The following is a 230,686-nucleotide window of genomic DNA, read 5'->3' as shown; positions in this document are numbered from 1 at the left end:
ACCGTGACCACGATTAGTCCCGTAGGAGTGCTAACCCTTTTAGGGGAGACAACAATGGTCGATTTGAATTCGGTGATTATCCGCAAGGCCTACGAAGATTTTGCGGTAGGAAACATCCCCTCGGTTTTCGCGGTTTTCGACGCCGCCATCACATGGCACGTTCCCGGTCATAGTCCCCTATCAGGCCACTATACCGGTCACGATCAGGTCGGAGGCTTCTTTCAACGCACGATGGAGCTTTCGGGAGGCGCGTTCAGCATGGATGTGCATAATGTGCTGGCTGAAGACGATCTCGTTGTCGCCTTGGTTACCGTGAACGCAGAACGAAACGGGCTGTCCGCGTCGTTTCCGGAGATCCACGTCTGGCAGATGAAGAACGGAAAGGCGACCGACTTCCGCGAGTATCAAGGCGATGAGCAGCGGGAGGACCTATTCTGGTCTTGAGACGCCGTCATTTCCTCAAGCGATAGACGGCACAATGAGGGCGACGCCAAGATCGACGCTCGTCTACGTCGCGACAGGAATACCTCATTTCGCAGCTCGCAGCTTTCGTCCCTCGTTGGCTTGGCTGGGGCTTCTCTTTGCGATTGCGGCGTTGGGTATGTTTCATCTGACGCACCGTGCGCTCGGACGGAATTGGTCGGTAAGTCTCGACGTGCGGGAGAACCATGAACTCGTGACGGAGGGAATTTACCGGAGAGTTCGACACCCGATGTATTCGGCATTTTGGCTGTGGGCTGTCGCCCAGGCATTGCTGCTGCCCAATTGGGTTGCCGGCTTTGCGGGGCTGGCCGGTTTCGGGGTTTTGTACTTTGGCCGCGTCGCGAGGGAAGAGCGAATGATGTTGGAAACTTTCGGCGACAGCTACCGCGTCTACATGGAGCAGACTGGCAGGATTTTCCGATCAATACGCTGAAAAAAAGCGTGCCCCTTCTGCAACATTCGCCCAAAAAGAGATCGTGCGACTGCCCTCACGGGCGTCTATTTGTTGCGTGGGTAGAGCGTCCGGCTAGATTCAGAATCGGTAAGGGGTAAGGGGCAACTTCAGGGGAGACTTGATGCTGAAATTCGTAATTGCGGGTGCTGCGTCTTTTGCTTTGGTGGGAGCGGCAGTTGCCGCGGATCTGCCTCGTCCGCAGCCCGTCGTCCAGACCGCGCCGATTGGCAAATATCCCGTCGGCAAAACTCCAGTCGGCAAATATCCGATCGGCAAGGCTCCGGCGCCGGCTCCGTTAGTCACCAAGGGCTAATCCCGCAGAATCAAGCGCCTTCGGCCCGTTGGGGGCCGGAGGCGTTCACGTCCGATAACGCGGACTAGTTGTAGCTTGGGCTGTGTTGGGTCCAAGAGGGATCGAACGTGGCAAGAGTGATCTGGGAATACCGCGATCTGCGATTTATTGTCGGAATCGCAATCTTTGCGGCTTCCGTGGGAAGCGCGAGTGCACAGCAAGTCGCGGCGCGCGCTGATCTTCAGCAGCGACCAGACACTGCCCCTAAGACTTCGATCAGCTCCGCTACGAAAACGGCCGCGGCTGCGCCAAGCAGCCCGCCAGCCACGTCGGATGCAAAGCCGGCCCGGGGATCTTCAGTTAAAGGACCCTACTACGTTGATTTTCGTGCCCGCACTGCTGCATCCTACGGACACGCATTTGTCTGGTACGGCAAGACGAGCCAAAGGGCGGTCGAAGTTGCCGGCCTGCATCCAGCAGGTGACACGCTGCCGTACGTATTGGGACATCTCATGTTTGTGCCTTCTGAAACCGGCGCGAGCTACGGTGACCTCGATGAGCAATATTTGACAGCCAGCTATCGAGTCTACTTGAATGAGGCTGACGCCAAAAAGGTATTTGCTTACATCAAGCGTCTTCAGGCGAACTCGCCGGTGTGGAACGCGGGAACAACCAACTGCACCAATTTCATCGGTCGTATAGCGAGTTTTATGGGCTTGAAGGCTCCATTCCATTTGTTGAAGCCTGAAGAATACATAAACAAACTCAGAGCGCTAAACGGTGGACGTCAAACGGTGCAACTGGTTGCCGACCGGTAGACCCGGGATCTTCATCCAGGCTCTATGACTAGCCGGTCCTCGCAAACCGACGTGACCTCCAGTAGCGCAACGACGCGCTTCGGAGCCGTCCCATGGCACTGCGCAGGGTCGCACAAGGCGGAGCAGGGCAATCTCGCCTACATTCACGAGTTGATCGCTCGCTCGGATGGCAAGGCTGTGCAGGTCGTTGATCGGCAAGATGTTCCGATCCATGAACTTAGTGACGCCGAGCTGTGTCGCATTGCGGCGGGCGGCGGACCGGGCGAAGAGCACCAGATGCTTCTCATCCCGCCTACGAAGGTCAGGTCACACGATCCGGAATAGAGCGCTGCTTAAGACGATTAAGTAATCTGATCACTTGGGTCGCCTGCCAGGTGCCGCCTCGGGCTGTGAGGATTTCCGGTCATTCCGCTGGAGCGCAGGCCCGAACTCGCGGCCGCCATGATTCGGCGGAATGCAACCCGATGCCAGTCCCGTGCTGAAATCAAGAAACTGCTGCTAACCAATTCGCGCTAAACTACGCATGAGAGCCGGGAGATCTACGATGCGGGTGTCCCACCTTGCTGTTCTGGCGCTGATCGTGGGGGCTTCCGGCCCGACTTCTGTTGCGTTGCCAGCTTCGGAATGTTCCAGATCAATGGAATTGGCTGGCCGAGAACTCGACTGGCGACATCAGCGTCACCTCTGGGGACAGTTGCATCTTCCCGATCACGCTGCGCGGCGCAGCGAGTAGAAGCTCAACGTTGCGACTTACGAATACAGGACGAAGGCGAGATACAAAGGAAGTGACACCCTTGCCATCAAGGCAACGGGTAAGGGGCCGAAGGCTTCTGGCACGTCGGTCATCACAGTGCACGCGACGATCAAGTAGAATGGCGGGCCAAAGTCGAGGGGGCCATCCGAGCTTGCGTGATGGCGCATCAACGAGCCGGACGGGATGAGCGGTTCGCGTCGCGTAGAGAAGTTGAGCGACGGCTCGCCTGACCTTTACTTGCGAAATGAAAGAGGCCGCCAACTGAGGCGGCCTTACTAAGTGCGCTCTGGGTGAAAATGTGATGGGTTCACCGCGAGCCGGTAGGCGATCTCTCGTGAGCCGTCGAACACCTCTAGGACGCGTTCGCAGATCAAGCACTTGTAGTGCCCGGGCTGCCCCTACTGGGTTTCGAGTTCGATCCGCCGATAACCGGCAAAACAGTCGGGGCAGGTCACGTCGCCTTTCTTCATATGACACTTATGAGACAGGCTGGCGTAGGCGTCTATAGGTACAAGGTGCAACGAGGCGCCCCTGGGCGCATGCGCTGGCCGAGCGTCTCTCGTCCGAGACCGGCTTGCCGGTCAGGGTGGCTCACGGCTACGACCGAGCCGGGGCTGTACCAGAAGACAATTGCCTATTGCGAGCGTCATCTGCGTTACTAGCAATGCGCGGATGGGCTGCGCCCCCCCGCGCCTCGATGACGGTCCCGGCCCCCAAATCTCAGCCCACAAGTCCGGGACCGTCGTTTTGGATACTGGAATTGATCAAGTGGATTGGTAATCGCGTCTTCGGTTTTCTGCTCGCCATCTTGGCATGCTGGCGCGCGGCACTGGCCTGTCCGCGCTGCGCACGCGAAGCCTCCCCAGAAAATGCTAAGCGTGGACGATCTCTAGGATGTTCTCACTTGACCTGTGAACAGTGCGGAAAGACCAGTGACATCGCAGGATGGCGGCTGCAGGGACTTTCCGCCGGAGCTTCGGAGCCGCTCATCCGATGAGTTCTGCGGCGCAGCTTGCGAGGTCAGAGCGGCAATCGACCCTGATCCTCGGACCAGTCGATGATGTCGAAGAACATTCCCCGATTGAGCATTTCGGCTTCAAGATTGCCCGCGTGCTGCTTCCAGTCCGCTGTCTCTCGAACCCGGAAGCGAGGGGCCGCCCCGGCGGCCTTCTGCGCATCGTCAGACGCCAAGGCTCCGCGAACGCTCTCGTACATCATGGTGAGGCTGTCGTTTGTGAACGCGCGATAATCCATGCTTAGCCCAAAAAGGCCGTCGCCGGGTGAGGTCAGCGACGGCTCCCAATGTGTGAGTTCTAAGTGTTGATGCGCTGGTCGAGGTGATGATGGCGCGGAGCGGTTAACGGGCCGTGCATGCTCCCACGGCGTATTGCCTCCATGAACAGTCGCGGGAGAATGACTATAGTGAGGCCAACACGCGATGACCTGGCGATGTCCGAGATCCTTCTGACACCCCGCGAGAAACAATTATTGAGGCGTCTCGCTGCCGGGAAGACGGATAGAGAAATTGCTGCAAAGCTCGGCGGAACTGCCAAGCAGATCGCGGAGCAACGAGTTCGTCTCCTCGGCAAACTTCGGATAGCGTCCGAGGCTGAGATTACGTCGGCGGCCCATCGTCTGGCGGAGTGGCGGACCTATCGAGGCATTACCTAATTGCTGAGGATCATGACGGGGCGGGCGGCCACGATGAAAGCGCCCGCCGCAATAGCTACCACCCGCACGATCAACTCGCTGCTCTCCTGCGGCGGTTCAACGCATTCAGCTATTGAGCGGCTCTAGTAACCGCGAGCCCCCGCCAGCGCCGACCAAGTAAGAATGAGTCATCAAGGCCGCTGGCAGAAAAGACTATGTGGAGCGCAGACACCCTAGACGATTTCGACGCCCGGCTCACTACCGGGGCCTACCCAATCTAAATTATCCTTCCTGGTTCGAATGCCACGTACTATGGCACCTTCGACGATGAGCCAGACATTGGGTGACAGGCCTTCCCCGATGACGACTGTGGCGTCCTGATCAGGAAGCCTTTGCAGCGTCTCCACAAGCTCTCGCACCTTCATGGCCGTCATCCAGCACGCGGAACTGCTGCTAGTCTTTTTCGACTTTTGCGAGCTAGCAATTGGCCGTTGGTACAACCTCGCGACAGCCTACGGCTTCCTGCCCCCTTGCTTCCACCCCCGCCTCTCAATGAGGCTCTTCGGGGCCGGGGTGGGGGGTGCAATGAAGCAACGTCAGCCGCGAAAAGCCACCCCGCTCTGGGTGTGGTTCGCGCTCGCTCTCGTGGCTTGTGGCATCGCGGCTTATGCGACCGGCTACCTTAGTCTTCGGAAATGACGAGGGATCCAGTCGCCGTAAGGCAGGTGACAACGCCGTCAGTCCGGTGGATGCCCAACCGCTCGGCAAGCGCCACGAGTTCGGCCAATGACTGAACCTGCGTTTTCTCCATCACCCGTGAGCGATGCGCCTTGATAGTACGCTCTGTACAGCCCAGCACGTACGCTATCTGCTTGTTGACCTTGCCCCGAGCTACTAGTTCGAATACTTGCCGCTCTCGCGGCGTCAATGCAGCCAGACGAGCGCGATCCGCATCCAACTTGCCCTTTTTGGCACGCGCGACTTCGTAACGTGCGAACGCACCATCAATTGCGCGAAAGAGGTCGTCGGACAATGTCGGCTTGATCAGAAAGTCTTCCGCGCCTGCCTTGATGGCCTGCACCGTGGTCTGGATGTCGGGACGGCCGGTAAGAAATATAATCGGCAACGTCGAACCGAGTTCGTCCAATCGAGTTTGGAGTTCACGACCGCTCATTCCCGGTAGTCGTACATCGACAAGAATGCAGCCGGGCTTGCTTTCGTCCGGGAAGCGATCCAACAACTGCTCGGCAGACGCGTAGGTCGCCACTTCGTACCCGGCGAGTTTCAGGCGACGTTCGAGCGCTGTTCGGAAGGCACTGTCGTCATCGACAACATATACAAACCTCAGCACGAGACGCCTCTAAACCCCAAGGTCGTTGGTAGACCTACGTCAGCCGCGACTAGCTAGAAGAGCCAGTACAGCATCGATGTCGTCCAAGCCCGCCGCGATGAACCGGCGAGGTGATGCCGATCAACGTATCCTACTCGACTGGCAAGTAGGCCTGACCATTTCCGACAGGGGATGTGCGATTTTGGCACCGTGATTGTACGGGCTATGTCGGGTGGCGTGCATACATGTTTTGCCCCCGCACGACGGGAGATGAAAAAATTTCGATAGGACTACTCTTCAAGTCGCTGCTTTCGATGGGCAAACTGTCAAAATGAAAGCAGCGAGCACTATGCCACGCCCCCAGACTAATCCTCGTGACCGCCAACGAGGGGGGTGCAAGGGCGCTTGGTCCGCATACCCGGGGTCCTCACGCTGAGGTCCTAAGCGCCGCGCCAGACGTGCAACACGCCCTCGCGAAAGCCGCCGACGAACTGATCGGATACGTCCGGTGGCAGAATTTCGCTGAGATCATCGAACGAACCGCTCACCATGATGGCGAGTTCATGTGCGGAAGCATGCTCTGCCCATCGGCGACCCAACTCCAAACCGCGTTGCCGATCTGCCGCTGCATCCATCGTCTTGGACTATTCCCCCGTTCATCGGTTCGGACGAAGTTGATGGCCGCGCTCGGGCCCTTTACGTTCTCGCCAATCTTGGAAGCTTGGGGGCTGAGAAAGATCGGCGAGGCGCGCCCCAGACAAGCAGAACCTCAGTGTTTGGCTAGTGCACTTTGTGCCAATGCATTGCGGGCCTCGCGGCCATAAGTTACAGTCGTTGGAGGAGACAGCGCCGGGACATGGGCACGGTTCGCGGACCTTGGGCATCTTCGGTAGTCGTGCGGCACGCGGGTGCCGGGTAACTCACCATACCACCGAGCTAGGGTTTGGCCGGCCAACTCGATAGACTGGCGTCCCTCGCGAGGAACGAGCAGAGGTAGGCAGCCTCAGCTGGCGGCCTCAGTTGAGTTTCCTGCGAAGCTTTCGAGCGCTGGCGGGCCTAGCGCTCCCGGCGCTCTAATCAGCAATTGGATCGGCAGCCGGGAGCATTGGGGGCTGGAATGCAAGCCCATACCATGTTTGGCAATCCTCGAACTTCGCGCGCCGGTATTCTTACGGAATCACGGCAACAAGAGTTTCGCCGTGCTTGTCGACCACGTAAAGGTTCAGAGAGGAATACAGCAGGTGATCCCAGTCGATCCACGCGATTTGGGCTTGGTGCCGGGCAGTCGTGAGACGGGGAAGCAACGTCCGTTTGCTGCCATACTCGGCTGTTCGGATGCTCGCGCGCCCGTCGAACTGATTTTTAACGAAGGGCCGAACGATCTTTTTGTAATCCGAGTGGCGGGCAACGGTCTAGGCACAGAGGCGCTTGGAAGCCTTAAATATGGGGCGATCGTCCGATCACGCCGTATTGCGTCATATATCAATCCGGATAATTGTCGGAGCACCATGGGTTTGTCTTGAGAAGCCGGAGAACAATGCGGGGCACTAATTAACGCCGTGCGCACGTTTGCGGCCGGGCCTCTTCCAGCCCCGACATAGCCCCAGACTTCGGTCATCGATCACCCGCCATGCGCGCTCAATAGCCTGCTCCCCATCGATACTGCCACGCTATCCCGACGTTGCTGAACTGGCTGCCCGTTCGGGTGTAGATGCCCGTACCGGCGTTGAGCTTGATCGAATTCTGACGATCGATCGGCAGCGCGACAGTAAAGCCCGTACGCATGGTCTCTTGTTCGTTGTCGCCCTTCTTGCCGTCTACGGTGGTGCGGAGGCCTCTGAAATAGGTGCCATCCAATGAAATCCATGCGCCGGAGAGTGAAACCCCAGCGCAGGAGCTAGGCCAAGGAAACCGTAAACTCGGAATGCCGTCTGGGGGAGCGTAGGTAGCGGTCTCCCGCTAACAATTCCCCCGAGGGCGATCCGAGCCTGCCATGGCGGGCTCATAGCTCAATGCCAGCAGACGATCGCCCTTAACCGCGACCATCCGCAACGGCATGTAGGTTAGCCAACCGCTTAAGTCACGAAGGGCGAAGTTCGCTCGGCAGTGGCGCGTCAGGCGTCGGCGATCAGTGAGGCGATGTCCTCGAGCGGACGCCGGCTGAAGTCCTTCGCGAGCTCCCCTAAGATCTTGTCTCTCAGGTCGCGATTGAAGTGCTTGCGCATCTCTCCCAGGATTCTGGGATCGGAGACGACGACCAAGTGTTCGATGGTTCCGTCAAGGCTGAGCTTGTTCAGGAAAGCCGCCGTCGCTGCCGCGAAGTCGTCCTCGACGAGCCGCCTCCCGTCGGGGTTGGCTGAGCCGGAACGATGCCGCGCACCCAAGCCCGAGTGGGCGGACTGAGGCGGAGCCGCCGTGATCTCGACCAAGTGGACCCCAGGTTTCACGCCTGTATTGTGGAACAGGCGGATCGTCTCGCCGTCAGCGACAGCTACTGTCGCACCGGTAGGCAGAATCATCGAAAGACCTCCCGTTCACGATCCCGCACTGACACGGCGGGCTATGTACTTGTCAGCCGGCGTGTTGCTGCGTCTCTTAAGCTCCCGGCACGGAACTCCTCAGAGCAGGGCAGTACAACGATCGCCGTAAGGAAGCGGCGCGGCGCGCACGGCGATCTTGGCGGCCGAGAAGTCGGTGTGCTGGGGAACGCCTTCCCGGCCGGTCGACGATCACTCGAAGATTGAGTCCTTGGCGGTCGAAAGGAAAATCACCTCTCGCTATGGAGTCGATAGCCGACCGTTATCGGAATGACTGAAAGACGCTTGGCGCCGCGGCGGGACTACGGCGCTTCCCTCTGCGAGCACTCGCGCAAGCGGTCGCCGGAAGCCCCGCCTTTGCCGAAGCTTGTTCGAAGGCAGATGGAAGCTTCGGCCCGGATGCCTCGGTACTCGTCGCGACATTGGAAGCGCGCGCACCCTTCGCGATGTCGGGACGACCGGCGCAATGTTCCGCGGCGTTTGCCCGGCGTCGTCTCGACGCGGGTCGGCTACGTCAAGAACTTCGCCCACCGCAACCGCGCTACGCACGCGGCAGCGATGGAGATCGCGTCCGGTTCGACCAAGACGAGCTTCAGCGACCGGAAAGAGTTCTTCTGCCAGATTTCCCGCGCGCCGCGGTCCCCGCCCTTAGGGGAACGTCAGGCCGAATGCAGCCGGATCGGGCTGCTCGCCTTTCCGGGGGACCAAGAAGCGTTCCAACCCACCCGGCACGAAGCTGAGCAGCAGGGTCGCCTGGTCGCCGACCACCTCGATCGTATGCGGCACACCGCGGGGAAGAGCCGCGTAGGCGCCTGGCCCCACCTCGATACGGGCATCGCCGACCCGCGCGATTAGCTTCCCTTGCACCACGTATAGTAGCTCGTCCTCGCGCGTGTGGGTGTGTAGCGGCGGTTCTTCCCCGGCTCGCACCGTCCACAGGACAGTGCCATATTCGCCTCCGGACTGGCTGCTCTCCACCTTCATTTCGACGCTCGAGCCTCCGCTCGAGGTCACTGTCTCGCCGCCGTGCGGCGCCGTGAGAACCGGCTTGTGAACTGACATTGTAACCTCCTGATTGCGCGTCGGATGAGCCCGGCACCGTGCAAGCATGGAATTCCGTGCGGCGAATTGGAAATGACGTCACGCCATGAAATCAATAGCTGCGCGTCATGATGGCGGTTCGCTTTCCGCACCGGATTCGCGTGCATCCGACGTTGACTGCTCGAGCAGCTCGGTCAGCATCCTGATGGCCTCCGTTGGCTTCAGGACTTCGCTCTCACGCAGTTGTTCGATCTTCTCATGCAGCAATTTGAGCTTCGCCTACATTGATCCGGTAGTCGTTCTCCGCGGCCTTGCGATCGATATCCTGCTGCTTGTTCTGGCTTAGCATGATGATCAGCGCTGCGTTGCAGCCTGGGCGCCGCGGCGTGCCGATAACGGTCGGCTATCGACTCCATGGCAAGAGGTGATTTTCCATTTTTCGGTGCTGGAGCCAATCTTCGAGCCATCGTCGCCCGCCCGCGTGTACAGGCCGAACTTGGCGTCCCGTTGGACGATCGCAGGCCAGGAGTTCCCCAGATGCTGATCAAATATTCATCCGACATTTCCTTTCCCGGCGAGGTCGAGAGCCCTCTGCCGGGGGATGTAGTCGTGCTTACGGACCGCGCCGGTGTCGCGCTTGGGGTGCAGCGCCCACTCGGTGTGAGAATGCGGAGCGTCAGCGATCACGGCAGCGGTGTTATCGCGTCCAGACGCGTGGAGATTCCACTCGTCGGGGGCGACGGCGAGATCTCCGGGGTCCTGTTCCGAACCGCCCCACGGTCCAGCACGCGCCGCGCGGCCTTCGCCCGCGGTTCGGAGGGCGAGAGGTCGATCGGGGACGTGGCGCCGTTCGTCGTCCACGACATCAACAACCTTCTCGCCGTGATCGGCGGCGGCCTGCGGCTGCTCGAGTGCCAGAGCGATGCCGCGTATCGAGCGGCGATCGTTTGCAAAATGCAGGAAGCGATTACGCGAGGCGTGTTGCTCAGCCGTCAGTTCCTCGATACTGCGCGACCATGCCGCAAGTCGATCGAGGGCTTTGTCGCAGGCAGTCGTCTCGCAGCGATCGCGGGTACGCTTGACTGGGCGTTGCGCCCGGACATCACTGTCCGCACCGAGATCGCGCCCGACTTATGGACCTTCAATGCCGACCCGGAAGAGCTGTACTTTGCGCTCCTGAATCTCTGCCGAAACGCAGACGATGCTATGCCGGCCGGCGGCACGATCACCGTCGCGGCGCGGAATGTCGAGCCGTTTAGCGCGGACCGCGGGTTCGTTGAGATTGTCGTCGCCGACGAGGGGGAGGGCATGTCTGAGGAGGTCCTGTCGCAGGCGTTCCTTCCATACTTCACGACAAAGGCGGCTGGCGGCGGCAGCGGACTCGCCCAGGTTCGGCACTTCGCCGAAGGACGGAGCGGTGCGATCAGTATCGAGCGCGAGCGAGGTGGCGGCACGCTGGTCCGCCTCTTTCTCCCGTGTGTCGACGATGCGGGGGGCCGGAGCAGCTTTGTCGGTACGCGGATCACGCGCACGCCGTCATCCAAAACTCCCAGCGGTCAGTGACTACCGCGGTGTGGCAGGAAGGCCGGATATGCGGAAAAGCGGTACGCGCCCGCGGAGGCTTCCCATCCGGCAAATCACCGTGAATGCGACGCATGGTCGGGCCACTTCGAAACCGAATCGACTACATCACAGCACTCCAAGAATGAGATACGACTATGTTTTCCGTGATTTTCGAAGCCCTCCCCCATAAAGGGAAGTGGGATAACTACCTCAACAATGCCAACATGCTGCGCCCGGAGCTGGAGCAGGTCGAAGGCTTCGTCGACAACATCCGCTACAAGAGCCTGACACGCGAGGACTGGATCCTTTCGCTTTCGAACTGGCGAGACGAGAAGTCACTGGTCCGCTGGCGCATCCGCACGCGCCATCACGAGGTCCAGCAGAAGGGCCGCGACGAAATACTCGCAGATTACCACCTCCGCGTCGGTCAGATCACTGCCGACAACAAAGTGCCCGTGGGTTACGCCCTGAGGGAACAGCGGCTCGATGAGACCGAAGTCGGGGAGGGGATGACAGTCACGCTGATCAACGCGACGCGCCCCGCGGAGTGGAAACAGACCGACAACCCGTACGACTGCGCGGAGTGGCTCGGACTGAACCCTTGGGCCGCCGACTTCACGTCCTGGGACATCTTCGAAGCAGTGCTCACGCCTGGCGACCTGATTCTGCTCATGTCCTGGAAGGACGCCGCCGCAGCGCAGGCCTACGAGGACGCTTCCGCGCCGAATGAAAAGGCAAGGGTTCGTAGAGTGCGGATCGTGCGCGACTACGGGAAATATGACCGTCGCGAGGCACCTCAATACTTCGAAGATGCCAAGGGCGGCGAGACCCTCCATGCCTGACGCCGCTCCGTCGGGAAGGGCCATGCTGCCACGAGAGTTCGACTCTGGGTTCGGACTGCCGCCCAGTCTCGCGTTTAGCGAGGCTTGGCAAGAAACAGACGATTGGCGGTTGACGAACTATCGTTGAGGCTTGCTCCGCTAGCTGTCGCACGATTGATTTCTGCACTGACGAAGGTGACGAACATGGGTACACGGCGGCGCCGCCGCCCGTCCGGTTCTCGCCCATCTCGCATGCACTAACCTGGCTCTCAGAAACTCCTGAAAGCGTGTCCGTGCGTCCTAATCAATAGGCCGAGCCGTTCCAACCTCCGCACGCAAGTCGCATCTACTCCCCATGATCGCGACGTGCCTGTCACGCCGTCGATTGCAAAGGCTCGTCTCTATCGACAGCCGCACCTTGACGGAGAACATAACAACCCATGGAGCTTCATCAGGTTCGCTACTTCCTCGCCGTCGCGTCCACCCTCAACTTCACCCGCGCGGCCGAGCAGTGCAATGTCACGCAGCCCGCGTTGACCAAGGGGGTGCAGAAGCTCGAGCAGGAACTCGGCGGCCAGTTGATCTATCGCGAACGCCAGCTCACCCAACTCACCGATCTTGGAAAGGAAGTCCTTCCGATGCTGGAGCGCACACTGGCCTCGGCAGAGGCGGTGCGTCGCCGAGCCCAGGAGTTCCAACGCAAGGACGTCGCGCCACTGAAGATTGGCCTTGCCCCATCCATCTCGGCGTCGCTCGTCCTCGATCCAATCGCAGAGATCGCAAAGTTCGTCCCTGGACTTCACGTCGAGCTGCGCGAGGGCGCGGCGAAGAAGCTCGTCGACCTCTTGCTTGAGGGCGAGATCAACGTCGCAATGGTCGGAGACGTGCAGGATGTGCCCGCCCGCATCGACGACTGGTCGCTGTTCGAGGAGCGCTACGTTGTGGTTCTTGCGCCGACACACCGGCTCGCAAATCGTCCCTCGATCGGCATCGACGACCTCCGTGAGACCATCTTGCTGGAACGCGCCGACTGCGACGTCGCCCCGAAGATCCAGAAATCGTATTTCCCCGAGAGCCCGCCCCAGCTTGGCCACTGCAGCGGTCACGACCTGCACCTGCAGCACATGGCCGCGGCCGGCCTTGGCGTGATGCTCGCGCCCGAGCACATGCCGCGCCTTCCGACGCTCAAGACCATCCCGCTCGAAGGCAACCTGGTTTCACGGGAGGTACGCCTACTGGCTGTGCAAGGGCGCCGCTACTCCCCGGCGCTGGACGCATTCGTCAAGGTCGCGCGGCTTCGCGACTGGTCGGTCGAAGCCCCCGACCGGGGCGTGCCGCACGCAGCGGTCCCGGTGGTGTCGAGGGCGCCCGCATGACCACGACACGCACGCCGACGGCCAGCCGCTTCCAGCCAATCGATCCTCAGCCCGATGACTCCCAACCGATGTTAAATCAAACCAACAAGACACTCGCCCGGATCCGCACCGAGTTGTTGACGACGTTCAGCGCTGCGGATTGGGAGTCATACAACCACCTCGTGCGCTGGCTCCGAGATACAGACGTGGCATCGCACGCTCTGAAGGTTGGAGATGACGCGCCGAGCTTCCTCCTGCCGGACGCTGATGGCCGTCTCCACTCCTCCGAACGGCTGCGCCGCAAAGGACCCCTCGTCCTGAGTTTCTTCCGAGGCGGTTGGTGTCCTTTCTGCACCGCTGAGCTTTGCGCCCTGCAGGCTGCAAAGGATGAGTTCGAGAGCATCGGTGCGACCCTCGCAGTGGTGACACCCGAGACGAGGGACTTCCCGCGGCAGCTCAAGCGGAGCCTAGGCTTGGACCTGAAGGTGCTGTCCGACGTCGACTATGGCGTTGCCATATCGTATGGCGTGCTGTTCCGAGTGCCCGACGAGACCAAAGCGCACTATTCCAGGCTAGGATTCGACTTCGGCGCCCGGCACGGGTCACCGGAGTGGATGTTACCTATTCCCGCGACCTATGTGATTGACGCGGAAGGCCGGATCCGCAGCGCATTCGTCGAGCCGGACTTCACGATACGAGAGGAGCCGGCGCAAATCCTGGCCTCGCTGCGCCAGGCCGCTTCCACGTCCGAGTGAGAGCAGTAGAAGGTGGAGAGCAACATCCTGTCAATCCGGCGATGAGGCGGTCTGAAATGCCCCTCGACGACGGCGCACTCGCAGCTGCCTACTACGACGTAAGACGGTCGGGTCGGCGCTCACAGCGCTCACGTACGACGATATCTTCTGCCTATCGAATACATGTCCAAAGAGAATTTCTAATTTTGTCGGCCGAGTCCGATCTTTAGGGCTGGCTAGGCCGAGCGCGCGGTTGGCCACACAGCGATTGAAGTAATGATTGAAGCCGTTTCACTGGATCAGAGTGCACAGCGCGCGAGCGGTAAAGGAGATCCCCATGAAATTATCGAGGACTATCGGCCTCGCTGTTGCCGTCTCGCTAGTCACCGGCGCCGTGGCAGCGCTCGCGCAGATCAACGGAGCTGCTCCGGCCGGCCCGACCGCGAACGTGGTAGACGGTGCTGGGCACCTGCGCGTGCCGGCGGACTACCGAACCCTCTACCAAGCGCTCGGCAGCTGGGCGATTGCGGCTGAGAGCGGCCAGGGCTCGAATGAAATCCACGCCGTCTACGCATCCCCCGGGGCGATCGACGCCTACCGGAAGACGGGGCATTTTCCGGACGGCGCCGTTCTGGTGAAAGAAGTCTTCGCGACTTCGACCAACGAGATGACCACCGGCACGGTAAGCCACGCCGACAAGCTCAAGGGCTGGTTCGTCATGGTGAGAGACAGTAAGGGAACGCACCCCGGCAACCCGTTGTGGGGCGACGGGTGGGGATGGTCGTGGTTCGACGCGGACAAGCCGCTCAAAACCACCTCGACGGACTACCGTTCCGATTGCCAGGGGTGCCACCTGCCTGCCACGGCCACGGACTGGATTTATGTGAATGGATATCCCGTCCTGCGTCACTGACCGACGTTCAGAGTAAAAAGCGAGCGAATGGAGTTCGACGTGTCCCTCTCGGTCTATGACATCACGGTCCCTGTCATGGTGCACGGACTGAACGTGATGGACGACTATCTCGACCACGCTCAAGCACTCGAGCGGACCAGGGGATATGAGCCTGGAAGGATCCTTGGCGAGCGGCTCGCGTCCGACATGCTGAGCTTCGGAGAACAGTTTTCTGTAAGCTGCAATAAGGTTGACGCCCACATGGCGAAGCTGATGCAGCGCGATGCGCCGGCTCCCCACAGCACCCTCATGATGTACCCGGCACTGAAGGGGCGGCTCCTCGAGACGCGCGGCTTCCTGCAAAACGTGCAGCCGGGCGAGATTGCCGGCGCGCAGTCCCGCACATACGAACTGACACCGCCTATCGTGCGCGGGTGGTTCGGCGGCGACAACTACATCCGGCACCTGGTGCTACCCGACTTCTTCTTCCACATCGCGATTGCGCACGCGATCCTTCGGCACCTCGGAGCGAAGATCGGGAAGCGCGACTACCTCGGCAACCTCAGTCAGCAGAGCGGAGGTGACTACTCGTGAGCGGCGGGCGCGGTGCGCGGCACGAGCCGAAGCTTTCAATGTTGTTGTTGTCATGGCCGGAAGGCCGCCCAAGGTTCGCGCCGGAAATTGCATACTGATGGGTGGCGTCGAATGTTTGACGGCGGCTCAGCGCCGCTGGGTAATGCTATGCATCTTGCTTGGACTTGGTCTAAGTTCCCTCGGAAGCGCGATCGTGAACATCGCCTTGCCAAACATCTCGCGTTCATTCGCAAGCAGGGACGCCGCGACCGTTTGGGTCGTGAATGCCTATCAGCTTTCGGCAACGGTCTGCTTGTTGCCCGTTGCAAGTCTGGTCGAATCACTCGGTCTGAAGCGCGTTTATACCGCCGGCCTGGCTATTTTTGTTTTCGCGTCGTTGGGTTGCGCTTTCGCTCCAACATTACCGATGCTGGTGAGTGCGCGCTTAATTCAGGGTGCCGGGGCAGCTGGAGTTTCTGTGGCCGGCATGGCATTTGTACGCGTGATTTATCCGCATCACATGGTCAGCAAGGGCTTCGCGTTGGTCGCGTTAGCGGTGGCGATACCTGGAGCATTGGGCCCCACCATCGCGGCGGCAATACTTGCCTTGGCAAAATGGCCCTGGTTGTTTTTGGTGAATGTGCCATTCGGCCTTACTGTTCCGTTATTTATTGCCGCTGCACCACCAGACGTTCGGGTTGCGCGCTCTCTCGATCTGATCGGGACCGCTCTGAATGCGCTGGCGTTCGGACTTTTCGTCGTCGGTGTCGGCACGCTGGGTACTGGCGATGGGCGCATTGCGACGGGAGAGATCGTGGCAGGTCTCTTCTGTCTCAGTCTCTTCGTTCGACAACAGCTCCGGCACCCTATGCCAATGTTGCCATTCGATCTTTTCCGTATACCTCTGTTTACCCTATCGATGTGGACATCCGTCTGCTCCTATGCCGCACAAATTCTGGCTTACGTCTCCTTGCCGTTTCTATTTGAGACGAGGATGCATCTTTCGGCCGTGGAAACAGGTCTTCTTCTGACAACCTGGCCGTTCATGACTGCAGTCACGGCTCCAATTGCCGGTCGCTTGACGATCCGCCACCCCGCTTCGGTGATCTGCAGCATTGGTTTGGCGTTGTTGGCGGTCGGTTTGCTCCTGATGATCTTCTTGCCGACATCTCCGGCGAGATGGGATGTCGTATGGCGACTGGCTCTTTGCGGTATCGGCTTTGGTCTTTTTCAGACCCCGAACAACACGGCGATGATGACGGTTGGACCCGTAGGGCGCAGCGGGGCCGCAAGTGGGATGAATGCGTCGGCTCGCTACGTCGGATGGTCACTTGGTTCCGCGTTGGTCTCGCTGATCTTCGGCTTGGGCGGAGACCAAGGCGCCGTCTTCTGTCTGGTCGCCGGAATGGCCTTCGCTCTGACGGGAGTCGCTACCAGCAGCGCTCGTCGGTTCAGATAGCGTCCAAATGCGGGACGCAGCACCTCGTCGGAGGTCGTCCGGCGATATCTGCGCCATGTGCTCGCTGCTGCAGACAAACGTGGCTTGCGACAAGTCGCCGCAAAGCTCGTGGCTCGAGATCAACGATCAGCCATGACGCTCCGCTGAACACGGCTTCCGGTAAGTTCAGGGTGTCTGCCAGATTTAGTGAAGTATCGAATTCGGTTGAATTCCGTGCTTTCTAAGTTGCGTCCGCTTTCGCCATGACCGGTGTCAGCGTCATCGAGGCCGCAAAGGCGCCGCCGATCGAGGTCGCGGCGGCTATGGCGAGGCCGACTTCGTAGCCGGACGAGAAAGACGCGACGCCGGCGGCTAGTGCCACCCCGGCGAGCTGCGCAATCCGGCTCGCCGCATTGTTGATGCCGGAGGCGAGTCCTTCGTCGGCCTGATCAACACTCGACATGACAGACGCGGTGAGCGGCGCAACGAGCACAGCGAAGGACAGGCCCAGTAGGGTCATAGGTCCGATCACGCCGAGCATCAGGGATTCTTTCTCGCCAAGCGCCATCAGGATATAGGCGAGTGCCGCACCTAGCGGTCCCGCGATGAGCATGGCCCGCGCGCCAATCTTGTCTGCCAGCCGGCCGAAGAGATTCGACAAGAGCCCCACGCCAAGCGTGAAAGGTAGGAATGCGAGCCCGGCGTCGGTCGACGACAGGGCGCGGCGATCGATGAGCTCGAAGGGTAGCAGAAAGAACATGATCGAAACCCCCGCATAGACCATCAGGGTGACAACGTTCAGCCCGAGGAAGGCGCGGTTCTCCGCCAAGCGAGGTGGCGTCATCGGGTGTTCGCTTCTGCGCTCCCAGAACGCGTAGACGGCGAGCCCGATAATGCCAAGCCCGGTGACAATCACGAGCACTGTGCCCGACGGGGCTGAAGCGCCCGCGGCGGCCTGAACTTCACCGGGGCCGATTTGGCTAAGCGCCCAGGCAAGCGCCCCGATCGCCAAAGCGAGGATCGCGGCGCCAATCACGTCGAATCTGCGCTGGATGCGACCATCCTTCGGCGCAAAGACCAGCAGAACTCCCACTGCCACGAGCGCGAGCGGCGGGTTGATCCAGAACACGGATGGCCAGCCAAAGGTCTCGGTGAGCCAGCCGCCCAGGACAGGACCTCCGGCGGTGGTGAGAGCCGACGCTGCGGCCCATACGCCGATCGCGCGGTTTCGCTCTTCGCGCGGATAGGTGGCCCCGATCAGGGCGAGGCTCGCGGGAGTAACGATCGCTGCGGCCGCTCCCTGCGCGACGCGGGCAGCGATCAGCCAGGCGGGCGAAGGCGCCAGCGCGCAAGCGGCGGACGTCAGACCGAACAGCACGCAACCGAACCCGAGCATGCGCGCTTTGCCGTAAACGTCCGCGAGCGCGCCGCCGATCAATGTCAGCGAGGCGAGCGCCAGCATGTAGCTGTTGAGGACCCATTGAACCGAGGCGAGGTCCGCCGCCAAATCTGAGCGCAATCTCGGTAACGCAACGGGCAACGCTGTCGCATCGATGAACGCCATCGAGGACGCGAGCACACAGGCCGCGAGTACCATCCGCCGGCAGCGAGGTGGCGCCTCCCGACCGAGCTCTCGCGGGCAAGGTTCTGCGTCGATAACGCCGCGGCTGCATCCCTCTACAAACGGCTGCGCCGCGTTGCGACTCGCTCGCCGTCTCTGGTTTGCAGGATTGGTCATTCGCAGTCTTATTTCGGATTGAAGGTGGTTCCGACAACCGTCTCATACGGTGGCGGTCGGACCCCGGTGAAGGAAATTATCTCTCGCCATAGAATCGATAGATAATCGTTATTGCCTTGCCGCGCGGCGGCATGCCGTCGCGGCGTGCGCAACTTGCCTTGATTTACCAATGGCAGAGAAGACCGTCGCACCACTATTCCCCGCTGCAATGGAAACCATACATGCCGGCTATTGGAGAATGTTACTCCGCGCTGCCATCAATGGGTACCGCTCGTGGATTTTGTCGAGGGCTGGACAACTGAGATCGTGGAGGCGCCGTCCCATCTTCGCTTTCGGGTCGCTGGCAAGCGATGCCGAACCGGCTTTTGTCGCTGGAACGTATCCAGCAAAGGAGCAAATAACTGAGGAGACAACTCACATGAAGGCAATCGCCGTAACGGACCAGGCCGCGGGAACGGCCGGGATGAAGCTGGTGGAGCGGCCCGAACCGCGGCCAGCGATAAACGACGTCGTCGTTCAAGTTCATGCATCGGGCTTCACTTGGGATGAGCTGACGTGGCCCCCGATGTGGACCGATCGCCTCGATCGTGACCGAACACCGTCGATCCCTGGGCACGAGCTGGCCGGAGTCGTCACCGCTCTCGGTTATGGCACGACGGGATTGTCAGTGGGACAGCGGGTGTTCGGCCTGACGGACTGGTATCGCGACGGCACCTTGGCGGAGTATGTGGCCGTCGAGGCACGCAACCTTGCGCCGCTGCCGGGCGACGTCGACTTCACGGTGGGCGCGAGCCTGCCGATGCCGGGTCTGACTGCGTGGCAAGGACTGTTCGTGCACGGCCACCTTCAGTCGGGGCAGACCGTCCTTGCGCACGGTGCGGCTGGCGTCGTCGGTTCGATGGTGACGCAACTCGCACGTGAGGCCGGCGCCTACGTCATCGGCACTGGACGCGTTGCCGACCGTCAGGCGGTGCTCGACTTCGGCGCGAATGAGTTCGTCGACCTCGAGAACGACGCTCTGAAAGACGTCGGTGGCGTCGATCTGGTTTTCGATATCTTCGGCGGCGACATCGCGAAGCGGTCCGCAGGCCTGATTCGAGCGGGAGGAGCGCTGGTGACCATCGCCGGGCCGACCGAGGCGCGGCCCACCGACGGCTTGGCGATCGACTTCGTTGTCGAGTCCGATCGCGCCCAACTGGGTGAGATCGTCCAGCGTCTGCGGGACGGACGACTGCGGACGAACATCGGCACCGTCTCGACCCTCGATGACGCCATCGCCGCCTTCAATCGGACCGAGCGCCGCAAGGGGAAGACAATCGTTCGCGTTCGCCCGTGAGAACTTGGGGCGGAGAGCGGTTCCGCGCTCCTCGTCAGCTCGGCACGGATCCACGTTTAGGCGTCGCTCGGCCGTGGCCGCCGGCGGCGCGGCGCGGGCAGGAGGCGACGGCGGTTCATGGCAAGCCTGCTTGAGGTTGAATTGATGTTGCGAAAAGTGATCCGCGAACGGACACGGCAGTTCGGCTTCGGGCTGCCGGCCGATGAACCCGCGCCGCGAAGCGCGCGACCTGACATGACGGTTAGGTCGTGAGCAGTGCGTCCCTGATCCTGACCCATCGCGGCCTGGCGCTCTCCGAGCCTAAGGCCGTCGGCGCGCGGGGGAGCACCAAGGTGCTCGCCGCGTCGAGCCTGGGCAGCTGCCTCGTGTTCGTCAGCGGTGCCGTCGTCACGGTCGCGCTCGCGGCGATTGGCCGAGACTTGCGCCTGTCGCCGCTTGACCTGCAGTGGGTCATGAACGCCGAGCTCCTGCCGCTCGCGGCCCTGACCTTGGTAGGCGGCGCTCTGGGTGATCGGTTCGGACAGAAGCGGATCTTCCTCGCGGGGATCGCTCTCTACGGCCTGGGCGCGGCCGCGATTGCTTTCGCGCCGAGCTTCGCGCCGCTCATCTGCGGCCGCTTCCTGCAAGGTTTGGGCGAAGCTGTGATCCTGCCCAACGGCCTTTCCGTGCTCGGGCGGGCCTTTCCCGCCGACAAGAAAGCCCGTGCGATCGGCATCTGGTCCGCCGTCGCAGCGGTCGCAAGTGGCGTCGCGCCCGCGATCGCGGGCGCGATCATTGATCACGGATCCTGGCGGCCGGCCTTTCTGATGCTCCTGCCCATCGTCGCCAGCGCGTTGGCCTTCGGCACCGCGTGGATACCCAAGGACTCCCCGACCAGCTACGTCCGGATCGACGTCTATGGCGCGGTCCCTTCGACAGTCGGGCTCGGCTCGTTGGGCGCGGGGCTGACGAGCCTGACCAACGGTTCCGGTCCAACCCTTTGGGTGCTCATCACTCTGATCGTCGGTCTGGGCGGCTTTGCCGGCCTTATCGTCACACAGCGGCGGCTAGGCGAGAACGCCATGCTGCCCCCGTCGCTCTTCGCCTCGCGGTCGGTCGTCGGCGTGAACCTGTTTACCGCGCTCCTCTACGGTTCGTTCACGGTCATGCTAACCTTGATCCCGTTCGTGATGATCCGAGGCGCGTACCTGCCGACGCTGGTGGCGGGCCTGGCCTTCATTCCTCTGCAAGTGCTGATTATGGTCGTTTCGCCGCTCGCCGGTATGCTCTGCCGCCGGTTCGGCAGGCGCCTGCCATTGTTCGCCGGCAGCGCCGTCGTCGCCTTGGGCTGCATCATGGCGCTCCGTATCGGTCCGAACGCAACCTATTGGGCGGACATCTTCCCCACCATCCTGTTGCTGGCGCTTGGCATGAGCCTGGCGATCGCGCCGTTGACGACCCTCGTCCTCACCTCCGTCGAGTCCGATCGAGTCGGAACCGTGTCTGGCGTCAACAGCGCAGTCTCACGCGCCGGGTCGCTGTTCGCCATCGCATTGCTCGGCGGTGTGCTGCAGCAAGGCGGTCCTCAGCTGTTCTGGGGATTCCACATGGCGATGGTTGTCGCCGCCGTCGCCTGCGTTCTCGCCACGCTCGCGGTGTTCATCATCGAGCCGGGGCCCCACGTCGACTTCATCCCGCGAGACTGATCGTTCGGTGTCGGCAATCAGCAGGCCGGCAAGGTCGAGAGGGAGCAATGAAGAACGAATACCAACCTCCAGGCAGAAGGAGAAACTCATGAAGATCCGGACCATTTTCGCTGTCACCTGCGCCGCCTTCTCGATGGCCGGCCCCATCCGCGCTCATGATCGCGAAGCGGAAACCGTCGCGAAGAAACTCGAGGCGGCCATTCCCAATGTCCCTGGCAAGTCGCTGCTCGCCCTGGAGGTCGATTACGCGCCGGGCGCGGCATCCCCGCCCCATACCCATGCGAAGTCGGCTTTCATCTACGCTTATGTGATCTCGGGCGCGATCGAGTCGAAGGTGAACGACGGCGAGAAGCGCATCTATCAGGCAGGCGAGGGCTGGTCGGAGCCGCCGGGTGCAACCCATTCGATCAGCCGCAACGCGAGCAAGACAAAACCGGCGAAGCTGCTCGCTGTTTTTGTCCTCGACACCAACGACAACCCGCTGACGACACCCCTCAAGTAACGTAGTCACTGAGCCTGGCACGAATTCACGGTGAAAATATCGGCCACGAGTTTACCTCGGCCGTTATCCGCCGTGTCACCGAAAGCGGAAAATATGCTTCACGTGAATGACAGCATCGACGCTGTTGAAAATGCATTTGCCCGAGACGTCGTTGGCGGCTTATCCGCTGATGTGAAGACGCTGCCGAGCCGTTGGTTATACAACGAGCGTGGATCTGAACTTTTCGAAGAGATAACGAGGCGGGATGAGTATTATCTGACCAGAGCCGAAACGTCGATCTTGCGAGAGCGGCAGCGTGACATCGCCGATTTTGTAGCGCCTGGCGCGGTTCTCATCGAGTATGGTGCGGGAGCCGGCGTTAAGACGGAGCTTCTGCTGGCAGGCCTGCGTGACCCGCGAGGCTACGTGCCGATCGATGTCGCCGATGCTTTCCTTGCAGAAACGTCTCGGAGGATCGCTTCGCGCTTCCCGTCGCTCTGGATCCGTCCCATCGAGCGCAATTTCCTGGATGCATTTGAGGTTCCGTTCGATGGCTCCAGCGGCGGCAGGACAGGATTTTTTCTTGGCTCGACGATGGGGAATTTGAACGCGAGCGAGGCGAAGACCTTGCTGATGCAGATGGGGCGACACTTAGGCAAAAACGGACGTGCCATCATCGGTGTCGATCTCCAGAAAAACGTGGATACGCTTCTGCGTGCTTACGACGACAGCGCCGGTGTGACAGCCGCTTTCAACCTCAACCTCCTTGAGCGGATCAACGCCGAACTGGGCGGCGATTTCTGTTTAGAGCGGTTCAAGCACGTGGCGCGCTGGAACGAGATCGAGAAAGCAGTAGAGATGCATCTGGTCAGCGTGTGCGATCAGCGCGTTACCCTCTGCGAGCGCGCGTTTAGTTTCAGAACGTCGGAAAGCATTCATACTGAGAGCTCCCGAAAATATACTGCGGAGAGCTTCGAGCGGCTTGCCCGGTCCGGCGGATGGAAGGTTGTCGAGCTTTGGCAGGACGCGGGCGGATTATTCGGCCTGTTCGGGCTCATTCGCTATTGATCGGCCGATGATGCGGCACACCAGGTCTTCCGAAACCAACGTGAAAGTTGCGGTGTAAAGGAAAGCGGCATGGAACAATCCCCCCAGATCGGCGACAGGATCACCGATAAATCAGCATCGCCCGACGACAGCACTGTCCGAGACTGGATCGGGCCGAAGGCGTTCGGGCATTGGGCCGAGCTGCGAAAATGGATCGAGGCATACTACCCCGATGTTTTCGTGCCGGATTGGCTCTATCGTGGCAAGAAGCGTGGTTGGTCCCTGCGTTACAAGAAATCCAAGGCATTCTGCACCTTCCTGCCGGAATACAGGCTGTTTTCGGTCGAGGTGGTCTTGGGGGCAGCAGAGCGAGAGAAGTTTGAGGCGCGGCGTTACTGGTGGCGCTCGCAGCTGGTGAAGCTTTACGATGAAGCCCGAACATACCCAGACGGAAAATGGCTGAAAATTGCTATCTCATCCGCAGCCGATCGGCATGACGTGACGGAGCTTTTAAGTCTGAAGCGTCCGCCTCCGCGGTCGCGCGATTGAGACGCTCGCGCCGCTCCGGCGCGATGGTGGTCCTCCAGATGAAATAGACACGCGCCTTGAACACCTTCTTGTGCGGCGGGGCGACGACATCGTTCTCGCTGGTGATCTGGCGGCCTGGAGCGATCCCTTGAGTGCTTTGTCGAGGAGCTTTGGCGCCGTGGCGACAAACGGCGACAGTCTTCGCGCCAACCAAAAGCCCGGACGCGTTCCCAAGAATCCTTCCCGGGTGCGTCCGAGCCTTGCGTGATGCTCGCATCATGGAGGCTCCTCAGAGATCGTAGATGCGAATGGATTGAGTTCAGATCGATCCAGCCGGCGCAACGGCAGGAAAGTCCTTCTCGGGATCGAACACGTTGTTGAAAAAGTTCGTCAGAGAGTACATGGCCACCAGCGCGACTATCTCGATGACGTTCGCATCCGTGTAGCCTGCGTCGCGGACGACTTTCAGATCGGCGTCACTAACCTTGCCGCGGGTCTCGATGACTTTACGCGCAAACTGGATGGCAGCGTCCCGCTTCGGGTCGCTGGCATGGCCCTTCCGAGCGAGAGTGATTTCATTGGCGGGCAGCTTGGCCATATGATTGGCCGTAAAGCTGTGAACCGTCAGGCAGTAGTCGCAGCCATTCACTTCGGAGACAGCGAGGCCGATGCTGTCGCGCGTCTTCACGTCTAGCGCCTTGCTCAAGGAGCCAAGCAGGGCGGCCCATGAGTTGAACGCGATCGGGCTTGCCGCGAAGGTCGCCATCATATTTGGGGTGAACCCGATGTTCTTGGTGAACATATCGAGGGTCGGTTTCGAATCCGCCGGCACCCGTTCCGGCTTCAGAGCTGTAATTCTTGGCATCATAATCTTCGCAGGTTCTCGGTTTCACTAATCACTAAATGAGGTCCAACACATCGGCCACCGGGCGACGCGGCTTCTGCGGCCAGTTTCCCGGACGCTCCGCTCCTACGGACAGCAGCATGACCGGGACTTCGTCCTCGGCCAATCCAAAATCTCGGTGCACCGCTTCGGCATCGAAACCGATCATCGGCGTCGAACCCAGGCCCAGCGATCGGGCCGCATAGATCATCGCCGCCGCACCGAAGGCGCCGGTGCGCACTGCTTCGTCGCGCTGGCGCTGCGGGTAGTCCTTATAGAGATCGCGTGCGGGGATTTCCCAATCCGGTATCAACTTTGCCGGCATGATACCCGCCTCCACCACCGGCGCCAGGCGGTCCGGAATTACACTGGAATCAGCCAACTGGCCGCAGATGATAAAGGTAACGGCGGCTTCAGTGATCGCCGGCTGCTTCCAGGCGATCGGGCTCAACCGAGCCTTGGCTTCAGGCGTGCGTACCGCGATGAAGCGCCAGTTCTGCAAATGGAAGGATGTCGGCGCAGTAGTGCCGATCCGCACCAGCTCGCTGATTTGGTCATCGCTCAAAGTGGCGGCAGGGTCGTAGTATTTGGCGGAGCTGCGGCTCAGGATACATTCGATGACGGCATTGGTCATGGCGATTCTGTTGGTCATGGTGATTCCTGTGCGTTAGGGGATGACTTGAGATAACGAGTGCTTTCGCTCTCTTTGCTCGAAATGCCGCAGGGATGGAGCCCGTCTGGCATCTCATGCCCGGGGGCCGTGGTAGTTTCCTGGGTTGCGGCGCGTCTGATAGGACGTGACGGCCGCGTGCATCGAATGTGGGTCGTTCACGGACGAACGCGGATGATCGTCTTCCCGCCGATCCGCTTCGTTGGATTGAAGGCGGCGACGGCATCTTCGAGTGTCGTTACGTGGCCGACGTTCGTGCGCAGTCGCCCGTCCCGAACCCGCCGGACGATCTCACTCAGTTGGGCACGATCGGACTCGACGACGAAGTCGACCGCCAGGCCATCGGCGGGCCGCGCCTCGGCCGGCCCGACGATGGACACCAGCGTTCCTCCGGATCGAACCAGGCGCGCGGAGCGTTTCCTGATGTCGCCGCCAATGAGATCGAACACCAGGTCGACCGGGCCGATGTCGTCTAGAGCGTCGTTCTCCAGGTCGACGAACTCATTCGCGCCGAAGTCGAGCGCCTTCTGACGGTCGGCGGCGCGTCCGGTGCCGATGACATAGGCGCCGGCCTCACGCGCGAGTTGCGTCACCATCGACCCGACTGCGCCGGCCGCGCCGTGCGCGAGGACGCGCTGCCCCGCCTGAAGGCGGCCGTGCACGAACAATCCCTGCCACGCGGTCAGACCCGAGACCGGCAGGCTCGCGCCCACCGTGAAGTCAACGTCGCCCGGCAGCGGCGCCAGGTTGCGTGCCTCGATCGCCACATACTCGGCCAGTGTGCCATCGCGATACCAGTCCGCGAGGCCGAACACCCGCTGTCCCACCGACAGGCCCGTCGTGCCATATCCGAGAGCGGTGACCACTCCGGCCAACTCGTGCCCGGGAATCGACGGTGTCCGGTCGCGATCGAGGCGATCGGTCCACGTCGAAGGCCACGACAGCTCGGTTCCAACGAATCCTGACGCATAGACTTGAACGACGACGTCGTTTATTGCTGGCCGCAGTTCGGGTCGCTCCACCAGCTTCATCCCGGCCGTTCCCGCAGCTTGGTCTGCCACGACGATTGCCCTCATCGCCAACCTCCTCGTGTGTGGTATGTCGTCATCTTCCGAATTCCCTTGCGGGCGACCAAAAATACGATCGCCAAATTCGACGGTCCAATGACCTGTGGCTATGGAATCGATGCCATCGACGCGAAAGATCAAAGCGCGTCAGCAGTGAACGTCGGGACGAATGCCCCGCGAGGGAAGATTTCCGGGCACTGAGGACGCAAGAAAGAGCTGCAATGCGGGTTTGATCGGCTGCGATGCGCCGGTACGGTGATCGACCGCACGAGAGACGCTCAATCCGGAGTGATATTCGGGATCGGGAGTTGAGCCAGATCATCCTCGTAGCTGGCCTGAGTGCTTGGGCTGTGGCCGGAAGCAGTAGCGTCGAGGCGCGTGTTGATAGCGGCGCCGATGCCGAGAATCTTGCCAACGGGGCAGAGGTTTGCGGCTTCCAGCAGGAGCGCGCGCTGATGAGCATCGAGTTCTCCCTCCAGCACGAGGGTGCGTGCGAACGAATCTCGTTCGCCCTGAGCGCCATGGCGGAAGCTGACGCTCACTTCCAGCCGCTCCAGCGGAAGTCTCTGGCGTCGAGCCTGAAAACGAATGCTCATAGCGGTGCATGCGGCGAGAGATGCGCTAAGGAGGTCGTAAGGATTGGGACCAGAAGAAATGCGGCCGACGCCATCCGGGCCGCCGACAGTAAAATGAGAGCCGCCGACACGGCATACCAGTGCACCATGATTGGTGGGGTCGCTTGCGACAACAACTTCGCGGATCTTGGTCATGACTAGGTCCCGATTGTTCGAATGATCGACCACCGGCTTCGACGAGCGTGAACGCAAGCAGGCAGCGCAGAACAAGTCCTGCAGATAGCGCGAGGTCTCAGCGCGGCGTCCGCTCCGGCCGGCGCGTTCAGCAACTAAATCCGGCGACCATTCGGGTAAAGCTATCATGTCCATAACCGCCGGGAATGCTTCGGGAGTCGGTGCCGAAGCTCCGCGGCGAGGAAATCCGTGAATCCGCGCGCCGGGCTTGACGGTCTTCCGCTCGCGACAACGCATTGAATTCCATCGAGGCGAAGTCTCGGTCGGAGAAACAACGCGCGGGAATGGAAATCATAACGGTCGGACATTTCTCAATTGAAGGTCGGCGACGTAGTGTCACCCTGCAGAGGGGCGGAGTGATGGCTCGTGGGCGATCAGCGAGTGCCGGAATTCCCGACGTACTTAGGAAAACACTGCGGAGAAGAGAATGCTGCTGCCTCGTCGACCGGTTCCCGAACTGCGCGTGCCGACCCTTGCTCATGGCGAATTTGATCTTGCTGCCGACGCGCCGAAGCTGTTTACGCTGATATGCTTTTATCGCGGACTCCATTGCCCGGTCTGCCTCAAATATCTGCGCGAGCTGGAATCGCTGATACCCGAATATGAGCGTCGCGGTACAAAGGTCATCGCTATCAGCTCTGACGTTCGCGAACGCGCTCAGGAAATGGCAAACAAGGTCGGCGCCAGCTTGCGATTCGGATATTCACTGCCGCTGGCGGTTGCTCGCAAGTGGGGTCTCAATATTTCGTCATCGCGTGGAAAGACATCGATCAACATCGAAGAGCCGTCACTGTTTTCGGAGCCCGGCGTATTCCTCGTCCGACCGGATGGTACTTTGTACTACGGCGCGGTTCAAACAATGCCGTTCGCACGTCCGTTGTTCTCGGAATTGCTTCAAGCGATCGATTTCGCTATCGCCAGGGATTATCCGGCGCGTGGCGAGTATGACGGCCCTCTCTGAGCGGCCGTCGGCTTAGCTACCGGCGCACCCGTGAACATGAAAGCCGCTGCGCGGTAGCTACTGCTTGATTCTCTGTTCGGTCCGGCTGTTTCGGGTATGTTTGATCTTACCGGCTCTGACCGAGCGCGACTCGGAATTCTCCGCAGAATAAGACGTCGCGGTCTCGAGTGCCACGCGGCCTGCGGCATTCCTCGCGACGGCATCGCGCTCGCGCGGCGAGCGGCAATAACGACCGTTTATCGAGTCCATGGCGAGAGGTGATTTCCGTCGCCGGCATTGCAAGGCCATTCTCCAAAGCATCGTCGAGCCTAAACCTGCGGTTCTGCGATCAAAGCGCGGATCACGATGAAAGCTCGAGAGCGCAGTGGGTCGATATGCGAAGCAACGACGTAATCTAGATCATCGCGCTGGGTTCTTGGAGAGACGGAAGTGAGTATGACTGATAGAATGGTGCAACCGGCTCCGGCACCTCAGCTCGATCGCGGTTCGTTTTATCGCTTTCCACGATGCTTCCTCGCACCGATCGGTCTGCTGTTCGCGCTGGCGCTCGCGGGCTGCGACAAGAAGGCACAATCGCAGGAGGCTGCGCCTGCACCGCCGCTGGTTACAGTCGCGCAACCAGTCAAGCGCACGGTCACTGACTGGGACGAGTTCACCGGCCGCTTTGAGGCGATACAGGAGGTTCAGGTCCGTGCCCGCGTCGGTGGCTTCGTCAACAGCGTCGAGTTCACAGACGGTGCGATCGTTCATGCCAGCGATCTGCTCTACATCATCGATCCGCGCCCGTTCGAGGCGGTCGCCTCACAAGCGCAGGGCCAACTCGACGACGCGCGGGCCAAGGCAGAGCTTGCCAAGCGTGAACTCGACCGTGGGTTGAACCTGGTCCAGACCAGCGCAGTTTCGGTGCAGGTCGTCGATCAGCGCCGTCAGGCCTTGCAGGCGGCTTATGCGGCCGAGACGCAGGCCGAGGGTGCGCTGAAGGCCGCGCAGCTCAATGTCGAATTCACCCACGTGCTGGCGCCGATCACCGGCCGCGTCAGTCGCCATCTGGTGACCCCCGGCAACCTCGTGCAGGGCGCCGATAGCGGCGCGACGTTGCTCACCTCGATCGTGTCGCTCGATCCGATTTACATCTATTTCGACGTCGACGAGGCGACCTATCAGCGCAACAGCAGGCTGTGGTTCGAAGGCAAGCGGCCAAGTTCGCGCGATACGTCAAATCCCGTGCAGGTGACGCTGACCGGCGAGACAAAGCCCTCGCATGTGGGGAAGATGGACTTCCTCGACAATCGACTGGACATCTCGACTGCGACGCTGCGCAGCCGCGCGATTGTCCCGAACAAGGATCTCTCGATCCTCCCGGGGCAGTTTGGCCGCGTCAGGATCATCGGCTCGTCGCCCTACGAGGCGCTGCTGATTCCGGACGCCGCTATAGCCACCGACCAGTCGCGCAAGATCGTGTTCGTGGTCAAGGCAGACAACACGGTAGATGTAAGGCCGGTGATACTCGGGCCGCTCGATGGGGGGCTGCGCGTGATTCGCGAGGGCCTCATGCCGGGGGATCAGGTCATCGTCGACGGGCTGCAGCGTGCCCGCGTCGGCGCCAAGGTGACACCGAAAATGGCGCAGGCGCCGGCAGACGACAAGACTCCGGCAGGTGCGAAGCCATGAATCTTGGAAGGCTTTCCATCAGCCAGCCAATCTTGGCGATGGTACTGTCGATCGTGCTTGTGATCGTCGGCACGATCGCCTACCAGACGCTGCCGGTCTCGGAATATCCGCAGGCGGTGCCGCCGACCGTCACCGTCACCACGCAATATCCCGGCGCCTCAGCGCAGACCGTATCCGACACGGTGGCAGCCCCGATCGAGCAGGAGATCAACGGCGTCGAGGACATGCTGTATCTCTACAGCCAGGCGACCTCGAACGGCCAGCTCACCATCACCGTCACCTTCAAGCTCGGTACCGATCTCGACAAGGCGCAGGTACTTGTGCAGAACCGCGTCGCGATCGCGCAGCCGCGGCTGCCGGACGAGGTGCAGCGCAACGGCGTCGTAACCCGCAAGAACTCGCCCGACATCCTGATGGCCGTATTCGTGCTGTCGCCCGACGACTCGTTCGATCAACTCTACATCTCCAACTACACGCTGCTGCAGGTGCGCGATCAGCTTTTGCGGCTCGACGGCGTCGGTGACATCCAGATGTTCGGCGCGCGCGACTACTCGATGCGAGTGTGGCTCGATCCCGACCGGATCGCTGATGTCGGCCTGACATCGGGCGAGGTGCTGGCGGCGATCCGCGCCCAGAACCTGCAGATCACCGGCGGACAGATCGCTGAGCCGCCGATCGCCGATCGCGCGCTCCAACCGAACCTCGTCTTCACTGGCCGCCTCAAAGATATCGGGCAGTTTGAGGACATCGTGGTGAAGGCCGGTTCCGACGGCCGCACCGTACGTCTGCGCGACGTCGCGCGCGTCGAGCTCGGTGCGCTCTCCTACGCCACCAGCAGCCGCATACTGCGCAAGTCGGCCGTCGCAATGGTGGTGACGCAACGGCCCGGATCGAACGCGCTCGCCACGGCGAAGGCAATCTCCACCACCATGGCGAAGCTGAAGGAGAGTTTTCCGAAGGGGCTCGACTACAATATCGGCTACAACCCCACCGAATTCATCGCCCAATCGGTCCATGAGCTGATTAAGACGGTCTACGAGGCGATGGCGCTCGTCGTCATTGTGGTGCTGGTGTTCTTGCAGGGATGGCGGCCTGCGATCATCCCGATCATCGCGATCCCGGTGTCGCTGGTCGGCACCTTCGCGGTGATGGCCGCGCTTGGATTCTCGATCAATAATTTGACGCTCTTCGGTCTGGTTCTCGCGGTCGGCATCGTGGTCGACGACGCCATCGTGGTTGTCGAGAATGTCGAGAGACATCTCCAGCACGGTATGAGCCGGCGCGAGGCGGCGCTCAAGACCATGGAGGAAGTCGGCGGCGCGCTGGTCTCGATCGCACTCGTGCTCTGCGCGGTGTTCGTGCCAACAGCTTTCCTGGGCGGCATCTCCGGGCAGTTCTTCCAGCAATTCGCCGTCACCATCGCAGTCGCGACCGCGATCTCCTGCTTCTGCTCGCTAACACTGTCGCCGGCACTGGCCTCGCAGATTCTTACGCCACACGAGGAGAAACGTCCGCCGGCGCGCTGGAACGTCATTGCGCGCGGCTGGGACGGCTTCACCGCGCTGTTCAACCGCATCTTCGATCGACTAGCGCGCGGTTACGCGGCCACTGCCGACTTCGTGATCCGGCATACGGTGGTGATGCTTGTGATCTATCTCGGGCTGATCGGCAGCGCCGGCTGGCTGCTCGCCACCACCTCGCAGGGCTTCATTCCCGCGCAGGATCGCGGTTACCTCATCATCTCGGCGCAATTGCCAGGCGCCGCGTCGCTGGCGCGGACCGCTGCGGTGGTGCGCGAAATCGAGCGGATCGCGCTGGATACGCCAGGTATCGTCCGTGTCGGGGCGTTCAGCGGGTTCTCCGGCGCGACGCGCACGCAGGCCGGCAATGCCGCAGCGCTGTTCCCGGTGTTCGACGAGCCGGAGGCGCGGCAGAAGAAGGGATTGACGGCCAACGCGATCACGGCCGATCTACGCAAGCGGCTGTCGGCGATCCAGGGCGCTTTCATCATCGTCATTCCACCGCCCGCGGTGCCAGGCATCGGCACCGGTGGCGGCTTCGCCATCCGCATCCAGGATCGACAAGGGCGCGGTCCCGAGCTGCTCGCAGCGGCGACGGACGAGCTCGTCGCCGCCGCGCGTAAGTCGCCAAATCTGACCTCGGTGTTCTCGCCTTTCACGGCGAATACGCCGCAGCTGTTTGTCGATATCGATCGTGTCAAGGCGCAGAAGCTCGCGGTCCCCATCGCCAACATCACCGACACGATCGAGACATACTTCGGTTCGACCTATGTCAACGACTTTAATTTGTTCGGGCGTACCTATCACGTCACCGCGCAGGCCGATCTCCCATTCCGCAAGGAGACTTCCGACCTCGCGCGGCTGCGTACCCGGAACGCGGCCGGCGACATGGTGATGCTCGGCAGCGTCGTTGACTTCAAGGACATCTCGGGACCCGATCGTGTGGCGCGATACAATCTCTACTCGGCATCCGAGATGCAAGGTGAGCCGGCCACGGGCGTAAGCTCGGCCACAGCGCTCAGCACCATCAAGCGATTGGCCGACGAAAGATTGCCGAGCGGCTTTTCCCTCGAATGGACCGATCTGTCCTATCAGCAGGTGACGGGTGGTAATGCCGGCCTCTATGTGTTCCCGATCTGTGTGCTGTTCGTCTATCTGGTGCTGGCGGCGCAATATGGCAGCTGGACGCTGCCGTTCGCGGTGATCCTGATCGTGCCGATGTGCTTGTTCGCGGCCACTATCGGCGTGCGCATCATGGGCCAGGACGTGAACATTCTGACCCAGATCGGCTTCGTCGTGCTGGTGGGACTTGCCGCCAAGAACGCGATCCTGATCGTCGAGTTCGCGCGCGACATCGAGCTTGAGGGCAGGTCGCGGCTGGAGGCTGTCATTGAGGCCTGCCGGCTCCGCCTGCGGCCGATTCTGATGACCTCGTTTGCTTTCATCCTCGGCGTGCTGCCCCTGGTGGTTTCTACCGGTTCGGGCTCGGAGATGCGCCAGGCGGTCGGCGTCGCCGTGTTCTTCGGCATGCTCGGCGTCACGCTGTTCGGCCTGATCTTCACGCCGATTTTCTATGTCGTGGTGCGCAACCTCGCGGAAGGCACGAACGAGGGCAGGCCGACCCAGACAACCGCGGCCGCGGCGGAGTGAGTCGCGATGACGCCGATGCACGATGAGGCCGGAACACTATCTCCGTTTCCTTGAGGAGCGCGGAACGTGCGTCTCGGCCCCGCCGAGGCCGCTCACTCTTCGAGGCTCGCTTAGCCATGCAGCTCGGGATGACCGGTGTGACGCTGCGGGCCGTGGAGAGGCTATTCTATTGGTTGAGGCATGAAATCGATATTTTACGTCGCGATAGCGGCTTGCAGCCTGTTGCTGGCCGCGCCGGTATCGGTGCAGGGCGTGAAGATGGGCGTGCCGAGGCGTTAGCGTCAAAGCTGTCCTTCACGGACGGCTCGAGGATCGGAGCGGTGACACTTTGAAAGATCCGATGTCACATCCAAGTGGTTATAACGGGAAGATGATCATCTGCGGACCTCGTGCATTGTGATTGCCTGAGAATAGTGAGGGTCAACCGCCGCATCTCGTCCCGAACAGATCTTTGAAAGCGTTAATCACGGAATCGAGCGCTGTTAACACTCGTGCGCCGTCGACGCGGCCAGCAGCGGCTTGCCGCAGCATCACGGATTCATAAAAGGAGGCGGCGAGGGCGCGACAAGTCTCATCGTTGTCCGCCGCATTGTCGGGTTGGCCGCGTACAGTTACCGGGATGGCGCGAGCGACAGTAATATCCTTGTTTAGCGTGGACTCCGCCGCAAGCCCGGGAGTTGCAGATGCATTGATCAGAGCAGAAGCGATGAGAATAGTGATTGTCCTCATGAGTGGGCTCCAGAACGTGAGTCGTTGCGAGGAGACTTACATTTCTGCTGGTCGATCTTCTATTGCACGTGGTTTGTTCAGGGTGCGGCTGTAGTTGCGTCACATAAGCCTCGGCTTAGAAGGCGAATGACGGTTTCGGATGCCGGCAGTGGGGCCGCCGCCCCTCGCCCTCCCGGCGCCTGCAGTTCCGGTCGATAGCCGCTTTTACCGTGGCGGACACGGAAGGCCCGGAATGCAGCCGGACCGCACCGACGCTCCACTCGTTGATCCGAAGAAGCTCATCGAGAGTTGGTTGGGGACTCTTTGCAAGGCGCTCCGTTCTCAGCGTCCTTGCCGTCTCGGATCGCAACCGTTGCCTTAAGTCGGACACTTGCGGCGCGCGCTGGGGTCGATCTTCGGTCAGAAGCTCGATCTCCGGTCGGCCCGATAGCTGCTGAGGAAAGCTGCTCATCAGCTCATATATGCCACCCGTATTCAGCGCGAGCGCCGGATCGAGCAATCCCTTGCAGCGTCGAGCGAAGCCTTCTCGGCTCGCCGCTTGTAGTCGTCGGCAAGAGACTTAAGCTGAGCCGCAATCAGTTGGTCCATCATGGCTTTGGCAGTGCGAGGCAAAGTCTGCGCTGTCTTCAAACATTCCTTGCCTCGTCGTGAAATCTGAAGCGTCATGACGCCTTCGTGCGGTTCTCGGGCGACTGGTCGAAAGCGAGACGGAACCAGCCCATCCAACTGTGATCATTCTGGCGGCGCGCCTTGAATCGATCGACGCACTTCCTGGAGCAAAGCGGCGTTCGCCACGAATAATGCCGGATGAGACCAAACTTGCCTTCACAGACTGCGCATCGGACGGCCTTGTCAGACCCGTGACTTTCCAAGCGGTAAGGCATCGTTTTCTCCTATCGGCCTGTGGGCGTTTCGGATGCACTAAGACTAACGGGGTTGCCACAGAGGGCTCAATTGAGCGCAGGTTGAGCTCGGGTATCCAAAGGGGCCGGACGATGATACGAACGCTCAGGGCGCTCGGACGAGTCCTAGAGTTCGCCCGCTACGATCCCGCGACTGCTTTCGTCCGGCGGAAGCCTCGATCACAAGCCATGTCGGATTGGCTTCGCAATCAGGCTCGCACCGTCGCGCTGAACGCGCGCTGCACTCCGAGGGGCGCTGTCCACGTGGACGCTAACATCCGCCGGTGGGCTCTCGGTCGAGGCTGTGGAGGGGTTGTCGATTGCCCCCTTGATCTGCATGTCGGCCCCCTGGCCTGCGATCGTTCAAAGGAATGCCGATTTCTGCCCGTATACGAGGGCGGGCGACGACGATGGGTTGCAGATCGAGTTCAAGCCGGTTGAAAGGAAGACCACCTCTCACCATGGAGTCGATAACTGACCTTTCTCGGAACGGCTGAGGCGCACCTGGGGGCCTGCGGCGAGAGTGCGGTGCTCGTTCCACGAGGATTCGCTCGAGCGGAACTCTCGGCTCACATTCGTGTTGTTTCTCGAGCGCATCTTCGTCTCCAGCTACGCGTCGAGCGGCGCCCGCCGTAGCGAGGAACGTCGGACAATCGCTCCAAATTGCTGCTACAATGAACAAGGATCCGCGTCCGCCGTATCCGGTAAGACCAAGGGACGGCTGGCATTTCTCGGGCGATGGAGTACGAGTTCTCCAGGCTGGAGAGAGGCTGCGCGTGTGGCGCGCGAAGAGCTTGATCATTCGACTTCAAGTCGACGCCCACCGGAGTCTGACAGATGGTGCAGCAGTCGCTGAACGTCGCCTACTCGGAAGGTAGCTCTCAGGTGTTGTGGGAGGACGGCGAGCGCGTGTTCAGCCGTGGCTGGCGACTGGACGACAATGGCGACCGGCTCGCCGTGCTGCTTGTTGCCCCTGCCGCCGACCACCCGTCCCGGACAAGCCTCGATCGCCTCACGCACGAATACGAGCTCAAAGATGAGCTCGACGGGGCATGGGCAGCGCGTCCGCTGGCCCTCGTGCGCGACGCCGGTCGGACCGTGCTGGTGCTCGATGATCTGGGCAGCGAGCCGCTCGTTAGGCTGCTCGGCTCACCGCTAGAGATGGAACGCTTTTTGACGCTTGCGATCGGCATCGCGGCGGCTCTCGGCAAGGTCCACCAACGCGGCCTCGTCCACAAAGACATCAAGCCAGCCAACATTGTGGTGGACTGCGCGGATGGACACGTGCGGCTCACCGGGTTCGGCATCGCATCGCGCCTATCCCGCGAGCGGCAGGCTTCCGAGCCGCCCGAGACCATCGCCGGCACGCTTGCCTACATGGCGCCCGAACAAACCGGCCGGATGAACCGCTCGATCGACTCCCGCAGCGATCTCTACGCCCTCGGCGTCACGCTGTATCAGATGCTCACGGGCGTTCTGCCCTTCACGGCGGCCGATCCCATGGAGTGGGTGCACTGCCATATCGCCAGAAAGCCGGTGCCGCCAGGGGAGCGGTTAGAGACTGTCCCAGCGCCCGTCTCGACGATCATCATGAAACTGCTCGCCAAGACACCCGAGGATCGTTACCAGACCGCCGGCGGTGTCGAGCGCGATCTGAGACGCTGCCTGGCGGAATGGGAAGTCCGCCGCCGCATCGATGACTTCCCGCTCGGCCTTCAGGACACGCCGAACCAGCTGCGGATCCCCGAAAAGCTGTACGGACGAGATCGTGAGATCGCGACGTTGCTTTCCTGCTTCGATCGCATCATCAAGACCGGTGTGCCAGAGTTGGTGCTGGTCTCAGGATATTCCGGTATAGGCAAGTCCTCAGTCGTCGACGAACTGCACAAGGCGCTGGTGCAACCACGCGGCCTTTTCGCATCCGGCAAGTTCGACCAGTACAAGCGCGATATCCCTTACGCGACACTGGTGCAGGCTCTTCAAAGTCTCGTCCGGCCTCTCCTCAGCAAGAACGACACCGAGTTGGCCAGCTGGCGCCACTCGCTTCTGGAGGCGCTGGGACCGAACGGGCGCCTCATGATCGACCTCATACCCGAACTCAAGCTAATCATCGGAGACCACCCACCGGTTCCTGAGTTGCCGCCACAGCAGGCACAAAGCCGTTTTCAACTCGTATTTCGGCGCTTCATTGGCGCATTTGCCCGACCGAACCATCCACTGACGCTCTTCCTCGACGACCTGCAGTGGCTCGACGCGGCGACCCTCGATCTGCTTGAGGATCTGCTGAGGCGTTCAGATTTGCGGCACCTCATGCTGATCGGTGCCTATCGCGACAACGAAGTCGCTGCGGCCCATCCGCTAATGAGAAAGCTCGACGCCATCAAGGCCGCCGGCGGAAAGGTCGCGGAGATCAAACTGTCGCCGCTCGCCCAAGAAGACCTTGGGCAGTTGGTTGCGGACGCTCTTCGCTGCGAATTGGAGCGCGCTGCACCGATTGCGAAGCTGGTGCAGGTGAAGACAGGCGGCAATCCGCTTTTCGCCATTCAGTTCCTGTCTTCGCTCGTCGAGGAAGGATTAGTCACATTCGATCATGATGGCGCGCGCTGGTCCTGGGACATCGACCGCATTCACGCCAAGGACTACACCGACAACGTCGCTGATCTTATGGTCGGCAAGCTCACCCGTCTGCCGGCCGAGACGCAAAATGCATTGCAGCAGCTGGCTTGTCTTGGAAACATTGCCGAGAGCACAGCACTTTCGATGGCCCTCGGGATTTCGGAGGAGCAGCTCGATACGACTCTGTGGCCGGCCCGCCATCAGGAGCTGGTCGAGCGTGTGGCAGGCGCCTACCGGTTCGTCCACGATCGCGTTCAGGAGGCCGCCTATGGGCTGATCCCGGAGGAACTGCGCGGCGAGGCGCACCTTCGAATAGGAAGACTGCTCGCGGCGCATACGCCTCCCGAAAAGCTGGAGAAGGCGATCTTCGATATCGTCAATCAGCTCAATCGTGGGGCGAGCCTAATGACCTCCATGCAGGAGCGCGAACAGCTCGCCGCGCTCAATCTGCTCGCAGGCGAGCGCGCCAAAGCCTCAACTGCGTACGTCTCGGCGCTGAACTATCTGCTCTCCGCCGCTGCACTGCTGCCGGCGGACTCTTGGGAGCGCAAGCGCGACCTGATCTTTGAGCTGGAGCTGCATCGGGCCGAATGTGAGTTCCTCACTGGTGCATTGGCGGAAGCCGAGCGGCGCCTGGCGGTGCTGTCGGCCCGTGCTGCAACGACGGTCGAACGAGCCCGCGTCACGTGCCTGCAGGTGGATCTTTACACGACGCTGGATCAGGGCAGCCGCGCGATCGCTGTCGGTCTCGACTATCTCCGCCACCTGGGCATCGACTGGTCGCCGCACCCGACGGAAGAAGAGGTTCGGCGCGAGTATGAGCGGATCTGGTCCCAACTCGGCTCCCGCACGATAGAGAGCCTCATTGATCTGCCTTTGATGAGCAATGCCGCATCGCTCGCGACCCTCGATGTCCTGACGAAGCTCGGGCCGCCTGCCCACTATACTGATGCGAACGTACGCTCGATGGTCATCTGTCGAGCAGTCAATCTCAGCCTCGAGGGCGGCAATTGTGACGGCTCGTGCTACGCCTATGCAGTGCTTGGCAGGCTTGCCGGACCGGAATTCGGCGACTACGAGGCGGGACTTCGATTCGGCCGTCTCGGCTATGAACTGGTCGAACAGCGCGGGCTAAAGCGCTTCCAGGCCAGGACCTATTTGAACTCTGGATATTTACTCATGTTCTGGACGAGACATGTCCGGGAAGGTCGTGATCTGCTGCGGCGTGCGTTTGAGACGGCAAACCAGATCGGTGATCTCACTTTTGCGGCGTACTACTACACCCACCTGAACACGTATCTTCTCGCGGCGGGCGATCCGCTCGATAACGTGCAAGTCGAGGTCGAGCATGGTCTCGCGTACGCGCGGAACATGCGGTTCGGTTTTGCGATTGACTCCATCGCCGGCCAGCTTGGGCTGATTCGGACACTCCGCGGCTTGACGCCGATTTTCGGTTGCTTTGACGATGGACAGTTTGACGAACTCCTACTGGAGTTCCGTTTCTGCAGGAACCAGGATCTGGCGTTGGCCGCGGGCTCCTATTGGACCCGCAAGCTGCAGGCACGTTTCTTTGCCGGCGACTATATAAGTGCCCTCGAGGCCTCATTGAGGGCGCAACAGCTGCAGCCGACATCGGCGTCTTTTTTCGAATGCGCAGAATACCACTTCTACAGTGCGCTCTCCAGAGCAGCGTCCTGCGAGTCCGCTGCGGCCGGCCAATGGCCGGAGCATGTCAGCGCAATGGCCGCGCACCACCGACAGCTCGAGGTCTGGGCGACGGCTTGCCCGGAGCACTTCGAGAACCGCGCTGCGTTGGTTGGCGCGGAGATTGCCCGGATTGATGGCCGCGCGTTCGATGCCATGAACCTTTACGAACAGGCCATCCTTTCGGCACAGGCAAACGGCTTTATCCACAACGAGGCGCTCGCCAAAGAGCTGGCCGCACGCTTTTATACCGCGTGCGGCTTCGAGCAAATCGCGCACTTATATCTACGAAACGCCCGGGACTGCTACTTGCGCTGGGGCGCACACGGAAAGGTAAGACAACTCGATCGGCTCAATCCTTGGCTGAGACAGGAGCAGCGCGCGCGGATGCCCCGCCTGCGCCATGCCAGCTTGCGGCTTTATCCGGGTTCGACGGGCGCGATCGAAGCACCAGTCGAATATCTCGACCTCGAGACGATGCTCAAGATATCGCAAGCGCTATCGGGCGAGATGGTTCTGGATAAGCTCATCGACAAACTCATGCGCGCGGCTCTCGAGCACGCTGGTGCTGTGCGAGGTCTCCTGATTGCGCCGCGAGGTGATGAGCTGCAGATACAGGCGGAAGCGACCGCTAGCCGAGAGAACGTAACTGTGCATCTGCGGGAAGGTCGCCCGACTGCAGCCGCGCTGCCGGAGTCGCTCGTTCGTTATGGAATACGGACTCAGGAAATCGTGATTCTCGACGATGCGTCATCTCACAATCCATTTTCTGCCGATCCTTACATCGCTGAGAGTCATCTCCGTTCTATTCTCTGTTTGCCGTTAATCAACCAGGGAAAGCTTACAGGCATTCTCTACCTGGAGAACAATCTGACACCCGGAGTCTTTACGCCTGATCGCGTCGCTGTATTGAGGGTGCTTGCGTCGCAGGCGGCGATCTCGCTCGAAAATTCGCGGCTTTATCGCGACGTCGCAGATCGCGAAGGGAAGATTCGGCGTTTGGTCGACGCCAACATCATCGGGATATTCATCTCGGACCGCGAAGGTCGGATTATTGAAGCCAATGACGCGTTTCTACGGATCTTAGGATATGACCGTGAGGACTTGGTTTCGGGCCGCGTGCGTTGGACCGAGCTGTCCCCGCCCGAATGGCGCGAGCGCGACGTACTGACTCAGGCAGAACTGAACTCAACCGGCGTGGTTCAGTCCTTCGAGAAGGAGTATTTTCGGAAAGATGGCAGCCGCGTTCCAGTGCTTGTGGGCGCGGCGCTATTCGAGGAAGGAGGCGACCGCCTTGCGTTCGTCCTCGATCTGACCGAGCGCAAGCGAGCCGAGGACCGGCTGCGCCGCAGCGAAGCCTGGTTAAGCCAAGCACAGAGGCTAAGCCGTAGCGGAAATTGGGTCTATAGCGCGACAACGAAGCAATTTATTTATTGGTCCGACGAGAGCTACAGAATCTGGGGGTTTGATCCGCTGCAGGGCCTTCCAAGCCGTGAGGATATGCGGCAACGCATCCACCCAGACGACCGAGACCGAGTGAGGGAAACGGTTCAAGAAGCAGTGCGTCAGAAAGCGGATTTCACAACCGAGTTCCGAATCTTACTTCCTGATGGAACAGTCAAATACCTTGAAGGAACCAGCCATCACCTGTTTTCTTCCGAGAGCGCGCTGTTGGAGGCTATGAATTCGACCGTCGATGTGACGGAACGCAAGCGTACCGAGCAAGCCTTGCGAGAGAGCGAGCGAAGTTTGCGCTCGGCGATTGACGGGATACCGGGCCTTGTTGCGGTCTTGGCCCCGAATGGCGACCTCGAAGCTGTAAATCGTCAAATCTTTGAATATTGCGGCCAGTCACTGGAAGAGCTGAGGAACTGGGGTACAAACGGAACGATACATCCCGATGATCTTCCCCATCTCGCTGAAGTCCTTGCAAAATCGATCGCCGCCGGCGTTCCCTATGGGACCGAAGCACGCGTGAGGCGCTTCGACGGCGAATTTCGTTGGTTTGAGATCCGCGGCACTCCGGTCCGGGATGCCTCCGATCGCATTGTTCGCTGGTATTCTCTGCTGACTGACACCGAAGATCGCACACAAGCGTTGGCGCGCTTGCAACAGATGCAATCGGATTTCGCCCACATGAACCGCGTGAGCATGATGGGAGAATTGGCAGCCTCGCTGTCTCACGAAATTCTGCATCCGATCGCGACTGCACGCAACAATGCTCGTGCGGGGATGCGCTTTTTGGAAATGAATCCGCCTAACCTGGGTGAGGTCAGGGAAGCGCTCAGTTGTGTTGTCAGGGACGCGGACCGGGCCAGGGACATCGTCGGACGGATGCGTGATCACATCAAGAAAGCGCCACCGCGAAAGGAACGCTTTGATCTCAATGCGGCGCTGAGCGAAGTGCTCGTATTGGCGCAAAGCGTGATCCACAAGAATGGCGTTTCGGTCCAGACCTGGCTTGCGGATGGATTGCTTCCGGTTCTGGGGGATCGCATTCAGCTGCAACAAGTCTTACTGAATCTGATTATCAACGCGGCTGAAGCAATGAGCTCGGTTGAAGAGGGAGCAAGGGAGCTGTTGATCAGAACCGAGCAGGATCAGGCAGGCGCCCTCGTAGCTGTACGCGATTCAGGGCCCGGCATTGATGCGCAGCATCTCGATCGAGTGTTCGACGCCTTTTACACCACAAAGTCGAGTGGGACAGGGATGGGGTTGTCGATATGCCGGTCTATCATCTACGCTCATGGGGGCAACTTGTGGGCTGAAGCGAACGAACCTCGCGGCGCGGTATTTCAGTTCACCTTGCCGGCGGACAACGACCCATGAATTGTCTTCATTCGGCGTGCCCGGCTGCAGAGCCGAACGCAGGCATCGTTCGAGACAGTCGTCGTCCACCGGCTTGCTGAGGTAGCAAACGACCCGTCCTTTAGAGCCTGATCCCGGATGACTCATCCCGGTAGGCGGTAACGAGGATCGTCGGGATCGCGTACCCTGCATCGACCAAATGCCTGTGCAGTTCGACACCGGTCATTCCGGGCATGTGAACGTCGGCGACCAGACAGGCGGTATCAGACAAGTGACGCGATCTTAGGAAATAGGCGCGGCAGCCACACAAGGTGCCGAGAATTGTCATTATCACGACGGCCTCGCATACCGGATCGCAATACACACCTGCATTCATACGAGGGCTTGCCGATCTCGGCCGCGTCGAAGGTCACAACATTGCCATTGAGTGGCGATGGGGCCGTGGCTCAACGGAACAGTTCCCCCGATACGCGGCCGGAGTCGTGGGTTTGAACGTGGAAGTCATCGTGGCCGGGAACACCCCAGCGGGCTTGGCCGCCACGAGCGCAACCAAGACAATTCCCATTGTCATTGCGACGATGGAGGATCCGGTGCAACAAGGATTCGCCACGCGCCTCGCTCACCCGGGAGGCAGCTTCACGGGGCTCAACCTCCAGACGCCGGCTTGCCGCGCACAGGCCCGCCTTTCGTATCAAAATTGCCTGTAACGTAGGGCCGCTTGTTCCTTTGCGGGTACGCGAACCAAGCAAAGCTTCCGGATCTTCGCGCCAATTGAGATGCGCGCCAGTGTCAATGGGACTATAGTGCGTTTGGGGCGCGAGTGGCGCAAACGTGCGCCCTCACGAGCAAGAGGAGACGATGATGCCTAAGTTCGTGATCGAGCGTGAGTTCGCCGGTGCCGGAAAGTGGCCAAAGCAGGAGCTGCAAGCGATCTCACAGAAGGCCTGTGGTGTCCTGCAGAACATGGGGCCGGAGATCCAGTGGGTTCAGAGTTTCGTTACCGACGACAAAATTTATTGCGTCTATATCGCGACAGACGAAGCCGCGGTGCGCGCGCATTCACAACTGGGCGGCTTTCCGGCTAACAGCATCGCGCGCGTGCGCGCGATGATCGACCCGACGACAGCCGAGGGCGATACGGTGCTCGAGGAAACGGATAATTCATGAGTGGGCCATCTACGCTCATAGGGGCAAGTTGTCGGAGGAAGCGAACGAACCTCGCGGCGCCGCATTTCAGTTCACCTTGCCCGTGGACAACGGTTCATGAATTGTCTTCAATCGGTGTACCCGACTGCAGGGCCGAACGCAGGCATCGTTCAAGATGGTCGTCGTCCACCGGCTTGCCGAGGTAGCAAACAATCCCATCCTTTAGAGCCCGATCCCTGACGACCTCATCGGGATAGGCGGTAACGAGGATCGTCGGGATCGCGTACCCCGCATCGGCCAAATGCCTGTGCAGCTCGATTCCGGTCATTCCCGGCATGTGAACGTCGGCTATCAAGCAGGTGGTTTCCGGCAAAAAGCGTGACGCCAGGAAATCGGCTGCTGACGGAAACGCCTCGACAGTGTAGCCCATTAACACTACGAGCTTTCGCACTGACTCACGATAGAGCTGATCATCGTCGACGATGGATATCAGTGTTCGGTTCAACATTGCCGGTTCCAGGCACCTTCTGGGGGCATACCTCGCGCCTGCATGCAATTTCTAGTGTCCGGAAACGTCCCCGATAATGCAATGACCACGTCCGTAAGCGATGGCTTAGGCGTCCGGCTATCCGCTTAGGCAAAAGATGCCTGTTCACCTCGACCGATTGTGCGTAGAATGACGTGGGAATAGAGGAAAATGCGTTCAGGATGCCGAGAATGGGTGAGGCTAATCCCAGTGTCTTGGTTATCGATGACGATGCCGAGTTTCGCGATTCGGTCGTGCGGCTGTTGCGGACGGTCGGCTTGCAAGCCCGACAATTTTCATCTGTTCCCGATTATCTCAAGGCCGATCCCCCGGAGGGGCCCACTTGTCTGGTCCTCGACGTGAGGATGCCGGGGCGAAGCGGTCTTGAGCTTCAGCGCGACCTTGCGGCTGCAAACAGGCAAGTGCCAATCATCTTCATCACAGCCCATGCTGACGTGCCGATGACCGTTCAGGCTATGAAGGGCGGCGCGATAGAATTTCTCACAAAACCGTTCCGTGATCAGGATCTTCTTGACGCTATAGAGGCCGGCCTCGCTCGCGACCGCGCCCGTCGGGAGAGTGATAGTGCAGTAGCTGCGCTCAGGGAGCGTTTCGACACGCTCAGCTCCCGCGAGCGTGAGATCATGCTCCATGTCGTGGCGGGTCGCCTGAACAAACAGATTGCCAACGATATCGGCATCGCCGAGTCCACGGTGAAGGTGCATCGGACCCACCTGATGCGGAAGATGAAGGCGCGTTCGCTTCCTGAGCTCAGCCGGATGGCGGACATCCTCAATGTGAAGCTTCAGCAGCCGCAGACCTCCTGAACCGGAAAGGGCCTTCCGCGCGAGGGCAACCGCCGTTTGTCGCATTTGCGGCACCGCGGATCTGCTCCCTTAAGTGTTCATCCGGCAAGCCGATTCAGATCGCAGGTCCGCGTGCTCGGTCCTAAGCGATCGCTTAGCATAGACAACCACAAGCGAACCTTACCCGACCCTGTGCGCAATCGACTGCGGTGATCCAAGCCGTCACATTGCACCTCACGAGAGTTCTCGACGGAAAGCCGCTCTTCCCAGGCACGCGAGGTCACAATGCGCGCATTTATCGGACGCTTTGCGCGTCCCGAACCGGGTGACGTAATTCACGCCGCTCAACGTTCGGATACGGACAAAGCAGTCTTTTCTCCGCCAACCAAAGTGTCATTCGGACCGTTTCGCCTGCTTCCGACGCAACTTCTTTTGCTGGAAGGCGAGAAGCCCGTGCCACTCGGAAGTCGTGCCCTGGAGATCCTGACTGCTTTGCTTGAGCCCCGCGGCGAAATGTTCAGCGAGCAGGACTCAATGGCTCGAGTTTGGCCCAATGTCTTTGTCGAGTCTGCCAAGCTCAAGGTCCATATGTCCGCGCAGGGTGACGGCCGCGACGGGCGTTGGCTCATCGTCAACATCCCCGAACTCGCGGCATCTTGACGGAGAACAATCCATGGAGCTTCATCAAGTTCGCTACTTCCTCGCCGTCGCGTCCACGCTCAACTTCACGCGGGCAGCCGAGCAGTGCAATGTCACGCAGCCCGCCCTGACCAAGGGAGTGCAGAAGCTCGAGCAGGAACTCGGCGGCCAGTTGATCTACCGCGAGCGGCAGCTGACCCAACTCACCGATCTTGGAAAAGAAGTCCTTCCGATGCTGGAGCGCACACTGGCCTCGGCAGAGACGGTGCGTCGCAGAGCCCAGGAGTTCCAACGCAAGGAGGTCGCGCCACTGAAGATCGGCCTCGCCCCGTCCATCTCGGCGTCGCTCGTCCTCGATCCGATCGCGGAGATCGCAAAGCTCGTCCCGGGACTTCACGTCGAGCTGCGAGAGGGCGCGGCGGAGAAGCTCGTCGATCTCTTGCTTGAGGGCGAGATCAACGTCGCAATGGTCGGGGACGTGCAGGATGTGCCCGCCCGCATCGACGACTGGTCGCTGTTCGAGGAGCGCTACGTCGCGGTCCTCGCGCCGACACACCGGCTCGCAAATCGTCCCTCGATCGGTATCGACGACCTGCGTGAGACCGTCTTGCTGGAGCGCGCCGACTGCGACGTCGCCCCGAAGATCTGGCAATCGTATTTCCCCGGGAATCCGCCCCAGCTCGGCCACTGCAGCGGTCACGACTTGCACCTGCAGCACATGGCCGCCGCTGGCTTCGGCGTGATACTCGCGCCCGAGCACATGCCGCGCCTTCCGACGCTCAAGACCATACCGCTCGAAGGTGACCCGGTTTTGCGGGAGGTGCGGCTACTGGCCGTGCAAGGGCGTCGCTACTCGCCGGCGCTAGATGCCTTCGTCAAAGTCGCGCGGCTTCGCGACTGGTCGGTCGTCGCTCGGACGGTGGTAAATCGTGGAGCGTGTCCAGCATCCGAGGAGATGCATGCGGCGCATGAGTTCACAGCGGCTATTTCAAAAGTCAGCGCATAAAGTGAACAATGCTGTCGCTCTCGCGCGACCTCGGGACCGCTATAGAGAATACCTGGAATATGTCGGGCGTTCAATGAAACGGGGCTCGTGATCGAGGAGGTCGCTCGACAGCAGCGACACCGAGGGTCGAAAGCTACCTGTCGGCACAACGCAGGGCGACTGTCGCGAACCTGTGTGGAGTGACCAGGAACGAAGTGGATGACGATGGTACGGCCCGAGCGATCTTCCCAGCCGTCCCTGACCTCCACAGCCGGAAACTGAAGCACCGCCCTCGAACTCGCGGTCGACGCGCGACACTAAACCGCTTCCATGGCGCCGGGCGAGTGGCATGGAAACGATAACGACCGGGCATTTCTAATGGTTGGCGTGCTGGCGTACCCTTACTGCTCATCTAATGGGCTGGCCCGTGACGGAGTGCTTGCCGGCACAGTATCGCGTAATCGCCCTCTTGGGTGGATGCGCTTTCCACGTCGCAAGGACCAGCTCGAGTAACCAAGTAGAGGAGTCTCCGATGTCGTTTCGCTTCATCACCAAATCCATCCACGCCTACCTGATCGACTATCCTGTCGCGATCGTCTTGATCGCAGCGCCGTTCGTGCTGAAGCTCGGCCAAAGCGGACCTGTCGCAATCGAGCTTTCGGTTGTCGTCGGTGTGGCCGCGCTGCTCTTGGCGGCCCTGACTAACCATCCCACCGGGCTCGTCCGCATCATTCCCTACTGGCTGCACCTTTGGGTCGATCGCGCTGTCGGGGTGGTCTTTGTCATCGCACCGTTTGCCTTCAAATTCGCTGGGCTCGACGCCTGGTACTACTGGGTGCTCGCTGCGGCTGTCCTGCTCACGACGTCAGTCTTGAATGCGCCTGAGGAGCCAGTCGCGATGCGTCCGGAATTGGGTAGACGCGCAGCTGGCTGAAAGCTGCGATGGCGTCGTCGAGATGTCGCCGATGTTCGTCTGCAGCCGTCCGTCACGAACCCGCGCGCTTGGGGCTGGGGCCGGGATCATTCTTGATAGCGCCAATGGTGGAGGGCTAATACGGCGCAAGCCCTCGCCGGATCGGGCGGCTGATATTCAAGAGGTCTAAGATGAACGCGTTTGCTCAGCCGCGGGACCGAGGTGCAGTGGTCGGGTCAGGCTTCGATTATTCGGCGCTGGCTCCCGCGGCGGCGGCCATTTGCTACCCTTTTCTACTCCGCGCCTTTCATGTCGTCGTCGGCACGCAGGCCGCAATGCCTTCGCCTCTCGCAATTGTCGCCGCGACTTTGATCCTGGCCGTGGCGTTTGGCGTGCCGTTTCTCGCGCTCGCGCTCGCTTGCCGTTCCGATGCCGATCCAGGGGCGCGGCGGCTCGCCTATGCCGGCGTAGCGACCCCAACGCTTTTCGTTTTTCTTGGCGTCGCTCAGGCCCTGATTCATGACCCCGTCCCCGACGAACTCGTGTGGGCCGTACTTTGGCTCGCAATCGCGATCTGGTCACAGACCGCCGGTAATCCGGTCGCTGCGACGCGGCCGATCGTGGGGCGCTGGCGCATTGTCCACGGAACGACGGCGGCGGTCTTGTTTCTATATGTGGCCTTCCATCTAGCCAATCACTTGTTTGGGTTGATCGGCCCCGATGCGCATGCGGCCGTCATGAAAGTCGGCCGCGTTGTCTACCGCTCTGACGTGGGCGAACCGCTGTTGGTCGCGGCCATGCTTTTCCAGGTCGGCACCGGCCTGTTTCTGGCATGGCGTTGGAGTGCCGCCCCGCAGGGCTTCCATCGGACATTTCAGGTTGGCTCGGGGGCCTACCTCTCGCTGTACATCCTCGGGCACATGAACTCGGTTTTCATCTACGCTCGTAGCTTTCTCGGTATACCGACCGATTGGAACTTCGCGATCGGAGCCCCGACCGGGCTCATTCATGACGCATGGAATATCCGGCTGTTGCCTCATTACGCGCTCGGCGTCTTCTTTGCCCTAAGCCATCTTACGTCGGGATTGCGAGTGGTGCTGCTCGCGCATGGCGTCAATCGACGCGCCGCAACTCGTCTTTGGGGCGCGGGCGTGGCAATAAGCGCCGCTATCTCGGCCGCTATCATCGCTGGTATGTGCGGGGTTCGGATCAGCTAGGCGCGTCTCGCGAGACACTGCGGCGCAGCTTTACTACGTCACCAGAGCCGGTGAGGCCAAGGTCGCTAGGGTGACCTCGGGGAGCGACAATAACGATCGTCTATCGACTCTATGGCGAGAGGTGATTTCCCTCGCCGGCGTTGCAAGGTCACTCTCCAAAAGCATGGTCCGATCAATCTCATGATCAGGAGCCGCGATAGCGTTGCGTCAGTGACGGGCGCTAGTTGAACGATACAAATGCTACGAAAGAAGAAGCGACACTGATGTCCCAGGAAGCCTACGATATCGTCATTGTTGGCGCGGGCGCGGCCGGCTGCGTGGTCGCGAGTTATCTCGCCGAACACACCGATGCGTCGATCGCGCTGATCGAAGCGGGCGACATGGATCGCGATCCGTTCATCCACATTCCGGCCGGCTTCGCCAAACTGCTGGCCCACGACCGGCATGTCTGGAAATACGAGACGGTTCCCCAGCACGGCACAAAGCGCGCATATCGCTCAGGCAAAGTACTCGGCGGCGGATCCTCGATCAATGCGATGTGCTACGTCCGTGGTCAGATACGCGACTTCGCGGCGTGGCAGGACGCGGTCGGCGACACCGGAAAATGGTCATATCAAGACCTGCTTCCCGTCTTCATGGCGCAGGAAGACAACGACACCTTCCACGACGAATATCACGGCATAGATGGTGGACTGGCGGTCCAGTTACCCAAGGGCATCAATAAGCTGAACCAATATTGCCTCAAGGCATTCCAGGAATATGGGGTTCCCTACAATTCCGACTATAACGGCAAGAGCCAAATTGGCGTCTCGCCGGTGCAGTCGACGGTCGGAGATCAGCGCCGCTGCAGCGCGGTCGATGCTTATCTGCGTCCGCACCTTACCTCGGGCCGCGTGACCCTTCTCACCGGCAAGACCGTCGTTCGCATCCTCGTCGAGAACAAGCGCGCTGTCGGCGTTGAATTCATGGACAAGAGCCTGGAGAGGATCACGGCCAACCAAGTTGTGCTGTCGGCTGGCACGGTCCATAGCCCGACGATCCTCATGCACTCTGGTATCGGTCCAGCCGAGCAGCTGCGCCAGCACGGTATCGCGGTGATCGTCAACTCTCCGGAGGTGGGCGAAAATCTCCAGGATCACCCGATGGTACCGGTCCGTGTCTATGTAAAGGGTGATCTCGGCTATCAGGCTGCCGCGCAGGGCCTCGGCAGCGTGAAGGCGGGCCTGCGCTATCTCGTCACGAAGGACGGCCCGGCGTCGGGTAATGGCATCGAGACGGTGACACACTGGAATCCATCTGATTTTGCCGCCGAGCCTACGATCCAATGCTATCACGCTCCGATCGTCTTGAACGAGCAACTCGGCCCGGCGGGCGACCACTCGGGCATCACTTTCGAACTCGTGGTGCTTCAGCCTAAGAGCCGCGGCTGGGTGCGGTTGGCCGACAGTGACCCGACGTCAATGCCCCTCATCAACCCGAATTTCGTTGGCGAAGAGGAAGACCTGAGGGCCGCGGTGGAATCAGTGCGCGCGATCCGCAAGGTCATCGCCCAGGAGTCGTTGGCGCCGGTGATCGAGGAAGAGATGGATCCCGGCCTGCACATCCAGTCGGATGCGGAGATCCGCGAATGGGTGAAGCGCGTCGTGACGACAATGTGGCACCCGGTCGGGACCTGCCGGATGGGCCAGGATGCACGAGCGGTGGTTGACGCGAGGCTCAGGGTCCGCGGCGTCGACGGCCTCCGGGTAATCGATGCCTCGATCATGCCGAACATAACCAGCGGCAATACCAACGCTCCGACCCAGGCGCTTGCGCGCCACGCTGCGACGATGCTGGTCGAGGATCTGAAACGCACCTAAGGAGTTTTGGCGCGGGCAGGCGAGGCCGGCCTCCCGCCCACGCCGGCCGGGAAGCCGCGCGGGAGCTGTATATACTCTTGTCAAAAAGGTAGGCGGGCGGGGTGTTTGATCGTGACCTACTGCCGCTCGTTGAAAGGTTTCCAAGAAGTTCTTGTCTCAGGGGCATCGCCGGCGAACAGGACTGCACTAGCCCTGAAGGAGGGATCACAATGGGTATACGCGAGTAAGCGCCGTGAGAGACCGTCGGGTTACGTCTTGCCCGATTTGGCCCCGGGACCGACCGAAGAGGCGATGCATCGACAGACTACCGGCACCAACACCGGGCCATGAGCGTCCAATGCACATAGAAAGGTTCAGGTACCTGGCTCTTGCAGTCGTACTCGCGATCGGCATCTTTCTGGTCGATACCTTGTCATCACTGCAGTTCGCGGTGGCCTCGCTGTATGTTGTCGTCGTGTTGGTAGCTGCCCAGGATCTCGATCGCGGAGGCGCTGTCATCGTCGGCATAGTCTGCGCACTGCTTACCATCCTCAGCTATATTCTTACGCACGGCTTCGTCCCCAATGGGATCGCAGCGTTGCGATCCAGTGTTAGCCTAATCGCGCTCTTGGTCACGACAATGCTCGTGCTCCATAGACTTTCCGCTAACCAGCGCGTCAAGAAAGCAGAGCGCGAACGTATGAACCTGGCGCGCTTCTTCCCGCCAAGCATCGCTGAACAGCTCATCAAGGCGCGGACCCCTCTTTCGTTTACGCGTTGTCAGCGTGCAGCAGTCCTGTTTGTCGACATCGTCGGGTTCACTGACTTCTCATCCGACAGGCCTCCGGATGTAGTCGTCCAGACGCTGCGACACCACTTGCGTATGTTCAGTGACGTGGTGTTCTCCCATCAGGGTTCGATCGACAAGTTCCTGGGTGATGGGTTGATGGCCGTTTTCGGCCCGCCGTTGACCAGCCTGCGCGACGCCACCAACGCTGCGGAGTGTGCGATCGAGCTCATCAAATCCGTCGATTCTTGGAACCGACGCATTGAGGCAAGAGACCAGTCGCTCCGTATCGCTGTCGGTATCCATTACGGCGAAGTCATCTATGGAGACGTTGGCAATGAAAAGAAATTGGAACTCACCCTGATCGGTGACACCGTGAATGTCGCTAGTCGGGTTGAAGCCCATTGCCGGGTATTGGAGGCTTCGGTGCTCGTCACCGGCGAATTCATGGATGCATTGTCTGCGGAAGGGAGCGCGGAACTCGCGACTGCGTTTCGCGACGAAGGCGCACACATGTTGCGTGGCCGAAGAGATCCGGTCCGTCTTTTCAGTGTTCGCAGGCTGTCGTGCGAGCAGGCCAACTGCGCTTGGCGGTCGCCTCGCCAGCGAAACTCATTGAATCACGGTGGGAATCGGCAAAACCAGGCCGACCTGTCCGGCTGCAGAGCCTTTAGATGTCGTGGGGGGACCGGTGGACCTTGCTTATCGTACAGGAAGCGCGATGCTTAGGGTGTCCATCGTAGAGCGCATAACGCCTACGAGCGGATCGCACCTCGTTCTCAAATATCCTTCCGTACTTCGCCCTCCTTGGCGATCCGCCGATGGTCGCTCGGATCTCGATTGTACGCCTTTCGAAAAGCCCGCACAAAACTCGAACGGCTCTCGTACCCCGCATTAAGAGCCACTGCGTCGATCGACATCGTCGTTGTCGTCAAATCGATCGCGGCCTGGCGCATTCTTAAGTGTCGTAAGACAGCCATCGGGGATTGTCCAAAAATGTCCGAGAAGCGCGCCATGAACGCCGAACGACTCAATCCTGCACTGTGTGCCAAGCTTTGAACTGAATGGGCGGCTCCTGGCCGCGCCACCATATCTGCAAACGCACGAGTGACCTGCCTGTCGGCAAGTATCGAGAACCGTTCAGTCCACCGTCGGGATGACTTGAGCGACCGTCGTACCAACGAGACAACGATCTGCCTGAGCAGAGAAGCTGTCATGGCTCCAACGCCGACCTCTTGCTGTAGCAACTCGTTCATTGCTTCGCGAAGCTTGAGATCAATCCTGTCCGCCGGCTCGAATTGCTCGATGACCGGTTCGCGGAGTTCTCCGAACAGCCTCACAGACTGACCAAAGGATGCGTTAAAAAAGCCGCATATCTGGACGATTTCTGGTTGCTCTTTCGGCACTGCGACGCGGAGGATGCCTTCTTGACGAGTCCAGCAGTCTCTCGAAATGAGCTTCGGAGCGCTACTTCCACCGTCAACCTCGATCATGAGCGGAGTGTTTGGCGGCACGATGATGAGTAAATGAGGGCTCAACGGTATCGTCGGCCCGCCATCAATTGATAGACGTCCCATGCCACTCAAGTTGTAGTGGATCCCGGGTACGTCAATCGTCCCAAATTCGACTCGATGGCCTCGCGGCACCAAAATCTCGGTCATGGCGATGACATCTATGTCGAGCGCCTGCATTAAATTGTTGAGGTCTGTTGTAGACAATTTGACAGTGGCGCCCGCGGGCGGCGAAACGTTCTGCCCGACGAGAGCCTGTTTTGGAATCGATTTCGAATTATGCATGACTGTGGTGGCTCCTGCTAACGGCTACCAGCACCGATAGTGCTCCGAAATCTGTTCTCCGAGGATCGGCGGGGGCGTCGCCATGCCGTTCGTACCACTGAACCTCGCCTCTCGCCATTAGGCGAAATTTGGACTTGCGGAGAACGCGAATGTTCCAATAGCCATTATGTTCCGGGACTTTAGTTCCCGACCGTCATCCCGTGCGCGCTACAACGCGTGCGGGATGACGGGAAGGATTAAGACGACGACTTCAACGAATTCGTATCGATCGGCAGGCTGCGCACACGCTTGCCTGTTGCGGCGAAGATCGCATTGGTCACTGCAGCACTGACAATGGCCGTCGGAGCTTCACCAACGCCACCCGGAGCCTCCGCGTTCTTAATCAAGTGTGTCTCCACCATCGGTACCTCGTCGATACGCATCGGCAGATAGCTGTCAAAATTGCTCTGCTCGACCCGACCATCCTTGAAGGTGATTGACCCATGGAGCGCGGCGGTGAGACCGAAAAGCGTTCCACCCTGAACCTGTGCTTCGATTGTATCTGGATTAACGTACATTCCGCAGTCAATCGCACAGACGATCCGCTTGACTTTGACGGAGCCATCGGCCGCTACTTCGACCTCGGCGACCTGCGACGTGTAACTTCCGTATGCGAATTGTACTGAAATTCCGCGGCCATGCCGCACGGGAAGGGGTGATGCCCACCCCGCCTTTTCCGCCGCAAGCGATAAAACAGCGAGTGCTCGCGGATTGTGGCCAAGCAATCCCTTGCGGTAGGTGACGGGATCCTGCTTCGCGGCGTGAGCGAGCTCATCTATGAAGCTTTCGACCACAAAAACATTGTGAGTCGGTCCGACGCCGCGCCACCAAGACGTCCGGACACCAGGGGGCTCGACCCGGACAAAGTCGACGTGGATATTGGGCAGAGCATAGGGCGGCTCGGCCGCCGCTTCGACGGCATCGGGGTCCAATCCGTCCTTGACGTAAGGGGGATAATAGCGAGCCATGACTGAGGAGCCGGCGATCCGATGCGTCCATGCAACCGGCTTGCCGGCCGCGTCAAGTCCGGCCGACAGCCTATCGAGATAGTACGGCCGATACATATCGTGCTGGATATCTTCCTCGCGGCTCCAGATCACCTTCACCGGGCCATCGACGTGCTTGGCGATCTTGACGGCCAGCACCGTGCCATCGGCCTCCAGCCTTCGGCCGAAGCCACCGCCAATCAGATGATTGTAAATTTTGATTGCGTCCTTTGGCAGGCCGGTGAGTGCGGCCACCAGAGACTGCGTGATCGTAGGCGCCTGCGTCCCGACCCAGATATCGCAGCGATCCTTCCGCAGGTGGACTGTGCAGTTCATCGGCTCCATCGCCGCATGGGCTAGGAAAGGCACCTGATAGATCGCGTCAACTCGTTGCGCCGCGACAGCAAGGGCCTCCTCTGCATCACCATCGTTACGGGCAACCGCCCCTGGTTTCTTGGACTCCTCCTCCAACTGCTTGACGATATCGACGTTGCTGACCTTGCCGTTGGGCCCATCGTCCCACGTGATGGCGGCGGCCTCGAGCCCCTTCTTCGCCGCACCCATGTGATCCGCCACCACGGCAACGGCTTCATCGATGTTGACCACCTGCCGGACGCCCTTCACCGCCAGCGCGGCTTTCTCGTCCACCTTTTTCGCTTTGCCACCGAGCACGGGCGAAATAGCAACCGCTGCAACCTTCATACCCGGCAGTCGCGTATCGATGCCGTAGAGCGCGCGCCCATCGACCTTTATCGATGAATCCACGCGCCTGGCACGCGTACCGATCAAGGTGAAATCCTTCGGATCCTTCAATTTGACGTTTGCCGCCGGCGGCACGGGCAATTTCGCCGCGGCCGTCGCAAGTTCGCCGTAGCTTAGATGCTTTGCGCCTGACGCATCGAAGACGATGCCGTCCTTGGCGCGGCAAGTCGCCGGATCGACATTCCAGCGCTTTGCGGCTGCCCCGATCAGCAGACTGCGACCTACTGCGCCTGCCTGACGCAGCGGTGTCCAGAACGCTCGGACAGAGGCGGAACCACCTGTATTTTGAATGCCTATGATCGAGTTGACGTAAAGCGCGTGATTTGGCGGCGCATGCTGAACCTGAATTTGGTCAAGCGTCACCTCCAGTTCTTCAGCGAGAAGCATCGAGAGCGACGTGTAGACCCCCTGTCCCATCTCGACCATCGGCATGACCAGCGTCACGGCGCCCGTTGGATTGATCCGTATAAATCCATTCGGCGCGAAAGTACCCGTGACCTCGTTTTCGACCACCTGCACCTGCGAAGTGGACGCCGCGAAGACGGAGCTCGTGCTGGCGCCGGTCAGCGGAAAGCCGAGCAGCAAACCTGTGCCCTGAAGGAAGGCGCGCCGTGACACGCCTGTTTCTTCGGCGACCTGCTCCCTCAAAATTGGTCCATTCATGATCTCAAACTCCAGCAGCCAGCCTGATCGCGGCGCGGATGCGCTGATAGGTGCCGCATCGGCAGACATTCCCCGACATGGCGGCGTTGATGTCGCCATCCGTCGGCTTCGGCATGTCTTTCAGGAGCGCCGCCGCCGACATGATCTGGCCGGATTGGCAGTAACCGCACTGCACCACCTCGAGCTCCAACCACGCCTTCTGCAAGGCTGCGCCCTGCGGCGTCTGGCCGATCGCCTCGATCGTGGTGACCGCGCTGTCCCCAATGCTGTCGATCGTTGTCTGACAGGAGCGGACCGCCTGGCCGTCGACATGCACAGTGCAGGCGCCGCACAGCGCCTGGCCGCAGCCGAACTTGGTTCCGGTCAGGCCGAGTACATCGCGCAGCACCCACAGCAATGGAACGTCACCGTCGACATCGACCTCATGGGGTGTACCGTTGATTTTCAACGTGAATGCCATGCGTGCCTCCTGAGCGCGTTGGGAGTGAGGAGTGAGTGGACGGGCACCCACGCATTGTTAGTCCTCGACAGGATCAAGTCGCCCGATGCGGCCTATTCCGGCAGATGCGACGGATTGAGGTTGCGCGGGGCGTTACTCGATGAATCTCCGATAGCGACGCCCATTGATCGCAGCGCGGGACGAAATCTTCCAATAGCCGGCATGTATGGTTTCCATAGCAGCGGGGAATACTGCTGCGATGGTGCTGTCCGCCAAAGGCATCGCACTGCGCGGCGAGCGGGCGCGGGCTCATTCAGGTTCGACAATTGCTTCCAAGAGCGAAACTGACGCGCGCATTTGGCGCATTGATCGGCGGCTCGAGCGTTTTGAACGAGCTCGCGCATGCGTACCAACGCGAAGGGCTAATAAAGAGGAAGTGAGTAAGCGTCGATAATGATTGATTTGTACCGATCCGTCGAAACAACGCAGATGGTCGAATGACAAGTAAGTCCACGAACAGGTCGATGATGTCAGACATCTTGAAGAAAATCGAAGCCTATAAGCGCGAGGAGATTGCCGCCTCCAAGCGTGCTCATTCTTTCGCGAGCATCGATGCACGCGCCAAGGCGGCGGCGCCACCGCGCGGCTTCGTCCGTGCGATCAAGGAAAAGCATGGCGGCGGTGACTATGCGCTGATTGCTGAGATCAAGAAGGCTTCGCCATCGAAGGGCCTCATCCGCGCCGATTTCGATCCGCCGGCCCTGGCAAAGGCTTACGAGGCCGGGGGCGCGGCCTGCCTCTCGGTGCTGACCGATACTCCGTCGTTCCAGGGGCATCTCGACTTCATGGTTGCGGCACGCGCGGCGACCAATCTGCCGGTGCTGCGCAAGGATTTCATGTTCGACACCTATCAGGTCGTCGAAGCCCGCGCTCACGGCGCGGACTGCATCCTGATCATCATGGCCGCGCTCGATGACGCCGCCGCCAAAGATATTGAGGACGCCGCCATCGCGCTTCAGATGGATGTGCTGGTCGAGATCCACGACCGAGCCGAACTCGAGCGGGCGCTGAAACTCCGCTCGCCGATGGTCGGCGTCAACAATCGCAATCTCCGTACCTTCGAGACCACGCTCGCGACCAGCGAGGCGCTAGCGCCGCTTATCCCGGAGGAGCGGCTGATGGTCGGGGAAAGCGGTATCTTCACGCCGGACGATCTGGCCAGGCTTGAGCGTGTGGGAATGTCGACCTTTCTGGTCGGCGAGAGCCTGATGCGTCAGCCCGATGTGACGGCGGCAACCCGCGCGCTGCTGGTGCGGGACACGCCGGCGACGGCGGCGGGAATACGTTCCAGTCGAGTCGCGCCATCCTCTCAATAAGCGACTGCATGACCAAATTGCGGGAAGATGCGGACCTTCAAAACGGTAATCCAAAGGGGCCTGCGATCGCTGCACGAAGCCGTGTCGGCTCAGGCGACCTCACGCCAGCCGAAGCCGAGGTCGGCAAATGGGGGTAGAGCGGGCCAAAAGAGCTAAGTCTTTACAAGCTCAATGAGATTACAAACGACGAAAATCTAGGGGGTCTGCTGCGGGTCCCCGACTTGAGCCTACCGTTCGACGAGCTGCCGGGTTCAGGCGGACGATCGGAGGGAATATCGCAGATTTGCGTCGTGTGTGGAAAGGCGGTAGCGGTCTCCTGACTCGAACCCCGACGCTAGTCGTTGACGCACCTGCGTTAAGGTGGGTTACGCAGGGGCCGTTGTCGTTAGTAGTGCGACGAATATGAGGGGCAGGTGGAGGCGCGAAGGCGGCTAATGACTCCATGCCTTCATAGTGCCGCGAAGCCACAGCGCCGAGACTTGCCCGGTTAGCTGACCACCGATTGACCACCGAACCGCCCTGAACAAACAGCGATAAAGGTGGTCAACCAGGAGCGAAGTTCACTGTTTTTGTTGAACTTTTCGGTTGCTACTTACGTTCGGGACGCAAGGGGCGCGGGTGCTGGCGGAACGATCAAGCGAATTTACATTTCGGCCATAACGTATTGATTTTGCTAGCGCTGTTCTGGTTGCCTTTTACAGCTAAGTGCCTGAAATCTCTTTTAGAGAATGAGACTCTTAATCAGCGGGTCCCAGGTTCGAGCCCTGGTGCGCCCACCATATCGAAAGCGCTATTCGCGCAGGGTTTTTCCATTTCAGGCGACAGAGCAAAGCGCGTATCGTGCGACGCTTTTGGTGGTCGGACATCGCACCGTGTGTCGACTTGGCGATGTTCGCGAGATGTTCTTGCTGGTTCGCATCACCGTCGCGCTCGTCATCTCGCATGGTCGCCAGTATCGTCCATGACTTGTCGCACGCCCACAAGAGCGTCGCGTTTCGTCGAAGTTGTGACGATTCGCTGGCCGACGTCGAGGATGTCCCTGGCGAGATAGGCGCACAAAAACGCTGCCAGCGCCGTGACCATCATGTAGACCGAGACTGGCCAGCTCGCGTCGCCACTCCACTGCACCAGCAGCGTCGAAATCAGTGGCGTAAAGCCGCCGACGACAGCGCCGCTGACTTCTTTTGCGAAGACGAGACCAGTGTAGCGGATCCGCGTGTCGAACAGCTCCGAATAGAACGCCGCGATGGATCCGGAGATCGATGCGACGCCGAAAGACAAGCCGACGATGCCTCTGTTGATTTCCGAATTACGGAATTTCAAAGAGGTGGCCCGGGCGGAATATGGAAAGACGTCTTACCTAAACAGCGGCGGACTGTTCTGCGGCGCAACACCCTCGCCGGGCCGCTCGATTGCTGCCGCCGCCGTCAAGCGGGCGATGACACAGCGCGCAGATTGACGGACGCGTCTTCATAATCGCGTTTTCGCCGACCCGCATGCTGCTCCTTACCTGCAGCTCCTTGATCTGAATCAGGGAGCATCGCGCCAAATTTGGGATGCTCGGCACACGACGGGGATTGGCTGCCTAGAGGATTTCTACGTAGTGGCTTATACTGATTGCGTGGTCAGTGTGTCGCGGCGGTAGGCTAAATTTATCGGAGAGTTGTCTGCATATGCCAGGAAACTAGCGGTGCGAAAGTTAGCACTGCAGGAAGGCGAGTGTATCATGTCCCTTCAGGAGACACCGGTCAGCCGACATGTTCGAAATGCCTCCGGAGGATCGAGGCATGCGCGCAAGGCGAATTCCGAACGGCTCGCTCTGCAGGAAGAAGTTCATCGTCAAATTGCTTCGGAGCTTCACGATTCAACGTGCCAGCATCTGGTGGCGGCGAGCCTCATTCTGATGCAAGTAAGGAGTGCGCTAGGCGATCCTCTGAAGGCGACGAGACATTGCGATCAGCTCGACATCTCGATCGATCGCGCTATGAAGGAATTGCGGTCTCTCACATATCTGCTTCACCCTCAGGACCTGTTTGAAGGAGGGCTCAGGACGACAATCGAGCAATTCGCAGAAGGGCTCGCAGCCCGAACGCCGCTGAATATTGAGGTCTCGATATCGTCCGCGGTCGACGGCCTGCCATACGGGGCGCAGCGAGCGTTGCTGAGAATTGTTCAGGAGGCCCTGACGAACGTTTACCGCCACGCCAAGGCGACACAGGTCGTCATAACTATCGGGACGAGGGACAGGAAGTTCAAGCTCGAGGTCCGAGACGACGGACAAGGCATGGTCGCTGCAGATGGCGCATGCCGCTTTCGTCCGTGGGCACCCGGAGCGGGAATCCGTATCATGCGAGCTCGATTGCAAGAGATGGGAGGGCAGCTTGAGATATTATCGGCACCCACAACGCTGCGGCGCGGTACCATCCTGCGCGCGACCTTTCCATGCGCTCTTGCGCGCGAGTGAGATGGCCCGGTTGGAGATGCTGCTGAAACGCAGCGCCCATAGCTCGTCCAGGTTCTCTTGCGACAAGATCATCGAGGCAGCCCTCTCATGAAACGAATTCTCATTGCTGATGATCATGATGCTGTTCGATCCGGGCTACGGGCGGTCCTCGAGCAGCGGCCGGGTTGGATGATTGTCGCCGAGGCGTCCGACGGAAGATCGGCATTTGAGGCCGCTCTCAAAGAGCGGCCCGATGTTGCGATCGTCGACTTCTTCATGCCGCGCATGACGGGACTGGAAATAACTCGAGGAATAAAAAAACATCTCCGCGAAACTGAGGTGCTGATCTTTACCGCGCACGAATCCGGAGTGCTGGCTCAAGAGGCGCTTCAGGCGGGTGCGCGCGCGTTCCTGGTCAAGTCGGACGCAAACAAGCTGCTGTTGGCTGCCGTTGAAGCGCTAATGGCACGAAAGCCATTCGTTGGCGGACGATTTTGTGGTCAGTCGGGTCGAGAAGACGAAGCCGGCGAGGGGCATGTGAAGCTGTCTCCGCGGGAGCGGCTCGTTGTCAAGCTCGTGGCCGAGGGGTACAGCAACAAGGGTATCAGCGCGATGCTGAGCTCAAGCGTGAAGACCACGGAAACGCATCGGGCGTCGGCCATGGGAAAACTGGGGGTCAATTCGATAGCTGGACTGGTCCGCTACGCAATCAGAGCTAAATTGATTGAAGAGTGAACGAAATCAGCGGCTGCCGGCCCGCCGCGCTTCGCAACCGATCGCGGCGGTGAAGCAGAGCTGATCGCTGCGGAAGCGCAGCGCTGTCCTTTCCCGTCCGCAAAGGGATCGCGGACGGTCACCTCCACCGCCACCCGCAATGGCGGCGACCGCGATGCCACCAGCAAACCCAACGGCGCCTGCGCGGTCGCGACCGCCCCCAACCGGGGCCATGCGGAGGACCCCACTGCGCCAGCGTTGCGAGATCCGTGGTTATCGCGGCCCGTCCCAGATTTGCGGCGACCGGCATAGCCTCCGCTGACGCAATGAAACGAACGCCGATTGCGCCGACAGCTGCGGCGGCGACGGCGCCCTGCGCAAAACCAAGGAAGGCACGACGTGTGGGAGCGTTCATTGTTCTTCTCTACTTGTTACGCAGTTTCGAGCACGGACTACGGTAGCGGGGAACGGCAACGCCGGCATCCGTCGAAACCCTGAGCAACAGGCTCGCAGTATTCCCGCCGTCCTGGATACTCGGGTCACGTGGTTTGCGCCGGGACCGGTCGTGCCTTCGCGCGCTCGCGCAGGCGTTGAAACGTGACGTAGAGCATCGGCACCATAAAAATCCCGATTGAGCTTGCGGCGAGCATGCCGGCAAAGACAGCGGTCCCGACCGCCCTGCGGCTCAGCTCGGCGGCGCCGGTTGCGAGTACGAGCGGGAGGAGTCCAAGAATGAAGGCAACCGAGGTCATCATTACCGCGCGGAACCGCATATGCGCCCCCTGGATCGCGGCCTCCGCAAGCTCTGTGCCGGCTTCCCGTCGTTCCTTCGCGAATTCCACGATCAGGATGCCGTTCTTGGCGGCAAGCGCGATCAGCACCACGAGGCCAATCTGGCCGTACAGATCGAGATTGAGGCCGGCGATTTTAATACCGATATATGAGCCTAGAACGCCGACAACGACGGAGAGCAGCACCGGGATCGGGATCACCGTGCTCTCATACAGCGCCACCAGGAACAGATAGGCGAACAGCACGGCGAGCGCGAGCACCACCCCGGTTTGTCCTGCTGCCTGTTGCTCCTGATAGGCGGTGCCGGTCCACTCGAAACTGTAACCTGCAGGCAGCACGTTGTTGGAGATCTCTGCCATCGCTGCCATCGCGGTGCCGGACGAGACGCCTGGCGCCGGGCTGCCGTTCACCGTCACTGAACGATAATTGTTGTAGCGGGTAATGACCTGAGGCCCGGTCACGATCTTGATGCCGGCGAGCGACCGCATCGGAACCATCTGACCCGTGCTATTGCGGACATAGATGCGCCAGATATCGGAAAGGTCGGTGCGATCGAGCGCCTCCCCCTGCACGTTGACCTGCCAGGTACGTCCATAGAGGTTGAAATTGTTGACGTAGATGCCGCCCAGCGTCGCCTGAAGGGCCGTGAAGATATCGCTGATGGTCACGCCAAGTGCCTGCGCCTTGCGTCGATCGATGTCGAGATAGATCGATGGATTGGTCGCGGTGAAGGTCGAGAACACTCGCGTCAGCCGCGGATCGGCATTGGCCGCTCCGATCAACGCACCCGTGACACTGGAGATCGCGGCGGGGCTCTGTCCTTCCAGCGCCTGGAGCTGGTACTCGAACCCGCCTGAGGTGGAGAGTCCGATGATCGGCGGCATATTGAACGGCAGTACATTGGCCTGCCGGATTTGCGAGCCGGCTGCGTAAGTCTGCCGGATCAACGCCTGCACCGAATCCGCGGCCGCCTTGCGATCGGCAAACGGCTTGAGGCGCGTCACCACCAGCGCGCTGTTGGGCTCGGACGCCCCGTCAAGCAGGGAGAAACCGATGATGGCCAGAACATGGTCGACGGCCGGCATCTCCTTCAGGACGTCCTCGATCTGTTTGGTGACTTCACTGGTCCGCGCAACGGATGCACCGTCCGGCAACTGCACCGAAGTGAAGAAAGCGCCCTGGTCTTCCTCGGGGAGGAACCCTGTCGGCGTCAGGTGCGACATCCCGAAGATGCCGGCTGCGAACACGGCGACCAGGATGAGCGAGAGACTGGCCACGCGCAGCAGCCGTCGTACGCCGCCGCTATAGCGATCTCGGATCCAGTCAATGCCGCCAAGAACGTGGCCGATCATGCCGCGCCGGGGTCCAGTATGCCGCAGGAACAGCGCGCACAAGGCGGGCGACAAGGTCAGCGCATTCAGTGCCGAAATCATCATGGCGGCGCTGATCGTTACCGCAAATTGCCGAAACAGCGTGCCGGAAATGCCGGGAATGAAGGCGATCGGAACAAAGACGGAGAGCAGCACCAACGTGATCGCGATGATCGGTGCCGTGATCTGCGTCATGGCCTTCTTGCTTGCCTCGACTGGCGAAAGATCCGGTTCCTCCTCCATCACTCGCTCGACGTTCTCCACGACGACGATGGCGTCATCCACGACGATGCCGATGGCGAGCACCATTGCGAGCAGTGACACGGTATTCGCGGAATAGCCAAGCATCAGCAGCACCGCGAAGGTGCCGACCAGGCTGACCGGTACGGCAATGGCTGGTATCACCGTGGCGCGAAGGTTGCCGAGGAACAAATAAACCACGATCACGACCAGGACGAAGGCCTCTCCCAGTGTCCGCAGAACCTCCGAGATGGTGTCCCGTACGAAGCTCGTGGAATCGTACTGCACGAGATAGCTCAACCCCGTCGGGAATCGCTTCGATAGCCGCTGCATCGTGGCCGCGACCGCCTGCGCTGTCGTCACGGCATTGGCGCCCGGCGCCAGATAGATCGCGAGAGGCACCGCGGCGCGCCCGTCGATCCGCGCTTCGCTGTCGAGGTTCTGCGCGCCCATCTCGACCCGGGCGACGTCCTTGACGAGCAGCGTCGAACCATCCGGGTTGGCGCGCAGCACGATATTGGCGAACTGGTCGACCGTCGCGAGCCGCCCCAGGGTCTGGACGTTGAACTGGAATTGCTGGTCGTCGCTGATTGGACGCGCGCCGATGCGGCCGACCGGCGCCTGGACGCTTTGCGTTCGAATTGCCGCGATCACGTCCGAGGGCGTGAGATTGAGGCTGGTCAGCCGCTGCGTATCGAACCAAATCCGCATCGAGTAGTTCATCTTGGCGAACAGGTTAGCTTGGCCAACACCGGGCGTGCTGGAGATCGCGTCGAGTATGTTGATGATCGCGTAGTTGGTGATGAACAGCGGATCTTGCTGGCCGTCGGTACTGTAAAGCACCAGAAATTGCAGGATCGCCGACGATTTCTTTTGCACGGTCACGCCCTGCTGCTGCACCTCGGTGGGCAATTGCGACAGCGCGCTCTGCACCCGGTTGTTAACATTGACGGTGTTGATGTCGGGATCGGTGCCGAGTGCAAACGACACCGTCAGGGTGTAGCTGCCGTCGTTGCCGCTCGTCGATTTCATGTAGAGAGCTCGATCGACGCCGATCACTTGCGCTTCGAGCGGTTGAGCGACGCTGGCCTCCACGACCTCGGCAGACGCGCCGGGAAAGGTCCCGGCAACCGTGACCTGCGGTGGCACAATGTCCGGAAATTGCGCCACCGGGATCCGTGTCAGCGCGAGCGCACCTGCAATGGTGATGATGAAGGCCACGACCATCGCAAGTCGCGGGCGATCGATGAACACGGCGGACATCATGGCTTTTTGTCCCCCGGGCGCGGATCAGTTGAACCGCCATGGTCCGGCTGCGAAGGCGCGTCGCCTGTGCCGGCCTTCATGCTCGACTGGATCAGCGCGCTCGCCGGGCCCGGAGAAACCGCCTGACCCGGACGAACTCTTTGCAGGCCTTCGACGATGACCTTGTCGCCTGCCGCGAGGCCGCTGATGACGGAGGCGATGGTGGGCGTCGATTGCCCCAGCTTGATGCGGCGTTGTTCGGCCTTATCGCCGGCGCCAACGGCGAGGACATAGTCACCCTGCTGGTCGGACAGCACCGCCGAACGCGGGACCGCCAACACTTCGATGGGCTGGACACCTTCCAGCAAGACCGTGACGAACTCGCCGTCAGTCAGTTCGTGAACGGTTACGCCCGCGGCGGACGGCGCGCGCAGGATCGGGTTGGCGATCTCGCCGCGCACGGTGATCGTGTCCGTGTTCTGGGCGATGGTGTTGTCGACAAAATCCAGCTTGCCGGACTTGCCATACATGCGGCCATTGGGCAGCCGCAGCCGGATCACCACGGCTTCCAAGCCTCCCTGCGGACCATAGCGTTCGCGTAGTTCGAGCCCCTGGCGCAACGGCACCGGGAAGGTGACGTACATCGGATCCTGGCTGACGATCGTGGTCAGGACGCCCGAGCTGGGACCGACGACATTGCCTTCGGTCACGGCCGTACGTCCGATCTTGCCGTCGATCGGCGCGCTGATCATGGTGTAATCGAGGTTGATCTGTGACGCATCGACTTGTGCCTGCGCGGCCTGGACCTGGGCTTCCAGGCTGCGTTGGTTGGCGATCGCCGCGTCGTAGGTCGATTGCTGGCCGGCCGGCCCGCTGAGCAGCGTACGCGCCCGGTCGGTCGTCAGCTTGGCGTTCTCGAGCATCGCTCGGAGCTGGGCCACCTGCGCCTGCTTTGACGCGAGATCGGCCTCGAACGGACCGCGCTCAAGCCGGTAAAGCGGGTCGCCCTTCTTGAGCTCGGCACCCTCGACGAACAACCGCTGCTCCAGGAATGCGGTGACGCGAGCCACGACATTGACGCGATTGACCGCCTCGATCCGCCCGAGAAATTCGTTGGTCTCGGTGATCGGTCGTCTGATCGCTTCCACGATGCCGACAGCGGGCGGAGGGCCTGCGGCTGGCTGTGACCAGCCCGTGCCGCCAGCGATGAATGTCAGGAAACCCGCCGCCAGCATCCTGACCGAGACGTCCGCAAGGTCCATTTTCCGCTCCTTGCTCCGGGGGGCGGGACAAGCCGCTATCCCGGTCCGCGCGGGCCGAGTGTCAGGTTCGTAACGCCTGCCGCAAGGTTCAATCCGATCGATCGCTCGATCGACAGAGGCTGGAGCGTAATCGTCCGGCGAGAGCCTCCGATCAGAACGTTCGCTCCGAGACCGGGGCCGAACGCGACATTGCCGCTCGCCCCCACGTAGTTCCCGCGCAGCGTGCCGGGGCCGACGCGCGAGTTCCTGGCGAAGACGGCCCATGAGAGGGTTCCTGCGCTGGTCACGCCGATGTCGAGACCAACGCGCCTGATCCGTCCGTCGTAGACGTACTGCCGGGCCGGGCGTCTCGTGATGAATATACAACGAAGCTCCTGCGCGGAGCCAAGCACCAGCCCAACGCGCGGAGTGCTGGTGCATACGAGCCGGCCGACCCTGAACGCCTCGGCGCGTGCGGGCAGGGCGTCGGCGCACATCAAGGCGGATCCAGAGATGATCGCAAGAAGCAGGTTAATGCGCATTCAGGCCTCCATTTGACTTCCGGTGTCGGTGGGCGAACTCCCTGGGCTGCGATCCTGGCGAAGCCAGAACGTGATGCCGAGGCCGATCAGCAGGACGGCGCCCAACAGGAAGAAGATGATGGATTGCTGTAACCAGGATATCGCCGGAACCGTGACGCCCATCGCAAGGCCGAGGAAGGCAATTTGCGGCGACAGAAGACTGACGCCGGCGAGGAAGGTGCCGAGCGCAAGTAACGTGAGAAGGACGAGGCTGGTTGCCGGCGTCGGCAACAATTGCTGAACGCCTGACACCAGCATGATGTTCATCGTGACCAGGACGGCAACCCAGTGCAGCGCCTGGGTCCAGATCAGTCGCCACCGGGCCTCCTTGCCATCGACCTCCGGCCATTTGTTGATGACGCACACAACGCCGATGGCCAGCGCGAGAAATTCCCAATAGCCAACGAGAGGCTGGTGAGAGGCGTTGGTATAGGCGACGCCCGCGACGGCGAGCACCAGTGCGATGATGTAGGGAAGTTGCTGCCACAGAAAATGTGTCATCCGCGCGTGCGCCGGGGATGGCTCCATTCCATTGTTCCGTTCGGCTCGAATCTCGCTCATGGCGCGCCCATTTGCGACGGTCCCTTGTTGGACATGCGACCGCTGCTATCGCCGAGGTAATCCTCGACGTAGAATCTAATGATCGCGACCCGGCCGACGGCGACCAGCGGCATGGCGAGTGCGATACCCATCACGCCCAGCATTGCGCCCAACAGTACGATCGCGACCAATGTCCATGCGGGAGGAATTTCGACCGCCTGGCGCTGGATCAACGGGCCTATCACATAGCCCTCGATCGATTGAATGATTGTGTAGATGACGACGGCCCAGATCAGCAGCGATGCGCCGAGCGGCATCGCGACAAGCGCGATCGGGATCGCGGCAAGGATGGGTCCCAGATACGGAACGAAGTTGGAAAGGCCCGCCTGCAGCCCAAGCACGAAGGGGCCGGGAAGCCCGATCAGATAGAGCGCGACCCACACGCACAGTGTCATTAGGATGATGCGGATCAGCTGTCCGACGAACCACAGCCGCAGGACGTTTCCCATCTCGTTCATTACGGCGCGTGTTCGGGCGCGATAGGAAGGCTTCGCCAGCATCACCAGACTCTCGCGATGGCTGGTGGGATCAAAGGCGAAGAGGATACCGAGGAACGCGATCACCAGCACACCGGTCAGAAAGCTCGACGCTCTGCCAACGACGAGCTGGGCGTGGCTGAAGAACCGGCCTCGATCGGACAGCAGCCATTGCGCAAAATCGCGCCCCGATTCCGGACCAAGCAGATCGACGCCGTAGGTCAGAAGGCGTTGCTGCAAGACGTCGAACTGGGTGTCCATGACCTTCAGCAGGATGCGTGTTTGCTCCGGCAGCTTGCCGCCTCCCCAGACGAGGCCTAGTCCGACCAAGGTGGTGAGCAGCAGCAGCACGAATGTCAGCCGCCAGACACGATTGAGTGGAATTAGTAGCGCCAGTGCGCGTGCGGCGGCATCCAGAAAGGCAGCAAACAGTACGCCTGCGAAGATGATGAGAAGACTCGAGGCGGTTTGCCATACGAGGAAGAGAGCAACGCAAGTGGCGAGCAGGGCGAGACCCGTTGCGAGAAAGCCGCGCCGCCTGTCGGTCATGCCCTGGTCTGGAGGCTCACGGACCACGACCTCGCGCGGTTGCTCTTGTCCTGTCCTCACGTCGCTCATCGATCGGGTGTCTCGGCGGCGGATTGCAATGACGAACTGTCGCGCCGGGGCTCAGGTGCGAACACGGCGGCTGCCATAATGGGGATGCGAGCCGCCGCGATGACGCCAGTAGCGATGCTTGGTGGGGTTCGTATTCGTATTTGGCGCGGCGGTGCTTGGGGCAGGTGTGGTGACCTGCTTTGGCACGGATGCGGCCGGATCGGTCGTCTGCGCCTGGGAACTGGTCGACTGCGCGGTCGCAATCGATCCGGCAAGGATCAAGGCACCGCAAATGGTCCGGACATTCATGTTTGTCTCCAGCTGACCCACAACAACACTTCAGATCGAGATAGCGCCGACGGCCAACGCATAGACGCGGACGCGTGCGGCGAGCCTCAACCCCGGAGATGAGGTGGGCGGAAGGGGCGAATTTGAACGGGGTAGGCCGGCCACCCTCGGTTACGAGACTAGAGGCAGCTTCTCGGTCGGCGCATCAGGGATTCTATGTAGAGGGCGAGGCAGGAAATCGGTCGACCGCCTCTAATGAGGACTTTCCGATCCGGGCGCGGCGGCCGGGGCGACCAGCACGAAGCTCGCGCGGAACAACTCGCCTGCCTTGGCGAGTTCAGTCGCGATATGCCTGGCGTGCAGAACGGCGGCGTCATGGTCGGCGCACTCGCATCCAATTCCGTCCGGACAAAGGCCGTTTTTGTCGACGATGTGAAAGAAGTAGCGCATGCGAACGGATTAGGACGGTGCGTGACCAGCTTCCAGTGACAAAGGTGTAAGAGTCCAGGCAAAAAGGATGAGAAGCCAGGGGCAACCCAAGGTTACGTTTCGGTAAGTCGCTCTGGCGGATACGGGTATCCCGAGATAGGGTGATATATCTTCCGGCGCTCGGGTGATCATCCGATGTCCCCGCAGGGGCCGGACCGCTAGCTTGGTTTGTTCATGTGAACCAATCCGAGGAGGCAAGCGATGTCGAATTATGATCCGAATCTGACTGCCTCAGGCACTGGTGGCGGCGCGCTAGCGATCGATCCCGGATTGCGCGCCTACATGCTGCGCATCTACAATTATATGGCCGCGGGCGTGGGCCTGACTGCAATTGTGGCGTGGCTGACGTATCAGCTCATGGGTCCCGCATTGCTTGAGAGCCCGTTGATGTGGGTTTTCATCCTGGCGCCACTCGGGCTGGTGTTCTTCATCGGGGCGCGCATCAATACGCTGTCCGTGGAAACGGCGCGCATTCTGTTCTTCGTCTATGCCGCGCTGGTCGGCGTCTCGCTCTCGACGCTGCTGCACATCTACACCAGCGCCTCGATCACGCGCGTGTTCTTCATCGCGGCCGCGATGTTCGGGGCACTCAGCGTCTTCGGCTACACCACGAGGCGCGACCTGTCCGCGGTCGGCAGCTTCCTGTTCATGGGCCTGATCGGCATCATCGTCGCAAGCCTGGTCAATATTTTCCTGAGGTCGACGGGGCTCGATTGGTTGATCTCGATCGTCGGCGTTGGCGTCTTTGCGGGACTTACGGCCTATGATACGCAGCGGATCAAGGCGATGTACGAGAGCAGGGACGATGCGACGACGGCAGGCCGTAAGTCGGTGATCGCGGCACTGTCGCTCTACCTCAACTTCCTCAATCTGTTCATGATGCTGCTGCGCCTGCTCGGCGGTAGGCGGTAGGCGGCTTCAGGCCGCCGGCCGCTCCGCCGCGCTGGCGAGCGCATCGCGCAGGATCTTTTCCTTGGTCTCGTCCAGGGACGTTTTCAACACGACTCCGCCGGCATCCTTGATTTCCTTCAATACCTTGTCTGCCGTCATGTTCTTGATCAGGACGAAGAGCGCGGCGTTGCCGGTGTGGAGCGAAGCGGACAGCTCCTTCATGAAGGAATCGTTGATGCCGAAATCGGACAAGGCGCCTCCAAGCGCGCCGGACGCAGCGCCGACCGCGACACCGATGATCGGATTGAGGAAGAGCACGCCGACCAGGAGTCCCCAGAAGCTGCCGGTAATCGCGCCCGTCGCTGTGGTGTTGACGAGCTGGTTGAGCTTGATGTTGCCGTTCTCGGCCTTGACGGCGATCACGGCGTCACTGATGGTGATCAAATATTCCTTTTGCAGGTTGAGCAGCCGAGTTCGGACTTCTTCGGCCTTTGCTTCGGTCGGGTATACGATCGCAACCAGATCAGACATGGAGACCTCCTGGGCATTCCCGCAGGGACAGCGGGAAGACTGATGCCAACTGCATGGCGCGGAGACTAAACGGCGAATTGCAAGCTCGACATCCGAGAAAACCCTTGGGCGCGGGAGAGAATGTTCCGGATCATTAGAGCAGGGGAATCCCTCGGCCCGATCTGCGCGATCCGGCTGTTCTGAGTCTTCAATTTGCGGCGAACATCGACGCGGCGAGCAGCAGCGACACCAGGAGCAGGGAGATGCCCGCGGCGGACCATTGACGGAGAACTTCGTCGCCTCTTTCGATAAGGCTGCCGAATCTAAGACAGCCGCGCCGGAGCGGACCGACCACTCTCATGAGCGCTTTCCAGGCCGCGGATGAGCCCAGCGGGTGTGGCCACGGGCTGAGCAGGATCGCGAGCGCCGCCCCTCCCAGCACAGGCAGGAGCAATTTGGATAGCGCGTCGATGCCGAACAGCTTCGATGTGGCATCATACGGGACCGGCAAATACGAATCCCAGGGCAGCAAGCCAAGGAACAGAGAACAGAGGGCCAAGGCAAGTGCAGCAAGGTCCCGGCTGAGCGGTGCTGGGCCGATGAGGGTAATCGGCTGGTCTGATGGCGCGAACGCATGGGACAGGACTAGTACGACATAGGCGGTCGTGAACATTCCGCCGGCCTGGAGCACGACGGCCCACCACCACTGCCCCGTCCTCGCCGTGTCCTGGAGCAATAACTCCTTCGCGAGTGACGCTCCGCTCGGTTGAACACCCATCAAGGCGATGCCGCCAATCGCGAACGCCAGGACGCTCAAGGGCAGGGCGCGCGCGACACCTCGCAGCCCGGTGATGCGATCGTGGCCGAGCCCGGTGTAGATTGATCCGACGGCCATGAACATCGCCGCCTTGGCAGTCGCATGGGAAACTGCCTGCAACAGGCCGCCCGCCAGGGCCTGGTCACTTTCGAGCTTCCCGGACGCGCCGAACGCAAGAGGAAACATCAGGAAGAGATATCCAATCTGAGCCAGCGTCGAATATGCAATCAGGAGCTTGAGGCGCTCTTGCCGGAGAGCGACAACGCTTCCGAATAAGATCGCTCCGGTTCCCAGCGCTGCGAGCAATTGTGCGGCAGCCAAGCCGGGCAAACCCGGCATGACGTCGAACCAGAGCCGCACAAGGATGAAGAACGATCCCTTCACGACCAAGGCGGACAGGATCGCGCTAGCTGCGGCCGGTGCGCCGGCGTGAGCGGGCGGCAGCCAGAGGTGCAACGGAAAGAGTGCAGTTTTTGCGAGGAGACCGGTCGTCATCAAGGCTGCCGCGATGAGCACGCCGGAGTCCGCGCTCACGCGATGCGACAACAACTCGATATCAAGGGTGCCGTAGATACCATAGAGCAGCGCGGTGCCCATCAGGTAGAGGACCGAGCCGAGCAGTGCGAAGAGCAGATACCGCAGCGCGGCCCGAAGCGTCTCCGCGCGACCGTCGAGAGAGACCAGAGGCACCGCGGCGAACGTCAGCAATTCCAGCGCAACATACAGCGTGAAGAGGTCTCCCGCGACGAAGATCGTGTTCAGCGCACCCCAGATTGCCAGAAGCAGGATCCAGAATGCGAAAGGTGCGCGCGCTTCGACAGATTGGGGACGAAAATCGGTTGCGGCAAAAATGGCGACCGCGCAGATCACGACCGCCGTCGTCGCGAGCATGACCGCCGACAATCCGTCCGCGCGGAGGGCTACGCCGAGCGGCGGTGGCCAGGCGCCGAGCAGGTAGACGAGGTGGCCGTCGCTCCGCGGCAAGAGCACGAGAACGGCGACAGCAATCGCCAACCCGATCGGTACGACCGTGGAGGCAACCTGCCGGACGTAGCGCTGGCCGAGAGCGAACGCCAGCAAGACGCCCGCGACCGGCACGACGATCGACAGCACCAGCAGGAAGCCGCCGGCGTTGGTCACCAGCGCGGGGGCGGGGGGCAGCATCAGTGACCGGACGGATCGGAGCGCGGGCTAGCCGCCGCCCGACTGTTGAGCGTCGTGGAGCCTGCGATCTGAAAAAGCCGCAGCAACAAGGCTATCGCCAGAGCCGTTGCGGAAAACGCGACCACGACTCCTGTGATCACCAGGGCCTGCGGCACCGGGTCGTTGCCAAAGCCCGCTGCGGCGCCTCGCCGCCCGACGATGCCGAACAGAAGAAACACGCCGCTGCCGAGCAGGTTGAATGCGATGATCTTGCGAAGCGGTTGCGGATTGGCAATCAGGCCGTAGAGCCCGAGCCCGACCGCCGCGGCGGCGCATAGTCCGAAAACCGTCACGGCGCTCATCGCTCAGCGCTCCTTTCAGGTGCACCGGCGAGCAGCAGGCCGAGCGTCGTCGCGATCGTCAGGAGCATCGCGACCTCAATGCTCAGAATTAGCGGCTTGGCGAACGCAACGGGATAGGCAAGGAACGCCGCCCCAAAACAGAGCCCGCCAAGGCCGACGGCAAGGAACAGGCCGGGGCCGCCCACCAGGATGAGACGTAGCCATCGACTGCGCACGGGCGGGGTATCCACCAACCCGGCCATGATCACCAGCAGCCACATCGATGCAAGAACCGCGCCGCCCTGAAATGCTCCGCCGGGGTGATCAGCGCCCGTCCACAGGATGTAAATGCCGACGACGATGCCGGCGGGTGGCAACAGGCGCGCAAGAAAAGCGAGAACACCATTTGGATCAGCCTGGTGGCGTGGTCCGGGACGACCGCCCCAGGCCTGGTCCGACGCAAGCGACCAGACACCGACGATGGCGAGCAGGAGCACGACCTTCTCGAGCATGGTGTCCATTCCGCGGAATGCCATGAGCACGTTGGTGACGGGGTTGGTCATTCCGGTCGCCCCGGCATTCGCGACGACGGCGGGCGCGAGCGTTGGCGCCGGATCGGGCAGCAGCAGGATCGTGACGGCCAGCGCTGCCGCGATCGACGCGGACAGTATGGCCGCGCTCAAGCGCACGATCAGGCTGGGCCCTTCCGTTGTCATCGCCTCGGTATCGCGCAGCCGGGCCGCCGCACCCAACAGCACGACGCCGCCCAGGCCTCCGCCAATTGCAGCCTCGGTCAGCGCGACATCGACGGCGTCAAGACGGACCCAGATCAGCGCAACCAGCAGTCCGTAGGCGATGAAACCGACCGTGGCCGAATAGGTGTCGGGGACGGCGATCGTCCAGATGGCGAGGCCCAGCACCACGGCGGCGAGCGCGATCTCGAACACTGTTGCGATGTTCATTTGCCTGACCCGCTCTGACGTGCCGTGCGCGCGATCAATTGGGAGACGGTGGCGCCCGCGAGCAGCACGAACATCCAGATGCTGATCAGCTTCAGTCCGTCGCGCAGGCCTCCTGTTTGGGGGAGCAGCCCGAGCACGACGAAACCCAGGCCGAGGTTATCGGCCTTGCTGAGCGCGTGCAGACGAGTCAGGGTGTCGGGAAAGCGAAGAAGGCCGACGGTGCCGGCGAAAAAGAAGAATACGCCTGCGGACACTCCCGCAACCGTGATGATGTCGCGTGCGACGCTCATCTGTCCTCCCCCGGATCGGCCCCATCGGTTTCGAGGCGGGAGAGCCCCTTCTTGACGAATGCGATGGATGCGAAAGTGGCGAGCAGTGCCAGTATCAATGCCACGTCGACGGCCGCCGGCACGCCTGTCACGGTGCCGAGCAGCAGCAAGACGGCAATGCCGGCAGTCCCGATCAGTTGCGCCGCCATCATCCGGTCGGCATCTGTCGGGCCACGCAAGATGGAGACCAGCCCGAGCCCCAGCATCGCCAGGATCAAGCCGACTGCGGCAGTGAGGAATTCAGTCATTGTAGAGGGCCCGAACCAACGCCGCTTCCTCCGCGGCAAGTTCGGCAACGACCGGTTGCTCGACGTCGAGACAGTGATAGACGAGCTGCCCGCTCTCCTCCCCGGTTGGCACAGTGCCAGGCAAAAGGCTGGTGAGTGTCGTGAACACGTTCCGTTGCATCCCGCGTGAGAGGCCGGTCGGATAGAACACAAATCCCGGCCGCAGCGGCAGCCGGGGATCGAGCGCGCGGCGTGCGACGTCTACGCCGGCGACCACCGATTGGTATAGGAAAAGCAGCGCCAGGCGGACCATGGCAGGAATTGACCGCCGGGATCTGCTCGGCTCCAGCAGATGCAGGCTTGTCCAGGTTGCTGCCGCGATTGCTGCCGCCGCGGCAGGAATATCTGTCGGATTGGCGCCGGCAAGCACGAGCCAGAGGCAAAGGAAAAATGCGGCTCTGAAAGTCGCAGTTCGCCACGATCCTCCAACCGCGACGACGGCACGCCCATATCGATCACCTGAGGACCCTGTCATCCCGGTTTCCTCGGTTGCTCCCGGATTGTGTCGTCCGGGTCTGCCGTGCTTTGAGGAAGCGCGTTTGCGCGCCCCAGACGAGAATTTAAACGGCGGAGCCGCGGCAGGGGTCGCGACTGCTTCACCTGACGATTGCATCATGCGTCGTGGACGGAACCGGCGACATCGGGTGATTGCCTGATCATGTCTCAGGAATCTGCTGATGGCCGAGCACGGATTCCATCCGGCGCCACCGAGTAGATTTACCGATGTTGACGGCGGACTCCTTCGGCAAAAATGCGGATGGCGGTACCGGGGAAAATGCGACTGCGGACTGAGCAATCCTCCCGGCAAGATCTCACTCCCGGAACGGAACAGGTCATGTTCATGCACGGCAGCCGATCCGCGCCCCGAAACATCCTCACATCGACGCTGGTGACGGCGTTCTCGCTGATGCTGGCAGGATGTGGACGGGAAACCGAAACCAAGGACGCATCTCCGCCGCGGATCGTACGCACAGCGACCGTAGAAAAACGCAAGGTCACAACGCCGCTGACATTCTCCGGACGGGTCGAGGCAGAAGACGAGGTGAATGTCGCATTCCGGATCTCGGGACGATTGTTGAGTAATGACACCAAGATAGGCGACCGGGTCAAGGCCGGCCAGGTGCTGGCACGATTGGAGTCGCAGAATGAACTGAGCACGCTGCGGCAGGCGCAGGCCTCCCTTGCCGCCGCTCAGGGGCAATTGACCCAGGCGCGCAATCACTTCGATCGTCAGGAGACGCTGTTGGCGCAGGGGTGGACCACGCGCGTCAACTATGATGCCGCAACCCAGGCACGGCAAACCGCGCAATCGCAAGTCGATGCGGCCGAAGCGCAACTGAGTTCTGCGCATGACCTCGTTGGTTTCACCGAACTCAAGGCTGATGCACCCGGTGTGATAACAGCCACAGGTCCGGTCGCTGGCGAGGTCGTCCAAGTCGGGCAGATGATCGCCAGGATCGCACGGCAGGACGGTCGCGATGCGATCTTCGATGTCCCCGCTCAATTGATCAGGTCGGCCTCCACCGATCCAGAGATTACTGTCAGCTTGGCTGACGATCCGTCGATAACGGCGCAAGGGCGCATTCGCGAAGTCGCTGCACAGGCCAGTGCTGTGACCCGAACCTTCGAGGTCAAGGTCGGCCTGACGGATCCGCCAGCCGCGATGCGGTTGGGTGCGTCAGTAATAGGGCGAGTGAGTACCACTGCAGGGCCGATGATCGATATTCCATCTTCCGCGCTGACCAGGATGAACGAGCAGCCCGCCGTATGGGTCGTCGACCCGGCCACCGCCACGGTCGCGGTGCGCAATGTGGACGTGCTGCGATTCGATGAAGCGCAGGCCATCATTTCCCAGGGGCTCGACATCGGCGAAATAGTTGTCACCGCCGGCGTTCAGGCGTTGCATCCGGGTCAGAAGGTCCGGATTCTTGGATCCGAGCCATGAGCGGAATTAATCTTTCCGACTGGGCTCTGAAACACCGTTCGCTGGTCGTCTATATGATGATGATTGCGGTGGTCGGGGGAGCGCTGTCCTATTTCCGGTTGGGGCGCAACGAAGATCCCGCCTTCATCATCAAGACCATGGTCGTCCAGGCCGCGTGGCCCGGCGCAACTGTGGAAGAGACGATGAAGCAGGTGACTGAGCGCCTCGAACGTCACTTGCAGGAAACACCGCATCTGGACTTCCTGCGGAGCTTCACAAGAGCCGGTGTCGCGACCGTCTTTGTAAATCTGAAGGGGAGCGCGAATGCGAAACAGGTAGCCGACACCTGGTACCACGTACGAAAGACGATCGGAGACATGCGTCATACACTACCCGCAGGCGTGATCGGGCCGGGATTTAATGACGAATTCGGTGATACGTTCGGCATCATCTATGGCTTTACCAGTGACGGCTTCACTCAGCGTGAGTTGCGCGATCGGGTCGAGGACATCCGCTCAAGGCTGCTTCTCGTACCTGACGTGTCAAAGATTGAGCTTCTGGGCGAACAGGATGAAGTGATCTTCGTCGAGTTCTCCACGAAGGAGCTCGCGGCCCTCGGAATTGATCGGTCCGCTCTTATTGCGGCGCTCCAGTCGCAGAACATCGTGCGTCCGGCAGGAACGATTCAGACCGGCTTGGAAAGCATCTCGATTCGGGTATCAGGCAGCTTCCAGTCGGAGCAGGACATCGCCAACATCAATTTTTCCGCCGGCGGCCGCATGCTTCGCCTGAGCGATATTGCGCAGGTGCGACGCGGCTACACGGATCCGCCCCAGCCGATGTTTCGGATCAATGGCAAACCGGCAATAGGCCTTGCAATCGCCATGCGGGATGGCGGCGACATTCTCGCGCTCGGCGCCAATATCAGAAAGGCAATGGCGCAAATCACCGCGGATTTACCCATTGGAATCGAGCCCAGCCTGGTCGCGGACCAGCCTGTTGTCGTCGACCAGGCGATCCGCGAGTTTACGGTCTCGCTGATGCAGGCGATCGGCATCATCATGGTGGTGAGTTTCATCAGCCTGGGCGTACGACCCGGCTTGATCATCGCGCTGGCCATACCGTTCACGCTGGCGATCGTGTTTCCGATCATGGGACTTCTCAGCATCGATATGCAGCGAATATCGCTTGGCGCGCTCATCATTGCGCTCGCATTGCTGGTCGACGATGCGATGACCACGACCGATGCGACGCTCAGTCGGCTCGCAGAGGGCGCCAGTAAGATCGAGGCGGCAACTTTCGCATATCGGACCCATGCAATGGCGATGCTCGCGGGCACGCTGGTGACGATAGCGGGCTTTATACCGGTCGGCTTTGCCGCGAGTTCCGCCGGTGAATACACGTTCTCGCTCTTCGCCGTGGTCACGATCGCACTGCTGGTTTCCTGGTTCGTTGCGGTCATTTTCACGCCACTGCTCGGAGCAGCGATCCTTGTTCCGCCGAAGCAGACAAGTACGGCGGATCCGGGCAGGATCTTCCGCATGTATCGGAGTTTCCTGACTTTCGCGATGCGCGCGAAATGGCTGACGATCGCGATCTCCTTGGCGCTCTTCGTTTGTTCGGTGCTTGCGCTGCCGCTCATCCCGCGACAGTTCTTTCCATCGTCGGACCGTCCCGAATTGCTCGTGGACCTGAGCTTGCCGCAGAACTCGTCAATCCACGCGAGCGAGGCTGCGGCAAAGCGCCTGGATGCTGCCCTTTCGACCGATGCCGATGTGGCGCGGTGGAGCACCTATGTCGGGCGCGGCGCCATCCGCTTCTATTTGCCCCTTAATGTTCAACTCCCGAACGATTTCTTCACGCAGGCCGTGGTGATCGCCAAGGATGTCGCTGCACGCGAGCGCCTGCATTCCAAGCTCGAAAAGCTGCTCGCGCAGGAGTTTCCTAACGCGATTGCGTTCGTTTCTCCGCTTGAGCTCGGACCGCCGGTTGGATGGCCGGTGCAGTATCGGGTCAGTGGGCCCGACGTGGAACGGGTGCGCGAAATCGCGCTCAAAGTCGGACAGATCGTAGCCTCCAGTCCGGACACCAAGCAGGTGAATTTCGATTGGATGGAACCCAATCGCCAAGTGCGTATTCGCGTGGACCAGAACGAGGCTCGCCTTCTCGGCCTCAGTTCGCAAGCGATCGCGACAGTCCTGAATACGGTCATATCCGGCACACCCATTACCCAGGTTCGCGACGATATCTATCTGGTCAATGTGGTGGCGCGCGCGACCAACGAGCAGAGGGGCTCGCTGGACGGTCTGCGCAACTTGCAGGTGGCGCTGCCGGGTGGGCAGACTGTTCCTCTCAGCCAGTTCGCCTCCTTCGAATATGACCAGGAGTTTCCGCTCGTCTGGCGGCGCGACCGCATTCCGACCCTGACGGTTCAGGCTGCCATTGCCGGTGACAAGCTGCCGGAGAGCGTGGTTACGTCTCTCTCGATGGCGATCGAGAACTTCAGAAAGAGCCTTCCTTCGGGGTACAGCGTCGTCGTGGGTGGTACCGTGGAGGAAAGTCAGAAGTCGCAGGCGTCTGTGCTGGCAGTGGTGCCGGTGATGCTGTTCGTCATGTTTACCGTCCTCATGGTGCAGCTCCAGAGCTTTCCGAGACTGTTCATGGTGCTCAGTGTGGCGCCGCTCGGCCTTATCGGCGTGGTTGCAGCGTTGATGCTGTCCGGCAGGCCCCTGGGTTTTGTCGCCATTCTCGGCGTGCTCGCGCTGCTGGGCATGATCAGCAAGAACGCGGTCATTCTCATCGGTCAGATCGACGCCGAACGCGCTTTGGGCAAGACGGCCTGGGACGCTGCGGTGGATGCCAGCAGCTCCCGTTTTCGGCCGATCATGTTGACGGCCGTATCGACTGTTCTCGGGATGATTCCAATCGCGCCAACAGTATTCTGGGGACCGATGGCATTCGCGATCATGGGCGGACTCCTGGTCGCCACCGTTCTGACGCTGGTCTTCCTGCCGACCCTGTATGTAGCCTGGTTTGCGCGGGACGAGAAAGAGCAACCGTCCGCGGGATCGCACCCGGCCTGACGGCCGCTAAAATCGGAGCAGCCAAGGCACCAGCGCCAGAGTCGTTACCATCACGACGACGGTAAAAGGGACACCAATCTTCAAGAAATCGCCGAAACCGTAATTGCCCGGTCCGACCACCAAGGTGTTCACCGGCGAAGACACAGGCGTCATGAAGGCGGCCGAGGCCGCGATGGCGATAGTCATCGCGAAGGGATACGGCGAGGCGCCGATGTCCTTCGCGACAGCGAGCGCTACTGGCGCCATGAGCACCGCGGTTGCCGTATTCGAGATGAACAGGCCAAGGGCAGCCGTGATCACGAAGAGCAGCGCCAACAGCACTCGCGGTGATGCCTCGCCCGCAAGATGCGTCACCGCGTCGGCGGCGAGATCGACGCCACCGGTTCGTTGCAGCGCCAGCGAAAAGGGCAGCATGCCGACAATAAGAACCAGGCTCTTCCAGTTGATCGAGGCATAGGCGCTGTTGAAATCCACGCAGCCCAGCAACCCCATAAGCAAGCAGCCGATCAGAACCGCGTGCACGTTCGGCACCAGACCGCTGACCATCATACCGACCGTCAAAGCCAGCACCGCCAGAGCCTGAGGTGCGAGGTTCGCGGCCGGGAGAACCTCTTTGTGCTCGGTCGGTAGGTTCAGGACGACAAGATCCGAGAATTCGGATCGCAGCTTGCGGATGTCAGACCAGAAGCCGGTCAGCAGAAGGGTGTCACCGACCTTCAAGGTCTCATCGAGCAGCCCCTGGCTCACGACCTCGCGACCGTGCCGCAACCCCAGCACCGTCAATCCCATTTCGCTGCGCACCCGCGCTTGCAAAATGCTCTGGCCAATCAGCTTGGACTCCGCCGGGACGATGACTTCGACCATGCCGATCTCCTGCGAACGATCGGTGAAGTAGCCGCAATCGCCCAAAGGGAGCTTTTCGACCATATAGTCATTCAGCATCCGGTTGGTTTCGGCAGGGGGCGCGATGACGTCGAGCAGCAAGATCTGCCCCGCGGCGAGCTCGGTCCTTGCGTTCGGGCGGATCGCCTCGGACCCGAAGCGGCCGGGAAGCTCGATGGCGAGCAGATTTACGCCACTGTTCCGGAGCGGGAGTTCTTCCAGGCGCTTGCCGACCAGCGGCGAGTCAGTCAGCACGCGTACGCGCAAGGCGCGATCGGTGAGGCCATACTGCGTTACCCAATCAAGCAAGTTCGGCTGACGGCGCTCGCCGTCCACACGCTTGGCGGAGACGGGCAGAAACCGCCGCGCGAACAGCATATAGGCAATGCCGAGCGCCAGGAATGTGAGTCCAAAGGGCGTGAAGCTGAAAAAGCCGAAGCCTGCCGCACCCTGGCGGATCAGCTCGGCGTTGACCACGAGATTCGGCGCCGTCGCAACGAGGGTGAGCATGCCGCTGATCAGGGCCGCAAAGCTCAAGGGCATCATCAGCTGGCTCGGCGCGGCACCCGTGTTCTGACAGATGCGCAGCACGACCGGGATGAAGATGGCCACCACGGCCGTCGAACTCATGAATGCACCGAGCCCGCTGACCGCGAGCATCAGCAGCACCAGCATGCGCGTCTCGCTACTGCCGGCAGTCGCATTCAGCCAGTCGCCGAGGCGACGCGCCACGCCGGTGCGCACCAGCCCTTCTCCGATCACGAAGAGACCTGCGATCAGCACGATGCTGGGATCACTGAACCCCGCCAGTGCCTCGTTGATGGTAATCACCCCAGTAAATGGCATGATCACGATCATCAGCAGCGCGACCGCATCCATGCGCGGGCGATTGGCCATAAACATCACGATCGCGGCCGCAAGCAGCAGAAGAACCAAAGCAAGATTGGTGTTCATACGGAAATACCCGGTCGGTTAAGACGCAAACCAATCATCCTGCGCAAACTGCTCATCCTGCGAATGGCCAGAGGATGGGCACGAGAAACGTGCCTACCAGGAAGAACCAGAGCAGCAACGGTAGACCCATCCTCCAGAAATCGCCAAATCGATAGCCGCCGGGGCCCTGCACCATGAGGCTCGCTGAGGCAGCGATTGGCGTAAGAAAGGAAGCGGCCGCAGCCACCGCCACAGTCACCAGCGCGGTGCGCGGCGAGACACCGACGGCTTCCGCGGAGGCAATCGCTATCGGAATGACGATGAGTGTCGTCGCTGTGCTGCTGATCAACTGGCCGATTAGCGCCGTGAGCAAAAACAGCCCCGCCAGCAGCGCGTACGGGCTCGCATTGCCGACAATGGCAACGAGTGTATCGGCGATGAGATAGGCTGCACCCGTCTTGTACATGGCGGTCGAGAGCGGGATCAGCGAAGCGATCATGATTAGCACGTTCCAGTTAATCGCCCGATAGGCTCGTTCGATCTTGAGTACGCGCAACAGGATCACCGCGCAGGCCGCCGCCAATCCAGCGACGACTCTTGGCACGACGCCCGTCGCTAGCAGCGTAACCATGACCGCGAGAATGACAATGGCGCGTATGGAGCCGGTGCCCAGGGGCCTGGCCTGGCTGCGGATCATGTCAGGGGCAGCAACGACGAGCACGTTGGGATCTCGCCCGTACTCCTCGAGCGCTTCCCAACGGCCTTGCAGCAACAGCGTGTCACCCGCCGCAAGAACGGTTTCGCCCGGTCCGAGATTCTCGCCGCCGCGTTGAACGCCCAGGATAATCAGATCGCCACTTTCGGTGACCATGCCGGGGAAGACGGTCTCACCGATCAGGCGAGAGCGGGGCGGCAGCACCACCTCGGAAAAGCCATGGCTATCGTTGAACAGTGCCTCCCGCATTTTGCCGATCGTCTCCTGGCAGGGCGTCAGGCCATGCTGCTCGGCGAACGCGTCCATCGCCGCCTGCTCACCGCGCATGATGAGCCGATCGCCTTCCACGAGAGAATGTTGCCACGAGATGCTGTTCTGGCGGCGAGGGCGAATAGCGATGAAGCTGAGCTCCGGGTGGTTCTCGCGCTCCAGCCGCGATTCCAGCACCGCCTGCAACGTGCCGCGATAGGGCGAGGCGGCGGTGATCTCGAGCTGGTACACCTGGTCAAACAGCTTGTATTGCTCGGTCAGCATGCGCGAATGGTGGCTCAGGTCCTCCGGCATCTCCCGGCTAGTGCGCACCGGCAGCAGCATATCGCCGAAAAGAATCACGATGGCCACGGTGCCTGCCAGGAGCGGTACGCCGATCACGGTCATCTCGAAAAAGCCGAAGGGCGTGAGACCGACATCGCTCGCCGCGTCGGAAAGCAGCACGTTCACAAGGCTTCCGGTCAGTACCAGCATCGAACCCGAATAGGAGGCGAAGGCGAGAGGCATCATGAGTTGCGCAGGCGGCCGCTTGAGCCGGACGGAGACGATCACCAGCATGGGCAGCAGGGCAGCCACTGCGCCACCCGAGCCGATCAGCGCCGTGAGAAAGGCCACTAGCAACATTGACAGCACCAACAGGCGTGTCCGGCTTTCGCCTGCGTAACGGATCAGCACCTGGCCTGCCCACGTGGTGACGCCGGACGAATCCAGGCTGGCACTCACCACGAAGAGCGAAGCAATGAAGAGTATCGTGGTGTCGCCGAAACCTGCCAGCGCCTCGGGGAGCTCCAGAATGCCGGTCGCGTAAAGCACGAGTGTCGCACTTAGCGCCACGACCGCGACTGGCACCCAGTTCGAGACGAACAGCAGCACCATCGTGGCGATGATGGCGAAGGTAATGAGTATATGCGGCGTCATCGCACCTCGCGAGGGCGGTCTGGCCCGGAGCCAGCGCTGCTTGCCCGTGCCGCTCTACCGCGACAGCGCTTCCAGAATACGTGCCCAGGAGCGGATGCCCTTATGGAAGCTCTTGAGATTGTACTTCTCGTTCGGGCTGTGGATGCGGTCATCCTCGAGGCCGAAGCCCGCAAGCACCACGTCCATGCCCAGCGATTGTTTGAGCTGATGGGTTACGGGAATGGAGCCGCCACCGCCGATGAAGACTGCGGGCTTGCCCCATTCGGCCGTCAGTGCGTCGCGCGCCTTGCCGAAGGCCGGGGCCTCGATCGGGAAGCGGATCGCCTGACCCGCGCCATGCTCCAGGAATTCCACACGGCAATCGGCCGGGACGCGTGCATGCACATGCTCCCGGAAGGCTTTGCGGATGGCATGGGGGTCCTGATCGAAAACCAGGCGGAAAGACACCTTTGCCGATGCCACGGCGGGAATCACGGTCTTGAATCCGGCCCCCTGGTAGCCGCCGCCCATGCCGTTGATTTCGCAGGTCGGGCGCGACCAGACCATCTCCAGCGCGTCGCGGCCCTTCTCGCCGGCGGGAATTGAAAGCCCGATGGCGCCGAGGAAGGACTTTGCGCTGAAGTTCAGGCTGTCCCATTGCTCGCGCAGCGCCTTGGGAAGTTCCGGTACGCCGTCATAGAAGCCGCGCAGCGTGACGCGTCCGTTGTCGTCGTGCAGGTCAGAGAGGATGCGGGCGAGGATGCGGTTCGGATTGGCCGCGGCCGAACCATAGAAGCCCGAGTGCAGGTCGCGGTCGGCGGCGTGTATGATGACCTCTTCACCGCAGAGTCCGCGCAGCATAGTCTGGATCGCCGGCGTCTCGTGGTCCCACATGTTGGTGTCGCAGATCAGGCCGATATCTGCGCGCAGCTCCGCGGCATGGGCATCGAGAAAGCCCGGCAGATTCACGCCACCGGATTCCTCTTCGCCCTCCAGCAGGATCGAAACCGGAATCGGCAGTTTGCCGGTGACCGCCTTCCAGGCGCGGCAGGCCTCGACAAAGGCCATGAGTTGGCCTTTGTCGTCCGCGGCACCGCGGCCCGTGATGATCTTCGCGCCATCGGGCATCGTCTGGATAGACGGATCAAAGGGATCGCGATCCCAGAGCTCGAGAGGATCGACCGGCTGCACATCGTAATGGCCGTAGAACAGCGCCGAGGGACCGGGCACGTTGCGGTCATGCGCCACGACCATCGGGTGCCCCGGTGTCGGGCGCACCGAGGCGTCGAAGCCAATGCTCTTGAGGTCGGCCACGTGCCATTCGGCATTGGCCGTACATTCGGCCTTGTAAGCCGGATCGGTCGAAATCGACTTGATGCGCAGGATCGCGAACAGACGCTCGAGAGCCGCATCGAGATTTGCGTCGACGTTGGACAGGACATCATCGAGCTTGGTCATGGAGCCCTCCGGAGGGTCTTCTGAGCCGTTGGTCAGTATGCGCGGGCGCGATCGCCACATTGTCCGTCGTCGCGAACGCTGTTCCTTGCCACGAGGTTACGATTGCTGTTCGTTCCTTCCGCGCTTACGCGGCGCCGGGTCGGGAATTTCGCCTGGCAGGAAGTTGGGAAGCTTCCCTGCCGGGAAAATCGCAAGCAGGGCAACGCCAGCCATGATGAGGAGGCCAATTTTCAAAGCGCGTAATCGCACGACAGTGTTGACGCGCACCGCTTCCGCCACTTGAGCCGGAGAGGCCGTGGTTTGCTCCATCACGCTCTGCAGCCGGTCATTGCTGATGAAGGTGATGTTATCCAGGTCCAGCTGCGCCTGTATTTCCGGCGGCAATTTTGGATTTTCGGCGATGGTCCGCAAAACAGCCGCGCTTAACAGGCCGACGAGGAGTGCCCCGGCCACCGCTGTGCCGACGGCCGCGGCGAGATTGTTAGTCGTGCCGCGCAGCGAGCCGACGTCGCCCGCGAGCTCTTTCGGCGAAGCCGTGACCAGCACGTTGAACAGCAGTGTGACCAGCGATCCCTGTCCAATGCCGAAAATCACCAGCCCAAGTAGAACCGGGACGGCGCTCCAATCATTCCTCACGACAAAGGCGAGCCAAAGGAGCGCCACAGTGCAGAGTATGAAGCCATAGCGTCCGATCTGCCTCGGCGTGAACCGACCATAGAATCGCACGATCAGCATCGCAGCGAAGAAGACGGTGAGGTTGAAGGGCATCATGGCGATTGTTGTCGCCAGCGGCGTGCGCCCCTGCACGATCTGGATGTATAATGGAACCGAGAAATTGAGCATCGCTTCCAGTGCTACGACAGCAAACATCGCATACACCGCCGCCCGCTCCTGCGGGGAGTCGATCACCTCGAGCGCAAGAAGCGGGGTCTTCCCCGCAGCCTGCTGTCTGTGGGTCCAACTCAGAAAGCCCTGACCGAGCACGATACCCATCACGATCATGATCGGGGCGGGAGATACGCCAAAGAGGTCGAATGGCGCATTGGGCCCCGCCAATCCCAGCCCCCACCGATTGAGGTTGTTGAAACCGAAGCTGATCAGAATGATGGCTGCGGCAGCGAGAATGACACCTACGAAATCGATCCGGACCTCCGGACGCGCCTCATCGGGCTTGAGACGAAAGCTCAAAAGGAAAACCACAGCCGATACGGCGATCAGAATCCCGAACGCAGGGCGCCATCCGATGAATGTGCCTAGAGTACCGCCGATGACAAACGCCAGAACGCCCGCAGCGGCGCGCGCGGAACCCAATGCGCCAACGGCTGTTGCCTGCTGCCGCCCCTTGTAGTTTTCCGCGATAAGCGCGACCAACGACGGTACGATCACCGCACCAGCCGCGCCGGACAAGGATTGCGCAGTAATCATGAGATCCGCGTTTGGACTGAACGTCATCAACGCCTGCGCGGCGCCGAACACGGCAACGGCAACGCGGAATACGTGCGTCGCTCCGTAGCGCTGTGTCAGCTTCGCACCGAGCATGACGAAGCCGGCTACAAGCATCGAATAGGCCACGATACCGGTGGCGACAGTCGTGGGCGGAACGCCAAAACTGTTGACCATCCCTCCCAGTGCAACTGGTAAGGAGGCGACGTTGAAGGACATGATCATCTGGCCAAGGGCGATGGTGATCATCGGCACCCAGGATGCATTCTCTTCTTCAACGGAGTGAACCGTCGTCGCAGATGCCATCGTCATGGCGTGTCCCCTGTCATTTCTTCTGAAGTCCAGCCACAGTCAGTGCGGGCTGAATCTCCGGCAATTGCAAACCTACGCTTCCGGGTTGGACATGAACAAATCCATGCCCAGCCGCTGCGACAGATACTTCGCTACAAGCTGTCCCTTGACGCTGTTTCCGGCGCTGTCAAGCGGCGGCGCAAAAGTCCCCAGACCGCCCTTTCCGGGGGAGACCGTGACGATCCCGCCGCCGATGCCGCTCTTGCCCGGTAGCCCGACATCGTAAAGCCAATCGCCTGATGTCTCGTACATTCCGGCAGTCGTCATGACGGCCAGTGCGTAGTGGCAGACCGACGGATCGACCACGCGCACTTTCGTGATGGGGTTCACGCCACCGTCCGCCAAAGTCGCACCCATCACCGCCAGATCCTTGGCACTCACATTCAGCGCGCATTGTCTGGTGTAAAGATCTGTCGCCTCTGCCGGATCACAGTAAATCCGTTCGAAACTCTGGAGCAGGCGGGCGATGCTCTGGTTTCGGAAGTTGGTCTCCGTCGCCGAGGCATAAACCTCGTCGTTAAGCGTAAGCGGACGTCCGGCGAACTGTGACAATCCGTCGTAGATAAACTTCCATTTCGCATCAGCCGTCGCCCCCGGGACGAGGCTTGTCGTCGCGATCGCGCCCGCATTCACCATCGGATTTGTGCGGCCATCGGGGTTGCGTTCGACGGCAGCGAGCGAGTTGAACGGAAGGCCGGTTGCGTTCGCTCCAAGCTTCTGGCGTGCCTGCGCCGCGCCGAGGACCTGACAGACCAATGCAAAGATGAACGGCTTGGAAACGCTCATGATCGAGAACTCGTATTCGGCCGCCCCCACAGCGTAGACCGCGCCGTTGGTGCCGACCACGCAAACGCCGAACAGGTCGCTCGGTACTTCGGCGAGCGCGGGATATACTTGAGAGTTCTTGCCGTCCGTATTTGATTTGTAGCGCGCGTACACCTCGTCGATCAGCGAGATGACTTCCGCTTCGGCCGGCAAGTGTCCGGTTGATACGTAGGAATAGTTGTTGTCGGCATCGGCGTTCGCATTCATTGCGCGTTCCAAGCCTCCATAATGAGAAGCACCGAGGGAGCCCCGACATGTGTCGGGTCAAACGCCGCTCACTCGCCGTTTTCGTTCACTGCCTTTAACGAGGCCCAACGGACCGTCATCTAACGTTGATTTTCCTAGGTGAACAATCAGGCCATTTACCCGGACATCTCGGGGTTTTTCCGGGTTAGGGCTGCCTTGCGCCTCATAATCCCCAAGGCAAGCCCAGCAGGTACCAGACAACGAACAGCACGGTCCAAATGATGGCTATCCAGAGAGTGTACGGCAACATCAGCGCGACAACCGTCCCGACGCCCGCTTTCTTGTCGTAAATCTGGGCAAATCCGACCACCATGGCAAAGTAGGCATTGAGCGGGGTAATCGCGTTGATCGGCGAGTCGCCGACGCGGTAGGCGGCCAGGACGGCCGCGGGATCGACGTTAAGCTGCACGAACACCGGCACGAAGACCGGCGCGAAGATGGCCCATTTGGCGATCGCCGGCGTGAACACGAAGTCCAGGATCATGACGACAATGATGAAGCCAACCAGCAGCCACAGCGTGCCGATATTCGCGCTCTTCAAGACATCGGCCATCGTCAGGGCCATCAACGTTGGAATGTTGCTATAGTTGAAGTAATCGACGAACTGGCTGATGACGACGAAGAGGAGGATGGTGCCGCTCAGCGAAGCCACCGCCTTGGTCATAGCCGCGATGACGGCCGCGGAGCTATTCACCGTTCTCGCGCCGATGCCGTATGCGATCCCGGTTGCAAGGAACAGCACCATGATGACTCCGATCAGGCCGTTCATGAATGGTGAGTTGCCGATCAGGACGCCCGTCGTCGGATTGCGCAGGGGCGCGCCCGACGGAACCGTTAACAGAAGGAACAGGATCACGACCCCGAGCAGCGCAAAGCCGCTGTACCTCAGCCCACGCGACTCGTCGGCGGAAAGCTGCCCTCCGTTCGCCTCCGGCTGAGTGTTGGCGGTCTTCTCGGCCTGGTAAGCGCCCAGCCGTGGCTCGATGATCCGGTTGTTGATGAGCGCGATGACGATGGTCAGGACAACAACGGAGGCGATCGAGAACGAGACGTTGGCGGTCAGATCCAGCGACGTGGTGGGGTTGACCATGTGGATTGCGTCGTTGGTGATTTCCGTCAGAACGGCATCAAGCGGCTTGATGATCATGTTCACGGTGAATGCACCGGCGACTGCGGCAAATCCCACAGCGAGCCCGGCGAGAGGATGCCGGCCAACGCTCAAGAAGGCGGCGCCGGCCAACGGGATCAACACCACATAGCCGGCGTCTGCGGCAATGCTGGACAAGATGCCGACGAACGCGACGATGTAAACGAGTGCCCAGCTCGGAGAGACGGCCACGAGTTTTCTGATCAACGCGTTGATCAGGCCGGCTTCCTCGGCGACGCCGACGCCCATCATGGCGACGATCAACAGCCCAACCGCGGTGAAACCCATGAGGTTTGGCACGAGCCGGGTGTAAATATGACGAATTCCATCCGCCGTCAGCAGGCTATTGGCCGCAGAGGTCGCGGTCTCGACCTTGTGAGTATCCGGGTTGATGACCTGATAGGTGACGCTTGCCCCCAACATGTAGAGTAAGTGAGACAGCACCAACACGATGGCGATGAGGATCAGAAATATCACGACCGGGTGCGGGACGCTGTTTCCGACACGTTCGACAGTGTCGAGGGCTCTTTGCGTCATCGTCTTGGATGGCGGCGTGTTGGTGGCGTCACTGCGCGCGCTCATGTCGGAAATCCTCCCGCTCCATTAGCGACGGCTGGAGCAGCGCTGGTACCATGATGATCCATGCTATGAGAACAGCGAGGAAAGATCGGACGCCAATGCGCGCTCGAAACCGCTGATCTCGTAATCAACGCGACGACCCCGCTACTCCTCTGACGAAGATGCCAGCGTCATCGCCGCGAGTGCGGCGACGATCTGAAAGGACCATGGAGACACGGAGGCCTCTCGGGAGAGGATTGCTCATCCTTTCGCGATCTGTCCGTTCACACGCTGCCTTACGAACAATCAATAAGGCGCTTCAAAATCCGGCTGAATACCGAATGCGCCTAGATTGTTCCGGGGCAATTACCGACCCGAACGAACGTCTGTGTCAGCAAGGCTTCCATGTCTGCCTGCGAAGCAACAAGGCTGTCTTCAGAACCGCACAGTGGCCGAGCCAAGGATGCGATTGGCGGTACCAGAGCCGGTGCTGACCGGGGCTGTTGCTGCGGTGCCGCCGTACACGTCCCGATGGGAGTAGACATATTCAAGACCGACGTCGAGCCATCCGGTCCCGACGCTGTTGCCACGAAGCTCGGCGAACGGGCTCCAGATCAAATTGAAGATCCCCTGCTGCATGGTGCTGTTCAACGACGTCGCCGAGACAGATCCCGGCACGAACAATTGCGCATAGGACGGATATTGCTGCCATGCGTAGGAGTAGACGAAATTGCTGCGTAATTGCGGTGTCCAGAAGCGGCGGTAGCCTGCGCTCGCGCCATAGGTCGGCAGGGCGTCGAGGCTGGGATCGACAACGCCGGGCAGGCCGATGTTGGACAGCGCATCCTGGCCGAAGGTATTGGCGCCGAAATAGCGCCCGATGCCTTGGCCGTAATAGGCCATGCCAACCAGCTCGTCCGGACCGAAAGCTGGTGACAGCCATCGCATTGGGAAGCGACCGCTACCTGCGACACCCCAACCGGCGGTATTGCGCTCGACCGCTGGAGGCGCCGCCGCCGTACCAGCCGTGCGGATGGTGAGATCGCGCAGCAGGCCGCGCAGGTCGAGGCCCAGGCCATCGTTCCGGTATTCGAGCCGGCCGAGTAGATCGGGCACGGAGGCAAATGACGGACTCAATCCACCAAAGCCAGCCGGGGTGCTGATCTGCGTGAATACGCCTGCCGCGGACGTGTACTGCGTATCCGGCATCTCGATCGAAACGTGCCCGGTCAATCCCGGAGCCAATGTCGCGGTCGCCCGAACCTGCGCCTGGCGCACGAATGACTGGTTGAGATTGGTCGAGAAGTTCACGGTTTCATAGACGCCCTCGTTCCACAGGCTGTTCGCCCAGCCGACCAGGACACGAAACTGTTCGCTGCCGACCTCGCCCCAGGCCTGACGGAGCCGAAAGACCGCATTGGGTGAGGCTGCCGTGCCCCCGCCGAAGTCGCCTTCAAAGCGGGTTTCCAGAGTGCCCCAGGCGGTCGCCGTGCGCGTATCCATACCGATGCGGCTGAACCGGGCGGACAATCCGGTATCGCCTCCCTGGATGTCGGCGGGGCTTCCGGAAAGCGGAATGGTTTGCACTGTCGGCGCGTCGGACTGATTGCGGCCATTGAAGTCGTGGTAGCCATTGACGTTCGCGAAACCGTAGAATCGCACCTCGGACTGCGAACCCGGGATGCGCAAGGACAAACCCGGGAGATCGGAACGCAGCGCGTCCTCGCCTTCGCCGTCGAACTGACTGCCCATCGGTTCGGGCGGACGCAGGCCCGGAATGGGCGCCGCCGCGGCTTGTGGAGGGACCGCAGCACTCGCAGCCATTCGCGGCTCGGTCGTCGCGACCGCGATCGCAGGCGGCTTTTGCCCGGCGGTCGGTGCGACGACGTCACGACGTGCGGTGGCGGCTTGGGACTTCGAATGCTTATCGCGCGTTTCGAGTTCGTCGACGCGATGGCGCAGCGCGCTGATCAGCTTGTCACCTTCGGTTGCGCGGGCTTGCAGCGCATCGAGACGGCGCATCAACTCTTCCATGGAAGGTTTCTGCTCCTGACTGGCGGGTGTCTGCGCCAAAGCCGGACCGGAAAATATTGCGATTGATGCAACGCCGCAAAGCGCTCGGAATGTTCGCACGCAAGCCTCCTGTTGGCGGGTTCGGGGCACATCGAGTTTTGCGCTTGATTTCAGCGATCGCAAGCCGGCTCCATCGAAGGTCGAAATTTTCGGCGAGATTGTGCCATTTCGGTTGTACCGCAGCGCAATTGCATCGCGCTCGGTCGGCTCAACATCATCCTGCAGCGCAGAAAGCGATCTCAGGATAGGGACGGGTGCGTGAAATCGAAATGGCTCACAATCCCACCACTGTGCGCTGCATCCCGTATCGTCGCGTCTTGGGTGTCGCCGCCATATTTGCGTGGCACGAACTGCATAGTCATATGCCGGAATTCATGCCAGTCATGCGAGGTTTTGGTCTTCGGAGAATACAACCTGCTGGCTGAGGGTAAGATCGAGCGTATAATCCGATCTATCCCCTAGGGCGTTTCCTGTAGTCCGGTGATCGATGCTGGGACGACTGGAGAGGGGAGCTTTCGAGATTGAGCGTTGAGTTCGACCTCGAAAACGACCCGGAAAGTTGGGTGCGTACCGTGAAGCCACACAGTTCTCCTGCTCGCGAGCCGGCGCGTCCCTTTATCGACGATCACCTGATTGGCCAGGACGCAATTGGCGATCGCTCATATTGGACACACTCCGAAGAGCTCCTTTTCGCGGTCCGCCCCTCACGTGGCGGGCGCTTCGTGTACGAGGCAATCAATCAGGCCTTCGAGGCTCTCCTTGGAATGTCGCAGCAGGAGGTCCGAGAGCTGGACGTCTTCGAATGTCTTGCCAAGGAAGACGCCGAGCGTCTCTGTGAAATCCTCCAGGCATGTCTTGCGGATGGAACCGAGGCCAAAATCCAGCACAGTCTGATGCTCGGCGGCTTGCTGCGGGATGTCGAGACAACCGTTGTTCCGATCCTCCATCCCATGGCCGGCAATGCGGCCCGGTTGATTGGCGGTCATCGGTTACTCCACAAGGAGGGGCTCGACTGTGTGACTGAAGAGGCTGCTTTCCTTCACGGGGACGTCAGCCTGATGTCCATCCGCGAGGACATCCACCAGCGGATCGCATCGGAGCTTCATGATTCGACATGCCAGGAGCTGGTTGCCGCCAGTCTTGGTGTGATGCGTGTCCGCACTTGCCTCGATAACCCGCGCGGCGTCGAGCGGCTTTGCGATGATATCGACGCGTCGATCGACGCGGCGCTCAAGGAAATCCGTTCCCTGACCTATCTGCTCCACCCCCAGGATCTGACGGACCGGGGACTCAAGGCGACGATCGAGCAGCATGCCTTGGGGTTTGGTGCACGTACGTCGTTGCGGGTGAGCACGAGGATACCCGCCGCCGTCGATAAGCTACCTTACGCGAGCCAGCTCTCGGTGCTGCGGGTCATTCAGGAGGCGCTCACGAACATATTCCGCCACGCGAAGGCGACGGAGGTCAGAATCGTCGTCGAGGCGATCGAGGGGCACTTCCATCTGACGATCAGCGACAACGGGCGCGGTTTTCCGGTCGATCACACAAAACGTGGCAACGGTGCGATATCGCCCGGTGTCGGCATTCCCGCCATGAGAGCGAGACTTAAGCAGCTTGGGGGCACGTTCGAGATCCGGTCCGATCTTGCACCGCGACATTCCGGCACGACGCTGTGCGCGGTGTTCCCGCATGGTCTCATGACCAAAAGGCGCAGCCGGCGCGCGTCACTGAAATCATAAGCCAGCGTGTGCACGGAATGACGGAGATCAGGGACCCCGAGGGCAGGCAGTCTCTGTCCGTCGGTTCCCGGAGTTCCCTCCACGAAATGAAGGCTGATCGACGATGATCGTGTAGCGGTCCGATTTGGGCTGCGCGCGGGCAAGACCCGTCGATGTCTGATTGGAAACGCCGATGTTTGGTACATCCGCCCGGAGATATCAGGGTTTTGCAGGATAACCCATTGAAGGATAATCGGTAGATTGGCACACTTGACTGCTGGAAATCTCCATCCATTGCCCGACAGGTTCTGGGCCCGCATACGGGAACGACGCCGTGAAACGCATCGTGATTGCGGATGATCATGAAGTCGTACGTTCCGGGCTCCGAGCGATCGTTGAGACCCGCTCAGACTGGATCGTCAGCGGAGAGGCGACCAACGGCGAGCAGGCTGTGGCCGTGGCGGTGGAGACGCGTCCGGACGTCGTGATAGCCGACTATTCGATGCCGCTGATGAACGGACTTGAGGTCAGCCGCCGACTCAAGTCGATGCACCTGCGCACCGAAGTATTGATCCTGACGATGCACGAGAATGAGGAATTGCTGACTGAAGCCATCCTGGCTGGTGTTCGCGGCTTCCTGTTCAAATCGGACGCCAGTAGGCACCTGATCTTCGCGATCGAGGCCTTGCTCGATGGCAGACCTTACTTCACGGGCGTTCTGTTGGAGAAGTTGCTCCACGAATACCAGGCCGGCAAGCAAAATACGTCCGACATGCTGCTTACCGCGCGCGAGCAGGGCGTTGTCCAGCTTATTGCAGAGGGACACACCAACAAGTCGATCGGCGTCATCCTGAAGCTGAGCGTAAAGACCGTCGAGACCCACCGCGCGTCAGCGATGCGCAAGCTCAGAATGTCATCGACGGCCGAGCTCGTCCGCTACGCCGTTCGCAGGAAGCTCGTCAATCCTTGATGGAGCTTTCAATGCGAGTCGCCGCCTCGCTAGCGATCAGCGACAACGCGTTCTCCCGTTGGAAATGCCGCGATTTTCGCTGGAGCGACAGCGGTGCTGTCAAGGTCGGGACTTGGGCAGACCCGCTCCAGGAGCATCCGGGCATTTCCTTCCAGCGGCCCGAGGCTCGAAAGCACGACGTTGATCTCCCGAATTCGACGATACAACGTCGAGCTCGGCACACCTGGCTGACCGGCAGCGCAATGACGGATTATGATCGTCCGACGGACGCCCATTTTCAGCCGCATAAGCCTGGGATGCGACCGGCAAGTCATTGATTATCCTGAAACCGCAGCTGACTCTCAATCAGCGGTCCCAGGTTCGAGCCCTGGTGCGCCCACCAAGCTTTTCAATAGCTTAGGGGTTTGTTACGATCGTCATTCCGACAGACGCGCCGTGGCTATTCCGACAAACCGGCTGTCTTTGTTCTTTCTTCTCGCCGTTTCTTCGTGCCGGAAATTAGCTGTTTCCGTGTGCGCTTTGCCTAGGTCGGCAACTGCCGCGACGGGCGATGGCGGCCGGCGGCTTGAGTTCAGCGTCCGTCAGATCGCTGTCGGCTCCCTCGGTAAAAGCCGCCGTGGCGGAATGATGTAAAGGACAGCTCTTCACGGAGATCGACTGCACGGACGATCTTTTTCACGACCCCGCGCAGGTAGCGAAGATCCTGCTTGGCTGTGATCCAGGGCAGCAGGGTAGGTGACCTCCGGTGCGAATGGTCGCGTCGAAAGACCAAGCCGCACACGGTCGTCTGCTTGATTTCGTCGAGCTCGGCCATCAGCTCCGGGAATAAGGTCTCGCCAGTCTCATCGAACACTGCGAGCAGCAGCTCGCCATTGGTTAACCCCATCGCATGGGTTTTCCGCCGTTGGCCGCGCTCTCCTGAGCAAGTATTGCGATACGCGTGGCGCGCAGGGCCTCGTTTGCCGCAATCTGCAAGGTCTCGCCGCGGGCGAGATGATCAAAGACGAAGCTGGCGGGCGAGGCGCCCACGGGCAGGTCGATTTCGCGCCGGGGTCTCGTCGCCGTCTCGACGAGCAGTCGATTTTCCGCGAACAGAACGTCAGCACGACCCTTTGTCCCGGAGATCCGCATGGCGTAGTCGCCGTGCCGTGGCGATGCTTCGGGCTGGATCCAGTCAACTTCGATCGCGAATTCCGGTCCGCCATCGCAGGCGAGAATAGCACGCCCCAGCGCGGGAAAGTTCGTCGTGCCGGCAGCCGGGGTCGACGAAATCCAGCCGCTGATCGTGCCGCTGGTGTATCCCGTCAACCAAAGGGCCAGATCAATATCGTGGACCGTGAGGTCAGCGAGGATGCCGCCATAAGTTGATGGTTCGAACATCCACGCTGGACGTCGGCTTGGGACCAGCTTGTGCGGCCCGGTTGCAGTGATGGATACAATGTCCCCAAGTTGGCCGCTGTCGATCACGGATCGGAGTGCGAGCGTGACCGGATAAAACCGCTTCTCGAGCAGAAGAGTGAGCAAATTGCGCCCGGCGAGCGTCTCCTCGATAAGCGCAAGCTGGGCCAGGGTCACAGCCATGGGCTTGTCGGCGATCGCGAAGATGCCGCGGCGTAAAAGTTCGACGACGATTGGAGCGCGAAGACCGAATTCGGTGAAGACTGCTGCGGCCCGAACCCGATGCGCATCCAGAAGCGCATTCGGGTCGGCGTAGCCGGGCGTCTTCGTACGTCGTTCGAGCTCGGTGCGCCGCGCTGGGTCATGATCGGCGACGGCCACGACCCTGACGTCGGTTCTGACAGCGATCTCTGACAGCACGTATTCGACATGCGGGTGGGCTGCGCCGATGATGGCGATGTCGAGCATCTCGGAGCTAGCTGGCATGAATGGCCTCCGCTGCGATCTCATTGGGGCTGACGGCGCGACCTTCGGCAGCCGAGCGATAGATGGCGTCAACCAGTCTCGCAGCTTCGAATCCATCCCTGAACGTGCTCGCAGGCGGCCGTTGCTCCCGGACGGCGCGAACGAAGTCGCGCCATTGGGCGATATGTCCGCCGATCCCGATGGCCTTGGGATCGCTGGCGGCACTGCCAACCCCGGCCGCACTTGGCGGCTCCGCAATGCCGGGAAAATCCCAGCGCACGATGCTGTCGTTTGCGAGCTCGCAACTGCCGCGGTCCGTGAACAATCGAAGCATGGCCGGCCGTCCCGGAGGGAGCGCCGTACTCGTCACGATCACGCCGAGCGTGCCGGATGCGAAAGACAGCAGCGCCGCCGTCGTGTCCTCGACGGCGTGTGCGTGTCCGAGCGTAGTCGTCTTGCCTTGAACGCTGTCGACGGCTCCGAACAGCCAGAGCATCAGGTCGAGATTGTGAACACCCTGATTGAACAGCGAGCCGCCGCCATGCTCCGCTTCGCTGCGCCACGGCTTCTCCGCATAGTAGGCGTCGGAGCGGTACCAATGGATCGCCGCCTCTATCAGGCGCGGCTGTCCAAGATGACCCGCGTCGAGCAGAGCCTTGATCGCCTGATGCTGCGGCTCGAGACGGCGCTGCGAAACCACACCGCACGTCAGTTGCGAGCGCTCGGCGGCGCGGACCAGCGACGCGGCCTCGGCCGGATCGACGCAAAGCGGCTTCTCGACCAGCACGTGCAGCCCCGCCTCGATCGCAGCAAGCGCGACGTCATGATGCGCGCCGCTCGGGGTGCAGACCACGACCGCGTCGATCCCGGCATTCGCCAGCATAGCCTCGGTGGTCGCGAATGCCGGAACGTCCTCGCCATTCATGCACGCAGCAATCTGCTCAGGCGTGCCGCCGGCGATCGCGGACAAGACGGTATCGTCGAGCGCCCGTATTGCCCGCGCGTGTGTTTCGCCGATCGCTCCCGGACCGATCAACCCGATGCGAAGCCGGTTCATGTCTCAGTCCCTCAAGAGTTGCAGCGATAAGGACGGCCCGCGACATAGACCGTCTCGGGCACGAGAGATTCATCCTCGCCGAGATGGAAGCGCAGCAGATCGGCCGGCGCACCCACCGTCAGCGCAGGAAGGTTGAACGGGCTACGCGGATTGACCGTTGCGAGCCTCAGCGCCTCTGCCAGGGTCAATCCGGCCATGCGTCTTGCCGTGGCTACTCCGAACACGAGGCTGACGGCTGCGCCCGCCAGAAAGGATGTGCCGACGACTTCCAGCCGGCCGTTCGCCTTCAGCTCGACCTTGCCGCCGATCGGCGCGTCGTAGATTCCGGGTGTGCAACCCGCGAGCGCGGCGGCATCCGACACCAGGATCGCTCGCTCGAGCCCCTTTGCGCGCAGCATGGCCTTGAAGGTCTCGGGGGGAAGGTGATGTCCATCGGCGATGAAGCTCGCCCATAGCCTGTCCTCCGCCAGTTGCGACCAGATCGGGTTGGGATGTCGTGGCAGCGTGGCGGCGATGCCATTGCCAAGATGCGTCGACAACATTGCGCCCGCCGCGACGGCGGCGAAGATCTGATCCGGTGCGGCGTTTGTATGGCCGAGGGCAACACGAACTCCGCGCGCATGAAGGCCGCGCACATAGGCGTCCGTTTCCGGCCAATGCGGCGACAACGTCACGAGGCCGACAAGGTTTCCGCAGGCCGCCTGCCACGCGTCGAACTCGTCGAGGCTCGGCGGCCTGACATGTTCGGCCGGATGCGCACCGCGCGGACCATCTTCTGGCGCGATGTGCGGGCCTTCGACATGCACGAAGGGCATTGCGTGCTTGAGAAACGGATCGCTGTCGCGCGCCTGCGCAATGGCGCGCAATGCATCGATGATCGCATTATGCGATGCCGTGATGAGCGTAGGGGCAAAACGCGACACCCCGCTGTTGTGGACGGCCGTGACGAGATCGCGGACGGTCCGGAGATCAGGGCGGCCATTGAGATCGTAGCCTGCAAAGCCGTTCAATTGCAGATCGAACAGGCCGAGCGACAGCCACAGCCCGTCATCGTCACCGCCGGGAACGATGTCCGTGATCCGGCCGTCCTGAAAGACGATGGTGCGATTCTGTCCGGTCTCCGGATCGCGGCCCGAAACGCGCGTTGCCGGATCTGTCATGCGCGTACCGGTGTCAGTGAGAGCTGCGGCGGCGTGGAATCCTGGTCGAGATACAGCGCGCAACGTGGGTGCGTGCGGAGCGCGCTCGCCGGGCACTCGGTCCCGATCGGACCGTATAGCGATCGCTCGACGGCGGCGCGTTTGGACGCGCCGGGCACGACGCAAAACAGCCGGTCGGCATCCAGGAGCCGGGGAATCGTCAGCGTGATCGCATGTGTCGGAACATCCCCGAGCGTCGGGAAGCACTCATCGTCAACCTGCTGCTGCCGGCACACTGCGTCGAGCTCGACGATCTTGACCGACTTGGTGTCGTGCAGATCGGCGACCGGCGGGTCATTGAAGGCGAGGTGACCGTTCACGCCGATTCCGAGGCAGATGATGTCGATCGGGGCTTCGCCGAGAAGGGTCGCATAGCGTGCTGCTACCCGCTCCGGATCCGGCTCCTGCCCGATCAGGTGAACCGCGCCGAAAGCGATGCGCGAGAACAAGTGACGCGTCAGCCAAGCCCCGAAGCGCTCCGGCGCATCCGCGGGAAGTCCGAGATATTCGTCCATGTGGAAGGCTGTGACGCGCCGCCAGTCGATATCGCGCTCGCGAGCAAGGGCATCCAGCATCTCCGCCTGGCTCGGTGCCGCCGCGAAGATCATCCGCACGTTGCTCTGCCGTCCGAGGTGGTCGCGGAGCGCAGCAGCGACGTCCGCGGCGGCCGCCCGGCCCATCGCATCCCGCGTTTTAAACGTCGCGATTGAGGGAGTCACCGAAGCCGTCATGCTCATCCATGGTCTGCCGGGCCTGCACTTTACCCTTGAGCGGAGAGAATGTGATGCAACCGGTTGCATGTCAAGCTTGCGCCCCGCGCCCGGCCGAGGCATGTCTAGGTGAAGGTGATGCAGAGGAGGCGGCCTGCGGTGAAGCGCGATTCCGATAGCGGTGGGGAGGGACGTCCATCGGTCGTGCCGACGATCAGTCAGGTCGCGAAGGCCTCCGGGGTTTCGCGTGCCACCGTATCGCGCGCCTTCTCGCGGCCGGAGATGCTGACCGAGGAGACCGTCCGGCGCGTCAAGGAAGTCGCGGGCAAGCTCGGTTATGTGCCGAACCAGGTCGCGCGTGCGCTTTCGACCGGACGCCACGGCAACGTCGCGCTCATCGTCTCGGATGTCGCGAACCCGTTCTTTCCACCGCTGATCAGGGCGGCGCAACTGCGCGCCGACCAGGCCGGGCTGTGCGTCTTCCTCGGCAATTCGGACGAGGATCCCGTGCGTGAGGAGTTGCTGGTCGGCCGCTTCATCGGCCAGGTGGAGGGGCTGGTCCTCGCCTCGTCGCGCCTGGACGAGGAGCATATCCGCCGTCATGCGACGCGCCGGCCGCTGGTGCTGATCAATCGCGATATCGAAGGCATTACGCGGGTCCTGATCGACACCGCGCCGGGCGTGGCGGCCGCGATCGCGCATCTGGCCGAACTGGGGCACCGGCACATCGCCTATGTCAGCGGCCCCACGACGTCGTGGTCGAACCAGCAACGGCGCAATGCCGTCCGGCGCGAGGCGGAGAAGCGCGGGCTCAAGGTGATCGCCGTGCCCGCGCGTCCACCCTCCTATGACACCGGCCGTCTGGCGGCGACGCAGATCGTCGCGAGCGGCGTCACCGCGGCGATCGCGTTCGACGACCTTGTCGCTCAAGGCTTGATGGCAGGGTTGGCTGCGCTCGATGTCGAGGTGCCCAAATCGTTCAGTGTCGTCGGCTGCGACGACGTCCTCGGCGAAACCACCTATCCGCCGCTCACCACCGTGTCGGCGCGCTGCGCCGATGCAGGCGATGTCGCAGTCGGTCTGCTGCTCAGCCAAATGAATGGCGGCGTGTCGGGCGAGATTCGCCACAAGCTGAATTCCCATCTCGTCATTCGCGCCTCGACCGGGCCGGCGCCAGCGAAGCGGCGAGGCCGCTGACGATTTCATCAAAGGCCTTCGAAAGCGGCAACGGATCGCAATTGACACGCAACCGGTTGCATGCGAGCTTTTTCGCAGGATTTGTCCCATTCCGTATTGCGAGAATGACCCTCATGATGAGACCCGTCGGCAGGTTCGGCTACATCACGCGTCCCGAGGACAACATTCGCCCGGCGAATTGGGGGCGTCGGTCATGGATGTCGGCCGCGCTGTCGCTGGCGCTCGCTGTCGCCGTGCCGGCGTTTGCGTCTCCTGCTTCGGCGGAGAAGCTGACCATCTGGAGCGGGTGGCCTGATCTGGCCCCGTTCTACAAGCGCGTCGGCGACCAGCTGAAGAGCAAATACCCGGATCTCGAAATCAGCGTTGAGGCCATTGCGCTCCGCGAGCACGAGAAGCGGTTGGCACTGTCGCTTCCATCAGGCGCGGCCGGGGACGTCATCGAGATGGAGGTCGAGGCGGCACGGTATCTCGAGGCCGGCCTCATCCCGGAGCCGCCGGCGTCGATCGTCGATTTCGTCAAAGCCAATTACGATATGACGCGCGTGAAGACCGCCATGTACGAGGGCAAGATCTTCGGTGTGCCGTTATTCCAGGGGCAGGGCGCGCTGTTCTACAACACCGAGATGTTCGCCAGGGCCGGCCTCGACGGTCCGCCCAAGACCATGGCCGACTACACCGCTTATGCGCAGAAGCTCGCGCAGCGCGATGCTTCCGGCGTGCCGACGGTGAGCGGATGGAGCTTGCGTCTCAGCGGCGGCGGCTCGGGCATCGCCGAGAAGTACTGGACCATCCTCTATAATCACGGCGGAACGCTGTTGCAGGAGAAGGGCGGAAAATGGCGCGCCGCCTATGCGAGCGAGGCCGGCCGCACCGCGCTCAAGCAGTATCTCGACAATGTCGTGGTTTACCGGACGGTGACGCCCGAGATGAAGGCTGATGCGGAGGCCTTTGAGCTCGGCCAGACCGCGATGTTCATCCGGGAATCCTGGGTGATCGGCGACGTCGCCAAGAAGGCGCCCAATCTCAAATACGCCACGGCTGCACTGCCCAAGGGCACGCTGATGGTCCCGGTCGATCTCTACGTGCCGAACAAGGGACCCAAGAGCCAGATCGCCTGGGATTTCGTGCAAAAGGCCAACGAGCCGGAAAATCTGCTCTGGCTGCTCGAGAACACGGCCTGGGTCCCGAACCGCAAAGGCCTCGACTACTCCGCCGTGCTCAAGAAAATCCCGCAGCTCGACGCCTTCGTCAACACGCCGTCCGGCCACGTCTTCTTCACGGTCCCGGCGATCAGCCCTGCCAGCGAAATCCTCACCCGCCTCGCGGCACGGTTGGAGAAGGCGTTCACCGACAAATCGCTGGCCGGCAACGACGCCGCGATCGATGCTTTCCTGAAGGCCGCGGCTGAGGAGAGCGACAAGATCCTGGCCCGGGAAGACCTGCTGGCCAAACCCTAGACTCCATCGACAGGGACCCACTCAATCCAGGCGCCGGCGGCTGACCGGCGCTTGCCGGGGGATACATGCGCACCACGCCGAAATGGCTGTTTCCAGTTCTGGCGTTGCTTCCGGTCCTCGGCCTCTATGGCTGTATCCGCGTCTATCCGATCATCGAGACGCTGCGGCTCAGCCTCTTCCAGTGGAATATCATCTCGCGGCGCAAGCCGTTCGTCGGTTTCGCCAACTTCGTCGAGCTGGCGAGCGACCCGCTGTTTCTCGAAGCGATCTTCAACACCACCATCATCGCCTTTAGCGTCGTAGCGATCACCATCCCCGTCGCGCTTGCGCTGGCCGCCTTGATCAACACCCGGCAGGGGCTGCGGCGCAGCGGCGTCTATGAGGCCTCGGTCTTCCTGCCGCACGTCGTCTCGCTGGTTCCGGCGGCGATGGCCTGGAAATGGATTTTCGACGCCCGGCTCGGACCGCTCAACGCCCTGATCGGCCTTGTCGGGATTCCGGCCCAGTCGTGGCTGTTCGACCCTGTCCTGTCGCTGGTGTGCCTGATCGTTCTCTGCTCCTGGCAGGCGATCGGCTATGCCGTCTTGATCTTCCTGGTCGGACTGAAGAACGTCCCGGAGGCGCTCTACGAGGCCGCGCGCCTCGACGGCGCCTCGTCGTTTCAGGCCTTCCGCCACATCGCCGTGCCGCTGCTAAAGCCTGTCATGCTGTACGTGTCGGTCATCACGCTGATCTCGTCCTACAACATCTATGCGCAGGCCTTCGTGCTGGCATCGGATGTCCAGGGTGCGCCGGGGCGTCTCGTCCGGGTCCTCGTCCTCGACATGCTTGAGAACAGCTTTCGTAACTACCGGGTCGGCTACGCTGCCGCCGAAGCCGTCGTACTGCTCGTCATCGTCCTCATTTTGACCAGCGCGCAGTTCAGGCTGTTCCGCGACAGGAGTCGCGCATGAGCGAGCACGAACGCGAGCATCCGTCCGTCGTTGGTCAGAACGGTGCCGTCGGCCTCGTGATCGACGCCGTTCTTGGCGTCGTCAGCCTGATGATGCTCTTGCCGCTGGTCTTCCTGATCAGCAACGCGTTCAAGACGCCGCCGGAGCTGCTGGCGTGGCCGCCGACCGTCATCCCGCACCAGCCGACGCTGGAGAACATCGTCAGCGTCCTGCGCGAAACGCCGCTGTTTCGCTGGATCGGCAACTCGCTGATCTTCGCGACACTCTCGACCGCGAGCATCGTCTCCACATCGGCGATCGCAGGTTATGTGCTCGGCAAGTTCGATCTACCGGGGATCCCGGTCATCTTCGGCGTGATCATCGCGACGGCGGTCGTTCCCTTCGAAGTCTACATGATCCCGCTCTATCTCAACGTCCAGTCCGCCGGCCTGTTGAACACCTGGCCCGGGCTCCTGGTCGGCTATCTCATCATGAGTTTCGGCATCTTCCTGGTGCGGCAATATGTGATGACGTCGATCCCTGACGAGCTGCTGGAGGCTGCCCGGGTGGATGGCGCGGGGGAGCTCTGGATCTTCCTGCGGATCGTGCTGCCGCTGATGCGCGGCCCGTTGGGCGCTCTTGCCGTGCTGGCGTTCTTTCAGGCCTGGACTGCCTTCGCGTGGCCGCTCGTCGTCATGACCAACAAGGAAACCTATACGCTCGAGGTTGGGCTCGCCTTGTTTCAGACCGGCTTCACCGTGGACATCGGTCGCCTCAGCGCGGCCGCGGCGCTGGCGCTGGTTCCGAGCGCACTGTTCTTCTCGCTGATGCGTCGAAATTTCGTACGCGGCGTGGCCTCCAGCGGCTTGAAGGAGTGACGCCATGGCAGCATCGGAATAGGCGTAGATTTTCCTGGCAAATCATCCGTCTCTTAATCGGCGGCTCTGTCGGAGCATCTCTGACCGATGAGTGGGCGACGACTACATTCGCCATCATCCAAGTTGGTCTAGCGCCATCGGCGGGATAATGGCCGCCTCCGTTGATTTTCCTGCGCATTTCGTAAAAAAGTCGGCCACGTTTACCGGATTTCGTGCGGGTCGGTTCTGGGTGAAACTGGTGCGGCAGGTCTGCGATCGAAACTTGAATTTAGCGCATTTCGTTCTGTTGGTGATAGTGTGATAACGCCAGTCATTCCCGGCGACCGACGGCAAGCGAATTCCATTCGCATCCTGCCGGCTAGTCGCCGCGGTCTGCCAAGGTCAGCGTCTTGGCTCGCGTTGATAGGACGTGAGTAAAAGTTCATAGGAAAGCAAGCCAGGCGGGAATGGATCGTGAGTTTCTTCGAGCGTCTAAAGACAGAAGCATCTGCTGAGTGGCGGGCCTACACCGAGCATCCCTTCACGAACGGATTGGCAGATGGCTCGCTCCCTGAAGCCGCATTTCGTCACTACCTTGCTCAGGACTATCTGTTCCTCATCGAGTTTGCGCGCGCCTACGCGCTCTCGGTCTATAAGTCGCCCAAGCTTGCCGACATGCGTGAAGCTGCGGCCGGCCTGTCGGCCATCCTTGATGTCGAAATGAGCCTTCATGTGAAGCTGTGTGCCGGTTGGGGTCTATCCCCGAGTGACCTTGAACAAACTCCTCCGGCGGTCGAGATGCTGGCCTACACACGCTACGTGCTCGATGCTGGAATGCGCGGCGATCTGCTGGCACTCAAGGTGGCACTTGCCCCCTGCGTGATCGGGTACGCGGAGATCGCAACGCGGCTCGCCTCGCGACCCGATGCGGACGCTAGGACGAACTCCTATCGGATTTGGATCGACGAGTACGCTGGCGTGCCATACCAGGAGGTCGCGGCGAAAGCGCGTGCGCATTTGGAGCATCTCGCCGATCTCTACGCCACGCCGGCTCGCGAGGCAGAACTGATTGCCATCTTCAAGGAAGCCACTCGGCTCGAGGCAGACTTCTGGGAAATGGGCTGGCGTGCGGGCCAGCGTGTTGAATAGCCCTTCGGCAATCGGTTGATTGCAGGGACTCGTTTGGCTGCTGCGCACGGGTTGCGGAGGCGCGTTGTTCTAGAAGAACTCGGTGCGCGGGATTGCTGGAGTAACGAAGCAGACGGCCTGGAACGGGCGCGAAAGTCCTCGCCAACGATAGGCGAGATGCAGGATCGCTAAGTCATTAGTATTGTTCAGTCGCGTGCAGTGTTGGAGATGGAGATCCTAGCACGCCATCGTTCTTCAAACGTGTCAGCGCCCTCTTTCAGTGCCAACGCTTGTGCATCCAAAGGATTGCCGGGCTTGTTAGCAATGAGGATACCTGTAGCTTCTCCGCGAGAACCGGGTTGGGGACGCTGCTCTGTAGGCCATTCCAGCGATGCTTTCGACAGCATGGGTTTGCCCGCGTACCAGCATTTTCGTCCGTCGATGATACGGTAGGACCACCATTGCCCTTGCGGATTTGGCGGCATTGCGGCGCTGCATTGTTGCTTGGCATGCAGGCTGGTCATTTCGAGCGATGAGAGCGCAACAATGCCGACGGTTAAAGAAAACGCTTGAAGCGGTTTGCTCATGGGCGCGCTCAATTGCCGTGTTGCTGCAATCGACTTACAGCAACGATCAAAGCAGGCCGCTCGAGAACTTCCACCAACTCTTCAAGGATACGCGCGTGATCCCTGGGATGGGGCCGAAGGAATTCTTCCAATATGAGTTGCGCGTCGCTAATCGCTTCCAAGGCTAATTGCTGATCAGTCATAACTACTTACTCATCAATTAGTTGCGCTGAGAAAGTCAGCGAAGGGTGAGATCAAGTCAGCTTTGAGGAATATCCCCGCTCTTCTATTCACTTTTTATTTCAACTCTCGCGGTGTCACCTCGGTCAATGTGCGAAATGATCCCACTAAGGCGTGTCGCGAGCGTAAGGGATCCCGGCGACTAAATAATCCGCTGCTCGATCCTCCTTCTTCCGCGCATCGCCACCTGTTTCCTATCTCGCGGCGGCCGGAAAAAATCTGTTTTGCTATACACCGCCGCGATCCATTGATCTTATTGAATTGTTCCCGACCAGCCTTTCTCACGAAGGGAGAGAGTGAAGCCCCGGCGCAAGAGCTAGGCCAGGGAAACCGTAAATTCGGAATGCCGTCGGGGGAACGTAGGTAGGCGGCTTCGCCGAGTAAGGCATTTGGGCGGCCAGCTATCTCCACCGCAACTCCACCTGGTCGGGCTGGATCCCGGAACACAGTGACTGTATCGACAAGGTCTCTGATGGCTTCTGCGGCTTCTGCGTCGCCGGCTGTGATACTTTTCCCCGATGCTTCTTCAAGCCGATTGAGTTGCTCCTCATATCGTTTCAGGACGGCGGGATGCAGCGCGACTTCCTTTGAGGCAGGCGGTTCGTTCTGCAACTCTTGGGATATCCTCTTTCGTTCGGCATCCAAGGCAGTCGATCGGGGTCGAGAATGGAAGGATCGCCATGTCCGTTTGCGATCGCATCCACCAGGCGCAAAGGCCATTCTCGAGCTCAGGGCTGAGATGGTCTCGCAAGGGAGAACTCGGATGCGCCGTCGGCGCGATATTGTCCTCGAACAGCCGGGGCAGCCAATTTTGCGTCTGGAAAGACGGAGAGCTACGTCAGGGTCAAGCTGATGACCACCGTGCCAATGGCAACAGCTCTAACGTCCTAGTACTCGCCGGACGCAAAGCATTCTGATTTCGTTAGTTTGGTGTAGTTGCTCAGCACTCGGGGGATCAATGGAGCCGAGAGTCTCGATACTAAACTTCGCTCCCAACTCTGACGCCATGCAGATGCAAATCTGCAAGCAAGCGTCCGTCGAAAAGCCGCCTTGCTGCGCGCAACCGTTCTGGCACGCTGAGAGAAACTGCGGTCGCCATTCTGCAGCCGTGGCGATTGTTATAAAATTGACAGCAGCTATCGTCAGAGCAGGGAGAAATGCGGACATTGCTTCGCTTCCCTTTTTTAGTTTTCTGAGGGGCCGCTCTAATTCGACTCCATCTTTTTCGGCTCTAGCAATATGTAGCTATTTGCGTAGTTGTCCCCTGAAGCGGAACCACAAATGACCGATCAGTGATAGGACTATGGCGGTCAGAATTATCGGGAGCCAGATCGACGTGGTTATGATGAACAAGGATATGATCACCACACGTCCAAAGATCGATTCGCTGACCGGATTCTTAAGACGAGCGAAATAGGCGTAGATAATAAAGACGGTGGCCGGCACCATCCACACGGCGACAACCACCAGTAACAGGTCAACAAGTTGGCTGGCATAATGGTGCATGAGCGCACCTCCTGACAGCGTCGGCGCGAATTGCTGTCACCGCTGCGAGAGATGCGGTGATTGTCGACGATAATTGGTCTTTGTTCGCGTTGGTGGGCATCTGCACGCTCGGCATCGCTGTCACGGCCGGTGCCCAAACTCTTGCGAGCCCGCAGCCTTCGATTCGCCTGAGCTAGGGCCTCTCAACGCGCACTCGTTGAGATTGCTCGGGCAAGGGCTCGTCCAATGCAATCATAACCATCGGCGGTGTTGTGCAATCCGTCCCACGTTACAAGCTCGCTTTGCGCAACTCCGGCATTGATCGAGTTACGCATCAGCGCAAAACGAGAGAATAGACCGACCCGTTCCTGCTTCGCGGCATCGGCGATGATGCCCTCCATCGTTGAGTAGCTAGCGGAAGCGAGCACCTGTGGCGCATATTGCAGATCCATCAGCACGACATCGGCAGACCCCGCCTTAAGTGCCCTTACCCCTTCAAGAACGCTTCTTTTGAGCCCTTGGTCCGGCCGGCCACCCCAGGCGACGTCATTAGTACCTAATTGCCAGATAACGAGATCAGGCGTGTGCGCGAAAACGTCACGCTCGAACCGCGCGATGTTGTTCGGAATCGTATCACCGACTCGACCGCTGTTGATGACCTCGATCGTTGCGTTGGATCTAAGCCTCGAGAGTTCTCGGCGCATCACCTGCGGATATGTGGCCGCGGACCGAAGTACCCAGAGCCCCACGGTCGACGATGATCCGATCGCGACAATCTTTAGCGGCTCACCAGATCTCAAACGCGCCGCCGTGCGGGGCAATTGTGCGCCCAGCGAAACATCCAAATTTGCAGCAAGGCATCTCTCGCCAGATGATGCCCCGTCCTGCGCTTGAGAGGGCGCTGTGCTCGACAAACCGACAATCACGGCAGCACCGATCGACGCTATTGTTCGAGCGGTTCGGCTTACGCATGGTAGAACAAATCGACCCATGTTCCCCAATAACTGGTGGATTCTCTCTTGACAACCCTTGGCGTCAAACGTCTGTTTTTGATTACAGATCGATTGAGGGGGCAGCGAGCAGCACGCATGAGTCCGGGGATAAGACAATGTGCGGCAAGCCTGTAGCGAAACGGTTGGTATTCCATATCGGTGGCTATGATCCAATCACGTCGCATGCCAGCGCGCAACGACGCTTTGTGCGCGAAATTGAGAGGTTCCAACGTACTTGGTCAGTGAAAGCGACCGTCGACGGTTCGCATGATACCGCCGACCAGATACAATGGAACGTGACGACAATCGGCCCCGATTGGCTCGTCGAAACCGATTACCGTCTGGTCCGATGGCACGATGTAATCGAGGTGTTCGGGGGTCGAAGCATCGGCTCACGCATTTCCATCGGCATTCTTGCGTTTCTGGATTTCGTATTGGCCGGCGCTCTTTGGCGTTACTTGCAGACCAATTGGCGCTACGCACTTTTCTTTCTCTATCCATTTGTCGCGTTCGGATTGCTCATCGCTGCCGCCTTTTTGATTGGCGTGGCTGCATTCAAGATCACCGGATCAATTCCCATTGCTACCGGTGGCGGCCTCTTCGGACTCGCAGCCGTGTTGGCGGGTCCGTGGCGCTGGCTGCACCTGGGCGACTTGTTCGACGATTGGATCTTTTCTTGCGAGTACATTCGATTCGGTAATTCGGAAATAGAGCAGAGGCTGGACAGGTTGGCCGCCGAGCTCGTGGTTGCGGCGAGCAACTCTGCCGCAGACGAAATTTTGGTCGTAGGGCACAGCCTTGGCGCCGTACTAGCGGTTGATCTACTTGATCGCGCCTTGAAGCTGGACCCTGCGCTCGGTCGGAAAAGGATTCCCGTCACATTCTTGAGCGTTGGATCGTCCATACTCAAGATCGGCCTGCACCCGAAGGCAGTGCGCTTTCGCGGGGCGGTGGAACGCGTCGCCAATTCCCGCGCGATCTTCTGGGGCGACTATCAGGCCCTCACGGACGTGTTGAATTTTTACAAATGCCGGCCAATGGCCGAAATGGGCTTGTCGACAGAAAACGAGGCGACCGTCAGGGTCGTGAAGATTAGTCGAATGCTTAACGACGACATGTATCAACGCATCCGCTTCAATTTCTTCCGCGTGCACTGCCAGTTCGTCAGTGGAAATGACAGGCGAACATCGTACGACTACTTCATGCTCACATGCGGACCTATTTCAGCCAAATCCCAGACGCTCGCCCCGGATGGCGCTGTGTCGATGATCGCTGACGACGGAGGCCTTGTTGCGGGCGCGCCGGTGTCGGAAAGCGAACTGCTGGGAAATCCGGGCGCGGCAGCCTGATTCAAATGACGCCCACCATTTCAAGAGTCATCTTCGTTGCGTTGGTGATCGGCTGGTACCTCATACGCTATAAGTACGCGCGGCGTTCCCGCCGTGCGAGGGTTGTGCGGAGCGCTCGCGGCCCCCTGGAAACTGCGCTCCTGCTCATATCTCTTTCGGGACTCGGACTTGTGCCGCTCGCCTACGTAGCGACAGGAATGCCTCGTTTCGCAGATCACAGTTTTTATCCCTGGTTGGCTTGGCTGGGGTCTTTCTTTGCGATTGCGGCTTTGGGCGTGTTTCACCTGACACACCGTGCACTCGGCCGGAATTGGTCGATAAGTCTCGACGTGCGGGAGAACCATGAGCTTGTGACGGAAGGGATTTACCGGAGAGTTCGACACCCGATGTATTCGGCATTTTGGCTGTGGGCCATCGCCCAGGCATTGCTGCTGCCGAATTGGATCTCCGGTTTTGCAGGCATTGCCGGCTTCGGGATTTTGTTCTTTGGCCGCGTTGCAAGAGAGGAGCGAATGATGTTGCAGACGTTTGGCGACAGCTATCGCGATTATATGGCGCGGACCGGTCGAGTCTTCCCGTGGATACTCTGAGGTAGGTCCCGGCACGTCTCGACCTGTGGTACCCACGAGACTGATTTGGAACCAGACGCCTCAATTTGCGTGCCATTTCCGCAACATACGGCAGAAAAAGCGGTCGGAACCGCGGACTCCCCGGTCTATTCGTTGGTGCCGTGGCGAGTGTCGGGTTATTCCTATGCGTGTCAGGTGAATCCAATCGTTCCGAACAATGGTGAGAACCGATGTTGAAATTCGTTGTCCTTGGAATCGCTTCTTTGGCTTTCGTGGGAACCGCAGCTGCTGCGGACCTGCCACGGCCTCAGCCGGTTGCCGTCGCGGCGCCGGTTGGCAAAGCTCCGATCGGCAAATATCCCGTGGGTAAGAGCCCCGTGGGCAAATACCCGGTCGCTGCCCCGGCTCCGTTGGTGACCAAGGGTTGATCTGACTATTCATTCGTACGCCAGCGGCGTTCGTTTGAGGTAGCAGATTACCTGTGGCATCGGATCTTGGATCCAAGAGGATTCGAAGATGGCGGGAGTGATTCGGAAATATCCGGGTCTGGGGCTTCTTGCAAAGGCCGCCATGCTGGCGGCCTTTGTAGGCTTGGGGGCCGGGATCAGTAGCGCGCAACCACTCGTGGCGCGTACCGACCAGCAGCAACGGGACGCTCTCCCCAGTTCGGCGATGAAGCATGCAGCGACCATGGCTGCTGCTACGCCGGCGATATCCGATGTAAAACCAGCTCGAAGAGCTGCCGCCACGGGTCCCTACTACGTTGATTTTCGTGCCCGCACGGCGGCAACGTACGGTCATGCATTCGTCTGGTACGGAAAGACGGGCGAAAAGCAGGTCGAGGTCGCTGGTCTGGCTCCGGCCGGCGACGAGGTGCCCTATATCCTGGGACACATTATGTTTGTCCCTTCTGAGACGGGTGCGACCTACGGTGATCTTGACGAGCAATATCTGACGGCCAGCTATCGCGTCTATTTGTCTGAGGCAGACGCCAAGAAGGTCTTTGCTTATATCAAGCGCCAGCAGGAGTCTTCGCCGCTCTGGAATGCAGCAACGACAAACTGTACTGCCTTTATCGGCCGCATAGCGACGTTCATGGGCCTCAACGCTCCGTTTCATCTGCTAAAGCCTGAGGAATACGTCAACAAACTCAGAGAGCTGAACGGGGGACGAAAAACGGTGCAGCTTGAACCAGGTCGAGGCTAAAATCCTCGGATTGAGTTCATCCACTCTTCCTTGCGTCTGGATGGGTGTGAGGTCTTCAAGAAATTCAAGCGAGCTTGTTCTTTGAGGATGCGGTTCGATACGACCAACCTTCGTGCGCTGCCACGCCTGGTTGATGAATAGGCCGGGAGATCATGGAACGTCCGTGGCGCTGCGCTGCAAGGCAGCTCCACCTCCGCTTGGTCGTGGCTAAGCTCTTGTTGGAAACCGTTCTGAGGGTGAAGTCCTCCTTGGCGTAGTTGAGGAAGGTTCGCAGAACTTGTCGTCGCAGACGAAGATCACCGCTTAGGCAATGGTTCTGCGTCGAGGCCGAGCATCGACATCAATCGACCAGTGCACGTCGCGTACACGGCAGGATAATAGATGCTCTCCGCGCCGGATCGAGATCTGTACCATCAGCACGCTTGTCGCTGCCGATGTTGATTCGCGATCATGATCGCGGTGTAGCCGACCTTTGCGGCGGTCACGGCGCGTAAAGCTGCGTGTTGTCAAGTCGACAAGGGCTCTTTTAGCTTTGTGGAAATGGAAGAGGTGAGTTCACTTCGCTCCTATTCGAGCGCGGTGGATCAGACGCTTTTTTTGAGCTAAGCCGTCTGAGCCGCCTGGAACGGCGCGGGCGGCCGCTCTCTTGCAGCATACTCAATGCCTGCAAGCTATCGCGCCGGTATTCGGGGGACGCGGATGCGGGTCCATATGATTGTTGCCGGCCTTATCCTAGCGATCATCGGGAAGGCCAGTGCCACGGTTGTCGATAAGGGAACCGACGCGCAAAAGTCTTGCGAGCTGCTTGTCAAGAACTCGCTTCGCAATCAGGACGAAGCTCGGTCCGCAGGCGCATGTGAGGGAATGATCGAGACCGCGATGCTCTTTTCGCCAAATCTGCCCGCTGACGTGCGTGCATGCCCCCCCGCGCAAGGCAGCCCTTTGCAAAGTGCGAAGGTTTTTCTGCAGTATCTTGATAACAATCCGGATCGAGTGAATGAACCGGGGATCACCGTCGCGATCGAAGCATTCAGGGATGCTTGGCCCTGCCGTGGGGACGGTGCCGGAACTGGACCGAAAAAGCGTGCCCCAAAAAAATCCAATTAGAACGCGTATCTGCGGATACTGATACTAGCCTTACGGTCCGCGATGTTCGCGTCCGGCCTGATTGATTCGCAATGCACTACCGTCGGGGTGTGCGAGCTGAACCGCAGTGCTCACCTCCATAACCAGCACTCAAACGCCTTATTGACGAGCGAAGCGAACCCTTGAGCCCCGATAAACAGCGGGGCATTGTGCCATCAACGCCCGGGCTGGAACAGCATGACAATCCCCTGCCGCGTCCTGATGATCTATCCGAAGTTCGTTCCGAATTCGTTTTGGAACTATGCGGAGGCCTGCGAACTCGTCGGCGCGAAGTATCCAACGGCGCCACTCGGCCTGATCACCGTCGCCGCTATGTTGCCGAAGCATTGGGACATCCGGCTCGTCAACCGCAATACCGAGGCGTTGACAGATGCGGACCTCGACTGGGCCGATCTTGTGATGATCGGCGGTATGCTCAACCAGCAGCCTGATGCCATCTACCTGATCGATCTCGCCCACCTGCGCGGCAAGCCAGTATGTGTTGGTGGGCCGGACGTCTCCTCCAGCCCGCATCTTTACGCGGACGCGGACTTTCAGGTGATCGGCGAGGCCGAGCATGTCATCGAGCAGTTCATCGCCGCCTGGGAAAGCGGCGAACGCAAGGGCGTGTTCATCGCCGAGAAATTCACGATAGATGTCACGCTGAGCCCGATGCCTCGCTACGATCTGCTCAACTTCGATCACTATCTATACATCGGCTTGCAGTATTCGCGTGGCTGCCCGTTCACCTGCGAGTTCTGCGATATTATCGAGCTATATGGTCGCGTGCCGCGTACCAAGACCAACGATCAGATTCTCGCAGAGTTGCAGGCGCTCTACGATCACGGTTATCGCGGGCATGTCGATTTCGTCGACGACAATTTCATCGGCAACAAGAAGAACCTCCGCACCCTGATGCCGCGGCTCAAAGCCTGGCTGGAGGAGCACGACTATCCATTCGAGTTCTCAACCGAAGCCTCGATCAACATCGCGGACGACAGCGAGTTGTTGCAGGCAATGAAGGATGCGAACTTCTTCGCGATCTTCGTCGGCATCGAGAGCCCGGATCCCGAGACGCTCGTGCAGATGAAGAAGAAGCAGAACACCAGGCGCAACATCGCCGAGTGCATTCACAAGATTTACGGCTACGGCATGTTCGTCACCGCTGGCTTCATCGTCGGGTTCGATAGCGAAAAGGCCTCGATAGGACAGGCGATGGCCGACCTCATCGAGGAGGCGAGCATTCCAGTCTCCATCGTTGGACTGCTTTATGCGCTGCCTGGGACACAGCTTACACGGCGGTTGGCCGCGGAAGGCCGCTTGCACCAGGGCCATGACCTCATGAATGTCGAGCAGACGGGCGATCAGTGCACGCTCGGATGCAATTTCGATACTAAGCGTCCGCTTCGTGACATCCTTGCCGATTACAAGGCCGTGCTCGGGCACGTCTACAGTCCGGCAGCATATGCAGGACGGCTGTCGCGTCTCGCCGCCATGCTCGACCGGTCCGACCGACGCCGCGACCTGCCGGATGGCGATGTGCGCAAGAGGCTTGGCGGCATCGACAGCGTACACAAGATCATGCGGGCCCTGCCGAAGGTTCGCGAGCCGTTCTGGAAGACCTTCGTCGAAGTCGCGGAGACCAATCCGGGCGCGCTACGGTACATCGTGATGCTGATGGCGTTGTACATGCACCTCGGGCCGTTCTCGGAACGCGTGATCGGCGAGATTGACCGCCGCATTGCCGAGCTGGACCATGTACCTCCACTAAGGGCTACCGCAGTCAGTCAAGTGCTACCTCCAGCGACGGTGTAGCCACAGCCACTGATCGGGATATTCGCGGATCCAGCCCTCGATGACCGATGTGACCGCCTGCATCGTTCCCTGAATGTCAATTTGTCCGGCGGCATCGCGGACCGGCTTCACTTCTTCAGACAGTTCGCCACGAAAGCGCTGTCCGGGCAGACGGATGACGCGCACACCATGAATCGGGCACTCAATCTGCCGCAGCAGTCGGGCAAGCATCGGATTGGCCCTGGTCTTGCGGCCGAAGAAAGTAACCTCGACGCCGTTGGTCAGATACTGGTCGACCAGCATTCCAACGTGCTGGCCACTTTTAAGGGCCTCGGCAAGTCTTAGGGGCGCATCACGACCCGCGGGAATGAGCGTGCCCATTTTCACGGCGCGCATATCCTGGATGATGCGGTCGGCGGACGCGATGTTGGGTCGGCGATACAGGATCGCAGTATCCAACCCGTGCGCGACGGCTGCCAGGGCCGGAAGTTCCCAGTTAGCGAGATGACTCGCAAAGATCAGCGCCGGTTTGCCGTCGAGCCGCAGCTGCGTAAACAATTCATATGAGCGCCTGTCGATTTCGATGCAGCTAGCTTCGGGCCGTGCGGGATCATAGTTCCAGATGTGATCAAGATGCGCGAATTCGGCGCCGACTCGACCGAGATTGTCCCAGACGCCTGCGAGAATGGTCTCGATCTCTGCAGGCGATTTTTCCGGAAATGCGGCGGTTAGATTGGCTCGACCGGTCTTTTGCTCCCGCATCATGGGCCCGATTGAGCGAGTGATCCGAGCGAATAAGTTGGCAGTCTTGGTTGGATCGAAACGGCGAGCGGTTCGCAGTATTCCGATCGTCAACGCGCCCACCGCCGCTTGCCCCAGGGGCTTGGTCACGTCGCGAAGTTGGGGCCTGGTCCGCATTGCAACGACAACCTTGGCTTACACTTTCGGCTTTCCACGGGCTTCAGCGCGCATCATCATACCATCGATACGCGATGCGATCAAAGACACCGACGAGTTGCGCAGGGCGCGCCTCTCGAGTCCGCCTGCAACGGAAGATGAATCGTGCGGGTTCGATCGAGTGCTTCGCGCGTGACAATGAGCGTACTGAGGCGTGGGGTGCAGTCCAATCGCGACATGAGCTCCGAAGCCGATTGAGACGTGAGCAGCCGAAGCGATACTTCGGAGCTCGGGTCCTCGCTAGTTCTCAAGCCAGACACTCATGCCCGGCTCAAGGTCTGTCGACTCTCCCTTGGGATCGAGGCGTAAGCGCAGCGTATTGCGGTCATGATGGCCGATGACACGCTCTGCCTGCCAGGTGGCAAAGTAAGCGTTTCGGGGCCGTCGGGGCAAAGGCGACATTCAACGTCTCGAGTGATTTCCAGCTTCTGTCTGATCTTCGGATGCTAGCCGGGGAAGTCGCGGAACTCCTTGACGAGATTGAACGGAATTTTCCACCCGGCGCCTCCCCCGCGCATCAGCATCTTGATGTCTTCCGCCCTGTTTTCTTTTCCGGTTTTCGGATCGGTCTCCAGCGTGTGGCCTTGGCTGTCCCAAGGTTTGGTCGCGCTCTTCGAGTAGTAGCCGAGAAAATGGCCGGATTCATGGGCAGACGTGTTAGGCCCGCGTTGCGAGCTGATGAAGGCAAGGTCCAGCCCGCGAGCAAACGAGCCATTGGCGAGGCCGCCATTGGACCAAACCTTATCGACGCAGAAAATGGTTAGATGGGCGCCCTGAATTTTGTGTTTGGCGAAGATGCCCTTCAGTTTTTCGACGTCGATCACATCGGGAAAGGTCGCCAGGCTCGCATCCTTCATGCCAGTCGCATTGGCGATCTCCTGTTTGATGGCAGCCTGCGAGTCGTCGATGACCAGCCAGTCGCTTGGCACCCGCTCGAAGCGGATGTTGGCCTGCGGCCTCCATATATTGTTCATCGTCAGCAATTCATCTTGCTCGTTGCAGGGCTTCTTGGCGTGAAACGCCGGAGCGCCGCCACTCCCCGGAACCATGACATTGCGGAACGCCACCTTGATCTTGATTTCCGGTAGCACCACGACATAGAGCTTGGCTTCGATCTTCCGGCCGGCCGACCGGGCCACCACCTCCAGGCCGGGAAAACCAATCGGCTTAATCCGGCCATTGATCTCGAAAAACCGTGCATCGCCATTGAAGGTGGCGGGAAGTGACGCCGCCCTGAGCTGCGGATCGATATCGGGTTTGGAGAAGGTTTCTCTGGCCTGCATGACGCGTCTAAGGGTATCGGCGCCATCGATCTCCTTGATCCCGAGGGCATGGGCGTTAGGATCAACTTTGAGCTTTCTTCCGGGATCGATCAGCGCCACGATGTTGGAGCCGCCGAACGGCACCACCATGCCCGGCGGGTTGCGGCGCTCATCGATGCCGGAGCGGCGGAAAACCTCTTGAAAGGCGGCCATGTCTGGTTCTCCTGTCTCAGTTCGGTCCGTCAACGCGAAATTTTGCGCGCGGAAATGAGAGCCTCCTTCGGCGGCGGGAACACAATCTGGCCGGCCCCCGCGGCGAGATGCAGAAAATTTCGGCGGCGAAGTTTCATGGCCAGTTCCTCCGCAACAATTTGGCACGGACGGCAATAGGCGTAGCCTACCCCGCTTTCCGGAGAGCGCGGAAGGCCAATCAATGTCCGCTAATGGCCCTGTTGAGGGCGCCCGCACCTCGCCTTTGAACTTCCCCGATCGGTCACGTCACTACTAGTCATAGCCGTGGTGGGAGCCGACGCTCCCTCCAGTGCTCAGCTTTGGGCAGGCCACGCCAGCAACGGGAGAAATTGCCATGGGACGCGCGCCGCAGCCACTGCCGCAATACACGCCGCCGGGCCCGGTGGAACAGATGCCGAATATGGCGACGCAACCGCAGTGCTCGCCGCTTGCCAAGGTTCACAGCGCCGCCGTCTTTCCCTACGTGGCCAATGAAGTCGCGACGTCCCGCACCGAGGTCGGCCATCTCGGTGTGGACGTCAGTCTGGTCCCGCCGGCCGGCATCTGCCAATATCTCATCATCTGGGATTTCGGCGTCGACTGGCGGCATCTCAAGAACATCGCCAAGCGCGATCCGCTGTTGGCAGCGCAGCTCATCCGATTCGAGACCGACAAGTCGTTGCAGTTCCAGATCGTCGGATACAGCGACAGCACCGGCGGCGAACGGAACAACAGCTTCCTGCGCACGGGCCGGGCCAAGAACGTCTTTCACCTGTTCGGCCCAAGCGCCCGCTCGCGCGTCTTCTCCGTCAAGCCCGCCTCACACTACGAGTATCTGAAGGACAACACGACCGTGATGAACAGGGCCGCCAATCGCGCTGTGGTCGTCGAAATCTTCGGCGGCGGCGGCGTGACGATCTAGCCACCTTCCACAACGCGAACGGAGGGGCGGGCGGCTCCTATTGGTGCAGTACAGCGTTTCAGCGCTTGCGGGGCCTAGCCGGACCACTATTGCTCGACCACGCAAGGGAGGTAGGTCATGCCACTGACCGAAGGCGACGTCCTGGACACACTCAGTGACTCGGTAGCGCTTGGCATCGAGTTCTACGTCGACAAGATCCATATCAAGGGCGAATACTTGACGACAGTTCGCGATCACATTCGCGCCGGAAACATATTGGTGAAGGGCGGCACTCAGGATCTCGCCTTCTACGATCAGGTTACGGATATTCTGTTGACGCAGAAGAAGTCGCCGCCCGCGAATGATAGCGATCGGGCGCTGCTCCTGCATGAGTGCGTCCACGCCATGATCGACGTCTATGATCCTGACGGCGCCGTTACGCGCCACATGGGCGAACTGGCGGCCTACCTCACTCAAACCACATATAGCGTTCGCAAGAATCCCTCGTCTAACCGCAACGGCACAGCCCCCTGGGACAAATTCTGGGGCGACCTCTACGCCACGGTGCGCGCCAATAAGCTCGACACCAGCGCGGGCAACGGCGTCCGGATCTCGTCGGCGACGCTCGAAAATCTGCGCCGGCAACTCGCAGCGCTGCCTTTTGTGAACTATGGAGATTTCACAAAAGAAGCGACGGGCGTATCGGATGGGCTGACCCGCAGGAACTTATTTCTGTCGAGCGATGAACCTGTGTCGATGCGATCATCGAGCGTTTCCCACGAAACTTATGTTGATCCGAGCGACGACTATTTGGTGCGCACCCTGATGGAGGCCTACGCGAGCGCCGATGTTAAAGGGTATGGCAACCGACTGCGCCGGCTACGTCGTGATTTTCTCTATTGCTCGCTGTCTCGCGCCCATGAGCTCCGGAAGAGGTTTTCGGTGCGGAAGCGTGGAGACCGGCTCTCCGAACTGTTTCACGATCGCCTGTCGCATGGCGGCCGCGCAATTCTTCTCCGTGTGCTTGCGCTGCGAAGCTGACCAGCACGCAAGTCGGAAAAATACTTTTGAGAGGAAGAATGGCGACCGCACCGCGTCGAATGCTCGGCGTGTTGGTGCTTCAGTTAGGTAGACTCCCGACCACTCCGCTTGCAGCGGGTTCTAGTCCAGATGCCTTAGTCCAGGTGCCTTGCGCGCAGATCTTGAAGGTCCTTTTTCAATGCCACAAGATCCAGCCCGCGAGGAAAAGTGAGGCGTCCAGAGCGGACCACGAGCCGGACGTACGGATAGCGCTCCTCGGCAAGCATCGGAGAACTGATTTTGTATTTGTGCCAATCTTCAACGATGTGTGCCTGTTGCTCGACGTTGTATGAGTCCCAGGAATCGCCCGGCGTGTACTCGTAGCCGGAACCGATTGTCTGCGCCCAGAACGAGCGCGCCATGGTCCAGTTTGAATCGTTGAACGCCTGCCACACATGGGTCATTTCGTGCACGAAGAGGTCGCAAATGCGACCGAAGTCGTCGCACAAGAGGCCGAAGGTGGGGCTGGGCGATGCCAGGTTACTGAACGCGACACTGCCAAGATTGATGGCATACCGCATGCTCGGCACCATGGGATTGCTGCCCCTGAAGAACGGTCCATCGTTCGTCCACGGTCTTCCGCCTGCTCCCAGGCCATTGGTAATCGCAATCGTCTCCCACGGCGGCAGCGTCGGGCCAAAAACGTTGCGCGCGAAATCCCGTTCGCTCACGTCCAGCACGCGCGCGAAGTCGGGTCGGCTTCCTTCACATTCCGGCGGGGTCGGAGCCGCTGGGGTGGGCGCAACCGGTGGAGTGGGCGCAACCGGCGGGGGAGGCGGCGTACCTGGCGGCAGATAGATGAATCCCCCTCGCCATCCACCTCTCCCGCCCGTCGTACCGGAGGAAAACGCGAAATTCTGGCGGTCGGGCGACATCGCGCGGCAGCCGACATACTCGGCCAGGTACCAGTTCACCTGCCGCGTGGCTTGTTGGAAATCGCGCTGCTTGACGAGCTTGATGCCCGGAAAATTGAACTCGATGAGGTCCCAGGGGTCGATGCCGATCCGTTTGGCAAGGGATATCCAGGTCTCGCCTGCCGTCACCGCATGCCGGATTCCCGCGGGCGGTACATAGCTTTCGACGACGGGCTTCAACGGCCTTTCCTGGTTCGGCAATGTAAGACCTCCCCCGCTGATTCCTGCGGAACCACGCGTTCTCGCCACCAATACTTATTCGTCGCCGCTACCTCGAGGCGGTTCGATGGTTCCATTCATTCGGGCCACCAACGGGCAGTGGCAAATCGAAGAGCCTCATTCGTAGATTGGAGGCGCCGACACGCAGCAATGTCGAACGAGCGATATCCGCTTTAGCGCCGGCCTTTTGGCTTCGAGCCGAGCAGGTCATGCGTGCCGCTGATGCTCACGGTTCCCGAGCACTCGAAACCGCCGAAAAGTCCGCAGGAGCCGGTGACCGTAACGCGCAAGTCTTTGCGCTGGTACATGTCGACCGAAATGCCCACGCGCGAAAAGTCGTTCGCGCTGTTCGGCAGGATCAGATCGATGTGCTCTGCGGCCCATTGCGGTATATGCTTGTTGCTCTTCCAGAACAGCTCATTGCCGGCGTGATGCACGAAGTTCGGCCCGACCGTAAGGGCGCCGTCCACGCCTTCGAATACGAAGCCTGTTTCGTCGATGTGCACGTTCACCCGATCAGGTGCAACGGCGAAATGCAACGAGGTGATGTCCTGGGGCTGCGGGTCCTTGCCGAATTGCGAGCTGTAGGCGTCGCTCCATTGTCCGCGGTCGCGCCCGAGCCCGAAGCCATGGCGGCCCGGGAGATCCCGCGTTGAGAGCGGCCTGTCGGACAGCTTTGGGCGCCAGATCTCCCGAAACCCCTTGCCGATCGTTGCCGCCATCGACAGATCGAGGGCCCAATGCGACGCTTTCTCCGGGCTTTGCCCTTCGGCGAAGGCGTCGAATCCGTCCGTCGTCTTGGCAATGCGCAGCTTCTTGATCAGCTCTTCCCAGTCCTTGGGCAGGAAGGTGACGCCGTCGAGCGTGGTCGTCGCGGCAGCGACACCATACTTCTCGAGCTGGTGTCGGATGTAGGGCTTCTCGTCATAAAGGCGCACATCCGGGTTGGGGCCGGCAAAATAATTCTTCAAATCGATCTGCGGCCGCAGCATGGTCAGTCGTGCCGCGATCTTCCGGTAAGTGTCGGTCGTCGTCGGATCGGTCGTCGTCATGGGGCGCACTCCGAGGCAATCCTCGCCCCAAATTGGTCTCGCCCGGACGGGTTCGGGTTCAATGCCGGCTCGTTCGACCAAGCTGCTGCCCGGCCCAGGTTATTCGAATTCCTGTCGCGCCGGTGCAATGACTGTTTGAACCTGCTGATCGGAAACGGCGACCCACCAACCGTGGGGTAGTGCGAACAACGAGGACGATCAAATGTCACTGCGAAGCAGGGTGTTGGACGTACTCCATGGCCCGGCGGTCGCACGCATGCGCTTCCGGTTTCCGATCCGCGGCAGCCATGTGACGATTGCGCCGCAAACGTTCCATCACGTCGCCCGCGCGATCCGGTTGGGGCAGGTCACCGTCAGACCTCCGACGGATCTCGCGGCAGGCGTTGCTGCACAATACAACGATGTCGCGAGAACCAGGGCGGACGGCACGGCGGTTGCGGCGAACACGCTGGAGGTCGTGTCGGCGGCGGGGCGGCTGGACGAGGCCTATATCGTCCACGAGAGCCTGCATGCGGCATACGATCTGTTGCGTACAGGCCTTGATGCCAATGCCGAAGAGGCGTCTGCCTACGTCTGCACGGCGCTCTATTGCCGCATGACGGGCCTGCCCCGCCCTCGCTGGGCCAACGGGCCGATCTACGCCAATGCCGCAGAGGTCGCCCGAACGCTGCTGTCCCAGTATCAGAAGGGCGATCCCGGGATTCCCTGGGTCGGCGAGCATGAATGGAAGATGCTGCGTGCAGGTGTTGGCCTTGATCCGGTCTATGCCAGCGGACCCGGCGGTATTCTCACGGGATGGCTCCTCGGCCAGCAATATACCCACGACGGCTAGAGTGCCTGGGGCCGCATCCGCTTCAGGAATTGGCAGGAGCCTCCAACTCCTGCCTTTCATGCCAAAGGACCCGCAACACTTGAGCGCGTCACGCGACCAGCAGGCCCAGCTTGCCGACCATCGCAAGCGAGCGTTGAACGCTTTCTCGTGTCGACAGCAATAACGGCTCGGCAGGCTGCCCGGCACTATCCTTCTGGTCTATCCGGATGGTCGGGCCGAATTTTTCGGTCATTTCGGCCGTGATCTGGTCGATGGTCCGCGCTCCGTCGAGCAATTGCAGGAAATCCCTGGTCCGGTCGTCCTCCAACTGCACCGTTTGGTGGAGGAGGTTGGTGACGAGCGGACCTGTTTGCGCTTGTCTTCGCGCGAGCAGGCTCGCCTGCGGATGCTCGGTAGCTTCCTTCAACAAAAAGGGACGCGACAGCAGGAACGAAACCTCGCCGCTGCAAGCCAGGATGAACATCGCCTCCGTCAGCACCTTTTGGTCATCATCCGCCTGCCGGTCGCCCAGCAGCGCGCGGGCCCCATCGAGCAGCTCGTCGAATGATAATGCTCGCGGCCAGGCCCGGCCCAGACATAGATGCGCGGCCTTCAAGAGCGGATTGGTTACCGTGACCCTGCTGCCGTCCTGGTTCTCGAATTCCATCGCGGAATCGTCGGTCACGCAGGCGTCGGGGTCGACCGGGTTGGTCGTGCTCAGTAAATGGAACCGGGTGACGAAATCGAGGTCGACCTGGCGGGATAGTGAAATGCTGTCGTGGCAGAGCAAGGTGCGCCGAAAGCCGTTGCCGTCGATGAAGTCCTGATATTGATCGCGCGCCATGAACTCGCTTTCGGGGAAGCGCTGCAGCGTCGCGCGAACTTCCTCGGAATAGCCGGCAAGATAGCGTCGTGAGAAATCAGCATCGCCCAGATATTGCAGGCCATGGCGGCTTGCGTCCTCGGCGACCTCATGCAGCAGGAACGCCTCGGCGCCATCATCGAGATCGTCGTGAAACAGAAGCTCGTCGGGGGACTTGAGGACGCGGTTGTACTGGTCGCGCATAATTGCGCCGTGCACCGAGTTGGCCTTCGAGCCGTCGCTCAGGAACTTCAGGATCGCGCGGGCCTGTCCGACCTTCTCCTTCATGCCGGTGAGACGGCGGGTGTGATACCGCATCATGTCGCGGACCATGTCGCGAAGGTGCGAGAACGGGTGCGCATTGTAGCTGACGTAGCAGACCCCGCGCGGAGCCAGGTTCTGCTTGAAGATCATCATCATCTTCTCGCGCACCGCCGCCGGCACCCAGGAATACACGCCGTGCGCGATGATGTAGTCGAACTCCCCGAAGCTTGCGTCGACATTCATGATGTCGCAATGGAGGAGCTTGATGTTGCTCAGGCCCAATGTGGCGATATTTCGCTGGCCGCGCTCGATCGTCACGCCGCTCAGGTCGACACCGACGAATTCGCTGCTTGGATATTGAAAGGCCATCGGCAACAGGTTGCCGCCAACGCCGCAGCCAAGCTCCAGCATCCGGCAACGCTCCACCGGCGCTGACTGCATGCCGTAAACGGCGGCAATGGTAGCAAGATGGTTCGGATGAGTGAGCCCGTAGACGTGGCCGGGGTAGTAGACCTCGTCGTACGGCGTGGGACCGGTGTTCGGGGGGCGATGCTCGGTTTGAATGTTCATCGTCCTCAATTCCACGAATATGCGAACTTGTCGTTCTCGATCGAGACCCGCGCTTGCTTGATTTCTTCCTTGGCAAGCGACTTGCTGAGGAACTCGCGCGACAGCTCCGGGAGCAGGGTGTTGGTGATGATGTTGTCAATCATTCGCCCGCCGGAATCCGGGTCGTTGCAACGTGACACAATGTGCTCCACGACCGCGTCATCGTAGTCGAAGGACGCGTTATGATTGTCGCGGAGGCGTCGTCCGATCCGGTCGAGCTGCAACCGAACGATCCCGGCGAGCATCTCGTCGGATAGCGGGAAGTACGGTATCGAGACGATGCGTCCGAGCAGCGCTGCAGGAAACACCTTCAGCAATTCCGGCCTCAGCATCTTGGCGAGCTCTTCCGGCTCGCTGCGATACTTTGGATCGCGCGAAAGGCCCATGATCAGATCGGTGCCGACGTTGGTGGTAAGGATGATCAAGGTGTTCTTGAAGTCGATCCGCCGCCCGTTGCCGTCCTCCATGGTTCCCTTGTCGAACACCTGGAAGAAGATCTCGTGGACGTCGGGATGAGCTTTCTCTACCTCGTCGAGCAGGATGACGCTGTAGGGCTTGCGCCGGACAGCCTCGGTGAGGCGTCCGCCTTCGCCATAGCCGACATAGCCGGGAGGTGCACCCTTCAAGGTCGAGACGGTGTGCGCTTCCTGGAACTCCGACATGTTGATCGTGATCATGTTCTGCTCGCCGCCGTAAAGGGTCTCGGCAAGCGCCAGGGCGGTTTCGGTCTTGCCCACGCCGGACGGACCAGCCAGCATGAACACGCCGATCGGTTTCGACGGGTTGTCAAGCTTAGCGCGGCTGGTCTCAATTCGCTTGGCGATCATCGTCAGCCCATGAGACTGGCCGACGACGCGGCGGTTGAGGATCTCCGGTAGCTTCAGCACGGTTTCGATCTCGTCGCGCATCATCCGGCCGACCGGGATGCCGGTCCAGTCAGAGACAACGGACGCCACCGATTGCTGGTCTACATGGGCATAGACCATCCGCTTCTCCGGATGGATGCTCTCAAGTGTGTCGAACTTGCCGCGCAACTCCGCGCGCCTGACAGCCGGATCTTCGCCTTCTTTGGGCTGGGACAGAATCTCTCGGATGCTCCGGATGTCCTTGACGAGTTCCTGCTCTTTGGCCCAATCGGATTCGAGGTTTGTCAGCTTGTCCTTCAGTGCCGCGATGTCGTTGTCGATCGCCGTGATGCGGTCGCTGTCCTTAAGCCCAAGATCGCTGTCGCTGACGAGTGCCGATTTCTCAGCTTCACGAGCGGTAATCGCAACGCGTGCATCCTCGATCAGGGCTGGCGTCGCGCTCTGGCTGATGGCCACGCGCGCCGAGGCGGTATCAAGCAGGCTGACCGCCTTGTCCGGCAACTGCCGTGAAGGAATGTAGCGGTGGGACAGGTTGACCGCCGCGACGATCGCAGCATCGGAGATGCGAACGCCGTGGTGCTTTTCCATCGGACCGAGAAGTCCGCGCAGCATGATGCAGCAGGTCTCCACATCCGGTTCATCGATCTGGATCGGCTGGAAGCGTCGTGTGAGCGCGGGGTCTTTCTCGATATACTGGCGATATTCTGCCCATGTGGTGGCGGCGATCGTGCGCAGCGTGCCACGGGCGAGAGGAGGTTTCAGGAGATTGGCCGCATCACCGGTGCCGGCCGCGCCGCCGGCGCCGATCAATGTGTGGGCTTCATCGATGAACAGGATGATGGGGGTGGGGGAGCTCTGGACCTCGTCGATCACCGAGCGCAAGCGCTGTTCAAACTCACCCTTCATGGAAGCACCGGCCTGCATCAGGCCGATGTCGAGCGCACAAAGCCTTACACCGCGGAGCGGTGGCGGCACGTCGCCGGCGGCGATTCGCTGGGCGAATCCCTCGACAACTGCGGTCTTGCCGACGCCAGCCTCGCCGGTAAGAATTGGATTGTTCTGCCGCCGTCGCATCAGCACGTCGATCAGTTGGCGGATTTCTTCGTCCCGGCCAAGGATCGGATCCATCTCACCTGATTTGGCCTTGGCGGTGAGATCCTGGGAGAACCGGTCGAGCGGCGTCGTCCCCTTGGGACCCGCTTGGGCCGCGCCTTCCGTGCCTGCGCCGACCAGGCCCGAACCGTCCATCGGCCGCATGGTCTCCTCGTCGGATCCGGCCCAGACATTGCGGCGCTCCGCGGCGAGTGCGTCGACGTTGACCTTGGCGAATTCCTGCGAGAGGTTGTTCAGCGTGCGACGAATATCGTTCGATTTCAGGCCCGCCACGAGCAGGTGACCGGTGCGGATCTGGGTCTCGCCAAAGAACAGCGTGGCATAATGCCAGCCCCGATCGAGCAGATCGATGACCGGATTGGCGACGCCCGGCATGTCGGTTTCGTTCTTACGAAAGCCATTGATCACGCCGGCAAGGTCCGACAACAAGCGTGCCCGGTCGAGCTTGTAATGATCGACCGAGAGGCTGAGATCGTTGCGTTCCTGCTGCAGGATATGAAACAGCCAGTGCGCTAGCTCGACGTTGCGATTGCCGGCGCTCTTCGCGTGGCGCAGGGCCTGTATGAAGGCATCATAGCCCGCCCGGTTCAGCTTGCCCGTTACAGCCTCAATGCTGATGTCGGTCACGGCGGATCCTCCTGCTTAATCCATCCGCGGATGCCTGGCATCAAGCGGAAGTTTCATCGAATCCCATAGCTTTAGGCAATCGGCGCTACGGATAGGTTCAAATCGCCGGGGCATCGGCTGCGGCGGCCCGACGGGCGCTCAAGCGCTCGCCGAGCTGAAAGCGGGCATCGCGGCGATATTCTTCCGTGGAAGTCCAGTTCGGCGAGACCCAGGTGGTCCATCCAAGTCGTCCGCTCTGTCCGAGCCTGACCGGGACGACCTCTCCCGCCGGAATGGCGAGCTCCACCTCCCATTCCAATTCGTCGCCGATATAGAAGAACACGGCGTCCGCCAGAGGCTCCGACAAGTTGCGCGCTTCGGTCGGCAAGAACTGTTCGTACTGGGTGAAATTCTTGACAAAGACCCGCACCCTGATCTTGTCCTCGACGCTGAATACGCGTGAGCCCAGAAGCGCGTCCCGCCCGAGCCTGGCATGGGTTCCGCCGAGCCGGCTGCAATGACTCGGGTCGAATGACAGCCAGGTGCCGACAAATTCGTCGATCTCGACCTTGACGTCGAACAGCCCCTGCAGGAACCGCGTCAACCGTGACGCACACTTCGCTCTGGGGGAGATCAGTCCGGCAAAGCTGAGCTTCGCCATATCCGGTACGGTGTCTCGATCAGCGAAAACGTCGGAGCCGAGGCCGGCGAAGGAGCCGACATAGGCGATGAAGCGATCATCCGCCGGACGGTCGTGCTGAGCGATCGGCCGCGCATCCGCCCAGGCGCGAAAGAAGAGTTGCAGAAAGCGTCCGTTGAGCAGATCGAGAAAGCGCGGGAAGGCGTCATCCCGCATCAGCCACCAGCTGAGGCTTTCGTCGGTGGTGGCAAGCGGCAGCGCGCCCTGCGGCCCCAGGAGACCGAGAAATTTGACGAATATCCTGAGCCGGCCACCCACGTCGTCGACGGCCGCAAGGTTGGAGGCGGGGAACTCCAGATAAGGCACTTGGCCGAGGTCGATATACTCCTCGCGGCGTGCAGCACTGTCACCGATCCGCGGTCGATCCGAGTTGGCGCGCTCGAGCTGGCGCAGCGTATTGAAGAAATCGAACCGCCAGGGCTCCGCCTTCATCTGGTCGATCAGCGTCATAGAGGTCTCCGCGTGCCCATGCGCGGCGGCCAACGCATGATCTCGCCGCGCTCCGGCGTCGAGACGACCGTCTGTGTGAAGGTATTGAAGCCCGAATAGTCGGCGAAGAAGCGCTCCAGCACGGCTCCGAGCAAGAACACGCCGCTGCCCTCGAATGCCTTCTCGTCGAGCGTGATGGTAATCTCCAGGCCGCGCGCTGCGCCGCTGCCGGTGCGCTCGCGCACCCGCCGTACGACCGGCCGGCTTTCTATGCTGCGCACGCCGCGGATCTTGCGTTCCGTGGCGTCGTCGAACTGGTCGGCGAACAAGGACAGCATTTCGCGCAGGGCTCCGGCGTTCTTGCCGCCACCGCGCTCGACGAGGCCGAGATAGTTCAGGCTCAGCATGTTGATCAGCCGCCAGCTGACGATTCCGCTGTTCGCGATCTCGCTGCGGCTGCGCATCTGGGCCACGATCGGTTCGCGTGGTCGGGTGGGACCAGCGACGCACATCAGATCAAGGGAAGTATCGTCCAGCAGGCGGAAGTCGGCGCCGCCCTGGCCGACCGGCAAGTGTTCCGTGAGATGCCGGTTGGAGCACAGCGCCCGGACGCTGAGTTCGGCGACCGCACCTTCGCCGCTTAGTTCACCGGGCTCCAGCAGAGACAGGAACATGTCCGTCCCGGTGTAGTCCGAGGATGCGCCGTACGTCTTTTCTCCCACTGTGCGGCGCCGGGGCAGCCGTCGAACGGTGAAATAAAGCCCCTCGACCGATCCGCTGGTCCGGTCGACGGCGGCCGAATACAGCGGGCGCACCGGCCGCTTGTCCTTGTCGGCCGGAAAGTGCGCGTAGACTTCGAGCACCTGGTGCGGTTCGTATTCCAGATAGCGGCTGCGATCGGGCACCACATGGTACTCGTGCGTATTCGACTTGACGGGGATGCGATCGCTCGTCTTCTCGAAAAGGTTGATTGCCGGCGCGCTATAGAGCCTGAAGGTATCGGGCCGCACCGCGGCGGCAAGCCGTGAATTGTGTTCATCGAAAGCGAAGACGATATCGATCGATTTGCTGCGCAGCCGTGGCATCACGCTGCGAAGTCCCGTCAGGTTGAAGCCGAGGAACTTGCGTGGAAACATGAAATATTCCCGTAGCAGCTCCGAGCCGCGAAAGACCCGGTTGTCGTTGGGAAACAGCGACTCGTTCTCGTCGAAACCAATCTGCTGCACGCAGTCATGGGGCGCACGAGTCACCACCGGATCGCCGAAATCATCGAGATGCCGGAAGTAGACGCCCCTGCAGTTCGAGATCAATTGCTCGTAAAGCGCAATGGCGTCGGACTCCGCGCCTGAAAGGTAGATCGGAAGTTCGCTCGTGCGGCAGCCCGCAAACCAGGTTTCCGGCTTGGCCCTGGCCTCTGCGTCCGGCAGCTCCTCATCGAGCCGGGCCGCGGTACGGTGGGTCAACGACAGCCTGAGCCCAGCGATGACGTCGCCGCCGACGGGAATCCCGAGCGCCTGCAGCGCGCCTGCTGTCGAGAAATATTCGGCGCCAGTGACGTCAAATGGCCAAAGAGCGATATCGCGGCAAAGTCGAAATCGGCAGGAAAGACTTCGTTCTCTCTCGCGATAGGTGGCATCGAAATAGGCGCCGCGCGCGATCTTCTTGCCATCGCGTAGCGCCGGGTCGGCATAGGGGGGGCGCGCCGTGACCAGCATGGCCGACGGAGTCGGGGCAAGGTAGTTCGGAACCAGTTGCTCGAGCAGGTTTGCAGTGAATTCCGGGAACTCGTGCTTGAGCTTGAGCTGAACGCGAGCGGCGAGAAATGCGGCACCTTCAAGCAAGCCCGTGATCATGGGATCTGAGCGATCCCGGATCAGCCCACCGAGGCGTTCTGCGATGCCGGGATACTCTTCGGCGAAATCCCCGGCCTGCTCGTAGAGCAGGGACAGTTCACGATTGTAAAAATCAAGGAATTCGCGGTTCATGCTAAAGTCGGTTGATCTGGATATCGCCGCTGTCGAGGTCGACGTCGGCGACGAACTCCACGGGGACGTTGAGCGGCTCGGCCTTCAGGTCGGCGTGAACGATGAAGCGCAGCTTGAGTTGCTCGGGGCCGACCGAACCGTCGCGTCGGACCCGGATGGTGTTGCGATCGAGCCTCGGTTCATAAGTCGTGAGCGTCTCGCGCAACGCGTCGGTGAGCTCGTCGTCGGCGACCTCGTCGATCGAACGGTGGGCAATATCAGGGAAGCCAAAGTTCAGGATTGAGGTTCGGACGCAGTCGTGGCCGTCCAGATCCAGGGTCGATTCCAGGGCAATGGTATTGAGGAGCGTTTCGAGGTCATGGGAGACCTCGCGCCGGAGCAACGTCTCCGAGATTGGAAATCGGCCCGCGCTCCGCCGCCCTGCAATGACCCGCTCGCCAGACTCATCGCGTAGATTGAGCTTCTTGCGTGCGTCGCGCGCTTCATGGGCTGAGCGAAATGCCAGCATCAGTGGGGGAGAGAGCCGATCCTTCTTTGGTGCAATGGTCATTCACGGTCCCCATGACGCCCAACTCGCATGCAATCCCGGGGGGCGCACGTTGGTGTCCGACTTGGCGTCGCCTAGCAGGCTTTCGGGCCCGCAACCGGGCCGGACGAGAGGTGCGATCAAAATCGCACCGCTTGGCGCCGGTTCGCCATTCGCAACCGGCGCCAGGCGAGGGGCCGACAATCAGGCCCATTCCTTGTTGGCAGGAACATCCCAGCCAAACGTCGGCGAAGCTCCGGCGCCGCCCTTCTCTGTCTGGGTCTTGTAGATCATCTTGACCTTCGCGAAGTTCAGACTCACGTTCTCGGTAAGGCGATCTTCGCCGTGCGATCCGCCTGTCGATACGCTCGTCACGAGAACCTGCTTCATCTCGATCTTGAGATATTCCAGCGGGTTTTCGCCGGCCTTGCGGACCGTCAGGATCGCGCTGTCGATATGCTTGCCGTTTGCGCAGACCTTGAAAAGTTCCGGCGTGGCCTTGTCAACGAAGTGCGTGAAGTGAAGATCCTGCACGCTGACCTTGCCGGCGCCGCCGCCCGATCCGCTGTGGAAGGTGCCGGTCTGGCTCTCGCCGAACGACCAGCTCAAAATATCGATTTCGTCTTTGTGCTTGTCGTCCAGCGACTCGCCCTTGATCGGATCGAGTTTCAGGAAGATGTCGACAGCCATAGCATGGTCCTCTCAAATGTCTGTGTGTACGGTTGCGATGCTGCAGCGTCAGGAGCTGGGACCTGGCAGGCGTGAAACCAGACTGAGGCCGACATCCATCGCTTCCAATTGAAAGTGCGGACGAAGAAAGAAGCGCGCGTTGTAATATCCCGGGTTCTCCTCGTTTGCTATGACCTCTACCTTCGCAGCGGCCAGCGGCTTGCGCGCTTTCTGAGCTTCTGACGATAGGGCTGGGTTGGCATCAACGTACTCGTTGATCCAGGTTTGCAGCCAGACCGTCAGCTCATCCTTCTCCTTCATGGATCCGATCTTGTCGCGAACCATGCACTTCAGATAGTGCGCAAAGCGAGACACTGCGAACATGTAGGGCAGACGTGACGACAGGTTGTCGGACGCGGTTGCATCCACGCCCTTCTCGCCGAAATACTTCTTCGGCTTGTAAAGCGACTGGGCGCCGATGAAGGCGGCCTTGTCGGTGTTCTTGCGATGGATCAGCGGGATGAGGCCCGCCTTTGCAAGTTCGTGCTCGCGGCGATCGCTGATGGCGATCTCGGTCGGGCATTTCAGATCGACGCCACCGTCGTCGGTCGGGAATGTGTGCGTCGGCAGATTGATGACCTCGCCGCCGGATTGCACACCGCGGATGCGCGTGCACCAGCCGAACTCCTTGAAGGCGCGGTTGATGTTGACCGCCATCGCATAGGCGGCGTTGATCCAGCCGTATTTGTCGCCGGTGTGCCCGTCTGTCTCCTCCTCGAAGGCGAACTCTTCCACAGGCTCCGATTTCGCGCCGTAGGGGAGGCGACCCAGCGCGCGCGGCATGCACAGGCCGAGATAACGCGAGTCGTCCTGGTCGCGCAGTCCCTTCCATGCGGCATATTCCGGCGTGTCGAACACCTTGCCGATATCGCGGGGGTTGGACAATTCGGTCCACGAGTCCATTCCCATCAGCGTCGGCTCGGCGCCGCTGAAGAAGGGGGCGTGTGCGGCGCCGGCGATCTTGCTGAGATCGCGCAGCAACTGCACGTCGGTGGGGAGGTGGCTGAAATAGTAGTCGCCGATAAGGCAGCCGAACGGCTCGCCGCCCAACTGGCCGAACTCGTATTCGTAGATCTGCTTGAACAACGGGCTCTGGTCCCAGCGCGCATCGGGGTAAAGCCGCAGATTACGATACAGCTCGTTCTTCGAGACGTTCATGACCCGGATCTTGAGGTTGGCGTCGGTCTCCGAGTTGAAGACGAGGTAGTGGAGGCCTCGCCAGGTACTTTCGATCGCCTGGAATTCGGGTGCGTGAATGATCTCGTTCATCTGCGCGGTCAGCTTCTGGTCGATCCGCGCGATCATCTCCTCGATAGTGTCGAGCACGTCCGACTTGATGACGCTCGAGTCCTTCAATGCTTCTTGAACGAGCGTGGATACCGCGTTGTCGACCTCGGTCGCTGCGCGTTCGGTGCGCGGTTTGAAGCTTTGCTTCAGCAGAGTGGCAAACTCGTCAGCTTCGACGGTCTTGACCTGGGTGGTGCTCTCTTTGTGAACAGCTTCTTTTGCCATGGTCCCCGTTCCTTCCTTAGCTCTCGGTGCCAGGTTCGGTCGACTGGCTGATCGCGCGTTCCCGAAGCGCTGCCATCAGTTGAGGATCGGCCAGAAGTTTTTTCAGCTGATCCTCGGCGGCTACCTTGCCATCCATGTAGCGCAGCAGGTTGGCAAGTTGTTCGCGCGCCTCGAGCAGCTTGGCTGTAGCCGGCACCTGGCGGGCGACGGCCACGGGAGTGAAGTCGGCCATCTTGTTGAAGCGCAGATTGACCGAAAGTTTTTCGTCTGATCCGTCGCTGAGACGATTGGTGACGCGCGCCGTCACGCCGGGCTGGATTGCCGCCATGCGGCTGTCGAAATTGTCCATGTCGAACTCGAGGAATTTGCGCTCCTCGACCTTCGTCTTCTCGACGCCGGGGTTATTGCCGGAAAGGTCAGAGAGGACGCCCATGACGAACGGCAGTTCGATCAGCCGCTCGGCGTCGTAAGGATCTTCGTATGTGATGTGCACGCGTGGTGCGCGATTTCGACGAATGAATTTTTGACCGCTATCTGTAGCCATGGTTCCCTCACTACGAAATCGCTTTAGACGTCGAATTTGCGCGACGCAGATCGGCTAGGGGACTTCAAGTTGCTGCGGTCGGCAAACATCCTTGTGTCCATTTAGTGCCCTCGAGCGAAAGCTGGGTTCAATGCGATCTGTCGATTGTTTTAAGCGCTCCCTCAGGAAGAACATCATTCAAAAGGCTGAGAAAGTCTCGTTGCGCGAGGTCGCGCGCGCGATCCGCCAAAAAGGGGATGGGGCTGGACGGCTCTGCGGTTCGGAAAAACGACGCCACCTTCGCCAGCAGGCCCAAGGCTTGCGCTCTGCTTTCCACTGAAAATACAATGTCTTGCGTGTTGTTCTCGGCCGTCGATGAGAGCGACGTGGCGAGTTCCGCCATCCGTTCGATCGGCAGGTCGAAGACCTTGTCGCGCCCGATGTTGATCGCAGCGCTCTCCACGTGCGCAGGCACCAGCATCCGCATGACTTCAATGAATGACTTGCCAACCATCTCCTGCGCTTGACGCACCAGCAACAGTGCCGGGTTGGACGGTTCCATTCGGGCAAAATAGCCTGCCACTGCTGCAAGCGCTGCAGATGCCTGTGCGGATGAAGTCACCACACCGGTCGTGTCTGACGGCGCCTGTGTATCGACAGGTCCGACATCTTCCGCGGTTGCGGCGATCGCGGCCGGATCGCGCGACGCGACAAGACCCGCAAGCCAGGCAGCCATGCCGTTAACCAAGCCAGAGAGCCTGTCGAGGCTGATCGGTTGCCCCGCGTTCAACTTCTCGTGCCAGGTTTGCTTGATACCCGCGATTTCAGCAGCGACCGCGGAGCACCGCCCGCTGGTTGCCTTGAGAGTGTCGAGATCTGTCTCGCTGACGATGCGCTCGATGGCCGCCAGATCAGGCCCGTCGGCGTCGGCGTCGCCGGCGGGAATTTCGCCCTGAGCGATCTGATAGGCACGGTAGTTGAGGTTGCCGTGTCTGCGGTTCTCGATCAGGGGAAGGAACTGGAGCGGGTTGATCACGGTCGGGAACACGTCGATCGCCTCGACTGTGACGGCGCGAAGTGCGTAGTCGCCGTCCTCGCCCTTCGGATGCACCGCCTCCCACTGCTCGCGCAGCAGCAGGTTGGTCGCCTTCAGGCAGCAGAGAAAGCCGTCGAGATCGCGGTTGAGGATTGAAAACTTGGCCAGCAGCAGGTTCAGACGTAGATCGCGGGTACGCGCCAGAATGGGCTGCGCGGCGGCAAACTGGCCGGCAAAATCGACTGCCTTTGGATCGAAGCGTCCACGCTCTCCGTTGGCATTGACGACCTCGAAGAACGACATCGGTAGCAGCGATTCCGCACCTGCGAAGAAGTTCAGATATTGGACGTCTCCGATGGCGTCGAGATCCGGCCCGCAGGGATCGTCAGCGGCAATGGGCTGCGTCAGGGAGGCGACGTCAAGCATATGCGGACCGTCCATCTGCTCGATCACGGCCCCGCTGCCGAGCCCGTGGCGACTAGGGGATCGCGCGGGGGCGCATGATCCGGAATCTATACCTATGGGTCAGATGCCTGCCGACCTTGGTTCATTCCCGAAGATCATGCCATTTTCGCGTGAACCGGCAAGCTCTTGGAGCCGACTACTTGATGGCCCGGGGTAGTTCTTTGGCGGCCGTTGTGGAACGTCAGGAAGCCCAGCCCTGGGGCGGGCTTGCCGGCACAGCCGGCGGCACGCAGGATTTCCGCCGTTCTTGCATAACGTCTGATCAGCTTTTTTGCAGCGGGTCATTCGATCGAAGGAGGGAGTTTAAGCCCACATGGGCCAGCTTACTCAGGATACCCGCCTCTGCGAACTCAAGACGCCTCTTGGCAAGGACGTTTTGGTTTTTGCCGGATTCGAAGGCTCGGAAGGTCTCAGCGAACTGTTCGAGTATCGCATCGAGTGTCTCAGTGAGGATGCCGACCTCGACTTCGACCGCGCTATCGGTCAGCAGTGCACGCTGACCATAAAGCTGCATGAAAAGGAGCGCGAGTTCAGCGGCATTCTGACGGAGGCCCAGTGGCTCGGGGTGAAGAACGACTATTTCAGCTACCGGATCGTGCTGAGGCCCTGGTTATGGCTGTTGTCGCGGACCACCGATTGCCGGATCTTTCAGGACAAGAAGGCGCCCGACATCATCAAAGAGGTCTTCAACGAACGCGGCTTCACCGACTATGAATCCAAACTCACCGAAGAGGGTTCTTGTCCGAAGCTCGAATATTGCGTTCAGTACCGCGAGACCGACATGAACTTCGTGTGCCGGCTGATGGAGCAGCACGGCATCTACTACTTCTTCAAGCATGAGGGCGGCAAGCACACGCTGGTGCTAGCGGACTCCAAATCGTCGCACAGTCCGATCAATGGTCTTGCTACGATTCCCTACATCCCGCTGGCGGGTGCCGACCGGCGAGGCGAGCAGCACATCTATGAATGGGTATCGGAGCGACGATTTCGTACCGGCAAGATCGAACTCAACGACTACAACTATCAGAAGCCCAACGCTCAGATGATCAGCGACGCCAAGGGCTCCGAGCATTACACTCGGTCGGAGATGGAGTTTTACGACTATCCCGGGAAGTTCAAGGAGAAATCCGACGGCGAGCGCTACGCGAAGATCCAGCTCCAGGCAGAGCAAGCGATGGATCGACGTCGCCGCGGCAATGGCGACGCCGTCAACCTGTTCCCTGGCGGGCTGACGAAGCTCGAAAAGCACTCCAAGGACTCGCAGAACGTCGAATACCTCGTGGTGCGAGCTGTGCACTCGTTCTCGATCGAATCCTATCGCACCGGCGGTCCGAGCGACGCAGGGCAACACGTCTATTTCGGCAGCTACGAGTTCTTGCCGAGTGACCGGCCGTTTCGAGCGCTGATGATGACGCCGAAGCCAAGAATCAACGGCATCCAGACGGCCAAGGTGGTGACCAAAGACGATAATTCGAGCGAGGAAATCGACGTCGAGTCCCTGGGCGAAATCTATGTCCGCTTTTTCTGGGATCGGAAGAAGAAGCGGTCGTGCCGGTTGCGCGTGGCTCAGGTTTGGTCTGGCAAGCGCTGGGGCGGTCAGATCATCCCGCGCGTCGGACAGGAAGTCGTTATCGAATTCCTGGAGGGGGATCCGGACCGGCCCCTGGTGATCGGCACCGTGTACAACGACGAATACAAGCTGCCCTACGATCTGCCGTCGAAGAAGACGATTGCGGGATTGAAGTCGGACTCCACCAAAGGCGGCGGCGGCTTCAACGAGTGGAACTTCGAGGACAAGAAGGGATCCGAGAAGATCACGGTGCATGCCGAGAAGGACCACGACGTAACGGTCCGCGACACCGAGACACGTACCATCGGCGAAGCTGCATTTGGCGGCGACACGCGCAACACCACGCTCAAGAACGGCAATGATAAGCTCGATATCCAGTTGGGTGGTCAGCACATCACTTTGGCCATGGACCAGTCTGTCAATGCAGGCATCAGCATCACGCTCATGGCCAATGCCAACATCACCCTACAGGTGGGTCCTAGTCAGATCATCCTGACCCCGGCGGGCATCGTCATCAACGCGCCGACGATCGCCATGACGGCGCAGGCCGGCATGGCGCTTGCTGCCGGTGGTCCGCTGGTCGCCCACGGCACTCCAACCCTTGTCGGTTGACGGTCATGGGACAAGTTCGGTTCGGTACGGTTCAGGATCTGTTTCAGGCCTATCCCTTGGCGCGTTATGATGTCGGCAAAGCCGACGCTGACAAGCCTTCGCTGGACTTCCTTCAGGAGGCCGCCGATGCGCGGAATTGGCACCCGGCCGTGTCTTACTGTACCTATCTGCTTCCCAGGCGCGTAGCAGTTGCCTGGGGATGTCGCTCTCTGCGACTGATGTTCGACCATTTCGACGCCAGCGATACCAGGTCGCTCAATATTGTGGAGACCTGGGTCCGGCAACCGGACGAGCAGTCCCGGAACAAGGCGCTGGCTGTCGGCAATGCCAATGATCCTGAGCAGCCGGCGACATGGCTGGCGCTGGCGGCCGGCTGGTCCGGCGGAAGCGTGGTTCCCCCGGAATTTGCGCCCGTGGAAGCTAAGCCAGATCAGGCCGCGCGGGCGGTGCGTGCAGCACTGCTGATCGGCCTCTGCCGGCTCCCCCGTGACTCCCGGGACCGGATAATGACGTCATGCCTAGAGGATGGTATTCAATTGGCTCGCGGCGAACCGCGCCCTCCGCGCTAACGAGACGATGTGATGGTGCTTCGCTTTAATATCGAGAACGAACCGAACCTTCCGGATGGCGGACCTGTGTCGTTTACGGTCACCGGCAGGCGTTCAGTCGATATTGGCCGGGACCGTCACCTCGACTGGACGCTGCCGGATCCGGCGCGGACGATTTCCGGAAAGCATTGCGAGGTGCACTTTCGCGACGGTGGCTATTGGCTGCACGACGTTTCGACCAACGGCACCTTTCTCAATGGTGCCGACCAGCGCATGCGGGGGCCGCACCGCTTGCGCGACGGTGACCGACTCACGATCGGCCACTACATCATCGGAGTTTCGCTGGAGAATGAGGCTGGCGGGGGCACCCCAAACCACGAGGCGCAACTGCGCGAACCCTCGGTCCAGCAGCATGCCGACTACGGAGAGCTTTGGACAGCCGATCGTGACATTCCGCCGCCGATCGATCCGCAACTGCTGAAGAAGCCACGCGAGGCTGCGCGGCCCGTCAATCCGGGGTTCCTGGATTGGGCGGCGAGCGTCCCGGCACCTGGTGTAGACCCATTCCGACGGTCACAGCCGGCGTCTCCGTACCAACCGTCCGAGCAGGACGACGACATGAACTGGGCAGCCGGTCCAGCCAACGCGCCGAAACCGCAAGTCGAGCGCCCGCCCATCATGCCGACCCCACGCCGGCCGTCGGTATGGATTGATGATGAACCAGCCGCTGCCCAGCCGCCAGCATCGCCATCGCGCCCGGCGCAAGCGGCAGACGAGGGACCTGTCACGGCCAAGCCAGTCGGCGGTACCGAGTTCGCGCGACTGGTGGCGCGCGCTGCAGGATTGCCGGACAATTTCTTTGCCAGCAAGTCCGATGCCGAACTCGCCGAACAGCTTGGCGTCATCTTGCGTATGACCGTGGATAATCTGATAGCGCTGCTGCAGGCGCGGACCCAAGCCAAGCAGCTGACCCGTAGCACCAGCCAAACCACCGTCCAAGCCCTCGAAAATAATCCGCTGAAGTTCTCGCCGACCTCGGAAGAAGCGATGCGCATTCTCTTTGGGCCGCCGACGCGCAGCTACCTCGACGCACAGCGCGCCTTTGCACAAGGCTTCGGTGATCTCAAGTCACATCAGTTGAAGACCTACATGGCGATGCAGCACGCTGTCCATGAGCTGATTGCGGGCATAGATCCGACGCTGATGGCGCGCGAGCTCGAGCTTCAGCGTGGCGCGAGCTCCTGGCTCGGCACGAACAAGGGCAAACTCTGGGACGAGTTCTTGACGCGCTGGAAGGCGCATCTCGGCCGCGACAACAGCGCGCCGATCGAAACCTTTATGTTGCATTTCTCGAACTATTACGACCGCGGTGACAAGCCCGGTTCAAAGTAAACTATCGGCGACCACGCGGCTGCCGACAATTTCTAAGTGGATGTAGGAATGTCTTGGTACAGCAAAGTTTTCTGGTCGGAAGGTCTGTTTCTGCGGCCGCATCATCTGCAGCAGAACGACCGCTACATCGAACACTTGCTGGAAAAGCGCGTTCGCTACACGACACCATACCCGTGGGGCTTTGCCCAGCTAGAGATCGACAAGGACCTTACCGAACAGAGCAAGTTCGCGGTGCGCAATGCGTCCGGCGTCATGCCGGACGGTACGCCGTTCGATATCCCAGCGGACAGCCAAATTCCCGAAGCGATCGACGTGCCGGAGACGGCCGCAGGCCAGGTCGTCTGGCTGATGATGCCGGTCGCGGCGCCAAACACCCGCGAGGTCGACGAGGATCGCACCGACAGCGCCAGTCGTTATGTTCGTAGTTCGGAAACCTTCATTGACTCGACCTCCGCGCTACGCATCGAGGAAGAGATCGACATCGCTTATCCGCGCTTGTCGTTCGAACTGCGCAAGAGCAGCAAGCCCGGATACATGGGGCTCGGCATCGCGCGCATTCTCGAGGTGCGCGACAAGAACATCCTGTTCGACGATAAATTCGTGCCGCCGATGCTGATCTGCGCCGCGCATCCGATCATCGATGGCTGGCTCAACCGCATCATCGGCTGGGTCGAGACCAAACTCGACGAGCTGGCGCGTTACGCGGTCGATCCGTCATCCGGCGGTGGCTTGCAGAGCGTCGACTATCTGGTCCTGCAAGTGCTGAACCGTACCATTCCCGTCCTGACTCATTTCCAGCGCTCCGGCAGCGTGCACCCCGAGCGCCTGTACGAGGAATTGCTGAGATTCGCGGGCGAACTTGCGACGTTTTCAACGGCGGAACGACGGGCGCGCAACTATCCGGCTTACGATCACGACGATCTCGAGAACGTCTTCACACCCTTGGTGAGCGACATCCAGGACTTCTTGAGCGCGCGATTGGGCCGGCGGGCGATCCGCCTGGAGATCATCGAGCGCGCACAGAATGCGTTCGTGTCGCCGATCCGCGATCGGGCACTATTCCGAAATGCGACCCTGGTGCTGGAGGTTGCCGCACGGCGGCCGCTCGTGGAGATCCAGAACGATTTCCCGCACCTGTTCAAGGTCGGGCCGAACACCAAGATGAACGAGATCGTGCACGCAAACTTGCCGGGCCTGACCTTGTCGCATTTGCCGACGCCGCCGCCGCACATCCGGGCCATCACGGATCACGTCTATTTCTATCTCGACCGCAAGTCGCCGCTGTGGCCCGAGTTCAGCACGGCGGCCTCGATCGGAATGCATTTCTCCGGCGACTGGCCGGAGCTTGAGCTGTATCTTTGGGCCATCCTGGAAGACAGGCCATGAGCGACAGGGACAAGCCGGTCAATCCTTTCGGTCGGGGCGAACGGACGATTATCCGTCCCAACCCCGGCGGGAAGTTGCCGCCGGCGCCGACCTCTCAGCCTCCGCCGGGCGAGGGGCCTGCGGCACGTCCAGGCTATTCGCCATCACCGGTACCCTCTCCCGGCGCGCCGGCGCCACCGCCGTCATTTTCTCCTGTCCCGCAGGGCTCGAATTACGCCTCCGCACCGGCCAGCCATCCCGCTGAGGAATGGATATCGACACCCGCGCAAGCCCAGGCGCAGCAGCCCATGCTACCGCCGGGACCGCCGTTGCGCGTCGACGATCTCGTCGCGCCAAATGCCAACCCAGTGATGCGCGCTGCGGGCCCGTTGCTGCAGCTGCTTGGTCGGTTGCGGGTGGCGCTCATGCGCGCGTCATTCGCGAGTTTGATGGAGCAGGTTGCAGACGCGATCAAGTTCTTCGAGAAGGACATCCGTTCCGCGGGCATATCCGAGCACCAGGCCAACACAGCGAAATACATCCTGTGTGCCACTGCCGACGATATCGTGCAGCACATCCCGACCGAGGAGCGCCACGTCTGGACGCAATATTCGATGCTGAGCCGGTTCTTCGGCGAGCGTGTCGGCGGCGTCCGTTTCTTTGAGATTCTCGACCATTTGAAGGTTGATCCACTGGTCAACTATCCGGTCCTAGAACTTCAGCACGCCTGCCTTGCGCTTGGATTTCAGGGTATTCACCGGACGTCAGCGGGCGGACTTGCGAACCTGCAGCTGATCCAGCGTAACCTCTATGAATTGCTGCGCCGGGTCCGGCCGAAGACGATGAGCGACCTGTCGCCCAACTGGCGCGGCCAGGCGCTGGCGGGGCGCCGGCAGCGTCTGCGCGTTCCGGTCTGGCTCGTCGCGGCTGTCGTCGCCGCGCTGCTGACCGGGTCCTATTTCGTCCTGCGGACGCTCCTCGCTAGCCGGGCAGAGAATGCTGCCGAGGTGGCGCTCGCGCTCCATCCGGCCGGCCCGATCGAGCTCAAACGCCAGATCGTTGCACCACCGCCGCCGCCTCCACCTCCGCCGCCACCGGATCGCATCACCCAGTTGCAACGCATCCGCAACGCGCTCGCGAAGGAGAACACCGCCTGTGCCATGACGGCGGACCAGACCCCGAGCTTCATCGTGATCAGGGTCTGCGATCTGGCCTTGTTTGCATCGGGCCAGGCGACCATCCTCGACGGTTTCAAGCCGATCGCACTCCGCGTCGCGGCAACCCTCGACAAGGAGCCGGGACGGATCCGGGTCGTTGGCCATACCGACAGTTCGCCGATCCGCACAGTCCGCTTCCCGACAAATTTCGAGTTGTCGGTCGAGCGCGCCAAGGCGGTTGCCGCGGCACTGAAGCCTGGCTTGACCGATGGTTCGCGCGTCGACGTCGAGGGCAAAGGAGCAGATGCGCCAATCGGTAGCAACACGACACCCGAGGGACGCGCCAAGAACCGGCGCGTCGAGATCTTTATCGAACGCAGCGAATAGGCAGATACCGCCGGGTCAGGTGGTTTGCGACAGGTACGGTTAGATGCTTGCCAAGGACATTCTTCGCATCGTTCTCTACGGAGTCGGGCTCAGCTCGCTCGGAGCGGTGATCTATCTCGCCGGTCCCTTCATCGCGTTCGGCGACTGGCGGCCGCTGGAGAACCATGTCGTCCGGCAGATCGCCATTCTGCTGCTCACCACGGTCGTGGCAGGCATCGTTGGCCTCAATCTGTTCAAGCGGCGCAAGAGTGCCAAGGAGATTGCCGACGGCATCGCTGGTGCGGACCAGCCTGTCAGCGATGAACCGGTGCTCAAGGAGCGCATGAAGGATGCGCTCGCGACGCTGAAGACCGCCAGCGGCAACAAGTCGGGCTATCTCTACGATCTGCCGTGGTACGTCATCATCGGTCCGCCCGGCGCCGGCAAGACCACGGCGCTGGTCAATTCCGGGCTCAAATTTCCGCTCGCGCGCGGGGCGACGCCCGCAGCGATCGCGGGGGTCGGCGGTACGCGCTACTGCGATTGGTGGTTTACCGAGGAGGCGGTGCTGATCGATACCGCCGGCCGCTACACGACCCAGGACTCCAACAGCAAGGCCGACAAGGACAGCTGGCTGGCGTTCCTGGATATCCTGAAGAAAAGCCGGTCGCGCCAGCCGATCAACGGCGTCCTTGTCGCCATCAGTATCGAAGACATCCTGACGCTGCCGAAGCAGGAACTCGCACTTCACGCCGATGCCATCAGGATGCGCCTGCTCGAGTTGCATCAGAGGCTCAAGGTCAGCTTCCCGGTCTACGCGCTATTTACCAAAGCCGATCTCGTTGCCGGCTTCACCGAGTATTTCGCTTATCTCGGCGAGGCCGGCCGCCGCCAGGTCTGGGGCGCCACGTTCCAGACCGCAGACAAGACCCAGAATCTGGTCGGGCAGATCCCGGTCGAGTTCGACCGTCTGCTGGAGCGCCTGAGCGAGGAGACGCTCGACCGTCTGCAGGACGAGCCGACGCCCCAGCACCGCGTGCAATTGTTCGGCTTTCCGGCACAGATGGCGCGGCTCAAGCCCCAGATCCACGACTTCCTCAACCAGATCTTCGAGCCGACGCGCTATCATGTGAACGCGAACCTGCGCGGTTTCTACTTCACCTCGGGTACGCAGCAGGGCACGCCGATCGACCAATTGATCGGGTCGCTGGCACGTACATTCGGCGCTGAGGAGGTCGGTTCCGGATCCTATTCGGGCACGGGCAAGAGCTTCTTCCTCGCCGATCTGATTTCCAAGGTCATCATCGGCGAGGCCGACTGGGTCTCGACCGACCGTGCCGCGGTGCGCCGCGCGCTGATCCTGAAAACCGCGGCCCTGTCATTGATCGGCCTGGTCTCGATCGGACTGATCGCAGCCTGGCTGATGAGCTACAAGCGGAACTCCGATTTGATCGAGCAAAGCCTGCAGGCCGATAGCGAGTATGCGGCCGCCGGCGCACCACTTATCAAGCAGACGCTGATTGCCGATCATGATCTCGACAAGGTGCTGCCACTACTCTACCGGCTGCGCAACGCCCCGGCAGGTTACGGATCGCGCGGCGAGTCGGTGCCTCTGTCGGCCCGCTACGGGCTCAGTCAGCACGCCCGGCTGCTGTCGCCCTCGAAGGCGGCCTATCATACGGCGCTTGAGCGCATGTTCCGGCCGCGCCTGCTGTATCGCCTCGAGGAGCAGCTCAACGCGCGCATAAACGAACCTGCCTTCGTCTACGAGGCGCTCAAGGTCTATCTGATGGTCGGCGGCCTGCAGTCGCCGGACCGCGAGCTGATCCGCTCCTGGATGCAACGTGACTGGGCGGACAACCTCTATCCTGGCGCCACCAACGCGGAAGGGCGGCGTCTGCTCGACGAGAATCTCGTGGCAATGTTCGACCTCGAGACCGAGCAGCAGCCGCTGGTCGAACTCGACGGCCGGTTGATCAAGCAGGCCCAGAGCTCCTTGGCGCGCCTGAGCGTGTCGCAACGTGCCTACGAGTTTCTGAAATCGGAGGCTCGCGCATCGACCGCTGGCGACTGGATCGCTAGCCGCCATGGCGGACCCGACATGGGTGTCGTGTTCGAAACCACGACGGGGCAGCCTTTGGACGCGGTGCGGGTACCTGAGTTCTTCACGTATAACGGCTTCCATCAGAAGTTCGTCGCCCGGCTGTCCGGATTGTCTGAGCGGATGAAGCGGGAGCGATGGGTTTTGGGTGATGCAGGCCAGCAGTCGGCCATCGACCAGCAGTACGACAATCTGGCCGGCGATCTGCTCAACATCTATTCCAACGATTTCGTGACGACCTGGCGAACGGCGCTCGGGAGCCTGCGCCTGAAGAAGCTGCTCGCCGACAAGCCGAAATACGAGGTGCTGCGGGCGCTTTCGGCGCCGACCTCGCCGATGCGGCAAATTCTGGAATCGGTGCGCGATGAGACGGTGCTGACCAAGGAACGGGCGAAGCCGGCGAACGCTTCGGCGCCAGCTGCCGCACCGGCGCCGGCACTCTTCACGAATGCCCAGGATGGACCGCCTGGCGCGACGATCGAGGCACAGTTCAAACCTTACCACGCGGCGCTCGAAGGCGAGAGCACCCGCCGGCCGATCGACTCGACCGTCGCGAACCTGAACGACATCGCGCAGAACCTGACGTTGATCATCGAGAATCCCCAACTGACAGCACAGGCCACGGCTGCGCTTCAGACCCAGGTCGCAGCGCTCCGCAACAATGCCTCGCGCATGCCGCCGCCATTCTCCGACATGCTGCGCGCTGCAGCCGCGGAGTTCGAAGGCAGCATCGCGGCTTCAACCGCTGGGCAAATCCTGCAAACGTTGCGCGATCAGGTCACGCCGGTCTGCCAACAGACCGTGACCAACCGCTACCCGTTTGTCCGCAGCAGCGGCCAGGAAGTCCCGCTGGCGGATTTTGCCAAATTGTTCAGTCCGAACGGCGTTATGGACAAGTTCTTCACCCAGTACCTGGCACCTTATGCCGACACGTCGCGGTCGGACTGGGCTTGGCGCAAGGAGAGCCCCGTTGGTCGGTCGTTCTCGCCCGACACGCTCAAACAATTCCAGAATGCGGCTTATATCCGGGATGCGTTCTTCCAGACGGGCGGCGGTGTGCCCGCCGTTTCTTTCGCGATCCGGCCTCCTGGGGCACCGGGGCCAGGCGTGACCGTTAAGACCGAGATCGGCGGCACCACGATTGCGAGCCCAACCATTCCCGGACCGGCTACGTCGTCCTTGTTCGGCGGTCCGCAACCGACGCCACCGCCACCACCACCGCCTCAGAGCAACTCGCCAACGACCGTCCTATGGCCGGGCCCAGCGCCGCGAACGGCAATTTCAGTTAGTAACGACACCGGCGCGCCATCCGTGCTCGAGCGCATTGGTCCCTGGTCGTTATTTCGGATGCTAGAGGCGGGCTCATTGGTTGTGAAAGCGGAAACGGCCAGCGCGACTTTCATCGTCGCGGGGCGCGAGCTCAACTATCAAATTTCGACTGGGTCGTTGCGCAACCCGCTGAATCTGTCAGTGCTGCGCGAGTTTCGTTGCCCGACCGGGATATGACCATGCGTTGCGGGCTATTCGGCAAGATCGGCGCCAAGCGCGATTTCATCGCGATCGCGACCCCGCGCAGCTTCCTGGAAGCCTGGGAGCCGTGGGTACAGGCCGCGCTGTCAGCAAGTCGCCACCAGCTTGGCCCAGGATGGCAGCAGGCCTTTCTGACCGCTCCGGTCTGGCGGTTTTGGCTCGGCGCCGCGATCTGCGGCACGACAGTGGCGGGTGCGATCATGCCCTCGCTCGACGGGGTGGGGCGATACTATCCCTTGACCCTGCATGCGGTGACCGGCGAGGCCGTCTCGCTGCCGCCGCCGAGCATTGATCCGCAGGACGAATGGTTCGGGCAAGTGGAGGCGTTCATGCTTTCGACCCTGGATCGGGCGGCAACCTTCGAGCAGATCTCCGATGCATTGGATCAGCTTGCGGTGCCACGACTGCAGGAGACCATCGCCGGCGGTCCGGCGATCACGTCGCTTGGTAGTGCGACAATGGGAAGGGCTTCGGCGGTCGACGCCTTCGCGGGGTCGTTTGCAGCACTTTGCGCCGCCAACCCACAGGTCTACGCCGCGGCCAGCTTCTGGTGGACCGCCGGAGGGGAAGGCTTTCCGCCAATGGCGCTGAGTTGCCGCGGATTACCAGATCCGTTTCACTACATCACGCTGCTGACCGGTGATCTCGGCCACGCGGCATCCGGGAATGGATGACACGCGATGGTGCATATTCCATCCTTGTTCGATGTTGGTAGCGTCACCCATGCCGGACGGGTGCGGGAGCGGAACGAGGATTCATGTTTGGTACGAACCGACGTCGGCCTTTGGGCGGTCGCCGACGGTATGGGTGGTCACGAGGCCGGCGATCTCGCCAGTCGCATTGTCGTGCAGTCGCTTGACGCGATCGGCACGCCAGAATCAGCCGCAGACCTGCTGGCGGAATGCGAGGAACGGCTGTTCAGCGCAAACCAGCAGATACTGGCGCTAAGTCATGAACGACAGGGGGCCACCGTCGGGACCACAGCGGCGGTTCTGCTCGTTCGCGATAGCTACTATGCCTGCATATGGGCGGGTGACAGCCGGGTCTACCTGATCAGTCGTGGCGCAATTAGCCAAGTGTCGCATGATCACAGCGAACTGGAGGAACTGATCGCCGAAGGTGCGCTTTCGCGCGAAGACGTGAATGATTGGCCGAGCAATGCCATTACTCGTGCCGTCGGTGTCGCCGATGATCCGGAATTTGAGGTGGTGACAGGCCCGGCCGAGCCGGAGGATATCTTCGTGATCTGCAGCGATGGCCTGACCAGGCACGTGCAGGACGACGAGATCCTGCAGCACGCGGCTACGCGACGCGCCCAGGCGGCTTGCGATGACATGCTCGCGCTGGCTCTTGATCGTGGCGGGCTCGACAACGTGACGATTGTGATCGTGCGACTGCTGACGCCACGATCTCAGGAGGCGACAAGATCTCCGCTCAATCGGGAGCCGCAACCATGACCCCGAACGATCCGTTCCGATCGTCCTATCACGGCGTGCCGCCCGGCACGCGTCTCAACGGCATTTACGAGATCGAAGCGGTGATCGGCGCGGGCGGCATGGGTGAGGTGTACAAATGCCGTGAGATCCAGACTGGATCGCCTGTTGCGGTGAAAATGCTGCTGCCCGACATGGTTGACAACGAGGCGGCGCTCGCGCTGTTCCGTCGAGAGGCCGCGGCACTCCACAATCTTCCGCATGACGCGATCGTTCGCTACTTCCTGTTTACCGTGGAGCCGGTGCTGCAGCGACCTTATCTCGCGATGGAATTCGTGAATGGCCGCTCGCTCTCTAACATGCTCGATGATGGGCCGTTGGCCTTCGAGGCGCTGATCAGGCTGATGCAGCGCGTCGCATCGGGACTGGAGGCCGCCCATGAGCACGGCATCATCCATCGTGACGTTTCTCCGGACAACATCATCGTTCCGCTCGACGACGTCAGGCGGGCCAAGATCATCGACTTCGGCATCGCGCGGTCGACCCAGATGGGTGACAAGACCATCATCGGCTCGGGCTTCGCCGGCAAGGACAATTACGCATCGCCGGAACAGGTTGGGTTGTACGGCAATGACGTGACTGCGAAATCCGATGTCTACAGCTTCGGTCTTGTGCTGTTCCATGCGCTGACCGGGCAGAAACTCGACATGGGCGGCAGCCAGTTTCAACTGGTGGAGAAGCGACGGCGTATGCCCGATCTCGGGGCGGTGGATATGCGAATCCGGCCTTTGCTGGAGCGGATGCTGCAGCCTGATCCGGCATTGCGCCCGACCATGGGGGAGGTCGCCAACTGGACGCCAACCGGTTCGGCCCAGACACCGGCCGCGCCGTTATATGGCTTCGATCCGCTACGGCGGCCGGAAAGCGCGGCGCCGGCGTCGCAGGACAGGATGCCGTCGACCGCGCGGAGCGCGCGCGGCCTCTGGCTGGGGGCGGGCGTGGCGGCATTGTTGCTGCTGGTCGGCGGTGGCGGATATGCCTTCTACAAGCTGGTCTGGTCAGCGCCCGGCACAGCGGTTTTGCCGCCACCTCCGAAACTCGCTGGAACAATGGTGCCGCCGAAGGTCGAGCCCGCTGGACCACAGCCCGGACGCCAAGAGACAGAGAAGTTGTCCGCGCAGCCGACGGCAACGCCGTCTCCGGCGCTCGATGGGCCGGGGCGAGCTGAGCGCATCCGCAAATACGTGGCCCAATATTCTGGCGGTGACTGCTTCTTTGTCTTGCCGATTGCTGTGAGCCCAAATGCGGCTGTCATCGAAGGGTTCGGTGCCTCGACCGCCCCATTCGACACCTTCGACAAAGCGTTTCGGCGTGAGCAGGGTTTCGAAGCTTCGGTCGGCGTCAGGCAAGTGACCCAGGCGCAATGCCCTGCCGTCAAGTTCTTGAGTCAGGTCGGGAGCGATCAGGCGCGAATGCCACGCATCACCCTGTCAGCGACAGAGCTGAAGGGCGGCGAAACCCTCAATGGGACCATTGAGAACTTTGCCAACCGCGTGGTCGAGCTGCTCATGGTGTCAGATCGCGGCGAAGTCCAGAGCCTCTCCTACCTTCTGAAGCCGGGCATCGACTCACTTTCGTTTACGCTCCCGACAGCGCGCGCGAGCGGTCCGCAATTGCTGTTGGTCGTGGCGGTTCCGCAGGTTCTGGACTCATTGCGCCAGCCGCGACCGATGGCTGCCGACACGTTCTTTCTGCAGGCGCTAAGCGAGGCTCAGCGCAACAAGGTGACCGTCATCGCGGCCGCGCGCTACGTGCTGCTCACCAATTGACCGGCACGCTCAGAATGTTCCGATCACCAGGATTTTCAGGTCGGCATCCGGCTTGAAGTCGCTTGCTGTATATTCAAGCATGTTTCCAGTAGCAGACGATGCCTTTAGCCGCCCGGGACAGAAGCTCACCAAGCGGTCGCTGCCGCCTGGGTCGATAGTCAGTTTGAACGAGCGGATCGGCCCGGCCCAATTCGCGCCGGTCTTGAGCACATACGATATGCGCCGCTCCTGCAGCTTCGCGCTGTTGGTTTGGTTACTGCCCGCGCGCTTGTCGAGTTCGGCGAGGAACGTATCCTGGACGCAGTACTCTTTCCGGTAACGGGCGACTTCCTGAGCGAGTGCGCCGCTGCGGCGGAGGCTCGAGCGCAGGATGGTGTCGGGACTGGAGCCGACGCTCGGCCGGTACTGGTGTTCGACCAAGACGGTGCGCATGGGCGGAAACACCTGCTGGCGCACGGCCGAGGTCTTGATAACCCAACCCGGCGCATATTGCTGCCGGCCGTTGTCGCTCTTTCCCGCAGGTATCAGAAGTCCGTCGTCCACGAGCCGGGCCCGGGTCGCCTCGGGCAGGTCGTTCACCCGGATCTCGCGGCTACCAATCGGCAGCAGCGGCAACTTGAGTTCGCGGAGCAGGGCACCGACATCCCTGTTGCCGACCATGGCGCGCTGATCGACGGTCAGCGGCGCCGGGCTGCCATCGACCTTGGTCTCGAAGTCGACGAAGTTGATCGGATCATTTGACGGCAGTGCGATGTTCTCAGCCTCCGACAGGTCGATGTCGGGCAGCGGAAAGGCAACGGTAAGCGTGACCGGCCTGGCGGTGACGTTGGCGAATTGGTAGCGAACGCTAATCCTGTCGAGCGCGATACGAAGGTTCTCGCTCTCCATGGCCACGTCATTGGTGCGCACGAACTGGAGCCCGCCGATCGACAATTCCGCAGCCGAGTCGTTGGCGCGTGCCGGCCAGCCCGTCGCAACCAGCAGCGCGACCATCAAGGCCCGTATCCGGAACGATGGTCGGGGGGAGGGTCCGTTCGACAAGCTAGTCTCGATGCGGCGTCGCAGCATATGCTGGTTCCATCCGATGCGGGTCAATCGATCGGCTGATAAAGATCGCCCCACTCGGACTTCCAGACCCCGTCTGGATCGCACACTACGAGCGCGAGCTTTACGTCGTTTGCCAGCCGGATCGCGCCGCGAAAAGCATCCTGAGCCGGCAACTGCGCGCTGACCTGGTCGGTGGTCAGCCGTCCCCCGCTCGCGGCGGCCGGCAGCACGATCGATCCGGAGATGCCGTCATTGTCGCGTTTCAGGACAAGCGTGATCGCGTCGGGCTGGACTTCGCTCACCTGCTCAAATCTATTCCGGGCCATGTTTTGCACCGCAAGCTGAAGACATTCGGACTATCACCGTCCAGTGATAGATTGAACGTGATTGAGATTGCTCACCACTAATTGACGCGCCGCATCAACGGCATCTCGGATTAGTCGATCCGACGCGGCGATCGGTTCGGGGTACATTGAGGCGAACATGCTTCGTCCAAATCATTGGATCTGGGTCTTCATTGTTGGCGCTGGCATTTTTGGAACCAAGGCGTACGCCGACGATACCGTTGTACGCAGCTTTGCCGGCGGTTCGGCTGCTTCCATGGTCGGCATCGTCCCGGCCAGCGAGGACGTGGAACTCGCGGGACCGCAAGCACTCAGCGCCGATGGGCAGGGCAACCTGTTTGTGCTCGATCAGATCAACGGTCGCATCCTCCAATTTGATCCGAAACAGCCGAGCTCGGATCCTGACGTCCTCAATATGCCGAAAGACGTCCAGCCGACGGATCTCGTCGTCCACAACGACGACATCATGGTTTGGGACGGCGGCGTACGGACGCTGAAGGCGGCGCCGGGGCAATCCACGCGCGGCCTCGGTGGTGATGTGATCCAGCTTGAAGAGGTCTCGAGCCGCGGCACGGACGACCAGGTCGCCGTCTCCGCTTTTGCCCAGATGGGATCACAGGCGCCAGGCAGCGCGACCGACCTGCTCGACCAGAACACCCGCGCGGCCATCATCAAGACGACGCGGCAGCCCGACCGGCAATATGTTGCTACTCGAAGCAAGGGCTCGGTGATCGCCGACATCATTCCGGACAAGGGCAATGCCAGCGTACGGGTCGAAATCCAGACCATGGTCACCAACGAGACGATCGGCCAGCTCGGCCTGCGGGTGCGCAACCAGCTCGGCACGGTAGAGTTTCTCGAGATTGACAACAGTGACCGCTTCTATGTGTTGGCGGAGGACGTCCCGCCATCGGGAAAGAATGCCTCTACGTTCGTCGCACGCTATGCCGCGAACGGCCGTCTCGAAGGAATCTATGAGCTTCCTTTGGAAAACACGCCGCTGACCCGGCGATTCGTAACGGTTTCGGGCGATGGCGATGTCTATTTCCTGCGGACCAAACCGGACGGTATTGAAGTGGTCGGCGTGGGCTTCAGGCCTCTGACCAACGCTTCGATTATCGACGTGCGGCCGTCGCGAACGGCAGCCGCGCCGGCACCGCAATCCGGCGTCAAATTTGACGCGTCGGCCGCCGTGAGACCGTCCAATCGCCAGCAGGCGATCGAGACAGCGTTTGCGTTCGAGGGCATCCAGTGGAAGCTGACGCAGGCGAATTACGGCAACGATCCCGACAGCCAATGCAGCGGCTTCAGCCGTGTTCGTCGGCCGTGGTATCTGCAGGGAAAGGTGAATCAGGAGGTCCGCGGCGTACCCTATTGCTGGGGCTGCCACGGTTCGCTCGCGAACTTCCGGCAGCGGATCGAGAGCGGAACGCTGGCGGGCAATGTGTGCACTCGCAATGCGCCACGGCCGGATGTGGCTGGCGTCGACTGTTCGGCCTTCGTCAGCGCCGCGTGGGGGCTGTCCGTCCACTACACGACTGCCGCTATCCCCGCGATCGCAGCCGCCGTGGCAAATCCCTGGGACCTGAGGCCGGGCGATGCGCTGAACAAGCCGGGCTCGCACGTGATGTTGTTCCTGCGGTTCACGCCTGATCGCAAGGCCGAGGTGATGGAATCCTCGACCGGCGGCTGCAACGGCCGCGTCTGCCGCAACGTCTACCCGTTGGCGAGCCTGCTTTCGCGCGGCTACGTTCCGGTCCGCTTTCGAGCCTTCGCGGACGATCAGACGGCAGTTTCAGCGAGCGCCTATCAGGAGACCGAACAATCGCCGGCGGGCCGCAAAACGGCAAGCAAAAGGCGCTGAACCCGGTGTGTCGCCAGAGCTACAAAATGGGTAGGCATGATGTCGAGGTGGATCACGATGCGGATGCCCAGAGGATTTTATTGCGGGATCAGGCAGCTATGCGCCACCATCGGGCTCGCTGCGTTGATCGGGCTGATAACCCCTCACGCATATGCGGCAGGAGGACTGTCGATCAGCAATCCGGACGGGGCGGCGGTGCGCGCGCTCGTGATCGGGATCGATGACTATCAGCACGTGCGGAAATTGAAGGGCGCGGTCGCTGACGCCACTGACATCGTGACCAGCTTGAAAAACATGGGGGTTGGCGACGTCGTCGTACTGACGAACGCCCAGGCCGACAGGGCAAGCGTCCTGCGCGAGATCAGTGCACTGGTGGAGCGGACCAAGAACAACGACCTCATCTTTCTGTCGATCGCCGGTCATGGCACCCAGGAGCCGGAGCGCGTCAAGGGCTCGGAGCCGGACGGAATGGAAAACGTGTTCCTGCTGCCAGGCTTTGAAACCACGCCAACCGGGTCGGTTGAACGTGTTCTGGGCAGTGAGTTCAACCATTTCATCCGGCAGTTCGAGCTGCGCGGGGCGAGGGTGATCTTCGTGGCTGATACCTGCCACGGTGGCGGTATGGTGCGCGATATCGATCCGCGTGCCGCTGAGATGAGCTTCCGGCAGGTCCCGCGTTACACGTTGCTGGTCGACGAACTGAAGCCGGTGTCGGACAGCAACGATCCGAAGTCAGAACTCGATCTTGACCACACGGCGTTCCTGGCTGCGGTGGACCGCTACACCAAGGCGCCGGAAGTCCGCATCCCTGGCATCGATGGCTTGCGCGGGGCTCTCAGCTATGCGGTCGCGCGGGCGGTGGAGGGGAGCGCAGACATCAATCACGATGGGAAGGTGACGCTCAAGGAGCTCTTCAGCAATGTTCGACAGGTGGTCTATCAGCTCTCGGACCAGCGCCAGAACATCGTGACCATATCATCGCCGCCTCAGACGCCGGATACCGACGTCGCCTTCGAATTGACGCGCGGTGTCGTGCTGATTCAGGGGCCGGCCGCGAGAGCTGCCTCTGGTCCGGCCGGATCCGGGGGGGCCGTCGAGGGACAGGCGCCCGCGCCACCGGCTGTCACGGCCAAGGCACCAACCACTCCGACCCTTGCCGCGGCGGCGACCAAGGAACTTCCGACCGGCGACGCGCCGGGGCCTCTCCGCCTCGCTGCACCAATCCGGCTGGCGGCGCTCGACGGCAAGACAAGCTATTTTGCAAGCGTGAAGCCAAAGGATGTTCCCGTGCAGGCGGTTCAACCGACGGACAATCCCGACCTGATCTGGGATCCCGTGTCGCACGACGTGATCGCGTGGGGCGACGTGGTCGCCTACGGGATCGACGTTGCGAACTTGCCGACGGTAGTCGATCGGACAGCGGCAATTCGTGAACTGAAACGCATTGCGACCCGGTCGCCGCAGATCATGCGCATCTGGCCAGACGATCGCCAACAGCGTGCTGGCCAGACTGTCGAAGTTGACCTGTCTGATGTGGCGTCAAGGGCGGTGCTGCTGTTCAATGTGTCTGGCGATGGCACCATCCAATTGTTGTATCCGGTGGGTTCTGATGCGGCGCTGGCCCGATCGGCGAGTTTGCGCTTACCGCTCAGGGTCGGCGAGCCGTTCGGTGCGGAACAGATCGTTGCGGTGACCTCGCAGCAACGCATGGTAGATCTTGAGACAGCCCTAATGCAGTTCAACCGGCGTCGCGCCTCTGGGCAAGTGATCAAGAGTCTCGAGCGTTACTTGCCCGCAGACGCGCGAATCGCCTCGATCGGCTTCTTCAGTGCCCCCTGACTCTTAGGGGAGCAGGCCATGCCGTCATCTCGGCCGATCCGCCAGGCGCGACCATGGCTCGCATTCCTGCTGCTACTGGCGGGTAGCGGAGCTGCGCCCGCAGCACCATTGCCGACGGCGTCGTTGCATGTCGGCACGACGTACGCACGTTGGCTTTGGCCGGTACAAGCGGTGCGCGGGCAGACCAATACCGCGAGTGTGTCCCTTCAGATCCTGCCGAGCCAGACCGTCAACGTCGGCGGCAAGGTCTCGTTCGGCGTTACAGCCAGGAAGACTGGATATCTCATTTTGGTCGACGTCGACGCGGAAGGGCGGATGTCCCAGATCTTTCCGACCCCCGAGCTATTGGCGCAGTCGAACGAACGCGACATCAATCTCGTCAAGCCGGGTGTCGAATTTGTTGTTCCTGCCCCGGCGGCGCGACAGCGTGGTTTTGAATACGTCGTCGCACCGCCAACAGGGTCCGCAGTGATGATCGCCATCCTGAGCGAGCGACGCGTGCAGTTGCTCGATTTGCCGGACATGCCCCGCAAGCTGGAAGGTCAGGCCGACGCGTTGAGCTATCTATCGGCCTGGACCAGCGAGCTGCGCGTGCCGGACAACAGCAGCGGAAAGCTCGTGACGAACAATTGGTCGTTCGACGTCAAATCCTATTCCATCAAGTGAGCCCTGTGAAGCTTGGGTTATAGCTTGCTCAGTCGGCTGAAGAAGCCACCCCGGGCGATCATGTAATGAATGTCCTTTGGAAAGGGAAAAGCGCTGCGAACGTTGGAAATTGCGTGCTGGAGGAATTCCCCGCGCTGCGGCGCTGGCTTATGCCGCGGCTGGTCCGCGACCTGCGGTATCATGAAGCGATCCACGAAAGCCGGGTCAAGATCGTTGACCCTGACCATCTGGCCAAATGCCGGGAATAGATCGTAATGACCCAAGCTTACGCTGAGGTTCTTGAGGGCAGGGCGCTGAGGCTGAGTTTGATTGCCATCGGTCGTCGCCAGCCCACGCCCGATCAGGTCCAGCTTCACCGATTGCGGCAGAGTTGATGGACCATACACGATCTCGAGCGCCCGGCCGCTCTGTCCGGACAACCATTGGTACCAGAAGGTCGCATCATCGGGCCGCGCATTGGAACCGTAGAGGCAGTCAAATCCCCAACAGGCCGTCAGCTTGCCCTGATACTTTCCAAGGCTCCCGACGAGGTTGCGCATGCCGTTACCACCGCCGGAGTGGCATGCGATGATGAGCTTGCCGATCTGGAGCTGAGGAATGGACGTCGAGGAGAGACCCAGGAACCTGGCAAGAGCTCCAAGGATCTCCTCGAGATAGCGTTCGCCCCAGTTCGCGGTTGCCAGGTCAGACACGCTGTAGTTTCCGGCAAAGGTGTCGCCAACGGCATATTCGTAGCCCAGGAACGGCGCGATAAGCACTACGTCCTTGCCGGAATCCCGGACCTGTTCGCGCAGCCGCGCTGGATCGCTGTGGAAGAGGAATTCATGGTTTTTGACATAGAAGCCGTGAAGCCAGATCACGACATCGAACTTGGTGGCAGCTGTTGGGTGCTTTGGCGGAAGATAAACCGCCGTCGGCTTCATGCCGGGGGCCTGCCGCTTCGTGAAGAGCGTCACCCCGGGAAAGGCGTTGGCGTCCTTTTGCTCAAGCTCACACGCAACCACGCAGGTCGCTCCGCTTCGGCCAATCCAGGCACGGACCTGGATGACCCAGTGTTAAGCTCTGCCGCCCGTCACACCTTCTCGACACCAAGATCCGCGCGGCCTCCTGGCCTTCCATGACGCCGTGGCAGCCTTGCGCGTTGCTAGTTGCAGGACTCGACATTACCCACGTTGCCCCCGGGGCCGCCGCCGCCACGGTATTCGAGGTGGCAGCCACTACGGACCTGACGGCACAGAGATTGATCGCAAACGACCTGACCACCGCCGCCGCCGGACCTCGCAGTTGCTTGTCGCCGCGGAACGTCGGCTGCCGGCGCCGGCCTCTCGCGGGCCGAACGATCCGCACGTGACGGACGCTCGTCCGTGTTGCGCTTTGCGACCGGTTTCTTCCCGCGTCGCTTCTCGCATTCATTGTCGTCGTTGAGGAACGAACCCTCGGCACAGGTGATCCTGCTGCACTGGTCACCGTCGGCCTTGTAGCCATGATCACAGATCAGGGGACAGACCCGGGACGGCTTGAGCTTGATTGCGTCAAGCGCGTCGAGACTTGCGAGCTTGGCGTCGAATTTGGTTCCCGCGTGCTGGTTGAAGAGAGCCAACGAGCGCTGTGAGGCCGCATTCCATTGGCCATTGACGGCGCCGGTGAAGCAGCCGACGCGGCTCAATTCGCCTTGTACAGACTTGGCGATATCTACGGACTTGGAGAGATCGGCCTTTGCGATATCGGTCTGGCGCGGCTCGTCGCTCAGCGCGGCAAGCTTGGGCGTCTTGCTGTCCTCAGCGGGCGTAGCGGCCGCTGGGTTATCCGCGACGGTACTCTCAACAGCCGGCTTATTCCCGGAGAGTGCAGCGACGATTGTAGATTCGGACGCAATACGTTTCCGTTCCGCCTCGGCGGCTTGCTCCTGCGCCGCTTGCTTCGTCTTCTCGGCCGCAATCCGGGCCTCTTCCGCAGCCTTCAGCTCCGCGGCCGCCTTCTCCTGGTCGGCACGCTGGGCGCCCTGGGACATCAGGCGAGCTCGCTGCTGCTCGGCCTCCTGCGCTTTCGCCGTGGCCGCGACACGTGCGTCCTCGGCGTCGAGCTGATTGAGCTGCAGCTTGGCCAGATTTGAGTAGTATCCGTCCGGATGTTGGGTCAGGAACGCGTTCAGAGCAGGCTTGTTGCGGAGCTGCAGGGCCAATTCGTAATCACGTCGAATTTCCGACTGGGGGTTGGCCGCCTGTACCGGCTCCTCGGCCTTGGTCGCCGGAACAAGCGCAACGTCTTCGCCGCCGAGCGAGCCGTAGACATAGGGCTCCTGTCGGTTGCCCGTGGCTTGCAAGACATCGTCGCGGACGAAGCCGAAAGCCCTTCGCAAGTCGAGCCCCGGCTTTGCGATGTACTTCACGAGAGCCGTCGCGTACGGACTATTCTGGCTGTTGCCATCGAGTGCGGTCAGTCCCGCTTTCGCGGCAAACGCGATCAGCGTGTTGGAGACGGTGGGCTCGACCCTGGCCAGTCCGCGGCTGATCGATCGCGAGGCAACTGTACGTTTCATCGAGTCGGCAAACGGATTGTTGCGGCACGCGTCGACGATCACCACGCGTAGTTGCCTCGCAGGCTCAATCGCCAGCAGGACGCGGTCGAGCGAGAATGCTTCGTCATAGATGTCCGTGTCACGTTCGAGTCTGGCGTCGGTCGGGATCAGATAGTTTGTCCCGTCGATCTCGATACCGTGGCCAGCGTAGTAGACCAGGGCTATGTCGGCATTGCGGGCCTGATCGGCGAATTCTCTCAAGGCCCGCCGCATATCGGTCGCGGCGAGGTTAAGTCTTGAGTCAACCACATCGAAACCTGCCCCCTTCAAGGTTGCGGTGATGGCCGCAGCGTCGTTGGCCGGGTTTGGGAGCAGAGGGGCGTTTTGATAGTTGGCATTGCCGACCACCAAAGCCACGCGCTTTGTCGCCCAGGCTGGCTGACAGGCCAGGAACAGCGAAGCGGCGAGAAGAAGCAAAACTCGAAGGTGCCTGTACACTCTCATGGCGAACACCCAACCTATGCCCGTAGAATGGTGACGTCGCGAAGATGGCCGCATGAGAAATAACTCTTGAGTTCGTACGCTACTGGCGGCTGCCTATCTGCATACAGTACCAATCTCGAGCCCGATCCATTCCTATGTGTTGTTGCGAAATGCGGACGCGTTCAAAAGGCAAGGAAGATATTGCGCCGGGCGTTGTGCGCCGCTTCATGTGGATGATAGGTGCCCGCCAGTGCTTTGCTGAGGGCGCGATCGCAATATAAGGTGTTGATATAAAACAGTTATTTTTTTGGGGCTGCTCGTGGTAGCGCGGCACAAGGCCTCTGGCGTGCTTCAAACTTGAGTTCCGCCGAGCCGCACATCGAGGAGACGTGAAGCGCGGTGTCAGGCGTGCGGATCAATTGCCTTGGTCGAGAGCTCCGGGCCGGCCTGATAAGCTCGCCGCCCGAGTCTCGCGGGGATCAGACCTGCAGGGATCAGAAAGGGCGTTGCCGCGGCATAGACGTCATATTCAGGGAAGGCCAGTCTTAGAATCCGCTCTTCGTTGATCATTCGTCGGCACTGAATCATCGCAACCACGATGGCGATGAGCACGGCAAGTGGTGAAAGGACCTGAAGTGTGACACCGACCAACGCAATCCCCTCACATAGGTAGAGGGGATGCCGGACGACTCGATAAGGCCCTTCCGTCACAAGGCGCCTCGCCTCCGGTAGAATGCTGAAGGATTTGCCCAACCAGCGGAGTACCACGATAGAAAGCGAGATCCCCACCAGGATCAACGTCGTGGACAGAGCCGACCAGATCGGGCCGAGCTCTGCCTTCGGAAGAAAAGCGAGTGTGACGGTCGGAAATGCGCCCAGCAAGGCCGAGACCCGCATCTCAACGCCCTTCGACTTCATTGTCGGGACCAGGCGGGTGATGGTTGTCAGTGCAACGAGTCCAAGGAACAGGACGTTGGCAATACTGGCTGCGATCATCAGCAAGTTGTCCACGCTGCCCAACGGAAGGCGATGGATGCTGGCGGCGCCAATGAGAGCAGACCCGCCATAGACGATCACGATGGCCACCCTGGAGGTCCAGTCCAGCCAGGGATTGACGCCGCCCGCGATCCGGTTCCTCGCTGTCCCCTCCTGGCCGACCTTCGCGTCAGTCACAGCAGTGATCTCGCTCGCTCAAAATCTGCCTCACTAGACGCCAGGCCTCCGGAGAGGTCAATTGGCTGGCCACATCTCCGAGCGCGGCCACACCAGTCGGTCCCATGCGGTTCCACATTCCGCGGACCCTCCGGATCGTCGAGTTGTCATTGAACCGAACCTGTCGTGGCGACACGAATGATAAAGCGCATAATTAAACAGTAGTACTGCCATGGGTTTGCACGGATTCGTGAATTTGCGCCGAATCTTGTTCCTTCTTCCTGTGCTGCTGCTCTTCTTCTGTCAGCCGGCATGGGCGGGGAATCGCGTCGCACTTGTCATTGGCAATTCTGCCTACAAAAACGCGGCGCCACTTTCGAATCCCGTCAATGACGCTGCGATTGTCGAGGCGACACTAAAGAACGCAGGTTTTGACGTTGTGCAAACCCGCCGGGATCTTCAGGCGATCGAGATGCGGCGCACGCTGCGCGATTTTGCCGATCAGGCTCGCGACGCAGATGTGGCCGTCATCTACTACGCCGGTCATGGTATGGAGATCGAAGGTACGAACTACCTGATCCCGGTCGACGCCACCCTCGAGCGCGATACGGATGTGTACGATGAGGCGTTTTCGCTCGATCGTGTCATGCTGGCCATTGAACCGGCAAGGCAGCTGCGACTTGTGATCCTCGACGCTTGCCGCAACAATCCTTTCTCCGAAAAGATGAAACGGACGGTCGGCTCGCGGTCCATCAGCCGGGGCCTTGCCCGAATTGAGCCGGCGACGGCGAATACTCTGGTTGCCTTCGCCGCCAAGGCTGGCTCGACAGCGTCGGACGGCAACAGCAAGAACAGTCCCTACGCTGCCGCATTGGTCAAATATATCGGGACTCCGGGTCTGGATTTGCGCAGAGTGTTCGGCTTCGTTCGCGACGACGTCATGAAAGCGACGGGCAATCGGCAGGAGCCCTATGTTTACGGCACGCTTGGCGGCGACGACGTGCCGCTGGTGCCCGCCAAGGAAACAGCCAAGGAGCCAACCAGGGAACCAGCCAAGGAGGCCGCGAAGGAAGCCGTCCCATCGCCAACGCTGCGATCCGAAATACGGCGCGACTACGAGCTCGCGCTGCAGGTTGGCAACAAGGATGCACTGAACTTCTTCATCGTCCAGTATCCGGATGGTTACTACGCAAGTCTCGCAAAGCTTCAGCTCGCCAAAATCGATGCGGAGGAGAAGCGCGTTGCTGCGGCCGAAAAGGCGCGTCAGGCCGAGCAGGAGCAGGCGCGGCTCGTGAACGAGGGCGCACAACAGATGCAACTTGCCAAGGCTGCGTCGGATCTGAAGGCAGCGCAGGAAGCTCGGGCCGCCGCCGAGGCCGCCAAGGAAACCGCGCAGCATCAGGCTGCTCAAGCCGAACAAAGGCGTGTCGCGGCTGAAACGGCACCTGCCGCGAAGAACGCTGCACCATCAGCAACAGGGCAGCCGCAAGAGGCGAAGGCAAACACGGACACAAAAGTGGCAGCGCTCCCCAATCCACAGGCGCCCGTGCCGCCACCTTCGCCAGCCGAGCTGGCAAAATCGGTGCAAACCGAATTGCGCCGGGTCGGCTGCCTCACGGGATCGGCCAGTGGGGAGTGGGATGCGGCGTCGCGGCGCTCGCTTGAGCTGTTCAATCAAAGCGCCGGCACCAAGTTCGATACCAAGACCGCGAGCGCCGATGCGCTCGATGCGATCAAGCTCAAGCCGGCGCGGGTTTGTCCTTTGATTTGCGGATCCGGCCTCAAGCGCGACGGCGATCGTTGTGTCAAGATTGCCTGCGCTGCGGGTTACTTTCTGAATAGCGACGATGAATGCGAGAAGCGCAAGGTCCGTCAGGCCCCGTCCGCAAGACTTGAACGAAGGGAGAGGGAGGCTGCTCCTGCAAGACCCGCAAGACCCGAGGCCAGCGCAAGCAACAAGCCGGAAGGCGGCGGAATGCCATTCATGTTCTTCCTGCCCTGAAGATTTCAGCCGATATCGTGTAGCGCCGTGTTCAAGCATGCCGTTCGAGTCTGCATCGGCCATTCTGAACGTAAGCCCGGCCCCAGTCTTTCCTTGCGGAGACTTCCTGGTCTTCGCGACACATTTTCCAGCTGGATTGGCCGACCCACGCACCAGGGGCACATGCTCGTCTGACCCGATTCACGTTCAGTCGACGAGGCGGGCGAAACGTGGCTCGTTAGTCGCCGTTGTGGCTAACAAGGGTCAAACAACCGCTCACGATCGGAATTTCGGACTTCGGAGAAGCTGATGCCCATTCCGTTGAGGATTTACATCACGCCATTTGCCGACAGGGGGGTCGTTGAGCCCGGGCAATGGAGCAGCGACACGGCCAAGAAGGCGCTCGACGTGGTCAATACGATCTGGTCAAAGGCCAAGATCGCGTTCGTGATCAGCGATTGCTTGATGGAGAAGCCGCTCGACATGGCAAAGAGCGCGCGCAGCAATGATCAGCGATTGCTGGGTGTTCTTGCCTCTCGGCACGATCCGGACAATGCCATCCACATCTACCTCGTCAATTCGATTGAAAATCTATCCGCCGGCGGAAGTTCATACCCCAATAGCGAACCCGAGCCGGCAAGCTTCGTCCAGTGGTATGGCAATGACCACGCCAATGGACGCGCCTGGGCTCACGAGCTTGGCCATCTGATGAGCCTCGATCATGTCGAGATCGACTATTCCAATGAGAAGCAGGCGGCGCAACGCGTCAAGAACCTCATGACGAAAGGATTGAGCGCCGGCTCCGACTTGACTGGCCAGCAGATCGATGCAGCCAAGGGCTCAAAGCTGATCAAGCGATTTGGCGGATAAGCCGTCGGCCGACCGCCGAAGTCGCCGTCGTCCTGCAGATCGCGTGTCCGAAGCGGGGGAACGTCCTCCTCGCGTGGCGATCTCCGCCGAATTCAGAAAAACGACTACATTGTGGCAATCGGCGCGGTCATTTCGGCACGGGTCTGGAGCCCGATCTAATCCGCCCATCCAGGCATGGGCCGGACAACGGCGCGCGCTTAATGGGCGCTTAATGCTTTTGCGCAACAGATAGATCACCAGCGCGGAATTAGTCCTAGTTACGAGTGCGAGCCGAGCTCCCGGAGGAGGGGAATCGGATGGGACTGCTTTTTGTCGGAGTGCTGGCGGGAGTCCTGATCGGCTTTGGCTGGTTTGCGCCTTCCCGAGGGTATTTCCTCGGGTGCGCGTCACGACCCTGTTTCGCTGTCGCCCAACCCGCGCAGCCAATGCCGACGGCGTTGGCGCAAGAGCCTGCGGCTGTCAAATCGAATTCTGCAACGCCGGCAAGGTCCGGCAAAAAGCCATCTCCGAAGAAACGCGGATCGACCGACCTTGCCAAAGCGGCGTCCCCGCGGACGAGCATCAGCGTCCCGGCATCCGAACGGCCCGCGGAAATGCCGGACCCTGCTCTGGACAAGGCGAAGGTTGCGATCGCGACGCAGATGAGGGGGCCGGAAACGGTCGAACTCAGCGACGTGAAGCGCGCAATGCGAAAGAACATGTTTGGACGCCCCGTCGATACGATTTGCGGCCGCGTGAAAGGAAGAAGCGCGTCAGGCGGCGAGACTGGCGAGAGGCCGTTCCTGTATCTCGTGAAGGAGGATGAAGCATATGTCGTCGACGGCAAGTCAGGGTCGGCGGCGTCAACGGCGTATCGAAATATCTGCAATTAGGGATGCGTCGACTGCGCCACCGCGCGGTACACGCCCAGATGATTTGAGCGGAAAGAATTTCCCCCCAGGTGTCGAGTGATCCCGCAGTGGATACGGCACTAACGCGGCACTGCGCCGCTCTCGTGATGATGCATTCAGGATGAATGCAGCAGCAGGGGAGACGCAATACGGAATGGGAATATCGCGGAAGTTCTTTTCATCTCGAGGACATCATGCACGACATAACCAACGCTTCAAAACGGCTCAATGAATCGCTTCACTTGCCGGTTCTGGTGATCATCGAGCCGCTCCTGTTGCCTCGTACATGCATTCTGCACGTACTCAGGCGGGAGTTGGACGAACTTGAGATCCTCGACATGGCATCGGTCCAAGGCCTGGACTGCACGTCAGCCCGCGATGTTCGTCTGGTGATGCTGAGTATCGCGGACAAGCCCATCGGCGATCCCTCGGTTGAGGACGATCTCGCCTTCGTTGCGGAGTGTTGTCCCAACGCCGCCACTGTGGTCCTGTCAAACCACGAGGACGAGCCGACCGTGCAGGCCGCGATGCAGCGGGGCGTGCGCGGCTTTCTTTCCTCCTCGCTACCGATCGAGATCGCCATAGCCGGCCTGCGCCTAGTTCTTGTCGGCGGCGCCTACAGGCCGTTGCCCGTGGCCGGGATGAACAGGATACCGGATTTCGAGCCGCCGGATGCGCGCGGACTCACGCCCGCATATCTGATGAACGAGGGAGCCAGAGTGGCTATCGACAGGAGCGTGACCGATCTCACGCCTCGTGAGCAACAGGTTCTGGCGGAACTGGAGCTCGGCCTGCCCAACAAGCTGATCGCCGCCAAATTGGGCCTGTCGGAAAGCACGGTCAAAATGCACATTCAGCATATCATGAGGAAATGTGCCGCGCACAATCGCACGGAGGCCGTGCTCCGCTGGCGCGGCCGGTTGCCCGCGCCGAGTCGCGATCACGTCCCCGGCGTGGCTCTCATGCCGGAGACCTAATGCATGATCCGGACCCGGAAGGCGCGATGACGATTCACCCCAATCTCATCGCGCTTCAGTCCTCTCTGAATGCACCACGGAAGCTGTCGAGCAGGGGCCTGAGCGCGTAGAGAGCCACGGTGCCGCGCCCCGTCGTGATGAACACCTGAACCGGCATGCCGGGGACGATCTGGATGTCGTTCGCGACGATCTGTCCGTCGTCGATCCGGATCCTGGTCGCGTAGTATGGCTGGTCGGTACGCTTGTCGAGCAGCCGGTCTGCGGATACGTGCACGACGGTTCCCTTCAGGCGAGGCACGCGACGCTGATTGTACGGTACGAGTTGAACCTCGGCATTGAGGCCGGGATGAACCACATCGATGTCCTCGGGCCTCAGGCGCGCGGTCACGATGAGACGGTCTTGCCGGGGCACCAGGTCCATGAGCGGAGCGCCCGCTCCGATGACGCCGCCGGCCGTATGAACCCGCAGATCGGTTATCACGCCGTCCTCGGGCGCCTTGATCTCCGTTCGCGATAGCTGATCCCTGGCCGCAAGCAACCGCTCGCGGAGCTGGAATATCTGGTTCTGTGCTTCACGAAGCGACTGTGCGATCTCGTTCTGCCTCTCGCTCTCGAGCTTGAACAAGGTGGCCTGCTGTTCGCTGATGACCTGCCCGGCGCGGGCAATCTGCGCGGCGATCTCGCCGCGGCGGCCCTCAACGTCGGCCAGCTCCCGCTGCAGGTTCAGCAGCCGCGGCCGCCGTTCGAGTCCCTTGTTGACGAGGGTCGCGACCATATCCAGTTCCTCCCGAACGATGTCGACCCGTTGCCCGGTGGCGGTTTCCTGAGCCTTGAGACCTTCGATCTCCTTCTCGACTTGACGCCTTCGTTCGCGAATGACCGCAAGCTGCGACTCGTGAACCTGGAGGCGTGCCTGAAAAATGAATTGCTGCGCCGACACCGCGGCGGCCGCCACCTCGCTCTGCCTGCTGTCCTGTTCCAGCGCGTCCGGGATTGCGATCCTCTCGAATCTCTGCTGCTCGGCTTGAAGCCGTGCGGCACGAGCAGCGGCATCCCAGAATTGGCCTTGGAGGCTTTGCATCTCCGAGCCGGCCCGGGTGTCGTCCAGCTCGATCAGCGTTTGGCCGCTGCGCACGATATCGCCATCCGAAACCAGGATCTTCCTGATGATACCGCCTTCCAGATGCTGGATCGTCTTGCGGCTCGATTCCGATTCCACGACGCCGGACGCGATCGCGGCGCTCTCGAGAGGCGCGAGGCTCGCCCATGTCCCAAGCCCCAGCATGAAGCAGAGCACCAGCAGATTGCCCGCGACGGTGATACCGCGAAGCCTTCCACGCGGAGAGGTCGGCGTGGGCGTCGAACACCATGGAAATTCCAGAGGCTCGAAATCGTCGATTGCGGTCACCACGACGCCAGATCGCCGGGCGGGCAGCGGGCTCGCCGGCGCTCGCATGAGCTGGTCCCAGACCATGGGAAGTCTCGAGACGGCGGGAAGCTTCCAGATGGTGAGAGAGTTCCAGATCATGGCGCTATCTGCGAAGTAACCTGGGGTCGGCTCAGGTGCCGTTCAAAGATGTCCTCGCTGTCGCCGAACGCGGCGACCGCACCGCCCTCCATGATGGCAATCTTGTCCGTGGCGGCGAGGAGACCCATCCTGTGGGTGACGACGACAAGGATGACGCCTGCGAGCTTCATGCGCTCGATGGCATCCAGGAGCATTCGCTCGCCCCCGTAGTCGAGGCTGGCGTTGGGTTCGTCGAGAACGACGAGGCGTGGACTGCCGAAAAAGGCGCGGGCAAGACCGAGGCGCTGCCGATACCCGCGCGAGAAGGTTGCTTCGCTCTGAACCACCGTGTCGTACCCCAGCGGCAGGCCCATGATCGCCCCATGGATACCGACGAGCTTGGCCGCTTCGATGACTTTCCGCCGGTCGGCATCTTCAAGGCGTGCGATGATGTCGTTGATCGTGTCGCCGAGCAGGTTGATGTCCTGGGGGAGATATCCGAGGCGGTCGCCGCTTCGGCCCTCGCGAAGCAGCGAGACGTCGGTATTGTCGAGGAGGATACGGCCATGCGTTGGCATCGACAGCCCGGCGATCACCTGGCCGAGCAAGGACTTGCCTGACCCGGACGGACCGATAATGCCAAGGCATTCTCCGGGCATGAGGGTGAACGAGACGCCGTTCAGGAGAAGATGGTTGGTCCCCGCAAGCCTCACGCCGACATTGTCGACGACGAGGCCGCTTGGCGCCTGAAGCGGAGAAACCTCCGCGCTCTGCTGCCGGGCGGCAGGGAATGCGGCGAGAAGTGCGCCGAGCCGCTGACAGGCGCTCACGGCCGTCACGAGTGATTTCCAGCCTGCGACCGCACTTTCGACCGGCGCGAGCGCCCGGCTGAACATCAGCGTGGCAGCAAAGATGATAGCCGGACTCTTCCCGTGATCGAGGACAAGCCATGCGGCAGCCCCCATGATCAAGACCTGCGACAGCGCGCGAACCGGCTTGGTGGCCAGCGAGACGATCTCGCCTCGCCGGAGTGCCACATCGTGCTCTCTGCGGGCGTGCTGCGCATCACGGTGGATCATGCGCGCAACGCTATCGAACATTCCCATGGCGCGGATCATGTGGATGTTGCTCGCTGCAGTCTGGAGGCGGCCGCAGCTTCTGGACAGCGCGGCGCCGGATCTGAGCAGAACGTCTTCGGTGACCAGCTCTCCGGCAACCGTGAGCGCGAACAGGAAGGCGACGCAACAGGCGCCCACCACGCCGAGCAGCGGATGGATCAGAAAGAGGACAAGGAGGAACAGGGGCGCCCAGAGCGCGTCGAACAGCATCGGACATGCGCCAGACTCGACGAACTGGCGCAGCACGGTGAGATCCCGATACGCGCCCGACGCTTGCGTCCAATCGCTGCGAAGCGCCGATTCGAGGCCGGCCGAAAGTACGCAAGGACGAAGGCGATCGTCGAGCCAGGCGCCAAGGCGTCCCAGGACGGCGCGCCGCAATGCATCGAACACGCCGCCGACGACCACAGTGATCGCGACAATGAGCGTGAGCAGGAGCAAGGTGTCGCCACTCCGGCTCGACAACACCCGGTCGTAGATCTGAAGAAGATAGATCGAGGGCGCAAACAGGAGCAGGTTGTAGCTGCAGCTATACGCGAATACGAGACCGAGCGGTCCCGCGCAGGACCGGAGTGCCGCGTGCAGTGGCGTCCCGATCTGCGGCAGGATAGGCAACCGAATGGGCGGCATCAGCATGATCGTCACCGCCTGAAATCGAGGTCCGGCGCACTTGACCGATGGCCAACGCAATCCGGCAACGGCATCGGTAGATCATTGGCGTGAAATCCGGGACCGGCGGCCGCGGCCGCCGGTCCCGCCAGTCGGACGAGCGGCTGGTTAGAGCGTATCGAGATGGAAGGTCACTCCGCCACCCCATGCGAAGTTGCCGTCTCCGCCATCGCCGCCGATGCCGGCCACAACTTCCTGGTGCTGGTCCACCATGACCTTGTTGATCTGGGTGGCATCCGTATTGGCGTAGACCTTGGAGGTATCGTAGCCGCTGTAGGATTTTTGGCTTCCGTTCGACTCGGCGTCTCCGCCATGGGCCTTCGAAAAATACGAGGCCTTGGCGTTTGCGCCGCCGGCATCCCAATCCGCCGTCTGTTTGACGTGATCGCCGGTGTTCACGTGCACGTCGGCACCTTCCGCCTTGTTGGTCGGATCGTAGTTGACAGTCGGCTTGCTGATGATGGCTCCCTTGAAAGTACCGTCGCCGCCATTTCCGGCACTTTGACCACCGGTGTCGATCGATTTGACTTTGATCGTATCCGAGATGTTGATTGCCTTTGGCATCATTTGAGGCCTCCGTCGGTTTGTTGGCTGTCGTGCAACATCCATCCCGATCAGGCGGACGCGCGCGGCAAGTCTGGTCCGCCCACGCGCGATGGCGATAGATGTCAAATCGGACACCATCCGGTTTGGTGGGCCTACGTACGAAAGTACGACATTTCGTCAGGAGAGGCGCCTCTGCGCGGGCTTTGCATGCGAAGAGTGGCGACGGCGCGTGCCGCGATGCGATCGGCTATGCGAGCGATGCGACGTTTCGCTATGCCACCAGGTGAAGATCCGACAAGAGATGCGCGGCATCGCCACCCAGTGCGAGATTGCCGTGGCCGCCGTCCCCGCCAACGCCGGCGATCTGGACCGCACTCTGGTCGATGTGCACGTTGTTGACCTGATCGGCTACGGCCGTCGAATGGGGACCTGCGATTGCGATGTTGATGGGTGCATAGATCGCGACGCTGACGTCGATCAGACTGCCGGCAAAATAGCCGTTGCCGCCATTGCCTGCGCTGTTCGAACCGGTCGCGATCGTATCGGAGCCGCCCCACAGATTATGGGAGAGAAGGCTTGCATGGCCGCCCGCTGCGGCGTTGTCGTTGCCGCCGTGCCCGCCAATGCCAGCGATCTGAACCGCGGATTGATCCACGGAGACATCATTTATCTGGACCGCGTAAGTGCTGGAGCCATAGCCCGCGATTGCGATGTTGATCGGGTTGTACACTACAAACGAGGTATGGACGAGTTCACCGTAGAACACGCCGTCGCCGCCATTGCCGGCCTGGCTTCCGCCCGTTTGAACGTCCGAGACGCCGCCTCCGTTGCTTGATCCCCAGCCGGGGTCGAGCGTCATGACGCTGCCGCCGACGGCTACGTTGCCATGTCCGCCACTTCCGCCGACGCCCGCGATCTGAATGGCCGATTGATCGATGTCCACCGTGTTCGATTGACTTGCATGCGCAGTGCCGCTCGAGGCTGCCACCGCAATATTGATCGGATGATAGATCACCACGGGAGCGTCCACGATCGCACCCGAGAAATAGCCGCTGCCGCCGTTTCCGGCGCCGTTGTCGCCGCTCGCGATCAGGCCGGCGCCTAAGGACGTACTGACGCTGCCGCCTGATGCAATGTTGTCATTGCCGCCATGGCCGCCGACGCCGGCCATCTGAAAAGCGGATTGATCGACATTCAAATTGTTGGACTGGTTGGCCAGGGCGACCGAGCCGTATCCCAAGCTCACCGAGATGTTGATCGGTTGATAGATCAACAGGGACGCGTGAATGATGCTTCCGTAGAAGTAGCCATCTCCGCCGTTTCCGGCCGTGTTGGCTCCGCTCTCGACCGCAGCAATGCCCATCCCGGGATGTGATGCGCCGGAAGCGGGCGTGGTGGACGAAGCATCCAGGCCCGCCGCAGCGTGGTTGCCGACGTGGCCGCCCGTGTCGCCCACCGACGTGGGATGTTTGGATTGAATCGGGTCGGAGTCATTGTGCTGGGTGTTCGCGCTCGCGGGGTGCGCTCCAGAATCTGCAAATTGACCTGCAAACGGGCGGGGACCATGGACCAGGGCGCCACCGCCAACCGCGTCAGTCAGGAACGGTGCGCTCGGTGCCGGACCCGCTTCGTCGTCACCATCGTACCCATCGTGGCGATGGGAGGCGTGATGCAGCCGGATTCCATCCGACATCCGCGAAAAATCCATCGTAGCCTCCCTCATCGCAATCGCTCCGCGCGATCGGACGGGTTCTGCACTCCGGACAGACTGTCATCCCGGGAAGGTCGAATGCCCAGTCGTCAGTTCGGATATAGCGCTTCGTCTGGCGCCCGTAACATTGGCTACATCCGTTCGGGTAAACAGCCTTTGCAACTTTGCGTGGGCCGACGCTTGAAAGTGCGACCTTGAGGGGATGGCGAAAATGGACAATCGAGCTGACGGCCAGATCGCCTGCGGCCAAAATGAATCCACGGCGTTGCCGGATTTAAGTCGCATTGCGACCTAGGTCACGGCCAACGCTCCCGTCCGGGCAGGGGCGCAACACCGGGGTTTTCCATGTCCGGTCATTTGCGAGTTTATTGCGCCGCTTTTACGCTTATTGCAGGTCTCTCGACATCATCCGCGTTTTCGACGCCTCTTTCCGAACTCTTCAATGCCGGTCCCGCCACAGCCCCTGCGCCCGCTTCCGCGGAAGCAGAGTGCTTGACGCGGCCCGGCAAGTCGACCGCCGATGGCCAGCACTGGGTCTATCGGGTGGAAGGCCAGCGCAGATGCTGGTTCCAGATCGCCGAAGGAACTGAGAGGGCGAAGAAGCTGGTTCAGCAACGCGCCACCAAACATCGTGTCGCCGCGGCCGAAGAGAACCAGACCGCGGCGCGCAAGCGGAAGACGGTGGTGGATGCGCGCGCGGAGCTGCCGCGCTCCGCACCTGCGGATACGTCCCGGCCGAGCCCGTCCGTGCCCGCGCAGGTGGTTGATGCCAATCCCGTCCTCGCCACCGGGATCGCAACCCGCGCGTCGCCGGCCCCCCTTTCCAAACGCGACCGGCTCACGGCCGACGAGTTCACGCCGCGCCAGGTCGACGTGGAGGCACTCCTTGCGGCGGCGCCAGCCGCCAGTGACGTGGTTGCCGCCTCGGCGGCGCCGCTCGCCTTTTCCGCCGCAGAGGCGGGCGATGACGGACGGGTTTGGACCTGGCTTGGCATGCTGCTGATGGCTTTGGGGCTTGTCTCCGTCTTGAGCGCGAGTCTAACCATTCGGCGGGCCGCGCTGCTGCCCCAGCTATTATTCGCTTGCCAGCGGCGAGTTGACGCCAGCAGGCAGAATGGGCCTCGAGCTCCCTGGCGGCGCGGCTCCCTGGTTTGGGCCCAACAGGGCTTATGGGGCAATGCCTGGCGTCGCTCAACACCACAGCTTTCAGCACCGATCGCGGTGAGTATCTGGAGGCTTCTCTTGTCGAGGGCGAGTTCTCTCGAGAAATTTCATGCGTTCGCTCAATCGCGAGCCGCCGGGCGCCCTGCCTATTCGGAAACAACCCAGTTTCGCAGACCATCGATCGTGCGAAATCCGTCGGCGGCGTAGCAGCGGATCGATGGATGGAAGCCTTGCGTCATCTCGGCAAGCGCGTGTCCTGGACCGAGGTCCAGGACTTGATCGACCCCGAGCTCTACGAGAGCCTCCAGCGTCGCCGCCCAGTCGATCGGGCGCGCGATCTGGCATGCGAGCTTTGCTGTCGCATCGGTCACGGAGAAGATGCGCTCGCCGCCATCTCCTGCGAGGAGGGTTCGTTGGTCTGCAACAGGAGCGCGTCTGCTGGTCGCAAGCGCTTGCTGCAAGGGCGTGCAGGCCGGTTCGAGACGCGTCGTATGCGAGGCGATTTTAACGGCGAGAAGACCGGCGCGGGCGGCGCCCTGTGTCGTCGCCTCCTGACAGAGGGCGATGACATCGCACTCCGCGCCTCCAACCACGACAAGAAGGCCGGGATTCCTGATTGCGATCTCGCAGCGGTGCGTCTCGAGCAGGTGTTCGAGCGTGGCTCGTTCGAGCCCGCGGACATAGCCGAGCCGCCCATCCGGCCCCGCCACGCCGTCCATCAATCGGGCGCGGATATCGGTCAGTCGCAACGCTTCGGCGGCGGTCCATATTCCCGCAACGCTCCAGGCCGCCATCTCGCCGACGCTGTAGCCCGTGACAGCGGTGCTCTCAGTCAGCAAGTCCGCGATACAGGCGTGGATCGCGAGCGCCGATGTGACGGTTAGGATCTGGCTGGCATGGTTGGCGGACAGCTCGTCCGCGCGGCGCGTCCTTATGAACTTCCGCGGATCTTCGCCGAGACAAGCGGTCGCAGCGGCGAAGACCGATTCCGCAGCAGGCCGATCGGCGACGAGATCGAAGATATTGTCCGACAGGGTGCCTTGTCCGCCGCAGAGCAGTGCAAGCATCAGGGGGCCAGCCGATCGACGAAGAGAGCGTCCACAAACAGAGCCATGGCGAGCAGATCTGCCGATCCGCCCGGACTGAGATTGCGCGCGACGAACGCCTGGTGAATGCCGTCGGCGTGCTTGCGCCAGCCTGGGCAACCGATTCCGCCTGCGGCAAGGAATGCGGATGCGCTAGCCTGCGCGAAGCGCAATCCGTCAACTCCGCCCCTGTGCAACAGATTGGTGTCGGCAACATCTGCGATCAGCGCCATGCAGGTCTGAACCCGGACCGCCTCCTCATCCCGAGGCGCGAGCGTCCGCGCCGCATGCAGCGCGGGAAGGGCGATGTCATAGACGGAGGGGAAGCCACAAGCCGCTTCCGCCCTGGCGCCGCCGGCGCCGTAGCGACGTGACGCCACGGCACCGTGGCTACGCAGGGATATCGGGCCTGCGTAGATGGCGTCGCCCCAACGTTGCGACACCAATTCGCCGAGCGGCTTGCGAATGCCGAGAGCGCCGCGATACCCGGCCGCGGCGCAGAGCAGACCCAGTCCGAAGATCGCGCCGCGATGCGTGTTCACACCTGAGGTCGCCGCCAACATCGCGCGCTCCGCCGCAACCCCGATCGCGCGCAACCGGTCCATGCCGGCGCCCTCGGCGCCCGCGGCTGCGAGGTCGTGGAAGAACGGAGCCAGCGTGTCGGCACTTCGGCACAGGAGCCCGGCGTCCATATCGCGATGCGCGCCGTTGTCGACGTGGCTGACGAGCCCCGGCTTCGGATAGGTCTCGACTTCGAGCTTCAGGCACAGTGATGCGAGATGACCGAGCTGCTCCGCGCGGAGCGCGCGTTGCGGCGGCGCTTGCCATCTCAGCGCGACATTCATGACGCGCCACCCGCGAGAAACGCTGCACGTGTGGTGACATGAACGCCGGCCGCGCCCTTGACGAGGACTTCGTCCTCGTCAGCGCCGGTCAGCTCGCGCCATTGCACGCCGCCGGCGTGATAGACGATCTCGCCGTCCAGCCGCATCGGCGCCGTCTCTGCGATCCGCGCGATGTCTGATGGCAGGGTGTTCGCGTGCCTCGCCGACGACAGCGGCCAGAGCAGGTCGAGGTCCGATCTATCGGACAGATAGGGCAGGCCGGTGAGATGCTGCCAGGCCAGACTGCCGTACGTGCGCGTCTCAGGCAGAAGGCGGACGAGCAGGTCGATGGTCTGGCGCCACGACGCCGGCGCGGCTGTTGCCGCATCCGCCAGCAATGGCGGCGGAGCATGCGTGATGAGTTCGCCGGGGGCGAGCGCGACGGCGATACGCCGCTTGCCGTGGCTCGGCGGCAGCGGCAGGCCAAGCGGAATCATGCCTGCGAGATCGTTGCAGGCCGGCCTGCGAACCACGAGCGGGCGGCCGGCGCGCGCCCAGCCCTCGATGATCGGCTCGCTGGCAAGCGCGGGATTCCGGCTCATCGCGGCCGCCCATCCGGTGGCCGAGGCCGTCACCATCGTATGGCGCTGGAGGGCTTCAGCCATGTGGCGCCCCCTGATGCGCGGCTGCCGCGAGCGTGACAACCCGATCGGCGATCTCGGCCGCCTTCCGCCGGCCGCCACGCTCGGCGCCGAGCCGGGCGCGATCGTCCTGTCCCTGCGGCCGTTGCAGCACGGCCGCAAGCTGCGGCGCCAAAGGCGCATTTCCATCCCAGACAACGTGAATGCCGCCGGTCTGCACCATGTTGTCGAGGCCGGGCGCGAACACCGGCGTCGCTTCCGCCTTGGCCTTCAGCACATCGATCGGCAGCTTGGTGACCCGCGCCATCGACGGCAGATCCATGACCGCGGGATGCGCACCGGGCAGCGCCACCAGCGTGCCGGTGGCGAGCGCGGTGGCGATGAACGCACCGGCCGCGCTGCCGCCATAGAGCAGGCCGACGGTGCGGTGTCCCTCGGCTTCCGCCAGCAGCAGGGTCTTGGCGAGATGCGACAGATACTCGCTGAGGCCGAACAACTCGTCGCGCTTGCTCATGCGCTGGCTGGCGGAATCCACCAGGACCAGGATCGGCGCGCGATCGCCGGATTTGACGATCTCGATCACGCGCCCTGCTAGTACGATCGCCTCGTCGACGCCGAGCGGCTGACCCTGCGTGATGCCCAGCACGTGGACGCGACCTCCATCGGGAAGGATCGCCTGTCCCGCGATTATCGCGCCCGTGGTTGCGATCTTGCTGCCGTTCGGAAAGAGACTGGCCAGGATGTCATCGAGCGTCATCGGCGTTCTCCCTGTTGTCTGCCGCGCGAAGAAATGCGGCTGTGGGAAGCGCGGGAATCTCCGTCGGCTGGTCGATGCTAAGCGTCTGCCATATCTCGATGGCGTCGTCGGCCTCGCCGAAACGCTGCAATCGCCGCTCGAGGCGCGTCTGCTCGGCTTCGAGCACCGCCACGTCGCATCGCCTGTTGGCTTTGAGCGCGTCGACCGCCGCCTGACGAAACGCCTGCGCCTCGTCGTCGACGAACGCATCAGCGCCGCCGATGAGGTAGCGATGCTTGCCGCCCATGGTGCGCCACACCAGTGCGCGATCGCGCGAGTCGAACTCCTCGATGCCCTTGTTGGTCTCGATCACTTCGGGGCCGCTGACGCTGATCCGCCCCTGTTCGGATACGATCAGGCGCGAGCAGGTGCCGGCGATCAGGCTGCCGCCGCCATAACAGCCGGCACGGCCGCCGATCAGGCCGACGATGTGGATGCCGGCGCGCCGTGCCTCGATGATCGCGCGCATGATCTCGGCGATGGCGAGCTCGCCCGCATTGGCTTCCTGAAGCCGCACGCCGCCGGTGTCGAAAAGGATCAGTACGTCTTGATGAAGCGCACGCGCGGCGCGCAAGAGGCCCGTGAGCTTGGCGCCATGGACCTCGCCGAAGGCACCGCCCATGAAGCGTCCCTCCTGCGCCGCGACGAGCACGGGCACGCCGTCAAGGCGGCCGCGGCCGACGACGATGCCGTCGTCGAACTGCTCCGGCAGATCGAAGATCGCCAGATGCGGGCTCATCTCGCGCAGCTCAGGGCCAATGAGTTCGGCAAAGCTGCCGGCGTCGACGAGCGCGTCGATGCGCTGGCGGGCGCTGGCCTCGTACCAGCTCAGCAAATTGGGGTCGGCTGTGACGGCTGTCATCGTTCGGGCTCCTCGATCTTGCGGACGCCTTGCGCAAGGCGCAGCGCGACTGTGTCGGGCCTCGCGCCGCCGTCATTGATGGAAATGCGTAAGCCTCCGGCAGAGCGGCGGGCGACGAAGTCGCGGACCACAGCGTCCCAGACCGTGCCGAAGCCATGGGCTGCGGTTGCGATGTCGATCGTGCACATGTCGGCCGGCGAGACGCGTTCCAGCAGGACCTCGAGATTGCCGGAGGCGACGACGCCGACGATCGCCTGGGTGCGGGTGCCGCTGGCGCATCTCGGGGCAGTCAGTCTGAAGCTGAGCTTTTCCATGCAAAACTCCTCACCAATTGCGGAAGCGGCTGGGCGGGCGGTAGAGACCGCCGGAGGCCAGCATGAGGTCCTTGATCGAGCGGGCCGCCAGCAGGCGCCGGTCGGCGTCGAGCGGATCGATGCCGAGATCCTCGGGGCGCTGGATCACGCCGCGCTGCCTGAGCTGTTCAACCAGCTTCGCATCACGCGCGCGTCCGATGTCGGTGTAGCCGGCAACGCCGCGGATCGCCTGCTCGCGCTCGTCCTTGCTACGGCACATCAAGAGGTTGGCGATGCCTTCCTCGGTGACGATGTGGGTGACGTCGTCCGAGTAGACCATGACCGGCGCGAGATCGAGCTTGAGCTCGCGTGCCAGGTCGAGCGCATCGAGCCGCTCGACGAACAGCGGCGCATTGCGCTCACCGAAGGTCTCGCCGATCTGCACCACCAGCTTGCGGCCGCGGCGCAGCGCCGCGTTGGAGTCGGGATCGGCTTCGGCGCCGGCCTTGAGCCAGGGTTCGCTCGGGTGGCGCCGGCCGCGCGGGTCGGAGCCCATGTTAGGCGCACCGCCGAAGCCGGCGATGCGGCTGGTCGTCACCGTCGAACTGTGGCCTTCGAGGTCGATCTGAAGCGTCGATCCGATGAACATGTCGCAGGCATAGAGGCCCGCTGTCTGGCAGAAGGCGCGGTTCGATCGCAGCGAGCCGTCGGGACCCGTGAAGAAGACATCGGAACGCGCCGCGACGTAATCCTCCATGCCGACTTCCGAGCCGAAGCAGTGGATCTGGTCGACCCAGCCGGATTCGATCGCCGGAATGATCGTGGGATGTGGGTTGAGCGCGAAATGGGTGCAGATCTTGCCCTTGAGCCCGAGCCTCTCGCCATAAGTCGGCAGCAGCAGCTCGATCGCGGCGGTGTTGAAGCCGATGCCATGGTTGAGCCGGCGCACGCCGTAGGGCGCGTAGATGCCCTTGATCGCGAGCATTGCCGTCAGGATCTGGGTCTCGGTGATCGCGGCCGGGTCGCGGGTGAAGAGCGGCTCGACATAGAAGGGGCGCCCGGCCTCGACCACGAAATGCACGAGGTCGCCGGGAATATCGACGCGCGGCACCTTGTCGACGATTTCGGTCACCTGCGCCACGACGAGGCCGTTCTTGTAGCTCGTCGCCTCGACCACCGTCGGCGTGTCTTCGGTGTTGGGCCCCGTATAGAGATTGCCGTCCTTGTCGGCGCTCACCGCCGCGATGAGTGCGACGTTCGGCGTGAGATCGATGAAATACCGGGCGAACAGCTCGAGGTATGTGTGCACGGCCCCGAGCTCGATCTTGCGGCCGAACAGCATGCGCGCGATGCGGGCCGATTGCGGGCCCGAATAGGAGAAGTCGAGGCGCCGCGCGATTCCCTTGTCGAAGAGGTCGAGGTGGGAGGGCAGGACCACCCCCGACTGCACCATGTGCAGGTCATGGACATCCTGGGGGTCGAGGTTCGCGAGCGCCGAGGCGAGGATGTCGGCCTGCTTCTGATTATCGCCCTCCAGGCACACCCGGTCCCCTGACCGGATCACGGCCCTCAGGAATGCAGGCAGGTTCGCGATGGGCACCATCTTGCCCTCGGCGTGCTGGCCGCCGGCCGTCAGGCGCTCCGCCAGGGCGGCCTTTTGCATACCCCAATCGCTCATTTCGGCTCCTTGGCATGCGGGGTTGGCTTTCGATTGCCGTAATGTATGCGTATTGCCTTCAAATGTCAATTAGTGTATACATAAACCCATAAGCGATGGATATTCGCATACACAGGAGGGAGTTTACGATGCGAATGCATGCAGATAGTCCAAGTCCTGGGGATCGTGCCTTGCTCGCCGAGGGGAGGCGCCCGTGACCATTTCCGGCGTAGCGCTGCTCGCGATCTGCACCCTCTTAGGGGGCCTGTTGGGGGACCTGCTCGGCGTCGCCCTCGGTGTGAAGGCCAATGTCGGCGGCGTGGGCATCGCCATGATGTTCTTGATCGCGGCCCGGCTCTGGCTGGTGCGGCACGGCATACTCAGCCACGGGCTCAAGACCGGCGTCGAGTTCTGGGGCAGCTTCTACATTCCGATCGTGGTCGCCATGGCCGCGCAGCAGAATGTGGTCGCCGCGGCAAAAGGCGGTCCGATCGTCGTCATTGCGGGGATCGGCGCGGTCGCGGTGTGTTTCGCGATGGTGGCCCTGATCGGCCGGTTCAGCGGTCGTGTCGAGACCATGGACGAGATCGAGGCGCGAGAGGCCGAGGCGCTCGCTGCACCTGTGCCCCACTTCAAGTCCGGGAGGATCGGATGATCATGATGTCTCACATTCTCGCCGCCAATGCGCTGATCACTGCGTTCGCGGTCGTCGGAATCCTGATGTGGATCTCCGGAGCGATCTCGAAATATCTCACCTTCGGGCGCATTCACGCCTCGGCGATTGCGATCATGCTGGGCCTGGCGCTGGCCTTTTGGGGAGGCATCTCCACCGGCGGCGAGAAGGGCGTGGCCGACCTGCCAGCCCTGGCCGGGATCGGCCTGATGGGTGGAGCGATGCTGCGCGATTTCGCCATCGTCGCCACCGCCTTCGAGGTCGATGTCGTCCATGCGCGCAAGGCCGGGGTGATTGGTGCGGTCGCACTCGGACTGGGAACGGTGGTGCCGTTCATTCTCGGCGTGTTCGTCGCCGCGGCGTTTGGCTACACTGACGCGGAATCGCTGACGACGATCGGCGCCGGAGCGGTCACCTACATCGTGGGCCCGGTCACGGGCGCGGCGATCGGTGCATCCTCACCGGTTATTGCGCTCTCGATCGCGACCGGTGTATTCAAGGCGGTGATCGTCATGATCGGCACGCCCTTTGTGGCGAAGATGATCGGCCTGAACAATCCGCGTAGCGCGATGGTGTTTGGCGGCTTGATGGGAACGGTCAGCGGCGTGTCTGGAGGGTTGGCGGCGACGGACCGGCGTCTGGTGCCCTACGGTGCGCTGACGGCGACATTCCACACCGGGCTCGGATGCCTGGTCGCGCCCTCGATCCTTTACTTCGCGGTGCGCGCGATCACGGGAGGCTGAATGGCAGAAGTATTGAAGGTCGCAGTCGACGCGGAGGACGATGGCGGGCTACTCTCCGATCGCATCCGGAACGCGCTTACGGACGAGATTGCCTCGGGGGCGCTCGTCGCCGGTTCGGCCCTGGAAGAGCAGCAGCTTGCCGATCGTTTTGGAGCTTCCCGCACGCCGGTGCGGGAGGCGCTTCGCCAGCTCGTGGTCAGCGGCCTCGTCGAGGTGCGCGGCCGCCGCGGCCTCGTCGTTGCGCGGATGACGCCGGAGCGCATCATGGACATGTTCGAGACCAGCGCCGAGGTGGAAGCCATGTGCGTCAGGCTCGCAACCTACCGCATGACGCCGCTCGAGCGCAGCCATCTGATCGAGCTCCATGACGCTTCGCTCAAGATGGTCGAGGCGAACGATGTCGACGCCTATGACGCGTTCAACCGGGAATTCCACGAATGCATCTACCGGGCAACGCACAACTCGTTTCTCGCCGAGCAGGCGCAGGACGTGCGTTCGCGGCTCAGCGCCTTCCGCCGCACCCAATTGCGGCAGGGCGATCGCATTCGCAAGTCCCGCGACGAGCATGATGCCATCATGCAGGCGATCGCGGAAGGTGACGGAGAGACCGCAGCGCGCCGAATGCGTGCGCACATGCTGAATGCCGCGTCCGCGCTCAGGCGCTACATCGATGATCGCCTCGGCTGAGTAGCCCGATCGCACGATCGGGCCGATAGCTTGACCGCATCCGGCGGCCGCAGGCATGGACCATTGGTAAGGTCGCGTGCCCATTCTGCCTGATCGAGGCGCGCCGCGCTCGCATCGTGCCGAGCGGCTTGAGCGCGGCGTCAAATATTTCTACATCCACTCAGATCCGTTCCTGTGTGCCGGTTTGACAGGTATCAGGAAGCTGTTAGGCCAATAGTCCGAAGCAAAACATACGCAACGAACCGTACTCTTGCGGCTTGGGCCGGCGCCTGGCTTGAGACGCTGGTCCTTGTCCCTAGGCATAGGGACAGACACGGCCCCGCGATCCGCTTAGGGTCGCTCGCCTGGTTGCTCGTAACCCCGGGACAGGGCCTGAACATCGGACGATCTCCTCCGGGTCCTTGATGCCGCCCGCGGGGGCCGATGCAACCGGCCGAAGCACTGGGGCGGACAGGGAGGAGCTGCATGACGATCGGTTTCACGCGAGTTTGTCTTGTTGTGGCCTGCGCACTTTATGGATACGCGGCGCGCGCGGAAATCAAAGTCGGAATTGTGATTTCGGCCACCGGCCCGGGATCTGCGTTGGGGCAACCCCAGCTCAAGACTGTCGCAGCTCTGCCAAAAGAGATCGGCGGAGAGAAGGTGACCTACATCATCCTGGACGACGAGTCTGACTCCACCAAAGGGATCCAGAACGCGCGCCGGCTCGTGATCCAGGACAAGGTCGATGTGCTGGTCGGCTCGTCTCTGACGCCGGTGACCATGCCGATGCTCGACGTCGCGCTGGAGTCGAAGACGCCGCTGCTATCGCTTGCGGCCGCCACCGCCATCGTTCAGCCGCTGGACGACAAACGGGCCTGGGCCTTCAAGGTCGTCCCCAACGATGACCTGATGGCGAGCGCCATTCTCAAATACATCGCGAAATCCGGCGCGAAGACGCTTGGCTTTATCGGTGTTTCGGATGGGTATGGCGAAGGTTACTATAAGGAGGTGAGCCGCCTTGCGCCGACTTTGGGTCTGACGGTGACGACACATGAAGTCTACGCGCGTGCGGACACCAGCGTCACCGGCCAGGCGTTGAAGGTGATGTCGACGAATCCTGACGCCGTCTTCATTGCTTCTGCAGGTACCCCGGCGGTCCTGCCGCAACAGGCGCTCCGTGAGCGCGGATACACCGGAAAGATCTTTCAGACGCATGGCGTGGCCAGCGAGGAGTTCATCAAGCTCGGAGGCGCGACCGTCGAAGGCGCTATTTTCGCCGGCGAGGCCTTTACCGTTGCGGCCGATCTTCCGGCGGGAGACCCGTTCCGTCACGCGACGGAGCAGTTCGTGACCGCCTATGAGGCGGTGAACGGTCAGAAACCCAATATGTTCGCGGCTCACCTCTGGGATGTCGTCGCGCTGATTGGGAAAGCTGCTCCAAACGCGCTGAAGACAACGAAGCCGGGCACGCCTGAGTTTCGTGCAGCTCTGCGGGACGAACTCGAGCGCGGGGAGAACATCTATCTCAACAACGGGCTGTCGAACATGAGGAAGACCGACCACAACGGCTATGATGAACGCTCAGCCTTTTTGATCAAGGTCGAGGGCGGGAAGTTCCGCTTGGCGAAATAGCAGCGCGCCATCCTCGGGAAGACGCGATGTGGAAGCCGAGCTTCTCGTCGGTGATCTCGCTCCTCAGCCTGGAGGACAGGGCGTCACGCCGTCAGCGCGCCACGAGAGGGACATAGTGCTCGAGTTCGGGATCGGGGAAATGGATCGTCCGGCCAAGCTCCGCAGAGCGATAGAGTCCCATAAGCATTTCCATGACGCCGACCCCGTCATCGAAGGTTTCTGCCGGACTCATGCCTCGCCTGAATGCCTCCACCATATGGCGGTTCTCGTCGGTGTAGCCGTAGATGCCGGCTTCGTCCTCGACGACCGGCATCAGACCTTGCTCGGAATTCTGCTTCTCGACGAGGTCCTCGCCCTCTGATCCGCTGATCGCACGGGAAAGGAAGACCTTGAGGCCCGTTGAGAGCGAGGAGAACTCCATCGAATATTCGGGACCAAGCAATTCAAGCTGGATGCGCAAGCCCGCGCCGACATACGCCCATGAGGTTGTCGCCTCGATCATCAATTGATGCCCGTCGGTATCTTCCATCGTAAGTATCCCGCGCGCGAAATCTTCGACCGGACGTTTGGTGAAATCGACCCCCATTCGCCTCTTGAGGTCGGCAGCGTAGTGGGGGCGCGTCCATTTGAGATTGGCCGTCGTGGCGTTGGCACTGACCAGCCGTAGGGAGTCGCGCTTTGCGCCTGGCGCGGTCAGCATGAAGCGTGCGACCTCGACTGAATGGCACATCATGTCGGAGAGCACGCCCCCTCCTTGCTTGTCGCCTTGCCAGAACCATGGCTCGTGCGGTCCTGAATGCTCCTCGGCGGCACGCGCGAGATAGGGGCGTCCACTTCCGGGTACGGCTCGGCGCCAGATGATGTCCTTGCCGCGCATCACCGCGGTCGAGAAAAGCTGGTTCTCCAGATAACCGTGAAGCAGGCCTGCATCTTCGACGAGCCTGCGCATTTCCCGTGCTTCGGCAAGCGTGCGGGCGAGTGGCTTTTCGCAGGCAATGGCGCGCAGGGGAGCCCCGGCCTTGGTCACGCGGTGGATCTCGCGCATGATGTCGAGGCGGCTGTCGTTCGGCGTCAGCAGCCAAAGCGCATCGACCTCGCCGGACATTGCCATCGCCTCGATGCTGTCAAACACATGCGCCGGCCCAAGGCCAAGATTGCGCGCCTTGTCGGCAATGCGTGTCCGCCGCTCGGCGGAACGGCTGTAGACGCCGCCGACGCTGACGTTGCGCACGCCGAGCATGGACTGCAGATGGAACGCGGCGATGAAGCCGCTGCCGACAAGGCCGATGCGCAGCATTGGAAGTTCCGTGAGCTTCTGCATGTCAGAGACCTCCTTCAATGAAAATGTGGTGGTTCAGACCGACGTGGGCGTTCTGCGTTGCCTGCCCGGGATCGCGGCCAGCAGTGCCTGCGTGTAGGGATGCTCCGGCCGTTCCAGCAGATCTACCGTCGGCCTGATCTCGACGATTTCTCCGAGGCGCATCACTGCGATCCTATCGCAGACCTGGGCCGCGACGTTGAGATCGTGGGTGATGAACAGCACCGCCAGCCGCAGCCGTACCTTCAATGTCTCGAGCAAGGTGAGCACCTGCGCCTGGACAGAGACGTCGAGCGCCGACACCGGTTCGTCGGCCACCAGCACCTCTGGGTCGAGCGCGAGCGCGCGCGCAATTCCGATCCGCTGGCGTTGCCCTCCGGAGAATTCATGCGGAAAGCGTCGCGCGGCGCTCGGGTCGAGACCCACGAGCGCCAGCAGTTCCCCGGCACGCGCGAAGGCCTGCGCCGGCGGGACGCCGTGCGCGATCGGCCCGTCGGCGATAATTCGCCCGACGCGGCGACGCGGATTGAGCGAGGCGAAGGGATCCTGGAACACCATTTGGACGTGCTTGCGGGCGGCCCGCAGGCCGGCACCGCGAGCCTCGGAGAAATCGAGTTCGCCGATACGGACCACGCCCGCATCGGCGTCGGTGAGACGCATCACCAGCCGACCGATCGTGCTCTTGCCCGAGCCGGACTCTCCGACGAGGCCGAGCGTCTCGCCGCGCCGGATTTCGAAGGTCACATTCTTTACGGCTGCGACCTCGGTCTGCGAGTTGAACCAGTCGTTGCCACGATAGATTTTCGCAAGTCCGGTCGCGGCGCAGGCGATCGGTTCGTCCTCGACCCGGACCCGGACCGGCGGGGTCCCGCCGGGCACCGCGGCGAGCAGCCGGCGCGTATAGGGATGCTGCGGGCGTTCGAGCACGTCCTCCACGGACCCCTGTTCGACGACGCGACCCTTCTCCATGACCGCGACGCGGTCCGCGATGTCGGCGACGACGCCGAAATCATGGGTGATGAACAGCACCGCCATGCCGCGCCGCTGCTGAATGTCCCGGATCAACCGAAGGATCTGCGCCTGTGTCGTGACGTCGAGTGCCGTGGTTGGTTCGTCCGCGACCAGGATCGATGGTTCGAGCGCAAGGGCCATTGCGATCATGGCACGCTGACGCTGGCCACCCGACAACTGATGCGGGTAGCTGCGGATGATCCGCTCGAGGTCGCGCATGCCGACCTCTTCGAGGAGGGCGCGCAAGTGGGCCTGCCGCTCCGTTGGCGTGAATTGTCCGTGCGCCTCGAACGCTTCCATGATCTGGTCGCCGATCCTGATCACAGGATTGAGCGCTGTCATCGGTTCCTGGAAGATCATCGCGATGCGTCGCCCGCGCAACGTCCGCCATTCTGCTGCGGGGAGGTTCAGCAAATCGCGCCCCTCAAAGTGTATGGCCCCTGCAACCGGGCGAATGGCCCTGGGCAGCAGGCCCATGACAGCAGCGGCGCAGACCGATTTACCGGAGCCGGATTCACCGACGACGCAGAGGATTTGCCGCGGATGCAGAGCAAGCGAAACGTCCTCGACGGCAGAGGCACGATCTCCGCCGGCGGGCAGCGCCAGCGTCAGCTGCTCGATCGACAGGATCGCCTCTATTGTCTCGCTCATGCTGCCCGATCCGACATCACGTCTTTCTCATCCTGGTCACGCCGCCAGTGCAATGCCGTCCTTGCGATGGTCCGACGCGCCGAGAATGACGCCCCCGGAAAGATCGACGTGCACGGCCTGACAACCTCCGAGCGGTTCGTCCGCCCAGATCACGCGATGACCGCGCGCAATCAATTCGTCGGCGACGGAGCCGGGAATCGTGGGTTCGAGGCTCAGCGTGCCATCAAACGCGAAGCTGCGCGGCGCATCCGAGGACTGCTGAATGTCGAGCCCACGGTCGAGCACGCCGCTCAGGATCTGCATATGTCCCGCCGCCTGGTATTGTCCACCCATCACGCCGAAGGCCATGATCGGCTTGCCGTGCTTCGCCAGCAAACCCGGAATGATGGTGTGAAAGGGACGTTTTCGCGGCGCAATCGCATTGGGATGTCTTTCGAGAAGGGAGAATCCCGAACCGCGGTTCTGCAATAGCACGCCCGCGCGCGGGGCGTAGATGCCGCTACCGAACGCGAAGAAAAGCGAATTGATGAAAGATACCATGTTGCCGTCGCGGTCGGCGACCGCGACGTAAGCCGTGTCACGATGAACAGGCATGTCGAAATCCGCTGATGCGCTGGCACGCTTCCGGTCGATGGAGGAGCGCAATGCCGCGACCGACGCCTCCGAGAGCAGCGAATCGACATCGAGCGGACGGAATTCCGGATCGGCGACCAGCGCGTCGCGCTGCCGGTAGGCCGCCTTGGTTGCCTCGGCAAGGAGGTGAATGCGATCCGCCTCGCCGAGTGCCGGGTTGGCCATGTCGAAGCCGGCAAGGATGCGGGCGATCAGCAGCGCCGCGACGCCCTGTCCGTTAGGCGGACATTGCAGGATTTGATGATCGCGGTAGTCGACGCTGATCGGCTCGACGTACTCCGATCGGGCACTTGCGAGATCTTCAAGCTGCATCACTCCGCCCAGCGCCTTCAATGTCGCGACGATTTCTTCGGCGACGGCACCTTCGTAAAACGCGGCGCGTCCCTCACGTGCAATCCGGCGCAGCGTCGCGCCGAGTGCGGGATGATTGAGCTTACTGCCGACGACGGGTGCAGCGCCACCGGGCAGATAGACCGGTACGCCGGTCTGATGTCGTTCGATGCGATCGGCGTAGCGTGCCCAATCCAGCGCGGCGCGGGGCGTCACCACAAAGCCGGTCTCGGCCGCGCGGATCGCCGGCGCCAGAACCTCGTCCAGGCCTTTTGAACCATAGTCGCCAGCGAGGCGGCACCACGCATCGACCGCCCCCGGAACTGTGACTGCATGGGGTGAATCGTCCGGGATCGACGTCAGCCCGCGTTGCCGAAACCAGCCGAGTTCGGCCTTCACCGGCGCTCGGCCCGAGCCGTTGACAGCGACGGGTTTGCCGGAGGCGGGAGCATAGATCGCAAAACAGTCGCCGCCGATGCCGGTCATATGCGGATCAATGACACCCTGGAGGGCGATCGCGGCAATGGCGGCATCGACGGCATTACCGCCGCTGCGCAGGATCTCGACCGCAGCGAGCGTGACGGCCGGATGAGAGGTCGCGGCCATGCCCCGGTCGCCCACTGCCAGCGAGCGCCCCGGCACCATGAAATCGCGCTGTCCCCAGCTCATGCCCTTCTCCGATTGTTGTTATGGGGCCGCGTGGCGAGGGCTGCGGCAGCCGGTTCATCGCAAAGGATATCGACGTTGCCGTGCAGGCGGAGTGCCGAGGCAGGGCAAGCTGCTGTGATCGGACCCTCGATCGCGGCTGCGATGGCGGCTGCTTTCTCCGGTCCCTTGGCGACAAGGAGGATGCTCCGAGCCTCCAGGATTGTCGCTATGCCCATTGTGATAGCACGTTCGGGAATCGACGCCGGATCAGGAAAATTGATGGCATTCGCGATGCGGGTTGCTTCATCGAGTCTGACCTCGCGGGTACGTGAGGCGAAATCCGAACCTGGCTCATTGAAGCCGATATGGCCGTTGGCGCCGATGCCGAGGAGCAGCAGGTCGATGCCCCCGGCAGCCGCAATCTGCGCCTCATAGCGCGCAGCCTCTGCGGCGACGTCGTCGGCCGTGCCATCGGGGATCCTTGCCCGACCGGCTTCCATATCCACATGCCCAAACAAATGCTGCTGCATATAGGCATGGAAGCTTCCAGGCGATTGGGGTGCGACGCCCACATATTCATCGAGGTTGAAACTCGACGCCGTTCGGAATGAGATGAGGCCGGCGCGGGTCGCGGCGACAAGGCGGGCATAGAGCGGCGCCATTGTCGCTCCGGTCGCAAGACCGAGGGTGACCGGCCGTCGATCGTGCAGCCGCGCGATGACGAGCGCGGCTGCGCGTTCCGCGACGGCGGCGGCATTGCCGACAACTTCGATTCTCGGCGCCTGCTCCTTCATGCCGCGACATCTGCTGCCGTGAAAGGAAGAGCCAGCGGGCCCGCATCCTTGCCGGTGCCAAACAGCGAGCGATGCACGAGGTCGATCGCGCTTCCGATCGCGCCGATCAGCGTGGCGCGATTGCCGAGCGCGCTGAGCTCGATACGAACAGGCTCGCGCATGCAGCGTCCCAGATGTTCATCGATCCGGACCTTCAACTCGGGCCGCGCGCCGATGCTGCCGCCCATGATGATGATTTCCGAATCGAGGATGCTGTGCACCGCCAGGATCGCGGTCGTGAGGATCCGGCCGATCTCGTCGATCGTCACTCGTGCCGCCTCCTCGACCGCGAGCCGATCGAAGACATCGCGCACGGTACTGCCGGGCGCGCCACCGAGCGCGATATAGCGTTCGACAATGCCGGCGCTGCCGATCGCGGTTTCCAGGGTGCCGAACCGAAGACCGCGCGCATCGTAGGGATCGCCCCCAAGCGGCAGGTAGGCTATCTCGCCGGCCGCCCCGCGTGCGCCGCGCACGAGATAGCCGTTCGAAAAGATGCCCATGCCAATGCCGGTGCCGACTGCGATGAAGGCGAAACTGCGCGCCTTGCGGCTGTTGCCGCGCCAATGCTCCCCGATTGCGGCGAGATTGACGTCATTTTCGATGGCGACGTCGATTCCGAGCCGTTCGCGCAGCGCGGCCCTCACGTCCAGGCTATCCAGTCCGGGGATATTGGGCGCGATGGCGATGCTGCCCGACGCGGGGTCGACCATCCCCGGACTTCCCATCACGCCGCCGCGCAAGCGTTGCGCCGATACGGACGCACGCTGAAGCAGGGCATCCTTCATGCGATCGATCTGTGCGACCACGGCAGCGCCGCCGTCGCCGGATGTCGGTTCGATGCTCTCGGCGACGATCTCACCGTGCAGATCGGCAAGTGCGACATGCAGTTTCGTGCCGCCAAGGTCGATACCCAACACGAAGGCGGCATCCGGCCGGAGCGCATAGGTGACGGCGCTCCTCCCCACGCTGCCCTGGATTTGACCGTCCTCATGGACCCAGCCGTCGCGCTCGAGATCACGCATCACTTCGGAGATGGTCTGCTTGGACAGGCCCGTGCTGCGGGCGATTTCGGCGCGCGATACCGAGCGATCGCGCAGCAGGCGCTCTACCACAAGGCGCACGGATTGCTGTCGCGCAACGGGCGATGAGGGGGCGTCTGGCATGGGCCTCAATCCAATTAGTCAACATACCGAACTAATACCTCGCCTGATCTGTCGTCAAGGGGTGCGGTGCGAGGATTTTGCGCTCTCGAAAGCGACGTATTGTAATTTAGTTCCATGATTTGTTCGAGACATTTACAAATAGGTTCAGTCGTGCTTGTCTTGACCTTCAACAGCAGAGCCTTGGAAGCCTTGGGATAGGCGTGCGACGAAAGGAATTCCGTATGAAGCGGACGGGCACGGCGTTGGCGGCAATTCTGATGATCGCAACGGGCCTTGTCTCGGCGAGTGCCGCGACATTGCGGGTCGGCATTCAGGACGATCCCGATGCGCTCGACCCGGCACTCAGCGGCACTTACTCCGGCCGCTTCGTGTTTGCGGCGCTGTGCGACAAGCTCGTCGATATCTCCCCCGACCTCAAGATCGTGCCGCAGCTGGCGGAGGCTTGGGAGTGGTCCGCGGACGGCAAGTCGATCACCTTTGCGCTGCGCAAGAATGTCACGTTCCACGATGGCACCGCGTTCGATGCAGCGGCAGTCAAGTTCAATATCGAGCGCATGAAGTCCATGCCGGATTCCAAGCGCAAGGCCGAGCTGGCGCCGGTCGCGAGCGTCGAAGCGCTTGCCGCGGACAAGGTGAAGTTCAACCTGTCGGAGCCGTTCGTGCCGCTGCTTGCCAATCTCAGCGATCGTGCCGGCATGATGGTCTCGCCCAAGGCCGCCACGGAGAAAGCCGGGGAATTTGCAGCCGCGCCGGTCTGTGCCGGTCCGTATCAATTTGCCGAGCGCAAGTCGCGCGACCTCATTCGGGTCAAGAAATATCCTGGCTACTGGGACGCTGCACGGGTCGGCTATGACGAGGTCGTCTACTACTACGTTCCCGACTCGACCGTGCGGTTGTCACGCGTCCGGGCGGGCGATCTCGATCTCGCGGAGCGTATCGCGCCGACCGATCTCAAGACCGTGCGCGACGATCCCAACCTCGCCCTGCATTCCGGCCAGGGACTTGCCGTCTCGCATCTGATGTTCAATGTCGGCGCGGGCGCGAAGGCCGATACGCCACTCGGCAAGAACTCGACGCTGCGTCAGGCCTTTGAGCTGGCGATCGATCGCAATGTCATCAACCGCGTTGCCTTCAACGGCGAGTTCCTGGCGGATAACCAGATGATCCCGCCGTCATCTCCGTTCTACGATAGCGCGCGCAAGGCGCCGGCTCGCGATGTTGCCAAGGCAAAGGCGATGATTGCCGCCGCCGGAATGACTCGCGTGCCGGTCGAGATCCAGTACGAGAATACGGCCGGCGATTCCCGGGTCGCACAGATCATACAGTCGATGGCGGGCGAGGCCGGTTTCGACGTCAAGCTGCTGCCCATGGAAACGACCACGGCCATCGAGCGCTACATGAACGGCAATTTCGAAGCCTATATCGGCAACTGGAGCGGCCGCGCTGACCCGGACCCGACGCTGGTCGCCTTTTTCAGTTGCGCGGGCTCCCAGAACGTCAACAAGTACTGCAACAAGGATCTCGATGCGATCCTGAACCAGGCCCGGGGCGAGGCTGACGAAGCCAAGCGCAAGGCACTCTACGCCAAAGCGACGGACATTTACCTGACGGCGCTCTCGTCGATTCCCCTCCATCACCCGAACTGGTTCTTTGCGGCCCGCAAATCGGTCGGCGGCATCGTCATGGTGCCGGACGGTCTGTTGCGTCTGGTCGGTGTCAGGCCTGTGAATTGATGCGCAACGCTTCGCGCCCGCCGATGCGCTCGCCCTGGTGAGGACCAGTCTGCCCCGATGAAGAGCTTGCTTCTGCGCCGGCTTGCCGTCCTGCTGCCGACCCTGTTGCTGGTGTCGATGATGGTGTTCGGTCTGCAGAAACTGCTGCCCGGCGATCCTGCGCTGGCGCTCGCCGGAGAAGAGCGTAATCCCGAAGTCGTTGAATATCTTCGGCAGAAGTATCGCTTCAATGATCCGATCCCGGTGCAATACGCCGTCTGGCTGAAAGCCCTGGTGCACGGTGACTTCGGTACGTCGGTACGCACCCGATTGCCGATCGGCACCATGCTGGCGGAAAAATTGCCGGTGACCGCTGAGCTCGCGATCCTGTCGATGCTGGTCGCGCTGCTCGTCGGGTTGCCGATCGGGATCTTCGCGGCGCTGGGGCGCGGGACGCCCTTCGACTACGGCGCCAGTCTGTTCGGGCTTGCCGGACTGTCGATCCCGCATTTCTGGCTGGGGATCATGCTGATCCTTCTGTTCTCGGTGAATCTCGGCTGGCTTCCGGCCGGAGGTTTCGTTCCGCCGTCCGAGAGCGTGGGAGGCAACCTGCTTTCGATGCTGATGCCCGCCTTGGTGCTCGGCACGGGCACCGCTGCGATCATGATGCGCCATGTCCGCGGCGCGATGATCGAGGCGATGAAGCAGGACTACGTGCGCACCGCCCGCGCGAAGGGCGTCCGCGAAAGCACCATCGTGATGCGTCACGCGTTGCCGAACGCGCTGATTCCCGTGGTCACGCTGGGCACACTGCAATTTGGCGAACTGCTGGCCGGCGCGGTGTTGACGGAGCAGGTCTTTTCCATCCCGGGTTTCGGCAAGATGGTCGTCGACGGCGTGTTCAGCCGCGATTATGCCGTGGTTCAGGCGGTCGTGCTCTGCACAGCAGCCGTATTCCTCCTGATGAGCCTGATTGCCGACGTGGCTTATGTGCTGCTCAATCCGAGGCTCAGATCATGAGCTCGATTGAGACGGTGCCGGTCGCAAGTCAGGCACGCGCCGCCGCTCCTTCGGAGATTCGTCGCCTGTTGCGCGAACCATCCGCCGTCATCGGGGCCACGATCATCCTGTTCTTCGTCGTGCTGGCGGTGTTTGCCTCGTGGATTGCGCCGTACGATCCAAACTCGCCGGACTGGATGGCGATTCGCGCGGCACCCAGTGCGGCACATTGGTTCGGCACCGACGATCTCGGTCGGGACGTGCTGTCGCGCGTGATCTTCGGCACGCAAGCCTCGCTTTCCGCCGGCATCGTCTCCGTGACGGTCGCGGTGCTGATCGGCCTTCCGTTTGGTCTCATGGCCGGCTATTTCGGCGGCCTCACCGACATGGTGATCTCGCGCTTCGCCGATGCGCTGCTCGCTTGCCCCTTTCTGGTGCTGGCGATTGCGCTCGCCGCGTTCCTGGGCCCCAGCCTGCAAAATGCGATGATTGCCATCGGCATTTCCGCCGTGCCGGTGTTCGTTCGTGTCGCGCGTGCCGAGACGCTGGTTGTCTGCACCGAGGATTACATCGCGGCGGCCCGGTCCCAGGGCCTCGGCCATCTCGCCATCCTGACCGGACAGGTGCTGCCGAACGTGCTTGCGCCGACGATTGTGCAGGCGACGCTGACCATGGCGATTGCAGTTCTCGCCGAGGCGAGCCTGGCCTTTCTGGGGCTTGGCCAGCTTCCTCCGGCCCCCTCATGGGGCGCCATGCTTGACGTTGCCAGGCAATTTCTCGGCGAGGCGCCATGGATGGCCTTCTGGCCCGGCCTCGCGATCATTGCGCTCGTCATCGGCTTCAACCTGATGGGGGACGGCCTGAATGATGCCCTCAATCCCAGGCACTAGATGGAAGACGAGCCTGTTCCGCTGAAGACTCCGCGGCGTGGCCTAGGGCCGTTTGATTTCAGACGGCAGAGCAAAGCCTGTCTCGTCCGAGCGCTGCAGCGCGCAGATCCGATGACACAGGTCGATGACGTGCTCGTCTTAGACTAGCGTGTATTGGCGCGAGCATTGGGCGCGCCATTGATCTGTATCAAGCCCGCCGCGGGATAGGGGCCGCTAGGCTTCCAGCAGGAGCGCTGCCCGGACACAGGCCTTGAACACTCTTCGCCAGCATCGGTCTATCGACGGAGTCATCCAGCTCGTGATCCGGCTCGGATTGCTGGCGCTGCTGATCCTGTGGACTTTCCTAATCATCCGCCCCTTCGTGCCAATCCTGGCCTGGAGTGCGGTGCTCGCGGTGGCGTTCTATCCAGTCTTCGGCTGGCTCGCCAAACGCCTCGGGGGCCGCCCGCGCACCGCCGCTTCCATTCTTACGCTGGTTACGCTGGGCATCGTCATTGGTCCTGCGGCCTGGCTCGGCATGAGCGCAGTCGACGGGATCAAGGATCTCGCGGGCCAGATCAGCAGCGGCGATCTCACGCTTACGGAGGCGCCCGAACAGATCAAGAGCTGGCCGCTGATCGGCCCCCAACTCTACGATCTCTGGACCCAGGCCAACAGCAATATTCGCGCGGCGCTGAGCGAGGTGATGCCGTATCTGAAACCGCTTGCCGGGATGATGCTGTCGCTCGCCGGTGATGCCGGTGTCGGCACGCTCCAGTTCCTGCTGTCGGTATTCGTCGCCGGCTTCCTCTTTCCCTACGGTCCGCAGCTCGTCGACGCGGTGCGCGGCTTCCTGTTCCGGGTCGTACCGGAGCAGAGCGAGCATTTTCTGGAGCTCGCCGGCGCGACCATCCGCGCGGTGTCGCAGGGCATCATCGGTGTCGCAATCGTGCAGTCGCTACTGGCCGGCATCGGCTTCAAGCTCGCAGGCGCCCCGAGTGCCGGCCTGCTGGCATTCCTCGTCCTGTTGCTGTCGATCGTGCAGATCGGCCCCTTCCTCGTTCTCTTCCCCGTGGTCGTCTGGATCTGGATGGACAAGGACGTGACCACCGCGGTGCTCCTGACCGTCTTCCTCGGCGCCGTCGGCATCCTCGACAACATCCTGAAACCCATCGTCATGGGGCGCGGCCTGACCACGCCGACGATCGTGATCCTGATCGGGGTGATCGGCGGAACGCTCGCGCACGGAATCATCGGCCTCTTCATCGGGCCGATCATCCTGTCGGTCGCCTGGGAACTCGCGGCGGCCTGGATCCGAAACGACCGCGCCGCTGCGCCGAAAAGGCCGGAAGAGACCTGAATCTCCGCACGCATCACCTTTGACCTAAGTCAATCCTCTCGACACCCGATGCGCCTTGATCAGGTGAAGCCAGATCTGACCGCAGGCATGTCGATGGCCCATCAAACGTCGCAGCGGGATTGCGCATTCGGGCAAACGTCCCCGGCGATGACGGCCGTCGACTGACCGCCATGGATGCGATCCTTGCCATCGATGCGAATGCAGGAAGCGTGAACTTCCAGCTCTTCTCCGTACGAGGCGAGGGGAGGCTGGAACGGCAAATCAAGGGACGGCTTGACGGGCTCGGCCGCCATCCGCGCCTCAGGGCGAGCAGAGCGAACGGCGATCCGTTGGCGCACCGCACCTATCAGAACGACGACGTCGATGACATCCCGGCGGCATGCGCGGTTGTCGATAGCTGGCTGCGGGACGAATTGGGAATCCAGCCGCTGGCCGTGGGACATCGCGTCGCTCAGGGAGGACCGGATGACGCCCGACCGGCCCTGATCGATGATGTCGTGATGGCGCGTCTGGAGCGGCTGATTGCACTCGCGCCGCTGCTTCAACCGTATAATCTTGCGCCAATCCGTATCATGCAGGCCAATCATCCGGCGCTACCGCAAGTCGCCTGCTTCGATACTGCATTCCATCTTGGCAAGGTCGTGGAGAACGGCAGCTATCCTATTGCGCATCAACTCTGCGCAGGTGACGTAAGGCGTTACGGGGCTCACGGTCTTTGCTACGAGTCGATCGCACGAGCTCTGACGCTTGAGGCCCCCGAGATTGCCGCGCGCCGCGTGATCGTTGCGTGCCTCGATGACACCAGCTCGATGTGCGCGCTGAAGGAAGGCCGCAGCGTCGAAAGCACGAATGGATTCTATGCCTTTGGCGCATCGCCGTCGGACCATTCCGCAGGTGAAATCGATCCCGGCGACGCATTTCTGTTCACCAATCCGGGTGACGACGGTGCGGCGGCTCGTTTTCTGCGAGCAGAACAGGCCGTCGAGCACCTCGCCTACTGCGCCGGCCTCAACGCCGGCCTGCTCGCGGCCGCGCTGGAGGGGCTTGACGCCTTTGTTTTCACCGGCGCGATCGGCCAAGGCTCGACCGCGATCCGCGCGCGCATCGCCGAAAGGCTGAGCTGGCTCGGTGCTATACTGGATGTTAAGGCCAACGCCCATAACGCACGGCTGATCTCGCGCCGCGATAGTCGTATCCCTCTCTACGTGCTCCCGTCCGACGATGAATTGACCATCGCGCGGCACACGTTGGCGCTCTTGTTGAACGGGCCGTCGCCACGTTGAGGCAGCTTCCCGGAAAGCTGAAAAGGATTGGCGGCGCTCGATGCTTCTTCAATTCCTCGTCGGTACGCTGGTCAGCGTGATCAATATCGGAATCCATGCGCTGGTGACCATCGTCGCCGTCGGGATCGCCCGCGGCGCGGGCTTGCGGCAAACCAGGAGACCAAGAGCGCATCTGATGGGTGTCATGGTCGCGACAGCCGTGGTGTTGCAGGTCGCGCATACGCTGGAGGTTCTGGTGTGGGCTCTGATGTATGAAGTCGTTCAGGCCGCCGCACCGGGCAGTGATGCGCTCTATTTCGCCTTCGTCAACTACACCACGCTCGGCTACGGCGATATCACGCCGGTGCGCGAATGGCGCCTCATCGGCCCGTTGACGGCTATGAATGGTGTCCTGCTGTTCGGCTGGTCGGCCGCCATCCTGTTCGAGGTCTTGCGCAAGACTCTCGAGCACCTCGGCGTAACCCAGGCGCCTGGCCTTAAATGATCCTGATACCGATGGAGGCCTCGGCCAGAGCCGAGCTCACCCCAGGAAAAGGATCATGGCCGTGAACGCCACCGGCAGCGTCCCGAACAAAACGACTGCGATCCGAAATGCGGTCTCGTTCCACATCGGAAGAGGCTAGCATCGGACGGTACCGGTGTGATGTGCAGTTTGTGCCATTCGCCGGTGTCGGCCCGCTCAAGGCTGCAGGTCGAGGCTTGCAAGCTGGTGCCGATCCAGCAGCACGATCTGACGCTGGGTGTTGCCGACGAAGCCGAGGGCGCCGAGCTCATGGAGCCGTGACAGCGCGCGGGATACCGTCTCCAGCGTCAGGCCGAGGTAATCGGCGATATCGCGCCGCGACATCGGCAGCGCCATGACGCCGGACGCCGTCAACCGCCCGTCCATCTCGAGCAGGAACGCTGCGACCCGCTCCAGCGAGGTCTTGCGTCCCAGCAACAGCATGTGGTCCTCCGCATGCTGGAGGTTGTTCGTGGTCATGCTGAGCAGGTTTCTGGCGACCATCGCATCGCTTTCGGCCACCATTTCGAGGCTTTGCCGTCTGACCAGGCGCACCGTGGTGTCGACGATCGCTTCCGTGGTGAAGCGGTGCTCGTTGCCGTTCTCCAGGCCAAAAATGTCGCCGGCGAGGTGAAAGGCGCCAATCTGCCTGCGGCCGTCCGACAGCAGCTTGTAGCTTCGCACCGCACCGGACGTCACCTGATAGACATATTCGGCGGGCTCTCTCTCCCCGTAGATTTCGCTGCCCTTTTTATAGGTAAATTGGCTTAAACTGACGAGCGCATTTGAATCGCTGGTCATGCCGAGGTCACGAAGGGAGTTGGGACGCGGCGTCGAATCCGCTGCAATGCGAACGAACATAGGCCAACTCCTCAGCTCATCGCCGAATTGGTCTGTCGGACGAAAACTCTCGCCGCTGGGAATGCGCCGCGCCGTCCCACTCCCGTCGAAGTTGATTTACGACTAAGGCGGCATTCTCATCCATTGTCCCAAGGTTCATTGTACCAAGGGACAGCGTGGACGCCTGTTGGGAGGTTGTTGCGCGGATTGAGAAGCTGTCGGAATTCAGCAAGAGGTGATGCGTGCCCGGCCTTGTTCACGTGGTGGACGACGACGATTCCTTCCGGACGGCGATCGCGCGCCGGTTGAAGCTCGCGGGCTACGACGTTGCGACCTACGCATCGGCGCAGGATTTGCTGGATGCGTCGCCTGATGACGCACAACCGGGATGCATCCTGCTCGACGTGTGGATACCGGGGCTGAGCGGCCCCGACTTGCAGACCCGCTTGGTCGCGTCGGGCTCGACGCTGCCAATCATATTCCTGACCGGACACGCCGACACGCCAACCACGGTGCAGGCCATCAAGGCCGGCGCGGAGGATTTCCTGACCAAGCCGGTATCCTCCGAGCAGTTGATCGCTGCGATTGAGCGCGCGATGGTGCGCCAGCACACCGCGCAGGCGCATCGCGGAAGGCTCGAGACCTTCCGCATTCACCTCGCCGCATTGACGCATCGCGAGCGTCAGGTGTTCGATCTCATCGTCCGCGGCAGGATCAACAAGCAGATCGCGCATGAGCTTGGAACCACCGAGCGCACCGTGAAGGCGCACCGCCACCAGGTGATGGAGAAGATGCAGGTTCGTTCGCTGGCGGAGCTCGTTTCGATCGCGGAACGGCTTGGAATGCTCGATACGAGCGACGATTAGCTGATTTGTCGTCACGGCACAGTTCCCGCGGTGTGACTTCCCCAAGAGACAATATGAAATTCGTTGGTGCGGTGCTGCCATGCACGGCGGCGAATGCGGCGCTTTGCCTGACACGCAAGTAGACCAGGCGAATATGGCGCCGGCGCCGCCGTGATCAGTCATTCGTCTCGAAGGGGCACTTCCTTGCCAGAGCGTGACTCTGTTTTTGTCGTCGATGACGATCCGTCCATCCGGACCAGCGTGAACAGACTGCTCCGCGAGCATGGCTTTGCCGCGACGCTCTTCGACTCTGCTGGAGCCTTGCTCCATCACGGCAGCTTCGACAAGGCGATCTGCATCGTTCTCGATATCGACCTGAACGGAAGGTCCGGCATCGACCTGCGCCGGCAACTGGCCGAGGAGGGTGTCACCGCACCGGTGATCTACATCACCGGAAATGACAGCTCGGCGAACCGCGCGGCGGCGGTCGCGTCCGGATGCATTGCCTATCTGGTCAAGCCATTTACGGCGCAGTCCCTGATCGAGTCGGTGGCGCGTGCGTCGGCTGCGTAACGCAGCATGGTCGCTCATTCGTCGACATATTGCTCCAGCGTCCTGGCCGGTGCGCCCTTGTGGACGGACGCGAACTGCGCCAGCGGCACCGAGGTCGTCAATGCCAGAAGGTTTGAATCGACGACCTCGAGGGCAAGTGTCTTCCCTGACTCCATCTCCTTGATGATCGCGGGAGGCGCGACGTCGGCCGCAATGCAGGCGTTGGTCAGGCACCAGCTGTAAGGGATGCGGAGGGGGCTGCCCTGGTCGACGGTCAGCTTCGCCGGCTGTTGCAGGTACATGCCGACGGGCACGAAGAGTTGCAGCCGTGCCGAGGGAGTGCCTTCGCGCTCGATCAGGTCCACGCGCACGGCCGTCTGGCCGGTTGGAAACTTGCCGGTGATTGAGGTCCGGCACAACGTCGGCGCACCGCCTGCCTTGAAGCAGAGCTTCTGCCAGTCTCCGTAGACGATGTCCTTTGCCTCGCGTTGGCCGCGCGTCGCGACCTCGGCGGGTTTATCGGCCTGCGCGGATTTAGGCGCGGCGATGCCGGCACATGTCGCGCTTCCGGCGACCGCGACGACCAGCAGGCCGGAGAGACAATTGCGGGGACTTGGCATGATGTGCCTCCGAACCTGAATTTTATTTCTGCGCGTCGAGGAAGTTCGCCACTAGCGGCGACCACAGCGGGATCGCGTCCGGCGAGCCGATGAAGAAATGGCCCTCGCCGCCGAACGGCGGCATCAGATGATACTCGGCGCGGCCGCCAGCCGCCGTGAATGCTGCATGCATGCGCTTCGACAGGTCGGGGCCGAAAAACGTGTCGTTCTCGATGTAGATCCACAGCATCGGCACCCGCGACGTGCTGCCGAAATCCGCGGTCGCCTCGACCAGCTTGTCGGGTGCACAATTGTTGTTCGGCTTGCCGCCGACCCGCCCGCCGCGGCCGGCGGCGAAGGTGATGATGGCCTTCACCTGTGGTGGGTTCACACTGGACAAGGCGATGGAAGCCCAGCCTCCGGCGGACTGGCCGACCACGATCACGTCCTTTGGAATGATGCGTCTCTCGGCGGCCATGTAGTCGATGATCCAGAGATCGACCTTGGCGACTGCGAGGCCCGCATCATGGAAGTTGGGGTTCGTGCACTTTCCGACCTTGGAAAAGAATGGCCCATAGAGCGCGCGCTCGGGAATGTCGATGGCCGCGGCGCCATAGCCGCTGCCGACCGGTGCGACCACGAGATAGCCGCGCTTGGCGAACCACTTTGCAGCGTCGCGGAATTCCACCAGCGGAAAGAAGCCGCGATCGACCGGCTTGAGCGACACGCCGTGGTTCATGATCGCGAGCGGGAAGGGGCCGTCGCCGACGGGCCGCACCACATAGGCGAACATCGGAAGCGGCAGCGGCAGCGCCCAGATCTCCTCCTGGATGCGGACATTGTCCTCGGCGCGCACCGGCAGGACGAAGGCGGCGAGGGTAAGTAGAGCCATCACGAACGGTCGGATGATTGCGGCCAATTGCCTGCGCATCGTCGCCTCCGTCAGCCGGTGTAGGTGAGGGCCACGATAATCGGGCCGAGTACGGTCAGGACGACATTGCCGACGGCGTAGGGCACGGCGACGCCGAGCACCGGCGTCTGGCTCTCGGCGACGTCGCAGGCTCCGGTCACCGCAGCATCGACGGTCATGGCGCCCGCCAGCGCACCGCAGGTGATGACCGGATTCATGTGCACCACATAGCGCGCAAACAGCGTCGCGACGATCAGCGGCACCAGCGTGACGACCAGGCCCATTCCGACCAGCAACACCCCGTGGGCCTGGATCGCAGTCCAGGCCGCGGCTCCGTTGCCGAGACCGATGGCGGCGATGAAGCCGCCGAGCCCGAGATCGCTCAGCGTCTGCTGCGCGGCGGGCGGCAAAGCGCCGATAGTCGGCCGGCGCGACCGTAGCCAGCCGCAGACGAGGCCCGTGATCAGCGCGCCGCCGCCGCCGCCCAGGGTCAGCGGAATACCGCCGACCTTGAAGCTGATGAGGCCTGCGAGCAGGCCCGCCGCGATACCGGTTGCGAGAAAAGCGATGTCGGCGCGGTCGCCGGAGCGCAAGATCTGTCCGACTTTCGTGGCGGCGCGCTCGATGTTGCGGGTGCTGCCGACGAGCGTCATGACGTCGCCCACATAGACGCGGGTATCCGGGCCCAGGGGGACCTCGCGGCTCATCCGGGTCAGCGTGCGGAGATAGACGCCGCGTGCGTCGTTGCCGACGCGTTCGGCGATCTCCTTGATCGACCGGCCATGGAGATCGCGGCTGTCGACGAGGACGTTGATCACGTTGCCCGGAATAGCCTTCAGAATCTCGTCGGCATCGATCTCCTTGCCGATGACCGGCTTTGCAGCGACGAGGGACGCCGTTCGCCCGGCAATGACGATGTCGTCGCCCGATTCGAGAATGGTGTCGAGGCGCGGCTCAACGTCGGCTCCATCCCGCACTATTCGCTCGACGACAGTGCGGCTGCCGATTTCCTCTTCGATATATTTGACCGTGCGTCCCGCGGCGGTCGAGACCCGATAGGCGCGCGCTTGGAATTTCCGATAATGGAGATTTTCGTTCTGTGGCGGATTGCCGCCGGAAAGCTCCGCCTCCAGTTTCGCCGCCTCCTCCTTCAAATCGACCCCCATCAGCTTCGGCGCGACAAACGGCACGTACAGGAGTGTGAGGATGTAGCCGAGGACGTAAGTGACGGCGTAGCCGGCGGCGATGTTCGCCTCCTGCTGCTTAAAGGCGTCGTTGGGCAGGCCGAGTTGCGCCAGCGCGCCAGAGGCGGTGCCGATGATGGAGGATTGTGTCAGCCCACCGGCGGCAAGTCCCGAGGCCGTGCCCGGATCGAGCTTGAACGTGAAGGCGAATATCAGGACGAGGATCAGACCCGTGCCGCCGAGCACGAGCGCCATGACGACCTGCGCCAGAGTGCGGATGCTGAGGGACGCGAAGAACTCTGGGCCGGACCGGTAGCCGATCGTGAACACGAACAGACTGAACAGAATCACGCGCAGCAGCGAGGGGAACGTAAAGGTCCCGAGCTGGCCGATGAGCACGGCGACGACCAGGATACAGGCCGTCGTTCCGATCGAGAAGCCGCGAATCTTGACGCGACCAAGCACCGTACCAATCGCAATGGCGAGCAGCAGGAAGATCTCCGGAGCCGTGGAGATGATCCACCTAACGGTGCCCATGGCGCATGCCCTCCAGCAATTTCCGCCGAATCTGGTTCGTGGAACCAGGCGACGCTTGATCCAGATCAATCCTCCCCAAGGCAAGCTGTCGCCTATGGACCCATGCAGGAGTTAGGAGAGCCGATGTTTCGGACATGAGCACGATGGATATCGCCGCTGCTTCGTCGATACGCCGCGACGAGACGGTGCAAATTGCGTTGTTGCTCGCCTTCGCCGGCGGCTATCTCGATGCCTACACCTGGATCATCCACGGCGTGATGGCCAACGCGCAGACGGCCAATCTGGTTCTGCTTTGGGTCTATGGTTCGATCGGCAACTGGCCGGAAGCGCTGCATTTTGTCCCGCCGATCCTCGCATTCGCGGTCGGTATCGTGGTCGCAGCGTGGCTTCGCCGGGCGACCGGAGACCGTGCCAGCGCCATCAGCACGTTGATCGAAATACTGCTGCTGATTGCCATCGGCATCTTGCACAATCGCCTGCCGGACCTCGCCGGCACGCTGGGCATCTCGTTCGTCGCCGCCATGCAGACCGCGGTCTTCACCAAGGTCGAAGGTGTGGCCTACAGCTCGGTGATGATTACCGGCAACATGCGGCACGCGATTGAGAGCGTGTTCGCCGCAGTCTCAGGAGGCGGTTCGTTTCGGCGCCCCGGCATTTTTGCCGCACTATGCGGCACTTTCGGCTTTGGAGCCGCCGTCGGCGCCTTCGCGACCAAGCAGATTCCAAATCTGGCGCTTGGTGTCCCCGTGATCGCTCTCCTGATCGTGCTGCTGGGCTGCGAAGCAAACCGCGCCGAGGCCCGCACATGAACACGTTCGGGCCGATATCGCGATTCTTTCCGCCCGCGACCTGGCTTGCGGACTATCGCAGCGCCTGGCTGCGTCCGGATGCCATCGCCGGCATCACGCTCGCGGCCTACGCCATTCCGGTGTCGCTCGCCTACGCGACGCTGGCCGGATTGCCGCCGCAGATCGGCATCTATGGCTATATGCTTGGTGGGATCGGCTACGCGCTGCTCGGGTCGTCGCGCCAGCTTGCGGTCGGTCCGACCTCCGCGATCTCGCTGATGATTGCGGCCACAGTCGGGGCGCTGGCCGGCGGAGACGCGGCGAAATATGCCGAGATCGCGAGCCTTGCCGCCTGCGCGGTGGCGCTGTTGTGCCTGATCTCCTGGCTGTTCAAGCTCAGCATTCTCGTTCGCCTGGTCAGCGACAGCATATTGGTCGGTTTCAAGGCCGGCGCCGGGCTCACCATCATCATGAGCCAATTGCCGAGCCTGTTCGGCGTCGCCGGAGGCGGTCACAATTTCTTCGATCGCGCCATCAAGCTCAGTGGTCAGCTCGGCGACACGAAGCCGCTCGTTCTGGCGATCGGGGCGATCGCGCTGGTGCTCCTGCTGCTCGGAGAACGGCGTCTGCCGGGAAAGCCGGTCGGACTCACGATCATGGCGCTGTCGATCGTGTTTGCGACGCTGCTTGGCCTTGCGTCCCTCGGGGTGCCGGTCACCGGGACGATCCCCGAAGGGTTGCCGGCGATCGGAATACCCAGGTTTGGTCTGCTTGAGCCCGACGAACTCTTTCCGCTGGCCGCGGGATGCGTGCTGCTGGCCTATATTGAAGGTGTGTCTGCGGCCCGCAGCTTTGCCGCCAAGCATGGCTATGCCCTTGATGTCCGGCAGGAGTTTTTGGGCCTGGGGGCAGCGAATCTCGTCGCCGCATTCGGCCACGGCTATCCCGTCGCCGGCGGCCTGTCGCAATCCGCCGTCAACGACAATGCGGGCGCGCGCACCCCCCTGGCGCTGGTGATCTGCTCGGCGACGCTCGCACTGTGCCTGCTGTTCTTCACGGGGTTGTTGACGAATCTGCCCAAGGCCGTGCTGGCGGCTATCGTTTTTGCGGCCGTCTACAGGCTGGTGGACATCCGCGCGCTGTTGCGGATGTGGCGCGTCAGCCGGTTCGATTTCTATGCGGCGGCGATTGCGCTCGTGTCCGTGCTGCTCCTTGGGATCCTGCAAGGCGTCCTGCTCGCGGCCATCGCGTCGATCGTCCTGCTGCTGGCACGCGCCTCACGTCCGAATGTCGCGTTCCTCGGACGGCTGCCCGGGACCGGCCGCTACTCCGACAACGCGAGGCACGAGGGTGTCGAGCCGCTCGTCGGCGTCATCGCCTTTCGACCCGAAGCTTCGTTGCTTTACATCAACGCCGAAACGATCCTGGAGTCGGTGCTGGATGCCTTGCTGAGATCGGTCGATATCAGGCTGGTGATTTGCGACCTCTCCGCATCGCCTTACATCGATCTGGCCGGCGCGGGCATGTTGCGCGACCTTTACGATGAGCTCGCCTCCCGGCATGTCGCCTTCTGCATCGTCGGTGCGCATGCGCAGCTGCGCGATCTGTTGCGGGCGGAGGGACTGGCAGAGAAGACTGACAGCGGCGACTGGCTGCGGTCGCTGGACAGCGTTCTTGGCGATGCCCAGCCCAACGATGCCCGAGGAACGGTCTGATCTCTCCGCTGCCCTCCAATCGGTCGGCGACGGCCTATTGCGTTGCGAAGAGGCGTCACGGCCGTGCTCCCCGCCCCGGCATATCGCGCGACCGTTGACTTGGATCAATAGAGCAAGCGGCGCTGCACTCACGATCCGGCATCACTCATGCCCTACGGCTTGATATGGATCGGGAGTGAAACATGTCCAAAGACGCCAAGCCCGCGCAGAAGCGCATCGATCAGTTCCTGTCTGGCCCCGGTGGACGGGCGGACGACTGGCGCGATCTGGTGGAAGCGGCAAAGGTGTGGGCCCGCGGCGGCGATCGTGCAAAATACGATGCCGCGCTGGCCGATCTGTCTGTGACGGAAGAGTTTCACGGCTATCCCGGTCTGCAACTGATGGGGGCCCTGCGGGAAGCAGCCGCCACTGGCGATGCGGCAACGTCGCTCGCCCTCGCGACGCGGCTGACACAGGCCCTGACGACGAGGTCCTTCCGCCAGCATACCGGCGACTGGAATGTGAATGATGAGGACAATGGCGACGCCTCCGATCTGGTGCCGCAGATGTTCGGGCAGCACACCGCGCGTCGCCCCTACTTCGAAACCCTGATCGTCACCGGCCTCTCGTCCGCCAAATGGCTCGCGCTCGCCAACGAATGGCGCAAGCTGCGGCGTCCGGTCGATCAGTTCGTCTATGAGCCGGTCATCGTCGGCAGCCTCGAAGACGCCTTCTGCGCCACGATGCTGAACCCCAACATCGCAGCCGTCGTCATCAACGAAGGCTTCACCCTGCGCTCGCGGCACGATGCCCCGGTGCTCCGCACGTTGACGGCATCGGCGGGACTGAATGACGAGTCCGACGCGTCAGCGCTCCGGCTGGCCCAAATCGTCAAGCGGGTCCGTCCCGAGCTCGACCTTTATCTCATGTCCAACCGCGACGTGGAGGAGATGGCCGGAAATCCGGAAGCAAACGTCGTTCGCCGCATCTTCTATTCCATCGAAGATCTGCTCGAGCTGCATCTCTCGATCCTCGAAGGCATCCAGGACCGCTTCGACACGCCGTTCTTCGACAATCTCAAGAAATATGCGCAGCGTCCGATCGGGACGTTCCATGCGCTGCCGATCGCGCGCGGCAAATCGGTTTTCAAGTCGGACTGGATTCGCGACATGGGCGAATTCTACGGCTTGAACCTGTTCCTGGCCGAGAGCAGCGCGACCACCGGCGGCCTCGACAGCCTGCTGGAGCCGACCGGAACCATCAAGAGAGCGCAGGACAAGGCGGCGCGCGCGCTTGGCGCGGATCGCGTGTTCTTCGTGACCAACGGTACCTCGACCTCGAACAAGATGGCGGTGCAGGCGCTGCTCGCGCCCGGCGACATCGCGATCGTCGATCGCAACTGCCACAAGTCGCACCATTACGGCATGGTGCTGGCCGGCGCCCAGCCGATCTATGTCGAAGCGTTCCCGATGACGGCATATTCGATGTATGGCGCGGTGCCGCTGAAGACCGTCAAGCAGGCCCTGCTGAATGCGAAGGCGGATGGCCGGCTCGACCGCGTCAAGATGCTCGACCTGACCAACTGCACTTTCGACGGTCACATCTACAACACCCGCCGGGTGATGGAGGAATGCCTCGCGATCAAGCCCGACCTGATCTTCCTCTGGGACGAAGCCTGGTTCGGCTTTGCGCGCTTCTCGCCTTACCTGCGGCGGCGCACCGCGATGGGCGCCGCCAATGAGATCGAGGCCTGGATGCACGACCCGAAATCGGTCACGGCCTACGAGAAGCAGCAGGCCGAGCTCGGCAAGAACCCGTCGAACGAGGTGCTGCTCAAGACCCGGCTGATTCCCGATCCGCGTCAGATCCGCCTGCGCGTCTACCAGACCAACTCGACCCACAAGTCGATGTCGGCGATCCGGCAGGGCTCGATGCTGTCGGTCAAGGACGTCGAATTCCATACGGTCGAGCAGCAGTTCAAGGAGGCGGTGTTCACGCACGCATCGACCAGCCCGAACCAGCAGCTCATCGCGAGCCTCGACGTGTCGCGGCGCCAGATGGAGCTCGAGGGCTATGGTCTCGTGGCCAATGCGATGGAGATCGCGTTCGCTATCCGTAATGCGGTCAACAACAATCCCCTGATCTCGAAATATTTCCGCATCCTTGGTGCGGACGCGATGGTACCCGCGCAATACCGCCAGAGCGGCTTCACCGACTATCTCGCGGCCGGCACGAACTGGGCGAACATCCTGAAGAGTCTGGACGACGACGAGTTCTGCCTCGATCCGACCCGGATGACGCTGGTGTGCGGCACCGCCGGTTACGACGGCACGCAGTTCAAGGGCATCCTGGCGAACGAGTACAACATCCAGATCAACAAGACCTCGCGCAACTCGGTGTTGTTCCAGTCCAACATCAACAACACCCGCAGCGACGTCGCGCATCTGGTGAGGGTGCTGGCCGAGATCGCGGGCGAGGTCGACCGCGGACTTGTCCAGGGTGGCGCCAATGCGAAGAAGACATTCGAGGCGCGGGTCAAGAGCCTGATGACCGACGTGCCCGACCTGCCGAACTTCTCGCATTTCCACGATAGTTTCCGCGGCGATGCCGGCACCAAGACCAACGAGGGCGATATCCGCAGCGGCTTCTACTCGGCCTATGACGCAGCCGGATGCGAATATATCCGGCTCGGCGATCCCGAGATCGACCGCCGCCTGAAGGCCGGCCCCGATCTCGTCTCGGCCAGTTTCGTGATCCCGTATCCGCCGGGCTTCCCGATCATGGTGCCGGGCCAGGTCATCACCCAGGAAACCATCGACTTCATGCGCAAGCTCGATGTGAAGGAAATCCACGGCTACGACGCCAAGGAAGGCTTGAAGCTCGTACGCACCGAAGCCTTGGCGAAGATCGGCCGGCCCAAGCCGGGCGCCACGCCGAAGCTGAAGGCCGCATCATAACAGGGGACGGTCATGCAAGGCTTTTTCACGTTCTTGCAGCAGAACCCGTTTCTGCTGCTGTTCTTCGTCGTTGGCCTTGCCGTCTGGATCGGCCGGGCCAGCATCAAGGGCTACGGCCTCGGCATGGTCGCCGGCGCCATCGTGGTCGGCGCCGGGCTGGCGGTGTGGGCCTCGACCTACGGCGTGAAGCTCGAGCTCAACAACTTTGCAAAGAGCTTGTTCTATTACCTCTTCATGTACGGCGTCGGCCTGCGCGTGGGGCCGTCCTTCATCAACAGCCTGAAGGGCGATGGCCTCAAGTTCTGCATCTTGGCGCTGGTGTCCAGCGTCCTTGGTCTGGCGCTCGTCGTCATCTGTTCAAGACTCTTCGCGCTTCCGATCGGCGCGGCTGGCGGCATGCTGGCGGGGTCGCAGACCATGTCGGCCGCAATCGGCTCGGCCGAGCAGGCGATCACCTCGGGCGTCGTCAAGCTTCCTGAAGGCATGAAGCCCGAGGATGCGTCGGGCATGATCGCGCTGTCCTACGGCATCACCTACATCTGGGGTACCGTCGGCATCATCCTGATCTGCAAGTACCTGCCGCGGTGGTGGGGCGTCGATGCCAAGGCGGCGGCCAGGCAGTACGAGAAGGAGTTTGGCGTCAAGGATCTCGAGGGCGGCGGCCTGACCGGTTATCGGCAGTTCGGTCTGCGTGCCTATCGGCTGGAAAATCCGACGCAGGTCGGCATGAGCATCGCCAAATTCCGCTCGATCCATCCGGAGTACCGGATCGTCAACGTGGCGCGCGGCGGCGAGCCGCAGGGAGCCGATCCTGCGTTCGTGCTGCAGAAGGGCGACGTCGTCGCGCTCGGCGGCTCGACGGAGCATCTCACCGACAAGATGGGCCTGATCGGCCCCGAGGTTGCCGACACCACGGCGCTGGGCATTCCCATGGATCAGGCCGACATCCTCGTCACCAACAAGGAGATGGTCGGACGCACCTTTGAATCCTTCCGCGACACGGCGATCGCCGGCCAGTTGCAGGTCACCAAGGTCGAGCGTGGTGGTGTACCACTTGCCGCCGGTCTCAAGACCGAGCTGCAGCGGATGGACATCGTCTCGGTAGTCGGCCTCAAGTCGGCCGTCAACGAACTCGGCGAGATGTGGGGACGCATCGCGCGGACCAATACGTCGACCGACCTGCTGACGCTGGCCGCGGGCATGATCCTCGGTTTCTTGATTGGCATGATCGAATTTCCGGCCTTCGGTGCCAAGATCGGTCTCGGCAATGCCGGCGGTCTGTTGCTGTCGGGCGTGATCGTGTCGTCGCTGGTCTCGCGGCTGCGCTTCTTCGGCAATACGCCGAACGCGGCGCGCAACGTGCTGGAGGACCTCGGTCTCGTGGTCTTCGTCGCCATCGTCGGTGTCAATGCCGGTGCCGGATTGCTGGCGCAGCTTACCGGTGCCGTTGCCTTGAAGATCTTCGTCGCCGGCTTCATCGCCTGCACGATCCCGCCGTTCATCGTCTGGGCGATCGGCTATCACGTCTTCAAGATCAACCCGGCCGTGCTGATGGGCGGCGTTGCCGGCGCGCGGTCGCACTCCGGCCCGTGCCGCGAGGCCGCGGTGGAGATCCAGAGCTCCGTGCCCTGGATCGGATTTCCGGTCGGCTACGCGGTGTCGGGCATCCTGCTCACCGTGTTCGGTTACTTTGCGATGATCCTGGCCTAATAGCTCGACGTCATAACCAGAGGAGAACGTGAGACATGAGAAAAGTCGCCATCTATGCCGCCTTGGCCGTCTCGCTCGCGGGCGTCGCCGGTTTCAGTACGTCATCGCGTGCCGACACCGGCCAGGTTGCCGTGGTCTTCACCAAGGGCGGGTTCATCGTCGGCGTCGGTGGCGGCGAGGGCGTTCTGCTGTACCGGGGCAAGAAATATCCCTTCACCGTCTCAGGCATGAGCGTCGGCTTCACGATCGGCGCCTCGACCACCAAGCTCGTCGGGCGCGCACTCAATCTGAGGGGGCCGGAGTCGATCGAAGGCTCCTACGCGGCGGGCGGCGCGGGCGGCGCGGTTGCCGCGGGCGCCGGAGCCGTTCAGTTGCAGAACGGCAATGGCGTCATCCTCCAGCTCAGCGGGCCGAAGGTCGGCGCGGAAGTATCGGCTGCGGTTGGCGGCGTCACGATCCGGCTGAAATAGGCCCGGGAGGGCGCTCAAGCTAAACGGGCTGCGTCATCGCAGCCCGTTTCGCGTTTCAGTAGCGTTCCTCGACGAACTTCAGGCCGCGCAGGCTTGCCTGGTCGTTGTAACGTCCCTTGTGGGACCGTGGCGGAAGCTTGACCTTCTCCCGCTTGACTTCCTTGTAAGGGATAGTTCTCAGGATGTGCGAGATAACGTTGAGCCGCGCTCGCCGCTTGTCGTCGGAGCGGATCAGTCGCCACGGTGCATGCTTCGTGTCGGTCGCCTCGAACATCATGTCACGCGCGCGCGAGTAATCGTACCAGCGCCCGAACGACTCGGTGTCCATCGGGCTCAGCTTCCACTGCCGCAGCGGATCCTCGATACGCGCCTTGAAGCGGAGCTCCTGCTCCTCCATCCCGACCTCGAGCCAGAGCTTGATCAGGACGATGCCGGCGTCCACGGCGAATTTCTCGACCAGCGGACACAATTCCAGGAAGCGCTTGTGTTCGGTCGGCGAGCAGAAGCCCATGACGTATTCAACGCCGGCGCGGTTGTACCAGCTGCGGTCGAAAATCACGATCTCACCGCCGGCCGGGAATTGCTCGATATAGCGCTGCAGGAACAGCTGGGATTTCTGCCGGTCGGAGGGCGCGGGCAGGGCGCAGACACGGAACACGCGCGGGCTCACCTTTTCGGTCAGCGCCTTGATGGTCCCGCCCTTGCCGGCCGCGTCGCGCCCCTCGAAGATGATGATCACCTTCAGTTTCTGGGCTCTGACCCATTCCTGAAGGTGACACAACTCGACCTGGAGTTTTTCGAGCTCCTTCTCATAGTCCTTCCGCTTCATCCGCTCCACGGGCGCGTCATTGGCCATGCTCAATCACCCCAGGAAATGGTCACGCCGATGTCGCCGGGAACACCGCCTGGAAAATCGATGATCTGATACGCGATGCGATAGCCGCGCGGTTTCAGGTAATCGCTCCAGAGCTGGAAGATTTCCTTCGGAATTCCGGTCAGGGTGTTCTCCCAGCCCGCTTCCATCTGATTGATAGCGCGGCCCTTGTCGGTGCACAGCGTGTTGGGGAAGCGATAGACCTGAACCTCGGTCAAGCCGTTCCGCACCGCACGCTGGATGATCGTCGAGGCGAGCTTGATCTTCTCGTCCTCGGTCTTGCCAGAAGGCTTGCTGAGGCGTTCAATGAGGGCGTGTTTCTCGGCTTCGGCGGCGGCGGCAAGGCGCGCATATTCGTCGGCCTTCGCTGCCTCCTTGAGGGCTGCTTCCTTGCGGATCTGCGTGGCGCTGGGGATGAGATCATCGATGCCGGGCATGGCAGGCGGCTCCTGTTGTTGCACGTCAACTTTCAGGCGAGGCTAGGTGGGGCCGTTCCAGGCCCGTTGATCCAAATCAAGCAATTGCGCCACCCGATACCGACACTGCATTCGACGCATTCAAGTGGAAACGCGCCTGTCGAGGAGAGAACGTTGAGCGAGCAACTTCATCCGATGGCCCCGCATCATCTGCCGTTCTATCTCGCGCCGGGAAGCGGGGTGGACCCGCTGATGGTGGTGATGGGGATCTTCCTGATCGGCACCGTGCTCTGGGTGGGCACGCTCTATTGGAAGCTGCACAGCCTGCCTGAGCGCATGGCGCACAAGTCGCAGAAGCTGCAATTCGAGATCGTGGCGGTGCTGGGCATAATCTCGCTCTTTACGCACTTGCACATTTTCTGGGTGGCCGGCCTGCTGCTCGCGATGATCGACCTGCCCGATTTCGGCACGCCGCTGCGCAGCATTGCCGGCTCCGTCGAGAGGATCGCTGACGCCGCTCCGGGCGACGGGCGCGAACCCGAGCAACCGAGCCCCCCACCGGCAGAGAAGTCAGTCCCCAAGGAGAAGGAGCGCAGCCATGTTTGAGCTCATGTTCTGCTCCCTTCTGACCATCCTGCCCGACTATCTCTACCGCCGCTATGCGCAGGGCAAGCGCTTCGGCAAGGAGATCACGTTCTTTTCCATCTGGTACGAGCTGCGATGGGGCATCACCGGCTGCCTGATGCTCACGGTGTCGCTCATCACCATGATCTTCTACTTTCACCCGTCAACGACCTCGGCGACGCTGTATTACCGTACGGTGCCGATCCTGCCCGAGGGCTCCGGCCGGGTCGCGGAAGTCAATGTCGGCTACAGCCAGGCGGTGAAGAAGGGCGACGTACTGTTCACGCTGGATAGTTCGAAGCAACGCGCGGCTCTGGAAACCGCCAAACGCAAGATCGCTGAGGTCGATGCGTCGCTGACGAGCGCGGAATCCGACGTGGTCAAGGCCGAAGCGCAGATCCAGGAAGCCAAGGCCAACCTTCAGCAGGCCAAGGATGAACTGGACGTCAAATCCGAGTTGCAGCGTCGCAATCCCGGCATCGTGCCGCAGCGCGACATCGAAAAGCTGCAGGTGCTCGTCGATCAGCGGCAGGCTGGGGTCGACTCCGCCACGGCTTCGAGGCAGTCGGCAGCCTTGCGCGTTTCAACGCTCTTGCCGGCCGAGAAGGCCAGCGCCGAAGCGACGCTAGCCGAGGCGCAGGTGGATCTGGACAAGACTTTTGTCCGCGCCGGCGTTGACGGGCGTGTGGAGCAATTCCTGGTCCGCGCCGGCGACGTGGTCAATCAGCTGTTGCGGCCGGCGGGTGTGCTGGTTCCGGCGGGCGCCGGCCGGCAGAGTCTGCAGGCGGGCTTTGGCCAGATCGAGGCTCAGGTCTTGCAGGTCGGCATGGTGGCGGAAGCAACCTGCATATCGAGGCCGTGGGTTATCATTCCGATGGTCATCACCAATGTGCAAGACTACATCGCGGCCGGACAGTTCCGCAGCGGAGAGCTACTCGTTGAGGCGCAGAATGTCGTGCGGCCCGGTACGATCCTGGCATTCATGGAGCCGCTCTACAAAGGCGGCCTTGACGGCGTGACGCCGGGCAGCAGCTGCATCGTCAACGCCTACACCAGCAATCACGAGGAGATCTCGGCGAAGGAGACCAGCACCGGCCGGGCCATTGTCTTGCATGTCGTCGACGGCGTCGGGCTGGTGCATGCGCTGCTGCTGCGCATCCAGGCGCTGCTGCTGCCGATCAAGACGCTGGTGCTGAGCGGGCACTGAGGTCCCAGGTCGGATTGTTTCGCGAATGGACCGTCCTGCGTGCAGCTTGACTGCGTCCTCGGTACTGTCGAAGCGGCCCAGTTCTCGCTAGAATTGTGGTCCGGAGGCGCCGGAGCGCGGCCGAGGCGGAGGGGAGCGGGCGCATGATCAGGGCGTCGGTCAAGCAGTGGCTGGTTGCGACCACGCTGTTGGGTCTCGGCCTGTTGCTCGCCGCGTGCATGCTGTCTGGGCCCGCGCGAGCCGCTGAGCCCGGCTCGGCTGCGCGCAGCGAGCCAAAGCGCGTGCTGATCCTGCATTCCTTCGGCCGCGAGTTTCGCCCCTGGAGTGAATATGCGCGGAGCATCAAGGCCGAGCTCGAGCGGCAATCGCCCTGGCCGCTCGACGTCCAGGAGCACACGCTGCTCACCGCCCGTTTCAACAGTCCGGGCCCCGAAGCGCCTTTCGTCGATTATCTCGGTTCGCTCTACCAGGGCAGGCCGCCCGATATCGTGCTGAGCATCGGCGCACCTGCGGCGCGGTTCGTGCAGAGATACCGTGCGAAGCTCTTCCCGGAAACGCCGACGGTGCTGACCGTGGTCGAACAACGGCTGGTGAACCGCCTGGACCTCACCGACAATGACGTGGTCGTGTCCGTCCGCAATGATTTCGTGGCGGCCTTCGAGAACATTCTCAAGCTCTTGCCCGATATCAAAACGGTCGCCGTTGTGGTCGGTGCCTCGCCCCTCGAGAAATTCTGGATCGACGAGGTGAAGCGGGAGTTGAAACCGCTGGAAGGCCGGCTCGACCTCGTCTGGTACTCCGACCTGCCGTTTGAGGAGATCCTGAAGCGCGCATCGGTGCTTCCGCCTCATTCCGCGCTGTTCTGGGGGCTGATGTTGGTCGATGCCGGCGGCATTGTCCACGAGGGCGATATCGCCCTGCACAGGCTGCATGCTGTCGCGAACGCGCCGATCTTCTCGTATCAGGAACCTTTCTTCGGCGACGCCAGCGTCGGCGGGCCCATGCACTCCATCGCCGAAACCAGTTCGAAGACCGTCAGTGCCGCGATCCGGATCCTCGGCGGCGAGAAGCCGGCCCGCATCAAATACGAGCCGATCGGATTCGGGCCGCCGAAATATGATTGGCGGGAGTTGCAGCGCTGGGGGATCGGCGAGAGCAGTCTGCCGCCGGGCAGCGAAATCCTGTTTCGTGAGCCGGCCCTCTGGGATCGCTATCATTGGCAGATGCTGCTGATCGCGGCCGTGATTTTGATACAGGCCGGCTTCATCGGCGGACTTCTGAGCGAGCGCCATCGCCGCCAGTTGGCCGAGATCGAGTCGCGACAACGCCTGACCGAACTCGCCCACGCCAATCGGTACTCGGCCGTCGGCGAGTTGACGACGTCGATTGCCCACGAGCTGAACCAGCCGCTCGGCTCCATTCTGACCAATGCCGAGACGGCGGAGCTTATGCTCAAAGCCACTTCACCCGACATCAACGAGATCCGCCAGATTCTGGCCGACATCAGGCGCGACGATCAGCGGGCGTCCGAGGTCATCCGCAGGCTTCGAAGCGTCCTGAGGAAGCGGCCGTTTGAAATCAAGGACACCGAACTGAACGACACGGTACGGGAAGCAATCGGCCTGGTGACGGCGCTCGCCGACGGGCGCCGGATCACGCTGGCTTACGCGCCAGCCGCTGCGGAGCTGCACGTCAAGGGCGACCCCGTGCAGCTGCAGCAGGTCGTTCTCAACCTGATCATCAATGCGTTGGATGCGGTCTCCGACGCGGACATGAAGAAGCGCGAGGTCGGCGTATCGACCGGGCGCGCCGGGGGCCACGCCGAGATCCGGATCGCCGACACCGGTTCGGGCATTGCGGTCGGCGACCTCGCGAACATCTTCAATCCATTCTTCACGACCAAGCCTCAGGGCATGGGTATGGGGCTCGCAATCGTCAAGACCATCGTCGAGGCCCATCACGGCACCATAGCCGCCGAGAACCAGCCGTCGGGCGGCGCGCTGTTCACGATCAGGCTCCCGATCATCCACTAGCGCAGACGTTTAGCGATCCGGCGGCGCGGCATTGCTCTCGCGCCTCAACAAGGCGGCCAAGCAGGCCTTCGTTGATCTTGATCAATAAACGCCCATGCCGTGGCCCGATCTTGGTGGCCGGAAAGTTCGATGGAGGATGGCATGTTTCGCTGCGGCAAGATCCTGATGACGCTTGCGTTGATGCTGACGATGCCGATCACCGCAACCGCGCAGACGGCTGACAAGCCGGCGGCGCCGAGCACGCAGGCACAGCCCGCAAGTCCGCCTCCGCCGAGCGCCGAACTCCTGAAACCCGAGCAGCTCGAGGCGCTGGTGGCGCCGATCGCGCTCTATCCCGACGAGCTGCTGGCCAATGTCCTGGCGGCATCGACCTATCCGCTGGAAGTGGTGCAGGCCGATCGCTGGCTGAAGGAGCGCAAGACGCTGAAGGGCGAGGCGCTGAAGGCCGAGGTCGACAAGCAGGCCTGGGACGACAGCGTCAAGGCGCTCGCCAGCACCCCCGATGTGTTGTCGATGATGAGCGACAAGCTCGAATGGACCCAGAAACTCGGCGATGCCTTTCTCGCCCAGCAGCCCGACGTGATGGACGCGATCCAGCGCCTGCGCAACAAGGCCTATGACAACAAGAAGCTGGTCACGACCAAACAGCAGAAGGTCAGCGTTCAGAGCCAGGAAGGCAAGCAGGTTGTCGTCATCCAGCAGGCCGATCCCGCCGAGATGTACGTGCCCTATTACGATCCGGCGACGGTCTACGGCACCTGGCCCTATGCGGAGTATCCGCCGTATTACTGGGGATATCCGTCCTATATCGGCGCCGGCGTGGTTGCGGCCGGCATTGCCTTTGGCTCGGCCTGGGCGATCGGGCGCTGGGGCAGTTACTGGGGCGGCGGCTGCAACTGGGGCAACCGCAACGTCTACGTCAATCATCGCACCACCAACATCGCCAACGGCTGGCAGCACAATCCGGCGCATCGCGGCGGCGTGCGCTATAACAACACCAACGTCCAGCAGCGTTTCGGCAACAACAATGTGAGGGCGGGCGCGTCGGACCGGATGGATTTCCGCGGCCGTGACGGCAACCAGGTGCTGCGCCCGAGCCAAGGTGCGGGAGACCGGGCTGGAGATCGCGCCGGCGACCGTGCCGGTGATCGTGGCGGTCCGGGTGACCGTGCAGGAGATCGTGCTGGTGATCGCGGTGATCGTGCCGGCAATCGCGGCGACCGGCCCGGCGGCGGCGATCGTGCTGGCGCGGGAGATCGTGCCAAGGGTGGTGGAGATCGCGCCAAGAATGCAGGCAAGAATGTGGGTAAGGGCGGCGGCGATCGTGCAAAGGCTGCGAATCGAGCCGGCGGCGGCGCTGCCGCCAATCGAGGCGGTGGCGGCAATCGCGGCGGTGCGATGAACGTCTCGTCGGGCCGGGCGGCGGCCGCAGCATCGGCGCGCGGACGCTCCAGCATGGCGAGCATGCCGCGCGGCGGTGGCGGCGGAAGCTTTGCCGGGCGCGGCGGCGGTGGCGGAATGGCCATGCATGGTGGTGGTGGTGGTGGCTTCCGTGGTGGTGGAGGCGGAGGAGGAGGCCGCGGCGGTGGCGGCGGTGGGCGGCGCTCCGACATCGCGCTGAAGCATGACATCGTCCTGCTCGGCCATCTCTCTAACGGCCTCGGCTATTATCGCTTCAGCTACATCGGCAGCGACAAGGCCTATGTCGGCGTGATGGCGCAGGAGGTGGAGAAGGTGATGCCTGACGCCGTGACGCGCGGCAGCGATGGTTATCTGCGCGTCTATTATGACAAGCTTGGCCTGACATTCCGCACCTACCGCGATTGGCTCGCCGACGGCGCGAAGATCCCTGCGGAGGTGACGCCATGATCGGCCTGAAATCGCTCCATCGTGCGATCCTGCCGGGCGTGGTGGCGCTCGCCATGCTTGGCTCGGCGGCACAGGCGCAGCAATCCTACAAGACACCGGAGGATGCGGCCGCCGCGCTCGCGGCCGCAGTCAAAAGCGGGCCGGGCGACATTTTGAAGGTGCTCGGCAGGGCCGCCGAGGATATCGTCTCGTCCGGTGACGAGGTCGCCGACAACGACATCCGTCAGCGCTTCACGTCGATGTACGACGCCAAGCACGGCATCAAGGCGGAGGGCAACAAGACCGCGACCTTGATACTGGGGCCGGACGATTTCCCGTTTCCGATTCCGCTGCTCAACACCAAGACAGGCTGGGCGTTCGACACCGACGAGGGGCGGATCGAGGTGCTTCGCCGCCGCATCGGCCGCAACGAGCTCGACGCGATCCAGACCGCGCTTGCCTATGTCGATGCCCAGAATGAATACGCCGACAAGGATCGCGGCGAGGGCGCTGGTGTCTACGCGCAACGCTTCCTTTCCACGCCCGGCAAGAAGGACGGCCTGTTCTGGCGTGACGACAGTGATCCGAGCCCGCTCGGCGCGCTGGTCGCGGAGGCCTCGGCCGAAGGCTACAAGCAAGGCACAGGCGAGGCACCCGCGCCTTATCACGGCTACTACTTCCGAATACTGAAAGGCCAGGGTTCCGACGCGGCCGGTGGCGCGCTCAACTACGTCGTCAAGGGCAAGATGATCGGGGGCTTCGGACTGATCGCTTGGCCCGCCGAATACGGCAATTCCGGCGTGATGACGTTTCTCGTCAATCATGCCGGCACCGTCTACCAGAAGGATCTCGGCAACCGCACGGCGGTCATCGCCGAGCGCACCACGCTGTTCGATCCCGACCAGACCTGGAAGAAGGTCGATGCCGCGAAGCCATAAACCGGAACGCATGCGGCGCGCGACCGCAATCGGCCTTGCCGCGCTCGCGCTCCTCCTGCTCGCGATGCCGGCCACGCCGTCGTTCGCGCAAGCGAGCGGCCATGTCCAGGTGAGGTTCGTCAAGGCTGGCCTGCTGGTCGGAGGCGGCACCGGCAGTGGCGTGCTGAACTACCGCGGTCGGAATTATCCCTTCAAGGTCTCCGGCTTGAGCGTCGGCATCACGGCCGGTGCGACCGTCGGCAGATTTGATGGCCGGGCATCAGGCATCCGCGATGTCGGCGACTTCGTCGGCACCTATAGCTCCGTCGGCGGCGGCTTCGCACTCGTCGGCGGCGTCAACGGCGCCCATCTGCGCAACGAAAAGGGCGTGACGATCGTGCTGCAAGGCCCGAAGGCCGGACTTGAGCTCGCCTCCAACATCAGCGCGATCACGATCGCCTGGAAGTGAGCGCCTCGAGCCTGGGGTTACCGGGCCGCGATGGCCGTCATCTCGAGTTTGACGCCTGGACCGAGATCGGCCACGCCGATCGCAGCGCGCGCCGGCAGGTGAGCTTCCGCAAAGTGCGCCTTCCAGGCCGCATTGAACTCCGCCTTCTCCTTCAGGTTGGTCATGAAGATGGTCACCTGCAAGACGTTGGCGAGATCGGAGCCGAGCGTCGTCAACAGGCGCGCCAGCTGCCCGAGGACGTCGTTGGCCTGGCCCGACATATCGAGGCTGGTGTCCTCGGGGACGATCCCGCCGATGTAGAGCACGCCATTATGCTCGACCACTTCGTGGAGGAGTCCTTCGTAGGGCAAGACGCGCTGGATCATGATGAACCGATGCTGCTGTGGGGATGGGCGGCATATCGCACATTTCCATGTCGATGTCGTTTGAAGAGATTTCGCGACCGGGGCGTCTCGAAGGTCGTCCAACAAGATATTGAAAATAAAGAATAAATTGGCTTAAGAATCGCCGCTTGTCGTGCGGTCGGACGGTCACCCAGCTGCACTTGCGCGCGGGAGCCCGGCGTTTCCGACGGCCCTGATCCCGACGACATCAGGATGCGGATCGGTATACTGCCACCGGAATCGACGCGGCAGCGGCTGGGTCCGTGCCGTACCGGAACAAGGATCAGACGATGGACGATACGATTGGCTTTCCCGACCCCGGCCTCGACCTGTCTGACGGCTTCAAGCCCCACACCTCGCATTGGGGCGTGTTTTCCGCGCGTCAGAGCGAAGCCGGGCTCGAGGTCAGGGCCTATGCGGGCGACCCCGATCCGAACGGCATCATCGGCAATTTCCCCGGCGCGCTGCGGCATCAGGCGCGCATCGCCCAGCCGGCGATCCGCCGCGGCTGGCTCGAGCGCGGACCTGGCCCGGACGATCGCCGCGGCCGCGATGAGTTCGTCTCCGTCAGTTGGGAGAAGGCGCTCGATCTGCTCGGCGACGAACTCGGCCGCATCCGCGATACGCGCGGCCCCGGCGCCGTGTTCGGCGGCTCCTACGGCTGGTCGAGCGCGGGCCGCTTCCATCACGCCCAGAGCCAGGTGCATCGCTTCCTCAACATCGCAATGGGCGGCTATGTGCGCTCGGTGAACACTTACTCTTCGGGCGCATCCTCGGTGCTGCTGCCGCAGATCCTTGCCGGCTACGAGGACATCACCAAGCGCAACGTCACCTGGGAGCAGATTGCCGAGAACACCGATATCGTGCTGGCGTTCGGCGGCATGGCGCTGAAGAACTCCATGGTGGCCGGCGGCTCGATCAGCAAGCATGTCGAGCGCGGCGCCATGGAAGCCGCGCGCCGGCGCGGCTGCGCGTTCATCCTGGTCAGCCCGCTGCGCGACGATCTTCCCGTCGAGGCCGGCGCCGAATGGATGACGTGCCTGCCCGGCACCGACACCGCCCTGATGCTCGGCATCGTCCACACACTTGTGAGCGAAGGTCTGCACGACCAGGCCTTCCTCGATCGCTACACCGAAGGCTGGCCCGTGTTCCTGCGCTATCTCAATGGCGAGAGCGACGGGCAGGCCAAGCATGCCGAATGGGCCGCCGCGATTTGCGGCGTCGATGCGGACGCGATACGCGAGCTCGCGCGCCGCGCCGCCGGAAAGCGTGCACTGATCACCGTTTCGCATTCGCTCCAGCGCGCCGAGCATGGCGAGCAGCCGGTGTGGATGGGCATGGTGCTCGCTGCAGCGCTCGGCCAGATCGGCCTGCCCGGTGGCGGCTATGCTTATTCGCTCGGCGCGATCGGCTATTATGGCCGCCGCGTCAACGACGTGCCGGGACCGACGCTGGGGCAGGGCCGCAACGGCGTGCGCGATTTCATTCCGGTCGCGCGCATCGCCGACATGCTGCTCAGTCCCGGCACGACCTATCGCTACAATGGCGAGACGCGTACCTATCCGGACATCCGCCTCGTCTACTGGGCCGGCGGCAATCCCTTCCATCACCATCAGGACATCAACCGCTTGCGCAAGGCTTTTGCGCAGCTCGATACGTTCGTCGTGCACGAGCTCGCCTGGACCGCGACGGCGCGGCACGCGGACATCGTGCTGCCCTCGACCATGACGCTGGAGCGCGAGGACATCGGCTATTCGACCAACGATCCCCTGATGGTCGCGATGCACCAGATCGCCGAGCCCTTCGGCCTTGCGCGTGACGATTACGACATCTTTGCCGATCTCGCCGAGCGCCTGGGTGCGCGCGAACCTTTCACCGAAGGGCGCACGTCGCGGCAGTGGCTCGAACATCTGTACGAGCCGACTCGCGCCTCGCTTCAAGCTCGTGGCCTCGAGGCGCCTGATTTCGACGAATTCTGGCGGCGCGGCAGCCTGGTCGTGCCGCAACAGCCCGACGACGGCGGCCGGCTGCGCAGCTTTCGCGAGGATCCGGCCAAACATCCTCTGCCGACGCCGAGCGGGCGCATCGAGATCTATTCAGCCAAGATCGCCGCGCACGGCGATGCCGATTGTCCCGGCCATCCGGTCTGGCTCGACAAGACCGACATGCCGAAACCCGGCGCGCCGTGCTTCCTCGTCGCCAACCAGCCGGTGACGCGCCTGCACAGCCAGCTCGACTTCGGCGGCCATTCGCTGGGCGCGAAGCATCGCGGCCGCGAGGTGGCGCGCATGAATCCACGCGATGCCGATGCACGCGGAATCAAGGACGGCGACATCATCCGGCTGTTCAACGAGCGCGGCGCCTGTCTCGCCGCCGTCCACGTCACCGACGGCATCGCGGCCGGTGTCGTGCAGCTTCCGACCGGCGCGTGGTACGACCCGATGGACCCCGAGGACGAAGCGCCGCTCTGCGTTCACGGCAATCCCAACGTGCTCACCCGCGACATCGGTACCTCGTCCTTCGCGCAGGGCTGCACCGGCCAGCTCACGACGGTCGAGGTGGAGAAGTTCACCGGCAATCTGCCGCCGATCCGCGCGTTCGATCCGGTATAGGCGCGTCGCCGGGATTGCTGCGGCCGTAGTGCGAAGGCGCCGGACTACGCTGCGCTCTATCCGGTCTACGCGAAATGCGCTCGCAACGACGACGTGGAGGGAGTGTGAGTCATACTGCGCTCTCGTGCCCGTGCCGTAGCGCGTCCAGGACACGAGAGGCAGAAAGAAAAGGGGCCGTCCTGTGTGGGCGGAGGGACGGCCCCGAGTGGCTCGCAGGCCCGGGAGGAAAAGGGCTCGAGCCGGCGTGAGTGGCAGGGCACTCACGCCAAAGAAATCGCAAACCGGTCGAACTGCAGATGGCGTGATGCCAAGTGCCTTGATCTCAAGTCGCTTGATTCCAAGTCCCTTGATTTCAGATACCTCGATTCCAATTCGCCTGCCGCCGCACGAACTACGCGGCTGCGCCGACCATCCAGTCCATGTCCGCGGCAGGGCGCCGCCGCGGAAGCGCCTCCGTAGCAGGCAGCACAGCCCTGCTGGCCAGACGCCAGCGTGCCGGTGACTCGCCGCTGATGCGCTTGAACACGGTCGAAAAATGCGCCTGGGTGCTGAAGCCGACGGCAAGCGCGATCTCCGCCAGCGGCCGCTCGGTCGTCGTGAGCAAGGTCTTCGCATGCTCGACGCGATGATTGAGCAGATATTCGCGCGGACGGTAGCCGGTCGCGGCGCGGAACTGTGCCGCGAAATGCATCCTCGAGAGGCCCGCGACATTGGCGAGCTCAGACAGACTGATGCAGCGATCAAAGTGATCGGCGATATATTGCTCGACGCGCCGTAGCCGCCATTTCGGCAAGGCATTGACTTTTGAGCGTGGCAGCTCGAGCCGGGTCAGATGCATCGCAAGGGTCTCGCCGATGCAGCGCGCGAATTGCTGGTCCGCGGTATCGCCATGCTCGGTCAGTGCCTTGGCGAGCTCGGCTGCGAGCGGGTCGCGCAGCAGGACGAGGTCGTTGAGGCCCTCGGTCGCCGGCCGCGCCGCCGAAAAATGATCGGTGGAGATGTGGAAGTGCAGGAAAGCGCAGGGCGAATGGAATTGCACGCCGAGAAGCTTCGATGGCGCACTGACGTACAGCGTGCCCGCGGGCATGGTGCCGTCGAAGATGATCTGACGGTCCCGCGTCAGCTTTACCCGAGCGGTCTTCAGCGCGATGGCGACGAAATAGCGGTCCGCCGGCGTCGTCGCTTCGTGCGACGAGATGGCCCGCGAGTCTTCCCATCGCGAAATCGTGATGTCCGCGTCCAGGCCGCGATCGATCTTGCGCCATCCGCTTTCCTGCGCGATTGCACGCATCCCGTGCGAAGCCTCGCGATCACACCGGCTGGCGGGAAATTCGATCCAGGCATGCGCTGCTTGCAAGTCATTGAACATCGCTCGTCCTCTCCTGGCCTCGTCGCCGCTTGCAGCGATCAGCCAACTCTCAGTGCTTTCCACGATCAGAGGATAGGCGTGAGCCAGGCAAGAAGCCCGTTAGTGATGATTAGGAGGTGTTAGATTTTGTGCGAGCACATGAAGTGTGACAGCCCGCCGCAGGACGTTTGATTTTGTCCAGCATTTCAATTATTTGCGCAGATCGGTGCGGTGTGAGGACATTGCAGAACATCGCGCTGCGATCGATGTGCCGGTATGAGGCCGGCTCGGCGCCTTGCTGGACCGCGCATCGACGGCGGGTATAGTCGCCGCGCATTTGAATGAAATGGCCGTCAAGATGAGTCAGAAGTGACCGAACCCCCGGCAGGACATGGCTCGCCCGGCAATGGCGCCGGGGCGAGCCTTGATTTCGACGCAGTCTCGTTCGGACCGTTTTCGCTGCGGTCGCGGTTGCTCGAGAGGGACGGAGCGCCGGTCAAGCTCGGCAGCCGCGCGATGGACATTCTGCGCCTGCTCCTCAGCCGTGCCGGCGAAGTGGTGCCGAAGAACGAGATTCTGAGCTACGCGTGGTCCGGCCTCGCGGTCGAGGAGATCAGCCTGCGCGTCCATGTCGCGGAGTTGCGCAAGGCGCTTGGCGACGGCAAGGACGGGGCCCGCTACATCACCAACGTCCCGAGCCGCGGCTATTGCTTCGTCGCGCCTGTGCAACGTGGCGAGCGCAACGCCGCTCCGGCGCTCGCGCCGCGTGCACCTGAAAGAGCGGTGCCGCCAGCGGCCTTGCCACACCGGCTGGACCGGATGATCGGTCGGGACGACGTGCTGCCCGAGTTGTCGGCGCGTCTGCTGAGCGACCGCTTCGTCACGCTGCGAGGACCGGGCGGCATCGGCAAGACCACGGTTGCGACCGCGCTCGCGCATGACATGTGGCAGGCATTCGAGGGCCACGTTCATTTCCTCGAATTCGGCCCGCTGAAGGACGCCACGCTGGTCGCGAGCACGGTTGCCGCCGCTCTGGGCCTCGTCGTGCATCACGATGATCCCTCAGGCAGCATCATCAATTTCCTGCGCGGACGGCGGCTGCTTCTCATCCTCGACAGCTGCGAGCACGTCATCGACGAGGTCGCTCGTCTGGCCGAAAACATCTATCGCGAGGCGCCGGGCATCGCCATTCTCGCCACCAGCCGCGAGTCGCTGCTGGTGGAAGGCGAGCAGATCTTCGAGCTCGTTCCGCTGGCCGGCCCGCCGCAAGGGGCGCGCCTCAGCGCCGGTGAAGTGCTGGATTATCCAGCCGCGCAGCTGTTCATCGATCGTGCCGCGGCCGCAGGCCATCGCGGCGATATCACGGACGACGATGCCGACGTCCTGGCCGAGATCTGCGGCAAGCTCGACGGCATCGCGCTCGCGATCGAGCTCGCCGCCGTGCGCGTCGGCGTCTACGGATTGCGGGAGATGGCCGCGCTGCTCGACTCCAGGCTCAAGCTCGAATGGCGCGGACGGCGAACGGCGCCGCCACGGCAGCAGACGCTCGGCGCGACGCTCGACTGGAGTTTTGGCCTGATCGGCGAGAGCGAACGCACAGTGCTTCAGCGACTCGCCATCTTCGCCGGCCCCTTCACGCTCAAGGGGGCGATCGCAGTCGCCGCGGATGAGGGTGCCGCGGCCGATCGCGTCGTCGATGCGCTGGAGCAGCTCGTGGCCAAGTCGCTGCTGTCGGCGCAGCCCGATGGCGCATCGCGGCGCTATCGCCTGCTGGATGCCACGCGCGCCTACGCCATGCAGAAGCTGGTCGACGCAGGCGAAGCGGCGGCGATCGCGCGCCGTCACACGGCCTATGTTCAGCGCACGCTCGAAGCCAGCATGGCGGAGCAGGGCGGCGACCCGGCTTCGCGCCTGCAGGCGCGCGCGAGCCTGCTCGCAGATGCCCGTGCGGCGTTGGAATGGAGTTTTGCCAACCACGACGGTGCCGCCTTGCGCGTGCCGCTCGCCGGCGGCGCCGCAAGGCTGTTCGTCGAGCTCAACCTGCTGAACGAGGCGCGCATCTGGTCGGGCCGCGCGCTCGCGATGCTCGACGATGCCAACCAGGGCGGCAAATGGGAGCTCGAGCTGCAGTCGACGCTCGGCCACGCCTTCATGTTCACGGAGCGCAACAGCGAGCAGGCCGAGGCCGCACTCCGGCGCGGGCTGGAGATCGCCGAAGCGCTCGACGATCACGCCAATGCGTTCCGCCTGCTGTCGCGGCTGAACATGTTCTATCGCCGCACCGGCGACTACAGGCACCTCGTGCCGACCGCACGCCAGGCCGAGCGCATCGCCCGCCAGATCGGCGACACCGCGGGGATCGCAGGCAGCAAGGCGCTTCTCGGCGTGTCCTATCATCTCGCCGGCGACCAGGCCGAGGCGCAGGCCCATCTCGATGAAGGCGTGCGCGACGACGCCGCGCTGCGCGGGACGGAGCCCGGGCATTTCGCCTATTCACGCACGCCGCAGATTCCGCTCGCGCGGGTGCTGTGGCTGCGTGGCTTTCCCGACCGCGCACTCGATTGCGTCCGCCCGCTCGTCGGCGCCGCCGCGCCGCGCGATGTGGTGATGCATTGCATCGCGCTGTGCTGGTCATCCTCGGTGTTCGGCTGGGTCGGCGACTGGGCCGCCGTCGAGACGATGACGGGACGCCTCGCGACCCATGCGAATTTGCACGGACTCGCGCCGTACGAAGCCGTCGCGACCGGCTTTCGCGCGCAGACCATGATCGCCCGCGGTGAGCCGGCCGGCGGTGTCGATCTGCTGCGGAGCGCGCTGCCGCGCCTGCATGCGGATCGCTACGAGCTCTACGCATCCGCCTTCGCCGGAGACCTGTCGCAGGGACTGGCGGCGCTGGGACGGTTGACGGAAGGGCTGCAGGTCCTGCACGAGACGATCGCCCGCGTCGAGCAGGGCGGCGGAGGTTTTGACATGCCCGAGCTCCTGCGCCGGCGCGGCGACCTCGAGGCGCGGACCGGTGATCTCGGTGCCGCCGAAGCGAGCTTTGCAGCATCGCTCGCGCTGGCGGAGCAGCAGGGCGCGCTGTCCTGGCGATTGCGGACGGAGATGTCGCTCGCGGCGCTTCGGCTTCGGCAGGGCGTCAAGAATCCGCTCGACGATCTCGCCGCGGCCTATGCGCGGTTCTCGGAAGGATTCGAGACGGCGGATTTGAAGGCCGCACGGCTCGTGCTGGACGAGGCATCAGCCTGACAAGGCTCAGTCGAACCGGAAATCCGTAAGATCGATCGACACCATCAGCTCATCACGCAGCGGCATCAGATCGTCGCCGCGCAGATAGATGCGCCGGCGGGTCGGGAGCTTGAAGCCGTCAACGGTGACGGGATCGGATACGTACTGAGCTGCCGGAAAGTTACCGGCGATCTCGACCCGGTAATCATGCCGGCGGATGAGCATGTCGGGGCCAAAATAGAAATCCTGCTCGGCGCTGTGGCTTGCGATCACGGCCGGGAAGGTCGCCCGCAATCCGCGCCAGACCTCCGCGCCCTCGCGCCAGGGCGCGATCTCCCGGACCTCGAACCCGTCCGCCGCCAGCAGGAACGGCGCAGTCATGTAGGTCCAGAGCGCATAGCCGTTGAAATAGGCGCGATGCAGCGGATCCCAATGCGTGCGCATATCGTGCCGCGCGAACGAGCCGCGCGGATTGTTGCGCTCCGCGACGATGCGGCCGTCCGCGGCCACGATGGCGATCCGCTCCGGGCTGAAGTCGGTGCGCTGGCCGGGCTTGCCGAACGGCTCCACGGAAGCCCGCTCGCGATGCAGCTCGATCCGCATCGTGCGCGGCGCCTGGTCCTGATCGACGCCCTTCAAGATCCAGAGGTCGCCGCCCGTCACGATCGTGGCGGTGAGTCGCTCGTGGGCATTCCATCGATCGAGCCCGCCATGGGCCTCGATCGCATTCGCCAGCAGCGGAATCATCCGGCCGTTTCCTCTCGCATCGGTGGTGTCGCCCCCAATAGAGATACCCCCGTGCGCAGACGATCGCCCGTTAAGCGTTGTTAAGTGCCGTTGGCAGGTCCAGCGCCTAGGCTTCGGCCATGACGTCCAGCACCGCGTCGGCAAAGGCCTTCGGCGCCTCTTGCGGCAGATTGTGGCCGATACCGCCCTTGATGGTCCGGTGCGAATAGCGCCCGGAGAATTTCTTCGCGTAAGCGGACGGCTCAGGATGCGGTGCCCCGTTGGCGTCACCCTCCATGGTGATGGTGGGCACGGCGATCACGGGCGCTTGCGCCAATCTCGCCTCGTCGTCGGCGTATTTCGCTTCGCCTTCGGCGAGGCCCAGCCGCCAGCGATAATTGTGGATCACGATCGCCACATGGTCCGGATTGTCGAACGCCTTCGCGCTGCGATCGAATGTGGCGTCGTCGAAATGCCATTGGGGCGAAGCGAGCTGCCAGATCAGCTTCGAGAAATCGTGGCGGTACTTGTCGTAGCCCTCGCGGCCGCGCTCGGTCGCGAAATAGAACTGGTACCACCATTGCAGCTCGGCCTTCGGCGGCAGCGGCATCTTGCCGGCCTGCTGGCTGCCGATCAGGTAGCCGCTCACCGACACCATCGCCTTGACCCGCTCCGGCCGGAGCGCCGCGATGATGTTGGCGGTGCGCGCACCCCAGTCGAATCCGGCAATCGTCGCCTTGTCGATTCCGAGCGCGTCCATCAGGGCGACGATGTCGGCCGCGATCGCCGCCGGCTGCCCGTTCCGCATCGTCGAGTCGGAGAGGAAACGCGTGCTGCCGTAGCCGCGCAGGTAAGGCACGATCACGCGACGGCCGGCCGCGGCGAGCAGCGATGCGGCATCGACGAAGGCGTAGATGTCATAGGGCCAGCCATGCAGCAGGATCACGGGCGGGCCATCCGCGGGACCCGCCTCGGCATAGCCGACGTTGAGGAGGCCGGCGTCGATCTGCTTCAGGGACGCGAACGCGGTGTTGGCGCCGGGCTTGACGACGGTGGCGGACTTCGCCGGCTTCGCCGTGGCCGTCGTGCTCAGCGCAAGCTGGGTCGCGGCGAGCGCCATCGCAGCCCTGCCGACGAAACGACGTCGTTCGTGGCTGATGTTGTCGGTCATGTGTGCCTCCTCTGGTCGGTGCATTGTGCAAGTCGCCGTCAGCCCTTGTGCCCGTCCAGACGCGCAAGGAAGTCGCGAACCAGCGTGGCGATCTCGTCGGTCGCCTCGTCGAGCGCGAAATGGCCGGCTTCGAGGATGTGTACCTCCGCATCCGGCACATCGTCGCGATAGGCCGAAGCGCCGGCGACGGCGAAGGACGGATCGTACTTGCCCCAGACCACCAGCGTCGGCGGCCGCGCCTTGCGCAGCCACTCCTGCCACTTCGGATAGGAGGCGACGTTGGTCCGGTAATCCAGGAACAGCGTAGTCTGGATCTCGGCCTCGCCGGGACGCGTCAGGAACGCGTATTCGTCGGTCCAGGTGTCAGGGTCGTAGCGTTCGGGGTGCGGGCTGGACCCGAGGTGCCGCTGGCGCGTCGCGGCCAAGGATGTGAAGTTGGCCTTGAGCGCCTCAAGCTCATGCGCCGGATCAGCCCAGTATCTGCGACGCGCTTCCCAGAGCGGGCTCAAGCCTTGCTCATGCGAAACGGCATTCTGGATCATGATGGCGCGAACGCGCTCGGGATGCGCCAGCGCCATGCGGAAGCCGACCGGGCCGCCATAGTCCTGCATGAACAGCACGTAGTTGGTCAGGCCGAGCTTGTTCGTCAGCTCGCCCATCACGCCGGCGATGTTGTCAAAAGTGTAGGTGAAGTCGGACGGCGGCGGCGCGCTGCTGTTGCCGAAGCCGGGATAATCAGGCGCGATCAGGTGATATTTGTCCGCGAGCAGCGGCAGCAGAGGCTCCCACATCCGCGACGAGGATGGGAAACCATGGAGCAGCAGCACGGTCGGCGCGTCGGCGGGCCCGGCCTCGCGGTAGAAGATATTGAGACCCCCGATATCGATGGTGTGATAGCTGATCGAGCGTCGACTCGACCGCAGATCCTGTGCCGAGGCCTGCACGGTGGTGCAGGCGAGGGCGGCTGCGAGGGCGAGGGTGGCTGGAATTTTCATGTCATCGCTCCGATGTGGGCGCGTCATGCGCCGGCAACCGCTCTGACGGGATTGAGCGGCACGCTGCCACCGTGATCACTGTTGTGCGCGGCAGCTTCCGCTCGCCGGATCACATTCGTAAGCTCCGGCGTAAAGCTTTCGTCATCGTCCTCGATGTGTCCGGTCAGTGCCGGAGCGGTGCTCATTGATGCGCACCGCTCCGATGCGAGTCTGACTTACGCGGCCGACTTCGCCTTCTTGGCGAGGGCGGCGAGCAGCGTCTGCGCGGCCGGGCCGGAGGAGTGCGGATTCTGTCCCGTGATGAGCTGGCCCGCGCTGACGACGTGTACGCCCCAGTTCGCCGTTTTCGAGAAGACCGCGCCGAGCTTCAACATCTCGTCCTCGACGAGGAACGGTACGACATGGGTCAGGCCCACGTCCTCTTCCTCGCCGTTGGTGAAGCCGGTCACCTCCTTGCCCTCGACCAAAGGCTTGCCATCGGGCGTCTTGACGTGGCGCAGCGCACCGGTCGAGTGACACACCACCGCGATGGTCTTGCCCGCGGCGAGGAAGGATTCGATCAACTTGACCGAGTCCTTGTCTTCGGCGAGGTCCCACATCGGGCCGTGACCGCCGGGATAGAACAGCGTGTCGAAGTCTTCCTGCTTGACGCTGTCGAGGCGCACCGTCTTGTCGAGCTGGGCTTCAGCGGCAGCGTCCGCCTCGAAGCGCAGCGTCAGGTCAGTGCGGAACTCGGGCTCGTTGCTCTTGGGATCGAGTGGCGGCCGGCCGCCCTTGGGCGAAGCCAGCGTGATCTCCGCGCCGGAATCCTTGAACACGTAGTAGGGGGCGGCGAGCTCCTCGAGCCAGAACCCGGTCTTGCGTCCAGTGTTGCCGAGCTGGTCGTGGGAGGTGATAACCATAAGAACCTTCATGACGATCTCCTTGAGTGCGTTCGCTGCAATGACGCATTCCCTCGTGGTGGAGGTGCGCCGGCCTCGGTCTCGTTCGAGCACGACACTTGTTCGTTGCTCGTGAGCCCAATGTTGCACCCAAGGCCGCGTGTTAGCTCGTTATGTATTGTTAGGCGTTGAGAGCAGTGAACGGTTCCAGCTCTCGCGCGTCGCCACCGCTACTCGAACACGGCGTCGAAGATCTCGACGTCCATCAGCACGGGCCTGGCGATCACGCTTCCATCAGGCCGCAGCGTCTGCACACGCCGCAATGTCGGCACGACGATGCCGCCGAAGCTGTCATGGGCCCAGGAATAATGTGCGACCTTGTTTCCGAACAGATCGTGATCCGTCCGCCGTTGCAGGGCGTTCTCGTCGAAGTAGAAGATCTGCTCGGGCGCGAGCGTGATCAGGTTCGGCGGGAACTGCGCGCGCAGCCGCCGCCACGTGTCAGCGTTTTCGCGCCACGGCGGAAGCTCCTCCGTGACGACGTCGGGATGGGCGAGCAGAAATGGGTTGGTCAGATAATTCCAGATCGCAACGCCGCAGAAGAAGACGAGGTGCAGTTCGTCCGCGAGCGCAGGAGAGCCGGTCTTGGGAAATGCAGGGCTCGGGTTATCCCAGGTGCGCAGGACCTCACCCTCGAGGCTCTCGATCGTGATCGCGTCGGGCTGAAAGCAGCCGGAGTGTTCACCCCCGGTGATGCCGGTGAAGCGGACCGACTGGGCGCGGGTCGAGCCCTCCGCCGTCACGTCCTTGAATTCGCTGGCATGTCCGGCGCTGGAGAACAACGAGCCGGCGACGGAAAGGTGGAGCGTGAAGCGATTCAAGCTATTCCAGCGGGCCATACCGCCGCTGGCATCAATTACATCGTCAAGAAGCGCCATATCCCGTCATATCCACCGTGAAGCGCCACCACCATGGCGGGGCGGATGCGGCTTGGCGTGTTAGAAGTTGTTAGGACTTGCGAGCAGGTGCTTGGACGGTATCCCGTTGAAGATACTGTCAATTCAGCGCGCTCAGGAGCTCCCTGGCGGCCAGGAGATCGCGGGTCTGGAGGCCTTCCTGGTATCGCGCGACGAGCGGGGCGAGCAGAGCGCGTGCTTTGCCCGCTTGTCCGGCCTGGCGCCAGACCCGGCCGAGGCTGATCGCCCCCCGCAGCTCCCAGCCGAGCGCGCACTGCCGGCGCGACAGATCGAGCGATTTCCGGAAGCAGCGCTCGGCCTCCGCGGTGTTTCCCGACCGGACAAGGATGTCGCCCTTGACCCGGAGCATTTCCGGCATGTCGAAGGATTCGCCATGATCTGGAATCTGCGCAATGGCATCATTGATCGTGCGCAGGGCCTCGTCCGGCTGGTTCTCCGCCACGAGGCCCTCCGCCAGGGCCGTCGCAAACACCGTCGTCATGATCCGGTGTCGCGTCGCGTACAGCGTGGCCTGGCTGCGGCGAAGATGCTCGATCCCGCCGGCGATGTCGCCGCGGCGAAGCATGAGCTCGCCCTTCTGGCCGATGCCGACGGCGTGATAGGGACCAAGGAAGTGCCGCGCCGAATGGTCGATCAGCCGCTCGATCAGGATTTCGGCATTGGCCCAGTCGCCGACCCAGAGGAACACGTAGATCGTCCAGATCAGGGAGATGCCGAGGGTGAGCGGTTGTTCGAGCAGTTCGGCCTCGCGAACGGTGTATCTCGCCGCCTCGATCGCGCGATCGGGCCGGCCGGTGAGCCAGAGCCCGCGCGCCAGCGCGACCAGCGCGACGATGCGGTCGTCATAACCGAGATGCCCCATGTTCAGCCGCTGCGAGCCGGGATTGTGCACCATCGCGCTCTCGCAGAACGGCACGGCCTTGTCCTGATTGCCGATCAGATGGTGCGCGACGCCCAGCATCCATTCCACGTTCAGCGCGGCGGCCGGATCATTCAGCTTGCGCGCAACGCTCTCGCCCTGCTCGCCGGTGCCGAGCGCGCCGTGAAAATCCCCGACCCTGGTCAGGTAGATGTGCAATCCGCGCAGCAGCCAGAGCTGCCAGTGCAGATCCTCGAGATCCCGCGCAAGCTGAAGACTGCGTGTGAACGCCGACCGGACCGCCTCGGTATTGCCCTGCGTGAACATCACGGAGACGCCGAGCGCGGCCTGCAACGTCATCTCCTGGCGGCGGTCGATCGAATTCGTATCGAGAGAGACAAGCGCCTGCGTCGTCCAGCGATAGCACTCCGTCAGCAATGTCAGTTCGAGGAAAAACTGGGCCGCCGAAGCCGCCAGATCCACGCCGATCGTTCGGTTGGCGCTATCCGAAAAGCTCCAGGTCAGCGCGGCCCTGACATTGGGCAAATGGTCGGCATAGGGAAGGAAGCCGCCCGCGGTCTGCATGCCCGTGGATTTGAGCGCGATGTCGCGCAGGAAGTCGCGGAAATATTCGGCGTGAGCGCGCGCGACACGGGGCGCTTCGCCGTTCTCGACGAGCTTCGCGCCGACGAAGGCGCGGGTGGTGTCGAGCAGGCGATAGCGCAGCCGCCGCTCCGCGGGTGAGGTTGCGATCAGCGATTTGGAGAGCAGGTTCGAGATCGCCTCGACCGCCTCGGGCTCGCTGATGCCCTGGCTGAACGCAACGGCGAGCGCGGCCTCCATCGTGAATGGCCCGACGAACACCGACAAACCGCGCAGCGTCGCGCTTTCGGCTGCCGGCAACAGATCATAGCTCCAGGCGAGCGCGGCGCTCAGGGTCTGGTGCCGCGGGATCGCGGTGCGGCGTCCCCGCCACAGCAGCGAGAAGCGGCTGTCGAGCAGCGAGGCGGTCCCGGCAATGCCATAGGCGTTCACGCGTCCGGCGGCGAGCTCGATCGCGAGCGCGATGCCGTCCAGTCGCCGGCAGATCTCGGCGACAAGCGGTGCATCCTCCTCGCTCAGTTCGAATTCGCCCAGGCTCTCGGCAATGCGTTCTACGAAGAGCTGGCTTGCGGGATAGGCAAGGATGTCGGCGATGCCGAGCCCGTCGCGCTGGGGCGGGCAGTCCAGCGGGAACAACCGGTGGACGCGTTCGCCTTCGGTGCGAAAGGATTCGCGGCTGGTGGCGAGAATGTGCAGATCGGGCGCCTCCTGGACGATGTGCTCGGCCAGCGGCGCGAGCTCGTCGATGATGTGCTCACAGCTGTCGAAGATCAGCAGCATCCGGCGGTTGCGCAGCACCGTCAGCAGGCCCGGCATCGGGTCCTCGGAATTGACGGTCAGGCCGAGCGTGGCGGCGATGGTGCTTGGAACGAGCCTGGCATCCGTCAGCGCGCCGAAATCAACGAAGTTGACCTGACCGTCGAAGGCCTGGAGCTCGCGATGCGCGACGGCGAGCGCGACGGAAGTCTTGCCAATCCCGCCAGGGCCGACAATTGTAACAAAGCGATGCTGCGCAAGCTCGGTGGAAATCCGCTCGACCGCGTCGTCTCGTCCGATCATCCTGGCAAGCGGCGGCGGGAGTATGTGAGGCGACGGGACGGCCGGGCCTGTCCGCTTCTCCGGCGATTCGGACCGGACCAGCGGGCCCGCGAAGCAATAGCCACGGCCGGGCACGTTGACGACATAGCGGGAGCCTTCGCCGGCATCCCCCAAGGCCTTGCGCAGCGTCGTGATGTGGAAGCGCAGGCTGCCCTCGTCGACCGTCACGTCGGCCCAGACGCGCTTGATCAACTCACGCTTGTCGATGACCTCGCCGGCGCGCTCGACGAGAAAAATGAGGATGTCGAGTGCGCGGCCGCCGAGGTGAAGCGGAGCGCCGTCCTTCTCGAGCAGGCGCGACCTTGCGTACAGCCGGAATGGCCCGAAGGAAATCGCCGCATCCTGGTCGTTAGTGTCCACCACGCGCCAATGAATCCAGTGAAGGGGCTGTTGTCCGCATCCTGATCTAGCAGAACGAGGTTATGAGTAAACTGGTCGAAAGTGGCGAAATCGCGCGGCAAGTCATTCGGCCGCACCGGGATGATGCGTGACAAATTTCGCTTAAACGCGAGCGGCTTGGGAAGCGATCGGGACGACCCGTCAGCGTGCTTGACCGTCGAGAGGACGGTCTGGCCGCCAACTTGTGCCGCCGATCATAACAAAATCTTGCAACGTCTAACGAGCAAAACGCGCGCGGTGCATCCAGTATACGCTTCGAATTAGGTCCTAGATCCAACGGGGAGGCTATCATGTCCGCTATCGGCTTGGAGACGAGCGACCATTTCGTTCGATCTCAGCACATTGCCAGCCTTGATGATCAGTCGCGTGATTGGGAACTCGTGCTGCGGGAATCCCACCATCGGATGAAGAACACGCTGACGCTGCTGGGTGCGTCAGTCCGCCGCGACTTCTCGCGGCCGGGCACCAGGGACATGTCGGGCGCGGTGGACCGGTTCGAGCAGCGCATCGTCGCGTTCGGCAGGCTCTATCAGCTCTTGTCCGACATCGACAGTCTGTCCGCCGTCTCCGTCGAGACCTTCTTCGAAAACCTGTGTGAGGCGCTCTCCGAGGCAGTGCTGGAACCGGCCAGCATCCGCTGCGAGGCCGCGATCGAGAGCGGGGCGCTGCCGGCATCGCAGTGTCATCGGCTGGCGTTGATGCTGACGGAGCTGGTCACGAATGCCGCCAAACATGCCTTCCCGAACAGGAACGATGCGCTGATCCGGATCGAAATGGCCAACCGCGACGGCGCCTGGCTCTGCACGGTGGCTGACAACGGCATCGGCGCGACCGGTCCGCTTCAGGGCACCGGCAGCCGCATCCTTGAAGGGCTCGCACGCAGTATCGACGCGCGGTTGCAGGGCGAGGCGGGCCAGGGCGGCACACGCGTGACGATCGTGATGCCCACTGCCGCTTGAAGCTCGCTTCAATTTCAACTCAGGGAGTTCGACATGGCCACCACCGAAATCGACCCCGACGCCGCGGCGAGGTCTCCGAACACGTCTTCGACATCGCGTGGCGTTGATCTGAAGCTCGAGATCGTCGTTATCCCCGTGTCGGATGTCGACCGCGCCAAGGCGTTCTACACGCGCCTCGGCTGGCGACTGGACGCCGATTTTGCCTCAGGTGACCAATGGCGCGTGATCCAGTTCACGCCGCCGGGTTCGGCCTGTTCTGTGATCTTCGGCAAGAACGTCACACCGGCAGCGCCGGGTTCGGCGCGCGGGCTGTACCTGATCGTCTCCGATCTGGCGGCGGCGCGACAGGATCTGCTCGACCGTGGCATCGCGGTGAGCGCACCATTCCATGGTGCGGGCGACGTTCACGCCGGTCCGGACGAGCCGTATCTGTTCGGCAGCGTCCGGGTCAGCGGTGCTGACCCGAAGCGCGGCAGCTACAGCTCGTTTGCCTCGTTCAGTGATCCCGACGGTAATGGCTGGTTGTTCCAGGAGGTCACGACGCGACTGCCTGGACGCATCGCGGGTGACGGCACGACGTTTGCCTCAACGGCCGATCTGGCCGCAACCCTGCGACGTGCCGCTGTCGCGCATGGTGAGCACGAGAAGCGCATCGGCGGACACGACGAGAACTGGGCGGATTGGTACGCCGACTACATCGTCCGCGAGCAGGCCGGTCAACCGCTGCCCTCCTGAGTTGTAATGAACACATCGCCTGAATTCACAGACAGGGCGCGCGCCGATTGAACTCGTCGCGCGCCGAGTTGCTTCTGCATCGCGCGTATCGTCATCGTCGCTCGCTTTCCTGCATCCCCCGGACTCGCAACGGCTAACGCGGCCTAACAACCGATAACGAGCTAATTGCCAGGACCTGCGCCAATCTCTCCTCACGACGAACCGACGCGTCGATTTCGAATTCGGTTGGCGTCACCGACCAAAGCAAGGGAGATCTGCCATGACAACGCGAGCACGAGCTGACATTCTCAATCCCGACCGCCGTCAATTGCTGAGCCAGGCCGCAATGACCGCGGTCGCCGCCAGCGTGGCGAGCCTGCTGCCGCTGCGTCCGGCGAAGGCCGCTGCACGCGGCACGATCCGCCCATTCCGCGTCAGCGTGCCCGAAGAAGATCTGCTTGACCTCCGCCGCCGCCTCGCAGCGACACGCTGGCCCGATCGCGAGATTGTCGCCGACCAATCGCAGGGCGTGCAGCTTACGACGCTCCAGCAGCTCGTGCGGTACTGGCAGAACGATTACGACTGGCGCAAGATGGAGGCGCGGCTGAATGCCTTGCCGCAATTCGTCACCGAGATCGACGGCGTCGACATCCACTTCATTCACATCCGCTCCCGCCACGAGAATGCGCTGCCGATGGTCGTCACGCATGGCTGGCCCGGCTCGATCATCGAGCAGATGAAGATCGTCGGCCCGCTCACCGATCCCACCGCGCATGGCGCGAAGGCCGCGGATGCATTCGACCTGGTGATCCCCTCGCTTCCCGGCCACGGCTTCTCCGGCAAGCCGACGGAGCTCGGCTGGGATCCCCAGCGCATTGCGCGCGTCTGGATCGTGCTGATGGAGCGCCTCGGCTACAACCGCTACGTGGCGCAGGGCGGCGATTGGGGCAATGCCGTCACCGAGCAGATGGCGGTGATCGCACCGCCGGAGCTGCTCGGCATTCACACCAACATGCCCGCCACCGTTCCCGACGACATCGCCAAGGCGCTTCAGCCCGGCGGGACGCGGCCGTCAAACCTCTCGGCCGACGAGCGCATTGCCTACGACCAGCTCGACGATTTCTACAAGCACGGCCTCGGCTACGCCATCGAGATGTCGAATCGGCCGCAGACGCTCTATGGCCTCGTCGACTCGCCGGCCGGTCTTGCATCCTGGATGCTCGATCACGACGAACGTAGTGCTGCGATGATCGCGCGGGTGTTCGACGGCAAGACCGAAGGCCTGTCGCGGGACGACGTGATCGACAACATCACGCTCTACTGGCTCACCAACACCGCGGTCTCGTCGGCGCGGCTCTACTGGGAGAACAAGCTGGTGTTCTTCGCGCCCAAGCACATCAAGATACCGGTCGCCGTCAGCGTGTTCCCTGACGAGATCTATGCCGCGCCGCGCAGCTGGGCCGAGAAGGCCTATCCGAAGCTGATGCACTACAACCGCCTCGACAAGGGCGGCCACTTCGCGGCCTGGGAGCAGCCCGCGCTGTTCTCTGCGGAAATGCGCACCGCGTTCCGCCCGCTGCGCCAGTCGATCTGAACCGAGCAGGGGACGCGCGCTGCCGTGCGTTCCATTTTCGAACACACATGTCAGGAGTGCCAACAATGAACCGCCCCGTACAGATCTTCACCACCGAGGACATTCGCCTGGAGCGCCGCCTGCCGACATACTGGCGTGTCACCTTCGACATGCCGCCGGTGAACATCTTCGGTCCAAAGCACCTTCCGCTGCTCAACGACATCATCACCGCGATTGAGACCGATCCGGACGTGAAGGTCGTCGTATTCGACAGCGCCGTCGAAGGCTTCTTCATCACGCATTACGACTTCCTGGCGCCGCTTGAGGACTCGCTTCGCGTTCCACCCGGGCCGACCGGCCTGCAGGCGCTGCCCGACATGCTGGTGCGCCTCAGCCGCGCGCCGGTCGTCTCCATTGCCTCGATCCGGGGCCGTGCGACCGGGGTCGGCAGCGAGCTCGCGCTGGCGAGCGACATGCGCTTTGCCAGCCGCGAGAAGGCGATCCTGTCGCAATGGGAGGTCGGCGCGGGACTCGTGCCCGGCGGCGGACCGATGGCCCGGTT

General features: G+C 62.0%; 200 protein-coding genes (1 of these 200 cut by a window edge). 100 read left to right on the top strand and 100 right to left on the bottom strand.

Features of this window, described 5'->3' with window-relative positions; translation table 11 throughout:
• The first annotated feature begins 54 nt into the window (after positions 1–54).
• The 4 genes from AB7535_RS25830 (at position 55) to AB7535_RS25815 (ending at position 2,047) form a co-directional block, all read left to right on the top strand.
• Entirely contained in the window at positions 55–444 is a 390-nt protein-coding gene (locus AB7535_RS25830) for a nuclear transport factor 2 family protein (RefSeq protein WP_354096392.1), read from the top strand.
• Positions 445–478: 34 nt separating this feature from the next.
• Positions 479–916: a protein-S-isoprenylcysteine O-methyltransferase gene (locus AB7535_RS25825; RefSeq protein ID WP_231142929.1), complete on the top strand. Its 438-nt coding sequence runs from the start codon at positions 479–481 to the stop codon at positions 914–916.
• A gap of 142 nt (positions 917–1,058) precedes the next feature.
• Complete coding sequence (locus AB7535_RS25820) at positions 1,059–1,250, top strand: hypothetical protein (protein ID WP_231142927.1); 192 nt, start codon at positions 1,059–1,061, stop codon at positions 1,248–1,250.
• A gap of 176 nt (positions 1,251–1,426) precedes the next feature.
• Positions 1,427–2,047, top strand: coding sequence for a hypothetical protein (locus tag AB7535_RS25815; RefSeq protein WP_425364315.1), 621 nt, complete (start codon positions 1,427–1,429; stop codon positions 2,045–2,047).
• A gap of 1,774 nt (positions 2,048–3,821) precedes the next feature.
• Here AB7535_RS25815 and AB7535_RS25810 read toward each other — a convergent pair.
• Positions 3,822–4,055, bottom strand: coding sequence for a hypothetical protein (locus AB7535_RS25810; protein ID WP_212110654.1), 234 nt, complete (start codon positions 4,053–4,055; stop codon positions 3,822–3,824).
• 117 nt (positions 4,056–4,172) lie between these two features.
• On the opposite strand from AB7535_RS25810, the gene AB7535_RS25805 reads away from it, so the two are divergent.
• Positions 4,173–4,472, top strand: coding sequence for a LuxR C-terminal-related transcriptional regulator (locus AB7535_RS25805; protein WP_354096390.1), 300 nt, complete (start codon positions 4,173–4,175; stop codon positions 4,470–4,472).
• Between the two features lie 212 nt (positions 4,473–4,684).
• Here the strand turns inward: AB7535_RS25805 and AB7535_RS25800 are convergent, their stop codons facing one another.
• From AB7535_RS25800 to AB7535_RS25790, 3 genes are all read right to left on the bottom strand, one after another.
• Entirely contained in the window at positions 4,685–4,876 is a 192-nt protein-coding gene (locus AB7535_RS25800; RefSeq protein WP_038945956.1) for a hypothetical protein, read from the bottom strand.
• A 257-nt stretch (positions 4,877–5,133) separates the two neighbouring features.
• Complete coding sequence (locus tag AB7535_RS25795) at positions 5,134–5,802, bottom strand: response regulator transcription factor (protein WP_439037120.1); 669 nt, start codon at positions 5,800–5,802, stop codon at positions 5,134–5,136.
• A 419-nt stretch (positions 5,803–6,221) separates the two neighbouring features.
• Positions 6,222–6,416, bottom strand: a complete 195-nt coding sequence (locus AB7535_RS25790; RefSeq protein ID WP_166101111.1) for a hypothetical protein — start codon at positions 6,414–6,416, stop codon at positions 6,222–6,224.
• A 273-nt stretch (positions 6,417–6,689) separates the two neighbouring features.
• Between AB7535_RS25790 and AB7535_RS25785 the strand changes: the two genes are divergently transcribed.
• Positions 6,690–7,304 (top strand): carbonic anhydrase, encoded by a 615-nt coding sequence (locus AB7535_RS25785; protein ID WP_439037119.1) that lies wholly within the window; start codon positions 6,690–6,692, stop codon positions 7,302–7,304.
• Between the two features lie 115 nt (positions 7,305–7,419).
• On the opposite strand, the gene AB7535_RS25780 is transcribed toward AB7535_RS25785, so the two are convergent.
• The 5 genes from AB7535_RS25780 to AB7535_RS25760 all read right to left on the bottom strand — a co-directional run bounded on the left by AB7535_RS25780 (position 7,420) and on the right by AB7535_RS25760 (position 9,708).
• On the bottom strand, positions 7,420–7,638 hold the full coding sequence (locus AB7535_RS25780) for a hypothetical protein (protein ID WP_439037118.1): 219 nt from the start codon (positions 7,636–7,638) through the stop codon (positions 7,420–7,422).
• Positions 7,639–7,895: 257 nt separating this feature from the next.
• The gene (locus tag AB7535_RS25775; protein WP_063981738.1) at positions 7,896–8,300 is read right to left on the bottom strand and encodes a baeRF12 domain-containing protein; all 405 of its coding nucleotides are present in this window, start codon (positions 8,298–8,300) and stop codon (positions 7,896–7,898) included.
• A gap of 666 nt (positions 8,301–8,966) precedes the next feature.
• Complete coding sequence (locus tag AB7535_RS25770; RefSeq protein WP_283017355.1) at positions 8,967–9,380, bottom strand: cupin domain-containing protein; 414 nt, start codon at positions 9,378–9,380, stop codon at positions 8,967–8,969.
• 105 nt (positions 9,381–9,485) lie between these two features.
• Positions 9,486–9,626 carry a hypothetical protein gene (locus AB7535_RS25765; RefSeq protein ID WP_439037117.1) on the bottom strand — a complete coding sequence of 47 codons (141 nt, stop codon included), beginning with the start codon at positions 9,624–9,626 and terminating at the stop codon, positions 9,486–9,488.
• A complete protein-coding gene (locus tag AB7535_RS25760) occupies positions 9,616–9,708 on the bottom strand; it encodes a hypothetical protein (RefSeq protein ID WP_354242011.1) in 93 nt (30 codons plus the stop codon). Before AB7535_RS25760 ends, AB7535_RS25765 begins: the two co-directional genes overlap by 11 nt.
• Before the next feature lie 188 nt (positions 9,709–9,896).
• Here AB7535_RS25760 and AB7535_RS25755 point away from each other — a divergent pair, with 188 nt between their 5' ends.
• From AB7535_RS25755 to AB7535_RS25725, 7 genes are all read left to right on the top strand, one after another.
• Positions 9,897–10,922, top strand: coding sequence for an ATP-binding protein (locus tag AB7535_RS25755; RefSeq protein ID WP_439037116.1), 1,026 nt, complete (start codon positions 9,897–9,899; stop codon positions 10,920–10,922).
• Positions 10,923–11,077: 155 nt separating this feature from the next.
• A complete protein-coding gene (locus AB7535_RS25750) occupies positions 11,078–11,764 on the top strand; it encodes an antibiotic biosynthesis monooxygenase family protein (RefSeq protein ID WP_439037115.1) in 687 nt (228 codons plus the stop codon).
• Positions 11,765–12,183: 419 nt separating this feature from the next.
• A complete protein-coding gene (locus tag AB7535_RS25745; protein ID WP_063981741.1) occupies positions 12,184–13,119 on the top strand; it encodes a LysR family transcriptional regulator in 936 nt (311 codons plus the stop codon).
• Positions 13,116–13,853, top strand: a complete 738-nt coding sequence (locus AB7535_RS25740; protein WP_135214175.1) for a peroxiredoxin-like family protein — start codon at positions 13,116–13,118, stop codon at positions 13,851–13,853. Before AB7535_RS25745 ends, AB7535_RS25740 begins: the two co-directional genes overlap by 4 nt.
• 316 nt (positions 13,854–14,169) lie before the next feature.
• Positions 14,170–14,745 (top strand): cytochrome P460 family protein, encoded by a 576-nt coding sequence (locus AB7535_RS25735; protein ID WP_439037114.1) that lies wholly within the window; start codon positions 14,170–14,172, stop codon positions 14,743–14,745.
• A gap of 27 nt (positions 14,746–14,772) precedes the next feature.
• A complete protein-coding gene (locus tag AB7535_RS25730) occupies positions 14,773–15,318 on the top strand; it encodes a DUF1993 domain-containing protein (protein ID WP_135214177.1) in 546 nt (181 codons plus the stop codon).
• Between the two features lie 52 nt (positions 15,319–15,370).
• On the top strand, positions 15,371–16,756 hold the full coding sequence (locus AB7535_RS25725) for an MFS transporter (RefSeq protein ID WP_439037113.1): 1,386 nt from the start codon (positions 15,371–15,373) through the stop codon (positions 16,754–16,756).
• Positions 16,757–16,976: 220 nt separating this feature from the next.
• On the opposite strand, the gene AB7535_RS25720 is transcribed toward AB7535_RS25725, so the two are convergent.
• Positions 16,977–18,299: an MFS transporter gene (locus AB7535_RS25720; RefSeq protein ID WP_439037112.1), complete on the bottom strand. Its 1,323-nt coding sequence runs from the start codon at positions 18,297–18,299 to the stop codon at positions 16,977–16,979.
• Positions 18,300–18,891: 592 nt separating this feature from the next.
• On the opposite strand from AB7535_RS25720, the gene AB7535_RS25715 reads away from it, so the two are divergent.
• The 5 genes from AB7535_RS25715 to AB7535_RS25695 all read left to right on the top strand — a co-directional run bounded on the left by AB7535_RS25715 (position 18,892) and on the right by AB7535_RS25695 (position 23,571).
• On the top strand, positions 18,892–19,809 hold the full coding sequence (locus AB7535_RS25715; RefSeq protein ID WP_439037111.1) for an NADP-dependent oxidoreductase: 918 nt from the start codon (positions 18,892–18,894) through the stop codon (positions 19,807–19,809).
• A 248-nt stretch (positions 19,810–20,057) separates the two neighbouring features.
• The gene (locus tag AB7535_RS25710) at positions 20,058–21,494 is read left to right on the top strand and encodes an MFS transporter (RefSeq protein ID WP_439037110.1); all 1,437 of its coding nucleotides are present in this window, start codon (positions 20,058–20,060) and stop codon (positions 21,492–21,494) included.
• Positions 21,495–21,582: 88 nt separating this feature from the next.
• Positions 21,583–21,996 (top strand): cupin domain-containing protein, encoded by a 414-nt coding sequence (locus AB7535_RS25705; RefSeq protein ID WP_439037109.1) that lies wholly within the window; start codon positions 21,583–21,585, stop codon positions 21,994–21,996.
• 93 nt (positions 21,997–22,089) lie between these two features.
• Complete coding sequence (egtD, locus tag AB7535_RS25700) at positions 22,090–23,043, top strand: L-histidine N(alpha)-methyltransferase (RefSeq protein WP_439037108.1); 954 nt, start codon at positions 22,090–22,092, stop codon at positions 23,041–23,043.
• Between the two features lie 69 nt (positions 23,044–23,112).
• Positions 23,113–23,571, top strand: a complete 459-nt coding sequence (locus tag AB7535_RS25695; protein WP_439037107.1) for a DUF3788 domain-containing protein — start codon at positions 23,113–23,115, stop codon at positions 23,569–23,571.
• Positions 23,572–23,869: 298 nt separating this feature from the next.
• Here AB7535_RS25695 and AB7535_RS25690 read toward each other — a convergent pair whose 3' ends face one another.
• From AB7535_RS25690 to AB7535_RS25675, 4 genes are all read right to left on the bottom strand, one after another.
• On the bottom strand, positions 23,870–24,415 hold the full coding sequence (locus AB7535_RS25690) for a carboxymuconolactone decarboxylase family protein (RefSeq protein ID WP_439037106.1): 546 nt from the start codon (positions 24,413–24,415) through the stop codon (positions 23,870–23,872).
• A gap of 34 nt (positions 24,416–24,449) precedes the next feature.
• Entirely contained in the window at positions 24,450–25,085 is a 636-nt protein-coding gene (locus AB7535_RS25685; protein ID WP_063981749.1) for a nitroreductase family protein, read from the bottom strand.
• 176 nt (positions 25,086–25,261) lie between these two features.
• The gene (locus tag AB7535_RS25680; RefSeq protein WP_439037105.1) at positions 25,262–26,179 is read right to left on the bottom strand and encodes an NADP-dependent oxidoreductase; all 918 of its coding nucleotides are present in this window, start codon (positions 26,177–26,179) and stop codon (positions 25,262–25,264) included.
• 269 nt (positions 26,180–26,448) lie between these two features.
• A complete protein-coding gene (locus AB7535_RS25675; RefSeq protein ID WP_439037104.1) occupies positions 26,449–26,940 on the bottom strand; it encodes an OsmC family protein in 492 nt (163 codons plus the stop codon).
• 466 nt (positions 26,941–27,406) lie between these two features.
• Between AB7535_RS25675 and AB7535_RS25670 the strand changes: the two genes are divergently transcribed.
• The 3 genes from AB7535_RS25670 to AB7535_RS25660 all read left to right on the top strand — a co-directional run bounded on the left by AB7535_RS25670 (position 27,407) and on the right by AB7535_RS25660 (position 32,781).
• Positions 27,407–27,940, top strand: a complete 534-nt coding sequence (locus AB7535_RS25670; RefSeq protein WP_439037103.1) for a peroxiredoxin-like family protein — start codon at positions 27,407–27,409, stop codon at positions 27,938–27,940.
• 435 nt (positions 27,941–28,375) lie between these two features.
• The gene (locus AB7535_RS25665; protein WP_439037102.1) at positions 28,376–29,611 is read left to right on the top strand and encodes an efflux RND transporter periplasmic adaptor subunit; all 1,236 of its coding nucleotides are present in this window, start codon (positions 28,376–28,378) and stop codon (positions 29,609–29,611) included.
• A complete protein-coding gene (locus tag AB7535_RS25660; RefSeq protein WP_439037101.1) occupies positions 29,608–32,781 on the top strand; it encodes an efflux RND transporter permease subunit in 3,174 nt (1,057 codons plus the stop codon). The genes AB7535_RS25665 and AB7535_RS25660 overlap by 4 nt, the downstream gene beginning before the upstream one ends.
• Positions 32,782–33,201: 420 nt before the next feature.
• On the opposite strand, the gene AB7535_RS25655 is transcribed toward AB7535_RS25660, so the two are convergent.
• Entirely contained in the window at positions 33,202–33,510 is a 309-nt protein-coding gene (locus AB7535_RS25655; protein ID WP_231142901.1) for a hypothetical protein, read from the bottom strand.
• A 474-nt stretch (positions 33,511–33,984) separates the two neighbouring features.
• Complete coding sequence (locus tag AB7535_RS25650) at positions 33,985–34,176, bottom strand: hypothetical protein (protein ID WP_231142899.1); 192 nt, start codon at positions 34,174–34,176, stop codon at positions 33,985–33,987.
• Positions 34,177–35,249: 1,073 nt separating this feature from the next.
• Here AB7535_RS25650 and AB7535_RS25645 point away from each other — a divergent pair.
• From AB7535_RS25645 to AB7535_RS25635, 3 genes are all read left to right on the top strand, one after another.
• On the top strand, positions 35,250–41,561 hold the full coding sequence (locus AB7535_RS25645) for an AAA family ATPase (protein WP_439037100.1): 6,312 nt from the start codon (positions 35,250–35,252) through the stop codon (positions 41,559–41,561).
• A gap of 290 nt (positions 41,562–41,851) precedes the next feature.
• On the top strand, positions 41,852–42,247 hold the full coding sequence (locus AB7535_RS25640) for an ABC transporter substrate binding protein (RefSeq protein ID WP_354096377.1): 396 nt from the start codon (positions 41,852–41,854) through the stop codon (positions 42,245–42,247).
• Between the two features lie 154 nt (positions 42,248–42,401).
• Positions 42,402–42,707, top strand: coding sequence for a DUF4242 domain-containing protein (locus AB7535_RS25635; protein WP_439037099.1), 306 nt, complete (start codon positions 42,402–42,404; stop codon positions 42,705–42,707).
• A gap of 94 nt (positions 42,708–42,801) precedes the next feature.
• Here AB7535_RS25635 and AB7535_RS25630 read toward each other — a convergent pair whose 3' ends face one another.
• Positions 42,802–43,194, bottom strand: a complete 393-nt coding sequence (locus AB7535_RS25630) for a response regulator transcription factor (protein WP_354096375.1) — start codon at positions 43,192–43,194, stop codon at positions 42,802–42,804.
• A gap of 209 nt (positions 43,195–43,403) precedes the next feature.
• On the opposite strand from AB7535_RS25630, the gene AB7535_RS25625 reads away from it, so the two are divergent.
• From AB7535_RS25625 to AB7535_RS25595, 7 genes are all read left to right on the top strand, one after another.
• A complete protein-coding gene (locus tag AB7535_RS25625) occupies positions 43,404–44,039 on the top strand; it encodes a response regulator transcription factor (RefSeq protein WP_439037098.1) in 636 nt (211 codons plus the stop codon).
• Between the two features lie 264 nt (positions 44,040–44,303).
• On the top strand, positions 44,304–44,678 hold the full coding sequence (locus AB7535_RS25620) for a winged helix-turn-helix domain-containing protein (protein WP_439037097.1): 375 nt from the start codon (positions 44,304–44,306) through the stop codon (positions 44,676–44,678).
• A gap of 13 nt (positions 44,679–44,691) precedes the next feature.
• On the top strand, positions 44,692–45,663 hold the full coding sequence (locus AB7535_RS25615) for a LysR family transcriptional regulator (RefSeq protein ID WP_166101014.1): 972 nt from the start codon (positions 44,692–44,694) through the stop codon (positions 45,661–45,663).
• Positions 45,664–46,174: 511 nt separating this feature from the next.
• Positions 46,175–46,576: an SPW repeat domain-containing protein gene (locus AB7535_RS25610; RefSeq protein WP_231142886.1), complete on the top strand. Its 402-nt coding sequence runs from the start codon at positions 46,175–46,177 to the stop codon at positions 46,574–46,576.
• Positions 46,577–46,746: 170 nt separating this feature from the next.
• The gene (locus AB7535_RS25605; protein WP_439037096.1) at positions 46,747–47,772 is read left to right on the top strand and encodes a hypothetical protein; all 1,026 of its coding nucleotides are present in this window, start codon (positions 46,747–46,749) and stop codon (positions 47,770–47,772) included.
• A 263-nt stretch (positions 47,773–48,035) separates the two neighbouring features.
• Positions 48,036–49,631 (top strand): GMC family oxidoreductase, encoded by a 1,596-nt coding sequence (locus tag AB7535_RS25600; protein WP_439037095.1) that lies wholly within the window; start codon positions 48,036–48,038, stop codon positions 49,629–49,631.
• 337 nt (positions 49,632–49,968) lie between these two features.
• Positions 49,969–51,126 (top strand): adenylate/guanylate cyclase domain-containing protein, encoded by a 1,158-nt coding sequence (locus AB7535_RS25595; RefSeq protein ID WP_439037094.1) that lies wholly within the window; start codon positions 49,969–49,971, stop codon positions 51,124–51,126.
• A 50-nt stretch (positions 51,127–51,176) separates the two neighbouring features.
• Here the strand turns inward: AB7535_RS25595 and AB7535_RS25590 are convergent, their stop codons facing one another.
• The 3 genes from AB7535_RS25590 to AB7535_RS25580 all read right to left on the bottom strand — a co-directional run bounded on the left by AB7535_RS25590 (position 51,177) and on the right by AB7535_RS25580 (position 55,103).
• Positions 51,177–52,193, bottom strand: coding sequence for a helix-turn-helix transcriptional regulator (locus tag AB7535_RS25590; RefSeq protein WP_283017331.1), 1,017 nt, complete (start codon positions 52,191–52,193; stop codon positions 51,177–51,179).
• 236 nt (positions 52,194–52,429) lie between these two features.
• The gene (locus tag AB7535_RS25585) at positions 52,430–54,643 is read right to left on the bottom strand and encodes a molybdopterin cofactor-binding domain-containing protein (protein WP_439037093.1); all 2,214 of its coding nucleotides are present in this window, start codon (positions 54,641–54,643) and stop codon (positions 52,430–52,432) included.
• Positions 54,644–54,647: 4 nt separating this feature from the next.
• Entirely contained in the window at positions 54,648–55,103 is a 456-nt protein-coding gene (locus AB7535_RS25580) for a (2Fe-2S)-binding protein (protein ID WP_166100991.1), read from the bottom strand.
• Between the two features lie 506 nt (positions 55,104–55,609).
• On the opposite strand from AB7535_RS25580, the gene trpC reads away from it, so the two are divergent.
• Positions 55,610–56,458 (top strand): indole-3-glycerol phosphate synthase TrpC, encoded by an 849-nt coding sequence (trpC, locus tag AB7535_RS25575; protein WP_439037365.1) that lies wholly within the window; start codon positions 55,610–55,612, stop codon positions 56,456–56,458.
• 933 nt (positions 56,459–57,391) lie between these two features.
• On the opposite strand, the gene AB7535_RS25570 is transcribed toward trpC, so the two are convergent.
• Positions 57,392–57,739, bottom strand: a complete 348-nt coding sequence (locus AB7535_RS25570; protein WP_439037092.1) for a hypothetical protein — start codon at positions 57,737–57,739, stop codon at positions 57,392–57,394.
• Between AB7535_RS25570 and AB7535_RS25565 the strand changes: the two genes are divergently transcribed.
• The 3 genes from AB7535_RS25565 to AB7535_RS25555 all read left to right on the top strand — a co-directional run bounded on the left by AB7535_RS25565 (position 57,705) and on the right by AB7535_RS25555 (position 59,636).
• Positions 57,705–57,917, top strand: coding sequence for a hypothetical protein (locus AB7535_RS25565; RefSeq protein WP_155795007.1), 213 nt, complete (start codon positions 57,705–57,707; stop codon positions 57,915–57,917). The genes AB7535_RS25570 and AB7535_RS25565 overlap by 35 nt on opposite strands.
• Positions 57,918–58,184: 267 nt before the next feature.
• Positions 58,185–58,922 carry a sensor histidine kinase gene (locus AB7535_RS25560; protein ID WP_354115939.1) on the top strand — a complete coding sequence of 246 codons (738 nt, stop codon included), beginning with the start codon at positions 58,185–58,187 and terminating at the stop codon, positions 58,920–58,922.
• A gap of 87 nt (positions 58,923–59,009) precedes the next feature.
• The gene (locus tag AB7535_RS25555) at positions 59,010–59,636 is read left to right on the top strand and encodes a response regulator (protein WP_063981767.1); all 627 of its coding nucleotides are present in this window, start codon (positions 59,010–59,012) and stop codon (positions 59,634–59,636) included.
• A gap of 518 nt (positions 59,637–60,154) precedes the next feature.
• Here the strand turns inward: AB7535_RS25555 and AB7535_RS25550 are convergent.
• The 7 genes from AB7535_RS25550 to AB7535_RS25520 form a co-directional block, all read right to left on the bottom strand.
• Entirely contained in the window at positions 60,155–63,283 is a 3,129-nt protein-coding gene (locus AB7535_RS25550; protein ID WP_439037091.1) for an efflux RND transporter permease subunit, read from the bottom strand.
• Entirely contained in the window at positions 63,280–64,524 is a 1,245-nt protein-coding gene (locus AB7535_RS25545; protein ID WP_247303817.1) for an efflux RND transporter periplasmic adaptor subunit, read from the bottom strand. The genes AB7535_RS25550 and AB7535_RS25545 overlap by 4 nt, the downstream gene beginning before the upstream one ends.
• A gap of 35 nt (positions 64,525–64,559) precedes the next feature.
• Positions 64,560–65,045 carry a DUF992 domain-containing protein gene (locus AB7535_RS25540; RefSeq protein WP_071911293.1) on the bottom strand — a complete coding sequence of 162 codons (486 nt, stop codon included), beginning with the start codon at positions 65,043–65,045 and terminating at the stop codon, positions 64,560–64,562.
• On the bottom strand, positions 65,046–65,645 hold the full coding sequence (locus tag AB7535_RS25535) for a hypothetical protein (RefSeq protein ID WP_063981771.1): 600 nt from the start codon (positions 65,643–65,645) through the stop codon (positions 65,046–65,048).
• The gene (locus AB7535_RS25530; RefSeq protein ID WP_439037090.1) at positions 65,642–66,778 is read right to left on the bottom strand and encodes an AI-2E family transporter; all 1,137 of its coding nucleotides are present in this window, start codon (positions 66,776–66,778) and stop codon (positions 65,642–65,644) included. Before AB7535_RS25530 ends, AB7535_RS25535 begins: the two co-directional genes overlap by 4 nt.
• A 51-nt stretch (positions 66,779–66,829) precedes the next feature.
• Positions 66,830–67,066 (bottom strand): hypothetical protein, encoded by a 237-nt coding sequence (locus AB7535_RS25525; RefSeq protein ID WP_071911297.1) that lies wholly within the window; start codon positions 67,064–67,066, stop codon positions 66,830–66,832.
• A gap of 231 nt (positions 67,067–67,297) precedes the next feature.
• Positions 67,298–67,495 carry a DUF6894 family protein gene (locus tag AB7535_RS25520; RefSeq protein WP_439037089.1) on the bottom strand — a complete coding sequence of 66 codons (198 nt, stop codon included), beginning with the start codon at positions 67,493–67,495 and terminating at the stop codon, positions 67,298–67,300.
• A gap of 240 nt (positions 67,496–67,735) precedes the next feature.
• Between AB7535_RS25520 and AB7535_RS25515 the strand changes: the two genes are divergently transcribed.
• Positions 67,736–68,446 (top strand): Bax inhibitor-1/YccA family protein, encoded by a 711-nt coding sequence (locus AB7535_RS25515; RefSeq protein WP_063981774.1) that lies wholly within the window; start codon positions 67,736–67,738, stop codon positions 68,444–68,446.
• 6 nt (positions 68,447–68,452) lie between these two features.
• Here AB7535_RS25515 and AB7535_RS25510 read toward each other — a convergent pair whose 3' ends face one another.
• The 7 genes from AB7535_RS25510 to AB7535_RS25480 all read right to left on the bottom strand — a co-directional run bounded on the left by AB7535_RS25510 (position 68,453) and on the right by AB7535_RS25480 (position 73,289).
• Positions 68,453–68,956 (bottom strand): DUF1269 domain-containing protein, encoded by a 504-nt coding sequence (locus tag AB7535_RS25510; protein WP_439037088.1) that lies wholly within the window; start codon positions 68,954–68,956, stop codon positions 68,453–68,455.
• Between the two features lie 187 nt (positions 68,957–69,143).
• Entirely contained in the window at positions 69,144–70,892 is a 1,749-nt protein-coding gene (locus tag AB7535_RS25505; protein ID WP_439037087.1) for a complex I subunit 5 family protein, read from the bottom strand.
• A 23-nt stretch (positions 70,893–70,915) separates the two neighbouring features.
• A complete protein-coding gene (locus AB7535_RS25500) occupies positions 70,916–71,257 on the bottom strand; it encodes an NADH-quinone oxidoreductase subunit K (RefSeq protein ID WP_014493399.1) in 342 nt (113 codons plus the stop codon).
• Positions 71,254–72,183: an MnhB domain-containing protein gene (locus tag AB7535_RS25495; protein WP_439037086.1), complete on the bottom strand. Its 930-nt coding sequence runs from the start codon at positions 72,181–72,183 to the stop codon at positions 71,254–71,256. The genes AB7535_RS25500 and AB7535_RS25495 overlap by 4 nt, the downstream gene beginning before the upstream one ends.
• A gap of 11 nt (positions 72,184–72,194) precedes the next feature.
• Positions 72,195–72,488, bottom strand: a complete 294-nt coding sequence (locus tag AB7535_RS25490; RefSeq protein WP_028152034.1) for a cation:proton antiporter — start codon at positions 72,486–72,488, stop codon at positions 72,195–72,197.
• The gene (locus tag AB7535_RS25485) at positions 72,485–72,775 is read right to left on the bottom strand and encodes a monovalent cation/H+ antiporter complex subunit F (RefSeq protein ID WP_071911305.1); all 291 of its coding nucleotides are present in this window, start codon (positions 72,773–72,775) and stop codon (positions 72,485–72,487) included. Before AB7535_RS25485 ends, AB7535_RS25490 begins: the two co-directional genes overlap by 4 nt.
• Positions 72,768–73,289 (bottom strand): Na+/H+ antiporter subunit E, encoded by a 522-nt coding sequence (locus tag AB7535_RS25480; protein ID WP_166343463.1) that lies wholly within the window; start codon positions 73,287–73,289, stop codon positions 72,768–72,770. Before AB7535_RS25480 ends, AB7535_RS25485 begins: the two co-directional genes overlap by 8 nt.
• 366 nt (positions 73,290–73,655) lie before the next feature.
• Between AB7535_RS25480 and AB7535_RS25475 the strand changes: the two genes are divergently transcribed.
• Both AB7535_RS25475 and AB7535_RS25470 read left to right on the top strand, forming a co-directional pair.
• On the top strand, positions 73,656–74,759 hold the full coding sequence (locus tag AB7535_RS25475) for an efflux RND transporter periplasmic adaptor subunit (RefSeq protein WP_063986176.1): 1,104 nt from the start codon (positions 73,656–73,658) through the stop codon (positions 74,757–74,759).
• Positions 74,756–77,821: an efflux RND transporter permease subunit gene (locus AB7535_RS25470; protein ID WP_439037085.1), complete on the top strand. Its 3,066-nt coding sequence runs from the start codon at positions 74,756–74,758 to the stop codon at positions 77,819–77,821. The genes AB7535_RS25475 and AB7535_RS25470 overlap by 4 nt, the downstream gene beginning before the upstream one ends.
• Positions 77,822–77,827: 6 nt before the next feature.
• On the opposite strand, the gene AB7535_RS25465 is transcribed toward AB7535_RS25470, so the two are convergent.
• From AB7535_RS25465 to AB7535_RS25435, 7 genes are all read right to left on the bottom strand, one after another.
• The gene (locus tag AB7535_RS25465) at positions 77,828–79,657 is read right to left on the bottom strand and encodes an SLC13 family permease (protein ID WP_439037084.1); all 1,830 of its coding nucleotides are present in this window, start codon (positions 79,655–79,657) and stop codon (positions 77,828–77,830) included.
• Between the two features lie 52 nt (positions 79,658–79,709).
• Positions 79,710–81,539, bottom strand: coding sequence for an SLC13 family permease (locus AB7535_RS25460; RefSeq protein WP_439037083.1), 1,830 nt, complete (start codon positions 81,537–81,539; stop codon positions 79,710–79,712).
• 54 nt (positions 81,540–81,593) lie between these two features.
• Positions 81,594–82,976 carry a M20/M25/M40 family metallo-hydrolase gene (locus tag AB7535_RS25455; RefSeq protein WP_439037082.1) on the bottom strand — a complete coding sequence of 461 codons (1,383 nt, stop codon included), beginning with the start codon at positions 82,974–82,976 and terminating at the stop codon, positions 81,594–81,596.
• 96 nt (positions 82,977–83,072) lie between these two features.
• Positions 83,073–84,731: an MFS transporter gene (locus AB7535_RS25450; RefSeq protein ID WP_354241923.1), complete on the bottom strand. Its 1,659-nt coding sequence runs from the start codon at positions 84,729–84,731 to the stop codon at positions 83,073–83,075.
• A gap of 72 nt (positions 84,732–84,803) precedes the next feature.
• On the bottom strand, positions 84,804–85,802 hold the full coding sequence (glsA, locus tag AB7535_RS25445) for a glutaminase A (RefSeq protein ID WP_439037081.1): 999 nt from the start codon (positions 85,800–85,802) through the stop codon (positions 84,804–84,806).
• Positions 85,803–86,004: 202 nt separating this feature from the next.
• Positions 86,005–87,570 carry an AbgT family transporter gene (locus tag AB7535_RS25440; RefSeq protein WP_439037080.1) on the bottom strand — a complete coding sequence of 522 codons (1,566 nt, stop codon included), beginning with the start codon at positions 87,568–87,570 and terminating at the stop codon, positions 86,005–86,007.
• A gap of 411 nt (positions 87,571–87,981) precedes the next feature.
• Positions 87,982–89,580, bottom strand: coding sequence for a DcaP family trimeric outer membrane transporter (locus tag AB7535_RS25435; RefSeq protein WP_439037079.1), 1,599 nt, complete (start codon positions 89,578–89,580; stop codon positions 87,982–87,984).
• A gap of 560 nt (positions 89,581–90,140) precedes the next feature.
• Between AB7535_RS25435 and AB7535_RS25430 the strand changes: the two genes are divergently transcribed.
• Together AB7535_RS25430 and AB7535_RS25425 are read left to right on the top strand one after the other, a co-directional pair.
• A complete protein-coding gene (locus AB7535_RS25430) occupies positions 90,141–91,358 on the top strand; it encodes a sensor histidine kinase (protein WP_354241914.1) in 1,218 nt (405 codons plus the stop codon).
• A 313-nt stretch (positions 91,359–91,671) separates the two neighbouring features.
• Positions 91,672–92,307, top strand: a complete 636-nt coding sequence (locus AB7535_RS25425) for a response regulator transcription factor (RefSeq protein WP_028152046.1) — start codon at positions 91,672–91,674, stop codon at positions 92,305–92,307.
• Between the two features lie 571 nt (positions 92,308–92,878).
• Here the strand turns inward: AB7535_RS25425 and AB7535_RS25420 are convergent.
• Genes AB7535_RS25420 through AB7535_RS25400 form a run of 5 tightly spaced genes read right to left on the bottom strand, consistent with a single transcriptional unit; the run spans position 92,879 to position 97,163 of the window.
• Complete coding sequence (locus tag AB7535_RS25420; RefSeq protein ID WP_063981786.1) at positions 92,879–93,193, bottom strand: hypothetical protein; 315 nt, start codon at positions 93,191–93,193, stop codon at positions 92,879–92,881.
• Positions 93,184–94,173 carry a Gfo/Idh/MocA family protein gene (locus AB7535_RS25415; RefSeq protein WP_439037078.1) on the bottom strand — a complete coding sequence of 330 codons (990 nt, stop codon included), beginning with the start codon at positions 94,171–94,173 and terminating at the stop codon, positions 93,184–93,186. Before AB7535_RS25415 ends, AB7535_RS25420 begins: the two co-directional genes overlap by 10 nt.
• A gap of 7 nt (positions 94,174–94,180) precedes the next feature.
• Complete coding sequence (locus tag AB7535_RS25410; protein WP_439037077.1) at positions 94,181–95,227, bottom strand: Gfo/Idh/MocA family protein; 1,047 nt, start codon at positions 95,225–95,227, stop codon at positions 94,181–94,183.
• An 11-nt stretch (positions 95,228–95,238) separates the two neighbouring features.
• The gene (locus tag AB7535_RS25405) at positions 95,239–96,387 is read right to left on the bottom strand and encodes an N-acetylglucosamine-6-phosphate deacetylase (RefSeq protein ID WP_439037076.1); all 1,149 of its coding nucleotides are present in this window, start codon (positions 96,385–96,387) and stop codon (positions 95,239–95,241) included.
• Entirely contained in the window at positions 96,384–97,163 is a 780-nt protein-coding gene (locus tag AB7535_RS25400) for a glucosamine-6-phosphate deaminase (RefSeq protein WP_354076954.1), read from the bottom strand. The genes AB7535_RS25405 and AB7535_RS25400 overlap by 4 nt, the downstream gene beginning before the upstream one ends.
• Positions 97,164–97,295: 132 nt before the next feature.
• On the opposite strand from AB7535_RS25400, the gene AB7535_RS25395 reads away from it, so the two are divergent.
• From AB7535_RS25395 to tenA, 5 genes are all read left to right on the top strand, one after another.
• Entirely contained in the window at positions 97,296–98,333 is a 1,038-nt protein-coding gene (locus tag AB7535_RS25395; protein ID WP_071911328.1) for a LacI family DNA-binding transcriptional regulator, read from the top strand.
• 113 nt (positions 98,334–98,446) lie between these two features.
• Complete coding sequence (locus tag AB7535_RS25390) at positions 98,447–99,790, top strand: extracellular solute-binding protein (protein WP_439037075.1); 1,344 nt, start codon at positions 98,447–98,449, stop codon at positions 99,788–99,790.
• Between the two features lie 65 nt (positions 99,791–99,855).
• Positions 99,856–100,743 carry a carbohydrate ABC transporter permease gene (locus AB7535_RS25385; protein WP_063981792.1) on the top strand — a complete coding sequence of 296 codons (888 nt, stop codon included), beginning with the start codon at positions 99,856–99,858 and terminating at the stop codon, positions 100,741–100,743.
• Positions 100,740–101,600, top strand: a complete 861-nt coding sequence (locus tag AB7535_RS25380; RefSeq protein WP_063981793.1) for a carbohydrate ABC transporter permease — start codon at positions 100,740–100,742, stop codon at positions 101,598–101,600. Before AB7535_RS25385 ends, AB7535_RS25380 begins: the two co-directional genes overlap by 4 nt.
• Positions 101,601–102,053: 453 nt before the next feature.
• Complete coding sequence (tenA, locus tag AB7535_RS25375; RefSeq protein WP_247303766.1) at positions 102,054–102,728, top strand: thiaminase II; 675 nt, start codon at positions 102,054–102,056, stop codon at positions 102,726–102,728.
• 185 nt (positions 102,729–102,913) lie between these two features.
• Here the strand turns inward: tenA and AB7535_RS25370 are convergent, their stop codons facing one another.
• The 4 genes from AB7535_RS25370 to AB7535_RS25355 form a co-directional block, all read right to left on the bottom strand.
• Positions 102,914–103,294 (bottom strand): hypothetical protein, encoded by a 381-nt coding sequence (locus tag AB7535_RS25370; RefSeq protein WP_439037074.1) that lies wholly within the window; start codon positions 103,292–103,294, stop codon positions 102,914–102,916.
• An 8-nt stretch (positions 103,295–103,302) separates the two neighbouring features.
• Entirely contained in the window at positions 103,303–103,476 is a 174-nt protein-coding gene (locus tag AB7535_RS25365; protein ID WP_247303764.1) for a hypothetical protein, read from the bottom strand.
• Positions 103,477–104,758: 1,282 nt separating this feature from the next.
• Positions 104,759–105,019, bottom strand: coding sequence for a hypothetical protein (locus AB7535_RS25360; RefSeq protein ID WP_439037073.1), 261 nt, complete (start codon positions 105,017–105,019; stop codon positions 104,759–104,761).
• Between the two features lie 182 nt (positions 105,020–105,201).
• Positions 105,202–105,924 carry an SGNH/GDSL hydrolase family protein gene (locus tag AB7535_RS25355; protein WP_247303760.1) on the bottom strand — a complete coding sequence of 241 codons (723 nt, stop codon included), beginning with the start codon at positions 105,922–105,924 and terminating at the stop codon, positions 105,202–105,204.
• A gap of 182 nt (positions 105,925–106,106) precedes the next feature.
• Between AB7535_RS25355 and AB7535_RS25350 the strand changes: the two genes are divergently transcribed.
• From AB7535_RS25350 to AB7535_RS25325, 6 genes are all read left to right on the top strand, one after another.
• Positions 106,107–107,339, top strand: a complete 1,233-nt coding sequence (locus AB7535_RS25350; RefSeq protein WP_439037072.1) for a hypothetical protein — start codon at positions 106,107–106,109, stop codon at positions 107,337–107,339.
• Positions 107,340–107,344: 5 nt separating this feature from the next.
• The gene (locus tag AB7535_RS25345; RefSeq protein ID WP_439037071.1) at positions 107,345–107,929 is read left to right on the top strand and encodes a protein-S-isoprenylcysteine O-methyltransferase; all 585 of its coding nucleotides are present in this window, start codon (positions 107,345–107,347) and stop codon (positions 107,927–107,929) included.
• Between the two features lie 209 nt (positions 107,930–108,138).
• Positions 108,139–108,336 (top strand): hypothetical protein, encoded by a 198-nt coding sequence (locus AB7535_RS25340; protein WP_071911340.1) that lies wholly within the window; start codon positions 108,139–108,141, stop codon positions 108,334–108,336.
• A gap of 88 nt (positions 108,337–108,424) precedes the next feature.
• Positions 108,425–109,114 (top strand): hypothetical protein, encoded by a 690-nt coding sequence (locus tag AB7535_RS25335; protein ID WP_063981798.1) that lies wholly within the window; start codon positions 108,425–108,427, stop codon positions 109,112–109,114.
• 660 nt (positions 109,115–109,774) lie between these two features.
• Complete coding sequence (locus AB7535_RS25330) at positions 109,775–110,221, top strand: Rap1a/Tai family immunity protein (protein WP_247303753.1); 447 nt, start codon at positions 109,775–109,777, stop codon at positions 110,219–110,221.
• 216 nt (positions 110,222–110,437) lie between these two features.
• The gene (locus AB7535_RS25325; RefSeq protein ID WP_208088032.1) at positions 110,438–112,054 is read left to right on the top strand and encodes a B12-binding domain-containing radical SAM protein; all 1,617 of its coding nucleotides are present in this window, start codon (positions 110,438–110,440) and stop codon (positions 112,052–112,054) included.
• Here AB7535_RS25325 and AB7535_RS25320 read toward each other — a convergent pair.
• Positions 112,034–112,951 (bottom strand): lipid A biosynthesis lauroyl acyltransferase, encoded by a 918-nt coding sequence (locus tag AB7535_RS25320; RefSeq protein WP_247303749.1) that lies wholly within the window; start codon positions 112,949–112,951, stop codon positions 112,034–112,036. The genes AB7535_RS25325 and AB7535_RS25320 overlap by 21 nt on opposite strands.
• 485 nt (positions 112,952–113,436) lie before the next feature.
• Positions 113,437–114,465 carry a hypothetical protein gene (locus tag AB7535_RS25315; protein WP_439037070.1) on the bottom strand — a complete coding sequence of 343 codons (1,029 nt, stop codon included), beginning with the start codon at positions 114,463–114,465 and terminating at the stop codon, positions 113,437–113,439.
• Positions 114,466–114,838: 373 nt separating this feature from the next.
• Here AB7535_RS25315 and AB7535_RS25310 point away from each other — a divergent pair, with 373 nt between their 5' ends.
• The gene (locus AB7535_RS25310; RefSeq protein WP_354234470.1) at positions 114,839–115,405 is read left to right on the top strand and encodes a hypothetical protein; all 567 of its coding nucleotides are present in this window, start codon (positions 114,839–114,841) and stop codon (positions 115,403–115,405) included.
• Positions 115,406–115,522: 117 nt separating this feature from the next.
• Positions 115,523–116,425, top strand: a complete 903-nt coding sequence (locus AB7535_RS25305; RefSeq protein ID WP_439037069.1) for a hypothetical protein — start codon at positions 115,523–115,525, stop codon at positions 116,423–116,425.
• 134 nt (positions 116,426–116,559) lie between these two features.
• Here the strand turns inward: AB7535_RS25305 and AB7535_RS25300 are convergent, their stop codons facing one another.
• Complete coding sequence (locus AB7535_RS25300; RefSeq protein WP_354234464.1) at positions 116,560–117,558, bottom strand: hypothetical protein; 999 nt, start codon at positions 117,556–117,558, stop codon at positions 116,560–116,562.
• Between the two features lie 212 nt (positions 117,559–117,770).
• Positions 117,771–118,649 carry a hypothetical protein gene (locus tag AB7535_RS25295; protein WP_063981811.1) on the bottom strand — a complete coding sequence of 293 codons (879 nt, stop codon included), beginning with the start codon at positions 118,647–118,649 and terminating at the stop codon, positions 117,771–117,773.
• Positions 118,650–118,851: 202 nt separating this feature from the next.
• Between AB7535_RS25295 and AB7535_RS25290 the strand changes: the two genes are divergently transcribed.
• Positions 118,852–119,481 (top strand): hypothetical protein, encoded by a 630-nt coding sequence (locus AB7535_RS25290; protein WP_071917287.1) that lies wholly within the window; start codon positions 118,852–118,854, stop codon positions 119,479–119,481.
• An 88-nt stretch (positions 119,482–119,569) separates the two neighbouring features.
• On the opposite strand, the gene AB7535_RS25285 is transcribed toward AB7535_RS25290, so the two are convergent.
• The 9 genes from AB7535_RS25285 to AB7535_RS25245 all read right to left on the bottom strand — a co-directional run bounded on the left by AB7535_RS25285 (position 119,570) and on the right by AB7535_RS25245 (position 131,646).
• Positions 119,570–121,156 (bottom strand): methyltransferase regulatory domain-containing protein, encoded by a 1,587-nt coding sequence (locus AB7535_RS25285; RefSeq protein WP_439037068.1) that lies wholly within the window; start codon positions 121,154–121,156, stop codon positions 119,570–119,572.
• 5 nt (positions 121,157–121,161) lie between these two features.
• Positions 121,162–123,801, bottom strand: coding sequence for a type VI secretion system ATPase TssH (gene tssH, locus AB7535_RS25280; protein ID WP_439037067.1), 2,640 nt, complete (start codon positions 123,799–123,801; stop codon positions 121,162–121,164).
• Between the two features lie 97 nt (positions 123,802–123,898).
• Positions 123,899–124,963, bottom strand: coding sequence for a type VI secretion system baseplate subunit TssG (gene tssG, locus AB7535_RS25275; RefSeq protein ID WP_208088027.1), 1,065 nt, complete (start codon positions 124,961–124,963; stop codon positions 123,899–123,901).
• On the bottom strand, positions 124,927–126,894 hold the full coding sequence (gene tssF / locus AB7535_RS25270; protein ID WP_354076922.1) for a type VI secretion system baseplate subunit TssF: 1,968 nt from the start codon (positions 126,892–126,894) through the stop codon (positions 124,927–124,929). The genes tssG and tssF overlap by 37 nt, the downstream gene beginning before the upstream one ends.
• Before the next feature lies 1 nt (position 126,895).
• The gene (gene tssE / locus AB7535_RS25265; RefSeq protein ID WP_354076920.1) at positions 126,896–127,444 is read right to left on the bottom strand and encodes a type VI secretion system baseplate subunit TssE; all 549 of its coding nucleotides are present in this window, start codon (positions 127,442–127,444) and stop codon (positions 126,896–126,898) included.
• Positions 127,445–127,624: 180 nt separating this feature from the next.
• On the bottom strand, positions 127,625–128,110 hold the full coding sequence (locus tag AB7535_RS25260; RefSeq protein ID WP_014493489.1) for an Hcp family type VI secretion system effector: 486 nt from the start codon (positions 128,108–128,110) through the stop codon (positions 127,625–127,627).
• A 48-nt stretch (positions 128,111–128,158) separates the two neighbouring features.
• Positions 128,159–129,661, bottom strand: a complete 1,503-nt coding sequence (tssC, locus tag AB7535_RS25255; protein ID WP_028150765.1) for a type VI secretion system contractile sheath large subunit — start codon at positions 129,659–129,661, stop codon at positions 128,159–128,161.
• A 16-nt stretch (positions 129,662–129,677) separates the two neighbouring features.
• Positions 129,678–130,205, bottom strand: a complete 528-nt coding sequence (gene tssB, locus AB7535_RS25250; protein ID WP_208088023.1) for a type VI secretion system contractile sheath small subunit — start codon at positions 130,203–130,205, stop codon at positions 129,678–129,680.
• A gap of 127 nt (positions 130,206–130,332) precedes the next feature.
• On the bottom strand, positions 130,333–131,646 hold the full coding sequence (locus AB7535_RS25245) for an ImpA family type VI secretion system protein (RefSeq protein WP_354077039.1): 1,314 nt from the start codon (positions 131,644–131,646) through the stop codon (positions 130,333–130,335).
• 352 nt (positions 131,647–131,998) lie between these two features.
• On the opposite strand from AB7535_RS25245, the gene AB7535_RS25240 reads away from it, so the two are divergent.
• Genes AB7535_RS25240 through AB7535_RS25200 form a run of 9 tightly spaced genes read left to right on the top strand, consistent with a single transcriptional unit; the run spans position 131,999 to position 145,588 of the window.
• Positions 131,999–133,867 carry a type VI secretion system Vgr family protein gene (locus tag AB7535_RS25240; protein WP_439037066.1) on the top strand — a complete coding sequence of 623 codons (1,869 nt, stop codon included), beginning with the start codon at positions 131,999–132,001 and terminating at the stop codon, positions 133,865–133,867.
• Positions 133,868–133,872: 5 nt separating this feature from the next.
• Positions 133,873–134,436 (top strand): DUF6931 family protein, encoded by a 564-nt coding sequence (locus tag AB7535_RS25235; RefSeq protein WP_439037065.1) that lies wholly within the window; start codon positions 133,873–133,875, stop codon positions 134,434–134,436.
• 12 nt (positions 134,437–134,448) lie between these two features.
• Complete coding sequence (gene tagH / locus AB7535_RS25230) at positions 134,449–135,807, top strand: type VI secretion system-associated FHA domain protein TagH (protein ID WP_439037064.1); 1,359 nt, start codon at positions 134,449–134,451, stop codon at positions 135,805–135,807.
• A gap of 48 nt (positions 135,808–135,855) precedes the next feature.
• Positions 135,856–137,193: a type VI secretion system baseplate subunit TssK gene (gene tssK, locus AB7535_RS25225; protein WP_439037063.1), complete on the top strand. Its 1,338-nt coding sequence runs from the start codon at positions 135,856–135,858 to the stop codon at positions 137,191–137,193.
• Positions 137,190–138,716, top strand: coding sequence for a type VI secretion system protein TssL, long form (gene tssL / locus AB7535_RS25220; protein WP_439037062.1), 1,527 nt, complete (start codon positions 137,190–137,192; stop codon positions 138,714–138,716). The genes tssK and tssL overlap by 4 nt, the downstream gene beginning before the upstream one ends.
• Positions 138,717–138,759: 43 nt before the next feature.
• Complete coding sequence (gene tssM, locus AB7535_RS25215) at positions 138,760–142,302, top strand: type VI secretion system membrane subunit TssM (RefSeq protein WP_439037061.1); 3,543 nt, start codon at positions 138,760–138,762, stop codon at positions 142,300–142,302.
• Entirely contained in the window at positions 142,299–143,000 is a 702-nt protein-coding gene (tagF, locus tag AB7535_RS25210; RefSeq protein WP_063981822.1) for a type VI secretion system-associated protein TagF, read from the top strand. The genes tssM and tagF overlap by 4 nt, the downstream gene beginning before the upstream one ends.
• A gap of 6 nt (positions 143,001–143,006) precedes the next feature.
• Complete coding sequence (locus AB7535_RS25205; protein ID WP_014493500.1) at positions 143,007–143,783, top strand: PP2C family protein-serine/threonine phosphatase; 777 nt, start codon at positions 143,007–143,009, stop codon at positions 143,781–143,783.
• Positions 143,780–145,588: a serine/threonine-protein kinase gene (locus AB7535_RS25200; RefSeq protein ID WP_063981823.1), complete on the top strand. Its 1,809-nt coding sequence runs from the start codon at positions 143,780–143,782 to the stop codon at positions 145,586–145,588. The genes AB7535_RS25205 and AB7535_RS25200 overlap by 4 nt, the downstream gene beginning before the upstream one ends.
• Positions 145,589–145,597: 9 nt before the next feature.
• Here AB7535_RS25200 and AB7535_RS25195 read toward each other — a convergent pair whose 3' ends face one another.
• Positions 145,598–146,581: a DUF4424 domain-containing protein gene (locus AB7535_RS25195; protein WP_063981824.1), complete on the bottom strand. Its 984-nt coding sequence runs from the start codon at positions 146,579–146,581 to the stop codon at positions 145,598–145,600.
• A 98-nt stretch (positions 146,582–146,679) separates the two neighbouring features.
• On the bottom strand, positions 146,680–146,961 hold the full coding sequence (locus AB7535_RS25190; protein WP_028156828.1) for a hypothetical protein: 282 nt from the start codon (positions 146,959–146,961) through the stop codon (positions 146,680–146,682).
• A 157-nt stretch (positions 146,962–147,118) separates the two neighbouring features.
• On the opposite strand from AB7535_RS25190, the gene AB7535_RS25185 reads away from it, so the two are divergent.
• From AB7535_RS25185 to AB7535_RS25175, 3 genes are all read left to right on the top strand, one after another.
• Entirely contained in the window at positions 147,119–148,843 is a 1,725-nt protein-coding gene (locus AB7535_RS25185) for a hypothetical protein (protein ID WP_439037060.1), read from the top strand.
• A gap of 57 nt (positions 148,844–148,900) precedes the next feature.
• The gene (locus AB7535_RS25180) at positions 148,901–150,682 is read left to right on the top strand and encodes a caspase family protein (protein WP_063981826.1); all 1,782 of its coding nucleotides are present in this window, start codon (positions 148,901–148,903) and stop codon (positions 150,680–150,682) included.
• A gap of 108 nt (positions 150,683–150,790) precedes the next feature.
• On the top strand, positions 150,791–151,348 hold the full coding sequence (locus tag AB7535_RS25175) for a DUF4384 domain-containing protein (protein WP_224580845.1): 558 nt from the start codon (positions 150,791–150,793) through the stop codon (positions 151,346–151,348).
• 17 nt (positions 151,349–151,365) lie between these two features.
• Here the strand turns inward: AB7535_RS25175 and AB7535_RS25170 are convergent, their stop codons facing one another.
• From AB7535_RS25170 to AB7535_RS25160, 3 genes are all read right to left on the bottom strand, one after another.
• Positions 151,366–152,352, bottom strand: coding sequence for a hypothetical protein (locus AB7535_RS25170; RefSeq protein ID WP_439037059.1), 987 nt, complete (start codon positions 152,350–152,352; stop codon positions 151,366–151,368).
• A 140-nt stretch (positions 152,353–152,492) separates the two neighbouring features.
• A complete protein-coding gene (locus AB7535_RS25165) occupies positions 152,493–154,370 on the bottom strand; it encodes a caspase family protein (protein WP_231142830.1) in 1,878 nt (625 codons plus the stop codon).
• A 381-nt stretch (positions 154,371–154,751) separates the two neighbouring features.
• Positions 154,752–155,522, bottom strand: a complete 771-nt coding sequence (locus AB7535_RS25160; RefSeq protein ID WP_166100776.1) for a methyltransferase family protein — start codon at positions 155,520–155,522, stop codon at positions 154,752–154,754.
• A 211-nt stretch (positions 155,523–155,733) separates the two neighbouring features.
• On the opposite strand from AB7535_RS25160, the gene AB7535_RS25155 reads away from it, so the two are divergent.
• The 4 genes from AB7535_RS25155 (at position 155,734) to AB7535_RS25140 (ending at position 160,219) form a co-directional block, all read left to right on the top strand.
• On the top strand, positions 155,734–157,503 hold the full coding sequence (locus AB7535_RS25155; protein ID WP_439037058.1) for a caspase family protein: 1,770 nt from the start codon (positions 155,734–155,736) through the stop codon (positions 157,501–157,503).
• Positions 157,504–157,791: 288 nt separating this feature from the next.
• A complete protein-coding gene (locus AB7535_RS25150; RefSeq protein ID WP_071911392.1) occupies positions 157,792–158,352 on the top strand; it encodes a hypothetical protein in 561 nt (186 codons plus the stop codon).
• Positions 158,353–158,648: 296 nt separating this feature from the next.
• A complete protein-coding gene (locus AB7535_RS25145) occupies positions 158,649–159,224 on the top strand; it encodes a hypothetical protein (RefSeq protein ID WP_247344846.1) in 576 nt (191 codons plus the stop codon).
• Positions 159,225–159,436: 212 nt separating this feature from the next.
• On the top strand, positions 159,437–160,219 hold the full coding sequence (locus tag AB7535_RS25140) for a response regulator transcription factor (protein ID WP_071917291.1): 783 nt from the start codon (positions 159,437–159,439) through the stop codon (positions 160,217–160,219).
• A gap of 55 nt (positions 160,220–160,274) precedes the next feature.
• On the opposite strand, the gene AB7535_RS25135 is transcribed toward AB7535_RS25140, so the two are convergent.
• From AB7535_RS25135 to AB7535_RS25120, 4 genes are all read right to left on the bottom strand, one after another.
• Positions 160,275–161,747 carry an HlyD family type I secretion periplasmic adaptor subunit gene (locus AB7535_RS25135; RefSeq protein ID WP_085402428.1) on the bottom strand — a complete coding sequence of 491 codons (1,473 nt, stop codon included), beginning with the start codon at positions 161,745–161,747 and terminating at the stop codon, positions 160,275–160,277.
• Positions 161,744–163,480, bottom strand: coding sequence for a type I secretion system permease/ATPase (locus AB7535_RS25130; protein ID WP_085402487.1), 1,737 nt, complete (start codon positions 163,478–163,480; stop codon positions 161,744–161,746). The genes AB7535_RS25135 and AB7535_RS25130 overlap by 4 nt, the downstream gene beginning before the upstream one ends.
• Before the next feature lie 141 nt (positions 163,481–163,621).
• The gene (locus AB7535_RS25125; protein WP_028150787.1) at positions 163,622–164,080 is read right to left on the bottom strand and encodes a hypothetical protein; all 459 of its coding nucleotides are present in this window, start codon (positions 164,078–164,080) and stop codon (positions 163,622–163,624) included.
• 250 nt (positions 164,081–164,330) lie between these two features.
• The gene (locus AB7535_RS25120) at positions 164,331–165,767 is read right to left on the bottom strand and encodes a hypothetical protein (protein ID WP_245344165.1); all 1,437 of its coding nucleotides are present in this window, start codon (positions 165,765–165,767) and stop codon (positions 164,331–164,333) included.
• A gap of 348 nt (positions 165,768–166,115) precedes the next feature.
• Between AB7535_RS25120 and AB7535_RS25115 the strand changes: the two genes are divergently transcribed.
• Complete coding sequence (locus AB7535_RS25115; protein WP_144030796.1) at positions 166,116–167,141, top strand: hypothetical protein; 1,026 nt, start codon at positions 166,116–166,118, stop codon at positions 167,139–167,141.
• Here AB7535_RS25115 and AB7535_RS25110 read toward each other — a convergent pair.
• The 7 genes from AB7535_RS25110 to mdcA are packed head-to-tail and all read right to left on the bottom strand — an operon-like array spanning position 167,081 to position 173,113.
• Complete coding sequence (locus AB7535_RS25110) at positions 167,081–168,001, bottom strand: acyltransferase domain-containing protein (RefSeq protein WP_085402432.1); 921 nt, start codon at positions 167,999–168,001, stop codon at positions 167,081–167,083. The genes AB7535_RS25115 and AB7535_RS25110 overlap by 61 nt on opposite strands.
• Positions 168,001–168,864: a triphosphoribosyl-dephospho-CoA synthase MdcB gene (gene mdcB, locus AB7535_RS25105; protein WP_063981834.1), complete on the bottom strand. Its 864-nt coding sequence runs from the start codon at positions 168,862–168,864 to the stop codon at positions 168,001–168,003. The genes AB7535_RS25110 and mdcB overlap by 1 nt, the downstream gene beginning before the upstream one ends.
• On the bottom strand, positions 168,861–169,508 hold the full coding sequence (gene mdcG / locus AB7535_RS25100) for a malonate decarboxylase holo-[acyl-carrier-protein] synthase (RefSeq protein ID WP_085402433.1): 648 nt from the start codon (positions 169,506–169,508) through the stop codon (positions 168,861–168,863). The genes mdcB and mdcG overlap by 4 nt, the downstream gene beginning before the upstream one ends.
• Entirely contained in the window at positions 169,501–170,241 is a 741-nt protein-coding gene (gene mdcE / locus AB7535_RS25095) for a biotin-independent malonate decarboxylase subunit gamma (protein ID WP_085402434.1), read from the bottom strand. Before mdcE ends, mdcG begins: the two co-directional genes overlap by 8 nt.
• Complete coding sequence (locus AB7535_RS25090; protein ID WP_085402435.1) at positions 170,228–171,142, bottom strand: biotin-independent malonate decarboxylase subunit beta; 915 nt, start codon at positions 171,140–171,142, stop codon at positions 170,228–170,230. Before AB7535_RS25090 ends, mdcE begins: the two co-directional genes overlap by 14 nt.
• Complete coding sequence (gene mdcC, locus AB7535_RS25085) at positions 171,139–171,456, bottom strand: malonate decarboxylase acyl carrier protein (RefSeq protein WP_085402436.1); 318 nt, start codon at positions 171,454–171,456, stop codon at positions 171,139–171,141. Before mdcC ends, AB7535_RS25090 begins: the two co-directional genes overlap by 4 nt.
• Positions 171,457–171,466: 10 nt before the next feature.
• Positions 171,467–173,113, bottom strand: a complete 1,647-nt coding sequence (mdcA, locus tag AB7535_RS25080) for a malonate decarboxylase subunit alpha (protein WP_085402437.1) — start codon at positions 173,111–173,113, stop codon at positions 171,467–171,469.
• A 193-nt stretch (positions 173,114–173,306) separates the two neighbouring features.
• On the opposite strand from mdcA, the gene madL reads away from it, so the two are divergent.
• The 4 genes from madL (at position 173,307) to AB7535_RS25060 (ending at position 176,809) form a co-directional block, all read left to right on the top strand.
• Positions 173,307–173,747 (top strand): malonate transporter subunit MadL, encoded by a 441-nt coding sequence (gene madL, locus AB7535_RS25075; protein ID WP_028149209.1) that lies wholly within the window; start codon positions 173,307–173,309, stop codon positions 173,745–173,747.
• Positions 173,744–174,508 (top strand): malonate transporter subunit MadM, encoded by a 765-nt coding sequence (gene madM, locus AB7535_RS25070; protein WP_063981840.1) that lies wholly within the window; start codon positions 173,744–173,746, stop codon positions 174,506–174,508. The genes madL and madM overlap by 4 nt, the downstream gene beginning before the upstream one ends.
• Positions 174,509–175,195 carry a GntR family transcriptional regulator gene (locus AB7535_RS25065; RefSeq protein ID WP_085402438.1) on the top strand — a complete coding sequence of 229 codons (687 nt, stop codon included), beginning with the start codon at positions 174,509–174,511 and terminating at the stop codon, positions 175,193–175,195. It begins immediately after the preceding gene.
• Between the two features lie 465 nt (positions 175,196–175,660).
• Positions 175,661–176,809 carry an ABC transporter substrate-binding protein gene (locus tag AB7535_RS25060; protein ID WP_439037057.1) on the top strand — a complete coding sequence of 383 codons (1,149 nt, stop codon included), beginning with the start codon at positions 175,661–175,663 and terminating at the stop codon, positions 176,807–176,809.
• A gap of 91 nt (positions 176,810–176,900) precedes the next feature.
• Here the strand turns inward: AB7535_RS25060 and AB7535_RS25055 are convergent, their stop codons facing one another.
• The 5 genes from AB7535_RS25055 to AB7535_RS25035 are packed head-to-tail and all read right to left on the bottom strand — an operon-like array spanning position 176,901 to position 183,399.
• Complete coding sequence (locus AB7535_RS25055; protein ID WP_439037056.1) at positions 176,901–178,130, bottom strand: Gfo/Idh/MocA family protein; 1,230 nt, start codon at positions 178,128–178,130, stop codon at positions 176,901–176,903.
• Between the two features lie 33 nt (positions 178,131–178,163).
• Complete coding sequence (locus AB7535_RS25050) at positions 178,164–179,789, bottom strand: ABC transporter ATP-binding protein (protein WP_085402441.1); 1,626 nt, start codon at positions 179,787–179,789, stop codon at positions 178,164–178,166.
• A gap of 36 nt (positions 179,790–179,825) precedes the next feature.
• Positions 179,826–181,421, bottom strand: coding sequence for a gamma-glutamyltransferase (gene ggt / locus AB7535_RS25045; protein ID WP_085402442.1), 1,596 nt, complete (start codon positions 181,419–181,421; stop codon positions 179,826–179,828).
• Positions 181,418–182,194, bottom strand: coding sequence for a glucosamine-6-phosphate deaminase (gene nagB / locus AB7535_RS25040; protein WP_085402443.1), 777 nt, complete (start codon positions 182,192–182,194; stop codon positions 181,418–181,420). The genes ggt and nagB overlap by 4 nt, the downstream gene beginning before the upstream one ends.
• A complete protein-coding gene (locus AB7535_RS25035) occupies positions 182,191–183,399 on the bottom strand; it encodes an ROK family transcriptional regulator (protein WP_245344166.1) in 1,209 nt (402 codons plus the stop codon). The genes nagB and AB7535_RS25035 overlap by 4 nt, the downstream gene beginning before the upstream one ends.
• A gap of 221 nt (positions 183,400–183,620) precedes the next feature.
• On the opposite strand from AB7535_RS25035, the gene AB7535_RS25030 reads away from it, so the two are divergent.
• The 6 genes from AB7535_RS25030 (at position 183,621) to AB7535_RS25005 (ending at position 190,106) form a co-directional block, all read left to right on the top strand.
• Positions 183,621–185,132 carry an ABC transporter substrate-binding protein gene (locus tag AB7535_RS25030; RefSeq protein WP_085402445.1) on the top strand — a complete coding sequence of 504 codons (1,512 nt, stop codon included), beginning with the start codon at positions 183,621–183,623 and terminating at the stop codon, positions 185,130–185,132.
• Positions 185,133–185,189: 57 nt separating this feature from the next.
• Positions 185,190–186,131 carry an ABC transporter permease gene (locus tag AB7535_RS25025; RefSeq protein WP_085402446.1) on the top strand — a complete coding sequence of 314 codons (942 nt, stop codon included), beginning with the start codon at positions 185,190–185,192 and terminating at the stop codon, positions 186,129–186,131.
• Positions 186,128–187,000 carry an ABC transporter permease gene (locus tag AB7535_RS25020; protein WP_085402447.1) on the top strand — a complete coding sequence of 291 codons (873 nt, stop codon included), beginning with the start codon at positions 186,128–186,130 and terminating at the stop codon, positions 186,998–187,000. The genes AB7535_RS25025 and AB7535_RS25020 overlap by 4 nt, the downstream gene beginning before the upstream one ends.
• A gap of 250 nt (positions 187,001–187,250) precedes the next feature.
• A complete protein-coding gene (locus tag AB7535_RS25015; RefSeq protein ID WP_085402448.1) occupies positions 187,251–188,339 on the top strand; it encodes an AI-2E family transporter in 1,089 nt (362 codons plus the stop codon).
• A gap of 170 nt (positions 188,340–188,509) precedes the next feature.
• Positions 188,510–189,622 (top strand): acetate kinase, encoded by a 1,113-nt coding sequence (locus tag AB7535_RS25010; RefSeq protein WP_354102852.1) that lies wholly within the window; start codon positions 188,510–188,512, stop codon positions 189,620–189,622.
• Positions 189,623–189,662: 40 nt separating this feature from the next.
• Positions 189,663–190,106 (top strand): potassium channel family protein, encoded by a 444-nt coding sequence (locus tag AB7535_RS25005; protein ID WP_063981851.1) that lies wholly within the window; start codon positions 189,663–189,665, stop codon positions 190,104–190,106.
• Between the two features lie 195 nt (positions 190,107–190,301).
• On the opposite strand, the gene AB7535_RS25000 is transcribed toward AB7535_RS25005, so the two are convergent.
• Complete coding sequence (locus AB7535_RS25000) at positions 190,302–190,985, bottom strand: helix-turn-helix domain-containing protein (protein ID WP_063981852.1); 684 nt, start codon at positions 190,983–190,985, stop codon at positions 190,302–190,304.
• A 221-nt stretch (positions 190,986–191,206) separates the two neighbouring features.
• Between AB7535_RS25000 and AB7535_RS24995 the strand changes: the two genes are divergently transcribed.
• The gene (locus AB7535_RS24995; protein ID WP_063981853.1) at positions 191,207–191,830 is read left to right on the top strand and encodes a response regulator transcription factor; all 624 of its coding nucleotides are present in this window, start codon (positions 191,207–191,209) and stop codon (positions 191,828–191,830) included.
• A 183-nt stretch (positions 191,831–192,013) separates the two neighbouring features.
• Positions 192,014–192,382, top strand: coding sequence for a response regulator transcription factor (locus AB7535_RS24990; RefSeq protein ID WP_063981854.1), 369 nt, complete (start codon positions 192,014–192,016; stop codon positions 192,380–192,382).
• A 14-nt stretch (positions 192,383–192,396) separates the two neighbouring features.
• On the opposite strand, the gene AB7535_RS24985 is transcribed toward AB7535_RS24990, so the two are convergent.
• Genes AB7535_RS24985 through AB7535_RS24975 form a run of 3 tightly spaced genes read right to left on the bottom strand, consistent with a single transcriptional unit; the run spans position 192,397 to position 195,591 of the window.
• Positions 192,397–192,981 (bottom strand): invasion associated locus B family protein, encoded by a 585-nt coding sequence (locus AB7535_RS24985; protein WP_063981855.1) that lies wholly within the window; start codon positions 192,979–192,981, stop codon positions 192,397–192,399.
• 22 nt (positions 192,982–193,003) lie between these two features.
• Positions 193,004–193,891 carry a dienelactone hydrolase family protein gene (locus AB7535_RS24980; protein WP_094184189.1) on the bottom strand — a complete coding sequence of 296 codons (888 nt, stop codon included), beginning with the start codon at positions 193,889–193,891 and terminating at the stop codon, positions 193,004–193,006.
• An 11-nt stretch (positions 193,892–193,902) separates the two neighbouring features.
• Complete coding sequence (locus AB7535_RS24975; protein WP_063981857.1) at positions 193,903–195,591, bottom strand: aspartate:alanine exchanger family transporter; 1,689 nt, start codon at positions 195,589–195,591, stop codon at positions 193,903–193,905.
• Between the two features lie 134 nt (positions 195,592–195,725).
• Between AB7535_RS24975 and AB7535_RS24970 the strand changes: the two genes are divergently transcribed.
• The 5 genes from AB7535_RS24970 (at position 195,726) to AB7535_RS24950 (ending at position 203,210) form a co-directional block, all read left to right on the top strand.
• On the top strand, positions 195,726–196,400 hold the full coding sequence (locus AB7535_RS24970; RefSeq protein WP_063981858.1) for a YoaK family protein: 675 nt from the start codon (positions 195,726–195,728) through the stop codon (positions 196,398–196,400).
• Positions 196,397–198,094, top strand: coding sequence for a SulP family inorganic anion transporter (locus tag AB7535_RS24965; RefSeq protein ID WP_063981859.1), 1,698 nt, complete (start codon positions 196,397–196,399; stop codon positions 198,092–198,094). The genes AB7535_RS24970 and AB7535_RS24965 overlap by 4 nt, the downstream gene beginning before the upstream one ends.
• Positions 198,095–198,276: 182 nt before the next feature.
• Positions 198,277–201,030 (top strand): beta-eliminating lyase-related protein, encoded by a 2,754-nt coding sequence (locus tag AB7535_RS24960; RefSeq protein WP_085402450.1) that lies wholly within the window; start codon positions 198,277–198,279, stop codon positions 201,028–201,030.
• Positions 201,031–201,042: 12 nt separating this feature from the next.
• Complete coding sequence (locus tag AB7535_RS24955; protein ID WP_063981861.1) at positions 201,043–202,740, top strand: aspartate:alanine exchanger family transporter; 1,698 nt, start codon at positions 201,043–201,045, stop codon at positions 202,738–202,740.
• Positions 202,741–202,775: 35 nt separating this feature from the next.
• On the top strand, positions 202,776–203,210 hold the full coding sequence (locus AB7535_RS24950) for a hypothetical protein (RefSeq protein ID WP_063981862.1): 435 nt from the start codon (positions 202,776–202,778) through the stop codon (positions 203,208–203,210).
• Between the two features lie 55 nt (positions 203,211–203,265).
• On the opposite strand, the gene ppk2 is transcribed toward AB7535_RS24950, so the two are convergent.
• Both ppk2 and AB7535_RS24940 read right to left on the bottom strand, forming a co-directional pair.
• A complete protein-coding gene (gene ppk2 / locus AB7535_RS24945; RefSeq protein WP_085402452.1) occupies positions 203,266–204,066 on the bottom strand; it encodes a polyphosphate kinase 2 in 801 nt (266 codons plus the stop codon).
• Positions 204,067–204,068: 2 nt separating this feature from the next.
• The gene (locus AB7535_RS24940) at positions 204,069–204,521 is read right to left on the bottom strand and encodes a hypothetical protein (protein ID WP_028149181.1); all 453 of its coding nucleotides are present in this window, start codon (positions 204,519–204,521) and stop codon (positions 204,069–204,071) included.
• 174 nt (positions 204,522–204,695) lie between these two features.
• Between AB7535_RS24940 and AB7535_RS24935 the strand changes: the two genes are divergently transcribed.
• The 6 genes from AB7535_RS24935 to AB7535_RS24910 all read left to right on the top strand — a co-directional run bounded on the left by AB7535_RS24935 (position 204,696) and on the right by AB7535_RS24910 (position 211,598).
• A complete protein-coding gene (locus tag AB7535_RS24935; protein ID WP_063981864.1) occupies positions 204,696–205,106 on the top strand; it encodes a hypothetical protein in 411 nt (136 codons plus the stop codon).
• Positions 205,099–206,331 (top strand): HlyD family secretion protein, encoded by a 1,233-nt coding sequence (locus tag AB7535_RS24930; RefSeq protein ID WP_063981865.1) that lies wholly within the window; start codon positions 205,099–205,101, stop codon positions 206,329–206,331. Before AB7535_RS24935 ends, AB7535_RS24930 begins: the two co-directional genes overlap by 8 nt.
• A gap of 143 nt (positions 206,332–206,474) precedes the next feature.
• Positions 206,475–208,364: a sensor histidine kinase gene (locus AB7535_RS24925; RefSeq protein ID WP_085402453.1), complete on the top strand. Its 1,890-nt coding sequence runs from the start codon at positions 206,475–206,477 to the stop codon at positions 208,362–208,364.
• 141 nt (positions 208,365–208,505) lie between these two features.
• A complete protein-coding gene (locus tag AB7535_RS24920; protein WP_085402488.1) occupies positions 208,506–210,233 on the top strand; it encodes a DUF3300 domain-containing protein in 1,728 nt (575 codons plus the stop codon).
• On the top strand, positions 210,230–211,150 hold the full coding sequence (locus tag AB7535_RS24915; protein ID WP_085402454.1) for a DUF2950 domain-containing protein: 921 nt from the start codon (positions 210,230–210,232) through the stop codon (positions 211,148–211,150). Before AB7535_RS24920 ends, AB7535_RS24915 begins: the two co-directional genes overlap by 4 nt.
• Positions 211,134–211,598, top strand: a complete 465-nt coding sequence (locus AB7535_RS24910) for a hypothetical protein (RefSeq protein ID WP_063981868.1) — start codon at positions 211,134–211,136, stop codon at positions 211,596–211,598. Before AB7535_RS24915 ends, AB7535_RS24910 begins: the two co-directional genes overlap by 17 nt.
• A 17-nt stretch (positions 211,599–211,615) precedes the next feature.
• On the opposite strand, the gene AB7535_RS24905 is transcribed toward AB7535_RS24910, so the two are convergent.
• On the bottom strand, positions 211,616–211,963 hold the full coding sequence (locus AB7535_RS24905; protein WP_038958155.1) for a RidA family protein: 348 nt from the start codon (positions 211,961–211,963) through the stop codon (positions 211,616–211,618).
• Between the two features lie 308 nt (positions 211,964–212,271).
• Between AB7535_RS24905 and AB7535_RS24900 the strand changes: the two genes are divergently transcribed.
• Positions 212,272–214,593 carry a molybdopterin guanine dinucleotide-containing S/N-oxide reductase gene (locus AB7535_RS24900; RefSeq protein WP_063986190.1) on the top strand — a complete coding sequence of 774 codons (2,322 nt, stop codon included), beginning with the start codon at positions 212,272–212,274 and terminating at the stop codon, positions 214,591–214,593.
• Between the two features lie 391 nt (positions 214,594–214,984).
• Here AB7535_RS24900 and AB7535_RS24895 read toward each other — a convergent pair whose 3' ends face one another.
• On the bottom strand, positions 214,985–215,962 hold the full coding sequence (locus AB7535_RS24895) for an AraC family transcriptional regulator (protein WP_063981869.1): 978 nt from the start codon (positions 215,960–215,962) through the stop codon (positions 214,985–214,987).
• 348 nt (positions 215,963–216,310) lie between these two features.
• Here AB7535_RS24895 and AB7535_RS24890 point away from each other — a divergent pair, with 348 nt between their 5' ends.
• The gene (locus tag AB7535_RS24890; protein ID WP_439037055.1) at positions 216,311–219,190 is read left to right on the top strand and encodes an ATP-binding protein; all 2,880 of its coding nucleotides are present in this window, start codon (positions 216,311–216,313) and stop codon (positions 219,188–219,190) included.
• 6 nt (positions 219,191–219,196) lie between these two features.
• On the opposite strand, the gene AB7535_RS24885 is transcribed toward AB7535_RS24890, so the two are convergent.
• From AB7535_RS24885 to AB7535_RS24855, 7 genes are all read right to left on the bottom strand, one after another.
• Positions 219,197–219,916: a hypothetical protein gene (locus AB7535_RS24885; RefSeq protein ID WP_085402456.1), complete on the bottom strand. Its 720-nt coding sequence runs from the start codon at positions 219,914–219,916 to the stop codon at positions 219,197–219,199.
• A 106-nt stretch (positions 219,917–220,022) separates the two neighbouring features.
• The gene (locus AB7535_RS24880) at positions 220,023–221,066 is read right to left on the bottom strand and encodes an alpha/beta fold hydrolase (protein ID WP_085402457.1); all 1,044 of its coding nucleotides are present in this window, start codon (positions 221,064–221,066) and stop codon (positions 220,023–220,025) included.
• 38 nt (positions 221,067–221,104) lie between these two features.
• The gene (locus AB7535_RS24875; protein ID WP_085402458.1) at positions 221,105–222,061 is read right to left on the bottom strand and encodes an alpha/beta fold hydrolase; all 957 of its coding nucleotides are present in this window, start codon (positions 222,059–222,061) and stop codon (positions 221,105–221,107) included.
• Between the two features lie 23 nt (positions 222,062–222,084).
• Positions 222,085–222,246 (bottom strand): hypothetical protein, encoded by a 162-nt coding sequence (locus tag AB7535_RS24870; RefSeq protein WP_161495871.1) that lies wholly within the window; start codon positions 222,244–222,246, stop codon positions 222,085–222,087.
• A gap of 30 nt (positions 222,247–222,276) precedes the next feature.
• Complete coding sequence (locus AB7535_RS24865) at positions 222,277–222,975, bottom strand: type 1 glutamine amidotransferase domain-containing protein (RefSeq protein ID WP_085402459.1); 699 nt, start codon at positions 222,973–222,975, stop codon at positions 222,277–222,279.
• A gap of 197 nt (positions 222,976–223,172) precedes the next feature.
• A complete protein-coding gene (locus tag AB7535_RS24860) occupies positions 223,173–223,880 on the bottom strand; it encodes a hypothetical protein (protein WP_085402460.1) in 708 nt (235 codons plus the stop codon).
• A 118-nt stretch (positions 223,881–223,998) separates the two neighbouring features.
• Positions 223,999–226,842, bottom strand: a complete 2,844-nt coding sequence (locus AB7535_RS24855) for an ATP-binding protein (RefSeq protein WP_085402461.1) — start codon at positions 226,840–226,842, stop codon at positions 223,999–224,001.
• 326 nt (positions 226,843–227,168) lie between these two features.
• Between AB7535_RS24855 and AB7535_RS24850 the strand changes: the two genes are divergently transcribed.
• From AB7535_RS24850 to AB7535_RS24835, 4 genes are all read left to right on the top strand, one after another.
• A complete protein-coding gene (locus AB7535_RS24850; RefSeq protein ID WP_085402462.1) occupies positions 227,169–227,837 on the top strand; it encodes a sensor histidine kinase in 669 nt (222 codons plus the stop codon).
• 33 nt (positions 227,838–227,870) lie between these two features.
• The gene (locus tag AB7535_RS24845; protein WP_085402463.1) at positions 227,871–228,572 is read left to right on the top strand and encodes a VOC family protein; all 702 of its coding nucleotides are present in this window, start codon (positions 227,871–227,873) and stop codon (positions 228,570–228,572) included.
• Positions 228,573–228,831: 259 nt separating this feature from the next.
• On the top strand, positions 228,832–230,145 hold the full coding sequence (locus AB7535_RS24840) for an epoxide hydrolase family protein (RefSeq protein WP_085402464.1): 1,314 nt from the start codon (positions 228,832–228,834) through the stop codon (positions 230,143–230,145).
• A 65-nt stretch (positions 230,146–230,210) separates the two neighbouring features.
• Positions 230,211–230,686 carry the 5' portion of an enoyl-CoA hydratase/isomerase family protein gene (locus tag AB7535_RS24835; RefSeq protein WP_063981880.1) on the top strand. The gene runs 373 nt beyond the window's last position, so 476 of the gene's 849 nt are visible here — the first part of the coding sequence; the start codon lies at positions 230,211–230,213; the stop codon falls past the right edge of the window.

Source organism: Bradyrhizobium sp. 956_D2_N1_4 (assembly GCF_052076025.1).
In the GTDB taxonomy this organism is placed as follows: domain Bacteria; phylum Pseudomonadota; class Alphaproteobacteria; order Rhizobiales; family Xanthobacteraceae; genus Bradyrhizobium; species Bradyrhizobium barranii.
This window is presented reverse-complemented; position numbering and strand designations above follow the sequence as displayed.

What these genes read in the sequence shown, in the direction of transcription:
- AB7535_RS25530 (WP_439037090.1), bottom strand. Translation starts at nt 66,778, where the DNA reads ATGAGCGACGTGAGGACAGGACAAGAGCAACCGCGCGAGGTCGTGGTC.
- AB7535_RS25745 (WP_063981741.1), top strand. Translation starts at nt 12,184, where the DNA reads ATGGAGCTTCATCAGGTTCGCTACTTCCTCGCCGTCGCGTCCACCCTC.
- AB7535_RS25655 (WP_231142901.1), bottom strand. Translation starts at nt 33,510, where the DNA reads ATGAGGACAATCACTATTCTCATCGCTTCTGCTCTGATCAATGCATCT.
- AB7535_RS25190 (WP_028156828.1), bottom strand. Translation starts at nt 146,961, where the DNA reads ATGGCCCGGAATAGATTTGAGCAGGTGAGCGAAGTCCAGCCCGACGCG.
- AB7535_RS25130 (WP_085402487.1), bottom strand. Translation starts at nt 163,480, where the DNA reads ATGCTGATGCCGCCCATTCGGTTGCCTATCCTGCCGCAGATCGGGACG.
- AB7535_RS25565 (WP_155795007.1), top strand. Translation starts at nt 57,705, where the DNA reads ATGGATCCGGAGATCGATGCGACGCCGAAAGACAAGCCGACGATGCCT.
- AB7535_RS25590 (WP_283017331.1), bottom strand. Translation starts at nt 52,193, where the DNA reads ATGCATAATTCGAAATCGATTCCAAAACAGGCTCTCGTCGGGCAGAAC.
- AB7535_RS25235 (WP_439037065.1), top strand. Translation starts at nt 133,873, where the DNA reads ATGGGACAAGTTCGGTTCGGTACGGTTCAGGATCTGTTTCAGGCCTAT.
- AB7535_RS25750 (WP_439037115.1), top strand. Translation starts at nt 11,078, where the DNA reads ATGTTTTCCGTGATTTTCGAAGCCCTCCCCCATAAAGGGAAGTGGGAT.
- AB7535_RS25195 (WP_063981824.1), bottom strand. Translation starts at nt 146,581, where the DNA reads ATGGTCGCGCTGCTGGTTGCGACGGGCTGGCCGGCACGCGCCAACGAC.
- AB7535_RS25730 (WP_135214177.1), top strand. Translation starts at nt 14,773, where the DNA reads ATGGAGTTCGACGTGTCCCTCTCGGTCTATGACATCACGGTCCCTGTC.
- AB7535_RS25420 (WP_063981786.1), bottom strand. Translation starts at nt 93,193, where the DNA reads ATGGGGTTAACCAATGGCGAGCTGCTGCTCGCAGTGTTCGATGAGACT.
- AB7535_RS25485 (WP_071911305.1), bottom strand. Translation starts at nt 72,775, where the DNA reads ATGACTGAATTCCTCACTGCCGCAGTCGGCTTGATCCTGGCGATGCTG.
- AB7535_RS25555 (WP_063981767.1), top strand. Translation starts at nt 59,010, where the DNA reads ATGAAACGAATTCTCATTGCTGATGATCATGATGCTGTTCGATCCGGG.
- AB7535_RS25315 (WP_439037070.1), bottom strand. Translation starts at nt 114,465, where the DNA reads ATGGCCGCCTTTCAAGAGGTTTTCCGCCGCTCCGGCATCGATGAGCGC.
- AB7535_RS25290 (WP_071917287.1), top strand. Translation starts at nt 118,852, where the DNA reads ATGTCACTGCGAAGCAGGGTGTTGGACGTACTCCATGGCCCGGCGGTC.
- AB7535_RS25415 (WP_439037078.1), bottom strand. Translation starts at nt 94,173, where the DNA reads ATGCTCGACATCGCCATCATCGGCGCAGCCCACCCGCATGTCGAATAC.
- AB7535_RS25305 (WP_439037069.1), top strand. Translation starts at nt 115,523, where the DNA reads ATGCCACTGACCGAAGGCGACGTCCTGGACACACTCAGTGACTCGGTA.
- tssF (WP_354076922.1), bottom strand. Translation starts at nt 126,894, where the DNA reads ATGAACCGCGAATTCCTTGATTTTTACAATCGTGAACTGTCCCTGCTC.
- AB7535_RS25545 (WP_247303817.1), bottom strand. Translation starts at nt 64,524, where the DNA reads ATGGACCTTGCGGACGTCTCGGTCAGGATGCTGGCGGCGGGTTTCCTG.
- mdcC (WP_085402436.1), bottom strand. Translation starts at nt 171,456, where the DNA reads ATGGAAAAGCTCAGCTTCAGACTGACTGCCCCGAGATGCGCCAGCGGC.
- AB7535_RS24975 (WP_063981857.1), bottom strand. Translation starts at nt 195,591, where the DNA reads ATGGGCACCGTTAGGTGGATCATCTCCACGGCTCCGGAGATCTTCCTG.
- AB7535_RS25050 (WP_085402441.1), bottom strand. Translation starts at nt 179,789, where the DNA reads ATGAGCGAGACAATAGAGGCGATCCTGTCGATCGAGCAGCTGACGCTG.
- AB7535_RS25010 (WP_354102852.1), top strand. Translation starts at nt 188,510, where the DNA reads ATGGATGCGATCCTTGCCATCGATGCGAATGCAGGAAGCGTGAACTTC.
- AB7535_RS25350 (WP_439037072.1), top strand. Translation starts at nt 106,107, where the DNA reads ATGTGCGGCAAGCCTGTAGCGAAACGGTTGGTATTCCATATCGGTGGC.
- AB7535_RS25715 (WP_439037111.1), top strand. Translation starts at nt 18,892, where the DNA reads ATGAAGGCAATCGCCGTAACGGACCAGGCCGCGGGAACGGCCGGGATG.
- AB7535_RS25675 (WP_439037104.1), bottom strand. Translation starts at nt 26,940, where the DNA reads ATGACCAAGATCCGCGAAGTTGTTGTCGCAAGCGACCCCACCAATCAT.
- AB7535_RS25060 (WP_439037057.1), top strand. Translation starts at nt 175,661, where the DNA reads ATGACGATCGGTTTCACGCGAGTTTGTCTTGTTGTGGCCTGCGCACTT.
- AB7535_RS25115 (WP_144030796.1), top strand. Translation starts at nt 166,116, where the DNA reads ATGTCCGGTCATTTGCGAGTTTATTGCGCCGCTTTTACGCTTATTGCA.
- ppk2 (WP_085402452.1), bottom strand. Translation starts at nt 204,066, where the DNA reads ATGGCCAATGACGCGCCCGTGGAGCGGATGAAGCGGAAGGACTATGAG.
- AB7535_RS24970 (WP_063981858.1), top strand. Translation starts at nt 195,726, where the DNA reads ATGAGCACGATGGATATCGCCGCTGCTTCGTCGATACGCCGCGACGAG.
- AB7535_RS25775 (WP_063981738.1), bottom strand. Translation starts at nt 8,300, where the DNA reads ATGATTCTGCCTACCGGTGCGACAGTAGCTGTCGCTGACGGCGAGACG.
- AB7535_RS24980 (WP_094184189.1), bottom strand. Translation starts at nt 193,891, where the DNA reads ATGCGCAGGCAATTGGCCGCAATCATCCGACCGTTCGTGATGGCTCTA.
- AB7535_RS24965 (WP_063981859.1), top strand. Translation starts at nt 196,397, where the DNA reads ATGAACACGTTCGGGCCGATATCGCGATTCTTTCCGCCCGCGACCTGG.
- AB7535_RS25735 (WP_439037114.1), top strand. Translation starts at nt 14,170, where the DNA reads ATGAAATTATCGAGGACTATCGGCCTCGCTGTTGCCGTCTCGCTAGTC.
- AB7535_RS25720 (WP_439037112.1), bottom strand. Translation starts at nt 18,299, where the DNA reads ATGGCGTTCATCGATGCGACAGCGTTGCCCGTTGCGTTACCGAGATTG.
- AB7535_RS25645 (WP_439037100.1), top strand. Translation starts at nt 35,250, where the DNA reads ATGGTGCAGCAGTCGCTGAACGTCGCCTACTCGGAAGGTAGCTCTCAG.
- AB7535_RS25540 (WP_071911293.1), bottom strand. Translation starts at nt 65,045, where the DNA reads ATGCGCATTAACCTGCTTCTTGCGATCATCTCTGGATCCGCCTTGATG.
- AB7535_RS25200 (WP_063981823.1), top strand. Translation starts at nt 143,780, where the DNA reads ATGACCCCGAACGATCCGTTCCGATCGTCCTATCACGGCGTGCCGCCC.
- AB7535_RS25150 (WP_071911392.1), top strand. Translation starts at nt 157,792, where the DNA reads ATGCCCATTCCGTTGAGGATTTACATCACGCCATTTGCCGACAGGGGG.
- AB7535_RS25295 (WP_063981811.1), bottom strand. Translation starts at nt 118,649, where the DNA reads ATGACGACGACCGATCCGACGACGACCGACACTTACCGGAAGATCGCG.
- AB7535_RS25110 (WP_085402432.1), bottom strand. Translation starts at nt 168,001, where the DNA reads ATGCTTGCACTGCTCTGCGGCGGACAAGGCACCCTGTCGGACAATATC.
- AB7535_RS25345 (WP_439037071.1), top strand. Translation starts at nt 107,345, where the DNA reads ATGACGCCCACCATTTCAAGAGTCATCTTCGTTGCGTTGGTGATCGGC.
- AB7535_RS25625 (WP_439037098.1), top strand. Translation starts at nt 43,404, where the DNA reads ATGGGTGAGGCTAATCCCAGTGTCTTGGTTATCGATGACGATGCCGAG.
- AB7535_RS25800 (WP_038945956.1), bottom strand. Translation starts at nt 4,876, where the DNA reads ATGAAGGTGCGAGAGCTTGTGGAGACGCTGCAAAGGCTTCCTGATCAG.
- AB7535_RS25065 (WP_085402438.1), top strand. Translation starts at nt 174,509, where the DNA reads ATGGCAGAAGTATTGAAGGTCGCAGTCGACGCGGAGGACGATGGCGGG.
- AB7535_RS25240 (WP_439037066.1), top strand. Translation starts at nt 131,999, where the DNA reads ATGGGCCAGCTTACTCAGGATACCCGCCTCTGCGAACTCAAGACGCCT.
- AB7535_RS25810 (WP_212110654.1), bottom strand. Translation starts at nt 4,055, where the DNA reads ATGGATTATCGCGCGTTCACAAACGACAGCCTCACCATGATGTACGAG.
- AB7535_RS25330 (WP_247303753.1), top strand. Translation starts at nt 109,775, where the DNA reads ATGCCTGCAAGCTATCGCGCCGGTATTCGGGGGACGCGGATGCGGGTC.
- AB7535_RS25410 (WP_439037077.1), bottom strand. Translation starts at nt 95,227, where the DNA reads ATGAACCGGCTTCGCATCGGGTTGATCGGTCCGGGAGCGATCGGCGAA.
- AB7535_RS25770 (WP_283017355.1), bottom strand. Translation starts at nt 9,380, where the DNA reads ATGTCAGTTCACAAGCCGGTTCTCACGGCGCCGCACGGCGGCGAGACA.
- tssE (WP_354076920.1), bottom strand. Translation starts at nt 127,444, where the DNA reads ATGACCATTGCACCAAAGAAGGATCGGCTCTCTCCCCCACTGATGCTG.
- AB7535_RS24870 (WP_161495871.1), bottom strand. Translation starts at nt 222,246, where the DNA reads ATGAGCACCGCTCCGGCACTGACCGGACACATCGAGGACGATGACGAA.
- AB7535_RS25585 (WP_439037093.1), bottom strand. Translation starts at nt 54,643, where the DNA reads ATGAATGGACCAATTTTGAGGGAGCAGGTCGCCGAAGAAACAGGCGTG.
- AB7535_RS25325 (WP_208088032.1), top strand. Translation starts at nt 110,438, where the DNA reads ATGACAATCCCCTGCCGCGTCCTGATGATCTATCCGAAGTTCGTTCCG.
- AB7535_RS25185 (WP_439037060.1), top strand. Translation starts at nt 147,119, where the DNA reads ATGCTTCGTCCAAATCATTGGATCTGGGTCTTCATTGTTGGCGCTGGC.
- AB7535_RS25370 (WP_439037074.1), bottom strand. Translation starts at nt 103,294, where the DNA reads ATGAGCAAACCGCTTCAAGCGTTTTCTTTAACCGTCGGCATTGTTGCG.
- mdcE (WP_085402434.1), bottom strand. Translation starts at nt 170,241, where the DNA reads ATGACGCTCGATGACATCCTGGCCAGTCTCTTTCCGAACGGCAGCAAG.
- AB7535_RS25340 (WP_071911340.1), top strand. Translation starts at nt 108,139, where the DNA reads ATGTTGAAATTCGTTGTCCTTGGAATCGCTTCTTTGGCTTTCGTGGGA.
- AB7535_RS25475 (WP_063986176.1), top strand. Translation starts at nt 73,656, where the DNA reads ATGCACGGCAGCCGATCCGCGCCCCGAAACATCCTCACATCGACGCTG.
- AB7535_RS25385 (WP_063981792.1), top strand. Translation starts at nt 99,856, where the DNA reads ATGCGCACCACGCCGAAATGGCTGTTTCCAGTTCTGGCGTTGCTTCCG.
- AB7535_RS25000 (WP_063981852.1), bottom strand. Translation starts at nt 190,985, where the DNA reads ATGTTCGTTCGCATTGCAGCGGATTCGACGCCGCGTCCCAACTCCCTT.
- AB7535_RS25450 (WP_354241923.1), bottom strand. Translation starts at nt 84,731, where the DNA reads ATGACGATGGCATCTGCGACGACGGTTCACTCCGTTGAAGAAGAGAAT.
- AB7535_RS25595 (WP_439037094.1), top strand. Translation starts at nt 49,969, where the DNA reads ATGCACATAGAAAGGTTCAGGTACCTGGCTCTTGCAGTCGTACTCGCG.
- AB7535_RS25790 (WP_166101111.1), bottom strand. Translation starts at nt 6,416, where the DNA reads ATGGATGCAGCGGCAGATCGGCAACGCGGTTTGGAGTTGGGTCGCCGA.
- AB7535_RS25520 (WP_439037089.1), bottom strand. Translation starts at nt 67,495, where the DNA reads ATGCGCTACTTCTTTCACATCGTCGACAAAAACGGCCTTTGTCCGGAC.
- AB7535_RS25615 (WP_166101014.1), top strand. Translation starts at nt 44,692, where the DNA reads ATGGAGCTTCATCAAGTTCGCTACTTCCTCGCCGTCGCGTCCACGCTC.
- AB7535_RS24955 (WP_063981861.1), top strand. Translation starts at nt 201,043, where the DNA reads ATGCAAGGCTTTTTCACGTTCTTGCAGCAGAACCCGTTTCTGCTGCTG.
- AB7535_RS25155 (WP_439037058.1), top strand. Translation starts at nt 155,734, where the DNA reads ATGGGTTTGCACGGATTCGTGAATTTGCGCCGAATCTTGTTCCTTCTT.
- AB7535_RS25535 (WP_063981771.1), bottom strand. Translation starts at nt 65,645, where the DNA reads ATGAGCGAGATTCGAGCCGAACGGAACAATGGAATGGAGCCATCCCCG.
- AB7535_RS24960 (WP_085402450.1), top strand. Translation starts at nt 198,277, where the DNA reads ATGTCCAAAGACGCCAAGCCCGCGCAGAAGCGCATCGATCAGTTCCTG.
- mdcB (WP_063981834.1), bottom strand. Translation starts at nt 168,864, where the DNA reads ATGAATGTCGCGCTGAGATGGCAAGCGCCGCCGCAACGCGCGCTCCGC.
- AB7535_RS25435 (WP_439037079.1), bottom strand. Translation starts at nt 89,580, where the DNA reads ATGGAAGAGTTGATGCGCCGTCTCGATGCGCTGCAAGCCCGCGCAACC.
- AB7535_RS25630 (WP_354096375.1), bottom strand. Translation starts at nt 43,194, where the DNA reads ATGTTGAACCGAACACTGATATCCATCGTCGACGATGATCAGCTCTAT.
- AB7535_RS24925 (WP_085402453.1), top strand. Translation starts at nt 206,475, where the DNA reads ATGATCAGGGCGTCGGTCAAGCAGTGGCTGGTTGCGACCACGCTGTTG.
- glsA (WP_439037081.1), bottom strand. Translation starts at nt 85,802, where the DNA reads ATGAATGCGAACGCCGATGCCGACAACAACTATTCCTACGTATCAACC.
- AB7535_RS25660 (WP_439037101.1), top strand. Translation starts at nt 29,608, where the DNA reads ATGAATCTTGGAAGGCTTTCCATCAGCCAGCCAATCTTGGCGATGGTA.
- AB7535_RS25020 (WP_085402447.1), top strand. Translation starts at nt 186,128, where the DNA reads ATGAGCTCGATTGAGACGGTGCCGGTCGCAAGTCAGGCACGCGCCGCC.
- AB7535_RS25500 (WP_014493399.1), bottom strand. Translation starts at nt 71,257, where the DNA reads ATGAGCGCCGTGACGGTTTTCGGACTATGCGCCGCCGCGGCGGTCGGG.
- AB7535_RS25090 (WP_085402435.1), bottom strand. Translation starts at nt 171,142, where the DNA reads ATGACAGCCGTCACAGCCGACCCCAATTTGCTGAGCTGGTACGAGGCC.
- AB7535_RS25670 (WP_439037103.1), top strand. Translation starts at nt 27,407, where the DNA reads ATGCTGCTGCCTCGTCGACCGGTTCCCGAACTGCGCGTGCCGACCCTT.
- AB7535_RS25825 (WP_231142929.1), top strand. Translation starts at nt 479, where the DNA reads ATGAGGGCGACGCCAAGATCGACGCTCGTCTACGTCGCGACAGGAATA.
- AB7535_RS25695 (WP_439037107.1), top strand. Translation starts at nt 23,113, where the DNA reads ATGGAACAATCCCCCCAGATCGGCGACAGGATCACCGATAAATCAGCA.
- AB7535_RS25725 (WP_439037113.1), top strand. Translation starts at nt 15,371, where the DNA reads ATGGCCGGAAGGCCGCCCAAGGTTCGCGCCGGAAATTGCATACTGATG.
- AB7535_RS25820 (WP_231142927.1), top strand. Translation starts at nt 1,059, where the DNA reads ATGCTGAAATTCGTAATTGCGGGTGCTGCGTCTTTTGCTTTGGTGGGA.
- AB7535_RS24900 (WP_063986190.1), top strand. Translation starts at nt 212,272, where the DNA reads ATGGACGATACGATTGGCTTTCCCGACCCCGGCCTCGACCTGTCTGAC.
- AB7535_RS25260 (WP_014493489.1), bottom strand. Translation starts at nt 128,110, where the DNA reads ATGGCTGTCGACATCTTCCTGAAACTCGATCCGATCAAGGGCGAGTCG.
- AB7535_RS25755 (WP_439037116.1), top strand. Translation starts at nt 9,897, where the DNA reads ATGCTGATCAAATATTCATCCGACATTTCCTTTCCCGGCGAGGTCGAG.
- AB7535_RS24930 (WP_063981865.1), top strand. Translation starts at nt 205,099, where the DNA reads ATGTTTGAGCTCATGTTCTGCTCCCTTCTGACCATCCTGCCCGACTAT.
- AB7535_RS24860 (WP_085402460.1), bottom strand. Translation starts at nt 223,880, where the DNA reads ATGGCGCTTCTTGACGATGTAATTGATGCCAGCGGCGGTATGGCCCGC.
- AB7535_RS25690 (WP_439037106.1), bottom strand. Translation starts at nt 24,415, where the DNA reads ATGCCAAGAATTACAGCTCTGAAGCCGGAACGGGTGCCGGCGGATTCG.
- AB7535_RS25580 (WP_166100991.1), bottom strand. Translation starts at nt 55,103, where the DNA reads ATGGCATTCACGTTGAAAATCAACGGTACACCCCATGAGGTCGATGTC.
- tagF (WP_063981822.1), top strand. Translation starts at nt 142,299, where the DNA reads ATGACCATGCGTTGCGGGCTATTCGGCAAGATCGGCGCCAAGCGCGAT.
- AB7535_RS25165 (WP_231142830.1), bottom strand. Translation starts at nt 154,370, where the DNA reads ATGAGAGTGTACAGGCACCTTCGAGTTTTGCTTCTTCTCGCCGCTTCG.
- nagB (WP_085402443.1), bottom strand. Translation starts at nt 182,194, where the DNA reads ATGAAGGAGCAGGCGCCGAGAATCGAAGTTGTCGGCAATGCCGCCGCC.
- AB7535_RS25610 (WP_231142886.1), top strand. Translation starts at nt 46,175, where the DNA reads ATGTCGTTTCGCTTCATCACCAAATCCATCCACGCCTACCTGATCGAC.
- AB7535_RS25335 (WP_063981798.1), top strand. Translation starts at nt 108,425, where the DNA reads ATGGCGGGAGTGATTCGGAAATATCCGGGTCTGGGGCTTCTTGCAAAG.
- AB7535_RS25360 (WP_439037073.1), bottom strand. Translation starts at nt 105,019, where the DNA reads ATGCACCATTATGCCAGCCAACTTGTTGACCTGTTACTGGTGGTTGTC.
- AB7535_RS25285 (WP_439037068.1), bottom strand. Translation starts at nt 121,156, where the DNA reads ATGAACATTCAAACCGAGCATCGCCCCCCGAACACCGGTCCCACGCCG.
- AB7535_RS24910 (WP_063981868.1), top strand. Translation starts at nt 211,134, where the DNA reads ATGCCGCGAAGCCATAAACCGGAACGCATGCGGCGCGCGACCGCAATC.
- mdcA (WP_085402437.1), bottom strand. Translation starts at nt 173,113, where the DNA reads ATGAGCGATTGGGGTATGCAAAAGGCCGCCCTGGCGGAGCGCCTGACG.
- tssK (WP_439037063.1), top strand. Translation starts at nt 135,856, where the DNA reads ATGTCTTGGTACAGCAAAGTTTTCTGGTCGGAAGGTCTGTTTCTGCGG.
- AB7535_RS25025 (WP_085402446.1), top strand. Translation starts at nt 185,190, where the DNA reads ATGAAGAGCTTGCTTCTGCGCCGGCTTGCCGTCCTGCTGCCGACCCTG.
- AB7535_RS25140 (WP_071917291.1), top strand. Translation starts at nt 159,437, where the DNA reads ATGCACGACATAACCAACGCTTCAAAACGGCTCAATGAATCGCTTCAC.
- AB7535_RS25665 (WP_439037102.1), top strand. Translation starts at nt 28,376, where the DNA reads ATGACTGATAGAATGGTGCAACCGGCTCCGGCACCTCAGCTCGATCGC.
- AB7535_RS25390 (WP_439037075.1), top strand. Translation starts at nt 98,447, where the DNA reads ATGATGAGACCCGTCGGCAGGTTCGGCTACATCACGCGTCCCGAGGAC.
- AB7535_RS25405 (WP_439037076.1), bottom strand. Translation starts at nt 96,387, where the DNA reads ATGACAGATCCGGCAACGCGCGTTTCGGGCCGCGATCCGGAGACCGGA.
- AB7535_RS24845 (WP_085402463.1), top strand. Translation starts at nt 227,871, where the DNA reads ATGGCCACCACCGAAATCGACCCCGACGCCGCGGCGAGGTCTCCGAAC.
- AB7535_RS25125 (WP_028150787.1), bottom strand. Translation starts at nt 164,080, where the DNA reads ATGATGCCAAAGGCAATCAACATCTCGGATACGATCAAAGTCAAATCG.
- AB7535_RS25650 (WP_231142899.1), bottom strand. Translation starts at nt 34,176, where the DNA reads ATGACGCTTCAGATTTCACGACGAGGCAAGGAATGTTTGAAGACAGCG.
- AB7535_RS25460 (WP_439037083.1), bottom strand. Translation starts at nt 81,539, where the DNA reads ATGACGCCGCATATACTCATTACCTTCGCCATCATCGCCACGATGGTG.
- AB7535_RS25120 (WP_245344165.1), bottom strand. Translation starts at nt 165,767, where the DNA reads ATGGATTTTTCGCGGATGTCGGATGGAATCCGGCTGCATCACGCCTCC.
- AB7535_RS24920 (WP_085402488.1), top strand. Translation starts at nt 208,506, where the DNA reads ATGTTTCGCTGCGGCAAGATCCTGATGACGCTTGCGTTGATGCTGACG.
- AB7535_RS25320 (WP_247303749.1), bottom strand. Translation starts at nt 112,951, where the DNA reads ATGCGGACCAGGCCCCAACTTCGCGACGTGACCAAGCCCCTGGGGCAA.
- tssB (WP_208088023.1), bottom strand. Translation starts at nt 130,205, where the DNA reads ATGGCTACAGATAGCGGTCAAAAATTCATTCGTCGAAATCGCGCACCA.
- AB7535_RS24950 (WP_063981862.1), top strand. Translation starts at nt 202,776, where the DNA reads ATGAGAAAAGTCGCCATCTATGCCGCCTTGGCCGTCTCGCTCGCGGGC.
- AB7535_RS24840 (WP_085402464.1), top strand. Translation starts at nt 228,832, where the DNA reads ATGACAACGCGAGCACGAGCTGACATTCTCAATCCCGACCGCCGTCAA.
- AB7535_RS24895 (WP_063981869.1), bottom strand. Translation starts at nt 215,962, where the DNA reads ATGTTCAATGACTTGCAAGCAGCGCATGCCTGGATCGAATTTCCCGCC.
- AB7535_RS24935 (WP_063981864.1), top strand. Translation starts at nt 204,696, where the DNA reads ATGGCCCCGCATCATCTGCCGTTCTATCTCGCGCCGGGAAGCGGGGTG.
- tssC (WP_028150765.1), bottom strand. Translation starts at nt 129,661, where the DNA reads ATGGCAAAAGAAGCTGTTCACAAAGAGAGCACCACCCAGGTCAAGACC.
- AB7535_RS25180 (WP_063981826.1), top strand. Translation starts at nt 148,901, where the DNA reads ATGCGGATGCCCAGAGGATTTTATTGCGGGATCAGGCAGCTATGCGCC.
- AB7535_RS25465 (WP_439037084.1), bottom strand. Translation starts at nt 79,657, where the DNA reads ATGAACACCAATCTTGCTTTGGTTCTTCTGCTGCTTGCGGCCGCGATC.
- AB7535_RS25470 (WP_439037085.1), top strand. Translation starts at nt 74,756, where the DNA reads ATGAGCGGAATTAATCTTTCCGACTGGGCTCTGAAACACCGTTCGCTG.
- AB7535_RS25515 (WP_063981774.1), top strand. Translation starts at nt 67,736, where the DNA reads ATGTCGAATTATGATCCGAATCTGACTGCCTCAGGCACTGGTGGCGGC.
- trpC (WP_439037365.1), top strand. Translation starts at nt 55,610, where the DNA reads ATGTCAGACATCTTGAAGAAAATCGAAGCCTATAAGCGCGAGGAGATT.
- AB7535_RS25805 (WP_354096390.1), top strand. Translation starts at nt 4,173, where the DNA reads ATGCTCCCACGGCGTATTGCCTCCATGAACAGTCGCGGGAGAATGACT.
- AB7535_RS25605 (WP_439037096.1), top strand. Translation starts at nt 46,747, where the DNA reads ATGAACGCGTTTGCTCAGCCGCGGGACCGAGGTGCAGTGGTCGGGTCA.
- AB7535_RS25440 (WP_439037080.1), bottom strand. Translation starts at nt 87,570, where the DNA reads ATGAGCGCGCGCAGTGACGCCACCAACACGCCGCCATCCAAGACGATG.
- tagH (WP_439037064.1), top strand. Translation starts at nt 134,449, where the DNA reads ATGGTGCTTCGCTTTAATATCGAGAACGAACCGAACCTTCCGGATGGC.
- AB7535_RS25400 (WP_354076954.1), bottom strand. Translation starts at nt 97,163, where the DNA reads ATGAGCATGACGGCTTCGGTGACTCCCTCAATCGCGACGTTTAAAACG.
- AB7535_RS25310 (WP_354234470.1), top strand. Translation starts at nt 114,839, where the DNA reads ATGGGACGCGCGCCGCAGCCACTGCCGCAATACACGCCGCCGGGCCCG.
- AB7535_RS25600 (WP_439037095.1), top strand. Translation starts at nt 48,036, where the DNA reads ATGTCCCAGGAAGCCTACGATATCGTCATTGTTGGCGCGGGCGCGGCC.
- AB7535_RS25030 (WP_085402445.1), top strand. Translation starts at nt 183,621, where the DNA reads ATGAAGCGGACGGGCACGGCGTTGGCGGCAATTCTGATGATCGCAACG.
- AB7535_RS24985 (WP_063981855.1), bottom strand. Translation starts at nt 192,981, where the DNA reads ATGCCAAGTCCCCGCAATTGTCTCTCCGGCCTGCTGGTCGTCGCGGTC.
- AB7535_RS25760 (WP_354242011.1), bottom strand. Translation starts at nt 9,708, where the DNA reads ATGCTAAGCCAGAACAAGCAGCAGGATATCGATCGCAAGGCCGCGGAG.
- AB7535_RS25480 (WP_166343463.1), bottom strand. Translation starts at nt 73,289, where the DNA reads ATGACAGGGTCCTCAGGTGATCGATATGGGCGTGCCGTCGTCGCGGTT.
- AB7535_RS25145 (WP_247344846.1), top strand. Translation starts at nt 158,649, where the DNA reads ATGGGACTGCTTTTTGTCGGAGTGCTGGCGGGAGTCCTGATCGGCTTT.
- AB7535_RS25685 (WP_063981749.1), bottom strand. Translation starts at nt 25,085, where the DNA reads ATGACCAACAGAATCGCCATGACCAATGCCGTCATCGAATGTATCCTG.
- AB7535_RS25455 (WP_439037082.1), bottom strand. Translation starts at nt 82,976, where the DNA reads ATGACCAAGCTCGATGATGTCCTGTCCAACGTCGACGCAAATCTCGAT.
- tssM (WP_439037061.1), top strand. Translation starts at nt 138,760, where the DNA reads ATGCTTGCCAAGGACATTCTTCGCATCGTTCTCTACGGAGTCGGGCTC.
- egtD (WP_439037108.1), top strand. Translation starts at nt 22,090, where the DNA reads ATGCTTCACGTGAATGACAGCATCGACGCTGTTGAAAATGCATTTGCC.
- AB7535_RS25525 (WP_071911297.1), bottom strand. Translation starts at nt 67,066, where the DNA reads ATGAATGTCCGGACCATTTGCGGTGCCTTGATCCTTGCCGGATCGATT.
- AB7535_RS25035 (WP_245344166.1), bottom strand. Translation starts at nt 183,399, where the DNA reads ATGCCAGACGCCCCCTCATCGCCCGTTGCGCGACAGCAATCCGTGCGC.
- AB7535_RS25830 (WP_354096392.1), top strand. Translation starts at nt 55, where the DNA reads ATGGTCGATTTGAATTCGGTGATTATCCGCAAGGCCTACGAAGATTTT.
- AB7535_RS24850 (WP_085402462.1), top strand. Translation starts at nt 227,169, where the DNA reads ATGTCCGCTATCGGCTTGGAGACGAGCGACCATTTCGTTCGATCTCAG.
- AB7535_RS25135 (WP_085402428.1), bottom strand. Translation starts at nt 161,747, where the DNA reads ATGATCTGGAACTCTCTCACCATCTGGAAGCTTCCCGCCGTCTCGAGA.
- AB7535_RS25705 (WP_439037109.1), top strand. Translation starts at nt 21,583, where the DNA reads ATGAAGATCCGGACCATTTTCGCTGTCACCTGCGCCGCCTTCTCGATG.
- AB7535_RS24915 (WP_085402454.1), top strand. Translation starts at nt 210,230, where the DNA reads ATGATCGGCCTGAAATCGCTCCATCGTGCGATCCTGCCGGGCGTGGTG.
- AB7535_RS25490 (WP_028152034.1), bottom strand. Translation starts at nt 72,488, where the DNA reads ATGAGCGTCGCACGCGACATCATCACGGTTGCGGGAGTGTCCGCAGGC.
- AB7535_RS24905 (WP_038958155.1), bottom strand. Translation starts at nt 211,963, where the DNA reads ATGATCCAGCGCGTCTTGCCCTACGAAGGACTCCTCCACGAAGTGGTC.
- AB7535_RS25365 (WP_247303764.1), bottom strand. Translation starts at nt 103,476, where the DNA reads ATGACTGATCAGCAATTAGCCTTGGAAGCGATTAGCGACGCGCAACTC.
- AB7535_RS24885 (WP_085402456.1), bottom strand. Translation starts at nt 219,916, where the DNA reads ATGATTCCGCTGCTGGCGAATGCGATCGAGGCCCATGGCGGGCTCGAT.
- AB7535_RS25620 (WP_439037097.1), top strand. Translation starts at nt 44,304, where the DNA reads ATGCGCGCATTTATCGGACGCTTTGCGCGTCCCGAACCGGGTGACGTA.
- AB7535_RS25560 (WP_354115939.1), top strand. Translation starts at nt 58,185, where the DNA reads ATGTCCCTTCAGGAGACACCGGTCAGCCGACATGTTCGAAATGCCTCC.
- AB7535_RS25550 (WP_439037091.1), bottom strand. Translation starts at nt 63,283, where the DNA reads ATGATGTCCGCCGTGTTCATCGATCGCCCGCGACTTGCGATGGTCGTG.
- madM (WP_063981840.1), top strand. Translation starts at nt 173,744, where the DNA reads ATGATCATGATGTCTCACATTCTCGCCGCCAATGCGCTGATCACTGCG.
- AB7535_RS25380 (WP_063981793.1), top strand. Translation starts at nt 100,740, where the DNA reads ATGAGCGAGCACGAACGCGAGCATCCGTCCGTCGTTGGTCAGAACGGT.
- AB7535_RS25005 (WP_063981851.1), top strand. Translation starts at nt 189,663, where the DNA reads ATGCTTCTTCAATTCCTCGTCGGTACGCTGGTCAGCGTGATCAATATC.
- AB7535_RS25510 (WP_439037088.1), bottom strand. Translation starts at nt 68,956, where the DNA reads ATGTCTGATCTGGTTGCGATCGTATACCCGACCGAAGCAAAGGCCGAA.
- mdcG (WP_085402433.1), bottom strand. Translation starts at nt 169,508, where the DNA reads ATGGCTGAAGCCCTCCAGCGCCATACGATGGTGACGGCCTCGGCCACC.
- AB7535_RS24880 (WP_085402457.1), bottom strand. Translation starts at nt 221,066, where the DNA reads ATGACCGACAACATCAGCCACGAACGACGTCGTTTCGTCGGCAGGGCT.
- AB7535_RS25740 (WP_135214175.1), top strand. Translation starts at nt 13,116, where the DNA reads ATGACCACGACACGCACGCCGACGGCCAGCCGCTTCCAGCCAATCGAT.
- tssL (WP_439037062.1), top strand. Translation starts at nt 137,190, where the DNA reads ATGAGCGACAGGGACAAGCCGGTCAATCCTTTCGGTCGGGGCGAACGG.
- AB7535_RS25055 (WP_439037056.1), bottom strand. Translation starts at nt 178,130, where the DNA reads ATGCAGAAGCTCACGGAACTTCCAATGCTGCGCATCGGCCTTGTCGGC.
- AB7535_RS25245 (WP_354077039.1), bottom strand. Translation starts at nt 131,646, where the DNA reads ATGCTTGACGTCGCCTCCCTGACGCAGCCCATTGCCGCTGACGATCCC.
- AB7535_RS24940 (WP_028149181.1), bottom strand. Translation starts at nt 204,521, where the DNA reads ATGCCCGGCATCGATGATCTCATCCCCAGCGCCACGCAGATCCGCAAG.
- AB7535_RS25680 (WP_439037105.1), bottom strand. Translation starts at nt 26,179, where the DNA reads ATGAGGGCAATCGTCGTGGCAGACCAAGCTGCGGGAACGGCCGGGATG.
- ggt (WP_085402442.1), bottom strand. Translation starts at nt 181,421, where the DNA reads ATGAGCTGGGGACAGCGCGATTTCATGGTGCCGGGGCGCTCGCTGGCA.
- AB7535_RS24865 (WP_085402459.1), bottom strand. Translation starts at nt 222,975, where the DNA reads ATGAAGGTTCTTATGGTTATCACCTCCCACGACCAGCTCGGCAACACT.
- AB7535_RS25205 (WP_014493500.1), top strand. Translation starts at nt 143,007, where the DNA reads ATGGTGCATATTCCATCCTTGTTCGATGTTGGTAGCGTCACCCATGCC.
- AB7535_RS24875 (WP_085402458.1), bottom strand. Translation starts at nt 222,061, where the DNA reads ATGAAAATTCCAGCCACCCTCGCCCTCGCAGCCGCCCTCGCCTGCACC.
- AB7535_RS25635 (WP_439037099.1), top strand. Translation starts at nt 42,402, where the DNA reads ATGCCTAAGTTCGTGATCGAGCGTGAGTTCGCCGGTGCCGGAAAGTGG.